The following is a 230,686-nucleotide window of genomic DNA, read 5'->3' as shown; positions in this document are numbered from 1 at the left end:
CCTTCGCCTGAAACACTGTAACGCGCTGGCCGACAGCATGAGCAATGCCTCCCCGACGCAACTGCAGCAGCTCAAGACGCAGTTGGCCGAACAGATGGGTAATCCTGTGGGATTACATACCATGGGTATTCCGGCAGCAATCAGTACGCTCGGGGTGATTATTAGTTTCGCCATTCCGCAGCTGTGGTTGGGTTATGGCGTACTCGCCGCACTCGGCCAGCCAGCTGAACGCGTATTCGTGTGGGTTGTGCTGGTCGCCCTGCTTTTCGCTGGCATCAACGGCGTGACGATGTTCATGATTGGCAAAGGCAGCATGCGCGCCGTACGGATACACCTTGCGCTGGCGGTGATAAGCCTGGTATTAACGGCAGCCTATCTGCTGGCCGCGATGAGCGGTAGCCCTTTTCCAGGCGTCAGTCTGACTGCGGCACTGGTGAGTATCGTCATGTTATTGCTTAGTGGTAGCGCTATCCTCTCCACAGCCTTTTATAAGATGCTGCTATTTACTCTGCATAATCGCGCCTGGCGCAAGCAGATCAGGCAGACACGCGATGCACATATGCCACGCTAAGCCTGCCCCTCGTAACCATCCCGCCCCCATTATCCCAGACGCGATATCCTTGACCTCGCCTCGTCCAGATGGCTGCGCAACGCCGCAAGACATGGCGAGAAACTGGCAGAGAAACGGCGGCAATCACTGGCCAGAGCATAAAAACGCTCAGCCAGCTCCAGCGCTTCATGCCAGATTTCTCCTGCGACCGCGTCGATAAGCGTAACCGGACGCAGCGTATTCACCAGTGCGCCTCCTGATTTCGGTGCGAAGCCCATGGGTAGCATGTCATAGGCTGGCGCAAGATCGTAAGGTCGTCCATGGGAACTGATAAACGACAAATTACCGTGGTGCATGTCGGTATTGCCGATCAGCGTGCCAAACGCCCAAAGCCTTGCCGTACTGGCGACCGCGTCCGGGTGAACACAGCCCTGCTTTGCCAGCTCGTTCACCAGTACCGGCCAGGTTTCTCTTGCCCGGCCGACAAACTCCGCCTCAAGCGCACGTAAAGAAAAGAGCCCTTTACGACCAAGTGGTCCCGTACGATCGAACCGCGGGATCTCAAGGAAGCGCTGTCCGCCAAAATCAAACACTGCTGTTTCGACGCCAAGCACCCTTAACGCCAGATGTTCCGCCAGCAGCAGGTCTCGCCAGCGTTCGCTTACAGGGTTATCGTCCGGCGCCGTGAATTTCACAATGACATGGCCACGCTCTGTGTAAGTGCAGAATTTTGGCTGCTCGCCGCCTGCAGAGGAGCCCGGTACATCGCCGGCGCTCACGGCCAGCGCCAGTGACGGATAAGCGGTTGCCCGGTCCACGGCAACAGGCAACGGCATCTCGACAAAATGATTCCGCGCCTGTTCTCCAATTAACAGGTTCCCCACCGCATCGTGCCCGTGAGCCAGCAAAGCCCGGATAACGTCAGTGTCACTCCAGTTCTCTGGATTCGGCGACAGGCCCAGCTCGGGTGAAAATCGGGATGCATACGCCCGGCCAAGGTATCCCTGAGGTCGCATGTCAAACAACCACCACGGCAATCCATCGCTATGGAGGCATATATTGTCCGTCTGCTCCATCACAAAGCCGTCAGGATAAACCGGAACGAGTTTACCCAGCGGTTTTACCGTACCCTCTTCCGTTATGCGGTAAACGGGAGCCGAACTGAACCCGCGATGCGTATCACGCAGCATATAATGAATAGATGGACCTGAGCCAATACGAACAACCTCATCGCCAAGCGCTTTCATCGATCGCGAAACGGTTGGCTGACTAATGCCCATAATATCAGTAAGTTGTCTTACTGATATGGGGCCTTGCCTCAGCAGTTGTCGTAGCGTTTCGGATCGATTTATCATGGCTTTGAATCACTTTATGAATAGCTTATTGAATAGCTAATTTATCAGGTATTGACCCCTCTGTCATCTTCACGAACCGCCGCCGGTATTTTCTGCCGGCGTAGCCAGATTAGCTTGTACGCCGCTGGAATAATAAACAGCGATAGCAGCGGCGCCGTAATCATCCCGCCAATCATCGGCGCCGCAATCCGGCTCATGACTTCTGATCCTGCACCGCTCCCCCAGAGAATGGGCAGCAGGCCCGCAATGATCACCGCGACGGTCATCGCCTTTGGCCGCACGCGCAGCACGGCGCCATGGTAAAGGGCGTCATCAAGCCCCTGCTCCGTAAATGTCTCACGCTGTGCCAACGCCGGATGCGCTTCAACGGCATGACGCAAATACATCAGCATGACCACCCCAAACTCTGCCGCCACCCCGGCCAGGGCGATAAACCCGGTGCCGGTTGCGACAGACATATGGAAGCCCTGCCAGTACAGGAACCATATCCCGCCGACCAGGGCGAACGGCAGACTCATCAGGATCAGCAACGCCTCATCCACGCGACGGAACGCCAGATAGAGCAGAATGAAGATGATCATCACCGTCATCGGCACCATCAGCTTCAGCTTCTTATTGGCATGCTCAAGCAGTTCAAACTGTCCGGAGAAGGAGACGCTGGTCCCCGGCCTCAGTTTTACGTTCTGACCGATGGCGGTCTTAATGTCGTTCACCACGGACACCATATCCCTGCCGCGGGCATCGATATAGATCCAGCTCGCAGGGCGGGCATTTTCCGTTTTCAGCATCGTTGGGCCTGAAACGACGTTAATCTCTGCAACATCACCCAGCGTAATCTGCTGTTTCATTGGCGTCAGGATCGGCATCTGCCTCAACGCGCCCGGGCTGTTCCGGTAGTCCTGAGGATAGCGAATATTAATTGGATACCGGGCAACGCCTTCCACCGTTTCCCCTACCGTCGCACCGCCAATGGCCGATGAAACAAATAGCTGCACATCGCCCACCGTCATCCCGTAGCGGGAGGCTTTTTCCCGGTTAATATCGATATCAATATAGCGCCCGCCTTCCAGACGCTCTGCCAGGGCAGACACCACCCCCGGCACCGTTCTGGCGACGGCTTCAATGCTCTGCGCTGTGGCGTCGATATCCGACAGCACGGTTCCTGACACCTTGATACCAATCGGGCTTTTGATCCCGGTCGAGAGCATATCAATGCGGTTGCGAATAGGCGGAACCCAGAGGTTAGCCAGACCGGGCAAACGAACGGTCCGGTCGAGCTCCTCAACAATTTTGTCAATCGTCATGCCGGGCCGCCACTGATCTTCAGGTTTTAGCTGGATAGTGGTTTCCACCATTTCGAGCGGCGCGGAGTCCGTTGCCGTTTCTGCTTTTCCGGTCTTGCCAAAAACGGACGCCACCTCAGGCACGGTTTTGATCAGTTTGTCCGTGGTCTGCAGGAGCGCCGCCGCTTCTGCCGGAGAGACGCCGGGCAACGTCGACGGCATATACAGCAGATCACCTTCGTTGATCTTCGGCAGAAACTCACCGCCCACCTGGCTCAGCGGCCAGATAACCGTGAAGATGGACAAGGCCGCAACCAGCAGGGTTGTTTTTGGCCACTGGAGTACCTTAAGCAGCAGCGGATGATAGGCGTTAATCAGCAGCCGGTTCAGCGGGTTACTGTTCTCTGCGGGGATTTTACCCCGGATCCAGAACCCCATCAGAATCGGAATGACGATAATAGCCAGCGCGGCCGCCCCCGCCATGGCGTAGGTTTTTGTGAAGGCCAGTGGACCAAACAATCGCCCTTCCTGCCCCTCAAGGGTAAAAATGGGAATGAACGACAGGGTGATAATCAGCAGGCTGATAAACAGCGCGGGCCCCACTTCCACGGAGGCGTTGGTGATCACTTTCCAGCGCGTGGCGTTGTCAATATCTTCACCGGGATGCTGATGATCCCACTCTTCCAGCCGTTTATGCGCGTTTTCAATCATCACGATGGCGGCGTCCACCATCGCCCCCACGGCAATGGCAATACCGCCCAGGGACATAATATTGGCATTCAGCCCCTGGAAGCGCATGACGATAAAGGCGATACACAGGCCAAGCGGCAGAGAGATAATCGCCACCAGCGCGGAACGGACGTGCCAGAGGAACAGCGCGCAGACGATGGCCACCACAATAAACTCTTCGAGAAGCTTGCCGCTCAGGTTATCAATGGCCCGGTCGATGAGCTGGCTGCGATCGTAAGTCGTCACAATCTCAACGCCTTCCGGCAGGCTGGCCTTCAGCGTCTCCAGTTTGTCTTTTACCGCCGAAATGACCTCACGCGCGTTTTTGCCAGAACGCAGGATCACCACCCCACCCGCCACTTCTCCCTGCCCGTTAAGCTCGGCAATGCCGCGGCGCATTTCCGGCCCTGTTTGTACGCGGGCAACGTCGCGCAGGTAAACCGGTACGCCGTTTTCGCGGGTTTTCAGGACGATGTTATTGAAGTCCTCCATCGTCTGCAGATAGCCGCTGGCGCGGACCATATACTCCGCTTCCGCCATTTCAACTGACGACCCACCAGCCTCCTGGTTGGACGACTCAAGGGCCTGCTTAACTTCCGGCAGGCTGATGCCGTACTGGGCAAGTTTAAGCGGGTTGACCTGGATCTGATACTGCTTCACCACGCCGCCCACCGATGCCACCTCGGCAACGTTCGGGATGGTTTTCAGCTCAAATTTCAGGAACCAGTCCTGCAGTGAGCGCAACTCGGCGAGATCGTGCTTTCCACTGCGATCCACCAGCGCATATTCAAAGATCCAGCCCACGCCCGTGGCATCCGGGCCGATTTCAGAGCTCACGCCAGCGGGCAGTTTGCCCTGAACCTGGTTCAGGTACTCCAGCACGCGAGAACGGGCCCAGTACAGATCGGTCCCGTCTTCAAAGATGACATACACATACGAATCACCAAACTGAGAAAAGCCGCGTACGGTCTTTGCGCCGGGAACCGACAGCATGGTGGTGGTGAGCGGATAGGTCACCTGGTTTTCCACAATCTGCGGGGCCTGGCCGGGGTAGCTCGTTTTGATAATCACCTGAACATCAGACAGATCGGGCAAGGCATCGACAGGCGTGTTGATGATAGTCCATGTTCCCCAGACGCTGAGAAACAGTGTGCCCATCATGACCAGGAAACGGTTGGCGACAGACCGCCGGATAATCCATTCAATCATCATCGTCTCCTTAATGGCCTGAATGCGCGTCGGCAGCGGATTCAGCGTGACGCATGCGCTCCAGCGCGCCGGTAATATTGGCCTCCGAGTCAATCAGGAACAGACCGCTGACCACCACTGACTCCCCTTCTTTAAGGCCAGAACCGATAGCGGACTGTTGCTGAGATTCATGCAGAACGTGGATCGGTTTCGGCACAAAGCGCCCCTCTGCATCAACGGTAATGACGCGCTGTTCTTTGCCGGTATCAATAACGGCCTGAGACGGGATCAGCAGCATCTCCTGACTTTGGGTATTCAGCGTCAGGTACGCATTCATACCCGGCTTCAGCAGTTCATCTTTGTTTGAGACCTGCAGGCGCACCTGCAGCGTACGGGTGGTTTGGTCCACGCTCGGCAGAAGATTCCATTTTTCAACCGGGAAGGCGGTATCCGGCCAGGCCGGTACCGAAACGGCAAACTGCGAGGTGTCTTTCAGCAGGTAAGCAATGGATTCAGGAACCGCCGCGCTGATCCAGACCGGATCCATCCCCTGAATTTGCGCCACCACCTTATCTTTCGAAATATTCATGCCGGTGCGCAGGTCAAAGGCGGTAATAACCCCGTCGATCGGCGCCCTGATGGTAAATCGGGTCTGGATAGTGCGGGTCGCACGCAGTCGCTGAATATCCTCATCCGGCATACCGGCCAGCCTGAGCCGTTCCAGTACCCCGTTTATCTGCGTGGGCGTACCGCCGGTGCCAGAGAGTAGCAGAAACTCGCTCTGAGCCTCGACCCAGTCCGGGATGGTAAGATCAATCAGCGGCGTGCCTTTTTTCACCTTGTCGCCGAGGGTCAGCGGATACACTTTCTCAACGAACCCTTCCGCGCGCGCCTGCACAATGACAAACTGATAGTCGTTATAGCTGACGTTCGCCGGGATCGTCTGGACATAATTCAGCGTTCCGCGCATGACCTTTTGCGTTTTTAATCCCAGGTTCTGGACCTGGGTCGGATCAATACGGATCCCGGCACTGCTTTTATCATTCTCATCGGCATACTTCGGCACCAGATCCATATCCATAAACGGTGATTTACCGGGCTTATCGAATTTAACGTCGGGCTTCATCGGGTCATACCAGAAAAGCACCTTTCTTTCAGATGTGCTATTTTCTGGCGTAGCCGATGAGTGCATTGTCTGCCATGCCGTCACGGCTATCAGCCCTCCCGCAATAAGGCTGGTGATAATCGTGGCGGCATATTTTATGTTTAAAGAAGCCATGCCGTTTCTCGCTATTTAATGCTCTTGAGTACAGAGAGATTGCCCTGCTGAACAAACGAGAAATTCACGTGGCTGCCGACTGTTAAGGCAGTAATACTCGCGTCGGCCTGCATAAAAGTAAAACGCATGGTCATCGCGGGCCAGCCAATTTCCGGGATGGCTTCATGAGAAATCGTCACTTTTTTGTTCGTCAGATCAATGTCCTTCACGATACCGGTCCCGGTGATGACCTGCTCTGTGGCCCCTTCGCTGGCAGCGCTCATCTCCGCGTGCTGATGAACCTCAGCCTGAAGGCCGGCAGAAAACAGAATGATTGCACCAAATACAACGGCGTTAAGTGAATTGCGCATGTTTAATTTCCTTTTTAATTAAATGAGGTTATTCGACCCAACCGCCGCCCAGCGCGGTGAAGAGATTAATTTCATTAACCTGTCGGGCATAAATAAGGTCGAGAATGGTTTGCTGCGTGGAAAACAGCGAGCGTTCCGCGTCTAATACTTCGATATAGCTCACCGCGCCGCTGGTATATAACCCTCTGGCACGCTGCAGGGTGATGTTTAGCGAATCAAGATACCGCTGCTGCGCAGCAAGCTGCTGGTTGAGGCTGTCCCGCAGCGCAAGCGCGTCGGCGACCTGTTTAAAGGCGGCCTGAATCTTTTGCTCGTAATTCACAACCGACTGCTGCTGGCGAATTTCGGCGAGCTTCAGGTTGGCTTTATTTCTGCCGGCATTAAAAATGGGAATCTCTATTTTGGGAATAACGTTCCACATGCCACTCCCGGCGGAAAAGAGACTGGATAATTCCGTGCTGCCTGTTGAAAGCCCGCTGGTCAGGGATATGGACGGGAAAAAGGCGGCGCGCGCCGCGCCGATATTCGCATCGGCCGCTTTAAGCTGATACTCCGCCTCCATAATATCCGGACGCTGCAGCAGGATTGCCGAAGAAAGATGGGGTGGCAGCTTTACCGGCGCAATGTCGCGGGCGTTCATCCCGCCGTCGCCCGGCGGCGTGCGATACGTGCCGAGGAGCAGCTCAAGGGCATTGTTGGCCTGCGCCAGCTCCCCCTCTCTTTTGGCAATATCTGCCTGAGTACTTTCAATCTGTCCCCGGGCCTGCTCCAGCGCCAGCACGTTGGTGCTGCCCGTAACCAGCTGTTGCTCAACGAAAGCATACGATTGCCGGTAATTGTTCAGCGTTTCCCGCGCAACGCGCAGCTGTTTATACGCCAGCTGCTGGTTGAAATAGCTCTGCGACACGTTCGAGACAAGCAGAATATGCACCGCGCGGCGGGCTTCTTCGCTGGCGAAATAGTTTTGTCGGTCGGCATCACTCAGGTTCTTCAGCTTGCCGAAAAAGTCGAGTTCGTAGCTAAGCGCCAGACCGGCGTCGTACTGCTGTGTGGCGGGTTTGTCACTTTTAAGCCCACCGCTGTAGGTGATTCCCGAGGAGGCGTTTAGCTGAGGATAACGATCCGCATCGGTCACGCTGAACTGCGCCCGGGCCTCTTCAACCTTCAGGGCGGCCATTTTTACATCGCGGTTATTTTTCAGGGCTTCTTCAATCAATCCTGATATCTGCGGGTCGACGAAGAAGTTGCGCCAGCCGGTGTCCTGATACCCGGCCGCCACGGTCGTCAGGCTGTTACGTGAGAGCGAAAACTGCTGGGGTACCGGTGACGCCGGGCGCTGGTATTCAGGGGCCAGCGAAACGCAGCCTGCCAGGATAAATACCACACTGATGCTGAGTCGTTTTAACAGGAACATAATGGTTCATGAAGTCCAGAGTATTTTTAGGGTTACTCTACTGAACGCATCCTGTTTGACCGGTGACAGGATAATGACAATGCTGTCATTTTTGGCATAAGTCATTGTGAACGATCCCTGGCTCACTAGAATGTCTTCAGCAGCCAGTCTGGGGAGCAAGATGAAAATACTGATCGTTGAAGACGAAATGAAAACCGGGGAATACCTCAGCAAAGGGCTGACGGAAGCGGGGTTTGTCGTGGACCACACGGATAATGGCCTGACCGGGTACCATCTCGCCATGACGGCGGAATATGACCTGCTGATTCTGGATATCATGCTGCCCGATGTAAACGGCTGGGATATCGTCCGCATGCTCCGTGCTGCTGGCAAAGGGATGCCTATACTGCTGCTGACGGCGCTCGGCACAATTGAACACCGGGTTAAGGGGCTAGAGCTGGGCGCTGATGATTACCTGATTAAGCCTTTCGCCTTTGCGGAGCTGCTCGCCCGGGTCAGAACGCTGCTAAGGCGCGGGAATACGGTGATTGCAGAAAGCCAGCTTCAGGCGGCAGACCTGACGGTTGACCTCGTGTCGAGAAAAGTGAGCCGGGCCGGGAGTCGCATTCAGCTCACCAGCAAAGAGTTCAGCCTGCTGGAGTTTTTCCTGCGTCATCAGGGCGAGGTGCTTCCCCGCTCCCTGATTGCCTCCCAGGTGTGGGACATGAACTTTGACAGCGACACAAACGCAATAGATGTCGCGGTTAAGCGGCTGCGCGCAAAAATCGATAGCGATTTTGAACCCAAACTGATCCAGACGGTGCGCGGCGTGGGCTATATGCTGGAGGTGCCGGATGCCCGTTAAGCTTCCCAGGCGCCCTTTTTCTCTCGCCCTGCGGCTGACCTTTTTTATCAGCCTCTCCACGCTACTGGCCTTCTTCGCCTTTACCTGGTTTATGCTGCATTCCGTCGAAAAGCATTTCGCCGAGCAGGACGTCAGCGACCTGCAACAAATCAGCAGCGCGATGCACCGCATACTGCAGTCCCCGGCCGATCCCGATCAAAAGAAAATCAGCAAGCTCAAAGAGTCGCTTGCCGGCTACCGCAACGTTGCCGTCCTGCTTCTGGATCCGCAGGGCAATACCCTGTTCAGCTCGGCACAAGGCGCAGCATTACGCCCGGCGATGAACACGGCGAACTTTAGCCAACACCGTCAGGCACAGGATGTGTTTCTCTGGACGGTCGATGACCCGGACATGGCCATGCATGCCGGGTCCGACATGAAGATGGAAACCTACCGGATTATCGCCTCTTCAGGAACGGTGACGCTGCAGGGCAAAACGCAGAACTACGTTATGCTGATCGGGCTCTCTATTAATTTTCATCTTCACTATCTTGAGGCGCTGAAAAAGAACCTGTTCGCGATTGCCGCGGTGATTAGCGTGCTTATTGTGCTCATCATTCGCATCGCGGTTCGCCAGGGACATTTACCCCTGCGTAACGTCAGTAACGCCATTAAAAATATCACCTCGGAAAATCTGGACGCGCGTCTGGAGCCGTCTCGCGTGCCCGTTGAGCTGGAACAGCTGGTGATTTCGTTCAACCAGATGATGGGGAAAATTGAAGATGTCTTTACCCGGCAAGCCAATTTTTCCGCCGATATCGCGCATGAAATCAGAACCCCCATCACCAACCTGGTGACGCAAACGGAAATTGCGCTGAGTCAGCACCGGACGCAAAAGGAGCTGGAAGATGTTCTCTACTCCAGCCTGGAAGAGTACAACCGGATGACCCGGATGGTCAGCGATATGCTTTTTCTCGCGCAGGCAGACAACAACCAGCTGATCCCTGACCGGGTGCTGTTTGACCTCGGCGCGGAGGTGCGAAAAGTTTTCGAGTTCTTCGAGGCCTGGGCGGAAGAACGCCACATCACGCTCACCTATCACGGCGTGCCCTGCCTGATAGAAGGCGACCCGCAGATGTTCAGAAGAGCCATCAATAACCTGTTATCCAACGCCCTGCGCTATACCCCAACAGGGAAAACGGTGACAGTCTCCATCAGCAAACGGGGTAACGACGTTGAGCTGATCACAGAAAACCCCGGCACGCCGATCCCGCAGGTGCATCTGTCGAAGCTTTTTGACCGCTTTTACCGCGTCGATCCGTCCAGGCAGCGTAAGGGGGAAGGCAGCGGGATTGGGCTTGCGATCGTGAAATCCATCGTCACCGCGCATCACGGAAAAGTCCGCGTCGAATCGGACGCGGTGTCGACGCGCTTCATCCTCACCGTACCGGGGAAAGGGCTCTGAGCGTCAGCAAACCGTGCGGCACACCTCAAGGACCTTTTCCCTGAGCCAGCGATGCCCCGGATCCCGCTCCATACGCGGATGCCACATCTGTGAAACCGTAATGGTGCGGGTCTTAAACGGCAGCTCAAAGACGTGTACGCGCTCAGACATCGGCTGATTGAGCAGGTACAGCGCCGGTACCATGGCAATCAAATCGGATGCCAGCGCCACGGATAACGCTGTCGGAAAACCGGGCACTACGCTTGCGACCTTGCGTTTCATCCCCCGCTCTGCCAGCGCCTCATCGACAAAACCGCGTAACGAACCGTCGGGCGAAGCCAGCACATGGCCCCAGGCAACGTAGTCACTCAGGCTGACCTCCGGCTGTAATGACAGCGGATGCCCCTTGCGCACCGCGCCAACGAACCGGTCCTGAAAGAGTCTTTGCAGACGTATTTCAGGCCCCATATTGCCCTGAACGCCAATCTCCAGATCGACAAGCCCCTCCCGCAAATAGCGCGACGTTTTTTCAGGTTTCGGCGAGAAACGAATACAGACCCCGGGCGCAACGCTCGCCACCGCGGCAATCAGCAGCGGTCCAAACGCCACCACAAAACCATCGTTCGCGCGGATGGTGAACAACCGCTCAAGGCTTTCCACCTTCAGCGTTTCAGTGGAGGGCTGGAGCACCGCCCTTGCCTCATACACGGCGCTTCTGGCGCGGTCCCGGGTGGCTTCTGCCCAGGGCGTCAGGACCATATGACGCCCGGCCCGCACCAGAATAGGATCGCCGGTCACCTCCCGCAGCCGGCTAAGGGTACGGCTCATGGCGGAGGTGCTCAGGTTTAAACGTCGCGCCGCACCCGCCACGCTGGCTTCTGCCAGCAAAATATCGAGCGCAACCAGAAGGTTAAAATCAGGATCGGACACGGTGAATCCTCAGATATGGCGTTACATGCAATGATAAAGTGCAATTGCTGCGTCTTCCGCCCTGTATAGCGCATGAATATAGTTTCGTCATCAATATTCTTCTCTGGAGTGACGACGATGACGCTATTTTCAAACCAGCCCGGCGATGAAGGTTTACCCGGACATGAACGCGCCCGGGTCCTGGCCGCCGTCATGACCACCACGCTGATGGGCGTGTTTGACGGGACCATGATCAACATTGCGCTCCCCTCGATGGCTGAGGCCATGGCGGTTCCTGCGAATATCGCGGTGTGGTTCGCCAACGGTTATCTGCTCTCCGCAGCGATGACGTTAGCCATCTTCGCGGCACTGGCGGCACGCGTGGGCTATCGACCGGTCTTTCTGGCCGGGCTCGCCACCTTTACGCTCACCTCACTCGGCTGCGCGCTGGCAACCACGCCGGAGATGTTAACCGGGATGCGTAGTCTGCAGGGCGTCGGCGGCGCGGCCACCCTCAGTATCGCCCCGGCGATCCTGCGTTCCGTTTTCCCGGGTCGACTGCTTGGCCGTATTCTGGGGTTACACGCCCTGCTCATCGCCTCCAGTACGGCAATTGCCCCGGTTCTCGGCGGAACAATACTGGACGCCCTGAGCTGGCAGTGGCTGTTCGCCATCAACATTATTCCGGGCAGTATCGCTCTGCTGCTGGCATGGCGGGCCCTGCCGCGGGCTCCGGCGACTGACCGATCGCCCTTTGATGCACCGGGCGCCGTGCTTTCCGCCGTGCTGTTAGGTTCCGCGATCATGATGGCCGACAGCCTTCAGCACGTGACGCAACACCTTAACCGGGCCGCCGTGTGCTGGGGCGTACTTGCTCTGGTGAGTGCCCTCGCCTTTATCTGGCATGTCCGTCGCGCGCGCAGTCCCATCCTGCCGCCCGTGATGTTCAAAAACGCACGCTTCACCCTCGCCGCGCTGACCTCGCTGGCGTCGTTTGTGAGCCAGGGGATCACGTTTGTCGCGCTGCCGTTCCTGTTTCAGGGCGTCTATGGCTACAGCCCGGTGGTTTCCGCACTGCTGTTCACCCCGTGGCCGATTGGCATTGTGCTGATCGCGCCGCATGCGGGGCGCTGGGCAGATACGATTTCCGCGCCGCTGATCTCGACCCTCGGGCTGATGATTTTTGTCGGTGGATTGGTCCTGCTGGCGACGTTGCCAGACAGCCCTTCCGCATGGAATATCTGCCTGCGCAGTCTGGTTTGCGGGATGGGGTTTGGCTGCTTCCAGAGCCCCAATAACCGGGAGATGCTCTCTAACGTGGCGCGGGAATATGCCAGCTATGCCTCAGGGGTGTTGTCTATCGTCAGGACGTTCGGCCAGTGTCTGGGCGCCGCCGCAGTGGGCGTGCTGCTGGCCGCGACGGCGGGATGGGACCATCAACATGCCATCCAGGTTGCACTGTGGATAGCCGTCATCGCCTCGACGGGATCGGTATTGTTTAGCCTGAGCAGGCTGCGCCCTGCAGTGAGGGCATCCGCCTGATTCGCCCGGCGGCGCTACGCTTGCACGGACCTACGGGTTTTGTAGGTCGGGTAAGCGCAGCGCCACCCGGCAAGAAAGACGGCGCAATTGTTGATGACAGGGGTTGTCATCAATCTCAATCTATTGGACGCTCGTTCCACGCATCGCTGAATTGAATATTACCGTCCAGAATTTTCCATGTGATTTTTGCATATCGCAAAGATACATTTTCCATGTGCCCAGTACCGGGACAATCTCTTGTATCATGCATTATTGGAGTTATTGAAATGACTTTCACGCCTTCCATAAGGATGTTGAAGTATTCAACTTCCTGACCAGCATCATTGATGTGATAGAATTTTAATTCAGCACTTTGAAGCGTCTGACCAGTTGCTACGGCTTTGTATAGATAGGGTGAAGACGAATCAATAGCTTTTGTTAAACTGAATGCTGAGTGTTGCCTTGTTCCTGTAAGTTTACCTGTTGCCCCATCTGTCGGAATGCTCAGATTATGGATCAAGTCTCTAAGCTCTATACTTCCTTCACGTTTTGCTACATCAGAACCGCCTCGAATCATTGCTCCGCCATTGTCTTTCAAAAAGAGGTGAACTGGTACAGCCATTTCTAAATCTCCTTATGCTAATTAGTCCCTTGTTCCATTTGCTATGAGGTTAATCACTGGCATGATCGCTATACCATCCGCATAGAACAGATCAGAATTAGTGAATGAATAAACCTTGCCCGTAATTTTTACATTGACCGTGTTCCCATAAGCAGAAGCTGTAACAGTGCTTGTATTGGCCTCAAGGAATGGTGAACGATCTTCAAGGTCTTTCATAATGTTCCCGCTGTTGTCTTTATCTAAATAGAAGCGGTAAACATCAGACACCGTTGCGCCTCCATCGTCATACTTTGTAATGTACAGTGTGACGGTATCAGATAGTTTCTGTTTGCTTACAAAGCTATCGTGAGGAGGAGCATAAAAATAGTATTGGTATGCCAGAAACCCACAAACAACGAACAAAAGAATCGTTGTGAGTAAGCAGTGAAGCCGTTTAATAACCGTGTTTCTTTGCATAATCGATACCTTGCCTTATCCAAAACTGATCGCGAGGATCATCCCCATAAGGCGGTTTTTGATACCAGTGACCCCATTTCTTTTTAGAGGTTTTAGCTCTTTCCTGCGCCCATCCAGCACCCATCAACAACGTTTCTGATGGGATCCCGGCGGCATAACCAGCCGAACCATAATTGAAGTTCCCAAAGTTTGCTAGCTCAGGGTGTCCTTGTTTGTAATCCCACGGCCCCTTATTTCTTACTTTTTGATAAAACCAAAGATAAGTCGTTGGGATAGCCATGTTTCTACTCATACCTTGCGCTCTTGCAATCCTCATGTTTGCCAAAACAAGCGCGATTCCTTCTTTTGGTAACAAAGGTATAACAGCCATATTAACCCTTCATTATTCATGGTTATAAAATCGCTATCATACGCTTTTGCAATAGTAAAAAAGATATCTGTTTCCAGATAAATGACGGGAAAACACCTATCTAAGATATTGATCGCATTAAATATCAAAGAAACTTAGCCTGAGCAGGCTGCGCCCTGCAGTGAGGGCATCCGCCTGATTCGCCCGGCGGCGCTATGCTTGCACGGACCTACGGGTTTTGTAGGCCAGGTAAGCGCAGCGCCACCCGGCAAGAAAGACGGCGCAATGGTTTACTCCAGCGCCAGCAGCGCAAAGCTCGCCAGCCAGTGTCCCCCGCTGTAGTGGCTGCCCACCACATGTCCGACGCTCGCCGTCAGGTGTTTCGCCACCGCATCGCGCAGCGCCAGTTGCGCCGGGTGGCTGGCAGGTAGCGCTTTCGCAATGTGCTTCATGCACCACGCGCGGCTGAGGTTTAACCCGTCAAGATGGGCAATTTTCGGGTCGGTACGATCGCTCACTTCCGCCGGGTTCATCAGTGCCGCAACGGAGCCGACATCCGGCAGAAACGCGTCAAACCACGCCGGGAAGTCCTTTGACACCTTGCTCATCAGCAGCGCTTCCGTCAACGCGCCGGAAATATACTCATCACCGCCGGGTTCGTAGTGGGCCGGATAGCGCGTGTCGGCAAGATAAAACCGCTCGGCCGAGGACAGAATAGCCTGCTCAAGCGCGCTGTCTTCTACGGCTCGGGCATAATCGAGCGCCAGCGCGAGCGCAAATGCCGTGTTGTAGTGCGTCCCGACGCGGATCGGATAGGTGAGCTTAGCAAGATAATCCACCAGCCGGTTGCGAATGTCCTGGGTGAGCGGCGCCAGCGTCTGATACCAGCCTGCGGCCTGTGGCAACGACGACTGTTTCAGCTCCTGGGCCAGCGCCAGCAGCCAGCCGTAGCCATACGGCCGCTCAAACGAGGCGCGGAACGGCGCGGTGAAATAGGCCAGCTCCTTCGCCACGTTCTCTTCGGTCAGGTGCTCGTCGAAAAGCGCGACGATCGCTTCCCGGCACGACAAGTCGGGATAGAGACGCACGCAGCGCAGCAGCAGCCAGTAGCCGTGCACCGCAGAGTGCCAGTCGAAACAGCCGTAGAAAATTGGGTGCAGTTCACGCGGCGGCAGCACGTCGCCATCATCATTCAGCAGGTGCATGATGTGGTTCGGGTATTCCTGGCGCAAATAGGTCAAAGGCATGCGGGCAAACGCGTCAGCCTGATGTTGCGTTAATTCCATGACAGCTCCTTAGCGAAACACGAGGAAATACATTAAGAACACGTTCACCACCAGCAGGGTTAACGCGGTCGGGATCTGGATCTTGATCACCTGATATTTGTCCTTCAGCTCCAGCAGCGCGGCGGGAACGATATTGAAGTTCGCGGCCATCGGCGTCATCAGCGTGCCGCAATAGCCCGCGTACATGCCAATCGCCAGCAGCGGCGCCGGGTTGCCGTGATGCACGTTGATCAGGAACGGCAAGGCGATACCGGCACTTAATACCGGGAAGGCCGCAAACGCGTTACCCATGATCATGGTAAACAGCGCCATCCCCACGCAGTAAATGACCACCAGCATAAAGCGGTTATCCGGGTTCACAAACAGGCTCACCACCTTTTGCACCGAGTCCCCCGTGTTCGCCACCACAAAGACCCCGCCAAGCATGGCCAGCATCTGCGGCAGGATCACCGCCCAGCCGATGGTATCGACAAGGCGACGAGACTGGCGAACCGCATGCAGCGGCGTGCCTTTGGTCAGCCACCAGCCGGTAAGGATCGCCGCAACGCAGGCCACACAGAGCGCCGCCAGGGTGAGCTGTTTCTGATCGAGCAGGAACACGCCGCCAACCGACACCCCTTTCAGGAACAGGGTACCGATCACCGTCACCACCGGGATCATCAGGGCGGGCAGGAACAGCCAGTTCTTCAGTCTGTTCGAAGAGGCGACGCGCTCCTCCTCGGTGGACATTTTATAGTGCCCTTTCCCCACCAGGCCAAAGCCCGCCAGCAGCGCGATAACAATGACGCCGCCGCCGATGATCCGGTACGCCAGGGATTTACCCAGCTCCTGCACCATCAGGTCGCCAAACAGGAAGATCCCGCCAAACAAGAACCAGAACAGCGCGGTGGTAAAACGCTTCGGATTGGCGCGATCGCGAAGGGTCATCACGACCAGCAGCATCACGACAAAGCCAATCAGGTAATACACGCGGTTAATGGAGATAAGCGTCATCATTGCGCGGCCTCCTGCGTACCGTGTTCGGCGCGCCAGGCCATGACGTCGCGACGGATGCTGGCATCAAGGCGCAGCAGGCGCGTCATATGAATAATCAATGCCGCAATGGCGGTTGGAATGGCCCACAGGCCGATATGCAGCGGTTCGATGCCCTCAATGCCGTTTTCCTTCAGGAACGCGTCAATCAGCAGCACCGCGCCAAAGGCAATAAAGATATCTTCCCCGAAGAAGACCGCAATGTTGTCACACGCGGCGGCATGAGCTTTGATTTTGTCGCGGATGTGCTGCGGCAGTTCGCCGTATTCGTTCAGCGCCGCCCCTTCGGCCATCGGCGCCAGCAGCGGACGGACCGTCTGAGCATGACCGCCCAGCGACATCAGCCCCAGCGCGGCGGTGCCTTCACGCGCCACAAAGTAAAGCATCAGAATGCGCGCCGAGGTGGCGCTGGCGATCTTCGCCACCCAGGCCTGGGCGCGCTCCTTAAGCCCGTAATATTCCAGCAGACCAATTACCGGGAGGATCAGAATGAAGGTGGCCAGCGAGCGGCTGTTCACGAACTTCTCGCCGAAGGTCTCCAGCAGCATGCCGAAATCCATACCGACCAGCAGACCCGTCGCCAGCCCCGCGACCACAACTACCAGCAGCGGGTTGAAGCGCAGTGCAAAACCAATAACCACGATCGGTATCCCGATCAGCGGCAACAGCGTAGTACCGTCCATAACGTTTACCCTATCGAAAGTGAGCGTTGCGCGCCGACGGCTATTTTTTTAATTTGCGGCGAGCGATGTTGTGTTTTTCGTCAGGTTTGGCAAACCTGCGCTAAAAAGCTATATCTGAACCTCAAAAACATGTAAACAATTTATCAATAAAATGTTCTTATTTTATCGATGAGTTTACATTTCTGGTTAAGGAACGTTATGACTTCAGAAAAGAGTGCTAGCCCCCATCACGACGATATCAACGACGGCCGGATCGTCTCCTCCCGCCATCTGGTGTCCGAGCGCTGCGCGGAGCTGTCAGAGCTGGAATACGCGCTGATCATGACCAGCAACGCCTTCAACAAATGGATGCTGCGCTGCATGACCGCAGCGGGCGAGCCCGACATGGGCGCCTTTGACGTCTCGCTGCTGCATCACGTGAACCACCGCGATCGCAAGAAAAAGCTGGCCGATATCTGTTTCGTTCTCAACGTGGAAGATACCCACGTGGTGACCTACGCCCTGAAAAAGCTGGTCAAAGCGGGCTACGTGACGAGTGAAAAAGCGGGCAAAGAGCTCTTTTTCTCCACCACCGAGGAGGGGAAAGCGTTGTGCATGAGGTACCGGGACGTTCGGGAAGCGTGTTTAATTGCGATCCACGCGGAGAGCGGAATTGCCGGGAAATCGATTGGGGAAACCGCGCAGCTGTTACGCACGATCTCCTCCCTGTATGACACCGCCGCCCGCGCGGCGGCATCACTCTGAGGCTAAGGACGTCTGAACAGGGTAATGCTGCGTCCGGCCAGTGCGTACTCGACGGTTTCGGTGATCGCTGTCCCGGCGGCGTCATCCGCCGTGGAGAGTTCCAGCACCCATCCCCCTTCGCCAAACTGTGGGATCTGGAACGGCACGGTGCCTTCAAACGGATTGAACAGCATCAGCACGTCGTGCCAGATGCCCTCCTCCTGCTGAAGATCCGGCCTGCTGATGGAGACCCCGAGCGTCGAGCCTTCATCCCACTGCTCGGCCTGCTGCGGACCGCCGCCGGCATTGAACCAGCGGATCTCCAGCCCGTCGCGCCAGCTTTCACGGCGCAGCAGCGGCTGCTGCGCGCGCAGGGCGATCAACCTTTGGGTAAACTCGCGCAGCGCGGTGTCGTTGTCAGAGAGTCCCTTCCAGTTGATCCATGAGATCTCACTGTCCTGACAGTACCCGTTATTATTGCCCTTTTGCGACCGGCCAAACTCGTCCCCGGCCAGCAGCATCGGCGTACCGTGAGACAGCAGCAGCGTGGCCAGGAAATTACGCTTCTGCCGCTCCCGGGTGGCAATGATCTCCGGGTTCCCGGTTGGCCCTTCCTCGCCATAGTTATACGACCGGTTATCGTTGTGGCCGTCGTTGTTGTCCTCGCCGTTGTCGGCATTATGCTTCTCGTTGTACGACACCAGATCGTTCAGCGTAAAGCCGTCATGGGCGGTGATGAAATTGACGCTGGCCCACGGGCGACGCCCGCGCAGATCGTACAGGTCGCCGGAGCCGAGCAGACGCGCGGCAAAGTCGGTAGAGACGTTATCTCCCTTCCAGTACTCGCGCACGGTGTCGCGGTATTTGTCGTTCCACTCCCCCCAGCCCGGCGGGAAACCGCCGACCTGATACCCCCCAGGACCGATATCCCAGGGCTCACCAATCAGCTTCAGTCGGGATAACACCGGATCCTGGGTCATGGCGTCAAAGAAGCCACCGCGCGGATCAAACCCTTCGGGCTCGCGACCCAGAATTGTCCCGAGGTCAAAACGAAAACCGTCGATATGCATCGATTCCGCCCAGTAGCGCAGGGAATCCATCACCATCTGCAGCACGCGCGGGTGCGAGGTATTCACCGTATTCCCGGTACCGGTGTCGTTGATGTAATACCGGTGCTGGTCCGGCAGCGTGCGGTAATAGCTGTAGTTATCAATCCCTTTAAACGAGAGCGTGGGGCCAAGTTCATTGCCTTCCGCCGTGTGGTTATACACCACGTCCAGAATCACCTCGATGCCCGCGTCATGGTACGCGCGCACCATATCGCGAAAACCCTGGATCCCCGCGGGTCCGTAATAACGTGACGCCGGGGCAAAAAAGCCCAGCGTGTTATAGCCCCAGAAGTTCTTCAGGCCACGGTCGAGCAGGTGTTGATCGTCCGGGAACCAGTGAACCGGCAGCAGCTCTACCGCGGTGATGCCCAGGCTCTTGATATAGTCAACCGAGGCTTTATGCCCCATCCCCTCAAACGTGCCGCGCAGTTCGGGCGGTATGGCCGGGTTGAGCTGGGTAAAGCCTTTCACATGGCTCTCATAAACGACGGTATGCGGCCAGGGGACGTTTGGTCGGTTAGTGTCCTGCCAGTCAAAGGCATTGGGGTCGATGACCCGGCATTTCGGTGTAAACGGCGCGCTGTCGCGGGTGTCAAAGCTCAAATCTAACTCGTCGTGCCCCAGCTCATAGCCGAAATGGGCGTCGTTCCAGTCGATATCGCCCACCAGTTCACGGGCATAAGGGTCAATAAGCAGCTTATGCGGGTTAAAGCGATGACCGTTTTCCGGATCGTAAGGGCCGTAGACGCGATAGCCGTACAGCGCGCCGGGCTTCAGATCCGGTACGTAACCGTGCCAGATCTCGTGGGTATACTCCGGGAGTTCCAGCCGGGCGATTTCTGTTTTCCCGGACGGGTCAAACAGACAGAGTTCCACCCGCTCGGCGTGAGCGGAGAACAGCGCGAAGTTGACCCCCTTCCCGTCATAATTCGCCCCCAACTGCTGGCCATGACCGGCCCGAATTTCAAACGTTGTATCCTTAGCCATTTTCGTTCTCCACGATTATTCGCAGGTAAGCAGAACCAGTACACATCCCTTTTCTGACGTTAAATCCAGCGTCTCTTGCAGAATGCGGCTTTCACCGCTGAACAGATCCCGATAGCGCTTCCCGGCCAGTTCTGCAGGGATTGCTACCGTGGTATTCACCCACAGCCTGTCGTGACCGGTGACGTCAAACACCAGACGCGGCACGGCAACGATCAGCGCCTCATCGTCCTTAACGCGGGCATAAACAATCAGATTCTCCTCACGCTCACCGGTCACCTTAAGCGGCAGCCAGTCACCGTAATGGAAAAGTGAGGCGTAATGCGGTCGAAGCCGTAACAGCGTGGCGGTAACGAACTGTTTTACCCTTCCGTCCCGCCAGCAGGCCGGGTCGTTAAACACGCGGGCATCCGCCGCGCTGAGGTGTCTTTCCAGGGCCGGGAAGTCCGGCTCCCGGCGGTTATCGGGGTCGACAAGGCTAAAGTTAAGCGCCTCGCTGCCCTGATAGATATCCGGCACACCGGGTGCCGTCAGCTTGATCACCGTCTGGCTGAGGCTGTTCATCAGCCCGGCGCGGATAAAGGGCTGCATCGCCTCGCTGAAATCCTCCAGAAACGGGCTGTTGTCCGGGGAAAGCAGGTGCCGCGCGTAGCTCAGCACCACGCTCTCATAGCTCTCGTTGCTGTCGATCCAGTCGGTGCGCTGTTTCGCCTCGCGCAGCGCTTTCTCCAGGAATCCGAGGAAACGCGCTTCCAGTGATTTAAGCCCGTCCACGTCGTCGGGAGACAGCGTGGCGGGCCAGACACCCGCCAGCGCCTGGTAGATCATCCAGGTGTCAGCGGCGTTCGGCGCGGTACCGTCATTAAGGAAACGCACCTGGGTCTGGTTCATCTGTCGCCAGCGGGCCAGGTTTTCCCCCCACTGTTCCGGGGCTTCCGTCAGGGTGTAAAGACGCGCCCGGGCATCTTCCCCGCGCTTGGTGTCGTGCGTGGAGGTGCCAAGCAGCGCGTCGGGCTGACGGGCAAGACGAATGCGCATCTCCTGGTGAAAACGGGATAGCGAGAACGCGCGCGGCGTCGGGTCGGCGCCTACTTCATTGAGCGCCAGCTCCAGGTTATGGCGAAAGAACAGCGTGTCTTCAACGGACTTCGCCATCAGCGGCCCGGTAAGCTGCTGGAAGCGGGTTCTGAACAGCGCGGCGCTCTCGCGGCAATCTTCCGGCAGGTCGCCGGTAAGAATGCGCACAATCAGGCTGAGCGCCGCTTCAGAGGTCTCCACGCTGGCGACCACGCGGTTGAGCAGCGCCACGTCCGGCGGGGTTAACCCCTCCCGGGTGCCATAGGTGCGGTAGACCGGAAAAGCGATAAGCAGTTCACGCAGCGCGTGGCGGATCTCATCGCGCGTCAGCGCAACGTCATTATGCCGGGCCAGGTCAGCCGCAATCGTGAGCAGCGTGGTGAATTCACCCTCAAAATTGCGATCGGTCATCAGGCCCTTAGCGTCCCGCAGTTCAGCGTGGCGATCGACCGTGCCCCCCAGCGTCTCGTCGTGGATTTTTTCCAGGCGCGGCAGGTTAGCGTCGTCGACCAGCACCTCCGCCAGCGAGGCGATAAACTCATAGCCGGTAGTGCCGGAGACCGGCCAGTCTGTGGGGAGCTGTTCTCCCTTCGCGAGAATTTTTTCGACCGTAATGTAGCAGTCGGGTCCGGTTGCCTGCCGCAGGCGCTGCAGATAGCCCAGCGGATCGGCAAGGCCGTCGATATGGTCAATGCGCAGGCCATCCACCACGCCCGCATGGACCAGTTCAAGAATAAGACAGTGCGTGTCGTCGAAGACCGCCTCATCTTCAACCCGGACGCCTACCAGCCCGGTGATCTCAAAGAAGCGTCGCCATGAGAGCTGTTTTGGCGCTTCGCGCCAGGACATCAGCCGCCAGCTTTGCGCGTTGTGCAGCTCGGCAATGCTCTTCTCCTCGCTGTACGTACCCGGGTTGAGCGGATACTCGGCGTCGTAGTAGACCAGCGCGGCCTTTTTCGTGACAGGGTCACGTTTTAGCGTGATGGCTCCCTTCTCCAGCTCCACCTCAAAGGTATCGCCGAGAAACGGCAACGTGAGCGGTCGCGACCAGTCGATATCAAAATAGCCCGCGTAGCGGCTTTGCTGGCCATGTTCAATCACATCCCGCCACCAGGCGTTTTCCTGCGAGGTGGACATATGGTTTGGGACAATATCCAGAATCAGCCCCATACCGGCCTGCCTTAGCGCCGCGGCCATGCGGTCAAACCCTTCTCGTCCGCCGATGGCGGGGTCAATTTCATTCGGGTTGGTCACGTCATAGCCGTGGGTAGAGTCTTTTGTTGCGGTAAACACCGGCGAGGCGTAGAGATGGCTGATACCGAGATCTTTCAGGTACGGCACCAGCGCGACGACGCGGTCAAAGGTCATTCCGTTACGGAACTGAATACGGTATGTGGCGGAAGGGATCATAACGATGCTTCTCCATCAGCAAAGCGAACAACAATACTGTTCGGGGGTAAAACGTCGTCTACGTCCGGCCAGGCAAAGCGCGTCTCCCCCGCGAGCGCGGGCAGCCCGACGGGTCGGGTTCCGATATTCAACGCCAGTGAGAGTGTCCCTGACGGGAAGCGCCAGCTCACCGCCACCATGCCGGGGGCCGTCGCGACCACCTTGCCTTCAACGGCGCCCCTCTGTTGCAGCAGCGGAACAATATAGCGATGACGCAGCGTGAGCAGGTGGCGCGTAAACCGCAGCCAGGTTTTGCCCTCGTCGGTGGCGATTTTATGCCAGTCGAGTTTTGAGCGGAGAAAGGTGTTCAGGTCATTCGGATCGGGTACGTCGTCATCGTGCCCCGCGTGGCCGGTAAACTCTTTCGCGCGCCCTTCCCGCACCGCCTTTGCCAGTTCGCCGTGAAAATCGGTGAAGAACAGGAACGGGTGCGTTTCACCGTACTCCTCGCCCATAAACAGCAGCGGGATATGGGGGGAAAGCAGCAGCGCGGCCAGCAGTACCCGCGTCTTATCGGCACCCGCCAGGGAGATAAGCCGCTCGCCCTGGGCGCGATTCCCGGTCTGATCGTGGTTTTGAATAAAATCGACAAAGAACTGCGGCGGCTGCGAGTGGCACTCCACCCCGCGGGATTCACCGGTTTGCAGGGACACTTCGCCCTGGTAGACAAACCCTTCCGCCAGCGCCCGGGCGAACTTTTTCTCCGGCTCAAAGGCAAAATCCTGGTAGTAGGCGTGCGTCTCACCGGTGGCAAACACGTGAGCAGCGTTGTGAAAATCATCGTTCCACTCGGCGGTGAACAGCGGCGTGTGGCCCTGTTCATCGCGCGGATGCAGGAAAATCACGTTGCGGCTGTCTTCCGTAGTCAGGTGAACGTGCCGGTGCGGGATCGCCTGACGGATCTTCCCGGCTATCTCCACCAGAACATGCGTATCCGAGGCGTCTTTAATCTGGTCGATGGCATCAAACCGCAGGCCATCCAGACGATATTCCGTCAACCAGTAGAGCGGCGCGTCGGTAATATATTGCCTGACCGGCTCCAGCTCATAGGCGATGCCGTTACCCCAGGGCGTCGTGCGCTGCGCATCAAAAAACGCCGGCGACAGCAGGGGCAGATAATTCCCTTCCGGACCGAAGTGGTTGAGCACGATATCCAGCACCACGGAAAGTCCCAGCCCATGCGCGGCATCAATAAACGCGTGGAAATCCTCCGGCGTGCCGTAGGCGGCGTGCGGAGCATACAGCAGTACGCCGTCGTACCCCCATCCGCGGGAACCGCCAGACTGGGAGACGGGCATCACTTCAAGCTGGGTGATCCCGAGCTCTGCCAGATAAGGCAGCTTGTCGATGGCCGCCCGGAAGGTGCCCTCCGGAGTGAAGGTGCCGATGTGCAGCTCGTAGATGACCGTCTCTTCCCAGGGCCGTCCGGCCCATTCCCGGTTGACGGGCTGCCAGCGGCGGGGATCGATAACCACGGAAGGTCCGTTTACATCCCCCTTTTGCGCCCGTGACGCGGGATCGGGCACCGTCATGCCGTCCTGCAGGACAAACTGATATTCTGTCCCGTGCGTGACGCCGGGTACGTCTGCCTGGAACCAGCCACTCCCCGTTGCCGTCATCGGCACGTCGGCGTTGTCCAGACGAAGCGTAAGTTTATTCTGTCCTTCTGCCCAGACGCGAAAACGTACAACGTCATCGGAAATAAACTCAGCACCCCACTGCTTTTGAAATGTCCTGAATTCCATTCATTGTCCTCGAATGACCCACATTTTACGCGGAATGAAGTACAAGCTTAGTTCAGGATTAAAAGTGCGTGAGCTCAGCGGATTTATCCGCTTCGTCTATTCTTTATGAAATAACTCACTACAGAGAATACTATGCAGATTCGAAAAGGATTAAATACCGACCTCGTTCGTCTTGAATGTTGTGACTTTTCTTTCACCATAAGCCACATTGCCCGAGAGCCGTTTATCCACTGTGATTTGCATATCGAAGCCGTTGCCGAGCCCTGGATAAAAACCTACGAGCTCGACATACAAACCCTTGAAAACCATTGCGTAAATCCGGACGCCATATTTCTTGTCGCCGAAACTGATGACGGTGAAATAGCCGGATTTATTACCGCCTCAATGAGCTGGAATAAATTTATTTCGGTGGATTATATTGCCGTCGATCGCGCCAGACGCAGAACCGGCGCGGCTCAAAAATTAATGGCCGCCGCCCACGTCTGGGCCCGCAGCGTCAATGCTGCCGGGTTACGACTGGAAACCCAGAATGTAAACGTGTCTGCCTGTCTTTTCTACCGCCATTATGGTTTTACCCTCGGCGGATACGATCGTTATCTCTACAACGCCCTACCGGAAAAAGACGAGGTCGCCCTGTTCTGGTATTACATGCTGGTATAGCGACGCGGCATTCATCAATTTGTCATTAAATTTCACTACCCTTTCCGGATTTTAAACAAGGCGTTGAGGAAAGAAGCGTGAATTTTATGGCGAAGGCAGTACTGCTGGCATTACCTGTTCTGAGTGCGACGGCAACGGCCGCTGAGAGCAACCTGTGTGAACCCAAAGCGTACGAAATGGCGCTGCGCTATCAGCAGAAATCGGCTGAGATTATGGCCCTGCAGCTACAGACATATCGGTTTGCCACCGAGCGTTTCAATGAAAAATTAAAAAATCTGCAAACGCCCGAAAATTACGCCGTGGTGATGGATCTGGACGAAACGGTACTGGACAACACGCCTCTGCTGGTGCGCGACACAGAGCAGTGCCACGACTTTACAAAATGGGACACCTGGAGCGACTGGGAGAAACAGGGGAAACCCGGTTTGATCCCGGGGGCGAAAGCGTTTCTTGACCACGTGAATCAAAGTAAGGTCCGTATCTACTATGTCTCGGATCGTATGCAGGAAAACAAAGCCGATACGCTCAATACCTTAAAAGCCCTCGGACTTCCGCAGGTCTCCGACGAAAGCGTGCTGCTGGATACCGTCAGCAAGGAAGAGCGTCGCCAGAGCATTCTCAAAAAGCAGCAGATCGTGATGCTGTTCGGCGACAGCCTGCCGGATTTCGCGGTGCAGTTTAAAAACAAAAAACCAAGCGAGCAGCAGCGCGAGCTGGTTGAAGCCAGTAAGGCGCACTTCGGCAATGACTGGATTGTGCTGCCTAATGCCGCTTATGGCTCATGGTCCAAAGCCACGCCGGACAGCTGGAACGCACCGCTGAAAAAATAATGTCTTACGAGCCGGGAAAGCTATCGCGCGCCTTCCCGGCCCTTCGGTTTCCTATCCATCCCGTTTATAGGTCCTATCATTTCTGGGCAGCTTCTTATAATTTTACGGAGCAGTAAGATGAGCACTTTCAAAGGAGACTCGTATGCTTACCGTGAAAAAACTTGCTCTTTCCACGCTGATTTCCAGTTCACTACTTTTTTACCCTGCGCTCCAGGCCTCTGCAGAAACGCCGCAGCACGTCGTTAAACAACCGGCGGGCGGTTACAGCGTGCAGGTCGGCGACGTGCTTGTTACCTCGTTTACGGACGGAACCGTCGCGCAGGATCTGCACACGCTGCTGCGCCGGACAACGCCGCAAAACATTGATGCCCTGCTCGCGAAAAATTTCCAGACCAACCCTGCTGAGGTGTCCATCAACGCTTTCCTGATTGCGATACCCGGACATAAAATTCTGGTGGATACCGGGTCAGGCCAGCTCTTTGGCCCCGATGCCGGCGGACGTCTGGTTGAGAGCCTCGCCACGCAGGGAATAAAACCCGAGGACATTACTGAAGTCCTGCTGACCCACGCGCACTCCGATCATGCGGGCGGCCTGGTGAAAGACGGCAAGGTGGTGTTCAGCAACGCGCGCGTTTTCGTTGGTAAACCGGACATCGACTTTTTCTTTAACGACGACAATCAGAAGAGAACTGGCTACGGCAAGAACTACTTCGATGTCGCGCAGAAGACCTTAAAACCCTATCTTGACGCGGGTAAAGTGGTGCCGTTTAGCGGCACATCGGAGATTCTTCCGGGGCTTACCGGCACGGTTCATCCCGGACACACGCCGGGTTCAGCCTTCTACACCCTGGAAAGTAAAGGCGAGAAGATCACCTTCGTGGGCGACATCATTCACGCCGCGGCGGTCCAGTTCCCGCAGCCTGCGGTGACCATCACCTACGATGAAGATGAGAACAAAGCGGCAAGTGTACGCGAGCAGGCGTTCGCTGACTTTGTGAAAAACAAGGACCTCATTGCCGCGCCTCATCTGCCGTTCCCGGGCATCGGCTATGTGACGAAAGGCGAGAAAGGCGGCTATGCCTGGGTCCCTGTGACCTATACCAACCGGGACGCCAGCAGCGCGAAATAAGATGACGCGGATATCTGACATGGACATAGACCTGCTCCTGACGCTGGATGCCCTGCTTCAGGACAGGAACATCACCCATGCGGCCGCGCGGCTGGGCATCAGCCAGCCCGCGCTGTCCGCCCGTCTTGCGCGTCTGCGCACGCTCTTTGGCGAACCGCTGTTTATCCCCTCCCCGCATGGACGCGGGGTATTGCCCACGCCGCGCGCAGAAGCGCTTAAGCCCCAGGTGGCAAGCGTACTGCGCGGTATCAGCGCGATGTTTTCCCCCACCACGTTCGAGGCGCAAACCAGCCGCCGGACCTTTGTGATCGCGCTGCATGAAAACCCGGCGCTGATGCTCGGTACCGCGCTGCTTAACCAGGTGGGTACCGATGCCCCCGGTATTCGCCTGCGCTTCGCCCTGCCCGAGATGGCCGAACTGCCGCAGCAGCTGGAGAACGGCGATGTGGACATCTACATCGGCGTAAGCGCAGGCGCCCATGATGGATGGGTGAGGCGCAAACTTCTCGACGACGCGTTTGCCACCGCCCAGCGTAAAGGGCATCCGCGCGGGACAGGTCCGCTGGATCTGGAAAGCTACTGCGCGCTTTCTCATCTGGTGGTGTCGTCGGCGGGGGATCCGTTCACCGGCTTTGTCGATCAAACCCTCGCCGGGCTGGGCCATCAGCGGCACGTCGCCATGTCCACGCAGAGCTACGCCGTGGCGCCTGCGCTGGTTGCCGGTACCGACCTGGTATGCACCCTGCCGGAACGAATGCTGAGACAGTTTGCCAGCACGCTGGATCTCTTTGCGCCGCCGCTGCCGCTCCAGCCGATTACCATCAACATGTACTGGCACCCGAAGAACAGCCAGGACCCGGCGAACGCCTGGCTGCGCGAGCAGCTGCTGCGGGCGGCTGGACATCAGGTGTGATCGAGCGTAACCAGAAACTTTTTAAGCACCTCTGAGCGAATAATCCGGTGGCAAACCAGGGTGAGCTCGCTCTCCCGTAGTCGGTCGAGGATGTCCACGTAGACGACGTTCTCAACGCTCACCGCCTTTGCCGACGCGGGAAGCAGCGCCAGCCCAAACCCCGCCGAAACCAGGCTTATCACCGTGGGCACGTCGGTCGCATTTTGCACCACGTCCGGCTGAAAGCCCGCTCCGCTGCAGGCGTCATAGAAGTACTGCTCCAGCCCCATTCCCTCCGGGTCGCGCAGGGAGATCCATTTTTCGTCTTTCACCGACGAGAGCGTCAGCGCGGCGGACCCGGCCAGCGGATGCTGACGATAAAGCGCCAGCACCGTTTTCTCCGAGGTGAACGACCGGCTTTGCAGATCGTCCGGCAGCGACGGCAGCGGCGCGCGGATGATGGCCACATCCAGCTGGTTGCTCTGCACGGCGGCGTAGAGCGTCTGCACATTTCCCGTTATCAGCGACATGGTAATGGCGGGCCAGCGGCGGTGCATCTGGCGCAGCGCAGCGGGTAGCCTGCCGTCAAACATCGCGCTCGACACGCACCCGAGGTTTAACACACCTTGCTCGCCCCGTGCCGTTTGTCTGGCGTCCAGCACCGCCTGTTCGGTCAGCGAGATGGCAAGCCGGGCTTTCACAAGAAATGCTTCGCCCGCGGGCGTCAGGGTCAAGCGGCGGTTCGCCCTGCTGAAAAGCGTGACGCCTAAACGTTCCTCCAGGGCCTTTATCTGCTGGCTAAGCGCCGGTTGCGCCATGTTCAGACGCTCGGCGGCCCGGTGCATATGGAGCTCTTCGGCCACGACGATGAAGTGGCGCATCTGACGAAACTGCACGAGACGACTTCCTTTATTGATATAAATTTACTTATCAATTTAACAGTAATGATGCAATTGATGGTATTGGTCATTGCCATAAAAATGGAGGTATTCAACCGAGGGAGGAAAATATGGAAAACCAGATTAACGATCTCCGCAGCGCCATCGCCTTACTACAACGCCACGAAGGGCAGTACATTGAAACCGATCATCCGGTCGACCCCAACGCGGAACTGGCGGGCGTCTACCGCCATATCGGCGCAGGCGGCACGGTCAAACGTCCGACCCGCACGGGCCCGGCCATGATGTTCAACAGCGTAAAGGGCTATCCGCACTCCCGCATCCTGGTGGGCATGCACGCCAGTCGCGAGCGTGCGGCGCTGCTGTTGGGCTGTGAGCCTTCGGAACTGGCAAAGCACGTCGGCCAGGCGGTGAAAAAGCCGGTTGCGCCGGTTGTCGTTCCGGCCTCGCAGGCCCCCTGCCAGGAGCAGGTCTTTTATGCTGACGATCCTGACTTCGATCTGCGCAAGCTGCTTCCGGCTCCAACCAACACGCCGATTGATGCGGGTCCGTTTTTCTGTCTGGGGCTGGTGCTGGCAAGCGATCCGGAAGATAGCTCGCTGACGGATGTCACCATCCACCGCCTCTGCATTCAGGAGCGTGACGAGCTTTCCATGTTTCTTGCCGCCGGGCGCCATATCGAAGTCTTCCGCAAAAAGGCGGAAGAGGCCGGAAAACCGCTGCCGGTGACGATCAACATGGGTCTCGACCCCGCCATCTACATCGGCGCGTGCTTTGAGGCCCCTACCACGCCGTTTGGCTACAATGAGCTGGGTGTCGCTGGGGCGCTGCGCCAGCAGCCGGTTGAGCTGGTGCAGGGCGTGGCGGTCAAAGAGAAAGCCATCGCGCGGGCGGAAATAATCATCGAAGGTGAACTGCTTCCAGGCGTGCGCGTGAGAGAGGATCAGCACACCAACACCGGCCACGCGATGCCGGAGTTCCCGGGCTACTGCGGCGAGGCGAATCCCTCCCTGCCTGTGATCAAAGTGAAAGCCGTGACCATGCGAAACCACGCCATCCTGCAGACGCTGGTGGGACCGGGGGAAGAACATACCACGCTGGCCGGGTTGCCAACCGAGGCCAGCATCCGTAATGCGGTTGAAGAGGCAATTCCCGGATTCCTGCAAAACATCTATGCCCATACCGCGGGCGGCGGCAAGTTCCTCGGGATATTGCAGGTGAAAAAACGCCAGCCCTCAGACGAAGGACGTCAGGGCCAGGCGGCGCTTATCGCCTTAGCCACCTATTCGGAGCTGAAGAACATTATTCTGGTCGACGAAGACGTGGATATTTTCGACAGCGACGACATCCTGTGGGCGATGACCACCCGCATGCAGGGCGATGTCAGCATCACCAATATTCCTGGGATCCGCGGCCACCAGCTGGATCCGTCCCAGTCGCCGGATTACAGCACCTCAATTCGCGGCAACGGCATTTCCTGCAAGACGATCTTCGACTGCACGGTGCCGTGGGCGCTGAAGGATCGCTTCGAACGGGCGCCGTTTATGGAGGTTGACCCACGCCCGTGGGCGCCAGAGCTGTTTGCTGACAACACGAAATAGAAACAGCACGCGTATGGCCCGCAGGTCATACGCTGATTTTCTTTTCAAGCGTGGCAATATTTTCACCCGCCTCTCGCTCCACCGAGAAACGATCGACGCTCAGCAAAATGAGCATCAGCCCCCTGCCGCTCTCCAGCAGCGGCGAGATTTCACAAAAACGGTCTCGCCTGGCGGCCTCAAGCCGCGCCAGCGGAAACGCGTCACCCGCGTCGGTAAAAACAATGCAGACGTCGCTGTCGCGGATATCGAAGCGTACGCTGAATGTGCGCGAGGCATCCTCATGCAGCGCGTGCCGGATGATATTCGTCGCCACCTCACAAACGGCGAGATCGAGCGCGAAACGCCACTCATCATCTACGGGAAGCTCGCTCAGCCGCGCTTCCAGCCAGCAGGCCAGCGGCGTCAGGGAACCGAGCACCGCCGGAAATTCTGCCTGCACCGGCGTCTGCATCTACTGCCCCAGCTGCGCAAGCGCGCTGCTTTTGTCCGGATAGATGCGGAATATGCGGTCCATGCGGGTCAGGGTGAACATATTCATGATCCCAGGGTTCAGAGAGCACAGCGCCATGTCGCCTTTCCCGTTCATCAGCTTAAACAACGACACCAGCATTCCCAGCCCGCTGCTGTCGATAAAATCCACTTTGCTGAAGTCGACAATCAAAGCCTTGCGATCGTCGCCAATTTCTTCCGTCACGGACGCTTTAAACGTCGCGGCAACGGAGGCATCCAGCCGCCGGACTGCGGGCGTGAGAATGTTGGCATGCGGTAGTCGTTCAGTGTGAATAATCATTCTTTTCTCCCTGACGCTCGATCACGAGCAGTGAAACGTCATCGGTTAAGGCGGTCGGTTCATCACGATTTGCGTTGCGCCAGCCGGTCAGGTGGTCACCGAACCGCGCCAGGAGCTGGTCAACCGGAAGTCGGGCATGGTCATGAAGCCAGCGTTCGAGACGCTGCGGGCCAAACTGCTCACCGCTGACGTTCTCACACTCCGTAATACCGTCACTGAATAAGCATAAGCGATCCCCCGGATTGAGGGTAAACGCGACATCCTCCCAGCTCAGGTCTGGGATCAGGCCGACCGGCGGGCCGCCATCGCCCACGGACGTGACGGCGCTGTCTGCGTTCACAATGACGGGAGTAGGATGCCCGGCCTGACACAACACCCCTCGTCCGCTCTCGGGGTCGATCACCCCGTAGATAATGGTGAAATAGCTGGTAATGTCGCTCTCTTCACTGCAAAAGCGGCTGTTCAGGATCCTGATCACCTCCGCAGGGGACTGAATACCGCCCTGATCGGTAAACAAAAAACGGTCTACCACCCGGCCATGTAAGAACTGACGCGCCACCGCGAGGGACATCATCGCGGCCCCCACGCCGTGACCGGACACATCCACGCAATAGAACCCAATGTGAGAATCGAGTGGAAAAATATTGAACACATCGCCTGAGACCCACGCAGACGGTAAGAAAAGCCAGTCGGAAAAGTAGTTCCCAAAGCGTAAGCGGTGCGAAGGCAGCACGGAGTGCTGAACGCGCGCCGCGAGTTCAAGATCCTGTTCAATCTGATGCAACGCTTCACTCAGGCGCTTGTTGTGCGCCGCGAGGGTCGCTTCCAGCGTTAAAATACGGCCCCCGGCGTGCAGACGCGCCCGCAGTTCATCCTGCTCGACCGGCTTGCTTAAAAAATCATCGGCTCCGGCATCAAAGCCCTGCGTTAAATCCCCGGCATTTTCGCGTGCCGTGAGCAGAATGACATAGACGTAGTGGCCAAACTGACGGTTGCGGATGGTCTGACAGAGCGTGAGTCCGTCCATTTCCGGCATGTCCCAGTCGCTTATCACCATGCTGATCGGCTGGCTGGACAGTATTTCCAGCGCGGCGACGCCATTTTCCGCCTCGCTCACGATATACCCCCACTGGGTGAGCATTCGGGAGAGTAACCGACGATAAATCAGCGAATCTTCAACGATTAACACGTGCAGCGCCGACATACATCCCTCCTAAAGCGGTAAGAACCAGATGAGGCTCACGGTCCCTTCCCTGAATTTTGCATTCCCGTTGCCGTGCCCCGGATAGCGCGTTCCCGCATAGTTCGCGTACTGGATGGAGAACGAACCCGGCGTATAGCCGGCATAACCGAAGCTGTAGCTGTAATCGCCGTTCCAGGGCTGCTGCTGGCTGCTGTCCGGGAACCAGAATGCCGTCGCGCGAACGAAGAAATGTTGTTTGAAGGTGTAGCCGCAGCCGCCGAGCATGACGTTTTTATTTTTGCGGATGTCATCGCTGCTGAGGTCGTAGTAGCGCGGCACCCAGCTGTACCCGACCTGGCAAATGATGGAATCCCCTTTATTAATCAGGAGCGTGTTTTCGACCGGTTTCGGTAGCGAAAACTTGTAGGCCAGTGTGAAGGCGCCCTGTTCGAAATAGGTGTGTCGTCGGCTGCCCGATGTCCAGAAATGGTTATCGCCGTAGTTGCTGTAAACCAGACTGACGGTGTTGGCGTGCCAGTCATCGTAGCCGAAGCTGTAGCGAAAATCGGCGGTGTAGCGGCTGGTGTCTCTGACCGGCAGTCGGGACGTAATGTTGGCAAACCAGAAGCTGTAGGGGGAATACTGAAGGCTGAGATTCAGCGTCTGGTTAATCTTTTTCTTTTCCGTGGCGGTGTCTGAACTGTTAGGAATGCTCATCCACTGCTCTTTCAGTCCCGAGCTAAAGCTCAGCGCACCTGAGAATTTCTTGTCGTTACCCGAGAACAGGCGCCCCCAGCGGCTGGTAAAGACGCCAGCCTGAACAGGTTCACCGTTCTTATCGCGCAGGGATTCATTTTCATTGTTTTTCGCCGCCTCTGCGGCGGGGATCGCGGCGAGCAGCACGCCCGCCAGAAGCCATTTTTCGCGCATAACCGCCATCCTTAGTTAGGTATCCAGCGTGCGCCGACGTCGTATTTTGCCATCAGCCACAAAATACCCAGTGCCGCCGCATGCACTAACGTGTTCTCTATCCAGGCATGACGCCATAAGTCGAAGGTGATGAACTGGCTCACCAGCAGCACCACGTACACATGCAAAATAAAGGTATAAAGCGAGTGCTGACCGAGCGGGATCAGGAACCATCCCAGCAGGCGATTGAGCGGCGTCCAGTAATACGTCAGCACCAGGTAGACGGTGACCATCAGGGCGATATCGTTTAACACTCTCACCGGGCCCAGCCCGTTCTTCGCCGCCCAGGTGTGATAAAACGAATTGAAGCTGTCAGGCGGGATGACGTGCATCAGCAGCGCAGGCGGCATAAACGGGTTGGTATGGTTCTGGGCGACAAATCCCAGCACCAGCGACACCATGACCAGCGCCACTACCACCCCTTTCCCCGGAGGCGTCCGGGCGAATGAGAGCAGTTCGGCTTTATACCAGCCGCTGGCCATGCCCAGCACAAAGATGAACTGCCAGGCGAGCAGCGGGAAGGCAAATTCGAATTCCGACGGCGTCAGCCGAAGCGGCCATCGCTGCCACAGGCTGTACACCAGCAACGACAGCCCCAGCAGCCACCACACTTTGCCTTTCTGCAGCATCCCCAAAAATAGCGGGCTGAGTAGCAGCAAAAAGATATACAGCCCCAGAATTTGCGTCTGATGAGGGCCAATCTGCAAATAGAGGATAATGTTGAACCAGGTCTCTTTTATTTGAGGCGTAACCGGATAAAGCGACCAACTTTCACCCGAAAAACGGTCGGTAAAATGGGTGACCTCGAAAACATTAATATGTGGGATATAGGCCAGAAGAGTAAACGACACTATGATAATGATATTTACACGATATATTTTCCATGCCCTGAGATAAAGCCCCCAGGAAACCGTGAGCAAAACCACTTTTTGCAGACGCGCGCGGTTCAGCATGCCAAGCATAAACCCCGAGAGAATAACAAAACCTTCTGCACCGGTTGTTAACCCAAAACGCTCCCAGGAGAATATATTAAATACCGACATCACCTCCGTATGCGCCACGACCATCATGACGAGGGCAATGCCGCGCATAAAGTCGATTCTCAGGTCCCTGGCACCTGCAACAGCATATCGCCATGCTGTTGATTTAGCGTCATCTTCTTGCGCTACCGACGGCGCAACATGGCTCATAGGGTGTCCTTTGCCTGAAAACGAAAATTAAGGTCTAAATAAATTAGATAGCCTAAAGGAATGGTAACCGCAATTTATCGACGGACGATAAAACATCATTAAGCAGAATTTAAACCGAATTCATCACCGCTAAATAATAATAAAAACGTGGCTGGACACTTTTATTCGGCGTTCTACACTTATCTTAAATCTTGTTTAATCGCTATTTTCTTTCGCTTTTGGGAAGCTGTCTGCGCAGCAGAATGGGTCTGCATTTTCACGGAATCAGGAACGCCGGAACTATGGATTTTTATTTTTCCCGTTTTGAACATCGTCGTCCTCCGGAACCGTTAACAACACCGCGCTGGGTAATGATCACCTGGCAGGTGTTAGCGGTCGCGGCACTTATTCTGGGTGCCAATTATATTTACTGGCGCTGGACCGCCTCCCTGAATACTGACGCATTATGGTATGCCATTCCGCTGGTCCTCGCCGAAACCCTGGCGTGGATTGGCACCGTGCTGTTTACCATCAATTTGTGGAAAGAACAGGATCCTCCTCAGAGTCCGCCGCCCGGCGAAATTAACGAATGCCTGTCGCCAGAAGAGGCCGTAGAGCCCCGTCCCGTCAAGGTGGATCTGTTCATTGCCACCTACTCGGAAGACACCGAGCTGGTCAGGCTGTCCATTCGCGATGCCCTGAAGATGACGTACCCGTTCCCGATTGACTACCGCATCCACGTGCTTGATGACGGCCGCCGCCCGGAGATGAAAGCCGTCTGTGAAGAAGAAGGCGTTAACTATATCACTCGCCAGACCAACATCGGCTTTAAGGCCGGCAACCTGCGCAACGGCCTTGAGCAAACCGACGGCGATTTTATTGTTATCTGCGACGCCGACACCCGGGTATTTCCCACCCTGCTCAGCCATACGCTGGGCTATTTTCGCGATCCGGACGTGGCCTGGGTACAGACGCCGCAGTGGTTCTTCGATCTTCCGGAAGGAGAAAACCTGTCGCGCTGGGGCCAGCGAAAAGCCGGAAAAGTGGGCTACGGTCTGGGCTGGCTGATTCAAAAGTGTGTTGGCCCGATCACGATTGGCCGCGACCCGTTTTTTAACGATCCGCGCATGTTCTATGACGTGATCCTGCGGCGGCGCAACTGGGCGAACGCGGCTTTCTGCTGCGGCGCAGCGTCCATTCACCGTCGCGAGGCGGTCATGCAGGCCGCACTGAGAAGCTATGTCTGGTCCGTCGAAGAGGAGATCCATCGTCATACGCGCGACATTCGCGATGAGGAGACCCGGGACGCGCTGCAGAATGCAATGCGTCCGCACGTGGCGTTTGACACCGAGCTTACCCCCTACAAATTCCACGTCTCGGAAGATATTTACACCTCGGTGCTGCTGCACGGCGACGCCGCACGACGCTGGCGCTCGGTTATGCATCCGAGGGTTGAGTCGAAGATGCTCTCTCCGCAGGATATGCTCACCTGGATGATCCAGCGCTTTAAGTACGCCGCCGGCTCGCTGGATATTTTGTTCCATGACAACATCTTCAGCCGTCGCCGCTTCAGGCTTTCACTCCCCCAGACGCTGATGTATGCCACCACCTTCTGGTCTTACGTGGCCTGCGTGTGGAACACGGTGTTTTTGATTTCACCCATTATCTATCTATTCACCGGCATTCCGCCGGTGTCCGCCTGGTCGACGCCGTTCTATCTCCACTTTCTCCCGTTTTTTATCTTCTCTGAACTGGCGTTTATGTTCGGCACCTGGGGGATCTCGGCCTGGGATGGCAGGGCCTCATACCTCTCCTTCTTTTCCATGAACCTGCGCGCGCTCAATACGGTGCTGCGGGGCGAACAGATCAAATTTCACGTCACGCCAAAAGAGCGGCAGACGGGCCGTTTTCTCTACCTGGTGAAGCCGCAGATTGCCATCGTGGTGCTGACCCTCGCAGGGCTTATCTGGGGCGGTATTCAGGTGGCGCGTGGACAGGTGGACGACCCCTCCGGCTACGTCATCAATATTTTCTGGGGAGGAGTGAACATCGCCGCCATGCTGCCGCTGATTTTCGCGGCCATGTGGACGCCCGCTGAAGAGGACGAGGTCACCCAATGAGGATACGTGACGCCCTGCTGCCCGCGCGCAGCTACCTCACCATTTTGCTCGGCTTCCTGATCGGCTTTGCCATTGTGGTCTGGGTGGAGAAACAGATGCCCACGCGCGTGGAAAGCAGCGGCAGCATCGCGCTCAGTAAAGACTTCCCGCCGCTGCCCACAAAACGGGCGCTGACCTATGACGAAGCCATCTGGGCGCGGGTCGCCTGGCAATACTACGTGAACAATACCCAGCCAAACGGCCTGGCGAATGCCAGCGACGGTGAACCCTGGCTGAGCCTCTGGAGCGTGGGAAGCTACCTGTTTGCGACCGCTGCCGCAGAGCAGCTCAATATCATTTCCGCCGATGAGTTTGATGAGAGGGTCAGCACCGCCGTGTTCACGCTGGGGCAACTGCCGCTCAATGACAAAGGTCTCCCCGCCGCCTATTACCATGCGGACACACTCAAGATCCTTGGCAAACCTGACGCCTCCGCAATTGGTCTGAGCCGGCTGCTGTCGGCATTACAGACCCTGCTCTGGCGCTATCCCCAGCACGCGGCGGCCATCCGCGATTTGTTGAGCGTGTGGCGCACCGCGGCGCTGATTGAAAATAACACCCAAAGTCAGGCGGCGGTGCCGCTCCACCACTGGACGCTGGCCGACGATGAACAGCGGGACACTTTTGGCTACCGTCTCTATGCCAGCCATACGCTGCGTCTGATAGACAGCGCGGCAGGCCTCGCGGTGACCAATCCCCCTGAAGGGCAAAAGATGATCGATCTGGATGGCGTAATGGTGCCCGATGAAGGGCTTCGCACGCCCTGGGGCAAGCAAACCTCGCTGATCAGCCTCCCCTATCTGTTAACCGGGCTTGAGCTGGGCTTTGATGCGCAGAGCGCTGAAATTGCGTGGCGGATTATGCAGATCCAGCAGCGGCGTCATGGCCTGCGCACGCCAAAACCCCCCGTCAGCACGGATTATGCCGAACCCGCGCCGGATTACGTTAACGATCTGCCGGACAGGCAGCCGGTACAGGCCCGCAACTTGCGCGACGAGGTGCCGGAGAAAGTGGCGATTACCTCCACCCGCACCGCGTTTGCCTGGTATGCCCTTTTCCGCAACAGCTGGAGCGAAGCGCTGCGCCAGCAGGTTCTGGCGCTTCAGGTGCCGGGTAAAGGCTGGCAGCGCGGGTTAAATCTCAACAACAGCGTCAATGACGTCGTGGACGCTGATACCAACGCCATTGTGCTGGAAAGTCTGTCTTACATCGCGCATGGCCAGATGCTCTGTCTGGCCTGCCTCTACACATACCCCTCAGCAGGAGCAACGCCATGAAGCCACGATTCCCGATCCTTTTACACCTGCTCACGGGAATAACGATCTGCTGGCTGGCGCTATCGACCGTGCGTGCGGATACCGAGCTCCCTGCATCAGGTTACTCCCCGCGCAGCGGCGAGCTGACCGCCCGAGAGATGACCATCGCGAAAAACGCCTGGCAGTATTTCGTCACCAACTATCAGCCCACGACGGGTCTGGTGAATGCGGTCAACAAATATCCCTCCACCACCATGTGGGACAGCGCCTCCTATCTGGCCGCCCTTACGGCGGCGCGCGAGCTGGGGATCATTGATAAAGCGGAATTTGACCGCCGGATGCTGAAGTTTCTCGCCACGTTAAACACCCTGGTACTGTTTCGCAACGAGCTGCCCAACAAGGCCTATAACACCATCAGCGGCCAGAAGGTGGACTACACCAACAAGCCCGGCGAAATTGGCTTCTCGGCACTGGATATCGGGCGAATGCTGGTCTGGCTGAAAATCATCAAGGAGCGTTACCCGGAATACGGCAACAGCATTGATAACGTGGTGCTCGGCTGGGATTTCAGTCACGCGATCGACCCCTGCGGCACGCTGTACGGGGCCTATCTGGAGAACGGCCAGCCGAAGTACGTTCAGGAAGGTCGACTGGGCTATGAAGAGTACGGCGCGGCCGGTTTCCAGCTGTGGGGGTTCAATACCTGCAAAGCCAGCAGTCCGCAGCCTTACGAGCTGGCCGAGATCTACTGCGTGCTGGTCCCGTACGATACGCGCGACCCGCGCAACACGTCGCAGCATAACTACGTGGTGACGGAATCCTACCTGCTCTACGGGCTGGAGTTCGGCTTTGATAAACCGACCGACCGGGATAACGCCCCGCGTGACTACTCCCTGACGTGGATGAAAAACTTTGCCGACCGCGTTTATCAGGCTCAGGAGAACCGCTATACCATTACCGGCGTCCTGACCGCGCGCTCCGAGCACCAGCTCGATAAGGCCCCTTACTTCGTCTATGACACCGTCTTCAGCGACGGGTACAACTGGAACACCATTACCGATAAAGGCCAGTTCGTCCCTAACGCTGCCGCGATTTCGCTGAAGGCGGCGCTGGGCATGTGGGTGCTGTGGAACTCCCCCTATACCGACCGCCTGCTGAACACCATTGAGAATGCCAACGAAGAGGGAAAAGGCTACTACGAAGGGCTGTATGAAAACGGCGACGGGCCGATCAAAGAGTTCACCGCGAACAATAACGGCATCATGCTGGAGGCCCTGTTGTTCAAAAAAGAGGGAAAACTGCTGGCCTTCAACACCGACAACCCGAAGAGCAAGGATTTTGCGCCGTCGCTGTGGGATCGAAAGCTGCTCGATCAGTTTGAAGAGAACAACGCGCTGCGCAGCCGCCCGTTCCTTGCCAGCACCCCGGCCGTAAAAAGCTGGTGCGACCGGACCGGCGTCACGCAGCGTACCAAACCCGCCTGCCAGGCCTGTCAGTGCGCGTCATGCAGCGTGGACGAGCCCGTTAAACTGCCTCCGGTGACTGCGCAATGCTTAAAACCATAGCCAGAGGGCTTGCGGGATTACTCCTTGCAGGCGCGATCGTCTTTGCGCTGTTTGCCCATCAGGGCGCAGGCTGGCGCTGGCTCATCAGTGGCGGCTGGCACTCCAGCGCGCGTATTGCCGCCCTGACGCCGGAAGAACAGAAATGGGCGGCGATCGCCTGGCGCTATTTCGTCAATAATACCCAGCCGCAAACCGGGCTGGTCAACGGCAGCGACAAACAGCCCCGCGTCACGCTCTGGCAAATGGGCGATACGCTTATCGCCCTGCTGGCGGCCAAAGAGCTGGGGCTGATTGAGGAGGCCGAGTATGACGCTCGCCTGACGCGGCTGATGGGCACCCTCAACCGCATGATGCTGACCGAGGCCCGGACGCCCGGTCGACTCTATTCCAGCCAGACGGCGACGCCGATCGACTTTAGCGGCAAGCCCGTTAAAAATGGCTGGTCCGCGCGAGACATGGCGCGTCTGATGCTCGCCCTGCGCCTCACCGCAGAGCGGGAACCGCAGTACAGCGAATACCTCGATAAAATCATCCTGCGCTGGAATTTCTGTCCGGTCATCGACGGCGAAGGCGAACTGTGGTCATCTTCCCTGCAAAACGGCCAGCCGGTGGTGCGCGAGGAGCTGCGCCTGGGCGAGAGCGAATATGCCGCAACGGCGTTTCAGCTGTGGGGGTTTTCCCCGGAGAAAGCGTTTACGCCCCCGGCGCACCACGTCATCATCGCCCAGCGGCGTCTGGCCGTCGATGCCCGGGATCCGCGCACCACGTGGCAGCCCTCCCTGATCACCACCCTTCCCTATATGCTGCCGGGCCTGGAGTTTGGCTGGGAGCCCGAAGGCGTTGCGGCCGATCGGCAAAAGCACCTGCGCAAGCAGGCCGAAAACGTCTGGCTGAGCCAGAAGAGCCGCTGGGAGACCGATAAGATCCTGACGGCCAGGGCAGATTTCTCGCTCCCGCAGGCGCCCTGGCATATCCAGGATACGGTCTGGGGAAATGGCTATGCCTGGAACTCTGTCGGTGACGATGGCCGGGACTACACCCGTTTCGCACAGGTGTCGACCAAAGCGGTCTTTGCCCTGTGGGCCCTGTGGGACACCCCGTACACCGACGTGCTGATGTCGGTGACAAAGCATCTTAACGATCCGCAAAAAGGCTGGTACGAAGGCCGCCAGGAAGCCACGGGCGATACTAACGCTGCGCTCACCCTTTCCACCAATGCCACGGTGCTGGAAGCCCTGTTCTTTAAACACAACGCGGGCCCCCTGTTTGACGCCCGCCGGGCTAAAAAAGAGAGCTACTTTACGCGCCGTGTGGCAGATGACTATACGCCCGTCGGGCACTGTATACCGGGCGAAAATGCCGTAAGGAGGACGCCGTGAAATTTTACCGCGATCTGTTTGAATCCAGTCTTAACCGCGTCTTTCCGGATAATGATAAAACGGCGTTTTTTCAGACGTTCTATGACGCCTTCGTCCATATGTCACCCGAGACGGAGCAGCATTTTTATCGCCTGCCGGATAGCGAGGGTCAGCAGACTCTGTTTAAGAGTTTCTTCGCCATGCTTGCGGTAGACGGCGCGTTAATCGTGCCTGATTTTCTCGAGCGCCTGGCGCGGGAGCAAAGTGACGACGGTCTTCACCTCCCGCCGCGTTTTTTCGCCCTGTGGCGCGAAGCGATGTTGAACGCGGTGAGCCTGCGCGATCCGCAGTGCGACGATGAGATCCTGACGGCCTGGGCCATGGCGATCGCGCCCGGGCTGGAATACCTGCGCCGACAGGCAGAACTGCACTACCGCGCGTAGGAGGATCACGATGAGCGCATTCACGTACGATCTTAACGCGCTGCCGGCCGCCGTCATGATTTATGACCGCGAGGAACGCCTGCAGGCCTGGAATCACAACGTGGCCCTTTTTTATCCGGTCATTACCCCGTGGCTGAAGGTGGGTACAACGCTGGAGTCGCTGGCGGAACGCTTTATCGACGCCGTTTACAACGTAGATCCCGGCCTTCGCCTGACGCTGCGCGAGTCGATCGTGCGCAACTGTCGGCAGGATAAACACTGCGAAGTGCGGCAGGCAGGCCAGCGGCGGATCTTCGTCCAGCACCAGCGCCTTGCGGACGGTGGCATTGTCAGCCTGCACAGCGATGTCACGGAGCTGGATGAAGCACAGCGGGCACGTCATCAACTGCATGACGATTTTCTGCTGACGGCGGAATCCATACATATCGGGATCTGGGACTGGCAGGTTTCTGGAGACACGCTCCAGGTCAACGATACCCTGCTTGCCATGCTGGGCCAGTCGCGCACCCAGTGGCGATATCCGGTGCGTTTTTTGCTCAATCAGGTCCACGAGAACGATCGCGCTGCGCTGCGCAAGGCGCTGCACGCGTCGAAGCAGGATCATCGTCCGGTCTTTGAATGTGAAATTCGCGTGCATCACCCTACCGAAGGTCTGCGCTGGATGCTGCTCTCCGGCCAGGTGGTCACGCTCTCCATTGAGGGAAACGCCGAGCGCGTGATTGGCACGCTGCAGGATATTACGCGCCGTAAGGAGGCTGAAATTCAGGCGTTCGCCTCAGCCATTGAGGCACAAAAAGCCAATGAGGCAAAAAGCGCATTCCTGGCGAATATGAGCCATGAAATTCGCACCCCCATGAACGGCATTATTGGCATGACCCAACTGTGCCTGGATACAGCGCTCAGCGCCGATCAGCGCGATTACCTGACGCTGGTGATGAGTTCTGCCCAGTCTTTGCTGCATATCATCAACGACATTCTCGACTTTTCCCGGATTGAAGCCAGTAAAGTGGAGCTGGAGGCGGAGCCCGTCCCGGTCCGCCCCTTCATTCAGTCGCTTATTCGCCCCCACATGCCGGGGGCGAGCGAAAAAGGCATTGAGCTGCTGGTCGATATTGCGCCCGACGTTCCCGACGTGCTGCTTGTCGACGGCGCGCGGCTGCGCCAGATCCTGACCAATCTGCTGGGTAACGCGCTGAAGTTTACCCATCAGGGTGAAGTTATCCTGATTGTTGAGCCCGCGGATAACACGGATCGATGGCGTTTCCGGGTGTGCGACAGCGGCATTGGCATTCCGGCAGATAAGCAGAAAGCCATTTTTGAAGCCTTCAGCCAGGCGGATAACTCTACCACCCGCCGCTATGGCGGTACGGGGCTCGGGCTAACCATCTCTGCGCGACTGGTCGCGGCGATGGGCGGCGAATTAACGGTCTCCAGCGAGCCGGGGAAAGGCAGCGAATTTTCCTTCGTGCTACCGCTTGCGGCCCAGGCACCTGGCCCGGAGGAACGCCCTCATAGCCATCGCTTTAACGGGGAGCCCGTGCTGGTGGTTGATGATAACGCGACCAACCTGCGGCTATTGGCCGCCATGCTCAGCCAGATGGGGTTGAAACCCACCTGCGTTAATAACGCCAGCGAGGCCATCAACCGGGTTAAAACGGGAACGGCATGGCCCCTGATCCTGCTGGACGCGCAGATGCCGGATATGGACGGCGTGTCGCTGGCTCTCGAACTTTCGGTGCTGCCGCAGGTTGCTGAGAGCCATATCATCATGCTGAGCTCCATGAGCCGACATTTTGATATCAATATGCTGAAGCGGATCGGTATCCAGAACTACCTGCATAAACCTATCGCCCAGAATGAATTGCATCAGGCGATTGCCGCGGCGTTTGAACGTGCGCCAAAGACGGTGAGTGAAAGCGCGCCCGCAGCCACCGTCGCGCCGGACAACGCCGGGCTCAGGGTCCTCCTTGCGGAAGATAATCTGGTCAACCAGAAGGTCGCCGCGCGCCTGCTTGAGCGGCTCGGGCACACCTGTCAGATCGTCGATAATGGCGTCGCACTGCTGGAACGCTGGCGCGCGGGCGTGTGGGACGTTTTGCTGATCGATCTTCAGATGCCAGAGATGGACGGTGAGACCGCCATTCGCCTGCTGCGTGAAGAAGAACGCGCCCGGCCCGGCCCGGCTCAGCCCACCGTCGCCATGACCGCACACGCCATGCAGGGGGATAAAGAGCGCTGTCTTCAGATGGGTTTCGACGGCTACATTGCCAAACCCATCAGCCAGGAGCGTCTCGCTGAGGAGATTGCTCGCGTGCTCCCCCGCCACGATGACCCTTCCGCCTTCCCGGATGAAGCACGTCTGCTGAAGCAGTGTGCTGACGACCCTGCTCTGGTCCAGGAGCTGCTGGCCCTGTTTGGCGAAGGGCTGGAGGAGGCCATGAAGGCCATCACCCTGGCTATCGACAGCGACGATCGTGAAGCGCTGCGCCGCGGCGCCCACAAGCTGCGAGGAGAAGCCGTCACGCTGGATTTCGGGCGACTCGCCCGTCAGCTGCAGGCGCTGGAGAGCGAGGCGCACACGCTGGAGGGGCAACAGCTTGCGGCGCTAAACCAGCAGCTTCATAAGGAATCGCTGCGCCTGATGGCGTGGCTCAACGCGCGCGGGGTAAACGCATGATCGCTCGCAACTGCGCGCTGCTCATTGCCCTGTTGACCACCCATACGGTGGCGAACTCTGCGCCGGTCAGCTGGTCTCTGGCCGGAGAATGGCAGGTTCAGGACGCCAATGATAGCGCGCGTCCTGCCGCATCAGGCTGGCGCCCGCTTCAGGTCCCCGCCAACTGGTACAGCGCCGGGTACGATCACCAGGGCGCGCTGTGGTACAAGCACGCGTTTTCCCTGCCCGTGCAGCCGCCCGACGTAATGAGCACTCTGGTGTTTGACGGCGTCGACTACCTGGCCGAGGTCACCCTGAACGGCCAGCCGCTCGGCCAGCATGAGGGCTATTTTCAGCGCTTTTCGCTGGATGCCAGTCAAGCGTTACAACGTCACAACCGACTGGTGGTCAGGGTGGACAGCCCTTACGAAGATCCCAATAAGATCTGGCCGCTGCATAAAACGGTCATGAAGGGGATCCTTAACCAGCATGACACGCGTCCCGGCGGGGCCTGGTCGCCGCAAGGACAGGACGCCAACTCGGGCGGCATCTGGGCGCCGGTGAGGCTGCATCTTAGCCGAGGCGCTACCCTGGATGAGACCATCCTGCGGCCAGACTGGTCACAGGGGCTGATGCACCCCGCGCTGAAAGCAGACATTCGCTATCGCGCGCTCGGTCAGGGCCCGGCGACCGTGCGTCTCACCGCCACGCCCGCCAACTTCAGCGGCAGGCCCTATCAGGCTGACTTTCCGGTTACCCTCGAAAGCGGCGCCCATTCCGTGCAGCTGACGCTGCCCATGCCGAAGGCAAAACTGTGGTGGCCCGTCGGTACCGGAAAACCCCACCTGTATACCATTCGCGTGGCATTGCGGGATGAAAACGGCCTGATGGATACGGCGGTCACCCGCACCGGGCTGCGCAAGATCGTCGAGCAGCCCGACAATAAGGGCTGGCTCATTAACGACAAACGCCTTTTCATTAAGGGCAGTAATTACATCGGATCCCCCTGGCTCAGCACCATGACGCGAGAAAAATACCGTCGCGATCTTCGTCTGGTGGAAGCCATGAACGCCAACGCCATACGCGTGCACGGACACGTTGCCGGACGTGCGTTGTATGACGTGGCCGATGAGATGGGCATGATGATCTGGCAGGATGTTCCGCTGCAGTGGGGCTACAACAACAGTGCGGCTTTCACGGAAAATGCGGTTCGCCAGACGCGGGAGATGATCGAACAGTTCGGTAATTCCCCCGCCATCATCGTCTGGGGCGGGCATAACGAACCGCCGTGGAACTCGCCGTGGATGGAAAAACGCTTCCCGGACTGGAATAAAGATCTGAATCGCGAGCTCACGCAAAAGGTGGCGGATACGCTTGCCGAAGATACCTCGCGCATCGTGCACCGCTTCTCCGCCGTTGAGGAGCATTACTGGGCGGGCTGGTACTTTGGTACCGTACGCGACCTGCTTGCTCCGGCCAAAACGGGGATCATCACCGAGTTCGGCGCGCAGGCGCTTCCCCGCGTGTCGACGCTAAAAACCATCATCCCGGCGGCGTCACTCTGGCCCAAAACGACCGCCGCTGACGATCCCGGCTGGACCGTCTGGAAATACCATAATTTTCAGCCCTTCCAGACCTTTAAGTTTGCCGGTATTTCGCGTGGGGACAACATCCAGGCGATGATCCGCAATACTCAGGCGTACCAGTCGCAGCTGGTGGCCACGGCGGCAGAGAGCTACCGTCGACAGCGCTACCAGCCGGTGACGGCCCTGTTCCACTTCATGTTTGTAGAAACCTGGCCGTCCATCAACTGGGGCGTAGTGGACTACCTGCGTAAGCCTAAAGCTGGGTTCTACGCCTTAAAACGCGCCTACCAGCCTGTTTTGCCGTCTATTGAACCCGTCACGGCGCAGTGGCAATCCGGCGCGGCGGCGACCGTGCGTCTGTGGGCCATCAACGACACCTGGAAACCGTGCCGCGAATGTCGTCTGAGCTGGCGCATCACCCAGCGCGACAAGCTGCTGGCAAAAGGCACGACGACGATGACGATCGCAGCAGACTCAGGAACGATGGTAAAAGCGGTCACGGCCACGCCCGTGGGCCAGGACGACGTGTCGATTCGGTTTAAGATTGAAAACAGCGCGGGAAAAATTGTCGGCGAAAATCAGCGCACGGAGTCCGTCATAAAGTGAGCGAGGGGAAAAGGAAAATTGCCGCTTCCCCTCCTTTCTTGTACCCTTTCAGCGTTTACCCCATTCCCCTAAAATCGAGACATCCGGACGCCTATGACTGCACATATTTCCAAAGATCCTTTGCATGGCGTAACGCTGGAGATGATGGTCAACGCCCTGGTGGCGAAATATGGCTGGCACGAACTGGGCGACCGAATCAAAATTAACTGTTTCAGAAAAGACCCCAGCGTTAAATCGAGCCTGAAATTTCTGCGCCGTACACCGTGGGCGCGCGCGGAGGTTGAAGCCCTGTATCTGGACTCTCTCAACGATGAGGGACACGCAGAACAGGAAGCGCCCGCCTTTAATCCCTGGGCCAACAGTCGGATTATCAAGAGCTAATACGCAAATGACGCGACACGTAAAACGGACTGGTGCGCTGGCTGCCTGCGCACTTTTACTTGTAAGTTGCTCCTCAAAACCGCCAAAGTCACTGGTTACCCCCCTTCCCACCGTCAGCAAACCGACGCAACAGGCAAATGTGCCGATGCGCGGTATCTGGCTGGCGACCGTCTCGCGTCTCGACTGGCCCCCGTTGGCCTCGGTGAACGGCCGCAGCGCGGACCAACGCATCGCGATGCAAAAGCAGGCGCTGATCGCAAAGCTCGACAACCTTAAGCACCTCGGCATTAACACGGTGTTTTTCCAGGTGAAGCCCGACAGCACGGCCCTCTGGTCATCAAAGATTTTGCCGTGGTCAGATACGCTAACGGGCAACATCGGTGAGTATCCGGGATACGATCCGCTGCAGTTTCTGCTCGATGAAGCGCACAAGCGCGGCATGAAGGTCCATGCCTGGTTCAACCCTTACCGCGTGTCGACCAATACTAAACCGTCCACCATCGCCGCCCTGAACCGGACGGCCTATCAGACCCCGTCCAGCGTCTATGTCCAGCACCCGGAGTGGGTGCGCATCTCGGGCGACCGCTTTGTGCTCGACCCGGGCATTCCCGACGTGCGGGACTGGATCACCAAAGTGGTCACCGAAGTGGTGGCGAACTACCCGGTAGACGGCGTGCAGTTCGATGATTACTTTTATGCCGAATCGCCGGGATCCGCGCTCAATGATTCCCAGACCTGGCGGCAGTACGGCCAGGGATTTGCCTCCAAAGCCGACTGGCGAAGACACAACACGCAGCAGCTGATTGTCCAGGTCTCCCGGGCGATTAAACAGACAAAGCCCGACGTGGAGTTCGGCGTCAGCCCGGCGGGCGTGTGGCGTAACCGTTCGTTTGACCCGGCAGGCTCCGACACCCGCGGCGCCGCGGCCTATGATGAATCCTACGCCGATACGCGTCAGTGGGTTCAGCAGGGCCTGCTGGACTACATCGCCCCGCAAATTTACTGGCCCTTCTCGCGGGATGCCGCGCGCTACGATGTGCTGACCAGATGGTGGGCCGACGTGGTGAAGCCGACCCACACTCGCCTGTACATTGGCATTGCGTTCTACAAGGTGGGTGAGCCGTCAAAAAATGAGCCAGACTGGACGGTTCAGGGCGGCGTGCCGGAGCTGAAAAAACAGCTCGATCTCAACGATTCGCTGCCTAACGTTAACGGCACCATCCTGTTCCGGGAAGATTACCTCAACCGCCCGCAGACGCAGCAGGCGGTGAATTACCTGAAGGGACGCTGGGGTGGCTGAATGACAACCAGGCAGAAACGCCCTGTTTCTGCCTGGTTATTTACGGCTTCGGCCCGAACATCGCCTCAAGCTGCTGCGCATCCGGCATACCGACCACCTGCTGCAGCTCATTTTCCGCATTCAGATAATAAATGGCTGGCGTGGCGTTAGCGCCCAGGCTGTCCATCAGCGCCTGGTGCTTCTGCAGTATCGCTACCGTTTCGCGGGAAGCCTCACCCTCTGGCTTCGGCAACTTTTTCCCACCGGAAAGCTCGTATTCGCGCCAGGCCACCACCGGATCTTTCGCATTGAGGATCGCGGCGGCGTTACGTCCGCTGTTGGGGTTGAGGAACGCCACCAGCAGCGTGTTTAGCTGAACCTTGCCCGCCTTCACCCACGGCTGCGCCTCGGACCAGAACTGCTTGCAGTACGGACAGAACGGATCGGCAAAGACAAAGACCTTACGCGGGGCGCTATCCGCCCCTTCCTTCAGGGGATGTGCCGCGTTGAGGTTTTTCCACATCTCGCGCCCCATCGGGGCGTAGATCTCTTTCTGGAAGTAGCCTTCGCTAAGGTTCTTCCCCTTGTCGTCATAAAGATAACCTGAGATCACGTGCTTGCCATCCGGCGTTAAAAACAGCGTGACGCCCATGTCCTGATACTGCCCCAGCCAGGCTGGCGCCCCGCCGGGTGCATCCAGCTTCTTGATGATTTTAATGTTCTGCTGCTCGCTGAAGTGCTTCACCACATCCGGTATGGCTTCAGCCGCCTGTACCAGCCCTGACGTCGCCAGCGCCGAAAGTAACAGTAATTTTTTCATTTCCCTCTCCGGTTTGTCGGGGGCATTCCGCCCCCTTCAGGTTAGCGGTTTTTCAGTGCGTCACTGACCATTTCATCGAACTGTTCGAACGGCACCCAGCCGGGAAGCAGTCCCTCGCCGATAAGGGTGGCGGGCGTGCCCTGGATCCCCATTTTTTCCGCGACGATCAGGCTGCGCTTGATCGTCAGCAGGCTCTCGTCATCCGGCGTCGTCACGTTCACGCCCGCCCGCTTCTGCGCCTCCTGAATGCTGGCCTCATCGTGGTACCCCTTCTTCGCCATCAGGGTATGGTTGAGTTTCATAAACTGCTCAGGATGCGCACGCCAGACGGTTAACGCGTCTCGCGCGGCGGTGAGCGAACTTTCCGAACGGAAAGGTAAAAACTTAAAGACTACCGCCACGTCCGGGTGTTTTTCGACAATCTTCTCCAGGTACGGATCGAATTTTTTACAGTACGGACAGTTGTAGTCGGTAAACACCACGAGGGTGAGCTTTGGGTTTTTCGCGCCGATGCGCGGGGAATTCGGGTCGTTAAACAGAAAATCAGCGATCATCTGCTGCGCGCGCTGCTCCTGGTCCGGCGTCAGCGGCTGGGCCGCGAACACCTGAACCGGGGCCAGCAGGAACAGAAGCGTAATAAGGAGTGTTTTCATCGTACAGTTAGCCTTTTGCGTTGTTCAGGGTGGTGACCAGGGTGCGCTTGTCCAGCAGCGGCGAGAGGATTTCGCCATCAGGCAGGCCGGGGCCATACACCGCGTTAAACGGGATGGCGTAGCGGTTTCGCTTCGCCAGAAACGCCGCGATGAGCGCGGACGGCTGGCTCCAGTCTCCGCGCAGGGCCACCACGTCCGGCTGGCGCAGTGCGGCAACGATCTCCGGCTGATTGAGCACCCGATGCTCGTTCACCTTACAGGTAACGCACCAGTCGGCAGAGATATCCACGAACACCCGTTTCCCCTGCGCCAGAGCCTGCCCGATGGCCTCCTCGCTGAGCGGCTGCCACGGTATGGCCTGCGCGGTATTTAGCGCCGACGCGTCAGGCGGCGCGTTAAGCAGCCCGCGCACCTGATACCCGCCGAACCCCGACAGCGCGATAACCACGAGCCAGAACAGCGGCGAGGCCGTTTGCCGCTTCATTGCGAACAGCGCCAGCGTGACGGCGACCAGCATCAGCAACACCACCTGAGTGACCCTGTCGCCCAGATGCAGGCTCAGCAGCGTCGCCAGCCAGAAGCTGGAGGCCAACATCATCAGGCCGAGAACGACTTTCAGCGTGTTCATCCAGCGACCGGGTTTCGGCAGCAGCAAGGCCGTTTTCGGCACCAGGGCGACAAACAGCCACGGCAGGCTCATGCCCACGCCGAGCATCAGGAAGATGAGCCACAGGGCGTGCAGCGGCGCGCCAAGGGCAAAGGCAACCGCGGTACCCAGAAACGGCGCGGAGCACGGGGTCGCCAGCAGCGTGGCGAACATCCCTTCACAGAAGCTGCCGCTAATCCCCGTCCCTCCTGCCGTTGCCAGCCGCCCGGCGGCGACAGAAGGAAGCAGCATCTCAAAGACCCCAAACAGGTTCAGCGCAAACAGGAAGGTGACGGCGACCATCAGGCCGATAAACCACGGGTTCTGGAATTGAATGCCCCATCCCAGCGACGCGCCAGCCAGCTTCAGCGCGGTGACCATTGCGGCCAGCAGCATAAAGGAGGTCACGATCCCGGCGCTGGTGGCCAGAAAGCGCAGCCGGATGGTGCGGCCGTCCGAGCCCGCGTGCAGGATGCTGTTGAGCTTCATGCCCATCACCGGCAGTACACAGGGCATCAGGTTCAGGATCAGCCCGCCCAATAGCGCAAACAGCACCATTTTGCCGATCCCGTCCGCCACTGAAGTCTCTTCGGGCGTTGTCCCAACGGTCATGGTGGTTTGCTGCGCGCGATCGCCATTGGTCAGCACAAACGACAGCGCTTTACCCTTCAGCGAGGCGGGCTTATCGCCCCATTCATCGGTGACGGGGACCGTTACCCGAAGCGTATTGCCGTCGTGTTTAATGACCGGCTCGCCGGGCAAAATGTCACCCTCCAACGGGTCAAAGAAGATCCCCGGATTATCCCATTTCCCGTCCGTCGTCCCCGTCACCACCAGGTTGCCGTCAGAAAGCCAGGCCGACAAATCGGCAGAAACGCCGGAGGTGCCCGGCACGGCGCGCATCGCTTGCGCGAAGGCGCTGCGGAAGCCCTCATCCACCGGTTGGGTAAAATCGAGGTGCAGCGGGTAGTCCGTCAGCAGGCAGACGTTGCTGCACGTAGAGAGCGTGAGCGTCCCGTCGAGCGTGTCGTCCCTCAACCCGTCGAGCGTAATCGGAATAGTGACCTTATCGTGATAGCCCTGCGTGGTCATGCCGGAGATATCGAAGCGCGACGGGACCGGCCAGGACCAGCTGTCCGTTACGCCGTCCGGCCAGCTGATTTTCGGCGCCACACCGCCCTCGCCCGGCGATCGCCAGTAGGTTTTCCAGCCGGGTTTTAGCTCAACGGTGAGCAGGCCCTTAATGTGCGTTTGTTCCCTCTCCGCCTGAAAGCGGATACGGGCGTGATCGTTTTGGGGGGAAACCAGCCAGCCGGTGTCCGCCGCATGGGCAATGCCGATGCAGGACAGCCACAGGAAGACGAATCCCCTGAAGAGGTTAACCATGTTTTACTCCGTGAACAGTGAAAAATTATCGTGCGGTGACGATGATTTCACTCACGGAAAACGCAGTTTTTCAGGTGTATTCGGGGAGGCGGTGCCTGAACGGGCTGTTCAACGGGCGCAAACGCCCGCCCTTGCGTAAACAGCTGCAGCAGCGCGAAGAAGATAATAATGGCCGGTAGCGCACCGTCAAAGAACAGCGGCTGCGCGCAAAGCAGCGAGTGCGCGCCCAGCTGACAGGGCGACGGGCCGGGCTGTTCCGTATCGCTGGTTTGCGCCGGGGCATCAGCTATCAGAGAAATCTGCGGATCCAGCCCCTGTAAAAAATGGTTGAGCATCACCGCACGCTGTACGAGGCAAAGCGCCATCGCCAGACAGGTGATAATCAAAAGCCATTTTCCGAGGAGCTGACGGTTGCGCATAACATTCCAGAGTAACAAGACGCCCCGATCATAAACGATAGTGATGAATCTACAAGTGCCGGAAGTGTAAGGTTTTGTCTGTCGCCGCTATTCGCCCGTTAGCGCGTCATAGACGTCCCGCAGCCGCGTGCGTAGAAACAGTACTGCCTTATGTTTGCGGGATAACAGCGCCTGTTCGCTGGCACCGGTCTCCTCTGCCAGCATTTTAATGCTGTAGCCGTAAAGCTCGGTCTTTTCAAACACCTCCCGCTGCGGCGGCGACAGTTCAGACAGTGCCTGTCCCAGCTCTTCCCACAGCAGCGTTTTGAGGTACTCCTCCTCCGGCGTGTGCGATACGCCGAACAGGGTTTCGGCCAGCTCGTCCTCCGGGAAACCCTCGTCGTCTTCCCCCGTAAAATAGCCGGAGAGCGAGACCTCGCGCTTTTTCCGTGCCCGGTCGGTCATCTCGTTACGCGCCGCGCGGAACAGCCAGGCGGCGACGTTTTCGACCGGCTGTTCCACTTTCATCAGCTGATACGTCACTTCCTGCAGAATGTCGTCGGCATCATCACGGACGGACGTCCGTCCGCGAATGAAGGCTCTCAGCCGGGCGCGGCAGGCATTGAGCGCCGACATCAGCATGGATCCGCCCGCCTCCCCGGCTTTCATTTCGCTCACTCTGCTTCCGGCGCTTTCGGCGTGGCGTCATCGAGCTTATCGTCACGATGCCCGTGCCAGCCGCAGTGCCCGCGGCCGTGACGACCAAACCCTTCGCGGCGCTGCTGAATAAACGCCTCGCGCTGCTCGGGCGTCATGTTCATCCAGCGCTCGTGCATGCGGCGGTGCGCGCCGAACATCCCCGGGCGGAAGCCCAGCCCGCCAAACAGAATGCGGCTCAGCACCAGAATGCCCAGCGCCTGCCAGAATCCGATGGCCTTCACGCCAAGGATCGCCGGAAGCAAGGCATTCCACAGGGACATCACCAGCAGGCCGAGTACGATGAAAATCACCGCGCCGATGACTAATCCCTTGCCCATACGGTGGCGACCAAATCCGCGCCCGTGACCTCTGCCGTGCATTTCAAAATCTCTCATGGTGTTTACCTCGTTTACCGTAACTGATTATGGCTTGTGGTGAGGTAGACGGATGAGCGAGGGAAATATTGCTGGGGTGAATGAAAGAATTTTTGTGCTGTCGGATTTGGACTCATAGCTGTTAGAGTTGGCGGGCGCTATGAGTCACCTTGAGGCCATCACTTTTTGCGTAATGAAGTCGCTAGTCTTCGCTTGACAGAAAAGGAGAAAGGCGCAAGTAAATGGCATAAAAAGTCCGGCAGTCTGAGTGCCGGTCTTGTAGCGTAATTCAAGCATCAGTTTTGCCATGAAATGATGTCGTCCAGACCAGAGAGCAGGTCGGGAAAGTAACTTTCATCAATCTCGAAGGAATCGTCAAGGGTAACACTGTCAGCATGGTTTTCAGGCTTAAGTACCATACTAACTCCAACAGCACCGGCAAAATGTGCCTGATGAAACTTAAGCATAACCTGCTCGAATGCCGAGGTTAAACGAATATCCTTAGACTTTGTACCTGTCGTTAAGGCCTGATGGAAAGCATGTGCATCATTCCTGAATTGCTCTAACTGACCGACAAAAAACTCTGCAGCAAACTCTGTTTTTAAGACAGGGATTGAGAATTCAACCCATACCATAATACGGCTATATGCAGGCTCTTCGGGCTCAGTCAGCCTTTCATAAGGCGTTAATTTAAGGTGTCTGTCACCGCTTGTGATATCTATCATGCTCCCCCCTTACGGCATGTACTGAAAATGCATAATAGTCCAGTCAGCTTCCCTGACCAACACCTCTAGACGGTAAGACTTGTAAATATAAGTGCCTTTATTTTGCTTATCTTCCACAAGCTTATACATACGAGCCTCGTAACGGAAAAGCCCTGGCTTTTTGAGAGGGTCCGGCGTTCTTATGCCATAACGAATGGCCTTTTCCTGAATCTGTAAAGGCACATAACGACCTGGCGTCAGCATGTGTTTTGCCGATGACTCACTCATCCTGAGCGCGCGAGCTGTTAAACCCATTTTAAGACGGCCACGCAAGAGACTGATGGTAGCCTCACTAAGTCTCACCGTTACGGCGGTTTTGACACCACTCTCCAGTAACGCCTTGCCAGCCCGAAAAAGTCGAAATGCACCAAAAGCAATTAAAGCGAGGTCTGTTGGGTCAATCAGGGGGGCTTCTAATGGCGCTTCTTCCAGCCTGACAAACATGCCGTCTGCATCATAAATCTGCCATAAACCGGGAGCCTGAGCGACGGAATAACCAATACACATCCCGCTTTCGTCATCAACGATGGGTTTTGAGTTCAGTGGAGGATTGCGGGGGCGAAATTCGAAATATTCACCAGCAGGCAATATTGAATGGAAGGTATAAAAACGTCCTGGCTCGTCTGTAATTAATCCAATGCTCATTGTCATGATTTCCTTTTGGGCTAACCTTGTGGTCATCATAATTGACATTTTTACTTCGTTCTACTTTTCTCGTCTCTGATTTAATCGACTCAGAAGCTAACGCCTTGCCGGGATCGTTGTTCAACACCACCGGCACTGAAAGCGAGTTTCAGTACCGGCGGCGTTTGCTATTGTCGACGTGGGGGGTGGAATTATCGGACCTATCAACGGCGTGAATACCTCAATTTTCGTAATGCGACATCGCTATATTTGCGGTGATTGACTCTTATGATAATTAGCCATGTGAATTAAATAATCTTTCATAAACCCACTCCATTTGAGTTGAATTTAGTTAAGTTTCTTTTGCAATTTACGGTATTAAATTATAACGCAAGTGCATACTAATTATTGAAAAAACCGCTATCTGCGGGTTTTGTGGAGAGTCACATCCATTGAATCTGTTGCTGTCCTAACATAGACAGGTGCGGTGCCGCTGGCACTACTATCCCCGGCGATACGATAAAACGCTCGACTGTCTCTCTCGTCGTGAGCTCCGGCACGTTATCAGACTCACCGGCCATATACTCACCTTCACGCGATTCCTGCTCTTTTTTGGCTTTGGCATTTGCCGGGACTTTGGTCGCTTTCGGGTGCTGGAGCGCGCAGAGGTGCTTCTCTTTTGGCTTACGCTTGAGCTTCACCTTTTGCTTTTGCGGCTTCGGGTCGCCGACGTTGAATTGATCGGCGACCCGATTGTCATCGGCAACAACGGCGCAAAGCTGATTTTTCTCGGGACCATTTCCAACACCGCGCAGAGCCACAACGGCGACCTGTACGTCGAGATTCAACCTCACCATTCAGCACGCCTCCACGACGCGTACAGACGCGCGAAATAAATCATGTCACCACGTCTGGCGTGCAGTGCCATTCCCGTCTCGCCTGCCCGCTTGACAGTTCCGTTTTTATGCAAGTACACAAACGCGTCGGAGGTGGGTCAACTCTAGCGGGGCACGCAAAAAAATGCACCCTAATTGTGTAAACGATATGACAATGTAAAATATCAAATAAAAAATACAAAGAGTATTTTTAAACGAACACACTCTTTGTACGTTGTAACAGTTATTAAAAAGCCAACTATAAAACTTCAATTACATAAGCGACTAACTCCCCGCCATCCGTTTCGCTCGGATAAAAACGCAACCTCTTACCAACATGCATTGTTTTTCCTTTATCCTCCTCAATTATCTGCTTACATTGAAAGTAATACTCATTAATCTTTCTATCTGGGGAATCATCAACAGTTATGAAGCCGTGTTTCTTTTCAATGTCATACCATGAAACCTTACCTTCAATTTTCCCTGGAAAAGATGCCTGCTCGATCATATTATTACTAATTATCGCTTTCCTTGACGACCATCGACCGAGATCTCCTGAGCGTTCTTTGTATACTCTTTCATCATCATTCATTCGATGGGTTGGTATATCTTTTAATACGCAAAAAGAGAAATCAAAAGAATAAACAGTTGCTTTGCGGCCTGAACCTGGTTCATCAACATTGATTATATTATATTCTCTAGATCGACTTGTATATTTATAAAGAGGAACATTTGGGAATGAAAACTTGTAGGCCGACCGACTACGGCATACTTTTACAAGGCTTTCTAAAAATTCCTTTTCCTGATTCGACAAAGTGCCTTCATTATTAACAGCATGCCTCCGCAATGCTTCTATTACATTATTTTTTTCAACGCGCTTCGCATATGAGCCTTCTGAATATGCCGTATCCATACTCATATCAAAAATATGTATAAGTCGTCTCATATTCCCGTGAGACGCATATAAAATCATTTCAAGAGCATCACCGTAAATTGATTTATCATTAATTTCAAAAACATCCTCAGCCCTGAACGGCATTGAGTCATCACTTTTGGGATTAATGTAATTATTTATTATATCAATAGCTTTGGCTCGAAGTCTTTTATATCCAGCTTCATCCATAACACTATTTTCAAGCATGACCACATCGCCATATCTTGTTTCAGTTAGCATATCAGAGTATGAATTAGGGTAGACAGCTACTTTTGTACGTATAAATGAGGCCGTTCTAAACTGATTCATTAAAACCTCAAATAAACTACCTCTTCCTTCACCACCTTTGAAGAAACCCTTATCAAGAGCGCCAGCCTCATCAAGCAATAACAGTATTTTACCCTCTGCATCATTTAATAAATACTTATAACATTCTTCAATGTCTTTGATACCTGGGCTTGGTTTTTTCTTAAATTCTTGATAATGATTAGTTTTCCAATCAGTTGATGCCTCTATAAAATTGAACTTCAGAGATGCCTTGTTTTGCTTATCCAGTGAAACTTTGTTTAAATATTCATCACTGCTCAGCTCTGATATTTTTAACATCATCTCTGAATTTTTATGTCGCGCAATTAAACTTCGAGGGATCATTTTTAGATTCCCATGAATACTCACTAAATTTTTTGTCCCCTCCAAATGATGATGTATTGAAACCAACTCTTCCACTATTTTAACCACAATCTGCTTATATATTTCATCTGGATCTGATATGTGCTGGAAGTCATTTAGCTTTATCATGATTGGAAGGATTATTTCATCATCACCCTCCATCAGGGCAGGTAACAAAGCTGACAAATAAAATGCCTGATTGGCCCTCAGATACATTGTTTTCCCTGATCCCATTCGTCCTTTAATAATCGAATTCTCATAATCAAATGGAGTGGACAAACCAATCAGCGGATTAACAAAAAGATTTAGGAGGGTATTGATATCATATTCATCTGCATTTCGTGTTTTGAAAGGCCTAGCTGTAAATATTCTTTCCACTTTCAACGCTCCATTCCATGAAATACCAAGGGCAATTTGCTTGATGTTAATCGTATACGCTTAGTCGCATATTAGGCAATAATTAAATAATTTCCTACACTAGATAACATGATGTACATCACAGCCCTAAGCCGAGTTACGTACATGATTTACTTACAATGCGTAACTACTTCACTCCTCATCATTAACATATGTAAAACTTTAGCTATAAAAAATTATAGTAGTTCCACGACCCAACACCTAAGTCCCCCAGCATTTCGCCACGATATTGTTTTGTTGAATAGCCCAGCCATTCATCAGCTACTGTATAACGGAATTTTTTTCTCGCCATATGTCACCGTCGCACCTCTCGCCAGTACATCCAGTTCCCACCATTCCGGCGTAATGCCGTGCTGTGCGAGGTCAAACCGGATGCGTGATATCTGGTCCCGCTGCGATTTGGTCAAACGACCCGAAGGGGCGAGGTCGTCCTATTTTAATGGTGATCTGTTTCTTTGCTGTCTATTTTGAGGTTTAGCCCCCGCCTTTAGCGCGTCCCTGAGCACCTTCACGACGTCCGGGTCGTTCCAATCAACGACTCCAGCATCAATGCGGTTTAACACCACTTCGGATTGCTCAAACGGTGATGTAGGCATCATATCAGTGGAGTCTCCGTTGGTTGGTAATACACAGTTATTGACAGGACTCCGAGTAGCGGCAGAGCCGCTTTTTATGGCTTTTGGCTGCTAGTAATAAAACATGAAACTTTGTCTGACACGGCTTTCCCGTTAAGCCAGACATTAAAAAGGCCCCCTCAAGAGCCTCTTATATTCAATCAAGCCTGCACCGGCAAACTAAAACTCGAAATACTCCGTGAAAGCTGCTGCGCCTGCTCTTCCAGCGAGGCCGCTGCCGCGGCGGACTGCTGCACCAGCGCGGCGTTCTGCTGGGTCACGCCGTCCATCTCGGTCACCGCCTGCCCGACCTGGCTAATCCCACGGCTCTGCTCTTCAGAGGCGACGGAGATCTGCTCCATCAGCGTATTCACTTTGTTCACCGACGAAATAATCGCGTCAATCACCGCACCTGAACGGCTGACCAGCTCCGCACCGTTTTTCACGCTGGAAACCGACTGGGCAATCAGGCTCTCAATGTCCTTGGCGGCCACCGCACTTTTCTGTGCAAGGGTGCGCACTTCACTGGCCACGACCGCAAAGCCGCGGCCCTGGGTGCCGGCGCGCGCCGCTTCAACCGCCGCGTTCAGCGCCAGGATGTTGGTCTGGAAGGCGATGCTGTTAATCACGCTGGTGATGTCTTCGATGCGCTTCGAGTTCGCGGCGATGGTATTCATCGTGTCGATGACTTCGCGGGTCACCGCTTCACCGGTGTGGGCATTTTTCACCGCGTCCTGTACCAGTTTTCCGGCCTGGAACACATTATCGGTGTTGTTCGCCACCGTCGCGCTCAGCTCTTCCATGCTGGCCGCCGTCTGGGTTAATGCGGAAGCCTGCTGCTCGGTGCGTGACGCCAGGTCAATATTCCCGGAGGCAATCTCCTGGGCTGCGTGCGTCACGGTATGGCTCGCATCGCGTACCTGAGCGATGGTTGACAGCAGTGCCTGACGCATCTGCTCCATCGAGCTCATCAGATGATCGATTTCGTTATGGGCGCTCCCCTTCACCGGCACCGGAATGTCCAGCTTACCTGCCGCAATCTGGCTGCAGTGCTCGCGCGCGAGGTTGACCGGCGCGAAGACAAAGCGCTTCATCAGCAGGCTAACGGCGATGATCACCACCACAAACAGGCTGGCGATTGCGGCAATGATCGCCAGGCCAGAGACGAAGTTACTGCTCGCATCTTCATTCAGGCTTTTGGCATATTTCTGGTGCACGGAAAGGACCTGGTCGAGAACGATCTCGTACTGGCGATCGAGGCGGGACACTTCCGGGATCAGTGCGTCAAATTTGGCGACATCGTGTGCCGCAGCGGCATCAATCAGCGGCGCCAGCCCCTGGTTGCGGTAGTTCTGCCAGGCATCCTGATAGGCTCTCACCAGCGGTGCTTCATCGCTCAGGCGCGGCGACGCCATAAAGGCCGAAAACGCATGGTCCGCTTTGGTCAGCGCCTCTTTCACGGAGGTCAGCTTTGCTGCCCCGTCCGCTGCGTTGCCCGCTTCCACCATCTTCACATACTCCATCACCCGAACGCGCAACGTACGGCTGTGGTTAATGGGGTCAATAATGGACAGCACCACCTGGATCTCTTTATTGACGTTATCCAGGGAATAATTACTTTTAATGATGAGGCCAACGCTGGTGACAGTGCTGACAACAAAGAAGAAAAGCAGCGAGAACAGGACAATCAGGGACGACTTTTTCAACGACATAAACCAATACCTCAAGGAGAATTATTCCTTATGGTTATCGGCGCTTCCAAAACTTAAATTAATTAAAGTTATTGATGTATCGGTCCGGGCTAATCTGCTGACTTATAGCGCCGCTGCAGGGTGGCAGCCAGCTTGCGTTGCAACGGTTCCGGGGTCTCGCCTTCAATCAATTTGCTAATCAAATCAAAGCAGTGCCACGCCAGCTGCCGGTTATCCTGGCGAATGGTATCCACGGGGATCGTCAGTGAATCATAGAGATAGTGATCGTCAAAACTGGCTAACCTGATATCGCTTTGCAACAGATTATGTTGACCCATATAGCGCAACACCCCTTCCAGAAGCCCGCAGGCGGCAGCGAACAACGCTTTCGGCGGACGTCCCAGCCGGGCGCAGAGTTCGGCAAACATCTCGTAACCGGAGCTCGGGTGATAGTTGCCGTGAATGATCCACTCCGGACGCAGTTCCACACCGGCATCACGCAGACCTTGTTTGAACCCTTCCAGGCGGTCGCGCGTCGGGGATAAGCGGGGCTGGCCGCCAAGGAAGTAGAACTCATCCGGATGCTGACGCGCAATATCCGCCACCAGTTCCGTCGTCGGGGTAATAGAGTCGGTGATCACCAGCGGCAGCGCGCTGTCGTTGATGTGGCGGTCAAACAGGACCACCGGCAGCTGCTCGCTCAGCTTATGGTAGTCCGCGTCGTTAAGCATGCTGGAGGCCACGATCAGCCCGTCCACCTGCCGCGCCACCATGTTGTTCACCACCACCGTCTCCTGCCCCGGGTTTTCATCGCTGCAGGAGATCAGCAGTTGAACGCCCGCCTCGCGGCACAGCGTTTCCAGCTCGTGAGAAAAGACGGCAAAACCGTAGTTGGTGATCTCCGGAACCACCAGACCAATGGTGTGGCTGCGGTTATCCCGCAGCGAACGGGCGTGAATGCTGGGCTGATAGTGGTGCTCTTTTGCAATCGCCAGCACGCGCTCGCGCGTCTCTTCCGCCACGCGAAGCTCTTTGCTGCGACCGTTCAGGACCAGGCTGGCGGTGGCTTTGGACACCCCCGCCAGCTCCGCGATGTCTTTGATGGTGACGCGTTTTGTTTTTCTCACAACGACTTAGATCCGGCTGCCAAAACCCTCATTCTATCATGCAGGTGCGCAACGACCAGTAGCGTAATGTGATGTCGGACGCACCTTCGAATCGCACCCGGGCCGGATGGACAGGAAAATAGCGGTTGCTCATCACCCCTTCGCCGTGGTTGATGAAAATTTCAACGCTGGAGCGGTCGCACAGGACGCGTAAATGACGGACGTCGCCCTGCCAGTAGCGGGTCAGCGTTTCACCGGTTTCCAGGCTCGCGCGTTCCAGACGCAGGCCCTGCCCATCGACGCTGAGGCGCAGCGCGCCGGCAAAATCGACAATCACCTGCGAAGCGCCCAGCTCAAACTCCAGACGCGTCGCGTCGAGTGCGGGCGCGGCGCTGGCGCGCCCCTGCCAGTTGTGTTCATCTTCGCGCAACGCCGCCAGCTCACGCACCGGGATCTGCCAGAGCCTGCCGTCGCGATACTGTAATTCACGCGGACAGGTCATCTGGTGCATCCAGCCGTGCGCCCGCGTGGGCTGCAGCATCTCTTCCCCGTCCGGTACGCCCATCCAGCCGATCAGAATACGGCGACCGTCTTCCGCCAGCGTGGTTTGCGGGGCGTAGAACTCAAAGCCCGCATCCAGCTCGTGCAGCTCGCCGTGATCAAACCGGGCGTTGGAAGAGTCAAACGCTCCACTCATCCAGGTGGCCGGATAGGTGTTGAGGTAGCGATGCGGCTCGCGCGCCAGCCCCTGCGGGCAGCAGATCAGGACGTGCGTCCCGTCGAGGGCAAACAGGTCCGGGCACTCCCACATATACCCTGCATCCGACAGGCCGTTGACGCCGTGACCGGCGATCTCCCCGCAGGATTGCCAGGCGTGCAAATCAGCTGACTTAAACAGCAGCACCTTGCCGCGCTTTTGCACATCCTGTGCGCCAAGCACCATGTACCACAGCCCGTCGTGCTGCCACACCTTCGGGTCGCGCACGTGGCCGGTGTAGCCTTCCGGCAGCGCCAGCACCGGTCCCAGCTTCCTGAAGGTTCCATCCGGCTGTTCCACGGCCAGGCACTGCCAGGCCGTGCGGCTGCCGTCATCAAACTTGACATTGCCGGTGTAACACAGGGTCAATACGCCCGCGTTATTCACGGCGCTACCGGAGTAGCAGCCGTTGCGGTCATACTCTTCATCCGGCATGAGCGCCAGCGGCTCGTGCCGCCAGTGCACCAGGTCCGCAGAGCTCCAGTGCCCCCAGCACTTAAAGCGGTGCTCGCAGTCCATCGGGTTCCACTGATAAAACAGGTGGTAGCGGCCAGCAAACCAGATAAACCCGTTCGGGTCGTTCATTAGCCCTGTCACCGGCGCGGGGTGCCATTGCGGATAATGGCTGTCCGCGAGCGCCCGCGGCTGACCTTGCATAACGGCCTGCAGGATCGCAGGCCAGCGGGAAGGTAACGTCATTATTCAGAGTCCGTTTTATATTTCAGCAGCAGTGAGACGGTAAACGCCACGCCGAAGGCAATCACCATGCCGATAATATAGTTCAGCAGCGAGCTGGCCTGCACAATGGCCATGCCCGGAATGGCGGTCAACCCGACGGCGGTCATGTAGACATGCACCGACACCACCCAGGCACCGCCCACCGCGCCGCCAATCAACGCGGCGATAAACGGCTTAACGAAGCGCAGGTTGATACCAAAAATAGCCGCTTCGGTGATGCCGAGCATCGCAGAAAACGCCGACGGCAACGTAATGGCTTTAATTTTGGCATCTTTGGTTTTGAACCATACCGCCAGACAGGCACCGCCCTGCGCCACGTTCGCCATGGCCCAGATAGGCAGCAGGAAATTAACGCCAATCGATGGATTGCCCAGCAGCCCGGCTTCGATGGCGTGGAAGCTGTGGTGAATACCGGTGATCACAATCACCGAGTAAAGTCCGCCAAACAGCAGTCCCGCCAGCCAGCCCGCGTGGGCAATAAGGGTGCTGAGAATAAAGGAGATGCCGTCCCCCAGGGCGCGCCCTGCCGGACCGATAATCAGCAACGCGATAAAGCCGGAGATCACCACGGTGAGGAACGGCGTCAGGATCAGGTCTAAGGCGTCCGGAATCACGCGGCGCAGATTTTTCTCCACGATGCTCATAAACCAGACGGCCAGCAGCACCGGGAATACCGTGCCCTGATAGCCAATCATCGCGATCTCAAGGCCAAAGAAATTCATGGTGTGGAAACCCGACGCCACGCCCCAGGCGTTGGTCAGCGCCGGGTGGGTCAGAATGCCGCCAAGCGTTGCGCCAAGATACGGGTTACCGCCAAACTCACGCGCGGCAGTGAAGCCGATCAGAATAGGCAGAATGATAAACGCCGCGGAGCTGCACATGTCCAGCATGATGTAGAGGGCGTTATCCGCATTGACCCAGCCGTAGGTTTTCACCATCCCGAGCAGGCCCATCAACAGACCGGACGCCACAATCGCGGGAATGATCGGCACAAAGATGTTGGAGAGCAGACGGGCAATGCGCTGGAACGGGTTGAGCTTGCGCGCCGCCAGATCCGCGGCTTCAGATTTACTGGATTCGCTGATCCCCGCCGCCCGGATAAACGCGGCGTACACCTTGTTAACCACGCCCGTACCAAAAATCACCTGCATCTGCCCGGCGTTACGAAAACAGCCTTTTACGCCGTCGACCTTGCCAATAGCCTGCTGATCGGCAAGCGCGTCATCGACCAGCACCAGACGAAGACGCGTTGCGCAGTGTGCCGCGCTGGCGATGTTTTCTTTACCACCGAGCAGCGGAATAAGCGCGCGGGCGATATTATCAAAATCCATAGATACCTCTGCCTGACTTCATTTTTTATGATGTTTAAACCGCTCCCGCCAGGCGGGAGCGGGATGGGTTAAAACCAGGTTTCCATCTGGACCCCAAAGTTCCATTCCCCGCCGGCGTTGAAGCCGCTGCTGCCAAAAGCATCATCGCTGGCGTAATTGTCCAGTTTGCTGCTCCAGTCCATCCAGGTGGCAAACAGGCGCAGCTCAGGACGGCTAAAGAAGTCGCCGATCTTGCTCGCTTTTAACGTCGGTGCAAAGGTCAGCTTGTAGAAACTGCCGTTGACGGCGTTACGGTCCTTATAGCCTTGCGGATCTAAATCCATGTACTGATAGCTGCCCTCAAACGCCAGCGCGAAATTCTGCGTCACCTCTTTAATCAGACGGGTGTTGAGCGTTACCCACTCATAGCTATCGCCTTTGACGTAGCGATCTTTACTGCTTTGCGCCAGCACGGCAGGCGCAATGCTCCAGCCGCCACCGATCGGCGTGACACCGTAACTTGCAAAGCGCCAGGTATCCGCTTCAGACAGCAGGGCCCCGTCAGAGCCGATGCTTTTCACCTCCGCACCCAGCCCGTGACCATACAGCAGCGCCGTTTTGGCCGTCCCTTCACGCAGGCCATAGAAGCTCTCATTATGTAATCCCACCAGGGCATGCACGCCGGTATTGGCGGCGTCCGTCTTTATAAGATCGCCGTTGGTGTCTTTGCGGTCATCGTTATCTTTCGCCCGCAAGCCGCTCACCATCAGCTGGAACGGGCCGGCGAAGTGGTTCATGCTGAGGATATAGTTCTGAACGTTGTTGTCGGTCTGCTCCACGCTGCCGAAGTTGCGGCCATAGATGGAGAAGTTGCTACGCAGCGAATCGTTCCATTTCACGTCGTAGACGCCGCCACCGGTACCGGCCAGGAACACCACGTCGGAATCCAGCCAGTGGATGTCAAAGTTGTCGCGGTCAAAGCGTTTACCCGCCCAGAAGGTACTGCCTTTCAGCGCGCCGGTAAAATCAGGCAGGTTGCCCAGCTCCGCGAAGGCCTGACGAATATTGAGATCGCTGGTATCGGCAGACCAGTCGTTATAGGTTCGCTGACCGTCGGCCAGCATCGCTTTGAAGCGCGTGGTCGCCCCGTTATCCAGGGTTTGTTTATGCTCCAGGTTCAGTTCAACGTAGGTATCGGCTTCGTTACCCAGACGCCCTACTGCACCGCCGGTTTCGCCGGCTGGCGTCAGGTAAGGACCGCTTTTGCTGCTGGAGGCGGCATCGTTCATCAGCAGGCCTGAACGGGCATAGCCGTGAAACTCAAATCCGCCGCTTTGATCCGCCTTCTTCTCCAGCGCGGTGGTGCGCTGCGCCACCTCCTGGGTTGTCGTTTGCGCCTGCTGCTGAGCGGCCACCAGCTGCTGTGTTTTTTGTTCTGCCGCCGTGGCGCGTTTCTCCGCCACCTGGGCACGCGTTTCCGCGTCCTGGAGGCGCTGCTCCATTGCGGCAAGGCGCGCTTCGATACTGGATATATCAGTCTGGGCAAAAACAGAGGTACTGCCGGCCAGCATGCCTATCATCACGGCAAGTCTGCGTTTTTTATACATTTTGTCGCATCCCTAAAAGAAGTCATTAAACGTGCTAAATTGCTAAACCGGTTTAGGTTGCTGATACTAAACCTGTGAATTTTGGATCGGCAATCTTTTTTGCTAAACCGATTTAGTAAGTGTGATCGAGGCGACAATTCAGGCCGCCGACTGGCGGCCAGTGAAGGGAGGAATTATAGCTCGTGCTGCCAGGGCAATGCGGTCATTGCCCCTTTGGCGGTAGTGGCTAACGCGCCGCAGCGCTGGGCCAGGGCGATAACCGGCGTCAGGTCCTGCCCGGCGGCCAGGCCGTAGAGCAGGCCCGCCACGAAGGCGTCGCCCGCGCCGGTGGTATCGACGCACTGAACGGGCGTAGCCGGATAGTGTTTTACGCTACCTTCATGCCAGGCCGTCACGCCCGCTTTACCCTGGGTGATCAGCACCAACCGCGCCGGGCAGCGCTGCATTAGCGCCTCCAGACCGGCGTTTACCTGCGCACAGCCGGTGAAAAAGGCCAGCTCTTCGACCGAGAGTTTTACCACGTCGGCGCGTTGCAGGGCTTGCTCCAGGCAGCCATGCAGGGCGTTCTCATCCGGCCAGAGATCCGGGCGAATATTGGGGTCGAAACTGACGTAACCGCCCGCCTCGCGGATGGCGGCCATTGCCTGAAACGTCGCAGTACGGCTCGGCTCTGCGCTGAGCGCGATGGAACAAACGTGCAGCCACTCCCCGGCGCTGAACGTGGGCAGATCGGCGGGTTCCAGAAACAGATCGGCGCTCGGGCGCACCATGAAGGTAAACGAACGCTCGCCGTGGTCGTCCAGATCGACCACCACCGTCGAGGTGCGGTGTGCCGGGTCAAGGCGCATCTGTCGCACATCGACCCGCTCCTTCGCCAGCGTCTGATACATAAAACGCCCGAAAGGATCGTCGCCAACCCGGCCGATAAAGGCGCTCGGGCCGCCCAGTCGGGCAATCCCGACCGCAACGTTTGCCGGTGCCCCGCCGGGACATTGCAGTAGCCGGCCTTCTCCATCCGGCAGCAGATCCACCACTGCATCGCCAAGTACCCAGATTTTTTTCATGTGACCCTCTAAGCTAAACATTATTAAACCGTTTTAGCTATTTAAGCACAGGCCAGGCAAAGGGGAAATAACGGGAAGGAAATTTGGCTTAACGCATCAGATGCGGCCAGTGAATATCGCCGACGCCATTCAGCTGCGGACGGGCAAACAGAAAGCCCTGGAATCGGCGGATCCCGGCAGATTCTAGCCAGCACCACTCCTCTATCTTCTCGATCCCTTCGGCCACCAGGGTAATTTCAAGGTCGGAGCAACAGCTGATGATGGAGCGAACAATCGCCTGCTTCACGCCGCTGAGGTGGATATCGCTGACAATTTCCCGGTCGATTTTAATTTTATCCGGCTGAAAACGGGTCAGCAGAGAAAGACCGGCATAGCCGGAACCAAAATCATCGATCGCCAGGCCAACCCCCTCACCGCGAAGCTGCTTAATGGCGCTGTTGAACTGGTTGAACCCGGAGATCATCTCGTTCTCAGTGACTTCAATAACCACCTGCTCCGGCTGCAACCCGTGTTGTTTGATCTGATTGACCAGAAATTCAACGGCACCAGGCACATTCACCAGCGACATGGGCAGCAGGTTGACCGCAATTTTATGGCTGCCAATCCCCAGTTTTTCCGCCAGCGCAAAGGCATAGGCCTTTGTTTGCAGATCAACTTCGTAGATTTTGTCCGGGTCGAGGGTGCTGAAGAAATGCTCCGGGCTGCCGCCGTCATTGCCGCGTATCAGGGCTTCAAGGGAGCTGATCGTCCCTTCCGAGGGCTCGACAATGGGCTGAAGTGCAAACTGACAGGGCTGACCGGCAATCAGCCCCAGACTCTCGCCAAACGGTAGCACTTCGGGTGACAGCGTCCATTTTTCAGGGAGATAGCGTGCCCCAGACTCTGACGGACGCTTGCCGGTGATAAACGTCTGGATAAATTTGAACACCCGATCGTCAGAGGTCAGATAGCTGTCCAGCTTGCTGTAATGCAGAACCGACTGTAACACCTCTTTCGGCGACTGGGTTTGCAGATCAAACAACAGCATGCCGACATTTTCAAAACGTCTGCGCGGGCCATAGTCCCGCATCAGTTCAACCACCCCGCTGTGACGCGGGTCCTGACGAATGGTATGGAACAGCCTGACCACACTCTCTTCGGAACCTTCGAGAATTTGCAGGACATCGCTCCCTTTAGACAGGAGTACACCGGTAATATTCAGCTTTGCGTTGCGGCCCCTGGCGCGCTCGACCAGCTCCCGCAGTTCGGTGGACGGGTGAGATAAATTTAACTGGCTTCGGTAGATTAGCGTCGTCAGCACAAAAGGGGTTCCGATGAGAAAGGTGCCTTGAAGCTACTGTTTAACATACTTAATCAATGCGACCTAACATATTCACGCCACAAGAGGTGTGTTTGGATATCGAAAATGATAGTTCGTTAAAGTTACCTGGCTTTGTCTGGTCTAAGGCAACGTAACTTACCGAAAACCTCGAGCCGGTTACTTTGCCAGGTATATACTCACCAGTGCCGGCAGGTTGAAGGGATAGAAAAAATTAAACTGTCGGCGATCGTGGCAACCGGCGAGTAATATGACACCCAACATGGTCGCTACCAGCGGTAATCGTTTCATCCCTGCCTCCTCAGAAAAGTCCGTCCAGCGCGTCCGCATTCGCCCGCTCGCTGTCTTCCCACTGTTGCTGGTCATCCATCCGCCACACCGTCCGCACCCACCCTTTTACTGGCGACACGAAGGTGCACTCATTCTTCGGTGCCTAGTTGTTAACTGTCGTGCAGCCGTCCGGGCCAGCGGCCCGCCGGACAGAGCCTCCCTACCAGTTACCATACGGATAGTTTTTTCCCTTGATGAATTCGAGTGTCTTTCCGTAATAAACATACCCGTCAGGATGTTTCGTGACTCCTTTGCATATCAGCATTTCATTTCCTGTCAGCGTGAACTGCCGGGCGGGATGCTGGAGCACAACAGGATCGCCGTTATCCTCCAGCCAGACCCGCACCGTTCCACCCGGTGCCAGTCCGATAATCATATTATCCCGGTAATACGTCTTTCCCGGCTTATAGGCATCAGGATAGGCTGTGAGCATCTGCTGCCATGTCTCCCGACTGAACCAGATCTCCGTTTCGTACGCCTTTTTATCGATAACCGAGTCCCAGCACACCGTCATCCTTACAGGCAGCGCCTTGCTGATATTAAAATTGGCTGAAAAACCACCCACGCGCTGGCTCCATGTCCCCACGCTACTCTGGCTCGGTTCTGTGGGATCCAGTCGCCGGAAAATACTTTCCCGGATATCCCCGTCCTCCAGATACACCATGGTCACCAGTGCCGGCAGGTTGACGGGATAGAAAAAATTAAACTGCCAGTGATCGTAAGGCAGTTTCTGCCCCCACTGCTCCACGCCGTCCCCTAACAAAGACTTCACACCCTCCCGGCGATCGTGGCAACCGGCGAGTAATACGAAACCCAACATGACCGCTACCAGCGGTAATCGTCTCATCCCTGCCTCCTCAGAAAAGTCCGTCCAGCGCGTCGCCCTCGGCTCGCCGGAAAGCAACCTCCCTACCAGTTACCATACGGATAGCGCTTCCCCTCGATAAAAGTGCGGATGAATGGATCGTAACCATTAGCCTCGATATAACTGAAATCAATCCGGTTAGGAACGTTTTTGCATATCAGCATATCATCCCCTGTCAGGGTGAACTGCCTGGCGGGATGCTGGAGCACAACAGGATTACGGTTATCCTTCAGCCATACTCTGACTTTTCCTTCCGGGGCCAGACCTATTATCATTTTGTTTCGGTAATACGTATTACCGGGACGATAGGTATCAGGATAGGCTGTGAGCATCTGCTGCCAGGTCTCCCGGCTGAACCAGATCTCCGTCTCATACGCCTTTTTGTCGATAACCGAGTCCCAGCACACCGTCATCCTGACCGGCAGCGCCTTGCCAATATTAAAATTGGCTGGAAAACCGCCTACACGCTGGCTCCATGTTCCCACGCTGCCCTGGCTGGGTTCGGTCGGATCAAGTCGCCGGAAAATACTTTCCCGGATATCCCCGTCCTCCAGATACACCATGGTCACCAGTGCCGGCAGGTTGGCTGGATAGAAAAAATTAAAGTGCCAGTGATCGTAGGGCAGCTTCTGTCCATACTGTTCCACGCCGTCCCCTAACAGCGTTTTCACACCTGCCCGACGGTCATGGCAGCCTGAAAGCACTATGACGCCCAGTACAGCTACCATAAGAGGTAATCGCTTCATCCCTGCCTCCTCAGAAAAATCCGTCCAGCGCGTCCGCATTCGCCCGCGCCCTGTCTTCCCACTGCTGCTGGTCGTCCATCCGCCATACCGTCCGCACCCACCCTTTGGCAGGAGCCATCGGCCACACGAAGGAGCGTTCATCCGTCGGCGCATAGTGGTTTCGCAGAAAAACCTCTCCCGAAGACGGACTCACCCACAGGCTCAGGTCAGAGTCGATGTTCCAGTTCGCTGAACAGTGCAGATAACGCCCAATGGTCCGCATATCCTCTGCAGTAAAGCCCTCAGGCTCTACGCCCAGCCGGACTGCGCGCCCCTGTGCTATCGCTTTCTCACACAAGGGAAGTAGTTCTGACGGCAGTGCCAGCTCCTTGTTACTGCTGAGTATTGGTGCAAAGATAACCCCGGCGTTCTGTGCCGCATCGAGCATCACGCGCATACTCACCTTTTCCCAGTCGTTCGGCACCGCCTGGCGAGTCATAAATACCGCCGCGCCGGATTTCTTCTCAAAAATAAACGCCCGTGCCTTATCCCGGTTAACCAGTGGCCACGAAATCATTTTCGTCTCCACCTCACCATGCGGCATCAGGTACTTCAGCGCTGGCAGCGAATATAGCGTCTGACGCATCTTCTCCGCCTTACGGTATACTGCCGTCTGCATTTCATCCGAGCTTTCCGGTATCACTTCAAAGTCCGGCATCGTCAGCAGGGATATTTCATCCTCTCCCGCGTTGTAGCCTCCGCCGATATCCGAGTGCGCACCCGGCAGCGCCAGCTCCGGCCACATCCCCGCTATGCTGTTCAGGCTGAAGTTATATCTGCACTCGTGCATTGCGCTTATCTGAAACACCTTCTGCGCCACCGAGGGACGCAGTTCGAGGTTGACGCCGGGGTTGCTGCGCCCGTTGATGCCATAGAAGTTCAGCAGACTCCCGATGGCCGCCACCGTGTCAAACAGTCCCAGAAAGCGTACCTCTCCCGCCGCTTTTCCATGGTGCCCTGTCAGGTCTAACCCTTTGTCTATCGCCGCCGCTATCTCCGTGTCCTGGTTCATCACCCGGTTGGCAAAGTGCCGCGCTGCCGCTGCCCCGCGGCTGAAACCGAACACGTCAAACTGCACCTTCGCTATTGCTACCTCTGTGCTGTTAACATCAATGAATTCCCTGAGCGCCGTGATAATTTTATCCAGCGCCTCATCGGTCTTTGTCACCACCCCCTCAAACTGCCGGATAAGACTGCCGCCCAGCGCTTTACCCATCGTCGAGTCGCTTTCCCCGTCCGCCGTGCCGATACCACATACGTAGGCTTTGACCTGCGCCTCTACTTCGCCGTTTTTAAGTTCATTATGCTGCTGGTAAAGATCGAAAAGCCGCGAAATATTAGTGGGGCCCCCCTGCCAGCTTGCGTTCCCCAACCCTGCTCTGGCATGCTTTTCATACTTCTCGCACGCCCTGGCACGATCCTCGCCGACCAGACCGGCGCAGTGGGCATACGCCAGCCGCAGATCGTCTGAATTCGCCCGGTTATTCCCCGTGCCGTCAAAGAAGACACCTACGGTCAGCGTGATCCCCCTGACTGGCACCCGTCGGCACTGGACGACTTTTTCTGTGCAGTGAATACTGGTTCGGTGGGTATTGTCTCCAATAATTTCATACCGGTAATAGCGGGTATCTTCCGGCGCAGCCTTCTCGTTTGTGCCCATGAAAAGTCCTTTTAATTTCGCGGGTTAATAATTATCGCATCTTACCTTAACTAAAATCAGTGTTCTATCTTCGATATCTTCCATCCAGAAGAACTACTGAGAACAGGATATAAGTAGTGATAACCTTTATAAGGATGCCGTTCGCGTCCTCTTGTAGGCTCATAGCTTCGCGAGAGTAATTGAGTCCATGTCTTCGCAATTCGGTTCTTATGAACAGTATGGAGTAACGTTTCAAGACAATAAATTTCAGTTGACCGTCAGTTGCGGTTGGCGATGAATCTTTGCGCTGCATGGTTAAACTGAATCTTTTGAGAAATATTAAAAAGACAAAGTGGGTTCAAGGACTAAAGCCATCATTTCATATTTGCTGATATTTAAATAAAACTTCTTATAAGTCTTTAGATAATCATATAATGAAAAAGTCACCCCCTGGATAATTGAATGGCCAGCAAATAAAATAAACCATAAAATCAATAAATTATAAAAACTGATTTTCTGCCTATTTAAATCACATCTAAGATTAAGTGTTGTAGTAGCGTTTTTCCTTAGGAAATACCCCCTCGATGTATGATTAATGTTAGATAATACCGAACTGATAAAAATTAAATTTTTTACGAGTTCAAACTGTACTCTGCAAGGGAACGTTACTTCTCCCCGTCCCCAATCCGGCTGTCGATCCTCTCCAGCATATAGTCATAAAACGGGTTCGAGGTGACCCGCATCAGCGCCTCTTTGCCGACGCTCAGCACGGACGTCTCTCCCCACAGCGCAATTGTCCCCAGACTGATGCCATAGCGGTTTTTCACGCCAGGCTCGCGGCCATAGAGATCGTCATCCGGCGGGAACGGCACGGCAACGTGCGACAACGAATAGACATGCTGTGGCCAGGACTGCGCAAGCGGCAAGACCGTCTCCTGCGTGCTGCCGGCCGGGGTGGTTTTCGCTACCGCCGGGAAACTGTGCTCGTCCGCATTGGTGATAACCGTGACACTGTAACGCCTCTGTGCAACCGGCAGTAGCGCCGAGGTTGCCGTCCACGACGACGGTTTGAACAGCGGGCGGAAGCTGGCAGCCTGATTGATGTCAAATACCACCAGCTCGCTGCCGTTTGCCGGAAGCTGGTCAAACAGACCGGTGACCACCGCGCGGGTGCTGACCGTGGAATCCATCACCGACTGGAACGCCAGCACCGGCGGCAAATTCTCCAGCCTGTTTTCCCGCGCCGCGCGGCCAATCTGCTCCTGCAGGGCTTTCGTCAGCAGCCACGACTGGCGGGCGGCGTTAACCGGGAAAGAATTGTATTTATACGGGTTATATTCCGGGGCGATATTCAGCCACGCCGCTTTGGCAAATGCTGGCAGCAGCGCCGGTAGCCCGGCGAAACCGGCGAACCGCGCAAAGGCCGTCACGCCGATCATCGGCGAAAGCAGTATCACCTGCTGCGGTTTTCGCAGCGCAGGCGCGTCCAGCGCATCGAGGGCATATTTCATCGCCAGCGCTCCGCCGTTGGAGTAACCCACCAGATGCAACGGCACATGCTCTCCCGCCAGACGCGTGGCTTCCCGCACGGCAAGGCGCGTCGCCGCCAGCCACATCTCCCAGTCCACGTCAGTAAGCGCGCCAGGCGCGGTGCCGTGCCCGGGCAGGCGTGGAACCACGGCCACAAAACCGTGCTGCTGATAGTTCAGGGCCAGGTGCCTGACGCTGTAAGGCGAGTCCGTCAACCCGTGCAGCAGCACTACCGCGCCGCGGGGCTTTCCGGGTGGCATCAGCACAAATGAGCGGTTGGCATCGGGTGAAAACTGACCAGGCCACACCAGGCTCTGGCGATAATAACGGTTTAGCGGCGTTTGCTCCTCGTGCCCTGTTTTCACCGTTACCGCGTTATCCAGCTCGGCGAAAATCGCCTTTTCCCGGGTGAGATACCCGGCAAAATCGGCGTTATCCAGCTCGCGCACGGACATTTCATCTGCCCGCCAGGTGTGCCAAAGGTGCAGTTCCGGTCCCTGTTGCGAAAGATACACCCGCACCGCCAGCAGGACGACCACGACGATCCCCGCAACCATCGCCATTTTCTTTGCAAGCGCGATAACGCGCACGCTGACACGCCAGGGCAGATTCGCCATGCCGGGATCCCTTTTATTTTCACAGTGCTTCTATCTTATCAAAAATGTGAACAAGCTGACGTATTCACCAAATTCATACCTGCCGCGTCAGACAGTGCACCAAAAGTGAACTACGCTGCACAAATGTTGATCATTCGTTAAACAAATATTGCATGAATTTTACCACACAGCGGGTTTTACTCGCCCTGTGAACATGGCACGCGTCATGCATTGTTAACGTGGTAACAGAAATCTGGCTTTTGACAGCCAGTTAACAGCGAGGCGGTATGACGACGAAACCAGAGATGTTGAATCGTATCGAAGCGATCTTCAGCCAGCTAACGCCCAGCGAAAAGCGGGTTGCTAGCTGGCTGCTGGCGCACGCCGCGCAGATCCCGTTTGAAACGGCGGAGAGCGTCGGTCTGGCGAGCGGAACCAGCGGGATCACCGTCGGACGCTTCCTGCGCAAGCTGGGGTATCGCAATCTTGAAGATGCCAAAAAGAGCCTGCGCGACCCGTATCAGCCCTGGGGCATGAACGAGCGGCTGGACTCCTGGCAGCAGCAGCGCCCTCTGCCCAACCGACTTCAGCACGCCCTGTCGCTGGAAGTGGACGCCATCACCCAGGTGTACCAGCTGGCGCAAACGGACGTCTTCCGCCAGGTGGTGCATAGCCTTGCTCACGCCGACGCGGTATTTGTGCTGGGGATCCAGTCCACGCGCGGGATCGCCAACGCCTTCTTTAGCCACCTCGAGTACCTTCGTCCGCGGGTGAGCTATTCTGAAGGCGCATCCGGGAGCTGGGTTGAATCCCTGAACTCGGGGTTTGCGCATCCCTACGTCGTGCTGACCGATACCCGCACCTACTCCACAATGGCGCGCCAGTACTGCCGCGTCGCGAGCGAGAAAGGCATTCCGCTGGCCTTAATTACCGACATCTGGTGCCCCTGGGCGCGGGATTACCCGCTTGATTTGCTGCAGGTGAAAACCGATACCGGTCATTTCTGGGATTCCCTTGCCCCGGTGAGCTGCCTGTTCAACCTGCTGCTGTCGGGCGTGGTGGAAGCACTCGGTGATGCGCTTCCGGCGCGCCTGGCGGTCAACCGGGAATTACAACAAGAGTTTGGACAATTCGAACGCTAAAGGAGCGGAGCTATGCCCGAAGAGAGTCAACTGATTGATGTGGCGAAGACCTTTCCCACGCTGCATATCGATCTGAAATACGCCACCGCCGACAACATCACCGGCCGCCCGATTTATCAGGAGGCGCTGTGCCTGCTGCATACCGACGCCGCCACCGCGCTGGCAAAAGCCATCAGCATTGCCGCGCTGGCCGGGCTGAAGCTGGTGGTCTACGACGCCTATCGACCGCAGCAGGCGCAGGCCCGGCTGTGGGATGCCTGCCCGAACCCGGAATATGTCGTCGACGTGGCGATTGGCTCCAATCACAGCCGCGGTACGGCCATCGACGTCACGCTGATGGACGAACATAACGTCGTGCTGGATATGGGGGCCGGTTTTGACGAAATGCACGACCGCTCGCATCCGTATCACCCCTCTGTGCCGCCGCACGCCCAGCGCAACCGTCTGCTGTTGAACGCCATCATGTTCGGCGGCGGTTTTGTCGGGATTGCCAGCGAATGGTGGCACTTCGAACTGCCGAACGCCGCCAGCTACCCGCTGCTTGAAGACCGTTTTGCCTGTTTTCCCCAGACGCACACCTCTCTTTAAACCTGGAGCACTGCCATGAAAACATCGCTTCTCTCGACCATCATTGCCGCTACGCTGGCCCTGAGCGCCCCGCTGGCACTGGCTGCCGTCCCGAAAGATATGCTGGCGATCGGTAAAGCCGCCGACCCGCAAACGCTCGATCCTGCCATCACCATTGATAACAACGACTGGACCGTTACCTATCCGTCCTACCAGCGTCTGGTCAAGTACAAACCCGGTTCGACCGAGGTGGAAGGCGATCTGTCGACGGGCTGGAAAGCCTCCGACGACCAGAAGGAGTGGACGTTTACCCTGGCGGATAACGCCAAATTCTCCGACGGCACGCCGGTCACCGCCGAGGCGGTCAAACTCTCCTTTGAGCGCCTGCTGAAACTCAGCCAGGGGCCGTCTGAAGCCTTCCCGAAAGACCTGAAAGTGGAGGCCATTGATGACCACACGGTGAAATTCACCCTCAGCCAGCCGTTCGCCCCCTTCCTCTACACCCTGGCGAATGACGGAGCCTCCATCATTAACCCGGCGGTGCTGAAGGCCAATGCCGCGGACGACGCGCGCGGGTTTCTGGCGCAAAACACTGCCGGCTCCGGGCCGTTCATGCTGAAAAGCTGGCAGAAAGGCCAGCAGTTGATCCTGGTACCGAATCCCCACTGGCCGGGCGAAAAGCCGCACTTTAAGCGCGTGTCGGTGAAAATTATCGGTGAAAGCGCCTCCCGCCGGCTGCAGCTTTCCCGCGGCGACCTGGACATTGCTGATTCTCTGCCGGTCGATCAGCTCGCGGCTCTCAAGCAGGAAGGGAAAGTGGCCGTCGCGGAATACCCCTCCTTACGCGTGACCTATCTCTACCTCAACAACAGCAAAGCCCCGCTCAACCAGGTGGATTTACGCCGGGCCGTCTCCTGGGCGACGGACTATCAGGGCATGGTCAAAGGCATTCTGAGCGGCAATGGCAAGCAGATGCGTGGCCCGATCCCGGAAGGCATGTGGGGCTATGACGCCACGGCCATGCAGTACAGTTTTGACGAGGCCAAAGCCAAAGCGGCCCTGGAGAAGGTGAAAGATAAGCCCGCCAGCCTGACCTTCCTCTACTCGGACAACGATCCGAACTGGGAGCCTATCGCGCTTTCCACGCAGGCCAGCCTTGGCAAGATCGGCATTAACGTCAAGCTGGAGAAACTGGCCAACGCCACCATGCGTGACCGCGTCGGCAAAGGCGATTACGACATCGCCATCGGTAACTGGAGCCCGGACTTTGCCGACCCGTACATGTTCATGAACTACTGGTTTGAATCGGACAAAAAAGGGCTGCCGGGCAACCGTTCGTTCTATGAGAACAAAGAGGTCGATTCGCTGCTGCAGGCCGCGCTGAAAACCACGGACCAGGCGGAGCGCACCAAAGATTACCAGCAGGCGCAAAAGGTGGTGATTGACGAGGCGGCCTACGTTTATCTGTTCCAGAAGAACTACCAACTGGCGATGAACAAAGAGGTCAAAGGCTTCACCTTTAATCCGATGCTCGAGCAGGTATTCAACATCGCTACCATGAGTAAGTAACCGTTTCGCCGGGGGAAAGTGTATGACGTTCTGGAGCATTGTGCGCCAGCGCTGCTGGGGGTTACTCCTGGTGGTGGCCGGTGTCTGTATTATCACGTTTATTATTTCGCACCTGATCCCCGGCGATCCGGCTCGTCTGCTGGCCGGTGACCGCGCCAGCGACGAAATCGTGCAGAACATTCGCCAGCAGCTGGGGCTGGATCAGCCGCTGTATGTTCAGTTTGGCCGCTACGTGAATGCTCTGGCCCATGGGGATTTAGGCACTTCCATTCGTACCGGACGTCCGGTCGCCGAGGATCTGAAGGCCTTTTTCCCCGCCACGCTGGAGCTGGCCTTCTGTTCTCTGCTGCTGGCGCTGGTCATTGGCGTGCCGCTGGGGATTTTGTCAGCGGTGTACCGTAACCGCTGGCTGGATCATCTGGTGCGGCTGATGGCGATGACCGGCATTTCCACCCCGGCCTTCTGGCTCGGTCTGGGCGTCATTGTGCTGTTCTACGGACATCTGCAGCTTTTGCCCGGCGGCGGCAGGCTGGATGACTGGCTCGACCCGCCGACACACGTCACCGGTTTTTATCTGCTGGATGCGCTGCTGGAAGGCAACGGCGAGGTCTTTTTCAATGCGCTTCAGCACCTGATTTTACCCTCGCTGACGCTGGCGTTTGTGCATCTCGGCATCGTGGCGCGTCAGGTTCGCTCGGCGATGCTGGAGCAGCTTAGCGAGGACTACATCCGCACCGCCCGCGCCAGCGGCCTGCCCGGCTGGTATATCGTCCTGCGCTACGCCCTGCCCAATGCGATGATTCCGTCCATTACCGTGTTGGGGCTGGCGCTGGGGGATCTCCTCTACGGCGCTGTACTCACCGAAACCGTTTTTGCCTGGCCGGGGATGGGAGCCTGGGTGGTAACGTCCATTCAGGCGCTTGATTTCCCTGCCGTGATGGGCTTTGCGGTCGTCGTTTCACTGGCCTACGTGCTGGTTAATCTGGTGGTCGATCTGCTTTACCTGTGGATTGACCCGCGAATCGGGCGCGGAGGTGCCGAATGATGTTGACTCAGGAAACGTCCGTCCCTGTTAAGCGCGCCAGGCAACGTATCAACTGGGCAAAACTGTTCTGGATGCTGCGTCAAAGCCCGCTCACGATCGTTGGCGGCGTCATTATGCTGGTGATGCTTTTCATTATGGTGGCCGCGCCGTGGATCGTACCGCATGACCCGAACGCGCTGGATCTGACTGCTCGCCTGCAGGCGCCGTCTGCGCAGCACTGGTTTGGCACCGATGAGGTGGGACGGGATCTGTTCAGCCGCGTACTGGCGGGCAGCCAGCAGTCGATTACTGCCGGGCTGGCAGTGGTGGTGATTGCAGGAGGTATCGGCTCGCTGGTGGGCTGTTTGTCCGGCGTACTGGGCGGGCGCGGCGACGCCATTATTATGCGGGTGATGGACATTATGCTCTCCATTCCTTCCCTGGTGCTGACCATGGCGCTGGCGGCAGCGCTCGGGCCGAGCCTGTTTAACGCCATGCTGGCAATCGCCATTGTCCGCATTCCGTTTTACGTGCGCCTGGCGCGCGGGCAAACCCTGGTGGTGCGCCAGTTTACCTACGTTCAGGCCGCCCGCACGTTTGGGGCATCCCGCTGGCATTTGATCAACTGGCATATCCTGCGCAACGCCCTGCCGCCGCTGATTGTGCAGGCTTCGCTGGACATTGGCAGCGCCATTCTGATGGCCGCCACGCTGGGCTTTATTGGCCTCGGCGCGCAGCAGCCCACCGCCGAATGGGGCGCGATGGTGGCCGTTGGCCGCAATTACGTTCTGGACCAGTGGTGGTACTGCGCGTTTCCCGGTGCGGCGATTTTGATAACCGCCGTGGGCTTTAACCTGTTTGGCGATGGCATCCGCGATCTGCTGGATCCGAAATCGGGGGGAAAACAGTGATGACCGAACCGGTACTTAGCATTGAAGACCTGCACCTGAGCTTTCCGATTTTTCGCGGGGAGGTCCACGCGCTGAACCACGTCTCGCTGGAGATTAACAGGGGGGAAATTGTCGGCGTGGTGGGCGAATCGGGATCCGGTAAATCGGTTACCGCCATGCTCGCCATGCGGCTGCTGCCGGAGGGCAGCTATCGTATTCATCATGGTCAGGTGAAATTACTCGGCGAAAATGTCCTGACGGCCTCCGAGAAACAGCTTCGCCAGTGGCGCGGTGCGCGGGTGGCGATGATTTTTCAGGAGCCGATGACCGCCCTCAACCCGACGCGTCGGATAGGCAAACAGATGGTGGAGGTGATCCGCCAGCATCAGCCCCTTTCGCGGCGCGAGGCGCAGCAGAAGGCGATGAGCCTGCTGGAAGAGATGCAGATCCCGGACGCGAAGGCGGTGATGGCGCGCTATCCCTTTGAACTCTCAGGCGGTATGCGCCAGCGGGTGATGATCGCCCTTGCCTTCTCCTGCGAGCCGGAGCTGATTATCGCCGACGAACCCACCACCGCGCTGGATGTCACCGTCCAGCTGCAGGTGCTGCGCTTGCTGAAGCATAAAGCTCGAGCCAGCGGCACCTCGGTGCTGTTTATCAGCCATGATATGGCTGTGGTGTCGCAGCTCTGCGACAGAGTGTATGTAATGTATGCCGGCAGCGTGATCGAGAGCGGAGCCACACAAACGCTGATCCACCAGCCCGTACATCCCTACTCCATTGGCCTGCTGCAGTGCGCCCCGGAAAACGGCCAGCCGCGCGACCTGCTCCCCGCCATCCCCGGTACGGTGCCTAACCTCAGCCAGCTTCCGCAGGGGTGCGCGTTCCGCGAACGCTGCTTTGCCGCCGGGGCTAAATGCAGCGAAACGCCGCGCTTACACCCTTCTGGCGCAGAGGGCCAACAGGCTGCCTGCTGGTATCCACAACGGGAGAAAACCCATGTCTGATGTACTGCTGGAACTGGATGGCGTGCACGTGAACTTTGCGGCGCGCAAAAACTGGCTGGGGCGCGTCACGGAACAGGTGCATGCGCTCAACGGGCTCGACCTGCAGATCCGTCGCGGGGAAACGCTCGGTATTGTCGGGGAATCCGGCTGCGGGAAAAGCACGCTTGCCCAGTTACTGATGGGCATGCTTAAGCCCAGCACCGGCGCATGTCAGCGGACGTCCCACGCGGGCGGTATGCAGATGGTATTTCAGGATCCGCTCTCCTCGCTCGACCCGCGCCTGCCGGTCTGGCGCATCATCACCGAACCGGTGTGGGTGCAAAAACGCAGCAGCGAGCGGGAGCGACGTCAGCTGGCTGAACACCTGGCGCTGCAGGTGGGTATTCGCCCGGAATATCTCGACCGCCTTCCGCACGCTTTCTCCGGCGGGCAGCGCCAGCGCATCGCCATCGCCCGGGCGCTCTCGTCCGATCCGGACATCATCGTGCTCGATGAACCCACCAGCGCGCTGGATATCTCCGTACAGGCGCAGATCCTCAACCTGCTGGTGACGCTACAGCAGCAGCGTAATCTGACCTACGTGTTAATCTCGCATAACGTCTCGGTGGTCAGGCACATGAGCGATCGCGTGGCGGTGATGTACCTCGGGCAGATTGTCGAGCTGGGCAGCGCCGCGCAGGTTCTGGGCGCGCCGCGCCATCCCTATACCCGTCTGTTGCTTGATTCGGTCCCCCGCACCGGTGAACCGCTGGACGAAAATCTGGCCTTGCGCAAAACGGAGCTTCCCGGCAACCGTCATCTGCCTGAAGGCTGTTTTTTCCGCGACCGTTGCCCGATGGCAACGCAGGGATGTGAACGTCCCCAGCCGTTACAGCCCTCTCACGAGGGCCGTAACGTCCGCTGCTGGCGTAATCGGGATTAGATTTGCGCCATCCCGCCGTCCACAAACAGCTCGGTGGCGTTAATAAAGCTGGCCGCGTCGGAGGCCAGAAACGCCACCGCTTTCCCCACTTCACCCGGCGCACCTAAACGTCCCAGAGGTACCTGAGCGGCCAGTGCGTCATACAGCCCCTGACGCTGTTCTTCCGGCACCAGGTCGCCAAGACCCGGGGTTTTGATCGGGCCCGGGCTCACCACGTTGACGCGGATCCCCCGGCCCTGCAGATCCAGCGCCCAGGAGCGGGCAAAGTTGCGCACGGCCGCTTTGCTGGCGCTGTATACGCTAAAATTTGCCGTCCCCTTAATGGAGACCGTCGAGCCGGTCAGAATAATCGACGATCCGGCGGAGAGCAGCGGCAGCGCCTTCTGCACCGTAAACAGTACCCCACGAACGTTGGTGCCAAATATCCGGTCAAACTGCTCTTCGGTGATCGCGCCCAGCGGCAGCATATCGCCGCCACCGGCATTGGCGAACAGGATATCAAGACGGCCTTCTTCTTTGGCTATCCGGGCATAGACCTCATCAAGATCGGCAAGCTTAGAGACGTCCGCGCGAATGCCCACTGCGTTAGACGCAATCTCTGCTACCGCGGCGTCCAGCTCGGCCTGACGACGTCCGGTGATGTACACCCTGGCGCCCTGTGCCGCCAGCTCCTTCGCCGTGGCAAGTCCAATACCGGTGCTGCCGCCAGTGACCAGTGCGATTTTTCCTGAGAGTGTTGTGTTCATGTCATTTACCTTTTGTTGGGTTTACGTTGCGCGCTTTCGCTCGCGTTGCACAGACTTTAGCCCTTGCGGTATTAGTGAAAAATGGGCAAAAATGAAAATGACTATGCACCTACAGAAATAATCAGGGGATATCATGGACCAGCTTATGGCGATGCGCGCCTTCACGCGGGTGGTGGAAACCGGCAGTTTTACCCGCGCGGCGGACTCGCTGAATATGCCGATAGCCACTCTGAGCAAGCTTGTAAAAGCGCTTGAGGCGCATCTGCAGATACGCCTTTTGCACCGCACCACCCGCCGGGTCGCCGCGACGCCGGAAGGAGCGGATTACTATGAAAAAGCGCTGAGGGTCTTGATAGATATCGAAGATATCGATACCTCTTTTCGCGTTTCCCGCGCCACGCCAAAAGGGCACTTGCGGGTAGACGTGGGCGGATCCACCGCCCGTGACGTGCTCATCCCCCTGCTGCCGGATTTCATGCAGCGTTATCCGGATATTCGCATCGACCTTGGCGTGGCCGATCGTCCGGTAGACCTGATCAGCGGAAACGTGGATTGTGTGATCCGCGGCGGCCCGTTGAACGACTCGACCCTCATTGCCCGTCATCTCGGGAGCGCCGAAATGGTTACCTGCGCGACGCCAGGTTATCTGAAAGATCATGGGGTTCCGGCCTATCCGCAGGAGCTGTGCAATGGTCACAAGCTCATTAGCTACCTTTCGCCCATTACCGGGCGGGCATTTCCGTTTCGCTTTAGTGAGAACGGCGAGACGCTGGAAATCAATATTCCACATTATCTTGGCGTCAATGAAAGCAATGCCCATCTGGCGGCTGCCGTCGCGGGGTTGGGGATTGTGCAGACCTTTGCGTATTCGGCAAATGCGTATTTACAGACGGGGACACTGAAGGCAATACTCGGCAACTGGCGCCCTGCCGCTTATCCGTTTCATGTGGTTTACCCGCAGAACCGACATTTGACCCATCGTCTAAAGGTGTTTATTGCGTGGCTGGCGGACGTGTTTCCCGCCGCGCTGAAGGGATAGCCGGGCGCTAACCCGGCTCAGGCTTAGTTAAGCGTATAGTCCAGCGTGATCTCGGCTTTCAGTACCTGCGACACCGGGCAGCCCGCCTTGGCTTTCTGAATAATGCCGTCAAACTTCTGTGGGTCGATACCTGGCACAGTAACCTTACTGGTTAGCGCAATTTTGCTGATTGCAAAGCCGCTCTCGGTTTTATCCAGCGAGACATCCGCCGTGGTATCAATGGAATCCGCGGTGTAGCCCGCTTCACCAATCATCAGCGACAGTGCCATTGAGAAGCAGGCAGCATGTGCTGCACCAATCAGCTCTTCCGGGTTGGTCCCTTTAGCGCCTTCGAAACGGGTATTAAAGCCGTAAGGTTGTTGATTCAGGACGCCACTTTCAGTAGAAACCGTCCCTTTCCCCTGCTTGATATCACCGGACCAGTGTGCCGAACCTTTCTTATGAATCGTCATTCTTGCTCTCCTTTTGGCTTACAAAGGGTTAAGTATAGACTACGTACCTGACCCACCCCGGAACACAGATAATTCCGGGACATTCACCTGCTGTACCGACAAAAAGGATAAACCTGTGGCGCTAAAAATCAGGATGGCCGTTGCGGCAACCACGCTGGCTCTTTCGTTGTCTTTGCTGGCGAAAACGCCGGAGAACTTTATCTACACCAGTTCCGACGAACTCGACGCGGCATTCCCGCTTGTTGCGCGAAGCGACATCGGCGGCGTGCAGATCGTCTATAACTGGCGCGCGCTTGAGCCGGAGAAGGACCGGTATGACTTCTCGCGGATTGAACGGGATCTGGCGCGCCTTCAGGCCGCGCGAAAAAAGCTCTTCATCCAGATCCAGGATCGTTTTTTTGAGCCGGACGCCCGCTACGTCCCGGATTATCTGCTGCACGATAAGCAATACGGTGGCGGGCTCGCACCGCAGTTCGATAACCCCGGCGAAGGCAAGCCCGTCGGTTCAGGATGGGTAGCGCGCCAGTGGGATCCTGCCGTGCGCCAGCGCTACCAGGCACTGCTGGCGGCCCTTGCAAAACGCTTTGATGGCGAGGTGTATGGGGTAAACCTGCCCGAAACCGCCATCGATCTTGACGAGAAACATCCGCCCGCCGGGTTTAGCTGCGACAGCTACTTTGCAGGCGAAATGGAAAACCTGGCCTTTGCGCGTAAGGCGTTTCAGAAATCCCATGTGGTGCAATATGTCAATTTCTGGCCGTGCGAATGGGATAATGACCATAACTATATGGGGCGGCTTTTTGCTTATGCCAGCGCCAACAACATCGGCCTGGGCGGGCCGGACATCGTGCCCAACCGCAAGGCGCACATGAAGAATGCCTATCCCTTCTTCAATAAAAATAAACAGAAGCTGCCGCTCATCGCGATGGCGGTTCAGGAGCCTACCCTGACCTATAAAAATCCAAAGACCGGTAAGCCCTTTACCAAAGCGGAATTTGACCAGTTCGCAGAAAACTATCTCGGGGCCGATATTATTTTCTGGAGCACGGCTTCGCCCTGGCTACAGAAAAAATCATCGCCCCCTCATGCCAGGTAGCGGGCCAGCTCATCAAGGAACACCCGCAGCGCGGCAGGCTGATACTCCCGGGACTGATAAATGCCATGGATGGCCAGCGGTTTTGGCGCAAGCGCCGCCAGCACCGGCACCAGCAATCCCTGCTCAAGGGCGGCACGCGCTTCGCGCTCCGGCAGCATGGCAATACCGCAGTGCTTCATCGCCGCCTCCATCAACAGCGAAGAGATGCTGGCGCTCAGGTTGCCGCTGACGGCGACGCTCAGGCTTTCCCCTTCCGGGGTCAGAAAGTGCCAGGACTGACCGGCAAAGAAGCTGTAGTGCAGGCAGTTATGCTGCGCTAATGCTTCGGGGCTGTCGGGTGTCCCGTGCTGTGCCAGATAATCCGGCGAGGCGCAGAGTACCGAACGACACTCCCCCAGGCGGCGGGCAATCATCCCGGGCTCGGGGTTGTCGGTAATACGCACGGCAACATCAATACGCTCACCCACCAGGCTCACCGGGTGATTATTCACGTCCAGTTCGATACGCAGCTGCGGGTAGCGCGAGAGCAGACCGGGCAGCACCGGCGCAATCAGGTGCATGGCGGTAAAGTGCGCGCAGGCCACCCGCAGGGTGCCTGACGGCAGATCTTTTTCCGACTGGCCCTCAATTTCCTGCGAGATCTGCGAGAGCGTCCGCGTTTTTTGCAGCACCTTTTCGCCTGCCGCGGTCAGCGTCAGCTTGCGCGTGGAGCGGTTTACCAGCCGGGTTCCCGCCCACTTTTCCATTTGTTCCAGATAACGGCTTACCATCGGCCGGGAGATACCCAGCGCGCGGGCCGCCGCGCTCAAACTTCCCAGCTCGCATATCCGGTTATAAACCTGGGCGGCAATAACGCGATCCATATCCACTCCATCTGCTCGATTTATGAAACTAAGCATGTCTTGTTTCAGGAATTCTGGCAAATACGAATATCCGTACAATAGACACATTCCTGAACAACAGAGACAACAGCATGAAACTCACTCACATTGCCCTGCTTTCCACCCTTTTCACGCCAGCCGCGTTTGCCGCACCGCTGAACGTTGATACCTATAACCCGCAGGAAAAAGGCATTTTCGCGGTCTCTTCCACGCTGGTTTCCGGTCCGAAGGAAGCGGTGCTGTTTGACGCGCAGTTCAGCGTGAAAGATGGCGAAGCGCTGGTGGAGAAGATTCGCCGCAGCGGCAAAACCCTGAATAAGATTGTGATCACCTCCGGCGATCCGGATTTCTACTTTGGCCTGCAGCCGTTGGTTAAAGCCTTCCCGAATGCCAAAGTGGTGGCCACACAGCACGTGGTTGACCATATTAAGGCCACCAAAGACGCGAAGCTGGCTTTCTGGGGTCCGCAGATGAAAGACGGTGCGCCAACGGAACTGGTTGTTCCGCAGGTACTCGCCTCTACCACGTTTATGGTTGACGGAGAAAAGATCGACATCGAGCAGCCTGACAGCTACGCGGCCTATGTGTGGATCCCGTCAGCGAAAACCATCCTCGGCGGCACCGGGGTAGCGTGGGGTATTCACGTCTGGACGGCAGACACGCAGACCGCGGAAAGCCGTAAGCAGTGGCAGGACACCCTGCAGACGATGGCTGCGCATAAGCCAGAACGCGTGATCCCAGGTCACTATCTGGGTAATCCACCCGCGGGCAGTGGCGCGATTGATTTTACGCGTGACTATCTGCAGCGCTTTGAAAAGGCTTTAGCTGCACATAAAGATTCCGCTGGCGTTATCCGTACCCTGAAAAAACAGTATCCGAATCTTGCGGAAGAGAGCTCACTGGAATTAAGCGCTAAGGTCAATACCGGCGAAATGAAGTGGTAATTTAAACGCTGCTCCTGCTCTATTTTCATGATGGCAGGAGCATCTCCCTAATATTCCCTCCGTGACGCGACAATATATTCCCACCCGTTAAAACCACATAAAAGCATGCACTTATGGCATTTTTATTTCTAAGATGAATCTGAACCACAACCGGGAAAATATTTGCCATTCTGTTTATGAATTAATTTTTTGCGAGCCGTACCATTAAACAGACAACGACACGGAGGCAGCATGTTTACTTATTACCCGGCTAATACCGCAGCAGCACAACCTGAACTCGTTAACGCGATTGCGCAGGGTCTTCACGCCGAGCACGGTGCTGTGACTGAAGATGACATTTTAATGGAACTGACCAAATGGGTGGAATCCACAGACAATGACATCCTCAGTGACATCTACCAGCAGACCATTAACTACGTCGTCAGCGGGCAAAACGCACCCTTGTAAAAACCTGCTAAGCTGAATCTGCAACCTAAGGGGTTACATTTCGTTTGCGTAAGCAAACTGGTCCTTAAAACTATCAACAGGATTGAGGAGTTAACATGAAATCGAACCGTCAGGCACGCCATATTCTGGGACTGAACTACAAGCTTTCTAATCAGCGCAAAGTGGTGATTGAAGGCGACCATGAGACGCAAGTCACTCACGCCACCGGCAGAAAACGCCACGCCGGCAAGTAAGTTCCAGAGTGAGATCCAGAACACCATCGGTAATCCCGATGGTGTTTTTGTTTATGTGTTGCGGTAATTCATATTTAGCTCCTTTATAATACCGCCGGACCGCATCCCATCGCACAGGCCAGAAAGATGACAAACAGCAGTGTCAGGGACGGATCTTCATAAAAAGAGTGAGTGACATGGACAACAAACTGAAAAAACATCGTTCCTTATACATCCCATACGCCGGACCAGTTTTACTCGAATTCCCCCTGCTCAACAAAGGCAGCGCCTTCAGCATGGAAGAGCGCAGCAGCTTTAACCTGCTGGGTTTACTGCCGGAAGTGGTGGAAACCATTGAAGAGCAGGCAGAGCGCGCGTGGATCCAGTATCAGGGTTTCAAAACTGAAATCGACAAACACATCTACCTGCGTAACATTCAGGACACCAATGAAACCCTCTTCTACCGCCTGGTGCAGAACCATCTGGAAGAGATGATGCCGGTGATCTACACCCCGACGGTAGGCGCGGCCTGTGAGCGTTTCTCTGAGATCTACCGCCGCTCCCGCGGGGTATTCATCTCTTATCAGAACCGTCACAACATGGACGACATTTTGCAGAACGTGCCGAACCACAATATCAAAGTGATCGTGGTGACTGACGGCGAACGTATTCTCGGCCTCGGCGACCAGGGCATTGGCGGGATGGGGATCCCAATCGGTAAACTCTCCCTCTATACCGCCTGTGGCGGCATCAGCCCGGCGTATACCCTGCCAGTGGTGCTGGATGTCGGTACCAACAACCAGCAGCTGCTTAACGATCCGCTCTATATGGGCTGGCGTCATCCGCGTATTACCGACGACGAGTATTATCAGTTTGTCGATGATTTCATCCAGGCCGTCAAGCACCGCTGGCCGGACGTGCTGCTGCAGTTCGAAGACTTCGCGCAGAAAAACGCGATGCCGCTGCTGAACCGCTATCGCGATGAGATCTGCTCCTTTAACGACGACATTCAGGGCACCGCCGCGGTGACCGTGGGGACGCTTATCGCCGCCAGCCGCGCGGCAGGCAGCCAGCTGAGCTACCAGAAAATCGTCTTCCTGGGCGCGGGCTCTGCGGGCTGCGGTATCGCCGAGCAGATTATCGCCCAGACCCAGCGTGAAGGCCTGAGTGAAGAGCTGGCCCGCTCCCGCGTCTTTATGGTTGATCGCTTCGGCCTGCTGACCGACGGTATGCCGAACCTGCTGCCGTTCCAGACCAAACTCGTGCAGAAGCGCGAGAACCTGAAAAACTGGGATACCGACAACGAAGTGCTCTCCCTGCTGGACGTGGTGCGCAACGTGAAGCCGGATATTCTGATTGGCGTTTCCGGTCAAACCGGTCTCTTCACCGAAGAGATTATTCGCGAAATGCACAAGCACTGCGAACGCCCTATCGTGATGCCGCTCTCCAACCCGACCTCCCGCGTGGAAGCAACGCCGCAGGACATCATTGCCTGGACCGAAGGTAACGCGCTGGTTGCTACCGGCAGCCCGTTCGATCCGGTCGTGTGGAAAGATAAAACTTATCCCATTGCCCAGTGTAACAACTCGTATATCTTCCCGGGCATTGGTCTGGGCGTTATCGCCTCCGGGGCGTCGCGCATTACCGATGAAATGCTGATGTCCGCGAGCGAAACCCTGGCGGGCCACTCGCCGCTGGTCAACGACGGCGAAGGTCTGGTGCTGCCAGAGCTGAAAGACATTCATAAGGTGTCGCGCGCTATTGCCTTTGCGGTCGGTAAAATGGCGCAGCAGCAGGGTGTGGCGGTGAAGACCTCTGCCGACGCGCTGCAGCAGGCTATTGACGACAACTTCTGGAAGCCTGAATACCGCAGCTATCGCCGTACCTCGATTTAACTCTGCGCCTCAACCATTCCCTCTCCCTTCGGGAGAGGGAATGGTTCCGAACCCTCAATATGAATCACACATTCACGCCCCACTAGCCAAACCCCTTTACCCGCGCTACACTCCTTTCATCCATTAACCCACTGAATATATAAGGAGGCCAATTATGCTGTACTGTGAAATTTTCAATGTTTCACATACATTTGGTGATCGCACCTGCTCAAGCGTTATCGGTATCGTGCTGCGATAACTTCTGCTTGAGCGAAGACACCAACCCCTGAAATCCCTTCTCTCGGGCTTACTGAGTTATCGTCAGCGATGTTTGACGAGGCATAAACATGCCTGTAACTCTTGGGTAAGCAATAATGAGCACTTTACTCATTGCACAATCTTTACGCGTTGATACGGCGTTTGGCACGCTCTTCGACTCTCTCTCCTTTACGCTGAAAAAAGGCGACCGCATTGGTCTGCTGGGCGATAACGGCTGTGGCAAAAGTACGCTGCTGAAGGTGCTGGACGGCACTGACTCTCCTGCTGCCGGGACGGTAGCGCTGGCCGGGCACTGCCTGATGGCGCGCGTGGAACAACATCTGCCGGAGGCGATTCATCCGCTGACCATGCTGGATGCCGTCCTGGCCCGCTTGCCCTCTGCGGAACGCGACAGCCTGCGCTGGAAAGCTGAAACGCTGCTGGCGGGCATGGGCTTTACGCCGCAGGATATGGCGCTGCACGCCGCCACGCTCAGCGGCGGTCAGCACACCCGCCTGCTGCTGGCGCGGGCGCTGATCCACGAGCCGGACCTGCTCCTGCTTGATGAACCCAGCAACCACCTGGACCTGCCAACCATGCTCTGGCTGGAGCATTTTTTACAGCACTGGTCAGGCAGTTTCGTGCTGGTCTCGCATGACAGACAGCTGCTGGATGCCGTCACCAACGGCAGCTGGATCCTGCGCGATAAAACGCTGCACTACTTTGCCCTTCCCTGCACGGCGGCACGCAAGGCGCTGGAAGCCAGGGATGAAAGCGACGCGCAGCGCCACAAAGCGGAGCAAAAGGAGATCGACCGCGTGACCGCCAGCGCGAAGCGGCTGGCGACCTGGGGCAAGGTGTACGACAACGAAGACCTGGCCCGCAAAGCTAAACAGATGGAAAAACAGGTCGAACGCCTGAAAGAGAGCCAGACCTCGCTCACGGCGGGTAGCCCGTGGACGTTAAGCCTGCGCGGTGACGCGCTGCGGGCAGACCGTCTGCTGGAGATGGAAAACCTCAGCGTCCCGCCTGCGCCAGGGCTACCGCCGCTGTTTAACATCGAAACGGCACGGCTGAAAAGCGGCGATCGCGTGGCGATTGTCGGGCGTAACGGCTGCGGTAAATCGTCGTTAATGAAGCTTATCTGGCGACATTTTACCGATGAACCGGCGGACTGCGGGCTGAAAATCCATCCGCGCGTCTCGCCGGGCTATTACGATCAGACGCTGAACCAGCTCCCGGATGACGCCACGCTGCTTGATGCGCTGGAGCCTTTCGCGCCCGACCCGCAAAACCGGAAGATGGCGCTTATCAGCGCCGGGTTCCCGTGGTCCCGTCACGGGCAGAAAGTCAGCACGCTCAGCGGCGGCGAGCGTTCACGCCTGCTGTTTGTGGGCCTGACGCTCGCCCGCTATAGCCTGCTGATGCTCGATGAGCCAACCAACCATCTGGACATGGAAGGCAAAGAGGCGCTGGCAGAAACGCTGCAGCAGTTTGAAGGTGGCGTGCTGCTGGTCAGCCACGATCGTCAGTTAATTAGCCAAAGCTGCAACCGCTTCTGGCTGATAGAGGACGGTACGCTGAGCGAATGGCACGACGCGGAAGCGGTGTTTGCGCGGCTGCGTGAAAGCGCGGGGCTGGTAATGGCCACTGCGCCCGCTGCCGCCGCGACGGTTCAACCCTCACCGTATGACGATCTGCTTGAACGGCTGGTCGCGCTGGAAACGCTGCTGGCAGACGATCTGGCGCGCAAACCGAAACATCAAAAACCGCAGCTTCAGGCGCAATGGCGTAAAGAGATAGAGGAGATAGAAGCACAGCTGTAAGTCTGCGCCCGGCGAGCGCCTCGCCGGGCCAGCATTTTCCCCCTTAATTATTAGAGGAACGCCGTATTCTTAATCTGAAATCGGATTAAATGATGACATTATGTTGCCGCAGCCTTGCATTACCAGGCTAATGTATTAATCCTTAAGGGGTATTACACCTGCTATGCAGATTCTTATCATGAACAAGGAGATACACATGAAGGCTGCTGTTGTCACTCAGGATCATCAGGTCAATGTCACCGAAAAAACCTTACGCCCGCTGAAGCACGGGGAAGCCTTGCTGAAGATGGAGTGCTGTGGCGTATGCCATACCGATCTTCACGTGAAGAACGGCGATTTCGGCGATAAAACCGGCGTGATCCTGGGCCATGAAGGGATTGGGATCGTCAAAGAGATCGGCCCTGGCGTGAAATCGCTGAAAGTCGGCGATCGCGCGAGCGTGGCATGGTTTTTTGAAGGCTGTGGCCACTGCGAATACTGTAATACCGGCAACGAAACCCTGTGCCGCGATGTGAAAAACGCCGGTTACTCCGTGGATGGCGGCATGGCGGAAGAGTGCATCGTCACTGCGGATTACGCGGTAAAAGTGCCGGATGGTCTGGATTCGGCGGCGGCCAGCAGCATTACCTGCGCTGGCGTCACCACCTACAAAGCCGTGAAGGTATCGGGTATTAAACCGGGCCAGTGGATTGCCATTTACGGTCTGGGCGGGCTGGGTAACCTCGCGCTGCAGTACGCCAAAAACGTCTTTAATGCCAAAGTCATCGCCCTTGACGTTAACGACGAACAGTTGAAGCTGGCGGCCAGCATGGGCGCGGATTTAACCATCAACTCCCGCAGCGAAGATGCCGCGAAAATTGTGCAGGAAAAAACCGGCGGCGCGCATGCAGCCGTGGTGACAGCCGTGGCAAAAGCGGCGTTTAACTCGGCAGTGGATGCCGTGCGCGCCGGTGGCCGCGTGGTGGCGGTGGGTCTGCCACCGGAAGCCATGAGCCTCGATATTCCACGTCTGGTGCTGGACGGCATTCAGGTGGTCGGTTCCCTGGTCGGCACCCGTCAGGATCTGCAGGAAGCGTTCCAGTTCGCCGCGGAAGGCAAAGTGGTGCCTAAGGTCACGATGCGTCCGATCGAGGACATCAACGCCATCTTCAAAGAGATGGAACAGGGCCAGATCCGTGGCCGTATGGTGATCGACTTACGTTCATAATCGTCCACCTTTCATCACCGCTCCTCTCCGGGGCGGTTTTTTTATAGCCATTTTCCGGCAATCCTTATCTTAATTCCTTTGTTCCCTTGTTTTCCCCCGCGCCCGATGATGAATCCGACGCTAACAAGAAGATAACAAAGGAATTCACCATGCAAACCCCATTTCGTCTGCCGCTGCTGACGGCGTTAATTCTGACGACCACCGCAGCCTGGGCCGCTGATGCGCCCGTCAAAGGCGGCACGCTGATTTATCTGGAGCAACAGGCCCACACCAACCTCTATCCGCCTGCCGGTGGCTTTTACCCCAACGGCGGCATTCTGAACCAGATCACCGACAAACTGACCTGGCAGAACCCGAAAACGTTACAGGTTGAGCCCTGGGTGGCCGAAAGCTGGACCACCAACGCCGATAAAACCGAATACACCTTTAAACTTCGCCCTGGTATCACCTTCTCCGACGGCACGCCGCTGGACGCAAACGCCGTAGCGAAAAACTTTGATACCTACGGCTTAGGTAACAAAGCGCAGCGTCTGCCGGTGTCCGAAGTGATCAATAACTACGATCGCAGCGAGGTGGTCGACCCGCTGACCGTCAAGTTCTACTTCAAAAAACCGTCGCCGGGGTTCCTGCAGGGCACTGCCACCATTGGCTCGGGTCTGGTCTCGCTCAGCACTCTGAAACGCAACTTTGAAGAGCTGGGGGATGCGCGCCACATCATTGGCTCCGGCCCGTTTGTGGTGAAAGACGAAAAGCTGGGGCGCGAAGTGACGCTTGAAGCCCGCAAAGATTACCAGTGGGGGCCAAAAAATCTGCCGCAGCAGGGTCCGGCCAATCTGGACGGCATCAAGTTTATCGTCACCCAGGAAGACAGTGTGCGCATCGGCGCTCTGCTGGCCGGTCAGGCGGATTTTATTCGTCAGGTACAGGCGTATGACGAAAAGCAGGCCACCGATCAGGGCTATAAAATCTATGCCGCCCCGACGCGTGGGGTGAACGACAGCATCAGCTTCCGCCCGGACAACCCGCTGGTTTCCGACGTTCGCGTTCGCCAGGCGCTGCTGCACGCCACCAATGCGAAACAGGTGGTCGAAACCCTCTTCTCGGCTAACTATCCGCAGGCGAAGTCCGTGATTGCCGGTTCTGCCGCAGGCTTTGTCGATCTCAGCGACAAACTGACCTTTGACCCGGCAAAAGCCAACCAGCTGCTCGATGAGGCAGGCTGGAAAGCAGGCAGCGACGGCATTCGCGCGAAAGACGGCCAGCGGCTGGCGCTGACGGTCTATGAATCATTGCCGCAGCCGCAAAACAAAGAGGTGCTGCAGCTGGTTGCCCAGCAGTGGCGGCAGGTGGGCGTGGCCCTGAACGTCAAGGCCGGTGACGCAGGCAGCCGCACGCTGGATAACCTTGACCCGCTGAAAACACCGTTAACCGTCTCCGAAGTCGGCCGCGCCGATCCGGATGTGGTGAAAAGTATGTTCTACCCCGCTAACCGTGACGCGCTGCTGCAAAAAGGCGGCTCCAGCGACAAGGTTAAAAACTTCCGCGACGACAAGCTGAATGCGCTGCTGGTAAACATCTCTGCGGAAGTCGATCCGCAAAAACGCCTGCAGCTGACGGGCGACGCCCAGCGCTATCTGCTGGATAACGCCTACGTCATCCCGATCTTCGAGGAGCCGCAGGTCTTTGCCGGCGCCCCGTGGCTGAAAGGCGTGAATTTCGAAGCGGTAGGCCGCCCGTCGTTCTACGGCGCGTGGATTGAGAAACACTGAGGAGCTGACGATGCGCCACGCACTTCTTCAACGTTTCGGGCATGGGCTGCTGGTGCTGTGGGCCGCCTTTACCCTCTCGTTCGTGTTGCTCCAGGTTCTGCCGGGCGACGCGGTGCTGATTAAATTTCAGAACCCGGACCTGGGCTTAAGCCCGGCGCAAATCGAGGAGATGCGCGTGGCCTATGGCGCGGACAGTCCGCTGTGGCAGCAGTATGGCCATACGCTGCTGGCGATGCTGCGAGGAGATTTCGGCTACTCGTTACAGGCAGGCGTGCCGGTCAGTGAGCTGATTGCCAGCAATCTGCCGGATACCCTGAGCCTCGCCCTGCCCGCCTTTTTACTCGCGGTTGTGCTGGCCTTCGCACTGGCCTTTGCGTCGCGGCTACCGGGCCTGCGCTGGTTGAGCAATACCTTCCAGTCTCTGCCGGTCCTGTTTATCTCCTTACCGACGTTCTGGCTGGGGATTGCCCTGATCCAGCTTTTTTCTTTTCAACTGCGGCTGATCCCGGTGATTAACCCGACGCCGTTGCAGGGGCTGATCCTGCCCATCGTCACCGTCGCCATCCCCATCTCCGCCCCGCTGGCACAAATCCTGATGCGCAGCCTGGACCAGGTGGCGACCCAGCCGTTTGTCGCCGTTGCCCGGGCCAAAGGGCTGAGTGAAACCGCCGTCCTGTGGCGTCATGTGACCGGCAACGCCCTGCTGCCGGTGCTGAATATTGCCGGGCTGCTGCTGGGCGAGCTGATTGCCGGTGCGCTGATCACCGAAACCGTTTTTGGCCGCAGCGGGCTGGGGCAACTGACCCAGCAGGCGGTCAATAACCAGGACATCGCCGTGCTTCAGGCGGTGGTGATGATTTCCGCGCTCGGTTTTGTCCTGATCAATCTGCTGGTGGATCTGCTGATGCCGCTGCTGGATCCCCGGCTGCAACCCCTTTCCGGAGGTGCTTCATGAGTCTGGTCGATTACGCTGCCGCCGCGCGTAAACGCGTCCCCAGCTGGCAGGGCGTCGCGTGGCAGCCCGGACTGTGGCTGGCATGGGCGGTCATTGTGATTGCGATTTTCGCCGCCGCGGCGCCGGGCCTGTTAACCCACTACAGCCCGATTGAGGGCATAGCGGGCGCACAGCGTCTGGCCCCGCAAGCCGGCCACTGGCTCGGCACCGATCAGCTTGGCCGCGATGTTTACACCCGTATTGTATATGGTGCGTCCCACTCCCTGAGCGCAGCGCTGGCCGCCGTCACGATGGGTCTGCTGGTGGGCACCGGTTTAGGGGTGGTTGCCGGGGCGTTCGCCGGACGCGTTGAGTCTTTCCTGATGCGTTTTGTCGACGTGCTGCTCTCCATCCCGTCCCTGCTGCTCTCGCTGACGGTGATCATTCTGCTCGGGTTTGGCACCGTTAATGCCGCAATTGCCGTGGGCGTGGCTTCCATTGCCAGCTTCGCCCGCCTCGCGCGCGGTGAAGTGGTGCGCATCCGCCATACGGATTATGTCGAGGCGGCGTTTGGCAGCGGCGGGACGTTCCTGGCGGTGCTGTGGCGACATATCCTGCCTAACGCCTTAACCGCCGTCCTCGCCTTTGCCACGCTGCAGTTTGGTCAGGCCATCCTGGCACTCTCCACGCTGAGCTTTCTCGGCTACGGCACCCCGCCGCCCGTGCCGGAATGGGGCTTATTGATTGCCGAAGGCCGTAACTATCTCTCTACCGCCTGGTGGTTAACCACCTTCCCCGGTGTGGTTGTCATCGCCGTCGTGCTGGCGACCAACCGAATCAGCCAGCAGTTCAGCGGAGGCCCGAAATGAGCGTACTCTCGGTAGAAAACCTGACCCTTAGCTACCGTACCGCGCGCCAGTGGCGGGAGGTGGTGCATAACGTTAGCTTCACGCTCCGTCGGGGGGAAATGCTGGCGCTTGTCGGTGAATCCGGCTCCGGCAAAACGACCACGGCGCAGGCGATCATCGGTCTGCTGGCTGACAACGCCCGGCGTGATGCGGGAAAAATCGTGCTCAACGGTGAGGAGATAAGCCAGTGGTCCGCTAAGCGTCTTGATACCCTCCGCGGGGCGCGCATCAGCCTGGTACCGCAGGATCCGGGAAATTCGCTCAATCCGGTAAAAACCATCGGCGCGCAGGTTGGCGAAATTATTCAGCTGCACCAAAAGGTAACGGCACTCCAGCGCGACGAGCAGGTGCTCGCCCTGCTGACTAAGGTTGGCCTGAGCCATCCCGAACAGCGCATGAAGCAATATCCCCATCAGCTGTCCGGCGGGATGAAACAGCGGGTGCTGATTGCCATCGCGATAGCGCTGCGCCCGGACGTCATCATTGCCGACGAGCCCACCAGCGCGCTGGACGTGACCGTGCAAAAACGCATTCTTGACCTGCTGGATCTCCTGCGCCGGGAATCGGGGACCGCCGTCCTGTTTGTTACCCACGATCTGGCGCTGGCCGCTGAGCGCGCGGACCGGCTGCTGGTTTTCCGCGATGGCGAGGTTCAGGAACAAGGAAACACCGCCGATATCGTCCGTACGCCGCAGCACGCCTACACCCGCCAGCTGCTGAGCGATCTCCAGGGCCAGCGCCTGACCATCGCCCCGGTGGCCGGTCTGCCGCTCGCCTCACCGGCCATTCGCGCCCGCGCCATCAGCAAACGTTTCTCGCTGGGCAAAGGCCATCAGCTGCAGGCGCTGGATCAGGTGACGTTCGACGTCAGGCGTGGCAGCACGCATGCCCTGGTGGGTGAGTCGGGCTCCGGTAAAACCACCCTTGCCCGTATTTTGCTGGGCTTCGAACAGGCCGACAGCGGGCAGGTCATTATTGACGATATTGATGCCACCACGCTCAGCCGCGAGGCCCGTCGCCAGCTGCGTCGGAAGATCCAGTTTGTCTACCAGAACCCGTTTGCCTCGCTCGACCCGCGTCAGACCCTGTTTGAGATTATCGAAGAGCCGCTGAAGAACTTTTCCCGCCTGCGCAAAGCGGAGCGCAAAATCCGGGTGGAGACCGTGGCGCAGCGAGTGGCCTTGCCCGTAGACCTCCTGACCCGCACCGCCCGTGAGCTGTCAGGCGGGCAGCGCCAGCGCGTGGCCATCGCCCGGGCGCTGATCCTGGAGCCGACCATTCTGGTGCTGGACGAAGCCACCTCCGCGCTGGATGTCACCGTTCAGGCGCAGATCCTGGCGTTGCTGCAACAACTGCAGCAGCAGCTGGGGTTGACCTATCTCTTCATTACGCACGATCTCTCCACCGTGCGCCGGATCGCTCACAGCGTCACGGTGCTGCGCAGCGGTCAGGTGGTTGAGCACGGTGACGTCGGAACCTTGTTCGCGTCGCCGCAGAACGCCTATACCCGCGAACTGATTGACGCCATTCCCCATTTTTCACCCGCTACGGAGGAGTTCGCATGACGCGAAAACGCCTTGGGTTTTTCACCCGCCTGCTTGACGATGCCACACCGAAGGTGCGTTATCGTCTGGCCACAGAACAGATCCGCCACGCTGAACGCCACGGCTTTGACAGCGCGTGGATTGCGCAGCACCACTTTCACGAAAGTGAAGGCGGTTTGCCGTCGCCATTGCTGTTCCTGGCCCACGTTGCGGCGCATACCGAAACCATCCGTCTGGGCACAGCCATTATTACCCTGCCGATGGAAAACCCGCTGCGCGTGGCGGAAGATGCCGCGGTGCTTGATTTACTCGCCGATGGACGTCTTGAAGTCGGGCTGGGGTCAGGCGGCACGCCCACCTCATTCCTGCCATTCGGCCAGACGTTTGAGGCGCGCGCAGCCGCGTTTGCCGAGAACCTGCACGTGCTCCAGAGCGCCTGGCGTGGGGATTCGCTCGGCCATCCGGATAACCACTTATACCCACCGGCACCGCAGCTGGCTGACCGCATCTGGATTGCCACCTTCTCCGTGGAGGGGGCCGTGCGGGCAGCCCAGGCCGGACACGGCTTAATGCTCTCACGCACGCAGCCGCGCCCGGCAGACCAGCCTGATCTCACGCTCGACGCGATCCAGAACCCGATTGTGGATGCCTACCTTGAGGCGCTACCGGCAGGCATCGCGCCGCGCATTCTTGCCTCACGCACCGCGTTCGTCGCCGACAGCGATGACTATGCGCTGAAAGTTGCGACGCCGGGTCTCACGAAACAGGCACAGCAGCATCGCGCTGCCGGACACGCAGTTAAAGGTGACACCGTCACGGATTATCGTCGTCAGTTTGACGCCCATATCGGTTCACCCGACACGGTATTGCGCTCACTGCACGCCGATTCCATTCTCAGGCGCGCCACGGATATCTCGTTCCAGGTCCATTCGGTCGAGCCCACGCACCGCGACACCCTTCGCTCCATTGAGCTGATTGCCGAACATATTGCCCCCCATATTCTTTGAGGAGAGACCTATGTCATTAAGTCAGGATATTCTTGCCGAGCTGGCGGAAATTAAACCCGGTTCCCCTCTGGCAGAGGCGCGCGCCACGCGGGACGCCGCCACGCGCCATGCGCAGGGCAGCTATGAAATCCTCTTTAGCCAGCAGGATGAAGATTTTGCACTCGACGAGCGTTTCGCCGTGGCGGCGAAAGTGGCCAGGTGGCACAACGCGGAGGCGATGGCCGCGCACTACGCAGGGTTTGGCCTGGCTGACCCGACTTCAGACCGCCTGACCCCGGCGCTGAACTTCGCGCGCCTGCTGACCTTCTCCCCCGTTGAAGCCACGCCGGCGGCGCTAAAGGCGCTGACCCACGCAGGATGGAGTAAGGAAGGCATTGTCACCCTGGCGCAGCTTATCGCGTTTGTCAGCTTCCAGAGTCGACTGATCGCCGGACTGCGTCTGCTTAACGACAGGCCCGTTGCCACAAGCGATGCACCGGTGGCCGCGGGTATCTGGCATACAACGTCAACCACGGTCACCGGGAAGGCGGCACCCGTCGCCTTCACCCAGCAGGAGCTGGGCTGGGAGCCATGGTTAGCCGCCAAACCGCTGGCGGAGTTCCGTGACGATGAGGTGGCGATCCTGACGAAATTTGGCCACACGGACTCCGACTATTTCCGCCTGCTGGGGCGCAACCTGCCGGTACTTGAACAGCGCACACTGACGGATAAAGGGATTTTTTATACGCCGGGAGGATTGCCGCGTGCCGAGCGTGAGCTGGCTGCAACGGTCGCCAGTAAAATCAACGGCTGCATCTACTGCGCATCTGTCCATGCGCGTAAAGCCAGCCAGCTGTCTAAGGATGACGGCGCGGTGGAAGCACTGCTGGCGGTACGTCCCGGGCAATCCCTCAGTGAGGGACAGTCTGCACGCTGGCAGGCGGAAATTAACTTCGCGGCGGCGCTGTCGGTTACACCGCCTGCCGCCACGCCGCTGCACCTTGCCGCCCTGGAAAATGAGGGGCTGGATACCTTAGCGCAGCTTGACCTGGTGCAGTCCGCGGCGTTCTTCGCCTGGGCCAACCGCCTGATGCTGACCCTCGGCGAGCCCTGGCTTGCCTGACCCGTTTCAGGCTAGCGCGCGAGCGTTAGCCTGAGCCTCTCTGGCCCGCAGATAACCGTAGATCAGCAGCGCACTCATGGCCGAAAACGAGAGGAACGCCGCAGGCAGCGTGACGTAGCGCCAGCTAAAGCCGAGGGTAATCATCATTCCGCCGAAGTATGCGCCAATCGCGCTGCCGAGATTAAACGCCATCTGCCCGCCCGCGGCCCCCAGCATCTCCCCGCCCTTCGCATTTTGCAGCAGCAGGATTTGCAGCGGCGCAGAGAGCGCGAACAGCCCGGCGCAGCAGATAAAGCCCATCACCAGCGAGGCCGTTTTCAGTTCGCCAAAGGCGAAAAGCAGCAGCAGCGAGGCGACAATCACCATGTCGGTGGTGGCCGCAATGCGCAGCGGACTAAAACGCCCCGAGAGCTTACCGCTCAGCAGATTGCCCAACACCATACCCAGGCCCATCAGCATCATGATGAGGGTCATCGCCCCTTCTTCGATGCCCGACACGTTGACCATAAACGGTTTAACGAAGCTGAACCAGGCAAACACGCCAGCGTTGCCAAACATCGTGGCGGCAAAAATCAGCCAGGGTTCGGGCTTCTTCAGAAACTGGAACTGCTCGGTCAATTTAATTTCTGATTTGTCATGGATATCCGGCACCCAGAGCAGCACCGAGAGGATCACCAGCGCATTGAACGCGGCAATCACGAAAAAGGTATAGCGCCAGCTGAACTGATGCCCAAGCCAGGTGCCCAGCGGAACGCCCATCAGGTTGGCCACCGTCATACCAGCAATCATCCCGGCCACCGCAACCGTCACCTTCCCCGGTGGCGCAATTTTCGAGAGGATAATTGCCCCGACGCCGAAAATCGCGCCGTGAGGGAATCCTGAAATTAAGCGTCCCGTCGCCAGCCAGAAATAGGTCGTTGAAAAGGTAAACAAGGTGTTTCCGACGGCGGACATCGCCACCAGAAACAGCAGCGTGGTTTTTAACGAGAATTTGCCGGAAAACAGCGCCACAATCGGCGCGCCGATGACGACGCCGAAGGCATAAAACGAAATCATATTTCCCGCGGAGGGAATGGAGATACCCGTGTCCTGCGCCAGTTCGGTCAGGACACCCATAATGCCAAATTCAGCCATGCCCAGGCCAAAGGTGCTCAGCGCTAATGAGAAAATTGTCTTTTTCATACCACAACCACGTGTGAAAAATTCGCAGCGGGCATTATTGAACAATCTTGTATGGTGAGCCAGTTCAAATCAGCTGGCTGACACGTTAATCCATTTATTCAGGTGGATTACACTTCATAGTGCGGCCTCGCTTTTTCTCGCGCCGGACAACCTGAGGATGACAATCATGGGAAGCAAAAAGAAAACCAGTGTCGCTGTTGATGTCGAAGTGAATACACCGCTTAAAAATAAAGAGTATGAAAAAGAGCTCCGCCGCCTGCACGTTGAACTGGTTAAGCTCCAGCAATGGGTCGTCGCCAAGGGATTAAAAGTGTGTATCGTTTTTGAAGGTCGCGACGGCGCCGGTAAAGGCGGCACCATTAAAGCCATCACCGAGCGCGTCAGTCCTCGCGTATTTCGTGTAGTTGCCCTCCCAGCCCCGACGGAAAAAGAAAAAAGCCAGCTCTACTTCCAGCGCTATGTGCCCCACCTGCCTTCGGCAGGCGAGATCGTGATTTTCGATCGCAGCTGGTACAACCGTGCGGGCGTGGAGCGGGTAATGGGATTCTGCACGGAGGAACAGGTTGAGAAATTTTTGGACGGCGCGCCGGTCATGGAAAAAGCAATGGTCGATGCCGGCATTATCCTGCTGAAATACTGGCTGGAGGTGACGCCGAAGGAGCAGGAGCGCCGCCTGCGCGACCGGATTAACGATGGTCGTAAGATCTGGAAGCTTTCGCCGATGGACATTAAGTCCTTTAACCTGTGGGACGAGTACACTCTCGCACGCGACGCCATGTTTGAAGCCACCGATACCGCCTGGGCGCCATGGTTTGTGGCACGTTCAGAAGATAAAAAACGCGTGCGCCTGAATATTATTTCGCACCTGCTTTCGCAGATCCCGTATAAAGAACTGCACGTTGAAAAGGTCGATTTACCGAAACGTAAAATTGGTAAAGTGAAGCCAACGAAATATCCGTTCCGGTATGTGGAAGAGCGGTTTTGATATAACTGGAAGACGTCTCGCAGAATATAGATTACCAGGGGAAACGGTATTGTTTTTTGTTGGCTGCGGTTGATAATGGCCGCACCAACAAAGGAGGTAAAAATGAAACATACCGCAGAAACAAAACAGGGTCAGAACATCTCATCGCGTAAGCCCTGTTGTCATGCTGAACAAAGCGCTACCAGACGACATCAGCTATCAGAAGAAGATGGTACATTTATACGGGCAATGAATGAGTTTGTTGAGAAACATGGAACGATTACTGATGATGATTTTTTCAGGGTGCTTTAATGCTGAAACAATTCAACGTTTATCGCAATACGTCTGCCGCAACCCGGGACAGGCTTCCTTACTATATGCTTATTCAGGATGATTGCTATGATGACCTTGCCACACGTGTAATCGTACCTCTTGCCAGAAATAACAGACTACCGTTATGGCAGAGCCAATTGGCTCCTGGCGTTAATATCGATTTTGAAACGCTACTGATTTATTCGCCAATGATAACGAATATTAATAATCAAAAAATTAATCCTGAAAATTTTGTGTGCAATTTACGTCACGCACGTCATGACGTTATAGCGGCAATCGATCGTTTACTCACTAACACATGACGTAAGGCCTGCAGGGTAGCGCAGCGCCGCCGGGCACAGCCGACGGCGCAGGTCTTACTTCAACCCTTCCGTACTTTCCTGTTTCGCTTCCAGCCGCTCCACATCACGATACCAGCGTGGGTGATGTTTCTGCGCCCAGCGACGACTCACCTTCCCTTCAATCATCCCTTTAATCGATCCTTTTACCCAGAACGCCATATACATATGGATCAGAATGGCATGAATCAGAATGATGGCTGACGTCGCGTGGATCAGCAGCGCGTAGCGCACCACCTGAATCGGGAAATACGGCGCGAAATAGGGCCGCCAGATCATTACCCCGGTCACCAGCAGCACAAAAATCATGCTCATGATGGTCCAGAACATCATTTTCTGCCCGGCATTGTATTTCCCCACTCTCGCGACGTGATGCTCGTTGCCCTTCAGGACTTCAACAATCCCTTTCACCCACGGAATGTCCTGCTTGTCCGGGATATTGTGATGAACAAAGCGCACGAACATAAACATCAGCACCACGAAAATCAGCACCCCGAAGAACGGGTGCAGAATCCGCCCCATCTGCGGGGTACCGAAGGTTTCGGTTAGCCACTGCAGCGTCGGGAAGAAGAACGAAATCCCCGACACCGCCACAAGGAAGAAGCAGATCACAACCGTCCAGTGACAGGCGCGGTCGATAAACTTCGTGCGCACAATCATTTTCGACTTACTCATGATGCTCCTCCTCGTCATCCACCTCTTTGTTTGGCCCGATACCGATATAGTGATAAATCAGCCCCGCAAAGGTGGCGATAAAGCCCGCCGCAGAGAGCGGTTTAAGCGCCCCTTTCCACAGGTTAATGGACGTATCGATAGCCGGATCCTTCGGCAGATTGTGGTAAAGCGCCGGCTGGTCGTTATGGTGCAGTACATACATCACGTGCGTACCGCCCACGCCCTGCGGGTTATAGATGCCCGCATTTTCATAGCCGCGTGCTTTCAGCTTATCCACCCGCGCCTGCGCCACATCCAGCATCTCTTTTTTGGTGCCAAAGTGAATGGCACCGGTAGGACACGTCTTCACGCAGGCAGGCTCCTGTCCGACGCTGACCCGATCCACGCACAGGGTACATTTGTATACCCGGTTATCCTCTTTATTGAGTCGCGGCACATTGAACGGACAGCCCGCAATGCAATAGCCGCAGCCGATGCAGTTGTCCTGCTGGAAGTCGACGATCCCGTTGGCGTACTGAATAATCGCCCCGGCGGACGGGCACGCCTTCAGGCAGCCCGGATCCTCACAGTGCATACAGCCGTCTTTACGGATCAGCCACTCCAGCCTGCCGTTCTGCTCGGTTTCGCTAAAGCGCATCACCGTCCAGGACTTAGCGCTCAGATCCGCCGGGTTGTCATAAACCCCAACGCAGTGTCCCACCTCGTCGCGGATATCGTTCCACTCCGAACAGGCCACCTGGCAGGCCTTACAGCCCACGCAGGAGGAGACATCGATCAGCTTGGCGACCTCTGCCTTGTAATCCCGCGCGCGAGGCGCAGGGGTTATCGGGTTAGTCGCGGAGCGTTTAATCACGTCTTGTGTTTCCATCGCCATTTACTCGCTCCTTATGCTTTCTCGATGTTGACCAGAAACGCCTTGTACTCCGGCGTTTGCGAGTTGGCATCGCCGACGTTCGGCGTCAGGGTATTGGCGATGTAGCCTTTCTGCGCCACCCCTTCAAAACCCCAGTGCAGCGGGATACCGACGGTTTCCACCTCTTGACCGTTCACGTTCAGCGTCTGCAGACGACGCGTCACCACCGCCACCGCGCGAATAAAGCCTCGCTTGCTGCTCACCTTCACCCGGTCGCCATTGGCGATCCCTTTCGCTTTCGCCAGCGTTTCGCTTATCTCCACAAACTGTTCCGGCTGTGCGATAGCGTTGAGCCGCGCATGCTTGGTCCAGGTGTGGAAATGCTCGGTCAGGCGATAGGTTGTCCCCACGTACGGGAATTTGTCCTTTTTGCCTAAGCGCAGCACATCGTCTTCGTAGATACGCGCCACCGGGTTTGAGATGACGTTCGGGTGCAGCGGGTTTGTGCCGAGCGGCGTTTCCATCGGCTCGTAGTGCTCCGGGAATGGACCTTCCGCCAGTTTGTCGAGGGCAAACAGGCGCCCCAACCCTTCCGGCTGCATGATAAATGGCCCGGTGTTGCTGCCCGGCGCGGCGGTGTTGTAGTCCGGGATATCATTCCCCGTCCACTTCGCCCCGTTCCACTCGATCAGCATGCGCTTCGGATCCCACGGCTTGCCGTTGATATCTGCGGACGCACGGTTGTACAGCACGCGACGGTTCAGCGGCCACGCCCAGGCCCAACCCAGCGTGTTCCCCAGCCCGGACGGGTCAGCGTTATCGCGGTTGGCCATCTGGTTACCTTGCTCCGTCCAGCTGCCGGCGTAGATCCAGCAGGAGGACGCCGTCGTCCCGTCGTCACGCAGCAGCGCGAAGCTGTTCAACAGCTGGCCTTTTTTCGCCACCAGGGTGCCGTTGGCGTCATAAAGATCCGCCAGCGCCACGCCGTTGTTCTCTTTCGCGACCTCTTCAGACTCCGGGCGATCCGGCTGTTTATAGCTCCAGCTCATCTTCAACAGCGGTTCAGCGCCTTTGCCGCCTTCGGTGCGGTACATTTCGCGCAGGCGATGGTAAATCCCGGCCAGGATCTCGCCGTCGTTACGTGCTTCCCCCGGCGCATCCTGACCTTTCCAGTGCCACTGCAGCCAGCGGCCGGAGTTGGCGATTGAGCCGTCCTCTTCCGCAAAACAGGTGGACGGCAGGCGGAACACTTCGGTCTGAATCGACGCCGGATCGACATCGTTCGCTTCCCCGTGGTTCTGCCAGAAGGTGGAGGTTTCTGTGACCAGCGGATCGATAACCACCATGTACTTCAGCTTGCTCAGGCTACGTACCACTTTGTTTTTGTCCGGGAACGAGGCCACCGGGTTAAAGCCCTGGCAGATGTACCCCGTGACGTCGCCTTTATCCATCATGTTGAAATACTTGATGACGTCGTAAGCCTGGTCCCACTTCGGTAACCACTCAAAACCCCAGTCGTTCTCTTTCTGCGCCGCATCGCCGTAGAAGGATTTCATCAGGCTGACGTAGAACTTCGGATAGTTGCTCCAGTAGTTCACCTGGTCCGGCAGCGTCGCTTTTGGCGTGTTCGCCGCCAGGTACGTTTGCAGATCCGCCTGCTTTTCAGAGGGCAGCGTCAGGTAGCCCGGCAGGCTGGTGGAGAGCAGGCCAAGGTCGGTCAGGCCCTGAATATTGGAGTGACCGCGCAGGGCATTCACGCCGCCGCCCGCCATGCCCATATTGCCGAGCAACAGCTGGATCATCGCCATGGTGCGGATGTTCTGCGCGCCAACGGTATGCTGCGTCCAGCCCAGCGCATACAGGAACGTCGTGGTTCTGTCTGCGGCACTGGTGGAGGCCAGCACGTCACACACTTTCAGGAAATCTGCTTTCGGCGTGCCGCAGATGTTCTCCACCACGTCCGGCGTGTAGCGTGACACGTGCTGTTTCAGCAGGTTCCATACGCAGCGCGGATGCGTCAGCGTTTCATCGCGCATCGCGTAGCCGTTTTCATCAAACTGATAGTTCCAGGAGGACTTATCGTACTGGCGTTTTTCGGCGTCATAGCCGCTAAACAGGCCGTCCTCAAAGGCAAAATCATCCCGCACCAGCAGGTTCGCGTTGGTGTAGTGCTTAACGTATTCCGCGTTAATTTTGTTGTTTTCTATCAGGTACCGCAGAACGCCAGAGAGGAACGTAATGTCCGTCCCGGAGCGAATCGGCGCATAGATATCCGCCACCGATGCCGTACGCGTAAAGCGCGGATCGACGACGATAAGCGTCGCATCGTTATTGTTTTTCGCTTCCATCGCCCAGCGGAAGCCCACCGGATGAGCCTCAGCGGCGTTTCCGCCCATCACCACCACGACGTTTGCGTTTTTGATATCAACCCAGTGGTTGGTCATCGCACCGCGACCAAATGTTGGAGCAAGACTTGCTACCGTTGGTCCGTGTCAGACGCGCGCCTGGTTGTCTACCGCCAGCATGCCGAGAGAGCGTACAAATTTTTGCGTCAGCATGCCGGTTTCATTACTTGCCGCAGAGGCACACAGCATGCCGGTCGAAAGCCAGCGGTTGACCGTCACGCCCTGCGCGTTCTTTTCAGTAAAGTTGGCGTCGCGGTCGGCTTTCATTAATCTGGCAATACGAGAGAAGGCCTCATCCCAGGAGATACGCTGCCATCTGTCTGAACCTGGCGCGCGGTATTCCGGGTAGCGCAGGCGGTTGTCGCTGTGAACGTAGTCCAGCAGCCCCGCCCCTTTCGGACACAGCGCCCCGCGGCTTACCGGATGGTCCGGGTCCCCTTCAATGTGGTAAATCGCTTCTCTGGCGTTCTTCGCGCCATCGCCCAGGCTATACATTAAAAGCCCACAACCTACGGAGCAGTATGTGCAGGTGTTACGGATCTCTTTTGCGCGCAGCAGCTTATAGTTGCGTGCCTGAGCCAGTGCCATTTTGGGAGCAAACCCCAGCATAGCGGCTGTTGTTCCGGCCATACCGCCCGCGCAGATTTTGAAAAATTGTCTGCGGCTGACGTCCATTGTTGTCCTCGTTATCTGATAAGACTTCGTGGCGCAAACTAACAGCAAAGCCCCTGATTTTTTTGAGTCAAATCAAGGTCGCCTGCCTTCACCCCCTTAATAGTCACTGCCGTTACGGTTAAATACCTCTTTTTGATTAACGGCTTAAGAGAATAATTCGCGACAGCGTCAGGATGAATGCGCTACATTTTCCCTTTGTTTTTTAGCAATGGCGAAGTCATGGACAGAAAGAGAGCAACGCTTATTGGGCTGGCGGCAATACTGTTATGGAGCACCATGGTCGGCCTTATTCGCAGCGTGAGCGAAGGGCTGGGGCCGGTAGGCGGTGCGGCGATGATATACACCCTCAGCGGATTACTGTGTCTGGTGACGGTAGGATTTCCTGATGTCAGACGGTTTTCGTCGCGGTACCTTATTGCGGGCAGCGTTCTGTTTGTCAGCTACGAAATATGTCTGGCGCTGTCGCTGGGTTATGCCGCCACGCGATCGCAGGCCATTGAGGTCGGCATGGTCAATTACCTCTGGCCAAGCCTGACCATTGTTTTCGCTATTTTGTTCAACGGACAAAAATCCACCCTGTGGGTGATCCCGGGGTTAGCCATCTCATTGCTGGGAGTCTGCTGGGTATTAGGCGGTGAACAGGGATTACACCTTGATGAAATAACCCGCAATATCATCTCCAGCCCGCTGAGCTATGCGCTGGCATTTGCCGGAGCATTTATCTGGGCGGCCTACTGCACCGTTACGCGTAAATTTGCGCAGGGGCAAAACGGTATCACGCTGTTTGTGTTGCTGACCGCACTGAGTCTGTGGATGAAATATGCTCTGAGTGAACAGCCCGATATGGTATTCACCCTTCCGGTGGTGGTGAAACTTGTGATGTGCGGGGTTGCCCTTGGTCTGGGTTATGCCGCCTGGAATATTGGCATTCTTCACGGGAACGTCACGATACTGGCGGCCATTTCCTATTTTACCCCGGTCCTTTCAGCCGCGCTTGCCGCCGCCGTGCTGAGTTCGCCCCTCTCATTCTCCTTTTGGCAAGGCGCGCTAATGGTCTGCGCCGGGTCATTACTCTGCTGGTACGCGACAAAACAATAATGTCGATTTTGCTGTCGGGTTATATTCAGCCCGACAACAAATTATTAACATAAATTTAATATCATCACGCCAGAATACTCTTCAGGACAGCCGAAGAGGTATTTATATTCTGTTTATATTATCGCCCTTTCGTAAATACACGTTGTCTGTTATTGACACAAATTGACACCGCTGCGTGATTAGTTCCATGCAAATACTCACCTTTTTAATAGCACGAAGTGCAATAGTATGTTTCTGTGTATTTCTGCTCACACCTCGAAAATGCCGTTGATTTAGGGCCAAAAAACAGGGTTAACAGGGTATTAAGGTAAGTTTTTGCAAGACAAAGAACGAATATACCGATAATTACCGCATATTATAAAACCACAACGAAACTATATTGCCCGCAATAAAATCCCCGGAAAATTGCGCAAATACCCACCAATTCATTCACTATCACGCTCATTAATCCGATCTCGATCACACTAACTGAAATTATTGCTAATAATTTGAAACTTATTATTGAAAGGCGACTACAAGATTTTTAAAAATAACATGCCATTGACGATCAGCCTCGTTTAGAAATCGTTCAAAGTGGCTCAGGAAATACTGAAGAAAATTATAAGGAATATTTAAGATGAAACTTAAATTAGTTGCAGTGGCAGTGACTTCCATGTTGGCAGCAGGCGTTGTAAACGCGGCTGAAGTTTATAACAAAGACGGTAACAAGCTGGATCTGTACGGTAAAGTGACAGGTCTGCACTATTTCTCTGACGATAGCGATAACGACGGCGACAAAACTTACGTTCGTCTGGGCTTCAAAGGCGAAACTCAGATCAACGATCAGCTGACCGGTTACGGCCAGTGGGAATATGAGTTCAAAGGCAACCGTTCTGAATCTCAGGGCTCTGACGGCAACAAAACCCGTCTGGCCTTCGCAGGTCTGAAATTCAACGAATTCGGTTCTTTCGACTACGGTCGTAACTACGGTGTTGCTTACGACATCGGCGCATGGACTGACGTTCTGCCAGAGTTCGGTGGCGATACCTGGACTCAGACTGATGGCTTTATGACTGGCCGTACGACTGGCGTTGCAACCTACCGTAACACCGACTTCTTCGGTCTGGTTGACGGTCTGAACGTTGCCGCTCAGTACCAGGGTAAAAACGACCGTAATGACATCACCGAAGCGAACGGTGACGGCTGGGGTCTGTCTTCTACCTATGAAATGGACGGCTTCGGTGTTGGCGCAACCTACGCGAAATCTGACCGTACTGACCGTCAGGTTGCTGCCGGTCGCGTTGCAAACACCGTTAACGCTGGCGGTGAAAACGCAGAAGTATGGGCTGCTGGCCTGAAATACGATGCGAACAACATCTACCTGGCAACCACCTACTCTGAAACCCGCAACATGACCAACTTCGGTGATGGTTATATCGCGAACAAAGCACAGAACTTTGAAGTTGTTGCTCAGTACCAGTTCGACTTCGGCCTGCGTCCATCCATCGCTTACCTGAAATCCAAAGGTAAAGACCTGGGTTCATACGGCGACCAGGATCTGGTTGAATACGTTGACGTTGGCGCGAGCTACTACTTCAACAAAAACATGTCTACCTATGTTGATTACAAAATCAACCTGGTTGACGACAACAGCTTCACCAAAGCAACTGGCGTAGCGACCGATAACATCGTCGCTGTAGGTCTGACCTACCAGTTCTAAGATATGCCACGCCAGAAAGCCAGCCCATGTGGCTGGCTTTTTTTATACGGATTTCTGGCGTCAAAAAGGAGTACGCCATGCACATTTTCAAAGGACGCTGCTTGTGCGGAATGAGTCAATTCAGCGTGAGCCTCAACAATTTCGACGTGGTCGCCTGCCACTGTACGCAATGCCAGAAGTGGTCCGGGGGGATCGCCATGTATGTGGAGGCGTCGGGCCAGCCGCTTGTCGAGCAGGACTCCATCGCCCCTTCTCATTTCAGTTCATCGGATCGTGGAGAGCGCGGGTTTTGCCCCGGCTGCGGCTGCCCACTGTGGTTCAAACTGACTTCAGCTTCGCGCTATTTCATTCCCTGGACACTGCTTGAGATGAGCGAAGATGAGCGACGTCGGCTGGTGCTGGCAGCAGAAATCTATACCGAAACCCAACCGGCGTTTTTTGGTCTGACCGGGCAATACGCGCGCTACACCGGCGCAGAAATTGAAGCGCTGGATAAACACTGCCTGCTTACGCTGTAACAGGATGAACACCGGCTTCCCGACGAAGCCAGTTTTGCAGCAGCTTACCGTCCTCGGTCATCTCTGAATCTGAACGCACGCAGAGGTAATAGTCGCGCCCGTCATCAATGGGTAAGTCAAGGATCTTCACCAGTTCACCGCTCTCAAGATACGGTGCAATCAGGGGTTCACGCATTAACGCGCAACCCAGCCCGGCCTGCACGCCCGCCAGCGTCAACAGCCCGTCCTCGAACAGAGGGCCGCTGCGCCGGAGAGGACGTTTTACCCCCTGCAACTGAAACCACTGCGGCCAGCTGGTTCGCTCCTCATCGTGCAGTAGTGGCATTTGCAGCAGCTGTTCAGGGGTGTCGATATGGCCGTGGATGCGCAAAAATGTGCGGCTGCACACCGGTACCATCTGTCCGGAAATCAGCTTTTCACTCTGATAACCCGCCCACTGACCGTTGCCAAAACGAATCGACATATCCGACGCATCGCTCAGATAGTTGCGATGGTTGGCATACACCACGTTAATTTCGGTTTGCGGATTGGCGCGCATAAAAGCGGGCAACCGCGGAATAAACCACCCCATACCAAAAAGCGGGATCAGGCTGATAGTGACCTGTCGCGTTTGCGCCTGCTCTGCCAGGTGCTCCGTCGCCTGACGCAACACGTTAAAGGCCGCCCGGATTGAACGGTAATATTCACGTCCGTGCTGACTTAACACCAGCCTGCGCCCCTGACGCTCCGTCAGCGGCATTTGCAGATACCCTTCGAGCACCCTGAGCTGATGGCTCACGGCTGACGGTGAGATCGCCAGCTCCTGCGCGGCCAGCGTGACGCTGCCCAGCCGGGCGATGGCTTCAAACGCGCGCACAGCCCGAAGCGGCGGGTCGTTCGCCAGACGACTTTCTGCATACGCCGGGAGAACGTCAAATTGTTCTGTTTTATTCATATGTTGATTTCTTTACGCTTTTCTGCCGAAAGCAGTGATTGACTATATTTATATAAATCATAGAGATAACGCAATACCGGTTTATCATAAGAAATAATATATGTGTATTTTACAATTTAATTCATTTATCGGAAGGTAGCCGCAGAAAGAGCACTTTGCGGGTACAGACGTTGGACACACTCATACAACAATTGATCAACGGTGTGATGCTGGGAAGCATTTACGCGCTGATCGCGCTGGGCTATACCATGGTGTATGGCATTTTGCGCATTATTAACTTTGCTCACGGCGATATTCTTATGGTCGGTGCGCTCACCACGCTCTCCGCCATTAACGCCCTGAATGCCACCTTCCCTCATATGCCGCTGCTGCTGCAGCTTGGCCTGGCTCTGGCGATTGCCATGGTCGTCTGCTCCCTTCTGGCCATGGCCGTGGAACGTTTTGCCTATCGCCGACTGCGCAATGCCCCGCGCCTGGCGCCGCTGATCTCCGGTATCGGCGTCTCGGTCCTGCTACAAACCGTGGCAATGATTATCTGGACGCGCAACCCATTAATGTTCCCGCAGATCCTGCCCATGGACCCCATTGCCGTTACCTCGGGAAGCGAACTGCATCCGCCTGCGATTGTGACCGTCACCGGCATTGTCACCGTGGCGCTGGCGCTTGCAGTGATGACCGGGCTGTGGCTGCTGGTGGAATACACTCGCCTGGGTCGTGGCATGCGCGCCGTGGCGGAAAACCCGCGCGTGGCCACGCTGATGGGGGTTAACCCAAATGCCATTATCACCCTGACGTTCGCCATTGGTGGCGCGTTTGCCGCGCTGGCCGGCGTGATGATGGCCAGCAACTACGGTAACGCCAGCTTCTCGATGGGCTTTTTACCCGGAATCAAAGCTTTTACCGCCGCCGTACTGGGGGGCATTGGTAACATTCGTGGCGCCATGATTGGCGGGATCCTGCTCGGCATTATCGAAGCGCTGGGCGCGGGCTATCTGGGTGAGCTGACCCACGGCGTGTTTGGCAGCAATTATCAGGATGTCTTTGCGTTTATCGTGCTGATCCTGGTGCTGGTCTTCCGTCCGGCAGGCCTGCTGGGCGAGCGCGTGGCAAACAGAGCGTAAGGGGCACTATGACAACTCTTCAACTCCAGGCTCCGGCGACCTCGCGCAAGTTCTGTTCCGGCATGACGTTATTCTGCCTCGCGCTGCTGATTGCGCCCGTGGTGGCCACGCAGCTCGGCGGCAACTACTGGGTGCGCGTTATCGACTTCGCCTTGCTCTACATCATGCTGGCGCTGGGGCTCAACATTGTGGTCGGCTACACCGGCCTGCTGGACATGGGCTTTATCGCCTTTTACGCGGTCGGGGCCTACCTCGCGGCGCTGATGGCGTCGCCACACTTGCTGGCGGTGTTCCCGATCCTCGGAGTCTGGTTCCCGGACGGGCTGCATACCTCTTACCTGCTCATTATTCCGCTCGCCGCGCTGGTTGCGGCAGTCTGCGGCATTTTGCTGGGTGCCCCCACGCTGAAGCTGCGTGGCGACTATCTGGCGATAGTGACCCTCGGCTTTGGGGAGATTATCCGCATCCTGATGCGTAACCTCGACCGTCCGGTAAACATCACCAACGGTGCAAAGGGCATTACCGGAGTGGACACGCTGAACCTGTTCGGCCTGAAGTTCAGCGGCGTATACCACTGGTTCGGCGTCAAGGTGCCCGCGCTTTGGCTGTGGTACTACCTGCTGATGCTGGTGATTGTGGCGATCATTTTCGTCTGCCTGCGTCTGCAGCATTCCCGTATCGGCCGCGCCTGGCACGCCATCCGTGAAGATGAGGATGTGGCCCGCGCGATGGGGATCAACGTGCGTAACTATAAGCTGCTGGCCTTTGCGATGGGCGCCTCTTTTGGCGGCGTGGCGGGCGCACTGTTCGGCGCGTTTCAGGGCTTTGTCTCCCCGGAATCCTTCACGTTGCAGGAATCCATCGCCGTGCTGGCGATGGTGGTGCTGGGCGGGATGGGACACATTCCGGGCGTGATCCTCGGCGCGATACTGCTCACCGCCCTGCCGGAACTGCTGCGCAGCCAGGCGGCACCGGTGCAGCAGGCGCTGTTCGGTACGGTGCTGATAGACCCGGAAGTATTGCGTCAGCTGTTCTACGGCCTGGCACTGGTGCTGGTGATGCTGGTGCGTCCTGCCGGCATCTGGCCGGTACGCCACAAGGAGGTGAAGGCATGAGTCTGTTAACCGTACGCAACATGTCAAAACGCTTCGGCGGGTTGACGGCCGTGGATGATGTTTCAATCACCGTGGACAAGGGCGAGATCTACGGTCTGATCGGCCCCAACGGGGCCGGGAAAACCACCTGCTTTAACCTGATCACCGGGCTGTATCCGGCGGACAGCGGTGAGTTTTCGATTGCCGGTAAGCCCTATTTCCCGAAGCACATTGAGAAAGTCACTGCCGCCGGGATTGCGCGCACCTTCCAGAACGTGCGCCTCTTTAACGATATGTCGGTGCTGGAAAACGTGATGGTGGGCCGCCACGTGCGCACCCGTAACGGTCTGTGGGCCGCGCTGAGCCGCCACAAGCGCGCCCGCGCGGAAGAGCGGCAGACCCGCGAGCAGGCGTGGCACTGGCTGGACTATACCGGCATTGCGCAGTTCGCCCACTATCGCGCCTGCGATCTGGCCTATGGTCACCAGCGCCGTCTTGAAATCGCCCGCGCGCTGGCAACGGATCCGCTTCTGCTGGCGCTGGATGAGCCCGCCGCCGGGATGAACGCGGCGGAAAAAGTGGCCCTCGGCGAGCTGCTCATCCGCATCCGCGATGACGGCAAAACCCTTTTGATGATTGAGCATGACGTCAAGCTGGTGATGAATATCTGCGATCGTCTGACGGTGCTGGATTACGGCAAAACGCTTGGCTGCGGCACGCCGGAAAGCGTGCGCCGCGACCCTCTTGTGATCGCCGCCTGGCTTGGAGGTAGCGCCCATGTCTGAACTCCTGAAAGTCGAAGGTCTGGACGTGCATTACGGCGGCATTCAGGCCGTACGCGGCGTCTCCTTTACCCTGCACGAGGGTGAACAGGCTACGCTCATCGGCGCTAACGGCGCGGGGAAAAGCTCCACCGTGCGCGCCATTACCGGGCTGGAACGCTTTGGCGGCAGCATTGAATTCAACGGTAAAGCGGTACGCAAACTGCGCCCTGACACCTTGCTGCGCGACGGGCTGGTGATGGTCCCGGAGGGCCGCGGGATCTTCTCCCGCATGACGGTTCTGGAAAACCTGCAGATGGGGGCCTGGCTCAGACGTGACACTGTCACGGTAAAACAGGAGATGGCGGCGATTTTCGAGCGTTTCCCCCGTCTTGGCGAACGGCAGCACCAGCTCGCCGGGCTACTGTCCGGCGGTGAACAACAGCTGCTGGCCCTGAACCGCGCCCTGCTCAGCCAGCCGCGCCTGCTGATCCTCGACGAACCGTCGATGGGCCTTGCCCCGAAGATGGTGGAGAACATTTTTGCGGTTATTGCCAGCCTGCGCGAGCGCGGGGTTGCCCTGCTGCTGATCGAACAAAACGCTCGCCTGGCGCTGGAAGTGACCGACAGCGCATGGGTGATGGACAGCGGCAGCATCGTTCATCATGGCGAATCGAAAGCGCTGCTTGATGACGACCAGATTGCACAGATTTATCTGGGCGAAATGCCCGTTTAACAACACCAGCCAACACCAGGGAAATACAATGAAAACAGTAAAAATCAGTGCGCTAAGCGCCGCTATTCTGCTCGGTGGGTTCGCCTCAACGGCCACCAGAGCCGCCGACAGTGAAACCGTGGTTATCGGTCTGGCGGGCCCGCTCACCGGCCCGTCTGCCCGTATCGGTAAAGATCTGGAGAATGGCGCGCAGCTGGCGATCGATGACATCAACAAACAGCACCCGACCATCGGCGGCAAAGCGGTGACTTTCACACTGCAGTCCGAAGACGATCAGTCCGATCCGCGCACCGCGGTTGCCGTGGCGCAGCGTCTGGTGGACAGCGGCGTGGCGGGCGTGGTCGGCCACTGGAACACCGGTACCAGCATTCCGGCGGCCCGCGTCTATCATGATGCCGGCATCGCACAGGTGGCACCGGTCGCGACCGGTCATGCCTATACTCAACAGGGTTTTGATACCAGCTTCCGCGTGATGGGGCACGACGACGACGGTGGCCAGCTTGCCGGACAGTACGCGGTGAACACCCTGAAAGCCAAACGCATTGCGGTGATCGACGACCGTACAGCCTTTGGTCAGGGTCTGGCAGACCAGTTTATTAAATCGCTTGAAGCACAGGGCGTGAAGATTGTCGATCGTCAGTACGTGGATGACAAAACGGTCGATTTCAGCGCCGTACTGACCGCCATTCGCAGTAAAAATGCCGATCTGATCTTCTTCGGCGGCGTCGACAGCCAGGCCGCACCGCTGGCGCGCCGCATCAAACAGCTGGGCATGAACGCCACGCTGATGGGCGCAGGCGGATTCGTCAGCCAGACGTTCCTGCAGCTGGCACAAAAAGAGGGAGAAGGCGTGGTCGCCCTGGAGCCGGGTCTGCCCGTTGACCAGATGCCGGGCGGTAAAGCGTTCGAGCAGGCGTATCAGTCCCGCTACCACACCCATATCGAACTGCACGCTCCGTTCGCCTATGACGCCACCCGCGTGCTGGTGGCGGCGATGGAAAAAGCAGACTCCGTTGATCCTTCCGCGTATCTGCCTGCCCTGCGTGCCATAAGCTACGCTGGCGTCACCGGCCAGATTGCGTTTGATAACGAAGGCAACCTGAAATCACCGTCGTTCACGGTCTACAAGGTTGTCGACGGCAAATGGCAGCCGCAGACCGTGCTGGGCGGCGCAAAAGCGAAGTAACGCAGCGAGGCAATGTGATGAGTGATAATAACGAGCTGGGCATTCTCGCCCGCCGCAAAATTGAAGCCGAAATTATTAAGCCAATTTATGAAATCCTGGTGCGCGAGATAGGGAAAACCCGCGCCCAGGCGGTGATTGGCGAGGCCATTGAGCAGGCCGCGATTGACGCGGGCAAAGCGTTTGCCAGCAAAGAGCCCAACGGCGCGGACGTGAAGAGCTTTATCGCTCTGCAGTATCTGTGGGAAAAAGATAACGCCCTCGACGTGAAGGTGATCGACGCCGACGACCAGCAGTACAACTACAACGTGACCCGCTGCCGCTACGCGGAGATGTATCACGAAATGGGGCTGGGCGAAATTGGTCACCTGCTCTCCTGCGCGCGCGATGAAAAATTCATCGTCGGCTATGCCCCGGACGTGAAACTGACCCGCACCACCACCATCATGCAGGGCGGCGCATGCTGTGATTTCCGCTACCGCAGCACTAAGGACAAGCCATGATCCGCGTCAACGCCGAACGGCTCTGGTCAACGCTTGCGATGATGGCGCAGATCGGCGGGACGCCCGCCGGTGGCGTGACCCGTCTGGCACTCAGCGCGGAAGATCGTATTGCGCGTAACCTGCTGCGCGACTGGGCGCTGGACGCCGGATTTACCTGCGACGTCGACCGCATGGGCAACATGTTTATCCGCCGTGCGGGGAAAAACCGCGAGCTTGCGCCGGTCATGACCGGATCGCACGTGGATACCCAGCCGCTCGGCGGCAACTACGACGGGGTTTACGGCGTGCTGGCCGGGCTGGAACTGCTGCGTACCCTCAATGATCATCGCATTGAGACGGAACGTGACATTGTGCTGGTGAACTGGACCAACGAAGAAGGTGCCCGCTTTGCGCCAGCCATGCTCGCCTCAGGCGTCTGGGCCGGCCAGCTTACCGAGGCATTTGCTTACGCCCGAATGGACAGCAAACGCGTGACCGTTCGCGAGGCGCTTGAAGAGATAGGCTATCGTGGAGACATACCGGCCCGCGCGTTTCCGGTTCACGCCTGCTATGAGTTGCATATCGAACAGGGCCCGATTCTGGAAGATGAAGGTCTGGATATCGGGCTCGTCCGCGCCGCCATGGGCCAGCGCTGGTTTACCCTGACGCTGGACGGATTCGCCGCCCACGCCGGAACGACGCCAATGCACAGCCGTCGCGACGCGCTGACCGCCTTTGCGGAGCTGGCGCTGAAGGTGGAAGAGATTGGCTATCGGCATGCGCCAGACGGACGCGCGACGATCGGTATGGCGCAGGTTACGCCGAACTCGCGCAACGTCGTGCCCTCTCGTGTGGTATGCAGCGTGGAGTTTCGCCATCCTTCGCAGGCGGCACTGGAAGCCATGGAAGCTGCGCTGCATAAAGTGGCTGAAAGCCTCATCCTGCGCGGCGTGACGGCTGTCGTTGAGCGCATTTTTGACTATGCGCCGATTGCGTTTGATACCACATGTCTGGCGCGTACGGAGAAGGCGGTGGCCGAACTGGGCTATTCGTCGAAACCGATGGTCTCTGGCGCGGGGCACGACACCTGCTATGTCAGCAAAGTCGCGCCTGCCAGCATGATCTTCATCCCCTGCGTGAAGGGCATCAGCCATAACGAAGCAGAGAGGATCCTGCCGGAATGGTCAGAGAAAGGGGCAAACGTGCTGCTGCACAGCGTGCTGGCCGCCGCCCAGGAAAAATAAGCCGGGTGCTTGCCCGGCTTTACGACACCGCGCCCGCACGCCCGGTAGGCGCAGCGCCACCGGGTGTGTTTCAGGACTTCGGCACCTTCGCCAGGCTAAACCAGATCCCCACGGCCAGCAACAGCAGCATGCCTCCCGCGCTGCCCAGCGCCACGCTGTGCGAGGTGATAAACGCGCTTTTTGCCGCCTCAATCACCGATTCTGCCAGAGGCGTCGTCAGCTCCTGCGCCACCTTCATCGCTTCACCAATAGACGACGCGGCTTTATCGACCAGAGAAGCGTGCAGCCCCTCCGGCAGCTCAATCGACGCCGAGAAGCTGCGGGTCAACAGCAGGCCAAAAATGGCGATCCCCAGCCCGGCCCCCAGCTCATAGGACATGGTTTCAATCGCTCCTGCGGCAGCGGCCTTCTCTTTCGGCGCGGCAGCCATAATGGCGGAAGTCGAGGCCAGCAGCGCGCTGGCGGCACTGAAGCCGAGTAGCACCATCAGCCCCCACGCCTGCCACTGCTGCGTGCTGAAGTCGAGCAACGACAGGCCGATAAAGCTGACGGCGCTGAGCCCCATACCGCCAGCCGCGACGATGCGCAGCCCTAAACGCCCGACCAGGAAACCTGCTATCGGCCCGCTGAACCCGCTGGCGACCATCACCGGCAGCATGAACATCCCCGCTTCAAACGGCGTGAAGCCGTGAACAAACTGCAGCTCCTGAGCCATCAACAGCTCAAACCCGACCAGGGCAATCATGGCGGTCATCGCCATCACCACGCCGCTCAGAATGATGCGGTGGCAGAACAGGCGCATGTCGATCATTGGCACGCGGGCGCGAAGCTGAATACGCACGAAGACAAACAGCAGCACCGAGCCAGCAACCAGCGCACTGACAACCAGCCACGGCGAGAGCACACCTTTAAGCGCGGTTTTAGCGCTGTAGACCAGCAGCAAAATCGCCACAATCAGCATGATTGCATGGCTAATATTGAGGGGTTGCTCCGGACGCCCCTGCTGACGGGGTACAAAACGCGCCGCCAGCGAAACCACCACCAGCACGATCGGGACATTGATCAGGAATACCGATCCCCAGTAAAAATTCTCAAGCAGCATACCGCCGATCAGCGGACCGAACGCCGCGCCACCGGACCCCACCGCCGCCCAGACGCCAAGCGCAATGTTACGATCACGCGCATCGACAAACAGCGTACGGATCCCGGCAAGCGTAGCCGGAATGATCATCGCCGCGCCGATTGCCAGCGAGGCGCGGGCCGCTATCAGCCATCCTGCCGACGGGGCAAACGCGGCCGCCAGGGACGACAGGCCAAACAGCGTACTGCCCATCATCAGCAGTCGTTTAAAACCAATCCGATCGCCCAGGGCACCCATCGGCAGCACCATTCCCGCCATCACCAGCGAGTAAATATCAATGATCCACAGCAATTCATTGCCGCTGGCGCCCAGCGTCATGCTCAATGTCGGCGCCGCCACGTGCAGCACCGTCGCGTCGATCGCCACCGGAATATACACCAGCACGATAATCACTAACGCTAACCACTGACCAAACATAAATTTCCTTTTCATTGCAAATATGGACACATGTCCAGAATGCGATCCTACGGAAAGTTGAACGCGTGTCCAGCTTTTTGTTACACTCGTTTCGTTCCCATTGAGAGTGAGTCAACATGCGATATCTGAGCAAGGATGAACGGCGGGAAGCCATCTTACAGGCCGCCATGCGCGTGGCGCTGGCTGAAGGACTGACGGCCATGACGGTACGCCGCATTGCGGCTGAAGCCGGGGTCGCGACCGGACAGGTTCACCATCATTTTACCTCCGGTGGGGAGCTAAAATCGCTGGCCTTCGTGCGGCTGATCCGTGCGCTACTGGATGCCGACGTGGTGGGTGAAAACGCCAGCTGGCGGGAGCGGCTGCACGCTATGCTCGGCAGCGATGATGGCGGGTTTGAGCCCTATATTCGCCTGTGGCGGGAGGCGCAGCTCCTGGCCAGCCGCGACGCTGACATTAAAAGCGCCTATGTGATGACCATGGAGATGTGGCATCAGGAGACCGTGGCGATTATCCGCGCGGGGGCGGAGGCCAACGCGTTTACGCTTACCGATCGAGCGGAAAATATTGCCTGGCGGTTGATCGGGCTGGTGTGTGGTCTTGACGGGATGTATGTCCTGAATATGCCTGAGATGGATGACGCGGCGTTTAATCAGCATCTCGACAAGCTGATCTCCCTCGAATTGGGTTAATACTCCTGAAGGACGGGCTGGGCAACCTGGGCGCGTGATGCCGCTGATCGCCGATGATTTTGTCGGGTGGCGGCTACGCCTTACCCGACCTACGTTCCGGTTCCTCCAGGCCCGGTAAGGCGTAGCCGCCACCGGGCTGAAATCAACTTAGTGAACCTCCGGTTAGCAGAGAGAGAATAAATAACAGCAACAACACCGCGACGATCAGCCCGAACGCAAGCAGCACAGCATGAAAGGTAAGCGTTAGCCCTGAGAATAGCAGTGCCCCAGAGATACCCCAACGGCTCTCCTTACACATTCCTCCGATGAACGAAAGTCCCAGTGCCACAACAGCGAGAATAGTCCCGGCGTTAAGAAGAATGCTGTCAATATCAACCTTCGTTTTTTCGGTTCGGGCAGCAGGACGCTCTCCCTTTAGCCCCGCAATTACCCCTTGTTTTACAGCCGACACTTTCTCAGCAACAATAACCTCAATCGCTGGCGGCTTTGGAGAAAACGGTCCAAATGAAAACTGCACGATTGAGAGAATGAGTGCAATTCCCCCCAGAAACATTCCCAATGAACTGAATTTATTTCGTAATACGATTTCCATATCAACATGCCTTCGAGTAATGCCGCCGCGTGGACTGTAGGCCCGGTAAGGCGTAGCCGCCACCGGGCGATTAATACTGCAGCATACCGTGCTGCATCAGGAAACCCCACCACGGTATGCCGAGGAACATATGGACTAAAAACGTGCCCAGCGCCACGATTGTGCCGATTGTCCACCATGACTTAATGTCGTTATAGCCGGAGGCGAAGATAATTGGACCTGCCGCGCCACCATAGTGGGTGATACAGCCACCATACGAGTTGGAAAACAGAATGGCAAGCGCCAGCAGTACGGGCGCCGTGCCGGTGACCAGACCCACGGTGGCGAAGACCGGCACCATGGCCGCCACGTAGGCCCCGCCGGAGGCAAAGAAATAGCGAACCAGTACGCTGAGAAACACGATAATCACGATGGTCATATTACCGGCGCTGAGGAAATCCAGATGCGCTGACAGGAAATCAGCCAGCCAGCGGAAAAAGCCCTCTTTGCTCAGGGTGGCGCTCAGACCAATGATGCCGCCGTACCACATCAGGGTATTCCAGCCACCTTTATTTTTCTGAACATCACTCCAGCCGATAATATTAAACAGCAGTGCGGCCCCCATCGCGATAATGGCGACAGCGGATTCATTCAGTCCAAGATGGCGAGAAAAGATCCAACCCAGTAACGCGGCGATAAAAATCACCACCAGCCCTTTCTCTTTGAGACTCATCGCCCCCAGGCTTTTCAGCCCATCAGTCGCAATCGCGACATTATCAATCTTTTTAATTTCCGGCGAGGCGACGCGGTAACAAATATAGGGAATAATACACAGCATCAATAATCCCAACGGGGCACCCGCCAGCATCCAGCCGATCCAGCTAATATGAATATGGAAAATCTCGGAAATAAGCTGTAGCGCTAATGCGTTCCCGGCAAAACCGGTTAAAAACATATAGCTGGTCGTTTTAGTCACCATATAGACATTGACCATTAAATAACGTCCGGCCTTGCACGGTGACTCTTGTGGCGTTGACCCCAGTACGGTCGCGATACTGTTAATAATAGGGAAAACCACCCCACCTGCCCGCGCGGTATTTGAGGGCGTGGCGGGTGCCAGCACCAAATCCAGCAAGGCGGTTACATAGCCCAGTCTCAGCGTCGTGCTGCCAAATTTCAGGATAAACCAGTAGGCAAGGCGTTTTCCCAGACCGGTGGTGACAAACGCCGCGCTAAGGGTAAAGGCGCTGAACACAAGCCAGGTGGTGCCTGAGGCGTATCCGCTAAGAACGTCCATGGATTTCACGGGAGAATCGGGGAATTTGGTCACGGTAAAACAGGTTAATGCGACCGCGACCAGCATGATGACAGGTTCAGGATAGGGTTTAATCACCAGCCCTACGATTGCGGAAAGATAAATGCCTGCCAGGATCCACGCCTCTTTGGTTAATCCATCAGGCGGAGGAATAAATATTGATAATAATATAATAATGGCAAGTAAGATTGTTTTTAAAACATTGGATTTAAGCATATCTCACCCATGAGAAAAGGGTCCCTGAAGAGCAGAGACCACTCCTGCGAGAGGTCTCTGCCGGCTAAATAATATTTATCGAACAAATAATAAAGAATTACACGGTAACAATCTGGATATTATCACCTTTTGTGGTTTGATATTCAGCCAGGGTGTCAAAACTGAGATAACGATAGATATTTTCATGGACGTCACGAAGTTTATCGGTATAGCGAAAATACTCGTCAACGGTGGGCATTTTACCCAGGATTGCCGCAACGGTACTTAATTCAGCCGATGCCAGGAAGACTTTGGCATTTGTTCCCAGGCGATGCGGGAAATTTCGGGTGGACGTTGATACCACGTGACTTCCTTCGCGCACCCTCGCCTGGTTCCCCATACAGAGTGAACAGCCCGCGGGCTCAATGCGCGCGCCCGATTGAATAAACTGATTAAAATAGCCTTCACGAGAGAGTTGTTGGGCATCCATTTTTGTCGGCGGAGCGAGCCACAAACGCGCCTGACTTTCGCTGGCCTCGGCCATGATTGTCCCGGCAGCCCGGAAATGGCCGATATTGGTCATGCAGGAGCCAATAAAGACCTCTTCTATCGGCGTGCTGGCCACCTCAGAAAGCAGACGGGCATCATCCGGATCGTCCGGCGCGCAGACTACCGGTTCGGTGATCTCATTGAGGTCAATCTCAATGACGGCCGCGTATTCCGCATCTGGATCGGCGCAGAGCAGCGACGGGTTAGCCAGCCAGGCCTCAATCTCCGCGATACGCCGTTCAAGCGTGGTGGCGTTTTCGTACCCCTGCTGAACCATCCAGCGCAGCAGAGCCGCATTGGAGCGCAGGTATTGCACCACCTTCTCTTCCGCCAGGCGCATCACGCAGGCGGCAGCGGACCGTTCAGCCGACGCGTCGGCCAGTTCAAACGCCTGCTCTGCACTTAATGCTTCCAGCCCCTCGATTTCGAGGATTCGGCCCGAGAAAACATTGCGCTTATTCTTTTTCTCGACCGTCAGCAGCCCCTGTTTTCTGGCATACAGCGGAATAGCGTGAACAAGATCGCGCAGGGTGATGCCTTTTTGCATCTCACCTTTAAAGCGAACCAGCACCGATTCCGGCATATCCAGCGGCATAATGCCCGTTGCCGCGGCGAACGCCACCAGTCCGGAGCCGCCCGGGAAGGAGATCCCCAGCGGGAAACGGGTATGGGAATCAGCACCGGTGCCTACCGTATCCGGCAGCAGCATGCGGTTTAACCAGGAGTGGATAATGCCGTCACCCGGTTTGAGCGCCACCCCCTTACGGTGGGTGATAAACTGCGGCAGCGTTTCATGCAGCCGAACATCCACCGGCTTTGGGTACGCAGAGGTGTGGCAAAAAGACTGCATCACCAGATCGGCTGAAAACGTCAGGCACGCCAGATCGGTCAGCTCATCACGCGTCATCCCGCCGGTGGTATCCTGTGAACCGACTGTCGAAATTTTTGGCTCGCAATACTGTCCGGGACGGATCCCCGCGACGCCGCAGGCTTTACCCACCATCTTCTGGGCCAGCGTAAAACCGGCGGTGGAAGGCGCAGGTGCCGCAGGCTGGCGGAAGACCTCAGAAGGCGCAAGCTTCAGCGATTCCCGCGCTTTCGCCGTCAGGCTGCGTCCGATAATCAACGGGATCCGCCCGCCGGCACGCACTTCATCCAGCAGCACCTCGGTTTTAAGCGTAAAGGTCGTCACCAGACGCTGACTTTCGGTCTCACGAATTTCGCCTTTCCAGGGATAAAGATCGATCAGCATCCCGGTCGTCAGCGTGGAGACATCCATCTCTACCGGCAAGGCACCGGAATCTTCGAGCGTATTAAAGAAAATGGGGGCGATCTTGCCGCCAAACACAAACCCGCCGTTGCGTTTATTCGGCACGAAAGGAATATCGTTCCCGATGTGCCATAAGATGGAGTTGGTGGCGGATTTACGTGACGATCCGGTTCCCACAACGTCGCCAACATAGACCAGCGGCCAGCCAGCCGCTTTTAATTCTGCCAGCTGGCGCAACGGCCCGCGCACGCCGGGTTCATCAGGCTCAACCCCTTCCCGGGCGTTACTGAGCATGGAGAGCGCATGCAGCGGAATATCCGGCCGTGACCATGCCTCCGGTGCCGGAGACAAATCGTCAGTATTGGTCTCACCGGGCACCTTAAATACCTTCAGGGTGATTTTTTCAGCCATCGCCGGGCGGCGGGTAAACCATTCGGCATTGGCCCACGCGTGAAGCACCGCTTTCGCATGGATGTTACCGGCCATCGCTTTGGCTTCAACCTGGCTGAATTTTTCGAAAATGAGGATGGTCGTAGAGAGCTGCTGTGCGGCCAACGGCGCCAGGTCCGGATGGTCAAGCAGCGCAATCAGCGGCTGGACATTATAGCCGCCCTGCATGGTACCCAGCAGCGTGGTGGCCGCTTCGGGGGAGAGACCGTTAACACGGTAGTCCTGCAACGCCACCTTAAATAAAAACTCTGCTTTTAACTTTGCCGCAGGATCGACACCCGGTGGGACGCAGTGGGTTAATAAATCGATTAATTGCGGGTGATGTGTCGGGGCATCGTGAAGTAAACGCTGGATCAGCGCCGCTGTCTGTTCCGCTGTTAACGGTTTCGCCGGAATACCCGCCTCCTGGCGGACGTTCCGGTGCTGAGTGTAATCATCTAACATAGGTTCTCCTGTTAAAGCTAAAGTTGTTCACAAAATTCTGTTAGTCGTTCAAGTCCGTAAGGCCATTCACCGTGGCCAGATTCGGCATTAATATGTCCGGCCTCGCCGATATCGATTAACTGCCCCTTCCAACAGGCAGCCCAGAACTGCGCGCGGGAGAAGCGCATCAAGGGATCGTTTCTGCTGGCAAACATCAGGCAGGGAACCGGTAATGGCGCAGGCTGAATGGCCTCTTCAAGGCCGAAAAACGCGGGCTCTGCCGGTGCGACCATCACCACCCCGGCGACGTTTACCGGTCGTGTTTGCAGCAGCCGACACGATGCCAGCGCGCCAAAGCTATGCCCGACGAGGATGGCGGGCAGCGGGCACTGCGCCAGCTCCCGGGTAATGGCGGAGATCCAGTTTTCAATATCGGGCTCGAACCAGTTTTTCTGCTGAATTCGCTTCCAGAAAGGAAAACGTCGCCCCCAGCAGCTTTGCCAGTGATGTTCATCGCTGTCTCTCAGACCCGGCACCAGAACCACGGTATAGACGCTACTGAGCTGCTGGAGGCGTTGTTCAATCATGACGTTTTCCTTTTCGATTATTCGGAGGGAAACTGTGACAATAACCATCCGACGGCGATAAGATCTGCGCTCCCACCCGGGCTTAAATTCCGGCGAATAAACTGAGCGTCCATGCGGGTTAAGGCGTGAACTAATCTCTCCGGCGTCAGATGTTTCACCGCTAAAAGTCGTCTGGAATAGCGTCTGGCATAATTCAGCCCTTCGGGTCCCCCCCGTGAAACAAGATTGGTATCCGGATTCGCCGCCATCAGCCCGAGCAACATCCTCAGTAACGCGTCGTCCTCAGAGGCTCCCTGGCGCAGTGCCATTTCAAAGTGAGGCAGCCCGGCGTGGCGGACGGTGGCAAAACCGCTTTCAGCTTCCCCTCGGGCACCGGTTAAACCGTATGCCTGGAACTGCTGCTCGCCCTTCGTTTTCGCAACGCCGCGATTTTTCAGCTCCCGGTCAACGATGCCAGCGCAAATCGTCCTGCTCTCATCGCACAGGCTGCGCTGCGTGAGGCTTTCCTGCCTTTGCGTCAGACGCCCCGCCGCGGCACAGAGCAGCCCCAGGGAGAAGATGCCGCCTTTATGGGTATTCACCCCGCCGGTGGCGTTGAACATCGCCTGCTCGCAGGCCAGACCGACCGGCCTTATTGCCCGCAGCGTTTGCGGCCCGGTAAGGCGGGCCGTCTCCCTGCCGACGTTAAAGAACGCGGTGAACGACGGGGCAATGGCCGCGATACTGGCCATAAACAGCGCGTAATTCATATCGCGATGCGCTCCGCTGTTTTCGCGATCCACCAGGCCCGGTTTCGGGGTTAAGCGGATTTCCCGGTACAGAGCCTCGACCGCCAGCGCCGCGACGCTCTGCTGGGGGGCTGGCGTATTACAGCTGGCAAGCGAAGTAGTCATCGGTAAACGCCTCAATTACGCGCATAAGCTCGGGCAGGGAATGGCGTCGCATACGCGAGCAGACATGAGCAGGTTCATGACAGATAAAACATCTGCGCATCGGCTGCTGGATGGCGCTTCTTTTCAGCAGTCCCGTTTTCGGACACAACACGTCGATATCCCACAGGCGTCCCAGAGGATGGTTATCTTCGAGATGCGCGGTGACGTGCTTGATCATCCATGCCGGGGCCGCCACCGACCAGAGCGCTTCCGGCCCGGTGACCGGCTGCAGGGTCTGCTGGCGGCAGACCGTCCACTGATGCGTGCGGAATAGCTCACCGAGCGCCTCATTCGCAACGGCCATCACCCGTCGGGCCAGACCGGTATCCTTCACCGCTCCCGGCCAGACCAGCGTGACGGATACCACGGTATGATCCGACTGAAACAGCCACGCCTGCTGTCGGCGTGCGCGCTGCTCTTTTGACGTCAGCACCTGTTCCAGCGAAACAGAGGTATTCGATGCGTTATCCGTCATGGGGATCACTCCTTCACCTGGTGAACCACATCAATTACGCTGCCGTCGCGGTAGCGCACCACGCCAACGATCCGGTCGGTAAACGCCACCGGCTTAGGCTCACCCGAGATAAGCAACGCCTTCTGATACAGCGCCTCGATGTCGACGACGGTCAGCCCGGCGTGAGTCAGGCGTTCACGGACCTCCGGGCGCGCCGGGTTAACGGCAATACCGTGATCGGTAACCAGAACGTCGATACTCTCCCCCGGTGTTACCAGGGTGGTAACCTGCCGGACAACGGTTGGAATTCGGCTGCGGATCAGCGGAGCAACCACAATGGTGAGATTGGCCGCCGCCGCGACGTCGCAATGCCCGCCTGACGCGCCGCGCATCACCCCGTCGGAACCGGTAAGGACATTGACGTTGAACCGAGTGTCCACCTCCAGCGCGCTGAGGATGACCACATCGACCCTGTCGCAGCAGGCGGCTTTGGCCGCCGGGTTGGCGTAGACGTTAGTGGAGATTTCAACATGATTGGGATTGACTGCCATGGAGGCCGCCGCCGCACCGTCAAAGCTTTGCGTATCGAGGATCTTTTCAATTAAGCCCTTTTGATGCAGATCGACAATGCTGCCGGTGATCCCGCCGAGCGCGAACCGGGCGACAATATTGTGTTTGCGCATCCGGGCTTCCATAAACCGCGTACAGGCGGTGGATGCCGCACCTGAACCGGTCTGAATGGAAAAGCCGTTGCGGAAATAACCAGAGTGTTCGATAACGTCGGCAGCAGAACGGGCAATCATCAGTTCGCGTGGATTACTGGTCACCCTGGCGGCGCCGACGCTGATTTTGGCCGGATCGCCGACGCTATCAATCTGCACCACATAGTCAACCCGATCCTGAACGATACTGGCCGGCAGATTAGGGAAAGACTTCAGGGTTTCGGTAAGCAGGACCACCTTTTTGGCATACTGCGCATCGACCATGGCGTAACCCAGCGAGCCGCACTGCGAGGTACCGCCGTTGCCGCTGGCATTGCCATATTCATCGCAGCAGGAGACCGCCAGAAAAGCGATATCAATGGTAATTTCGCCCTTCTGAATCAGATTCACCCGTCCGCCGTGGGAGTGGATCTGTACCGGTTCGTCCATCAGTCCGTGTGAAATCGCATCCGCGAGTTCACCACGCATCCCGGAGGTGTAGATTTTGCCAATCACACCATTGCGAATGTGCCCGATAAGCGGCGTATTGCATGACATTAACGAACTGGACGCGAGCGTGAGCCCTTTAAGACCGCGCTGAGCCAGCTTATCCATCACATAGTTGATCACCTTGTCGCCTTCGCGGAAAGCGTGATGGAAGGAGACGGTCATGCCGTCATGCAGATCGCAACGGTCCAGCACCTCGTCCACGCTGGCAAAAAGTTTGCGCTGATACTTTTGCTGTGTATCAGAAAGATACGGCGTCGTCGCGTTAGCGCCGCTGAAGGCGACGTATTCACGACGCGTACCGGGAATATGGTGCAGGGTTTCAGTGAGATTTTTCATTATTCATCCTGTCGCTTGCGAAAAAAGGTGATTACTGACGAATGCCAGAGGCATTTTTGCGTTCGATAACAACCCGGGCATGGTTAATAATCGGCGCGTCGATCATTTTGCCGTTCAGCGAGACCACTCCGAGTCCGTTGCGTTCGCCCTCTTCTGCAGCGGCAAGCACGCGCTGTGCGTAATCCACTTCTTCCTGGGTGGGAGCGTAGGCGTTATGAAGAATTTCAATTTGTCGCGGGTTAATCAGCGATTTTCCGTTGAAGCCCATCCGGCGGATAAGATCCACTTCTTTCAGGAAACCGGCCTCGTCATTCACGTCGGCGTACACCACATCGAACGCGTCGATACCGGCTCCGCGCGCGGCATGTAATACCGCGCACCGCGCATAAAACAGCTCTGTCCCGTCGCCCCGCTCGGTTTGCATATCCATCACATAATCAAAAGCGGCCAGCGCAATACCCATTAAACGGTCGGACGATTTCGCAATGGCGACCGCGTTAATAACCCCCACGGCTGATTCAATCGCGGCCATTAATTTCGTGGAGCCAACAGGACGGCCGCAGGTTTCTTCAATGCGGACGATTTCACGTTCGAGCTGATAGATATCTTCCGGAGAGTCGGTTTTCGGCAGACGAATAACATCCACCCCCGCCCTGACGGCAGCGTCAAGATCCTTCAAACCGAAAGGGGTATTTAGCGGGTTAATTCGAACAACGGTTTCAATATCGTTGTACATCGGGTGTTGCAGAGCATGAAATACCAGAAGGCGCGCGCTGTCTTTTTCTTTCAGCGCCACGGCATCTTCCAGGTCAAACATAATAGAGTCAGGTTTATAGATAAATGCCGTCGACAACATGGCAGCACTTGAACCGGGAATAAATAACATACTGCGGCGTAACTTTTTCATTATAACGTTTCCCATGCAATGTCTTCCCGGGCTGTCCCTCTGAGCAGTGCAGCCTGCACGCGGGCGCGGATCACGCAGTCCAGCGCGCCTTTATCATCAATAATGATCTGCCCCTGTTCGATGTTGAACGCAGAGAGCGTTTCATTCACCACTCCTGCAATTCGGTCGCCGAATTGCTTATAGACTTCGCTGTGGATGACCACGTCCAGCCCGCTCTCATCGGGGCTGACCTTAACCATGAGGTCGCTGGACTCCAGCGTTCCCGCCATCGCGGCTTGTACAATTTTCATATCCATTTTCCTGTGGTAATGCGCTTAAACCGCTGCCGTCAGCGGCTCGGATAAGCAACGCTGATGCTGCACCCCGTTATTCAGAAACGCGCGCGTGGTGGCTGGCACCATGCGGCTGGCGGCAGCGATGTTGTTTTCTTTTAATAATCGACGAACAGCTGAAGCCGAGACCGGCACATTAAAGCCATCCGTTTTTCTTTCTATTTCATGGACGCAAATACGGGGCGCCGCGCTGGTTTCGTCTTCCAGCCAGCGATGCATTGCCCGGTTATATTCAGCGGTTAACGGACAGAACGGTTCGGTACCCACGAAACGATGATGAATATTCAACGCCGGGGCGATGTAATTTCTGAACAGCAGGAGGTCAATGGCCGCGTAGACTTTATCAATGACCTGCTTGTCTTTCAGGAAATAGCCCGGGAAGGTGCCGCGAGAAATAATATACGCAGACCCCGGATGCACCGTGACGTTAGTAATATGCCGGGAACCGTCCCTGACCATCGCGAACCGTTCATTAAATGAAAACGCAGAGACATCTTCCTGAACCACGAAAACATGCAAGTGGTCGCACCGGCTTGCTGCATGCTCGATCAGATATTGATGGCCCAGGGTGAACGGATTCGCGTTCATCACAATCGCGCCAATAGTATTTCCCGGCACGAGATGTTGACGGCGAAGTTCGCTGCAATAACGATGAATCCCCACCGGCGTATTTTCCATTAATGCCGCACGCTTCCCGACCGTCACCAACGGATAAAAGCCGCATCCGCGAAATGACTTCACGTTATCCGGACAGGTAAAGAGAAAGAGTTGATGTTCACCGTTCTGTGCCGCCTGCAGTTCGGCCTCGTGGATTAACGTCAGGATTAACGACGTGCCCCGCCACCCCGCATCCACTGCGATGCACTTCAACGTGTTACCCGCAATGCCGGTGCAGGCGACAAGATGGCGCTGATAGCGGGCAACAATAAATTGCGCAATATCGTCATCAATACCTAAACCGTTGCGGGCCAGGAAAGCGGCAACCTCCTCTCTGGCCTGAGCGTTACCGGCGTTAATAACCTCAAACTCGGGTGTTCTGGCGCTGAACATCTTCTCTCTCCTGGGCGTTTAGACAGCGAGCTTTTCCGGCTGCGGTTGAGCTTCCACAATGGTGTTCATCAGGCGACCAAGGTTTTCGATCTCAACTTCAACGCGATCGCCATGGTGCATAAACAGCGGCGGATTACGCTTTTTGCCGACGCCGCCTGGCGAACCGGTAATAATGACGTCGCCAGCGCTGAGAGAGGTGAACGTACTGATGTAGGCGATAAGATCCGCCACTTTGTGGATCATGCTGGCGGTGGAGTCATTCTGAACCAGCATGCCGTTCAGCCAGGTATGAATGGTCAATGCATGTGGATCGGGGATCTCATCCGCCGTGGTCATGTAGGGGCCGAAGGCGCCGGTTTGCGTCCAGTTTTTACCGGCAGTGAACCAGGCGTGCTGCCAGTCGCGAACGGAACCATCCATATAGCAGCTGTATCCCGCGACATGACTGAGTGCGTCATTCACGTCAATCCGGCTGCCAGGTTTACCGATAATAACGGCCAGCTCGCCTTCATAATCGAACTCGCTGGAGAGAACCGGTTTTATCACCGGCTGCGCATGCCCGGTTTGTGAATCAGGAAAGCGAATAAACAGCGTGGGCGCATTATTGGTCTCGGCAAACTCTTTTCTTTTTTCAGCGTAATTCATGCCAACGCAGAATATCTTTCCTGGCGCTTCAATAACGGGTAAAAAGGTAATCTCTTCAGGCATTATATCCACAGGGCAATCGAGATATTGCCTGGCAACGTCAACCGCATCCCACTGAAGTAGATCTTTCAACGTCGCGTAGTGATGGCCGATTTTATTACCCAAATCGATAATGCCGGATGGTGTATAAATCCCGTAGCTTTTACGGCCCTGATGAATATAACTTGCTAATTTCATGATGATACCCGATTGATGTACATATTCGTTCTGTGTTCACGCCCTGAGGCGTGAACACCTTGCCTGATGTTTTATTCTGCTGACTGCGCGGGTACCAGCACCAGTTTATTGCCGGATGCCAGATACGTTGCCACCACAACGCCAACCCCGAGTAAGGCCAGAATAAATCCTGTCATTCCCAGCCAGCCCATTGAATGGAAAACAAAACCGTTGATAAAACCAATAACCGAACCGCCCATGTAGTAGAAGAATAAATAGAGCGCGACGGCCTGGCCTCTTGCATGGGTTGCATTTTTACTGACCCAGCTTAAGCCAATAGAGTGGCAGCCGAAGAAACAGCCGGTAAAAATGACCGCGCCCACAATAAAGGTGACAACATTCGACGTCAGCGTCAGCAGCATGCCAAAGGCCATGATCAGGAACAGCACGCGCAAGACTTTCATCGCGCCATATTTCGCGGATAAGCGACCGGCCTGCGGAGCCGTAAAGAAGCTCAGGGCAAAGCTAAAGGAGAGCAGACCTGCATTAGCCGGTGAAATATGGAACGGTTCACCCTTCAGGAAGAAAGCCAGATAGTTATAAAGAGAGGTAAATGCGCCGAAGATAATAAAGCTGATGACAAACGCCAGCGCCAGATTTTTGTTTTTGAAATGCGCTGCCGCCCCTTTCACCATTCGCATCACGTTCAGGTTCTGCGTAGGGGTAAAGTTTTTGGATTCAGGCAGCAGGAATTTCACCAGAATGGCAACCGCAATCAGGCTGACGGCAAAGCCGTAAAAGATGACATTAATGGAAACGTGATCGATAAGCTGGCTGGCAACAATACGGCCGGACATACCGCCCATCGAGTTACCGAAGACAAAATACCCCGTGACGATCCCTGCCGCTACCGGTGCGACTTCCTCACTAATGTAGGCGGTTGCCGCTGCCGCGATACCGCTCAGCGCCAGACCAATCACCGCACGCAGCGCCACCAGCATCGCCCAGGACTCCACCAGCGGGCAGAGCAGCGTCAGGATCCCGCCCAGCAGAAGGGAGATAATAATTAACCGCTTCCTGCCATAGTGATCGGATAACGTTCCGGTAAATAACAGGCCAATTGCCAGCAGTGCCGTTTCTGCTGACAGGATAATACTCACCTGACTGACAGGCACATTATATTCCACAGCCAACGTCGGCAGCAGAGGTTGAATAAAAAACAGAGAAGCAAGTTCAGCAAGCCCGGATAATGCCAGCGCCAGAATTACGCGAATATGCGCGCTGGCTTTTACCGGCTCAGATGCTTTCTGGGTATTGTTAGCATGCGTTAACGCCATAATAACCTCAGTATTATAGTTAAGGTACAGAAATTCGTTGTGTAAGACAGATATTTTTTGGACTTTATTTAATCAACTTCAGAGAGCATTTTCTCAGGTACGCAAACCACGCCTTCAAATAATTTACGTGTAGTACGAATAACCGCCGCACGGGTATTTTCGATATTGTTATCTTCCCTCAATAGTGACACCGATATTTTTCCACTTGGATGCTCGATATCAATAATATTGGTGAAGCGTTCCTTTGGTCGGTCGGCGATGATTTTCGCGGCGACGGATCCTTCAATGAGCGTCGCGGTCGAAATACCAATTGATCCGGTAATCGCCAGTGATTTATGACAGGTGTGTGGCATGAAATAGCGCACCTGAAGCGTTCCGCCGTTACGCGCCTTGCTGAGCAGAACCGGTTTAGGGATCACTTTGTTGGACACGTCCCCTAAGCCCATCGCGGCGCCAGCCTGACGACGCAGATGTTCAAGTCTTTCTTTAAAAGCCTTATCAGCGTCCAGCTCTGCGGGTGACTCTCCTCCTGTTTTGCCCAGGGCTGAGGCGTCAATCAATACCATGGGCATCGCCATATCGATACAGGTGACTTCTATCCCGTCGAATTCGTTTGTCACGCTGTCCGTTGGCAGTAATTTTCCTGTTTTAGAACCCGCAGAATTCAGGAACGTTAAGCCAATGGGCGCAGCGGTACCCGGCACACCGTCAATCTGGGTATCGCCTTCATACACCACCCGGAAATCTGGCGTTTGCACTTCCGCATCAACCAGAGTCCCGGTATTAAGATTACGGATCCGCACCGTCGTTACCGGGCTTTGCGCCTTCACCAGCCCTTTTTCTATCGCAAAGGGCCCCACGGCACAGAGCATATTGCCGCAGTTGGGTGTGGTATCGACGCGACGTTCGTTGACCATCACCTGCGCAAAGAGATAATCCACATCAGCGTCCGGGCTGTCAGAAGGACTGACGATGGCCACCTTACTGGTTTGCGGACTTCCTCCGCCAATACCGTCAATTTCAAGTTCATGGCCCGCGCCCATCAGGCTGAGTAAAACCGCATCACGCGCTTCGGTTTCCGCTGGCAGGTCGCTGGCCAGAATAACGGGACCTTTTGATGTCCCGCCACGCATTAATACACATGGGATCTTAAGCATGTCTTTTTCTCATTTCACTTTTATCAGGAGCGCAATAAGGTTTTCACACTCCAGTTGATAACTCTAATGTCAAAAAAAGCGGGATTAATACGTTTTGCACATTAATAACCCTTGCGTTATCGTGGTTTAAGAAAAGCGAAAATGGGATGCAGACATGCAACATGAATTACAGGGAATACAAGCGTTTGTAAAAATTGCAGAAATCGGATGTTTTACAAAAGCGTCGCAATTTCTTCATATTTCACAACCGGCGTTAACACGAAGAATTCAAAAACTGGAAGAAAGTCTGGGTACCACGCTGTTTGAGCGTTCAACGCGCAGCGTCAAGCTCACAACGGTGGGAAGAGAATTTTTACCTAAGGCAAAGAATTTAATCGATTTTTATGAAAGCTCAGTCCTGAGTATTAAAGAGATGGCGACGCATCAGGCAGGGGTTATTACGGTTTCCTGTATCCCTACAGCCGCCTTCTATTTCCTGCCTTCCGTGATACGAGATTATAACAATGACTACCCAAACATCCGGATCCGCATCCTTGAGCACAGTGCCAGCGATTGTCTCGAAGCGGTTTTAAATGGCGACGCAGATTTCGGTATAAATATGATAAACATCACACATCCGAATATCGATTTTGCCCCGCTGGTGAACGAACCTTTTGTTCTGGCATGTCGCCGCGACAATGAACTGGCGAAAAAACCGCTGGTGACCTGGGACGATCTGGCAGGCATGAAGCTGATTGGGGTCAGGCGTTCCAGCGGGAACCGTTCGCTTATCGATCAGGCGTTCGAGAAAATGGCCTGGAAACCGAACTGGTTTTATGAAGTACGTCATCTGTCAACGTCACTGGGGATGGTGGAAGCGGGTCTCGGCGTCTCTGTCGTTCCCAGCCTGGCGATGCCGACCGATGAACATCATATTCTGGTCAGCCGTCCGCTGATTGAACCCGTCATACGCCGCACCCTGGGGCTGGTACAGCGCCGGGAAACAACCCTAAGCCCGGCGGCGGAGAAGTTCCGGGAGATGGTTTTACATCTGTGGTCCGGTGAAAACCGCAGCCCCTGGATTGGCAAATTTACGCAGTTGTAACCGTCTCATATTGGCCCAAAAGTACCGGTATTGGTGCTCCAGGTGACTCCTGTCGTTGATGACTGTGCGAAATAATGGCTCCCGAACAGAACACAGAGGGAATTCACGTGAAGATATCCATTTTTCGTACGGCATTGCTGATTGGCATGATAAGTACGTTTTCCACTTACGCTACCGAACAGGAGACACCCCGGATGAATAGCAAAACAATTCGCGCGATGACGGGCGCAACGGCAACGCAATCTTTATCTGCTTCTGACACTGCGTTAATCGTCGTGGATATTCAAAACGAATATTACGCATCAAACGATTTTCGCGGTCAGATGGTTATCCCGGATGGCGAGAAAGTCCTTAAGAATAGCCAAAAACTGGTCAGCTATGCCCATCATATCGGGCTGCCGGTATACTTCGTGCGTCATCTGGGGCCGAAGGATAGCCCCCTGTTCGCCGAAGGATCTGTCTATGCGCAATTCCATAAAGATCTGCAACCTTCCGACCAAGACACTATTATCACCAAAACGACTCCCAGTTCTTTTGTTGGCACCGATCTGGATGCGCAATTAAAGAAAAAAGGGATTAAAACCGTGATTGTGATTGGTCTGATGACGCATATGTGCATTTCGTCTACAGCACGTGACGCCGTACCGCTGGGTTACAGCGTGATTATTCCAGAAGATGCAACAGCAACACGCGATCTGGATGATGGTCAGGGTGGCGTGGTGGATCACAAAACACTGCAACGTGCGGCATTAGCCGGTGTTGCCGATGTATTCGCTGAGATAATGACCACTGAAGACGTTATAGCACTGCCAGTCACAAAATAAGACCGGACTTAAACCCTGTCGCCAGCCAGACTTCTATACTGGCTGGCACATGGAGACTGATATGACGTTGAAAATTGGTATTGTGGTATTTAATGGCATCATCCCTTTTCACCTGTCGGTGCCGTATGCCGTGTTTGAGAAAGCGCTGACGCCGAAAGGTGAGCCACTTTGTCAGCTGGTTGTTTGCGCCACGACGCCTGGTGTGCTTAAAACCAATGCGGGTTTTTCTATCGTCGTTGAGCGCGGGCTGGATGCGTTGGCCGGAATGGATATGGTCATCGTCCCAAGCTGGGATGTCCCTGAGCATGTTCCTGAACCAGAACTTTTGCAGGCCTTGCAAAATGCCCATGCCGCAGGAGCACGTATTGTCGGTTTATGTATGGGCGCGTTTGTTGTCGCGGCCGCCGGGCTATTGAAAAACCGGCCTGCGACAACGCACTGGCGATGGGCAGCTGACTTTCAGCGCCTTTACCCCTGTGCGCAAATGAATAATGACGTACTTTATATCGATGATGGTGACGTTGTCACTTCTGCAGGAACAGCGGCCAGTATCGACTGCTGTCTGCATCTTGTGCGTCAGGCATGGGGAGCAGAAGTGGCAAACAGCGTAGCGCGTTTGCTGGTTGTACCGCCCCATCGTCAGGGTGGACAGCGACAGTATGTCGAATTACCGGTTCAGAATACGCGTCGCGGGGATAATTTCACCAACGCGCTGGCCTGGGCAACGGAGAACCTTGCGCTCGCCCTCACGCTGGACTGCGTGGCGGAAAAGGCCTGTATGAGCCGCCGCAGTTTTACCCGGCGTATTCAGCAAACAACCGGGGAGAGTTTTTCGCGCTGGCTGCTGAACCAACGCATTAGCGTCGCGCAACGCTATCTCGAGAAAACTGACCAGCCGGTGGATGACATTGCCGAGCGCGTCGGGTTTCCCTCGACAACCTCCTTGCGTCGTCACTTTAACAATCGGCTGAATACGTCGCCTTCCCGCTATCGACGCGAATTTCGCGGCCGATAGCGGTCCAGGTTATTTCCCGTGCGTATCAAAACCCGCCATCACGGCCGTCAGCTCTGCCAGTGAAAAACCGTGTTTCGCATCATCAACGCCCAGCCCAAAGCGCGTCTGCATCAGTTGATACAGCGCCGAGGCATCGGGGAGATGGATCTGCTCCTCCACATGGCCGTTCTGCCAGTGGGTAAAGTTGAAGTTGGTCAGCGTCAGCTTGCCGCCATCCGGCAGATGGCGGCACATCAGCAGATGGTGACGGAAATGCGACTGCGGCCAGTGCGCCGACCAGAAATTCCCCATCACATAATCACTGAAATACTGCATTGTCAGGTCAAAATGGTACATCGACTGCCAGTGGTCGTGATGGCGGAACTGCAGCACCCAGTCGTTGCCTTCGCTCAGCAGACGATACAGCCCGTGCGGCGTCTCCTGTTCTTCGTTAGCGAGCAGACGAATCGGCGCCGTCAGCGTCTGGCCGCCAAACCCAACGTCGGCAATCCAGCGCTCTCCGTTAAGCTCAACCAACAGCAGGCGGTGCGTACGCGGCGGCATTTGCGACGGATTAGCTAATACCACGCGCCCGAGCACGCTACGCACCGTGAACCCGACTTCACGCAGGACGCGCTCGAACAGGCCGTTTTGCTCAAAGCAGTATCCCCCACGTCGCCCTGTCACCAGTTTGTCGACCAGGCACCCATCGTCAAGCTGGATTTCGCGCGGCAGGACGACATCGATATTCTCAAAAGGGATCGCACAGTTGTGATGCAAATGCAGCGCGCGCAGGGTGTCGATATCAACAGAGGCCGGCTGCTTCCAGCCGATGCGAGCGTAATAGGCAGTCAGAAAGGGGGACATATATCAGTTTCCTTTGATAGTGATGCTGTGTTTATAAACTAATTCTACGCGTCCACTTTGATTTCCGTGCTTTTTCTGCATACTCATCTTTGTAGATGAGGAGATCCTATGAATCACTTTCGCCCTGTTGAATTACGGCATGCCAGCCGTCTGCTGAACCACGGCCCCACCGTACTTATCACCAGCCGGGATGAAACCCTGGACAGACGCAACGTGATGGCCGCCGCATGGTCCATGCCTGTGGAATTTGAACCGCCGCGCATCGCTATTGTGGTGGATAAAAGCACCTGGTCGCGCGAACTGATTGAACGCAGCGGGAAGTTTGGCATCGTCATTCCCGGCGTGGCTGCAGCCAACTGGACCTGGGCGGTGGGTAGCGTCAGTGGACGTGATGAAGACAAGTTCAACTGTTACGGGATCCCGGTGGTAAACGGTCCCGCCCTCGGCCTGCCCGTCATAGAAGAAAAATGTCTGGCGTGGATGGAGTGTCGGTTATTACCCGTCACATCCGCAGCAGAAAAATACGATACGTTGTTTGGCGAAGTGGTTTCAGCGGCAGCTGATGAGCGTGCGTTTGTCGAAGGACGCTGGCAGTTTGACGGTGATAAGCTGAATACACTGCATCATCTTGGGGCCGGAACGTTTGTGGCAAGTGGGAAGATGGTGAAGGCGCTGGATTGATTGCCTAAATCATATCTTACTGAATTATAGTAAAATTCTATGGCATTTTATGTTTACAATAATGATGCGAAACGGAGGATATTTTCGGAGTTGTTTCTTAGAACTCTTTTATTAAGGAAATATCTCATGTCATGGAATAAAGATGGTGCAATCTCGTATGCCAAATCACACACCCAACCGAAAAGCACGGGGTATTGTGCTCGCTACGTCACCGAAGCAATCAGAACCGGTGGAAAATTAAAAATCCCGAATACACGTTTGGCAAAAGATATGGGGCGGACGTTAGTCAACGCTGGGTTCCGCCTGGTATATGATCAACCGCATGCTGGAGACGTAGCAGTGATCCAAAATATTGTTGGTCACGATAGCGGCCACGTTTGCATATACGATGGTCAACAATGGATCAGTGATTTTGTACAACGCACCATGTACCCAGGACAGGCTTACCGAACTATACAACCTCATTACGAACTGTTCAGGCACGACTAATGAAAATACTCTTCTTTTTTCTCTTTGCCCTGTCTCCGTTCGCGGTTGCTGGAAGTGTCTATGCCCCAGGGCAGGCAGCGCTCAAATTCAACCAATGGTATATCGCGCAGCTGAATCAGGACAAACCGCCAGTTCTCAATCCAGACATCATGCATGAATACGTTGCCTCAGGGACAATTGCTGCAATTAAGGAAATGTACTCAGGGGACAGTAACGAGAAAGACATGCCCGATGCGGATATGTTCATTAAAGCGCAAGATTGGGATGAGGACTGGAATCAGATAACCGTCCTGCATTCTGATTTTGATGCCGTTTGCACAAACGTTTATATCGCGTTTGGTAAGAAACAAGATCACGTTGTAGCAGATTGTCTCGTTCAGGAAAAAGGGAAATGGAAAGTTCGATCGGCCACGCTGATCAAGTAATTAACTGACAGCCCCCCTGCTACAGCAGCAAAACACATGGTAGCCCAACGACTACCATGTGTAATTAACTAACTACTTCGCACGCCGCGCAATAATCTCATCCGCCACATTTCGCGGTGCTTCCGCAAAATGATGGAACTCCATCGTATACGTCGCGCGTCCCTGGGACATCGAGCGTAATGTCGTGGCGTAACCAAACATCTCCGCCAGCGGTACATCCGCGCGAATGATCTGGCTTCCGTACTGCTCTTCCATGCCCTGAACCATGCCACGACGGGAAGAGAGATCGCCCATAATATTGCCAGCGTACTCTTCGGGTGTTTCCACCTCCACGTGCATGATCGGCTCAAGGATCACCGGATCCGCCCTGCGCGCCCCCTCTTTAAAGCCGAGGATAGCCGCCATGCGGAAGGCCATCTCCGAGGAGTCGACATCGTGATACGAACCAAACGTCAGCGTCGCTTTGACATCGACAACCGGATATCCGGCCAGCACACCGCTGTTCATGGCTTCACGCAGCCCTTTCTCAACGGACGGAATATACTCGCGCGGCACCACGCCACCCTTGGTGGCATCTTCAAACGTAAAGCCACTGCCGGGCTCGGTCGGCTCCAGACTCAGCACCACATGACCGTACTGCCCTTTCCCACCGGACTGACGGACAAATTTGCCTTCGATATCCTTCACCGCTTTACGCAAGGTCTCCCGGTAGGTGACCTGCGGACGGCCAATGTTCGCCTCGACGCCAAACTCACGCTTCATGCGGTCGACGATAATCTCCAGGTGCAACTCTCCCATCCCGGAAATAATGGTCTGACCGGACTCTTCGTCAGTATGCAGGCGGAAAGAGGGATCTTCCGCTGCCAGACGCTGCAGGGCGATCCCCATTTTCTCCTGGTCACCTTTCGTTTTCGGCTCGATAGCCAGCGAGATAACCGGATCGGGGAACTCCATGCGTTCCAGGGTGATCACCGCATTCGGGTCCGTTAAGGTGTCACCCGTGGTGACATCTTTCAGCCCAACGCAGGCCGCGATATCCCCGGCGCGCAGTTCGTCCACCTCATGGCGATCGTTGGCATGCATCAGCACGATACGCCCGATCCGCTCTTTCTTCCCTTTCACCGGGTTATACACCGCGTCGCCTTTGCGCAGCACGCCAGAGTACACGCGGATGAAGGTCAATTGGCCGACGTACGGGTCACTCATCAGCTTAAACGCCAGTGCGGAGAATGGCTCATCATCGCTGGGATGACGCTCAGCGTGTTGCCCTTTTTCATCCACACCGTCGATAGCGGGCACGTCCAGCGGCGAGGGCATCAGCTCAATCACCGCATCGAGCATGCGCTGCACGCCCTTGTTTTTAAACGCGCTGCCGCACAGCATCGGCTGGATTTCACCCGAGATGGTGCGAATACGCAGCCCTCTGATGATTTCCGCTTCGTCCAGATCGCCCGTTTCCAGGTATTTATCCATCAGTTCGTCGCTGGCTTCCGCCGCCGCCGAGACCATTTTTTCCCGCCACTCCCGGGCGGTATTCACTAAATCATCCGGCACGGGCGCGTAGGTGAATACCATGCCCTGCGTGGCATCGTCCCACAGAATGGTGCGCATCTTGATGAGATCCACCACGCCGGTGAAGTGCTCCTCTGCGCCTACCGGGATCACAATCGGTACCGGATTCGCCTTCAGGCGCTCCTGCATCATCCGCACGACGCGGAAGAAATCGGCACCCGGACGGTCCATTTTGTTGACGAAGGCCAGACGCGGTACGTGGTATTTATTCGCCTGACGCCAGACGGTTTCGGACTGGGGCTGAACGCCGCCGACGGAGTCATACACCATCACGGCGCCGTCGAGGACGCGCATGGAACGTTCCACCTCAATGGTGAAATCCACGTGCCCCGGGGTGTCGATAATGTTGATCCGGTGCGGTTCAAAGCCTCTGTCCATACCCGGCCAGAAGCAGCTGACGGCCGCGGAGGTAATAGTGATCCCGCGCTCTTGCTCCTGCGCCATCCAGTCGGTTGTTGCCGCGCCATCGTGTACTTCGCCCAGCTTGTGGCTCATCCCGGTATAAAACAGGATGCGCTCGGTGGTGGTCGTTTTACCGGCATCGATATGCGCGGAGATACCGATGTTACGATAACGTTCGAGAGGAATGGGTCGGGGCATGATATTTCCTTAGTCTGTATGACGTCTCTGTGACGACCGGGATGGTCGCTTACTCATTCGTTTGCTATAATAGTCCTATTGTACGAGTATTATCGAACTATTTTTTAAAGGTTGACCTATTGTTGATATAGCTCAATCTGACACCCTGCGCAGGAAAACGATGATCCCTAACCATCCCGAAACTGAACAAATATTGCTGGAAAATGTGCTGTTTGCCCTTGGCAACCCGCTCCGGCTGTCGATTATTCGCCGCCTGTCCGATGGCAGCGAACTCAGCTGTAATGCGCTGCGTCCGGATGAAGTGGTGAAATCCACTATGACCCATCACTGGCGCGTGTTGCGCGACAGCGGGGTGATTTGGCAACGTCCACAGGGACGAGAAAATATGATCTCCCTGCGCAGAGAAGATCTGGATGCCCGCTTTCCGGGGCTAATGGAGATTTTGCTGCGTACGCCGTAACCCCGGTCGTGCCGGGAGGCGATTACGCCTCCCGACTTTGCATCAGGACGGCTGTGTTGTCGCGAATGTCTTCGCAATCATTTCAGCGGTTGGCTGTAATCCTCCGAGGCTCCACTGCTCAGGGTCGTGCTCATCAATACGGATCCAGACCGAGCGACGGAACTCAGGATCCCCTCTCCCCTCGATTTCCACCATCAAGTCCGTCATCCGGCGCAGCAGCTCGCTCTTCTGCTCGTCGTTCATGATCCCTTTAATCGTTTGTACATTCACAAAAGGCATTGTATTCTCCCTAATAACCAAGGTCTAAAAATCATACTCAGGTTAGAAAGGAAAACCGCCGGTGTCAAAAGAAAAATCGTTACCTTACCTCTCGCCCGAACTGTGCGGTCTGGCTGAAGGGGCAAAAATCGTGGGCGATCAATGGATTTTGCTGATCCTGAGGGAGGCGTTTTACGGCGTGACGCGCTTCGAAACCATGCGTAGCCATACCGGGATCACGAAACAAACCTTAGCGATGCGTTTGAAACTGATGACGGAGCTGGGGCTGCTCTCCCGAATACCTTACCGGGAAGAAGGGGCACGGGAACGCTATGAGTACCAGCTTACCGAAAAAAGCCGCACTCTTGCCCCGGTACTTCTGGCGCTGATGGAATGGGGACACAGACAGGTGTTACACACCGCACCGCATTTAACGCTGGTGGATAAAGAGACAGGCGAGCCGTTGCATATTGGCTATGTGAATACGCAGGGTCATGAGGTGAAACCCCACCAGGTGCAGATTGTGCCGACACCAAAGGGGTAAGCCCGGCAACGTCACCCGGCTTACCCGCAGCACGTTACATTAACCACCCCATCAGCAGCGTGGCGATGATCACCGTCGACGCGCCGCCGATGCGGGTCGCAATCTGTGCAAACGGCATGAGGGACATCCGGTTAGAGGCGGACAAAATGGCCACGTCCCCTGTCCCGCCCAGACCGCTATGGCAGCAGGTGACGATGGCCGCTTCCACAGGATACATATTCAGACGCGACGCAATAAAGTAGCCGCTCAGCGCCATCGCAATCACCACCGAACCGCACACCACCACGTACCCCACCGAGAAGACTGAGACCACGCTCTCAAGCGGCACGTATAACATCCCGAGGCCAATCATCAGCGGCCAGACCAGCGCAGCGGAGACAAATTTATAGCAGCTGTGCGCCCCCTGCTCCATGGAGGCCGGGATCACGTTGAAGTATTTGCACAGCACGGCAATCAAAATCATCAGCACCGGGCCGGGAATGTGGACCAGTTTTTCAAACAATCCGCCGACGATGAAAAACGCGCACACCATCAGTAATCCGCCCCCCATCAGATGAAAATCCGTCTGTTGAGCACTTTGCGCCCCGGCAAACAGGCTGGTGTCTTCTTTACTGCGCGTGAGCATGCCGTTTCCTGAAAGCGCCGGACGTTTGGTCCCGAGACGCGCCAGAGAGCCTGCACACACAATGGCGAAAATATTCCCCACGACCGCAGCGGGTGCCAGTTGCGCAACAAAAACATCCGGCGTTTGTCCCAGTATGGCCGAATAGGCCAGGGAGAGGGGCAAAATTCCCTCGCCAATCCCGCCGCCAATGATAGGCACAATGATAAAGAAGAAGGTGTGGTAAGGCGTATAACCAAACAGTGAGCCCACAATGAGCCCGGTCAGCACGGCCATGAATGTCCCCGCCACCAGCGGAACAAACATGCGCATCATCCCCTGAATGAGCAGTACCCGGTTCATCCCCAGAATACTGCCGACCACCAGGCAGGCGATGACGAAATAGAGCAGATTCGCCTCCTTCATCAGCAGATGCACCGTATCAAGGGTCTGTTTCCCGAAGACGCCAAAATAGACCAGCACAGAGGGGACCATCAGGCAGAGGATCGCCGGACCGCCGATGTCTTTCAGCAAGGGGATCTGACGCCCTACTTTGGCAAACGCGAAACCGAGCGTCATGATGACCGCGAGACCACCGATCATATTTTTCGGCAGCAGCCCTGCCCAGGCGGACGTCGCCACAATGGCGGCGATCCCTACAAACAGCATCAGCGGAACCGCGCCCACCTCGGTATTGTTGAGGCCAAAGGCGAAACGCGAGGACGACAGTTCAGAAGTCGGTACAGGATTATCTTTCATATAATCACCTGAAAATTGTGTTCGGATAAACAGAGAAAGGAATAAACTGGAATCTATTCCTGATAGCAATAAATGTTCTTTAATATAAAAATAATGACTTACCTGGCCTTTTCTTAAAACAGGCTCAGCGCGAAATTAACATGGAGAAACGCAGGGAAATGTGAACAACACAGCTCTTTTATTTTAAATAACTTAATTCATTATTATGTAACTAAAGTTAATGACAGCTATCCAGGTAATCTTTTTGAAATTAATAAAACCAGAGAGATTGTGACCCTTATCACTCCTGCCCTGCAGGCGAACCGTTAGATTAGCGCTGCAACAAAACAGATAAAATACCGACATGAAAACCTCAAACTTCATGCCTGCCCGCTTGTTTTCTCAATCTGTTTTATTAATAAATTCAGGAGCTAACCATGTCCCGCAAAGAAGTTCTGTACACGCCCTATAATGGAGCCGTACTGCTGGAAAATCCGTTATTAAATAAAGGTCTCGCCTTTATTAAAGAAGAGCGCGATCATTTTAATCTGCATGGTTTATTACCACACAACGTGGAAACCATTGAGGAACAAACCGAACGTGCGTGGATGCAGTTCTGCCATTTTAAAAGCGATATTTCCCGCCATGTTTATCTGCGCAATATTCAGGACACCAATGAAACCCTCTTTTACAACCTTCTGCGTTCGCATCTGAAAGAGACGTTACCGATAATCTATACCCCGACCGTAGGGGAAGCCTGCGAGCATTTCTCTACCATTTATCGTCGTGCGCGCGGTTTATTTATTTCATGGCCAAACCGCCACCGTATCGATGAGATGCTGCAAAGTTTCTCGCGCAACGACATTCGGGTGATTGTCGTGACGGACGGGGAGCGTATTTTAGGGCTCGGCGATCAGGGGATTGGCGGCATGGGTATTCCGATAGGTAAGCTGTCGCTGTATACCGCCTGCGGAGGGATCCATCCGGCCTCCACCCTCCCGATTATGCTGGATGTCGGCACCAACAATCAGCAGCACCTGGAAGACCCGATGTACATGGGCTGGCGCCATCCGCGCATCACCGACGATCAGTACGCGGAATTTATGGATATGTTTATCAGTACCGTCAAGGCGCGCTGGCCGGATGTGCTGCTGCAATTTGAAGACTTTGCCCAGAAAAACGCCACCAGACTGCTGCAGCGCTACCGCGACCAGCTGTGCTGCTTCAATGATGATATCCAGGGCACTGCAGCCGTCACCGCCGGTACGCTGATTGCGGCGGCGCATGCCGCGGGCACGCGCATACGCGATCAGCGGGTGGTGTTCCTCGGCAGCGGTTCCGCAGGGTGCGGGATCGCCGAAAAAATTGTCGCGCTGATGGTGGATGACGGTCTGACCGAATCCGAAGCCCGCAGCCGGATCTTTATGGTCGATCGCTTCGGCCTGCTGACCGACGACATGACCAACCTGCTCGATTTCCAGAAAAACCTGCTTACCGCCCGCGAAGCCGTTTGTCACTGGCCGGTAGAGGCGAAAAATATCTCGCTGCTGGACGTGGTGAAGAACGCGCATCCGACGGTGATGATTGGCGTTTCCGGCCAGCCTGGGCTGTTCAGCGAAGAGATTGTCAAAGAGATGCATCGCCACTGTCCGCGCCCCATTATCATGCCGCTCTCTAACCCGACGTCACGGGCAGAGGCACAGCCGCAGGATCTTATCGCATGGACCCAGGGTGCCGCGCTGGTCGCCACCGGCAGCCCGTTCGCACCGGTATTCTGGGAGAATGCGCACTACGAGATCGCCCAGTGTAATAACGCCTATATCTTCCCGGGCCTGGGACTGGGTGTGCTGGCCTGTGATGCTCGCCGGGTGACGGAAGAGATGTTGATGGCGGCAAGCCGCAGCCTGGCCGCGCAGTCTCCGCTGGTGACGACAGAAAAAGGAGGATTGCTGCCACCGGTAGATCAGATTGAAACGGTCTCACGTCAGATTGCCGTTGCCGTCGCCCGCGCCGCAATTGCACAGGGCGTTGCCCCGGCAATAGATGATGAGGAGCTGATGGCGCGTATCGAGAAGACCTGGTGGCAGGCGGACTATGCGCCTTACCGCCGCTCCGCGCTGTAGCGCCGGTCACGCCCTCACCGCAGGGTGAGGGCGTCGCTGAGGTTTCAGTGCTGTACGCCTGAGCTGTCAGAAAAATCGCCGGCGGAGAGAATATCATGCCGTGTCGCCGTCTGTTTCTGGCGGGCATAGCGGTCCGGTACCCCTTCAGGACGAGTTTTGAAGCGACGGTGCAGCCACATATACTGCTCTGGCGCCATCCGTACCGCGTGCTCAATCGCCCTGTTCATCTGCGTCGCCACGGCTTCTTTATCGCCGCCCTGCAGCGCCTCGCTGATATCCTCAAGAATAATCAGTTCGTAACCTGAGCCGTCCGCCTTGCGCCGCGGCACGAAGGGGACGACGGCAGGCCGCGCGCTTTTGACCAGCATATAGCTGCCCGCCGTCGTGGCGGCATCCGGCACCGCAAAAAACGGCACAAAGACGCTATTGGTTTTGCCATAGTCATGGTCCGGGGCGTACCACAAGATTTCATTCTGCTTCAGCGAGCGGATCATGCCTTTTAAATCATGGCGATCGAGCATGGTTTTATTGGAACGCAGACGCCCGCGGGTCTGCAGCCAGTCCAGCAGCGCATTATTGTTGGGACGGTAGACCCCAATGCCCGGGTTAAGCATGCCAAAGATCCGCGCGCCCAGCTCAAGGGTAAGAAAGTGCATACCAACGAGTACCACCCCATTCCCTTTCTCACGCGCCTTTTCCATATGTTCATACCCGGTCACGGTAAAGCATTTCCGCACCCGCCACGCAGGCCAGAACCAGGCCATGCCGGTTTCAATAACGCCCATACCTACCGATTCGAAATTACGCTGCAGCAAGGTTTCGCGCTCGTCCACGCTCATCTCAGGAAAGCAGAGTTCAAGGTTACGGCGGGCAATCGCGACGCGGCGAGGGAGTAAACGCATCGCCAGTCGGCCAAGGCCATGACCGATCCGGAACAACAGCGGATAAGGCAGCAGCATGATGAGCCACAGTGCGGCAATGCCTGTCCAGCTTAGCCAGTACCGGGGATGAAGAAAGGCGAGTGAAAACCGGGGTAATTTTGTCATCAGAAAATTATCCTTTAATGTGTCTGTCCTTAACTGATTCTGTTGAAGATCTTTCCTAAGGATTTATGAAATGTCAGTCAGAAACGTGAAGTGTAGCGGATAAGACAAAACGCATTTTTACGATTTTTGCGAAAAGCGAAAAGCCGGGAAGGACGAAGCCGCTCCCCGGCAGACGATCTTACATTGAATAGCCGGGCTTTTTGATCAGCTCGTCCAGCCTTGGTCCTATTTCGGTATCCCAGACCTGCGCTTTCCAGTCCTCGGGATTCACCTGGTTCAACGCCACCGACACTGAACTGTCCTTACTGTTGAAATGGCGAATAATCACCTCGGCAATATCCGCCGCCAGGGCGTTTTTTTGTTCGTCGTTCAAATCACGGGGAAAACATTTGATATCTACGTGTGGCATGTGCAGGCTTCCGGTTGTGAATGAGGGTTCCACGTTATCAGATAATATTGTTTGCCTTTAACACCTTGTGCAGTTCCGGCAGCTGACATACGGTGTCCGCAATGGCCGTCAGCTTCGGTGTATTTTCCGCAAACCAGGCGTGACGAGGTCCCCAGGTACGCGCCACGGTAATATACACATCCAGCAGCGTCAGCCGTTCACCCAGCGCAAACGGGGCCGCCCTGAGCTGGTTTTCGAACCACAAATAGAGAGATTTCCGGTACTCAATGCAGTTTTTCTGCAGCTGTTCCGGTGCGTCCGGCACCCAGCGTTCGGGATAATCTGCATACGTAAAGGTGGGATAGACGTTCGCCACAAACCAGATGAGCAGACGCTGAAACTGCTGACGTTCAGCCTGACCCACGGGCGGAGCCAGATCGGGACAACGGTCGAGCACCATCAGGGCTATTGCCGCCGTTTCGGTCATGATCGCGCCATTTTCCAGCTCCAGCGTTGGCACCTGACACAGCGGGTTCAGTTTTTGCAGTAACTCACGCTGCGGACCAGGCTGGTCAAACCCGTCCACGTTGATAAAGTGATAGGGAATATCTGCCAGGGTCAGCATCACTTCACTGATTGCCGAGCCCCAGCCGGGTACGCCATAAAGTTTAATCATGTTGCCCCCTCAGGAGTGAAAATCCTAAGTGTAGAGCACCATTAGTAGGTTATCCCAGGCGGGTTGACCTCCGATTGTTCCACCGCTTCGCCCTGCTCCCCCCAGCGCGCCAGCACTTTCTGGTACTCTCCGCGCTCAATCGCACCGTTGAGCGCGGCCTGCAGGGCATAAACCAGTTGATTGCCTTTTTTGGTCGTGGTGGCGACATAAGCTTTCTTCGGCCCCAAACCGACCACGCGGGTTTTGCCGGTCAGCGCCGCTTTATACGCCGAGACCGACTGCGGCCCGAAGAACACATCCGCCCTGCCGGACTGGATGTAAAGATTACCTGAGGCATCGTCGTGGAGATAAACCGGCAACGCAGGCTCGCGTCCGGCCTTTTTGTTCTCCTCGTTCCAGCCCAGCAAAATACGTTCCTGATTGGTGCCCGAGCCGACAATCACTTTTCTACCCGCCAGGTCTTCCGCACGTTTAATCGACTGGATATCACTGGTCGACTTCACCGAAAACGCCAGCGAGTCGACGCGGTAAGTGGCGAAATCAAACTTCTCTTTACGCTGTTCGGTCACCGCAATGTTCACCAGCGCCACGTCGTAGCGCCCGGAGGCGATCCCCAGCGGCCAATCTTCCCACGCCGTCGGCACCAGCTTCAGCTTCAGCCCCAGACTGCCCGCCAGCAGGCGGGCGATATCCGGGTCGCTGCCAATCCGCGTGCGGTTATCACTGGCCAGCAGCGCCAGCGGCGGGGAGTTCAGCATCGAGATGGCAACCGTCAGCGTTCCCGGCTCAACAAATTTGTAACTGGCGGGGATCTTCGCCACAGCCTGCCGATCCACCGTCACCGGCAGCGGCTGCTCGTTGGCTTTTAAATCAATGCTGGCGTGGCTGGCGGCTGAAAAGATCAGCCCCGCCAGAAGTCCATATTTCATTGTCGCTCCTTACAGCACTTTAGAGAGGAACTGGCGCGTTCGCGGGTGCGACGGACTGTTTAACACCTCGTCGCTGCTGCCCTGCTCGACAATTTTTCCGTCGACCATAAACACCACCTGATCCGCCACCTCCCGGGCAAAGCCGATCTCGTGGGTGACCACCACCAGCGTGGTGCCGGACCGGGCCAGCTTCTTGATCACATCCAGCACTTCACCCACCAGCTCCGGATCGAGGGCCGAGGTGGGTTCATCAAACAGCATCACCCGAGGCCGCAGCGCCAGCGCGCGGGCAATGGCAATGCGCTGCTGCTGGCCGCCGGAAAGATGGCGGGACCAGGCGTCCGCTTTATCCCGCAGCCCCACCACGTCCAGCAGGCTGTACGCCCTTTCCACCGCCTCTTTCTTGCTGAGCTTTTTATGCGCGACCGGCGCTTCTATCAGGTTTTCCAGCACCGTGAGGTGCGGAAAGAGATTGAAGTTCTGAAACACATAGCCCACGTTCACCCGCTGCTTAAGGATCTCCTTCTCTTTCAGTTCAAAGAGTTTGTCGCCCTGACGGCGATAGCCAATGTAGTCGCCGTCAATCTGGATAAAACCTTCGTCGACGCGCTCCAGATGGTTAATGGTGCGCAGCAGCGTCGATTTGCCCGACCCGGATGGCCCGAGGATCACCGTCACGGACCCTGGCGGGATCTCAAGCGTGACGTTGTCGAGGGCTTTATGGCGACCGAAATATTTACTGACGCCGGTAATCGAAATATGTCCTTCAGGAGAGGCTGGCATGGACGGGCTCCTGTGCTGGCGTGGCGGTGACAGAACGGCTACGCCGGGTGGCGCGGTTCTGGTTAACGGCAGAACGGCGTTCGCTACGGGCAAGAGCGCGTTCGACACCGTACTGGATAGCGGACAAGACGGTGGTAATCACCAGGTACCAGGCGGCCCCGACCATCAACAGCGGGATCACCTCCTGGGTGCGGTTGTAGATCATCTGAATGGTATAAAACAGCTCCGGCATCGCCAGGACGTACACCATCGCCGTGCCCTTGGCGAGGCTGATGATCTCATTGAATCCCGACGGCAGAATGGTGCGCAGCGCCTGGGGTAAAATGATGCGCACCGTACGACGCCAGGCAGGCAGGCCGAGTGCGGCCGCTGCCTCATACTGCCCGTGGTCAACGCCGAGGAAGCCGCCGCGAATAATTTCGGCGGTATAGGCGCTCTGTACCAGCGTCAGCCCCACCACCGCGGTGGAGAACTGCCCCAGCACATTGATGGTTTCAAAGCTGCCCCAGGTGATGCCGGTGAACGGCACGCCAAGCGAGAGCGTGTCGTAGAGATAGGAAAAGTTGTACAGGATGATCAGCACCACGATCAGCGGTAGCGACCGGAAGAGCCAGATGTAGGCCCACGCCAGGCTGCTCAACAGCCAGGACGAAGAGAGTCGCGCCAGGGCTAGAATGCCGCCAAACACGACACTCAGCGCGGTGCCGATCAGCGTCAGCAGCAGGGTTTGACCGACACCCTCGAGGATCACCGGGTCGAAGAACCAGCGGGCGAATACGCCCCACTCCCAGCGCGGGTTAAAGGCCACGGACTGAATCACGACCGCCAGGACAAACAGCGCCACCGCGGCGCCGACGGTCCGCAGCGGATAACGCGCCGGGACCACCTTTATGGTTTCAACGTTGCTCATCGTCGTTCCTCATGCGGTTTTACTGAACGCTTCGCGTACCAGCGTTTTGGTGAAACGCAACCGACCATCAAACGGCGGCTGGCTATACTCTTCCGGATCCCGGTTCAGATCGAACTGCGGCTGATAGCCCTGGCTGAGATAGAGCCGGACCGCTTCCGGCTGGCGAAAACCGGTGGTCAGGTAGATCTGGCTATACCCCGCCAGCACCGCCCTGCGCTCCAGCTCCTGCACCACTCGCCCGGCAAGTCCCTGCTGACGCAGGGATTTATTGGTCCAGATACGCTTAATCTCTGCGGTCCGTTCGTCATAGGGCTTGTAAGCGCCGGTGGCGATAATTTCCCCGTCACGTTCCAGGACGATAAACAGTCCCTGCGGCGCTAAATACCATTCCGTCAGCTCCACTTCCGCATCTTTAGAGAAGTAGTCCCCGTAACGGGCGGCATATTCCCCGAACAGCCCCTCGATGATGGGCTGGAGTTCGGCATCTTCCGGCGAGACATCACGAAATTGTTCGCGCATACCGCCTCCTTAATCACCCAGGCCAGCCGGGTTCACTTCTGACTGAGGAATGCGCTCAACCCCTTCCCCCCAGCGGTTCAGCACTTTGTCGTAATCGCCGTTTTTGATCACGCCGTTCAGCGCGATTTGTACCGGCTCGACCAGCCCGCTGCCTTTTTTCAGCGTCACCGCAATATGCGCCGCCTTCGGCCAGCCGCCGTCGACGCTACCCACCAGTTTGGTTTTGCCGTTCAGCGCCGCTTTCCATGCGCCAATCACGTTCGGACCAAAGTAGGCATCCGCACGCCCGGACTGCAGCGCCAGGGTTTGAGCCGCATCATCTTTGGTGTAGATCGGGGTAAAGGGTTTCAGCCCCTTCTTCAGGTTTTCCGCGTTCCATGCCAGCAGGATGGACTCCTGGTTGGTGCCGGAGCCCACGATAATCCGCAGCCCGGCGATGTCTTCCGCCTTCTGCAGCGAGGTAATAGGACTGGTGGACTTCACGTAGAAACCGAGGGAGTCTTTCCGGTAGGTGGCAAAATCAAATTTCTGTTTGCGTTCTTTGGTGACGGTGATATTGCTGATGGCCGCATCGTATTTGCCGGAGGCGACCCCCAGCGGCCAGTCTTCCCACGAGGTGGGCACCACGTTCAGCTCCAGCCCGAGGCTGTCCGCCACCAGACGAGCAACGTCGACCTCGCTGCCTAACAGCGTTTTGTTGTCATCGGAAAACACCGTCAGCGGCGGCTGGTTGAGCCCCGCCACCGCCACGGTAAATTTTCCCGGTACGGCAAAGCGATAGTCTTTCGGCAACCGGGCGATGGCATCGCCGTTTTTGGCGGTGTTGATCGGCGTTTTATTGGCCTCGATGCTCACGCCGGTGCCGTTAATGTTCACATTCTCTGCCCAGACGGCAGGGGTAAAGGCCAGCGCGAGCGCCAGAATAAGCGATGTTTTCTGCATAGCGGTGTTCTCTTTTATTGTTGTGTGAAGTGATTTTTCGGTTGGTCCAGACCCAGGCTTTCGCGCAGCGTGGTGCCCGGATAGTCGGTGCGGAACAGGCCGCGCGCCTGCAGAACCGGCACGACCTGGTCCACAAAGCGCGGGAAGGTGTCCGGCGTGCCGCCCTGAATGATGAAGCCGTCGGCGGCATAGCCTTCAAACCAGGCCTGCAGTCCGTCGGCCACCTCTTCCGGCGTACCGGAAAAGCGAGGACGCGGCGAAGCGGCTTCCAGCGCCACCTGACGCAGGGTTAAGTTGCGCTCGCGGGCGTTACGCTTGATCTCATCGGTGGTGCTGCGGAAGCTGTTTTTGCCTAAGTCGCCGATATCCGGGAACGGTTCGTCGAGCGGATACTGGCTGAAATCATGATGTTCGAAATAACGCCCGAGGTAATTAAGGGCATCATTAATCGACACCAGCGCCGCCGTGGTTTGATACTGGTTTTCCACGTCCTCTGCATCTTTTCCCACAATCACGCTGACGCCCTGGAATATATGCAAATCCGACGGGCGGCGGCCGTGAGTTTCCAGTTGCTGTTTCACGTCGCGGTAAAAGGCTTTTGCCTCGTCGAGGGTTTCATGGTGGGTGAAAATGGCGTCGGCATGTTTCGCCGCCAGCTTTTTCCCGTCGTCCGACGCGCCGGCCTGAAAGACAATCGGACGTCCCTGCGGGGTACGGCCAATATTCAGCGGTCCGGCGACCTGGAAGAAATCACCGCGGTGATCCAGGGTGTGCAGTTTTGCCGGGTCAAAGAACTGACCGCTCTCTTTGTTGCGCACAAAGGCATCTCCTTCCCAGGAGTCCCACAGCCCTTTCACCACGTCGAGATACTCGTCGGCAATCCGGTAGCGCAGCGCATGTTCAGGGTGTTTTTCGCGGGAGAAGTTCTTCGCCGAACCTTCCAGCGGCGAGGTCACCACGTTCCAGCCCGCGCGGCCATTGCTCAGATGGTCGAGGCTGGCGAACTGGCGGGCCGTGGTAAAGGGCTCGCTGTAGGAGGTGGATAAGGTTCCCACCAGCCCCAGGCGCGAGGTGATGCTTGCCAGCGCAGATAACACCGTTAACGGTTCAAAGCGGTTTAAAAAATGCGGGATCGATTTTTCGTTAATATAAAGACCGTCGGCAACGAATAAGAAATCGAGTTTGCCCTCTTCCGCCTTTAATGCCGTCGCTTTGACGAAATCAAAATTGATACTGGCATCGGCGATGGCCTCAGGGTGGCGCCAGGCGGACATATTCCCGGATGCACCATGCAAAATGGTCCCGAGCCGCAGTTGACGATGTGCAGACATATTCACCTCTTCAGAATTAAACGTGTTGCAGGGCTTTTTCCGCAAGCTGTGCAAAATAGCGGGCAGCGGGCTCGATTAATGCTTCGTCCGGGTTAAACGCCGGGTGATGTAAACCATACGCACTGTTGCTGCCAATGCTGACAAACGCGCCGGGTATGGACTGCAGATAGACCGCGAAATCTTCCCCGCCCATGTGTAACTCGGCGTGCCGGGTTTCATAGCCCGCCTCCCGGGCAACTGAGGTGGCAAATGCCGCCCAGCGTTCGTCATTGACCAGTGCGGTGGGTCCGGCATACCAGGTAATATCAATCTGCGCGCTGAAGGCGCTGGCAAACCCGGCGGCAATCTCGCCCACGCGGGCTTTCACGTTCTGCTGTACTTCCGTGCGATGGGTACGCAGCGTGCCTTCCAGCTCGACGCTTTCCGGCAGCACGTTCCAGGTGTTGCCGCCCGCAATGCGCGTCACGCTCAGCACCACGGAATCCAGCGTGTTGACGTTGCGGCTGGCGACGCTTTGCAGCGCCGTCACCAGCTGGCTCGCCAGCACGATGGCATCGTTACCTTCATGCGGACGTGCGGCATGCGCGCCTTTGCCGGTAATGCGAATCACAAAGCGGTCGACGTTGGCATAGAACGGCCCGCCGCGGGTGGCGAATTCCCCGACCGGCAGGCCGGGCTCGTTATGCATACCGAAAATCGCGCTGACATCCCGCAGGGCACCGGCCCGCACCATGCTCTTCGCGCCGCCAAAGTTCTCTTCGGCAGGCTGAAACAGGATCCGCACCCGGCCGTTAAGCGAAGCTTCCCGCTCTTTCAGTTTTAACGCCGCGCCGAGGATGACGCTGGTGTGGATGTCGTGTCCGCAGGCGTGCATCACCCCTGCCTGCTGCGAGCTAAACGGTACGCCGCTACGCTCTTCAATCGGCAGGGCATCGATATCTGCGCGCAGCGCAATCAGCTTGTTGCCGGAACCAATTTCCGCCACCAGCCCGGTCGGCAGATCGTAAGGCAGCGGCGTAATGCCCGCCGTTGTCAGCCACTGGCGCAGGCGTGCGGTGGTCTCGACTTCCTGACCGGACAGTTCCGGGTTCTGGTGCAGCTCGCGACGCCAGGCAATCAGTTGTTCGCCAAAGCTCATACGGTAACCTCCCTGTTAAGACGGGCCTCGGCCAGCAAACGCAGCGACGCCACGCGCGTGGCGCCGTCTGCTACCGGGGTATCAATAATAAATTCGTCAATGCCCCACGTTTCATGCAGGGCGTTAAGGTGTTCGAGCACGGATCTCGCCGTGCCGGCCAGCAGCGACTGCGCCCGACGCGCAATGCGCACTGGCTCACTCCCTGCCTGACGCGCGAACGCGTAAGCCTGCTCTTCGCTGGCGACGGTGACGCGCTGGCCGTTTGCCAGCTCCACGCCCCACACTTCCACCTTCTGCGCCAGCGCGTCTGCTTCGGCCTGCGTCGGTGCGACAATCGCCTGCACCGCCACAATCACATCGCGGACGCTGTTTTCACGCCAGGTGGCGATCACCTCGCGCAGCAGATCCGGATCGCCATTCAGGTGTGCGGCAAAAACAAAGTGCCAGTCGAGGCTGGCGGCCAGCAGCGCGCTTTCGCGACTCGCGCCGAGCAGAAAACCCTGCGCAGGCGACGGCGGCAGCGGCGTGGCCAGAACGCCTTCCTCCGTTGACTGATGCTCAGGACGGATCCAGCGGTCGAGCTGGGCCAGCTGTTCGGCAAAACTGCCCTTTTCCTGCTGATTCAGCCCCTGCTGCAGCGCGCGGGTCGAGAGCGGCAGACCGCCCGGCGCTTTTCCGACGCCGAGATCCACGCGGCCTGGTGCCAGCGCGGCCAGAACGTTGAAGTTCTCGGCGACTTTATACGGGCTGTAGTGTTGAAGCATCACGCCGCCGGAACCGACGCGAATGCGCGAGGTTTGCCCGAGGATCCATGCAATCAGCAGTTCCGGTGAGGGGCTGGCAAGTTGGGGGGTGTTGTGGTGTTCGGCAATCCAGAAGCGGTGATAGCCCAGATTTTCTGCCTGCTGCGCCAGCGCCAGGGTACGCGCCAGTGCATCGGCAGCCGTTTCGTGTTCAGCGATGGGGCTTTTATCCAGAATGCTGATTCGCCATGACATGTTGCGTTCTCGTTTGACTTAACATGTCGACATTATTAAAGGCGTATTTCACCACTGAGAAACAATTAATTTACATTTAGTTTGCCGGAAAACAGATATATAAAACCACGCTAAGAATATGTCTTCAGAGAGGCAATCAGCGCATCCACCTGACTGCGGCGGGTAATTCGGACAAAGCGAATGTGCGCGTAGCGCGGGTTTTGCAGATCGGCTTCATAACGCCTGCGGTTGTTGCGCCAGGTTTTTATCGTCCAGATGATAATGGATTCTCTGCTCAGGAACGCGCGGCGAAAACTCTCCTTATTCCCCGTGCCTGGCCAAAGTTCCCGTTTATGCCAGGCCCGTTTGATGGCCCTGGTGACGGCCTGATACAGGGTGCGGGTAAACCCATAATCGACCCACACCACAACATCGACATGGCGCCATTTGACCGGGCGCGTGCGGTTATAGTTACCGTCAAGCACCCAGTCTGGAGACGCCTGCAGCGCCTGCTCCAGCGTTTCCTGAAACACGTCGTCCGGGGTTCCCTGTCAGTCAGGGCGCCAGTAGAGTCGGTCCATCTCGATACAGGGAATGTCCAGCTCGGCCGCAATCTGCTTCGCCAGCGTGCTTTTTCCACTTCCGCTGGTTCCGATGACGTTAATTTTCACTCAAGCCTCAGCCCGTTAACAAAAACTGACCAAATAATAACGTTTTCATCCTTTTAACGAAACGCTATTTCAGCAGGGCAATTTTCCCTGGGAGGCGAAGTGCACGACGCGCCTTAAGCAGGCGATTGCCGTGTCTGGCGGTTAGCCGTTCGGGTACTGCTCGTCGGTGACTTTTTCCATCCACGCTACCGGGCTGCCGTTTTCCGATTCGGCGATGGCGATATGCGTCATCGCCGTTTGCGCGCTTGCCCCGTGCCAGTGCTTCACGCCGGGTGGGATCCAGGCGATATCGCCCTGATTCAGCACTTCCGCCGCTTTGCCCCACTCCTGTAACCAGCCGCGCCCCTGCGTCACAATCAGCGTTTGTCCCAGGGGGTGCGTATGCCACGCCGTGCGCGCGCCCGGCTCAAAGGTCACGGTTGCCCCGCCGACGCGGGCAGGTTCGGTCGCCTGAAAGGGCGCGTCAATGCGGACGGTGCCGGTGAACCAGTCTTCTGGCCCCTTTGCTGAAGGTAATGAACCGCTGCGGATAATTTTCATGTTGTACTCCTCGTTAACTGTTGCGTTAACAGTAGCGCAAAGCAATCCGAACTATTAGCGTGCATAATCAGATAGGAAATATGATTGAAATTCATAAATAGAGGCAACCGCAATGCTAAAAGACAATTTCAACGACCTGCTCTCTTTTATGGTGGTTGCCCGCGAGCGCAGCTTTACACGCGCAGCGGCGCAGCTGGGCGTATCGCAATCGGCGCTGAGCCATGCCATGCGCAAGCTTGAAGCGCGGTTAGACGTACGCCTTTTAACCCGTACAACCCGCAGTGTGGTGCCCACCCAGGCGGGTGAGCAGCTTTTTATGCGCTTAAGCCCGCATTTGCGGGAGATCGAGCAGGAACTCACGGCGCTTCGTAGCGCCCGTGACAAACCCGCTGGCTCGGTCAGCATTGTCGCCGGCGAGCACGCGATGGACGCCGTGCTCTGGCCGATACTGAAAACGTTTATGGCGCAATATCCTGAGATTAACGTCGAGGTGACGATCGATAACGGCCTGACGGATATCGTGGACGGCCGCTTCGACGCGGGAGTACGCCTGGGTGAACAGGTGGCAAAAGATATGATTGCGGTGCGGATCGCTCCGGACATGCGCATGGCCGTCGTCGGTTCCGCTGATTATCTTGCACGCTTTGGGGTGCCGCAGGTGCCGGAGCAGCTCGCTGACCACCGCTGCATCAATATGCGCCTGCCCACGCGAGGGGGATTGTATCAATGGGAGTTTGGACGCGACGGGCGTGAGATTCGCGTGCGGGTTGAAGGACAGCTAACGCTGAATAATCTGTCGCAGCGCATCGATGCGGCGGAGAATGGTCTCGGATTAGCCTACGTGCCCGAGTCCTCGGTTCTGGACGCTCTTCATCACGGACGGCTGGTCAGGGTCCTTGATTCGTGGTGCCCCATTTTTGAAGGATATCACCTCTATTATCCGAGCCGTCGACAGCACACTACCGCGTTCAGGTTGCTGCTCAATGCCCTGCAGCAACAAAAATTTATACCATCTGGTAATAATTAAGGGAATCTGATGATTAAATAATCAACCTCGCAATTGTTTTGACTAAAAACTCACCACGATTCAGCGTGTTGTGATCCCCGTCTGCTCTGACCACACGATTTCCTTCGACGTGCATCACTTTCGGCACGGTTATATTTTGCGTCGCTTATGAATTGCAGGTAGGATGCCTCGCCATGTTTCGCCTTATCCATACGCAGAATGACTGGGAAGGCGACATGTGTTTGCGCAGAAGCAATCGTTTGTATTGCATTCTGCCAGGCAGGACTATCACGATAATGGTTCAGACAGGCAAACAGGTAACTCAATGAAAACAAGCAATAAAAGCGCAGCCGATCATCATGCTGCTAAACGTCGCTGGTTGAACTCCCACGAAGAGGGCTACCACAAAGCGATGGGCAACCGTCAGGTTCAAATGATCGCCATCGGCGGCGCTATCGGAACGGGTCTGTTTTTAGGTGCGGGTGCACGTCTGCAGATGGCTGGCCCGGCTCTCGCCCTGGTCTATCTGGTGTGCGGGATCTTCTCTTTCTTCATTCTTCGCGCGCTGGGCGAACTGGTACTGCATCGCCCTTCCAGCGGCAGCTTCGTCTCCTACGCCCGTGAATTCCTCGGTGAAAAAGCGGCCTACGTGGCGGGCTGGATGTACTTCGTCAACTGGGCGATGACCGGTATCGTCGATATCACCGCGGTTGCGCTGTATATGCACTACTGGGGCGCGTTCGGCGATGTGCCGCAGTGGGTCTTTGCGCTTGGCGCGCTGGCTATTGTCGGCACCATGAACATGATCGGCGTGAAGTGGTTCGCGGAGATGGAGTTCTGGTTTGCGCTGGTCAAAGTGCTGGCCATCGTGGTGTTCCTGGTCGTGGGTACCGTCTTCCTTGGCAGCGGTAAACCGCTGGATGGCAATGCCACCGGCTTCCACCTGATAACCGATAACGGCGGTTTCTTCCCGCACGGTCTGCTGCCTGCGCTGGTGCTGGTTCAGGGCGTGGTGTTCGCCTTTGCCTCCATCGAGCTGGTGGGTACCGCAGCAGGTGAATGTAAAGATCCGCAGACGATGGTGCCAAAAGCTATCAACAGCGTGATCTGGCGTATCGGTCTGTTTTACGTCGGTTCCGTGGTCCTGCTGGTTCTGCTGCTGCCATGGAACGCCTATCAGGCGGGTCAGAGTCCGTTCGTGACCTTCTTCTCTAAGCTGGGCGTGCCTTACGTTGGCAGTATCATGAACATCGTGGTGCTGACGGCGGCGCTCTCGAGCCTGAACTCCGGTCTGTACTCTACCGGCCGTATCCTGCGCTCCATGTCGATGGGCGGTTCTGCGCCGAAGTTCATGTCGAAGATGAGCAAGCAGCACGTGCCGTACGCCGGTATTCTGGCCACGCTGGTGGTCTACGTCTTCGGCGTGTTCCTGAACTACCTGGTCCCGTCTCAGGTCTTCGAAATCGTGCTGAACGTGGCCGCACTCGGGATCATCGCCTCCTGGGGCTTTATCGTGGTCTGCCAGATGCGTCTGCGTAAAGCGATCAAAGAAGGGAAAGCCGCTGACGTGAGCTTTAAGCTGCCTGGTGCACCGGTGACCTCCTGGCTCACCCTGCTCTTCCTGTTCAGCGTGCTGGTGCTGATGGCGTTCGACTACCCGAACGGCACCTACACCATCGCGACCATTCCGCTGCTGGCCGTGCTGCTGATTGCCGGCTGGTTTGGCGTGCGTAAACGCGTTCACGAGATCCACAGCACCGCGCCGGTTCATCCTGATGATGAAAAACACGACGCGCCGCTGGTTGAAGAGACCTCGCGTTAATACGCAGTCAACAAAAAGGGAAGGCATTTAGCCTTCCCTTTTTTTATTACAACGCGATACGAATCACATCGTCAGGCTGGGTGGCTTCCTGCTGACGGGTGGATTTCTGTTTCACCGTCACGTACAGGGCTTTGCCATCCGCTGAGAGCGCCAGGCTGTTCGGGTAGACCGGCGTGTCGATGGTTTTGATGACCTTATACGATGTGGCGTCAATCACGCTCACCTTACCGGCTTCACGGTGCGTCACATAAACTTCATTGCGGGCCGGGTTAAACAGGACGGCCAACGATTCCGGCGCGGCGATTTTGCCGATCACGCTGCCCTCTTTCAGGCTCACCACCAGCACTTCCGGCTGTTTTGAATCGGTCAGGAACGCGCGCTGACCGGCAGTGTCGAGGCTCAGATTCAGGTAGAAGTGCTCTTTGCCGTCATCCTGCACCTTTTTACGGCTGATAATTTTATTGCTGGCCGTATCAATCGTCACCAGCTCGCCGTCCGCATTGGTGGTATAAAGACGTTTCGCCTGCGCGTCCAGCGCCAGGCCGGTGCTGTAGGTCCCGGTATTGGCAATGGTCGCTTTCAGCTTCAGCGTGGCGCCATCCACCACCCAGACGACGCTCTCTTTCCCCACACCCGTGATGTACACGGTGTTCGTGCTGTCATCGGCCACCAGCTGGCGCGGCTGCAGTGGCTTAACGGTGTCACTACGCTGACGCCCATCCAGCACCAGCCGCCCTTTTACATCGCCCGTTTTCGCATCAATGGCCGTTACCGCGCCGTTGATAGTGTTGCCCAACCACAGCGTCTGGGTCGCCTTATCAAGAGTGGCACCAAAAGGTTTGAGATCGCTGTGAATCGCCTGCGTCACGTCCAGCGTAACCGGATCGAGGCGATAGACAACGCCGCCCTTGTCGGTTTTACGGCTTTGCGACGTCGCGACCCACAGGGCATTTTCCTGCTGGCTCACCGCCATTTCATACGCCCCTTTGCCCACGGCTTTACGCAGCACCTCTTCGGCGGCATGAACCTGGAACGTTCCGGCAAGCAGTAACGTGGCTGAAAGCAGTGACAGGCTCAGGCGCGGTGAGCACAGATGACGTAAAGACATAACAATTCCTTTTCTGAAATGAGGGGTTCTACTGACATCGCTTCCGGCAGGCAACGTCATGGCATTGCCTTTTGATAATGAGAATAGTAATCATTAATGAATCAAATGTGGAGATTTTCTTTCCCGCTTCGCCTTCCATTAACGCAATGTGCGGTTATAGTTTTCAAAACTTTTACAAAACCTTTAACATATATGGACATGTTCCATTTGGTTCGTTTATACACCACAACCGGTTTTATTCATGAAAATCATTTCTGCCCATAAGGCTTCTCTTCCGCTGCTGCTGGTTCCTGTTATTTTTGCGCCCCTTACCGCCATGAGCGCGGAAGAACAGACCATGATCGTCAGCGCCACGCCGCAAACCGTATCGGAACTCGATACTCCAGCCGCGGTCAGCGTCATCAATGGCGACGACATGCGCCATGCCGCTCCCCGTATCAACCTGTCTGAATCTCTCGGCAGCGTCCCGGGCCTGCAAATTCAGAACCGGCAGAACTATGCGCAGGATCTCCAGCTTTCGATGCGTGGGTTTGGTGCCCGCTCAACCTTCGGCGTGCGCGGCATCCGTATGTACGTAGACGGTATTCCGGCCACCATGCCGGACGGACAGGGTCAGACCTCGAACATCGATCTCTCAAGCGTGGAGAGTGTTGAAGTGCTGCGCGGACCCTTCTCTGCCCTGTACGGCAACGCCTCTGGCGGCGTGATTAACATCAATACCCAGACCGGGCAGCAGCCGCCGACCATTGAAGCCAGCAGCTATTACGGCAGTTACGGAACCTGGCGCTACGGCATGAAAGCCACTGGCGCGATGGGTGATGGCACCCACGCGGGCGATGTGGATTACACCGTGTCCACCACCCGTTTCACCACCAAAGGTTATCGCGACCACAGCGGCGCGCGTAAGAATCTTGCCAACGCCAAACTGGGTGTACGCATTGATGACGTCAGCAAGCTGACGCTGGTCTTTAACAGCGTGGACATGAAGGCCAACGATCCGGGCGGACTGAACTATCAGGAGTGGCGGGACAACCCGCGCCAGTCCCCGCGCGGCGATCAGTTTAATACTCGTAAAGCCATCAAACAGACCCAGGCCGGTCTGCGTTACGACCGTCAGCTCAGCACCCAGGACGACCTCAGCGTGATGATGTACGCCGGTGAGCGTGAAATGACGCAGTACCAGTCGATTCAGGCGAAGTATCAAAAACCGTCTACTCACTCCGGTGGGGTGATCGATATGCAGCGCCACTATCAGGGGATTGATACCCGCTGGACGCACCGTGGCGAGCTGCTGGTGCCGGTGACCTTCACCACCGGTCTTAACTACGAAAACATGAGCGAAGATCGTCGCGGATACGAGAACTTCGTCATGGATAACGGCGTACCGGATTACGGCGTCAAAGGTGATAAGCGCCGCAATGAACGCAATCTGATGTGGAACGTCGATCCGTATCTGCAGACGAGCTGGCAGCTGACGCAGAAACTGTCAGTGGATGCCGGGGTACGCTACAGCTCGGTCTGGTTTGATTCCAATGACCACTACGTGACGCCGGGCAATGGCGATGACAGCGGCGACGCGAGCTACCACAAATGGCTCCCTGCCGGTTCCGTGAAGTATGCCGTGACGGACGCGTGGAACCTGTACGCCGCCGCCGGGCGTGGCTTTGAAACGCCAACCATCAACGAGCTTTCCTACCGTTCAGATAACCAGGGTGGGCTGAATATTGGTCTGAAACCGTCCACCAACAACACCTATGAAGTGGGCAGCAAAACCCGCATCGGCAATGGCCTGCTGACCGCCGCCCTGTTCCGCACCGATACGGATGACGAGATCGTGGTGGATGCCAGCTCTGGCGGCCGTACCAGCTATAAAAATGCCGGCAAAACCCGTCGTCAGGGTGTCGAAGTGTCCCTCGATCAGCAGTTCGCTGAAAACTGGAAGCTGAAGATGGCGTGGACCTATCTGGACGCCACTTATCGCACCAACGTATGCGGCGATACGAACTGTAACGGTAACCGGATGCCGGGCATCGCCCGTAATATGGGTTACGCCTCGTTTGGCTGGCAGCCGGAGGAAGGCTGGTACGCGGGTTCAGATATGCGTTACATGAGCGATATCATGGCCGACGATGAGAACACAGCGAAAGCGCCATCGTATACGGTGGTCGGACTGAATACCGGGTATAAATTTAACTATGGCAACTGGGGCATGGACGTCTTTGGTCGCGTCGATAATCTCTTCGATAAAGAGTACGTCGGCTCAGTCATTGTCAACGAGTCCAACGGCCGTTATTACGAGCCTGCACCTGGACGTAACTACGGTGTAGGACTCTCGGTCTCTTATCGCTTCGAGTAAGTAATAAGAAAAGTTTATTTAATCCCTAAAATAACGCTCCTGATGGCAATAAACCATCAGGAGTTATTCATCAGATAAATAATCAGGTGCGGTATATAGTCGCTCTGTTAAATAATCTCTCAGTTAAAATATTGTCGCTGTAAAAGAGTATTGGCTTCATCAATCAACTTATCAATTGCCTTCTGACTGGCTTCAACATCTCTTCGCTCAAGGGCGGTAAGGAGTTCGTCATACTGATATGTCGAGGCTTTGATGTCGTTGAGTTCCTGATGCAGATAGTTCATGCATGGCCCGATACGCACCCATAACTGTTCAATCAGCGCGTTAAGCGTTGGCATTTCCGCATACTGATACAGCGTAAACCGCAAGACGCGATTTGCATGCAGTGCCTGCTGAACGTGCCCGTTGCGCATGGCCTCATGGAAGGCGTCTGACATTTTGCGCAACGTCTCAAGCTTAGTGTCAGACATATTCTGACAGGCGGCGGCAACGGCCATCGGCTCAAGCTGTTTTCTGATGGCGTTAATCTCGTTATAACGCTCCAGCGTCACCTCTGGCACCAGAAATGCCTGCGCGGGGGTGGCATGTAACGCGCCAGAAGAGACCAGCCGCAAAAGCGCCTCGCGAACCGGAGTAATACTGGTACCTAATTTATCGGCGATTTCTTTCGTTATCAGTCGTGCCCCAGGTTTGAGTGAGCCTGTAATTAACGCCCCTTTCAAACTGAGTTCAACTTGCATAGTAAGGCTGACCCTTTGGGCTTTTTCTAAGTGATCCAAATCAAGCATGTTCAATTCCTGTAGCTAAAACTTAATGCTATTTTTAAACGCCAGTTTTAATAAAACGACGCTGGTCCGATATATCCTGTATCGTCATGCCTGGTGGTGGGAGTACGTAAAAACTGCAAAAAAAAGCAAACGTCATTTTTTATCGATTTCGGGCTCATCCGGGATGATGGCGCGAAATGCCATGTCCAGTAATTAAAGACAATATATCGTATCTTCACAAATAAATATGGCGGGAAACCCCGCCATAGTACTCTTTATTTATTGTCGTCCGCGACGCGAATCACGACTTTGCCGAAGTTCCGCCCTTCAAGAAGGCCAATCAGCGCCTCCGGTGCGTTCTCCAGCCCGTCCGTGACCTGTTCACGATAGTGAATTTTACCTTCCTGTACCCAGCGCCCCATCTCCTGCTGGAATTCATGAATGCGGTGCCCGTAGTCCTGGCCGATGATAAAGCCCTGCATACGAATGCGTTTCTTGAGCAGGGTCGCCATCAGAAGCGGCAAGCGATCCGGCCCCTCTGGCAGGCCCGTCGCATTATAACCGCTGACCAGACCACACACCGGCACGCGTGCGGCGGTATTCAGCAGCGGCAGCACCGCATCAAAGACTTTGCCGCCGACGTTCTCATAATAGACATCAATGCCGTTCGGGCAGGCGTGTTTCAGTTGCTCAGCGAAATCCGCCGCGTGGTGATCCAGACACTGGTCAAACCCGAGGACCTCAACAGCATGGCGGCATTTTTCAGCACCACCAGCGACGCCGACCACCCGGCAACCTTTGATTTTGCCAATCTGCCCCACGGTCGCCCCCACCGGGCCTGTTGCCGCTGCAACCACCAGCGTCTCACCCGCTTTGGGTTGCCCGATATCCAGCAGTCCCATATAGGCAGTAAAGCCCGGCATACCCAGAACACCCAGCGCCCAGGAAGGATGAGAGGGATTTTCACCGAGCTTCACCAGACCGCTGCCGTCTGAAAGTTCATACTCCTGCCAGCCGCTGTAGCCCAGCACCCACTCACCCGGTTTGAAATCGGGATGTCGGGAGTGTTCAACACGGCTGACCGTTCCCCCCACCATCACCGCACCAATCTCAACCGGCGGTGAATAGGATGGCGCATCGCTCATACGCCCGCGCATGTATGGGTCCAGCGACAGCCAGACGGTGCGAAGCAAAAGCTGCCCCGCCTCAGGTTCCGGAACGGGTTGCGTTTCCAGACGAAAATTATCCGCGACTGGCGCACCATGAGGGCGCGAAGCCAGGACCCAGCGGCGATTTTGCGAAACAGGTTGATTCATCGGGATCTCCTTCTGGTACAAATGTCATTACAGCCTGGCGCAGGAACGGCGTTCTCGCCTTAGCATTACGAGCCAGACTGGTTCAGCCGTACAACCAGATAGATACAGGGTTCATTCGTTTCATTGATGAACCGGCAGTCATTGGGCGGCCCCAGTTCAAGACAGTCTCCGGCGCGCATCTCATGGCGCGTATCGCCCTCCTGAAACACCAGCTCGCCGGACTGCAGCCAGATAAGCTGACGTGCCAGCGCGTAAGAAGATGCCGGCATCGGAACATCGCTGCCCGCAGGCAGTTCGACCTGAACAAGATCGATGGGCAGATCGGTGCGGGGAGAAACATGGCGGCGGAGGTAGTGCGTTTGCGGGTCGCGCCAGACGGGCTGGTTTGCCAGGCGCAGCAGTTTTCCTTCCTGCATCTCGGCCCGGGCAATCAGCGTGGACATGCTGATGCCAAACGCGCCAGACAGGCGGGCAAGCAAAGTGGCTGTCGGGCTGCTGTCCCCACGCTCTATCTTATGGATCATGGCGCGGGAGACGCCTGCCCGGTCAGCAAGCTCGCTCAGGGACCAGCCGCGAGACTCGCGTTCCAGGCGAATTCTTGCGCTAATCCGTTGATTCATTGTGTCTGTTATGGTGTTCATGACGTCATACTATAGTGTATGAACGGCATTTCAATGGGGTTTTGATAACAAAAAAATATGGCTTATGCCGTAGCGATCGGGCGATACAGTTGTGTAATATCGTAGCCATAACGTAACACTATAGTGAACAACACACAGAGGTTTAATCATGATCGTTCGTCATGCCTGCAAAGAAGACTGCGCTGCGATAGGAGAGATCTACAACCACGCGGTGGTGCACACCGCCGCGATCTGGAACGATAAAACCGTCGATACCGAGAACCGCATCGCCTGGTTTGAGGCGCGCACGCTCGCGGGTTACCCGGTGCTGGTCAGTGAGGAAGACGGCGCGATCACCGGTTACGCCTCCTTTGGCGACTGGCGCGCTTTTGACGGTTTTCGTCACACGGTTGAGCACTCGGTTTACGTCCACCCGGATCATCAGGGCAAAGGCATTGGCCGCACGCTGATGAAAGCGTTGATTGACGAGGCCCGCGCCATCGGTAAACACGTGATGGTTGCCGGGATTGAAGCGCAGAATCAGGCTTCGATCCATCTTCATGAAACGCTCGGTTTTGTCACGACGGGGCAAATGCCACAGGTGGGGACCAAGTTTGGCCGCTGGCTGGATTTAACCTTTATGCAGCTGCAGCTGGATGAGCGCAGCGATCCGGATGCTATCCCATGAATCAGTCGCTAACGCTGGCATTTCTGGTGGCGGCGGGAATAGGCCTGGTGGTGCAAAACACCCTGATGGTACGTATCACCCAGTCCTCCTCCACCATACTTATCGCGATGTTGCTGAATTCCCTGGTCGGCATTGTGCTGTTTGTCAGCATTCTGCTGCTGAAACAGGGCGTCGCCGGATTTAGCGAGCTGGCCGCAACGGTACGCTGGTGGACGCTCATTCCCGGGCTGCTGGGCTCCTTTTTTGTGTTTGCCAGCATCAGCGGGTATCAGAATGTTGGCGCGGCGACGACGATTGCCGTGCTGGTGGCAAGCCAGCTTATCGGCGGGCTGGTAATGGACGTGCTGAGAAGCAACGGCATTCCGCTACGCGCCCTGATCGGCCCGGTGTGCGGCGCGGTGCTGCTGGTCGTCGGCGCCTGGCTGGTGGCGCGACGTCAGTTTTAATCGCTAGAGGATCGTGCCACCTTTGGTCAGCTGTTCGTGGCGCGCCTCCATCTCTTCTCTGTGCTCCTTGCCGTGGTGCGAAATGGCGGTACGCAGGCGTTGTTGCTGGGTGTAACGGTCTTCACGGCTCAGCTCAGCGTCATCACTCAGTTCAATCAGCAGTTCATTCATATGGGTGATGACGCCTTCGTTAATCGCGCCATCGACACGGGCGATCACGTCGTTTAAATGTGACATTGTCACTCCTTGTTATGTGCCCGGTGGCGCTACGCTTACCGGGCCTACGGGTGCCAAATGTTGGCCGGGTAAGGCGTAGCCGCCACCCGGCGATGATATGCTTAATTCAGCTTCGCTTTTGAGAAATCGCTGCCCATCAGGCTCACGCTGTACCCGGTTACGTTGCTGCGGGTCGCATAGAACGTTTTGCCGTTCGCCAGCGCGATCCACGGCGCCTGCTGGTAGAAGATTTCCTGCGCCTGGCCGTAGAGTTTCGCACGCTCCGTCGGGTTGCTGGTCAGCTTCGCTTTTTGTACCAGGGCATCATACCCCTTGTCACACCAGCGCGCGGCGTTTGAGCCGGTTTTAATGCTGTTGCAGCCCAGCAGCACATCGGCAAAGTTGTCCGGATCGCCGTTATCGGACATCCAGCCAAACAGCGCAGAGTCATGTTCGCCTTTACGCATGCCGGAGAGATATTCGCCCCACTCGTAAGAGACAATTTTGGCCTTCACGCGGACTTTTGCCCAGTCGCTCTGGATCATCTCCGCGATACGACGGGAGTTAGGGTTATACGGACGCTGAACCGGCATTGACCATAGCGTGACCTCCGCGCCCTTCTCCAGCCCGGCCTGCTTCAGCAGCGCTTTCGCTTTTTCAGGATCGTAGCTGTAGTCCTTCAACGCTTTGTTAAAGCCCAGCATGTTTGGCGGGATCGGCGATTTTGCTACCGTGCCCGACCCCATAAACACCGCATTAACGATGGCCTTCTTGTCGGTCGCGTAGTTCAGCGCCTGACGCACAAGCACGTTATCAAACGGCTTTTTCTCGGTGTTAAACGCCAGATAGCCGACGTTCAGCGCATCGACCGAGTGCAGCGTCAGGTCTTTGTTGTTCTTGATAACATCAAACTGCACCGGGGACGGCGCAGGAATGATCTGGCACTCGTTGGTCTGCAGCTTCGCCAGACGGGTTTCCACGTTTGGCGTGATGGAGAAGATGAGATGCTTCGTCGGCACCTCACCTTCCCAGTAGTTCGGGTTCGCGACGTAGCGGATCAGCGAATCCACTTTGTACTGCTGCAGAACGTAAGGCCCGGTACCAATCGGCCAGGTGTCCACGTTCTCCGGGGTGCCTTTTTTCAGCATCGCGTCGGCGTATTCAGCGGAGAGAATGGAGGCGAAATCCATCCCCCAGTCGGCCAGGAATGCGGCGTTGGGTTCACTGAGGGTGAACTGAACGTGGTAATCATCGACCTTTTTCACGTCCTGGATCAGTTTATCGAGACCCACATCGTTAAAGTATTCGTAATTGCCCTGCGACACATTGTGATACGGGTGTTTAGGGTCTTTCTGACGCATGACCGAGAAAATAACGTCATCGGCGTTAAAGTCACGCGTCGGTTTGAAGTATTTATTGCTGTTGAACTTCACCCCTTTGCGCAGGGTAAAGGTATAGGTCTTGCCATCAGGTGAAATCGTCCAGGACTCGGCAAGCGACGGCACCGGGGTATTTTTCACCGGGTCGAAATTGATCAGGCGGTTATAGAGCACCTGAGAGCTGGCCACAAAAGACGGCCCAGAGCTGGCAATTTGCGGGTTGAAGGACTCGGGGGACGCTTCAGAACAGTAAATAAGGGTGTCGTTGTTTGCCGCCCATGCGGCACCGGCTGGTAAAAGTGCGCTCAGCGCAAGGGCGAGCAGTGTTTTCCCTGTAGACATGGTTATAACCCTGACAATTTTATTATATAGAACAGTAATAACAGCACAGCCGTTATGACCTGGCAAATAACGAAACACTATCAGGTTATTCTAAAGTCGCGTTTTTCGCTGGTTTTGCAGCCAGCGTCAGAAAAAGCGATTTGTCTTAAGTGCCATTATTCGTCAAGCACAACCGTCACTTTCTATGCCGCAAGAAATCGGCGCTTTTAGCGTCTCTTCCTCCGTTTGTTTGCTTCCTCGTTTCGTTAAAGTAACGGTGTGAAGAAGTATATGGGATCAAATCGTGGCAAAAACTCTTTTACGCAGCGGTAATCTGGATGATTTTCAGGCCGTTGGCGGCGGCGGACAAGCCGTTTTCGAATCAGCGTTACAAATCCGGGAAGCGCTCCGGTTGCGCAAACAGCAGGCCATCGTCGACTGTCTGGCTATTCCTCAGGTCAACGACAGCGGTGACCGCGTGGACTGGTATTCTCCTGTTGAAGGGAGCGTAACCAGCTGGAAAGCGGTCGGTGAAGATGACCGTTATCGCGCCCTGCGCTATCTGGAAAACACGCTCGCCAGCGTCGAGTCGTTAAGCAAGAAATACCTCCAGTCGCCCAAAACTGCGCAACAGCTTTTTGGCTCTCTGTTGTCAAAGGCGTTTCAGTTCCCGGGTGAAAATTTCCTTTTCCTGGTGGATGGAAAACCGGTGATCAGCTTCTGGGGATTTGTAAACCTCAACGAAAATGCGCGCGACGATGTCCTAGACTGCCTGCGTGTATCCCTGATCCCTGAACCTGACCCCGTTGTGATTGACGATCCTGAACCCGAGCCGGAACCCGAACCGGTGGTGACCTTTGAGCACGCTGACGAGCCGCTGGTCGCCCCTTCTACAGTGGTGCGCATTACGCCGGAAGAGCTGTACGAACCTGAGCCAGCCCCGGTTGTTGCGCAACCCGTAGAGGAACCGGCCCCGGCGGTTGTCGCGAAAAAACGTCGTATCCCCCTGTGGACGCTGCCGGTTGCTGCCGTGATCGTTGCCGCCATCGCCGCGCCGCTGCTGTGGCCAAAACAGGCGCCTTCCGCCGAGCCCGCACCGACACCCGCCCCTCAGCCCGTGGAGATTGCGCCAAAGCCGATTAAAGCGGTTGAGCCGCTGGCGATGACGTTACCGCTGCATCAGGCAGAGGTGGTGGCCAGCAAAGAGAAAGAGCCTGCGCCTGCGCCACAGCCCGCTCCGGTGGTGATTGCCGCCATCCCGAAAGATGCCATGGTAATGGAAGCGCATCAGGTAAAAGCGGGATCCACGCGTTTCCTGAACGGCACCTGGCGCGCCATCCTCGACGTAAAAGATCCGGTGACCGGCAAGCCGCCGTCAATGCGCTATCAAATCCAGAACAATAAAGGCTTCGCCCGTATTGTTCATGGCGACAACATTGTCTGCCGCGCGGAAGTCTTCTCCGGGCTGCACAGCAATGGCGAACTGATGATCAAGAGTCGCGGTACTGCCCGCTGCACCGACGGTTCCCGCTACCCGATGCCGGAAGTTGCCTGTAAAGCAGGCACCAGCGATATCGCAGAATGTCGCGCGCGTTATGATGCCAACACCGTCGTTCCACTGACGTTCAAGAAAGCAGGTGCCTGATCCTATGCTGGTAAATCTTTGCGACTATAAACAAAGCGTCACGCTTATTGCTAACAGCGGCGTGCAGTTCCTGGATTTCGGCCTGACGCCGCAGGACACCGCCAGTCACGGGCGCTTCGTACGTAAAACCGCGAATGGCCCGCTTTTACGACTCGATTTCGACATGGTTAACGGGCGCTATACCCTGCCGGGCATTAACGGTGGGCAGCCTGAAGTGGTCAAACCGGAAACCACCATCCCGCTGCATCAGTCGCTGGCGGTTCTGGACGGCGTCTGGCTCCCCGTGCCTTTCCTGCGCTTCAACCCGCCGCGGACCTTTGTAGAAGGGCCGGATAACTGGGCCCGCGTACAGGTGCGCAAGCTTGACACCCCCGACACGGCAGGCAATACCCACCGTGTGACCCTGGCGCTTGACAGCCAGATTGCCGGACATGCCACGTCCGCCCTCTCCCCGGTTGAGAACGATATCCTGAACGGGACCCGCTTTGCCCTGGCATGGCGCGATGCGGAAGTTGAAAATTTCCTCGATCAAACCTGGATTGACGGCTGGCTGCGCGAGGCGTTTACCCAGTATGCCGATGGCGTAGAAAACCGTTCCGAGCGCGACCTGCAGCAGGCGATGCGCAGTTTTGAGTATCAGGCGCACTGGCTTAACCTGTTGACTATGCTCGGTGAACAGCTCACCGTGCCGGAAGTCAAATTTGTTACCCATACGCTCAGCACCCCGGCCATTCCGGTCGACCTGATCCTCGACGTGGGGAATACCCACACCTGCGGCGTGATTATTGAAGACCACGGCGATGCGAACGATGGTCTACGCCAGACCGCCGAACTGCAGGTACGCTCATTAAGCGAGCCGCAGTTCCTCAATGAGCCGCTGTTTACCAGCCGTCTTGAGTTTTCGGAGGCGCGTTTTGGTAAGCAGCACTTCTCGGTTGAAAGCGGTCGCGAAGATGCCTTTGTCTGGCCGTCGATTGTCCGCGTCGGTGATGAGGCCCGCAAGCTGGCGATGCAGCGTCTCGGAACCGAAGGTAACAGCGGCATCTCCAGCCCGCGTCGCTACCTGTGGGATGAAACACCGGTGGTACAGGACTGGCGCTTTAGCCAGATGAACAGCAAAACCCAGCGTGAACCGCTTGCCACCGCGTTCCCGCTGATGAACCTGATGAACGATGACGGCGAGCCGCTCTTCACGCTGCCGCAGGATGAGCGACTGCCGGTCTTCTCGCCGCAGTACAGCCGCAGCACGCTGATGACGCACATGCTGTGCGAACTGCTGGCGCAGGCACTGGGGCAGATCAACAGCGTCGCCACGCGCCTGCGTCTGGGCTTCCCGGCGTCGCCGCGCCAGCTGCGTACCCTGATCCTGACGCTGCCCTCGGCCATGCCTAAGCAGGAGCGCGAAATTTTCCGGCGCCGCATGTTCGAAGCCATCGCCATTGTCTGGAAAGCGATGGGATGGCACCCGCAGGATGAGGATTTTGTCACCCGCAAACAGCAGGAAAAAAGCGTGGTGCCAGTGCCAGAAATCCAGATGGAGTGGGACGAAGCCAGCTGCGGTCAACTGGTCTGGCTGTATAACGAAGCAATATCTCGCTTTGGCGGTCAGACGGAAGCCTTCTTCGCCTCCCTTGCTCGTCCGGACCGTGAGCCTGAACCCGGTGCGCAGCCGGGCCGGGCGTTGCGCGTCGCCTCCATCGACATTGGCGGGGGCACCACGGATATGGCGATCACCCATTACCAGCTGGATGACGGCTCCGGCAATAACGTCAAAATCACTCCGCAGCTCCTGTTCCGCGAAGGGTTTAAGGTGGCGGGCGACGATACGTTACTGGACGTGATTCAGCGCTACGTACTGCCCGCCCTGCAAACGCAGCTGCAGAAATCGGGCATCGCTGATGCTTCTTTGTTGATGGCGTCACTGTTCGGCGACTCCGGACGCATTGATACCCAGGCCGTACTTCGCCAGCAAACGGCCCTTCAGCTCTTTATGCCGATTGGTCATGCCATTCTTGCCGCGTGGGAATCCAGCGACGTTGACGATCCGCTGGCCGGACTGCATGCCACCTTCGGCGATCTTCTGCCGCAGAAACCGACCCGCAACGTGATGAATTATCTGCAGCAGGCCATCGATCATGCCCTGCCGGCCGGTTCCGACGCTTTTGATCTGTTCGCCGTCCCGCTGCACGTCAATTTCCGCGAAATGCAGGACGCGATGCTGGGCGGACAGTTTACGCTGGCCTCGCCGTTGCACGCGGTGTGTGAGGCCATTTCACATTACAGCTGCGATATTCTGCTCATCACCGGTCGCCCAGGCTGCCTGCCCGGCGTTCAGGCGCTGATTCGCCATCTGCAGCCGGTGCCGGTTAACCGCATCGTCTGGCTGGATAAATACCAGGTGCACGAATGGTATCCGTTCAGCCAGCAGGGGCGGATTGGCAACCCGAAATCGACGGCTGCCGTGGGAGCCATGCTCTGCAGCCTGGCCCTTGATCTGCGCCTGCCGCGCTTCAACTTTAAAGCTGCGGACATTGGGGCGTATTCCACCGTGCGTTATCTCGGCGTTCTGGATAACACCGTGAATACCCTGCGCGAGGAAAACGTCTGGTACCAGGACATCGACCTCGATAAGCCCGGTGCGAAGCTCGACGCGCGCCTGCACTTCCCGCTACGCGGTAACGTCACCCTCGGCTTCCGTCAGCTGGCGAACGCGCGCTGGCCCGCCACGCCGCTCTACACGCTCAGCATTAACTCACCTGAACTGGCGAAAGCGATTGCCGGCGACGGCGTGCTGAACGTTCGGCTCAAACTCTGCGGCGGCAGCAAGCAGGAGGGCCCGGAGGCCTTTGAACTGAGCGATGCCTGGCTGCAGGACGGCACGCCGGTGGCACCTGACGCATTAACCTTCAAACTGAATACACTGGCCGATCGCCGACACAGCGGCAGCCATTACTGGATCGACAGCGGGAGCGTATACCTGAAATGACAGCGACGACCACCACCACTCAGGCCTTAATCGGGTGGATTAATGAGACGCGCCTGAACGCCCCTGTACTGGATAACGATGCCGACGCCCTGCTTGCCCGCATCAACGCGGTGCAGGCGCGTGAGCAGGCCATTGAACGCGCCATGACCCGCCAGAGCAGCATCGGGCTTTACGGTCATTCCCAGAGCGCGAAAGCACACCTGCTGTTGTCCCTGTGCGGCAGCGGGAATGGCCGCCTGAACGTGACGCCGGGCCAGCGCAGCTTTGACTATTTTTCGCATATCAACCCGGGACATGCCCTGACCAACATGGCCGTTCGCTTCACCCGCGAAACCCCTGACGTGGTGGACGAGGCATTCCCGCTGCGTCTGAGTCTGGTTACCGAAGCCGAGCTGGTACAGCTGTTCATTACCCGCACGACGCTGCATCCGCAGATACGCGCGGTGGATAAGGCGGTTATTGAGACACGCCTGGAGAAATGGCGCGGCCTGCGCCAGCCGCAGGGCGTGCCCGGCATCACGGCGCAGGAAGTGGGGGCGATTGCCCGCTTCTGGCAGAGCACGGTGCCTGCCGCTAAACAGCAAATTGATGACGCCCTGTGGCATGAGTTTGCCCAGCTGGTGCCGTCGCTGGATCTCAGCACGCGCGCCAGCGTCTGGTCGTTGCTGTGGGGCGAGCAACAGGAGCTGACCCAGCAGTGGTTAAACCTGGCCCATGTGCTGCATCAGACCAGCCATGCCAGCGCCCTCGCTGCCCCGCTGAGCCTGCTGGTGGATAGCTTTGGGCTGCCGGGTGAAGGGTTCCTGACGCACGACGGTACGCCAGCCCTGCAGGACGCCCAGGATACGCTGCTTCATCCGCTGAATGACGGTGAAATGCTTAACGCGATCAGCATCCCCGTCGATGTACTTGCCTTCCTGACCCGCGAGCTGGTGTTGCCGGTTGAGAACGCGGCCCTGGATCACGTCGATATCATTGATATCCCGCTTGTTGAAGATACCGGTGCTGACCCGCTGCGTCAGGCGAAATCCCAGTGGCTGCTGGAGCATTACCGTCAACAGCTCGAGCCGGATGTGCTGGTCATTTGCAACGCCACAGCGCAGCACGAGCAGACGGCCAAAAAAGCAAAAGTGTTAATGAACTGGGTCAAGGAGACGCAGCCCGCGGAAGACTCTGCTCTGCCGGGCCTGGTCTGGGCAATTACCCCCCATGACGCCCGCTTCACTACCCGGCAGAATCTTGATGAAGCCGTTCAACACCTGCTCGGCAAGCCGGGTTTGCGCTGGGGTACGCTGCAGGCGCTGGACAGTCACAGCATGCAGCGCGTCATCGAGTGGCTGTCTCAGGCCACGCTGCCTGCGCTGCGACACAAGCGTCTCAGCACCCTGAAAAATGGGTTGCGCCAGGCGCTTTCATCGCTGATGCAAAGTTATCTGGTACCGCTGGTTGAAGAGCCGGGCACCCGACGTGCTCAGGCGGAAAATATGGTACGCACGCTGCAAAGCAGCGCCGCCCGCCACGGTGAGCTGCTGGATGGTCTGCTGCCGCCGCTCAAAGCCTTTGAAACGCTGCTGGCCGTTCAGCAACCGCGTGAGGAACAGGTTAACGGGCTGTTCACGGACACCATTGACCTGTTTGCCGACAGCGCCCATGAAAATACCGCGCAGTTCCAGACAAAAGACAAAGCGCGTCTTGCGCACCGGGTCTGGATAAACCATCTGCGTCAGTGGAGCCGCAATGAAGCCACCGCCGCCCGTCTGGGGCTGGAACCCGCCGTGTTGCAGCAAATCGCAGATGTGCTGGTGGTCACCAGCTACCGGCTGGATCTGCCTCAGCAGCTACAGCGTATTGTCGAAGCGGATAAGAGTAGCGCGGCGCAACTGCATGCCGTGATGGGCAATTTCATTGGCTGGCTGGGTTATGACCAGACGCCCGTGGCGACACGTCCGGCCAGCCGCATCCGCAAGGGTCAGGCTATCTTCGTCACGCCGGTCGTCAGCAGCACCGGTCCCCGCCTGACTCGCCTGGGGGAACAGCCTGTGCATGCGGCCACTGCGTACGTTTACGACTGGCTGGTTGCGCTCTATAGCCGTGCAATAGAGAACATTGATTACCAGCACCCGCATGATGTTCAGCCGGGGGCGCGCAAGGCTCTGCAGGCGTTATTACGCTGAGGGCGGATTAACACTGTAGCCGCCTTTCTTGCCGGGTGGCGCTGCGCTTACCCGGCCTGGATTCTTCACCGCTGCAGACCCGTCACCGCCGGTCGGTCACTCCGTCATACACCCGGCTAGCGTCTGCGCCAGCGCGGAGGGGTTTTCCCAGGACATTGAGTGGCCCGCCGCAGGGATGATTTTTACCGCAACGCCCTTCTGCTTCAGATTATCCACATCGTCATCCGGCAGCGACCGCTCGCCGAAAATCAGCGTTACCGGGCACGGGAGTGACAGGAACTGCGCCTCCCATTCCGGCTCAACGCCCGCCACCAGACTCGCGGCACCGCGCCAGACGGCGTAAGGGGCATTGCTCTGCAGGCACCCTGCCCACGCCGTGGTTTCGGCGCGCAGCATAGCGTCATAGCCCTGTTCCAGAAACTGTTGCTCGGTTTGTGCTGCGATAGACCGGCTGAACATGCCCCCACCCGCATGAAAATTGGGTTCCGACACCATTAGCCCTTTTACGCGCGCGGGCAGCATCCCCGCCGTTTCGATAGCAATACTGCCGCCCATGCTGTGACCGTACAGCCAGAAGGTGTCCAGTTTGAGATGGTTAATCAGCTCCACGACGACACGAGCCTGATCGGTGGTTCGGTAGCGGTAGTGCGCAGGTTTATCGCTGTAGCCGCTACCCGGCAGATCGATGAGAATGGCCCGGCGCGCCCCGAACTGAGGGTCATGCACGACACGGGGATATTCATAGGAAGCGGCACAGCCCAACCCGTGAATGAACACCACGGGATCGCCAGTGCCGGGCAAATCATGCCAGCGCACGGTGCAACCGGCCTGTTGCGAGTAAAAACTGTTCATAAGCACTCCTTTTACGATGCACTGTGTATTTATACAGTTACCGTATCTTGAATGCCATATTCATCTTTTAAAAATGGAAGCGTGCTTCAGAAAAGCGAGACCAGCAGCGCAACGGGAAAGCTCATTGGCCAGGTTGACCCCACCAGAAAAGCACTGAGCAGTCGGATACGTTTGCGGTCTTTAGAGAGGAACCAGGTGATTAATGCGCAGATGGAAGCCATGATTGCGTAAAAAACCAACATCTTTTGATACAACGTCATTCTGTATACCAGAGCCGAAAAAATAACCGCACGCAATATGCGTCATATGTTGACACAGATCAAGTTTTTTCGTTACAGAATAACCACTTAAAAATTACGGCTAATAACAATTGAGTATCTTGCTTAACACTCACCACGGACAAAGTGAACGCCCGACCGCGCAAGCGGCCAGGCGCGTAGACTTAGTGCTTAATCATGACGTGCCGGACGACCGTATAATCCTCCAGTCCGTAGACCGACATATCCTTGCCGTAGCCGGATAATTTCATGCCGCCATGGGGCATTTCGCTCACCAGCATAAAATGGGTATTCACCCAGGTGCAGCCATACTGCAGGCGCGCGCTCAGGCGATGCGCGCGGCCCACGTCTTTGGTCCAGACCGATGAGGCCAGGCCATACTGAGAATCGTTCGCCCAGGCCAGCACCTGCGCCTCGTCATCAAACTCGGTGACGCTCACCACCGGGCCAAACACCTCGCGCTGGACGATGGCGTCGTCCTGTTTTGCCCCCGCCAGCAGGGTTGGCTGGAAGTAGTAGCCCGCCCCCTCTTTTTTGCTCCCGCCCGTAACCACGCGGATATGGCCGAGCGCTTTCGCCTCATCGACAGCCTGACAGACGCGTGAAAGATGGGCGGCAGAACTGAGGGGCCCCAACTCGGTATCCCCATCCTCCGGGGCGCCCATTTTGAGGCTGGCTACCGCGGCGCCCAGTTTTTCCACGAGCGCAGCATAGATCCCTTTCTGGGCATAAATACGGCAGGCGGCCGTACAGTCCTGCCCGGCATTGTAGAAACCAAACGTCCGTACCCCTTCGACTACCGCATCCAGGTCGGCGTCATCAAACACGATAACCGGCGCTTTGCCGCCCAGTTCCATGTGGGTGCGCTTAATGGAGGAAGCCGTATGGCCGATGATATGTTCCCCGGTCGCAATCGAACCGGTCAGCGAGACCATGCGGACTTTTTCATGCCCGGTCAGCGGATCGCCGACCGTCTTACCGCGGCCAAACAGCACGTTCAGGACTCCCGCCGGGAAGATGTCCTTTGCCAGCTCCGCCAGCTTCAGCGCCGTCAGCGGCGTAATTTCAGAGGGTTTGATTACCACGCAGTTACCGGCGGCGAGCGCGGGTGCGAGCTTCCAGGCCGCCATCATCAGCGGGTAGTTCCACGGCGCGATAGAGGCCACCACGCCTACCGGATCGCGGCGGATCATCGACGTGTGGCCATCAAGATACTCTCCGGCGGCGAGGCCATTCAGGCAGCGGGCCGCCCCGGCAAAGAAACGGAAAACATCGACCACTGCCGGGATCTCATCCCCCAGAACGCAGTGCAGCGGCTTGCCACAGTTGAGAGATTCAAGCCGGGCAAATTCTTCACCATTCGCCTCGATGGCGTCAGCCAGTTTCAGCAGGCACTCCGCACGCGTTTTGGGCGTGGTCTGCCCCCAGTCGATGAACGCCCGATCAGCGGCCTCTACCGCCGCATTGACCTGGGCCGGTGACGCTTCAGCAATGTCCAGCAGTACCTCTCCGGTGGCCGGATTATAAACCGGCTGCACCTCTCCTTCTCCGGCAACCAGTTCACCCTTAATCAGCAGATGTGTTTGCATAGCATTGTCCTGTTGAAATGAATGTTATTTCCCGCTACCGGCAATATTCTCGCCGTCGCGGGTTAGCCACCAGGCTCCCAGAATGGGGACGGTTGTAACCAGCATCACCAGCAGTGCAACCACGTTGGTGACCGGCACGTCGCGGGGACGCCCGAGCTGGTTAAGCAACCACAGCGGTAACGTGCGCTCGTGTCCCGCTGTAAAGGTTGTGACGATTATCTCGTCAAACGACAGGGCAAACGCCAGCATTCCCCCGGCCAGCAGCGCTGAACCCAGGTTGGGCAGCACAACATAGCGGAAGGTTTGCCAGCCGTCGGCCCCAAGATCCATCGACGCCTCCACAAGGCTCCAGGAGGTGCGTCGGAACCGGGCAATCACGTTGTTAAACACCACCACCACGCAAAAGGTGGCGTGCCCCACCACGATAGTGAAAAAGCCCGGCTCGAGGTTGATGGTTTTGAACGCGGTCAGCAGCGCCAGTCCGGTGATGATCCCCGGTAACGCAATCGGCAATAGCAGCAACAGGGAGATCGCATTCTTGCCAAAAAACGCGCTTCGCCACAGGGCCGCTGCAGCAAGCGTGCCAAGGACAAGGGCAATCGCGGTGGATAACGCCGCAATCTGAAGTGACAACGTCACGGACTCAATAATGTCTCCGCGCCCCGCTGCCACGCTAAACCACTTCAGCGTCAGCCCCTGCGGCGGAAAGCTGAAGGCGGCGTCTTCGGTGTTAAAGGCGTAGGTTGCAATGATCAACAGCGGGAAGTGCAGGAAGATAACGCCTCCCCAGGCTGCCACTTTCAGGAACAGTGGTGCGCGTTCAGAGTGCATCGAATGCTCCCAGGCGTTTCACTAACGCCAGATAAAGCGAAATCAGCACGATGGGCACCAGCGTGAACGCGGCGGCCATCGGCATATTGCCAATGGCGCCCTGCTGGGAATAGACCATATTGCCGATGAAATAGCCCGGCGGCCCCACCAGTTGGGGAACAATGAAATCCCCCAGCGTCAGGGAAAAGGTAAATATCGAACCCGCCGCAATACCCGGAATGGCCAGCGGCAGAACGACGTAGCGAAAGGTCTGGCGGGGTCGCGCCCCGAGATCGGCCGAGGCCTGCAATAAAGACGCAGGCAGGCGTTCCAGCGCCGCCTGGACCGGCAGGATCATAAACGGCAGCCAGATATAGACGAAGACCAGAAACCGTCCCAGCCCGGAGGTGGAAAGCGTGTTGCCGCCAATAGCCGGAAGCGTCAGGAGTGAGGTCAGGATCGGCTCCAGACCCAGATGGCTGAGAAACCACTGCGCCACACCATCTTTCGCCAGCAGCAATGTCCAGGCATAGGCTTTGACGATGTAGCTTGCCCACATCGGCAGCATCACCGCAATGTAGAAAAACGCCTTCCACTTGCCGTGAGTGTATCGCGCCATGTACCACGCCATCGGAAATGCCAGAATAGCGCTGGCAATGGTCACCGCAATCGCCATGGTTAACGTACGCAGGATAATGTCGTAGTTTGCCGGGTTGAAGAGCGCCAGGATGTTCGCCAGAGTCAGATCCGGCGTGACGGTCATGGTGAAGTCATCAAAGGTGTAAAACCCTTGCCACAGCAGGGTCAGCAATGACCCTAAATAGACAATGCCAAACCACATCAGCGGCGCAAGCAGCAGCAGGAACAGCCCAAGCGACGGCTTACGCCAGAACAGTGCGGTTAAACGGCTCAGGCGGCTACGAGAGGGACCAGGATGCGCAACGCTCATCTCCATTTCACCTCTCCTCGTGAAGGCGGATCATCGCCTCGCGTGACCACGACGCCATCACGACCTGCCCCGGCGCAACGCCGTTCAGCGACGAGACGTCACTGACGTTGGCCTGGCTCACCAGCAGTTTTGCGCCATTATCCAGTTTCAGTTCCAGACGCGTGGCGGCCCCCTGGTACTGAACGGCCTGCACGCATCCCTGAACCTGAACGTCACCGCTCTGGTTAAGGCGAATATGTTCCGGACGCAGTGAATAAGCGCCTTCCATGCCGCATATTTTTTGCGCAAGGACCGTATCGAAGACGTTGGACGTGCCAACAAAACCAGCAACAAACGGCGTACGTGGACGCATGTAGAGATCGCGTGGGGTATCCACCTGCTCGATGCGTCCATTATTGAATACCGCCACCCGGTCTGACATGGACAGCGCTTCGCCCTGATCGTGGGTGACGAAAATAAAGGTGATGCCGAGTTCCTGCTGAAGTTTCTTCAGCTCGAACTGCATCTGTTCACGCAGTTTGAGATCGAGCGCACCTAACGGCTCGTCCAGCAGCAACACGCGCGGTTCATTGACCAGCGCCCGGGCGATGGCGACACGCTGACGCTGGCCACCGGAAAGTTGTGAAGGTTTGCGGGCAACGGCAAAGCTCAGATCCACTTTTTCCAGCGCTTCACGAGCCTGCGCATGGCGTTTTTTCTTATCGACGCCTTTTACCATCAACCCGTAAGCGACATTATCGAGGATCGACATATGCGGGAACAGCGCATAGTCCTGGAACACGGTGTTCACGTCCCGCTCCCAGGGCGGCAGCTCGCTCGCCTCTTTGCCGAAGATAGAAATCGTGCCGCCTGACAGCTGCTCAAAACCGGCGATCAGCCGCAGGCAGGTGGTTTTGCCGGAGCCCGAAGGCCCCAGCATGGAGAAAAACTCTCCGTCACGGATTGCAATGGTCACCCCATCCACCGCCCGCACGTCGCCGTACAGGCGGGAAACATTGTTAAACTCTACCGCGTACGTCATGTTCTGCTCCCGGGCGATTAACGGCCACCCATGATGGCGATGTAATCCTGCGTCCAGCGGCTGTAAGGCACATATTTGCCGCCTTCTGCGACCGGCGTTTTCCAGAACATGATTTTGTCGAACTCGTTATACCCGTTTGTTTCACAGCCCTTTTCGCCCAGCAGCGTGCTGGCCTTACACCCTTGCGGGACGACAGGAAGCGAGCCAAACCAGGCGGCCAGATCGCCCTGCACTTTCGGCGTGAGCGACCAGTTCATCCATTTATAGGCGCACATCGGGTGTTTTGCCTGTGCGTGCAGCATGGTGGTGTCTGCCCAGCCGGTCACCCCCTCTTTCGGGAAGACGGTGGCGATGGGCTGGTTCTCGGCCTTCAGGGCGTTCGCCTGATACGGCCACGCGCTGGAGGCCACGACGCCTTCATTTTTAAAATCACTCATCTGGACGGTGGTATCGTGCCAGTAGCGGTGGATCAGCGCATGCTGGTCGCGAAGCACCTTAAGCACGGCGGCATATTGTTCCTCCGTGAGCTGGTACGGGTCTTTGATGCCCAACTGCGGCTGCGTGGCTTTGACAAACAGCGCCGCATCGGCGATGTAAATCGGACCGTCGTAGGCCTGAACGCGTCCCTGATTGGTTTTACCGTCCGGCAGATCCTGTCTGGTAAAGACCACGCTCCAGCTGTCCGGTGGCGTCGGGAAGGTTTTGGTGTTGTACATCAGCAGGTTGGGACCCCACTGATAGGGCGTGCCGTAGACTTTCCCGCCGACGTTAAACCATTCCCCTTTTACTATCCGTGCGTCGAGGGTTTTCCAGTTGGGAATAAGATCGGGGTTAATCGGCTGAACGCGTTTGCCCATGATCAGGCGGAGCGATGCATCGCCCGACGCGGTGACCAGATCGTATCCCCCTTTCGCCATCAGGCTGACCATTTCATCCGAGGTTGCCGCGGTTTTGACGTTTACCGCACAGCCGGTCTCTTTTTCAAACTGGGTGACCCAGTCATAATTTTTATCCGTCTGCCCCCGTTCGATGTATCCCGGCCAGGCAATAATATCCAGCCGGCCTTCCCCGTCGCCAATGGCTTTTGGCGGTTCTGCGGCTTGCGCGGTCATGATCGTCATGCCGAGCGCACACAGGCTGCTGCGGGCAAATTTTTTGCTCATAAGAGTTACTCCTGTCGCAATGAAATTTAGCGGCAGCCGTGCCGTAAAAATATCTCCCTTAATAAACGTAGACCGCGCAAATGCGCCGCACCGTGCGGCTTAAGGAAATTTCATCAAGGTGTGACCGGGGGCGCATTCCCCGTTAACTGGATTATAGACAAGGGGTTAGCCGTGAGAGGCAGTATGCACATTTCGTATGACGCAGCGCGGCGAAATAGTCGCCGCGCCGGTAAAAAGATAAGGAATGATTATTGAGTAAAAGGCGGGAATATTTATTTCAGCATACTGCTAATTAATTTCCCTAACTGTATCACCGCCTGCTCTTCCCGTTCCCCCCAGGCCCAGGAGGTATTAAAACGGAAGAACGGAGTCCACGCGTCAGAGGTGGAAAACATCTTTCCCGGAGCAATGCTGATGTGATGACTCAACGCCTGTTCGCTCAACAGCCCGGCATCCAGCTGGGCCGGAAGTTCGAGCCATAAAAAATAGCCGCTGTCGTTATGGTGAATTTTGACCCCGGCAGGCATATGACGCAACAGCGACTGCCAGGCCTGCTGTTTTCGCTCGGCCAGCGTGCGCCGCAGGCGGCGCAGATGGGCGTCGTAACGTTTGGTCGCCAGGTAATCCACCAGCGCCAGCTGCATCGGAGAGCTGGTGGACAGCGTGCTCATCAGTTGGAGCTGCTGAATGCGCCGCGCGTGCTTTCCTGCCGCCACCCAGCCAATGCGAAAGCCGGCCACCAGACATTTCGAAAATGACGAGCAGTGTAGCGTCATGTCCTGGCGATCCCAGGCTTTCGCCGGAAGCGGCTTTTCACGCCCAAAGTAGAGCTCGCTGTAAACGTCATCTTCAATCAGCGGCACGTTATGCCGGGTCAGCAGCGCGACAAGCTGTGCTTTTTTCTCCGCGCTCAGGGTGAAGCCGAGCGGATTCTGGCTGTTGGTCATGATCCAGCAGGCTTTGACCGGGTAATCATTCAGTGCCTGCTCAAGCGCATTGAGATCGATCCCCTCGCGGACGTCCGTCGCAATCGCCAGGGCTTTCAGTTTAAGGCGTTCCAGCGCCTGCAGCGCACCGTAGAAACAGGGGTTTTCGACAATCACCCAGTCGCCGGGCTCGGTGACCGCCTGCAGGCTGAGATTCAGCGCTTCAAGCGCGCCTGCGGTGATCACGATCTCTTCCGGGGAGATATTCATCCCCTGCTGCGCGTAGCGGCGGGCAATGGCGTGGCGGAGATCGACGTTACCCGGCGGCAGATTCTCAATCACGCTCATCGCCGTCGCCGTTTTGCTGACGTTCGCCAGCGAGCGGTTAAGCTGCTGAAGCGGGAAAAGACGGGGGTCGGGAAACGCGGAAGCAAAAGGCACAACGGAGGGGTCGCGGCTGGCCTGTAAGACCTCGAAGATGTAGGTGTTGATATCCACCGCTTCGTCACGCATGACCTGGGCGGGTGGCGCAGGCTGTTGCGCGGTCGGGCGCGAGGCAACGTAATAGCCCGACTGCGGTCTGGCGACAATGCGCCCCTGACTTTCCAGCATCTGATACGCGTGGCCAACGGTCATAAAACTCATGCCGCTGCTCGCCACCTGCTCTCGCAGGGAAGGCAGCTTATCGCCCGGCAGCCAAACGCCAAGTTCGATCTGCGAGATAATTTGTTGCGCCAGACGCTGGTATTTTTTCATCAGATTCTCCTTATGACCGACAGTGTATATCAGCAGGAGAAAAAGAGAAGATTTAGCTAACTGTTATAGTTTGCTTAATGAATTACTTACGGTAACCGGTAACGTGGTTCTGCGCCTGACGCGCCGCGGCCAGATGGTCCAGCGTAATCATTGGCGATTTGCAAAAGATGCATTTCGCGCCGTAAGGGTTTTTCTCAGACACATCAAAGGCTGAGGTACGGTACTGCGAGCCATGACAGCAAGGGCAGCGAAAATGGATATAAGAAGTCATAGGATTCTCCTGTAAACGTAAAAACGTAAAATTACTCATGAGCCGATCAGGCGACAGTGGTTTGAAACAAAACTAATCGGAATGTAGATAAAGACCCAAGAGAGGCTGCGGAGAGGCACAACGTGATGAGAACTGCTTTATAAAACTACGTCAGATATTTATTTGGACTCAAAACCAGAAGATCATTACGCACGATGCTGACGACAAAGCAAGCGGTTTTATGCGGAAAATTCATAAAAATACTGATTAAAAAAGCGTTGCTCGTATTACTGTCGGATATTGATTAAACATATAACTATAGCACAAGCATAACCCTATGAAATATAAATATTTTACATGGCATCTTTTGCCTAAAAGTCTTGCCCGCTCTCAAGTACTAAGTTACGCAAAAATACCAATGACTTACTTGAGAGGAGTAATAGTCGCGAATACGAGAATTTTGGCAATTTTCATTATGGTGCGGTGGGTACTGCGGCTGGTATGGTTCCCGCCTTTTGGGGATGATCCGACTGATCAACAATGGATAAAATGCGGAATAGACTATGCAACAAGAACGGGGTTTTAAAAAACGCTATATTCTCATACCTGTATTATTTGCACTTGCCTACGCCGGATGGGTTTTCTGTTTTATGAATTTCCCTGTCGAACACGAGTTACGTTCAAAAGTGAAAGTCAATAACTGGGCTGTATTGTATGTCACTCAAGCTAATGCCGGAGCCATGACATCATACACCTATCACTACTATTTACTGGATGCAAAAACAAAAGAGGCAGAATTTTTATCGCATATTAACCAGGCCACGCCATTCATGGTGACTAACGATCCTGAAGTGAAAATCGATGTTAAAGACGACGGTGTATATCTGCATGTTCGTGGGGACGTATACTTTTTCCATAATACGTCTAAACTCGCCAATATTCTTCTGGATGCCTCCCCCTACTGATGGCGATAGTGGTTCATTGATATTCCATGCATGAGGAAATGTACACAATAGACTGGAAACTGTTATAGCAAAATAGGCCGGGTCTGTCTCTGCAACCCAGAGCAGACGCGGCTTAGAATGGCATCGACATAATTACATCGCGGAGTTTTGCATGTTTGGTTTAGATGCTTTTCACCTTGCACGGATACAGTTTGCCTTTACCGTATCCTTTCACATTATTTTCCCGGCAATCACCATCGGTCTCGCCAGCTATCTTGCCGTGCTCGAAGGCCTGTGGTTAAAAACAAAAAATCCGGTCTGGCGCTCGCTGTACCATTTCTGGTCGAAGATCTTTGCGGTTAACTTTGGCATGGGCGTGGTCTCCGGGCTGGTGATGGCCTACCAGTTTGGTACCAACTGGAGCGGGTTTTCACAGTTTGCGGGCAGCATTACCGGTCCGCTGCTGACCTATGAAGTGCTCACTGCTTTCTTCCTCGAAGCCGGGTTCCTCGGGGTGATGCTGTTCGGCTGGAACAAAGTCGGGCCGGGGCTGCACTTTTTCTCCACCTGTATGGTGGCGCTGGGGACCATCATCTCCACCTTCTGGATCCTCTCCTCAAACAGCTGGATGCAGACCCCGCAGGGCTATGAGATCGTCAACGGTCAGGTGGTACCGGTGGACTGGTTCGCCGTGGTATTTAACCCCTCCTTCCCTTATCGCCTGCTGCATATGTCGATAGCCGCGTTTCTGAGTAGCGCCCTGTTTGTTGGCGCATCCGCGGCATGGCACCTGCTGCGCGGGAATAATACCCCCGCTATTCGCGCGATGTTTTCGATGGCGCTGTGGATGACGCTGATTGTCGCCCCCATCCAGGCCCTGGTTGGCGATATGCACGGGCTGAACACCTTAAAGCACCAGCCGGCGAAAATTGCCGCCATTGAAGGCCACTGGGAAAACCCACCCGGTGAGCCTACCCCGCTGCTGCTGTTCGGCTGGCCGGATATGGAACAGGAGCGCACCCGCTTGGGGCTGGAGATCCCCGCACTCGGCAGCCTTATCCTGACGCACAGCCTGGATAAACAGGTTCCGGCACTCAAAGAGTTTCCCAGGGAAGACAGGCCTAACTCCACCATTGTCTTCTGGTCATTCCGCATCATGGCGGGCCTGGGCATGCTGATGCTGCTGCTTGGCGTGACGGCACTCTGGCTGCGCTACAAAAAGCGCGTTTATTCTTCCCGTCCTTTCCTGTGGTTTGCCCTGCTGATGGGGCCATCCGGGTTGATGGCTATTCTGGCGGGATGGGTAACCACCGAAGTGGGCCGCCAGCCGTGGGTGGTCTACGGCCTTCAGCGCACGAAGGACGCGGTCTCCGCCCATGGCGATCTGCATATGAGCGTGAGTTTGCTGGCTTTCTTCATCGTTTACACCTCGGTGTTTGGCGTGGGTTACAGCTATATGGTGCGTCTCATCCGCAAAGGCCCGCAGCCGCATGAATCTTTCGCCACCGACTCCGATGGACGTCCGGCGCGCCCGCTTTCTGCCGTCACAACTGAACATAAGGAGCAGCCATAATGGGTATCGATCTTTCCCTTATCTGGTTTGTCATCATCGTCTTCGCCACGCTGATGTATATCGTCATGGACGGCTTTGATCTGGGGATTGGTATTTTATTCCCGGCCACGCAAAACGCCGACGATCGCGATGTGATGGTCAACAGCGTCGCGCCGGTCTGGGACGGGAATGAAACCTGGCTGGTCCTTGGCGGGGCCGCCCTGTTCGGCGCGTTTCCGCTAGCCTACGCCGTGATTATTGATGCCCTCACCATTCCGCTGACATTAATGCTGATCGGTCTTATTTTTCGTGGCGTAGCGTTTGAGTTTCGTTTTAAAGCCACGCCAGCGCACCGTCCGTTCTGGGACAAGGCGTTTATAGGCGGTTCCATTCTGGCGACGTTTACCCAGGGTATAACGGTCGGCGCGGTCATTAACGGCTTTACCGTCACCGGCCGGGCCTATACCGGCGGGCCATTTGACTGGTTTACCGCGTTTAATCTGTTCTGCGGTGCGGGGCTGGTCGTCGCGTATGCGCTGTTAGGCGCGACCTGGCTGGTGATGAAAAGCGAAAATCCCCTGCAACAGCGGATGCGTGAGGTGTCGAAAATGCTGTTACTCGTGCTGCTGGCGTTTATTGCGGCGATCAGCCTCTGGACGCCACTGGCGCAGCCGGCCATCGCCGCGCGCTGGTTTACGCTGCCGAATCTGTTTTATCTGCTGCCCGTCCCGGCGCTGGTAGTGATGTTGAGCCTGTATCAATGGCGCAGTCTGAGTAATCCCGACAGCCATAATCGTCCGTTCGTCCTGACGCTGGGGCTGATATTCCTCGGCTTTAGCGGGCTGGGGATCAGCATCTGGCCACACATCATTCCGCCGTCAATCACCCTGTGGCAGGCCGCCGCGCCGACGCAGAGCCAGGGCTTTATGCTGGTGGGCGCGCTGTTGATCATTCCCGTTATCCTGGTCTACACCTTCTGGAGTTACTACGTATTTCGCGGCAAAGTTCAGCATGGGGAGGGTTATCACTGATGCAACAACCGGTCTGGAAAAGATTACTGTGGCTGGCCATTATCTGGGGCGGCAGCGTACTCGCGCTGGCTGCTGTCAGTATGCTCTTTCGCATGTTGATGACAGCAGCAGGGTTTAAATCACACTAACGTTATTCCGGGCAGCCGTCGCGTTGCCCGACATCTCCCCCGCACTTTCAGATAAACCCCATTAACCCACGCTGGCGTATCGTTACACTGGAAACAGATTCACGGTATTTATAGTTTGAGAAGAAAAATGAAAAAGCTCATGGCGTTAAGTGTTATCAGTCTTGTCCTCACCGGCTGCGTTAATCCGGGTAAAGCTTCCGTTCAGCCGGAACAGCTCACCAGCCACCGCTTTGTGCTGGAAAATGTGAACGGTAAGGCCGTGAAGAACACGACGACGCCACCTGAGATCAGTTTTAACGCACTGTCAGATATCAGCCTGGTTAATAACATCAGCGTTTCAGGCGCAATGTGTAACCGCTTCAGCGGACAGGGGAAATTGTCCGAAGGCGAGCTGAAGGTGAAAACGCTGGCCATGACGCGCAAGCTCTGTACTGAACCACAGCTTAACGAACTGGATCAGGCCATCGGCGACATGCTGCGCAAAGGGGCGCAGGTCGACCTGACTGAAGACCAGTTAACGCTGGCGACAGCCGATAAAACGCTGATGTTTAAGCGTGCAGACTAATCAGTAATTACCGCAGGTTCCAACGGCAAGCGACTGTTCACTACAGCGTTTGCCATTTGGCAAGGCGCACATCCCAATAGCCGAACCATCGAGCTGGCGGGCCACCGACAGCGAACCGCCAATCATCGCGCAGTTAGCCTGACCGGAGCTGGACATCGCGGCTTTCATTCCCGGTGCCACGTGAGCGGCCGTTGCCTGCTGGACAGGTTCACTGCTGCATGCCGACATCAATAATGCGGCACACCCTACCAAAAACGCTGAGCGCATGCTCTCTCCCCCATGAATAATGCGAAACCTATGCATAATAGGCATCCCATCCCGTGTCGTCGAGATCGGAAGTGCGTATTTATGCGCTTCTGAAACAAATTCTCGCAATTTTTCTGCCAAAAGTTTGATCTACTCATTGATGTAAAGAATAACGAGGACACAAAAGCGAAAATCGAAAAATCCCCTGTTTGCTAGAATACACAGATAATATTCAGGGTTTGTTGCCGTAATACAGACCCCTATTTTTTGCGCAATGTAAGGGTGTTGTCCTATGCAAACTATTGACGGTAATGGTGCAGTTGCCTCAGTCGCGTTTCGCACCAGTGAAGTTATCGCCATCTACCCGATTACGCCAAGCTCCACCATGGCTGAGCAGGCAGATGCCTGGGCTGGTAACGGGTTAAAAAACGTCTGGGGCGATGTCCCAAGAGTGGTTGAAATGCAGTCCGAAGCCGGTGCGATTGCGACGGTACATGGCGCACTGCAGACCGGCGCACTTTCCACGTCCTTTACCTCTTCTCAGGGATTGTTGTTAATGATCCCGACGCTGTACAAACTTGCGGGTCAACTGACCCCCTTCGTTCTGCATGTTGCTGCACGTACCGTTGCCACCCACGCGCTCTCTATTTTTGGCGATCACTCTGACGTGATGGCCGTGCGCCAGACCGGTTGCGCCATGCTGTGCGCCAGCAGCGTTCAGGAAGCTCAGGACTTTGCCCTCATTTCGCATATCGCCACACTCAAAAGCCGGGTTCCGTTTATTCATTTCTTTGATGGGTTCCGCACCTCGCATGAGATCAATAAAATCGTCCCGCTGGCTGACGATACTATCCTGAATCTGCTGCCGCAGGCGGAGATCGACGCCCATCGCGCCCGTGCCCTTACCCCGGAACACCCTGTTATTCGCGGGACATCGGCAAACCCGGATACTTATTTCCAGTCTCGTGAGGCCACTAACCCGTGGTACAACGCGGTGTACGACCATGTTGAACAGGCGATGAATGACTTTGCCGCTGCCACCGGCCGGGAATATAAGCCGTTTGAGTACTACGGCCATCCGCAGGCAGAGCGCGTTATTGTGCTGATGGGTTCAGCGATTGGTACCTGCGAGGAAGTCGTGGATGAACTGCTGACGCGCGGTGAAAAAGTTGGCGTGCTGAAAGTGCGTCTCTATCGCCCGTTCTCGGCGAAACATCTGCTCTCTGCGCTGCCGGAAAGTGCACGTGCCATTGCGGTGCTCGATCGCACCAAAGAGCCGGGCGCGCAGGCGGAACCGCTCTATCTGGATGTGATGACGGCCCTGGCAGAAGCCTTTAATCAGGGCGAGCGAGAAACGCTACCACGCGTGATCGGGGGTCGCTATGGTTTGTCCTCCAAAGAGTTCGGACCAGACTGCGTGCTGGCGGTGTTCAACGAACTCAGCGAAGCGAAGCCAAGGCCGCGCTTTACCGTCGGCATCTATGACGATGTGACGAATCTGTCCCTGACCTTACCGGAAAACACCCTGCCCTCGACGGCCAAACTTGAGGCGCTGTTCTACGGTCTCGGCAGCGACGGGAGCGTCTCCGCGACCAAAAACAACATCAAAATCATCGGTAATTCGACGCCATGGTATGCGCAGGGGTACTTTGTCTATGACTCCAAAAAAGCCGGTGGTCTGACCGTTTCCCACCTGCGCGTAAGTGAACAGCCTATCCGTTCTGCCTATCTTATTTCTCAGGCTGACTTTGTTGGCTGCCACCAGCTGCAGTTTATCGATAAATACCAGATGGCAGAGCGCCTGAAACCCGGCGGTATTTTTCTCCTGAATACCCCATACAGCGCAGAGGAGGTCTGGGCGCGCCTGCCGCAGGAGGTTCAGGCGGTGCTTAATCAGAAAAAAGCCCGCTTCTACGTGGTTAACGCGGCGAAAATTGCCCGCGAATGTGGCCTGGCCGCGCGTATCAATACCGTGATGCAAATGGCCTTCTTCCATCTGACCAACATTCTGCCGGGTGACAGCGCGTTAATGGAACTGCAGGGGGCGATTGCCAAAAGCTACAGCAGTAAAGGTCAGGAACTGGTAGAACGCAACTGGCAGGCGCTGGCGCTGGCCCGCGAGTCGCTGTTTGAGGTCCCGCTACAGCCGGTCAATGCCGCAAGCCCGAACCGTCCTCCGGTAGTGTCCGATGCGGCGCCTGATTTTGTTAAGACCGTAACGGCGGCGATGCTGGCCGGGCTGGGCGATGCCCTGCCCGTCTCGGCGCTACCGCCGGATGGCACCTGGCCGATGGGCACCACCCGCTGGGAAAAACGCAACATCGCCGAAGCGATCCCTGTCTGGAAAGAAGAGCTGTGTACGCAATGCAACCACTGTGTGGCGGCCTGCCCGCACTCTGCCATTCGCGCCAAAGTGGTTTCACCCGAAGAGATGGAGTCCGCCCCGGCCAGCCTCCACTCGCTGGACGTGAAATCCCGCGATATGCGCGGACAGAAATACGTACTGCAGGTCGCACCGGAAGATTGCACCGGCTGTAACCTGTGCGTTGAGGTCTGCCCGGCGAAGGATCGGCAGAACCCGGACATCAAAGCCATCAATATGATGTCGCGTCTGGAACACGTCGAAGAAGAGAAAGTGAATTATGACTTCTTCCTGAGTCTGCCGGAAATCGATCGCAGCAAACTGGAACGTATTGATATCCGGACTTCACAGCTGATCACCCCGCTGTTCGAATACTCCGGTGCCTGCTCCGGCTGTGGGGAAACGCCGTATATCAAGCTGCTTACCCAACTGTACGGTGATCGGATGCTGATTGCCAACGCGACCGGCTGTTCATCTATCTATGGCGGTAACTTGCCCTCCACGCCGTACACCACCGACGCCAACGGTCGCGGACCGGCCTGGGCGAACTCACTGTTTGAGGATAACGCCGAGTTTGGTCTGGGCTTTCGCTTAACCGTCGATCAGCACCGTGCCCGCGTGATGCGCCTGCTGGACCAGTTTGCCGATAACATCCCCGTTGAGCTGAACGCGGCGCTGCACGCTGAAGCCACACCGGAGGTTCGTCGCGAGCAGGTCGCAGCACTGCGCAATGCCCTGAAGGGCGTAGAAGGAGCACAGCAGTTGCTGACTGACGCCGACGCCCTGGTTGAAAAATCGATCTGGCTGATTGGCGGCGACGGCTGGGCCTACGACATCGGCTTCGGCGGATTGGATCACGTGCTGAGCCTGACCGAAAACGTCAACATCCTGGTGCTGGATACGCAGTGTTATTCCAATACCGGCGGCCAGGCATCGAAAGCCACGCCGTTAGGCGCGGTCACGAAATTTGGTGAACACGGTAAACGCAAAGCACGTAAAGATCTTGGTGTGAGCATGATGATGTATGGCCACGTTTACGTCGCGCAAATCTCGCTGGGCGCACAGCTTAACCAGACAGTAAAAGCGATTCAGGAAGCGGAAGCATACCCCGGCCCGTCGCTGATCATTGCCTACAGCCCTTGCGAAGAGCATGGATATGACCTGGCGCTTAGTCACGATCAGATGCGACAGCTGACGGCGACCGGTTTCTGGCCGCTCTACCGGTTCGACCCACGCCGTGCGGACGAAGGGAAATTACCACTGGCGCTGGATTCGCGTCCGCCGTCAGATGCCCTGGCCGAGACGTTAATGCAGGAACAACGCTTCCGTCGCCTTAACGCTCAGCAGCCGGAGGTGGCTGAACAGCTCTGGAAAGATGCCGCTGCCGACCTGCAAAAACGGTATGATTTCCTCGCGCAAATGGCGGGTAAAGCCGAAAAATCGACCAGCGACTAGTTTCTCTGCCCGGCTTGTCCGGGCATTTTTTTGCCATAAAAAAGCCCGGTATTTTCACACCGGGCGCATCCAGATAATTAATGAATATCTATTTAGTTTCCTGAATAACATTCATGGGAATTATGGATAAATAATCTTAAAGGCATATAACGCCGCTAAGATTAACGTAATTTAGTTCAGTTTAATAATTTTAATTTAATATACTTAACCTTAAAACATTCATCAAACCAATGATCATTACTGCTGATTTATTCGGTTTAGATTTTACTTAATTAGTAACAATTATAATTTATTACTCTTACTCAGGAGTGATTTAGCATGAGACAACTTTCTGATTCGGGAAGTTCAACAGGTTATTAAATAAAAACAACCGCAAAGGAATATCATAATGCAAAGAAAAGTACTGGCCCTGATGATTCCGGCTCTGTTAATGGCTGGCGCAACGCATGCAGCAGAGATTTATAATAAAGACGGCAATAAATTAGATCTGTACGGAAAAGTAGATGGTCTGCACTACTTCTCCGACGATAAAGGCGCTGACGGGGATCAAACCTACATGCGTCTGGGCTTCAAAGGTGAAACCCAGATCAACGACATGATGACCGGTTATGCACAGTGGGAATACAACATTCAGGCCAACAACACAGAAGGTTCAGATAATCAGTCCTGGACGCGTCTGGCCTTTGCCGGCGTAAAAGTGGGTGATTATGGCTCCTTCGATTACGGTCGTAACTACGGTGTTCTGTACGACGTGGAAGGCTGGACCGATATGCTGCCGGAGTTTGGTGGCGATTCCTACACCAAAGCCGACAACTTCATGACTGGCCGTGCCAACGGCGTGGCAACTTACCGTAATACCGACTTCTATGGTCTGGTACAGGGCCTGAACTTTGCGCTGCAGTATCAGGGCAAAAATGAAGACGCCAGCAACAATCAGGAAGGAACCAACAACGGTCGCGACACGCGTCACGAGAACGGCGACGGTTTCGGTATCTCCACCACCTATGACTTTGGCATGGGCATCACCGCGGGCGCAGCCTACACCTCTTCTGACCGTACCAACGAGCAGGTGATGAACACGACCGCCGGTGGCGACAAAGCGGATGCATGGACTGCGGGTCTGAAATATGACGCCAATAACATCTATCTGGCGGCAATGTACTCTGAAACCCGCAATATGACCCCGTATGGTGATAACACCGACGCCGTGGCGAATAAAACCCAGAACTTCGAAGTGACCGCGCAGTACCAGTTCGATTTCGGCCTGCGTCCGACCCTTTCCTACCTGCAGTCTAAAGGTAAAGACCTGGGCAACGGCCAGGGTGACCAGGATCTGGTTAAATACGCTGACATCGGCGCGACTTACTACTTCAACAAAAACATGTCCACCTACGTTGATTACAAAATCAACCTGCTGGATGAAGATGACAGCTTCTACAAAAACAACGGCATCGGTACGGATGATGTCGTCGCGTTAGGTCTGGTCTACCAGTTCTGATTGCCAGAGCCCGCATCACGGTGCGGGCTCGCCAGTTTTTGACGTGCGTCGCAAAAAAGGCATTCCAGAATGCCGTGGTTGACTGTAGGTTGAGATAAATGTAATTAAACTAAGCTGAAAGCCTTTACCCACTAAGGATAATAGCGTTGTTTAATCGAGTATCCCTTACCGTCCTTGCCCTTTTAGCGCTGCTATGGATGGCATTAATTTTTGATTTTGCTGATATTGTCGGGCATCTTGGCGCGCTGTTAAATCACCTGGATGGCAGCTAGCCGTATTGCCTGGCAAATAAAAAGCCACCAGCAGTGCCGGTGGCGGATAAACGCAGCTGTTGCGTTATTTTTTCACAGGTTGTGGCTTTTTATCCCCTGATTCCGGGGCCTCACGCGGATCGTCTTTTTCAACACAGAGCATAATTTCTCCTGTTTCAGTTAACCACTCTCCACTATAGCCCGGCTCTTTAAAGAGTGGCCAGGCGGCAATTACACCTGACCCGTCCCTTTCTCACGAAAAGAGAGATAGCCAAACACCCCGCTTTCCCCATCCATGGGATGGTTAACACCGTCCATCACCGTGACCTCCGGGAAATCAAAGGGAGAAACGTTTTCTAAACAGGCGACATTCACGCCGTATTCATTGGGATTGGAGCGCCGCTGATGAAACGTGTAAATCCCGCACACCGAGCAGAAGAAGTGTCGCGCCGTTCCCGTATTAAAGCGGTACTCGGTGAGCTTACCCTGACCTTTCGTCACCGTAATCCCCGACAGCGGCGCGGAGACAACGACCGCGCCCCGCATTCGACAGAAGGAACAGCTGCAGCGCCGCGCGGTGTTCAGGCCATCAGAGAGCTCAACGGTGAATGCCACCGCACCGCAATGACACTTTGCATGACGTTTTTCAGCCATTGGCTATACCCCTTTTCTTACCAGTTCGGCAGCTTTAAGGAAAACCTCATCTTCAACACCATCGCCTTTTTGCCTGCCAAGCCTGACGAGTTCATCAACAATGCTATCGCGATGGATCGGTGTTTGTGCTGAAACCAGCCCAATAACCGCGGCCCCAATCGCCAGCCCCACTAGCCCTGTTTGTTCATCGTTATTCATCATGCGCATGCTCCTGGTACAATCCACAAGCTTAGCAGGATTTTTAAAAACGCGGCGTCAGCCCGTATTTTGGCGTTTTAATATTGGCGGCCCAAATTTTGATATCGTTTTGCAGGAGGATAGTGAAATCAGATTTCAGATGCGTCACCATCTCATTGACGCTCTGTGCATCGATCACAGAAAAATGCTCAATTTTGTTTCGCCCGACCTGAACACAAAAATATTTTGCCGGCAGCACTTTACCGTTAACGTTGAGCAGTGGTTTATTCTCGCTGCATTGCCCTTCAGTGATATAGGACACCAGCAAATTGGCAGAACGCCGCTCGGGTTGAGATATGCTGACCATGACGGGGAAACCCTCAGAGGTTTGCGTCATGTCATAAAGCACCGCATTCTTCAGATACCAGGTATTATATTCCCGCTCCTGAAAAGCAGACCAGCAAGGTGCAGAAAAGGCCACCAGTACTGCCAGTGTAATAGAGGCTATTTTCATGGGATGTTGTCGTCCGTGTTGTTGCACATATTATTCAGATTGTGCAAAAAACAGCAACCCCTCAAAAATAACCCTACCACTATTGGCAGTGAAGGAGAGTTAATAAGCGACCTGCACTACGCTCAAACAGGAGAAAAAGGGAAGAAATGGTAAGCAGCCGCCATCACCGCGATGCTGATAACGACGCTGATAAAAAAACAGGTTTTAAAAGGCTGTTTTTGGGTTTTATGGCGAAAGAGTTGTTGGCCTACAATGGCGCCAGGCCAGCCGCCCGTCACGCCGAAGATCAGCAACGTGGCTTCCGGGATCCTGCGCATCCCTTTACGCGCCGCTATTTTATCCGCGCCATACATGGCCATCGTCAGCACATTGATCAGCAGAAACCAGATAACCAATGGATTCGGGGTCAACAGACTGCCGATGGCAGCGAAAATCAGGAGTAGATAGTAAAAGCGATTGAGCGTCATTGTTTTGGCCACGGGCGGTTAAACGTTTTGGAGGTCGCATTATAGCTAAAATAGAAGGAGTTTAATTCTGTAAAACAGCGTGGATAAACCTCATTCCACCATTACCTTCACTTTCGGCTTCGACAACAGGACTTTTACCAGTTCCTTAAACGGCGTGGGTTTGTAGAAGTAAAAACCCTGTAAAAACTTAATGTGATTTCGGGTGAGATAATCAAGTTGCTCTTGTGTTTCAACCCCTTCCGCCACAATACTGATTGACAGTTTTTTTGCCAGTTCCAGTACCGAATCCAGTATCACGGTTGAGTCCTCACTGGCATTCACCCTCGCCACAAAGCTTTGGTCGATTTTGATGTAATCAATGTGCAGATCCTGCAGGTAGGACAAACCTGAATATCCCGTTCCAAAATCATCCAGGGCAATGGCAAACCCTATCTCATGCAGCGCATTCAGGGTCTTCACGAGATGTTCATCAACATGAAGCGGTTCACGCTCGGTCACCTCAACGACAAGGTTAAGATCCTGTCGAACAAAGCAGCGTTTGTAATGCAGACACTCATCAACAAAAGTGGAGGAGACGATGTGAGGCGCACTGAAGTTAATACCGACATGAAACCCTTCGGGCAGCAACGTTGAGATTGAATTCATATGCGCAGCAACCTGGCGCATTAAGCTCTGGGTTAAGGGAATGATTAAACCAGATTTCTCCGCAAGAGGAATAAATGAAGCGGGAGAGATAAACCCTGACTGCGGATGCTTCCATCTGGCCAGCACTTCTACCCCGCGCAACGATCCCTCTTTACCGCTCACCACGGGCTGGTAATAGGGAATGATTTCATCTCTGTCTATGGCGGTGCGCAGCGACTCTGCCGGGGAAACGTCCTTAGAACGATATCGCTGAAGAAGATACGCAGAAAAAGCGGAGATAAGCAGCAGGAATAACAGCACCCCGCCCGCCCGATTGAATAATCTCGTCAGGCTAAAAAATGGCGGAGAGTTAAATTCAATTGAGAAAGGATAATCAGATGCTTTAACCGCTAAAATCTCGTTATTTGAAGGTGCAGCTGTCGCCACATCGCCCGACAAACCTAAAAGACGATTGCCGACGCGTAGTGAATATTTCACGCCATTTAATGGCATATCCAGGGCATCCCGAACATGGCTGTCGCTGATGCTCACCATCACGCGGCTTCCGGCATGATGCGTTTGATAGAGGAAAACAGGCAGGCCGTTGACGGTACTGCCGGAAGGAACCAGTAGCAACGTTGTTTCAGGTAGCATAGAGCTGTTGACCAGCAGTACGCGGTTTCCCGGCAACGAGGAGCACCAGACCGCATCATTTTTCAAAATAACGATCGTTCTGAGATGAGGCTGTAGCGCTGCCTCAGTCCCTAGCCGATACTGCCCTTCCACATCACACTCATGCTCAGCAAGCTGCATCGCCATCTGGCTGGCATGATGCGCCTCTTTAAGAATGACAGTCATATTCCTGACGACATAATTGGCCCCGGCAAGGCTGTCAGCTCGTGCAGAATACCAGACCTGTAAATTGATAATCAAAACGCCCAGGATAAAAATTGTCGTGGCTGCAGCTAAGGGGATAGATGCATGGCGCATTTAAGGTTCTCGACCAGAGTGGAATTGTTATCGTCTTAAGCATGGTTGATAAACAAAGAAATACCATATAAGGGATCGGTAATTTTCTCTCAAATCAGGTTGCATCTGTGCACACTTTTAAACAACAAGGCTACCGCCATGTTTTTCTTCAATTCAAGCGCATGGCATTGCGGGCGCTGTCAGGTGTTTGCCCGGTCCAGAGCTGAAATGCGCGATAAAAGGAGTTGGGATCTTCGAAGCCGAGGAGGAACGCGATCTCTGCGCCGGACATCGTGGTATTTGCCAGGTAGTGGCGGGCGAGGCTCTCACGCACCCTATTGACCAGGGTTCGAAAGTTTTCCCCCTCCTCCTCGAGGCGACGTTGAAGCGTACGCTTGCTCAAGCCCAGTCGCTCTGCAGCTTTCTCGATGGTAGCCGCATTACCAGGCAACAGTTCCAGTAAGACAGCACGCACGCGATCCGCTGTAGACGCCGTCGCATCGAGTTCACTGAGCCGACGGCGAAGATCAGGTTCGAACGCGCGAAACATGCTTTCGTTGACCGTCAGAAATGGACGCAAAGCATCCACAGCGGCGAAAGCGATACCTGGACACTCCCCGTTTTGCACGGGCACACCGAAGAAATTCTCGTAACGTCGGGGATAATGAGCGGACGGAAGCGGCGGAAGAATGACGCGATGCGCCTTAATGGGCTCACGGGTAGCGAGTCTGGCCAGTCGGACGAAAAACGCAATCTCGGCCACTTGCAGCGAATGGGGCACATCGGTTTGCATCAACAACCAGCGAGGCGTTACTACCAGCTCGCCTGCGTCGCCCGTGTTTACTTCCAGGCTCATGGGAGCCACAAGTTGCTTGTATTTGGCGAGGCGCTGCATGGCCTGTACCAGATTAGCGCTGCACAGGGCAGCGAACAGTGGCGGGTTGAAAGAATCAGCCGAGAGGGTCTCGACGATGCGTAAGGGAAACATGACATTACTTGCCTCAGCTTCCAAAGCGCGCCAGAAACGAAAATAGTCTTCGGTAGACAGTCCTTGTCTCGCACGGGAGAGTAAATCGTCCGGAAGACCGGCCCGACGCAATACATGACCAGGCTCAACACCCAGGTCCTTCAGTATGGCCAGCCAGCCGATATCCATTGGAAACGTTTTGTTTTGCACCCTCAGAACTCCGTCATTATTGCTCATTCAACCGACGCTCAGAGTATAGAGCAGTCATGCGCTAATACTCCTTCAAACTGCGCCACAATGACAGCGCATTGCGCCATGCTGCAGCATTCCGGGGTTCTGGCCCCTGTACTGGCATCCCTCGCATTAAACGTGGCGCGGATTGCCAGAGCGTTGTCGCGGCTTGCGTCCTATAGTGAGCTGTAAACATCACACCAGGTCGGACACGCTCCATCTGTCCTGAACTGTCCAATCTGAACAATGGAGAAATTCCAATGAATGCTACCAACGCTATCGACCAACTGGCCCCCCAAAAATGGACCGAAACATCTCCCGCAGAACGTTTGCGCCTTCTGGAGGAAATCCGTGCAAACATGAAGAAGTACGGTGATGACCTTGCCCTCGCTGACAGCAAGATGAAGAATGGCATCCTCGGTGCGCCTCTTTTTTCACACTCCCTGTCTAAGGTTGCGACCGTCGTTCCTATGGCGAGTACAGTCTCGGCCGCCATTCTCCTTTACGAATCCATTCTCGACGGCAAGATGCCTCAGCCGCTGAGCGTGGAAAAAGTTAGCGAGGATCTCTACGACATTTATGTCTTTCCGCAGGAGCGGAAGGACAAGTTGATGTACGCGGATCAGAAGAGTCGCATCCGTGTGAAAGGTGAACTGAAACAAATCAATCCGATGGAAAAGCCTGCCGGTATTATTGCCGTGCTGGGGGCCGGCAACTACAGTTCGGCGCTCGAGGTGCTGAAAGCGATCTTCTTCGAGAACTGTGCGGTCGTGCACAAGCCGCATCACCTGAACGAAGAAACCGACAGGATCTGGGCGAAGATCATGCAGCCACTGATTGATCAGCACGTTCTGAGCTTCTGCGATGCCGATCAGGGACAAGACCTGACCGTCGACCCCCGCCTCTCCAGGATCTACTTTACCGGTGGAACCGGAACGGCCGAAGCCATCATGTCAGCCACTGAGACGCCTCTGATCTCCGAATGTGGCGGCAACAACCCGTGCATCATCGTGCCGGGCGACCGGCCCTGGACAAAGAAGGAAATTGAGCACCAGGCAGTGCAGATCGCCACCATGGCAAAGTTCAATGGTGGTGCGAACTGTGGTCGTCCTCAGACCCTGGTGACAAGTAAGTACTGGCCTCAGCGCAAGGAATTCCTTGATGCACTGCGGGTCGCACTCGCGGAGACGACCCCGGCGATGGGTATGTACTACCCAGGAGCTGACAAGGTGGTGGCGGGTTTTCGACAGGCCTATCCCGAGGCGGAAGTACTGCGCCCAGAAGGCGGCAAGTATCCGCATTCCGATGTCATATTGATCACCGGAGTTGAGCCCGGCGGCTACGCCACTTCACATGAAGCGTTCAGCCTGGTAATCGCTGAGGTGCCACTTGACCTGCCAGCCAATGCCACGGGCTTCCTCCCTGGTGCCGTCAAGTTCGCCAACACGCAGCTACTGGGCACGCTCGCCAGTGCGATCCTGATCGATGAGGACACCAGAAAAGCCCATCAGAAAGTACTCGAACAGGCTGTGTCTGACCTGGAATATGGTGCGGTCGCCATCAATGCCATGCCATCTTTCATTTTTCTTAACCCTTATCTTACCTGGGGCGGAAATGAGGCCGGCAAAAAGTTCGTTTCTGGTCGCGGCAACTTCGGCAATTTGCTCAATTACGAAAACGTCGAGAAAGCGATCATGGAAGCCAGGTTTATGTCACCAGGGCACATGCTGTACACGAACAAGCGCGCTTTCGACAACATGGCCGCGAACATGGCGTCTTTCGCAGTCGAGCCAACCTGGATGAACCTGACCTGCCTGATGGGGGATGCCATCCGCGATAGCTTCCGCAAAAAAGATTTCTGAGCCGGAAACTATTGCAGAGCGCATTGTTCCAGTAACTGAACAATGCGTCCTAATAACATTACTTTCTAAGTGGATTTAACAAACTATAATAAATTCACCCTTCGCGGCAACACACTTCCACCAACACACTGTAACTAAAGGGAAAAGGTGACATTATGAGTAAGCCATATGTTCGTTTAGATAAAAACGACGCTGCCGTTCTGATGGTAGACCATCAAACCGGACTCCTGTCCTTAGTACGCGACATTGACCCGGACAAGTTCAAAAATAACGTTCTTGCACTGGGTGATCTGGCAAAGTATTTTGGTCTTCCAACTATTCTGACGACCAGTTTTGAAAACGGTCCTAATGGCCCATTAGTTCCTGAACTTAAAGAACAATTCCCTGATGCTCCCTATATTGCCAGACCTGGCAATATTAACGCATGGGATAACGAAGATTTCGTTAAAGCTGTTAAAGCAACGGGCAAGAAACAATTAATCATCGCGGGTGTAGTCACTGAAGTATGCGTTGCCTTCCCTGCTCTTTCTGCCATTGAAGAAGGATTCGATGTGTTTGTTGTTACCGATGCGTCGGGTACTTTCAATGCAATAACTCGGGATGCCGCCTGGGATCGAATGTCTAACGCTGGCGTGCAGTTAATGTCATGGTTTGGCGTTGCATGTGAATTGCACCGTGACTGGCGCAATGATATTGAAGGTCTGGGTAACCTGTTCTCTAATCATATCCCCGATTATCGCAACCTTATGACGAGCTTTAATTTACTGAACGCTAAGTAAATTGATCCTTCGCAGTCCTCCGGTTAGACCGGAAGGGCTGCGATTTTATTCAGTTTTCTCTTTCCATTTCAGCTGTGGGATTATGAAAGGTTGGATTAACACCCCGGCGAACATCACCAATGCCGGTCATCTTCGGGCTGTGATTGTTAGCGACCTTTATCAGTTATCGGCACCAGATTTAACGCAGCTGTAAAACATGCTGGTATTCGTCGCCGGAATCCGTACCATACGCGGCAGACAAATATTGCCCCTGCTGGCTCCGAAGGTAGTACTCAATGCAACAGAATCAAGAAATTAACAAAAAAGAGCAATACAACCTGAATAAACTGCAAAAGCGACTGCGCCGTAACGTGGGCGAAGCCATTGCAGACTTCAACATGATTGAAGAAGGCGACCGCATCATGGTTTGCCTGTCAGGCGGTAAAGACAGCTACACCATGCTGGAGATCCTGCGTAATCTTCAGCAAAGTGCCCCGGTGAATTTCTCTCTGGTGGCGGTCAACCTTGACCAGAAACAGCCGGGCTTCCCGGAGCATATTCTGCCGGAATATCTCGAGAACCTGGGCGTTGAGTACAAAATCGTCGAAGAAAATACCTACGGTATTGTGAAAGAGAAAATCCCGGAAGGAAAAACCACCTGCTCGCTTTGCTCTCGTCTGCGCCGTGGCATTCTGTATCGTACCGCGACGGAACTGGGTGCGACCAAAATTGCGCTGGGCCACCACCGCGACGATATCCTGCAAACGCTGTTCCTCAATATGTTCTACGGCGGCAAGATGAAAGGTATGCCCCCTAAACTGATGAGCGATGACGGCAAACACATTGTGATCCGCCCGCTTGCCTACTGCCGCGAAAAAGACATTGAACGTTTTTCTCAGGCTAAAGGGTTCCCGATTATTCCATGTAATCTCTGCGGCTCTCAGCCGAACCTGCAGCGTCAGGTCATTGGCGACATGCTGCGCGACTGGGACAAGCGTTATCCGGGGCGGCTCGAAACCATGTTCAGCGCGATGCAGAACGTCGTGCCTTCGCATCTCGCGGATGTTGAACTGTTCGACTTCAAAGGCATCAACCACGAATCTGACGTGGTGAACGGCGGTGACCTGGCGTTTGACCGGGAAGATATCCCGATGCAGCCAGCTGGCTGGCAGCCAGAAGACGATGACAACGCGTTTGAAGAGCTGCGTCTGAACGTGCTTGAAGTGAAGTAAGCGATTAGCGTCTCAGAAATACCTTCTGAGACGCTTCATTCTTTATTTCAGCAAACGTACGCGACAGGTTTTACCTTTAATTTTCCCGTTTTGCAGCTGCTTCCAGGCTTTATGGGCAACGCCCTGGCGAACCGCCACATAGACATGCGCCGGGTGAATCGCAATCTTACCGATATCTGCCCCGTCCAGCCCCACCTCTCCGGTCAATGCACCTAATACATCCCCCGGGCGCATTTTGGCTTTTTTACCACCATCGATACACAGCGTCGTCATTTCGGCTTCCAGCGGCACCAGGCTGACGCCAGCAGGGGCATTCATCCAGTTAAGTTTCATCTGCAGCATCTCTGCGAGAATGTTGGCGCGTTGCGCCTCTTCCGGCGCGCAGAAGCTGATGGCCAGACCGCTGTTCCCGGCGCGTGCAGTACGACCGATACGGTGGACATGGACTTCCGGATCCCACGCCAGTTCATAGTTCACGACCACCTCAAGGGATTTGATATCCAGACCGCGCGCAGCGACATCGGTCGCGACCAGCACGCGGGCGCTGCCGTTGGCGAAACGGACCAGCGTCTGATCGCGATCGCGCTGTTCCAGATCGCCATGCAGCGACAATGCGCTCTGCCCGGCAGCATTCAGGGCATCACAGACCGACTGGCAATCTTTTTTGGTGTTACAGAACACCACGCAGGAGGCTGGCTGATGCTGGCTCAGCAATTTCTGCAGAAGCGGGATTTTCCCCTGCTGCGAGGTTTCAAAGAACTGCTGCTCTATGGCGGGCAGCGCATCTACGCTGTCGATCTCAATGGTCAGGGGATTTTTCTGCACGCGCCCGCTGATGGCGGCGATGGCTTCCGGCCAGGTTGCAGAGAACAACAGCGTCTGACGATCGGTCGGTGCGAAACGGATCACCTCGTCAATCGCGTCGCTGAAGCCCATATCCAGCATCCGATCTGCCTCATCCATCACCAGCGTGTGTAACGCATCCAGCGAAACGGTGCCTTTTTGCAGGTGATCCAGCAGGCGGCCTGGCGTCGCGACGATAATGTGCGGCGCATGCTGAAGTGAATCACGCTGCGCGCCGAACGGCTGTCCGCCACAGAGGGTTAAAATTTTGGTGTTTGGCAGGAATCGCGCCAGGCGACGCAGTTCGCCAGCGACCTGATCGGCCAGTTCACGGGTCGGGCACAGCACCAGCGACTGGGTCTGAAAAAGCGCCGCATCGATATGCTGCAACAGGCCAAGACCAAATGCCGCGGTTTTCCCACTGCCCGTTTTCGCCTGTACGCGCACGTCGCGGCCCTCAAGGATGGCGGGCAACGCGGCCGCCTGAACAGGCGTCATCGTGAGGTATCCCAACTCGTTAAGGTTATCGAGTTGGGCGGCGGGCAGAATATTCAGGGTAGAAAAAGCGGTCACAATTGTCTCTCGTGGTGATCTTTGCGGTCAGATGGCGCGTATCCTCGCAGATCTCGCGGTCCGATGCGACAATTTAATCGGTTCTTCATCGGGCGGCGGGTCGGGCATCGGCTGAGGACGCGGGATGGGATCGGGCATTGGCACCGGATCGGTCGGGGTGGGATCGGACTGTCGTGATTGTTGCAATAGCAGAGCGTTGAGGATGCTCATCATTCCCTCCAGAATTGACTGTCATCCCTTTTAGGGTAGACGCTGAGATTCAGGAGGCAAAAAAAAGCCGACTATGAAGTCGGCGTCGTACGAATCAATTGTGCTATGCAGTAATTCAAAAAAGGAAGTAAGACAATATGGAGCGCAACGCCCATCGCTTGACGTTGCATTCACCTGCGGGAGTAATAGTGCACCTTACGGGGTAAACGTTTATTGACTTCGCTCAATTAAAAGAGCGTTTTGACCCCGTCGAAAGGAGAAAAAAGCGTAAATTTACAGCCATTTACTACGATGCAACCACCATGCAACACCACCAATCAAAACAACTAACATGACGCAAAACGCGGTAAAGCCATAGCGATACGCACCACCCGGAATGCCGCCCAGGTTGACGCCAAACAGCCCGGTAAGAAACGTGCTGGGTAAAAATACCATTGCCATCAGGGACATTGTATAGGTTCTTCTCGCCAGCGACTCCTGCATCACCTGCGCAATTTCGTCCGCCATCACCGCCGTTCTGGCAATACAGGAATCAATTTCATCCAGTCCGCGGCCCAGTCTGTCGGCGATATCCTGCATTCTGCGACGGTGATCGTCATTCATCCAGGCAAGCCTTTCACTGGCCAGACGCGCATACACGTCCCGCTGGGGCGTCATATAGCGGCGCATCACGATCAGCTGCTTACGCAGCAGGGCCAGAAAACCACGCGGCGGGATCTGCTGATCGAGCAGGTTATCTTCCAGGTCGATGATTTTGTCGTGGAGTTCCTCGATAAACTCACTTGCGTGATCGGTCAGCGCATCACACACGTCCACCAGCCAGCTGCCGCAGTCGACAGGCCCGGTGCCCTCTTTCAGATCGTTCACGATGTCATCCAGCGCCAGCACTTTACGCTGGCGGGTGGAGACAATCAGCCCGTCGTCCATATAGACACGCATCGCAACCAGCTGATCCGGACGTTCATCCGTGCTGCCGTTAATGCATCGCAGGGTGATTAGCGTACCGTCACCCATGCGGCTCACGCGGGGCCGCAGGCTTTCCCCGGCCAGCGCATCGCGCACATTGTTAGGCAAAAGCGGCGTTGAGGCCAGCCAGTCAGCACTGTCCGGGTGGGTGTAGTTCAAATGTAACCAGCAGGGATGCGCATTATCGATCACATCGTTGTCTTCCAGCGGTCGGGCACCGCCACGACCATCCAGCACCCACGCAAATACTGCGTCAGGAACGTTAAGTTCAGATCCTTTAATGCTTTCCACAGCGCCTCCACCATTTAACTCTTTCGGTGTCAGTCTAGCTTTCATGAAGGGTTAAGCAACAAAAATGCGTTGTGCAATGTATTGATATCGTGGCGGAGTGTCGGCCGGGTAAGCACGCGCCACCCGGCAAGAAAGGCAGGTGTTGTCAGAGAGAGTGCTCTGGCCGCTGAAGGAAGGCGGGTGAGCCGGACGATAAGGAGGAAGGTGTGCCCTGGTCAAGCCGGAAATTACGCGTGCGGGCCTGCAGTTCAATCACCTGGTTACGCAGCACATCAGAGGAGCCGTTAAGTTCCTCCGCCATTGCCACGTTACTTTGCGTGACCCGCTCCAGCTCTGACAACGCCAGCGTAATCTGAGATATCCCTTTCTCCTGCTCTGAGGTCGAGGCGGAAATTTCGTCCATTAGCCGGCTGACATTCCCTGACCCCGCCACGATCTCCTGCATATTCTTCTCCGCCTCCGATACAACGGTGGCACCCTGGCTGACGTTACTGCTGGTGACTTCAATCAGCGCTTTGATATTCTTCGCGGCCTCTGCACTGCGGTGCGCCAGGTTTCTGACCTCTTCTGCAACGACAGAAAATCCCTTTCCATGATCTCCCGCCCTCGCCGCCTCAACGGCCGCGTTGAGTGCCAGAATATTCGTCTGGAAGGCAATGCCGTCGATCAGCGAGATAATCTCTGTCATCTGCTGAGCGCATTCGGTGATGGACTCCATGTTGGTGGCGACCTGCCCCATCAGCTCCCCGCCCTTGCGCGCCTGTCGCGTCGCCATGTTGGCCTGCTCGCTCGCCAGGCGGGTGTTATCGGCATTGTTTTTGGTACTTGCCGCCATTTGCTCCATGCTGGCTGCGGTTTGCACCAGAGACGCCGACTGCTGCTCGGTTTTCACCGAAAGCTGCGCGCTACGCGACGAGAGTTGATCCGATAAGGTCATGGCGGTTTGCGATGACGCCCTGATCTCGCGCACCAGCGTAGCGATGTTGCCCGAAAGGCTATTAATGCCGGGAATGAGTCGACCCGCGCAGTTGTTGCCAAACTCGGGAATAGACACCCCCAGATTGCCCGCTGTCACCTCTTCAATACTTTTCTTCACCGTATTGATCGGTGTCACAAGATACTTCGTCATATAGATCCAGAGCAAAAATAGCGCAACGAAGTTGATTACGTTAAGGGAAATAAAGAGAGAGGGATTGCTGGAAAATAGAACAACGACACCTGCAGTTATCAAAAAAAGAGATAAAAGGAACCCGATAATAAAGGTCCTGACGCTCATATTTTTTAGCATGATGATACCCACAATTTATATTTTGGTCGGCATCTCGTTTTATAGCATTACCTCAACCGTTTTTCATGGCAATCGTCACTTGTTTTTCTTTTCGCCGTTAGCAACCTGAGATTTTGCTTAAGTTAGATAAAAAACGTGTATTAGTGAAAATGTTCTGCGCGACATGCTGCAATACTGGTCTCCGGCCACGTTAAGCGATACCATCGCCTGCCATGAGACGAGACAATCGCTCTCATATTTAAGGTGCTTTGCTACTATTATTCATTTATGTTTAGCAATGCTTAACAGGTTAATGAAAGAAATATATTTTATATTCTTAACGCGCTTCAGGGTATTAATATGACTGGTCATTTTTCACGATAAATAACTAACCTTGTTTGAATGCGCATGTTCGTTGCCAGATAAAGATGGACCCGGCAGGCGAAATTGGTGACCCTCTCAGGTGTGGGATTGCATAATGCTCAATATATCGTGGGACCCTGTGTTAATCGCTATTTCTTATCTGGTCGCTTTCATCGCCTCTTTTGTGGCGCTGGACAGCGCCGGGAAAATCCCCCTTTCCAGCCGAAAGGCGGCCATGTTCTGGCGCATGGCCGGAGGGTGCTCGCTGGGCATCGGGATTTGGTCGATGCACTTCATTGGCATGCTGTCGATGCAAATGCCAATGATGATGAGTTACGACCTCTGGTTAACCCTTGCCTCTCTCGGCGTCGCGGTGGCGGCATCGACCACGGCCATTAATATTGCCGTTACCGGCAAAAAACTCTCTCCTGTTCCGCTGATCCTTGCCACGACGATCCTGAGCGCGGGCGTGGTATCCATGCACTACATCGGTATGGCGGCCCTGATGCTCAATGACAGTATCCTCTGGGACTGGCGCCTTGTGGCATTGTCCGTCGTAATTGCCGTCGTCGCCTCCGGGGCGGCACTGTGGCTGGCATTCCGCCTGCGTGATAAACACAAAGGGGTCTTTATCGATCGCCTTCTCGCGGCCCTGGTCATGGGTGCCGCAATCAGTGCGATGCACTATACCGGCATGAGTGCCGCCCATTTTCAGGAAATGGCGCACACTGTGCCCGGCGGGATCGGCGAACTGGGGTTGTCCATCTGGGTTTCGGTTACCACGCTTTGCCTGCTCGGGGTGATGTTAATCATTTCGCTTATCGATTCTCACTGGCGTACCAACCGGCTGACGGATAATCTGCGGCAGCTCAATCGCCAGCTTGAGCTACAGGCGCGCTTCGATGCGCTCACCGGGCTGGCTAACCGTCAACAGATGGATATCCGCATGCAGGATTGTCTGCGCAGTGCGTTGCTGAGTAACAGGCAATTTGCCGTGATTTTCCTCAACGTCGATCACTTCAAGCGGGTTAATGATACCTGGGGCCACAACGTCGGGGATGAGTTACTGATCACTGTTGCGCAGCGCATTACGGCCCGGCTCACCCGGGAGATGACCCTGGCAAGGCTGGTTGGGGATGCCTTTATCCTGCTGGTACCGGAATGTGACGACGACAAACTCAACGCCCTGCTCAACGCCTTGCTTGGGGATATGCGACGTCCGCTTTCGCTCTGTGGACATACGCTGAGCACGACAATCAGCGCGGGCGTCAGCCGCTACCCTCAGGATGGCGAAACGCTGCATGAGCTGAAGCTCAAGGCCGATGCTGCCTTACACCATGTTAAAGAAGAGGGCCGCAATGACTGGGCCATTTACAGAACCGAGATGTCAACCGCAGTCCCGGCAAAACCCGGTTTTCTGCAGGAGCTGTCTCAGGCGCTGGAGCGTGACCAGTTTGAACTGTGGTACCAGCCCACCTGGCATGCGGAAGATAAAACGATACATGGTTTTGAAGCCCTTCTTCGCTGGCGACATCCTGAGCAGGGTGTGTTACTGCCTAATCTGTTTATCCCCACGCTGGAACAAACCGGCTTAATCATTCCGGTGGGTAACTGGGCCATTGAAGCGGCGTGTCGGCAGCTTCATTTCTGGACGGAACAAGGTTTCAGCCAGTGGACGCTGTCGCTCAACTTATCCCCCGTCCAGTTCGAACAGCAGGACATTTTCTCTGTCGTGTCGTCGATGCTGGAAAAATACAACCTGTCGCCGTCCAGGTTAATTCTTGAGGTGACAGAAAGCACCGCGCTAAAAAATCTCGACCGCAGCATCGAGTTACTGGAAGCGTTTAATCGTGCGGGGATCACCGTCTCGATCGATGATTTTGGTACCGGCTATTCCAACCTGCTGATGTTGAGCGTACTCCCGGCAAAAGAACTGAAAATTGACAGAAGCTTTGTCACTTCGATGCTGGAAAATGAAAAAAGCTACAAGCTGGTCGAAACCATTATGAGTATTGCCCGCACCATGGAGATGAATGTGGTGGCAGAAGGGATAGAAACGGAAGCACAGCAGGCGGAGCTCACCCGTCTTGGCTGCGACTATCTGCAGGGATACCTTTTCTCTCGCCCGTTACCTGCCGAACAGGTCCCGTGGCTGCTGTTGCAGAAAAACTCAGACAAACAAATTATCCCCATTAATAAAACGCAAACCGACAGCGCCTATATTTCACAAAAAAATCATGCCTGACGGGGTTAAGTAGAGTATGTTTCAAATGAGTACACGCGAGTTAATTCGGTCATGATGGTCAGGCACAGTGTGCCGATGAGCAGGAAACGCCTATGTCACAACCTTGTTTTGATACGCTGAATGTTATTAAAACCCCCGTGTGGCTCATTTCACCCGTGTCGGAACAGATTATTTTTGCCAATGTGGCCGCTCTGCAGGTCATGAGTAATAAAACTCTCGATGCGCTGCGTAAAGGCACCTATTCCGCAACGGCGCAAACCCTCCTGTCGATGTATGTCCCTGAACTCAAAACAGAGCAGGAGATCGTCGAAATCTGGACAATAAGCCGGGATGGGCAGGATACACCATTAAGTTGCCGTCTCTCGCTGGCCCGTTACGCCCCCTGGGGAGATGTGATTGTTTTCGAGGGGTTCGCCCCGCAACTCCTCACAGGATTGAAGGCCAGTCGCTCGGCAACCTACCGGCGGAAAAAACAGGGGTTTTACGCCCGTTTTTTCCAGACCAACAGCGCACCGATGCTGTTAATCGATCCTGCGCGTGACGGCCAGATCGTCGATGCTAACCTGGCCGCGCTGAATTTTTATGGTTATTCGCATGATGATATGTGCAGTAAGCATACCTGGGAGATAAATACCCTGGGGCGAGATGTGATACCCATTATGACGGCGATCGCCGCGCTGCCCGGTGGCCATAAACCGCTTAACTTTGTTCACCGTCTTGCCGACGGTACTACCCGTCATGTTCAGACGTATGCCGGCCCCATTGAGATCTACGGTGACAAGCTGATGTTGTGCATCATCCACGATATCACCGAGCAAAAAAGGCTGGAGCAGGAGCTGGAACATGCTGCGTTACGTGACTCCATGACGGGATTACTCAACCGGCGCCAGTTCTACGCGATTACCGATCAAAGCGACCTGAATCATCTTCCCGCGCAGCAGCAGTTTAGCCTGCTGCTGGTGGATACCGATCATTTCAAGAACATCAACGATCTGTTCGGTCATCTGAAGGGCGATGAGGTGCTTATCGCTCTCTCCCGAACGCTGGAATCCTGCAGCCGAAAAGAGGATTTGGTCTTTCGTTGGGGTGGAGAAGAGTTCGTCCTTCTGCTGCCGCGTACCCCTCTCGACACTGCGCTGCAGATTGCCGAGTCGATCCGTGCGGCCGTTGCCCGTATAACGCTTCCGGGGTTGCCCCGCTTTACCGTCAGCATTGGCGTGGCGCGACATAATCAGGGGGAGAGTATTGATGAGCTGTTTAAGCGTGTCGACGATGCGCTGTATCGCGCTAAAAATGACGGACGTAATAAAGTCCTTGCGGCATGAAACTGGAGTATCCGACAAAGCCCCGCTACAATGCCTGCCTCGGATAAAATAATTTCAGGTGGGTAGAATCTGCAATGGGAAAAACAGAAATAATACTCACCATAATTATTTTACTCCTTATTATATTTGGCTTCTGGTTTATCTTTAGCGGTGAAATCTGGTATTTCGTCGCGTTTCTGGAAAATACCCTTTACCCGACCTTCGATGCCCCATAACGCACGTTTAATCTCTTGTTTCACCTACCGAATTTGTCAGGTACCTGCATGCCGTACTGCCGCGTAAGATACGCGTCGTTATCCTCCAACAACGTTGATAACGAATCACTTATTCACTTGCTTATGTTGCCCGTTCTCTGACGGGCTTTTTTATTTCCGGCAATTCAGCCACGCCAGGCTATATCTTAATCATCTTTGTTGATAAAGGTGAGGAATGATGAGCAAGAAAATCCTGATGCTGGTGGGTGATTACGCCGAAGATTACGAAACCATGGTGCCTTTTCAGGCGTTACAGATGGTGGGCCACCAGGTCGATGCAGTCTGCCCCGACAAACCGAAGGGCGACTACATTATAACGGCGATCCATGACTTTGACGGCGCGCAGACCTACAGCGAAAAACCCGGCCACCGTTTTACCCTTAACGCCGACTTTTCCAGCGTTAAAGAGCAGGATTATGACGCCCTGCTGATCCCCGGCGGCAGAGCGCCCGAATATCTGCGCTTAAATGAGGACGTGTTAAAGCTGGTTCAGGCATTTGACGCCGCACGTAAACCGATTGCCGCGGTATGTCACGGCCCGCAACTGCTCGCTGCCGCTGGCATACTGAAGGGACGGACCTGCAGCGCCTACCCGGCCTGTGCGCCTGAGGTCCGTCTCAGCGGCGGACATTACGCCAGTATCGGCATCGATCAGGCCCATGTTGACGGCAACCTGGTGACCGCCCCCGCCTGGCCTGCGCATCCGCAGTGGCTGGCGAAGTTTACTGCGCTGTTAGAAGGATAAAGCTCAAAGAATCCAGATGACGTGAGGCTTCCTCAATACTGACTCCGGGGGTGTTACCCTCCCCCGGTGCGCTAACCAACTGACGCAGTTGCTCTTCAGCCGGTACTGCACTGGCAAACGAACGGGTTATCTGCCAGACCATCGTCTTCAGTTCACTTCCCGTCAGGTATTTTCCCTTCTGATGATCCAGCGCATCCAGCTTTGCCGACAGCGCCTGAAGTTGCGTCATTCCCTCATTCCAGCCCTGGAGCTTGCTGGCGGGCAGCGTCCGGGCCATCTGATACTGCTCCCAGCGTTTTACCAGCTCACGGGTTGCCGGGTCGTCCGGCCACAGGGTTTTTGCCTGCGTCACCAGTCCCTGGGCATAGCGAAGCCGCCATCCCGGCGACTGGTTCATGACCCCGTTGACCTGATTCGTTATTCGCTCAAGCCAGATGGCAGATTCTGTCCGGCTGTTATCCGTCTTCCTGAAGGCATCGATTTGCGGGGCAGTCATGGGGTCAGGCAGCGGGGCAACGGAGGCGGCCAGGGTATTTGTGGCGTCATCCGGCTGATGCAGGACCTGCCACCCAAAAGCCGTTGCTGCGCCCAGCACCAGCGAGGTTGCCATGCCGGCCACAAAGACGAGCCACCGTTTTGCTTTAACTGTTGGCATCTCTGCCACCCGCACTCTGACCTCGGGCTCCTTATGGATGACATAGACCAGCTGGCTGGCAGGTCGCACCGCTTCCTCAGGCAAAGCAGTACCCCGGGAGGTCTTCTCATGCAGAGCACCGTTTTCCAGGCGACTTAAGGCACTGCATATTTGCTGCAGCAGGGATGCCGGGTTACAGGCGTATCTGAGTTCCTGACGCTTCAGAATGTCGTCCAGCGCCTGCAGTTGCTTTTCAGCCAGCTCAAGGGCTGTGAAATCAGCAGGCTGCAGTGACCAGGTGCGGAAAAGTTTCTGCAGGCGCTGAAAAAGTCCACTGAGAATTTCAGCCCGGGCCTGCACCGGCTGCGGCCAGAACTGAGCCCACTGGTAACTCAGCATCGCTGTCAGGATGGCCAGCCCCTCGTTAAGCCCCCCTGACCTGCGCCAGCTGGCTGCGTGCAAGGGTATACCAGGCACCGGTCTGCAGCTCAACACCGTTGATTTCAAACAGGGAAAGCGCCAGTTTTTCCACCTGCATCCAGTCGACGTCCGGACGTGCCGGGTGTGTCAGTTTGCTCATCTCATCGCGCAGCGCCGTAAATTGAGGCAGTGAACGCGGATCGCCGCCGGTTCTGACCGGACGGGGTTGTTCGTCATGCATGTTTCATTTTCCGGGGAAAAGCGAGCCAGAGTCAGGCTCAGGGTTTACTCAGGAAGCAAAGGGGCAATCATCGTAAAGAATGCCTCTTCATCAAACCGGGCAGGATCGCCGCCCTGCACGCCGGCCGGACACCAGGTCCAGTCATTCTGTCTGCCGCTGCGCATAAACAAACGGTACAGGGGCCGGATAGCGTCCGGCGCATGCAGACAAGCCTCAATACAGCCGGTCACGCCCGGCCCGTACAGGAAAATGGGGGTAAACCGGATGCTTCGCTTTCCGTAGTGCAGGGTGATACCCGGCACCGAAAACGCGCTCCCGCCGATGAGAAATTCAACCAGCGCAGTGGCTGTGGCTTCCGCGCGGATTTCTGTTCCAGCAAGCCACGTGTCCATTGACGCCTGGAGCTGGCTGATTCGCAGGCGAAACGCCGCAATATCCGCTTCCGCCTTCGTGTCAAAAGCTTCACAGCGGGGATGCTGGTCCTGCAGTTTTCTTAAAAATCGTGCTTTTGCCGACATGGTTTTACTGTCCGTCAGAAGATTAGAGGCGGGTCCGGGCATCAAGATACTGCTGCTGTTTGAGGTGACGGATCAGCACACGGCCTTCGGGCATAAACGCCGTGCCATAACGCACCAGACCAATCCCCCTGAGTTCAGCATCAATCGCATAACGCAGCTCACCCGGAATAGTCTGCTCAAGCAGAACCACATCAATTTTCTTAAGCCGCGGTTCGTACTTAAGCAATACCGCCGATAGCGTGCCCATTAGTTCATGCGCGGTACCCGGCATGCCCTGAAGAATTCTGGTCATATCCGGCAGACCGTAGTCCGGCAGGTGCGCCAGCGTGCCGGCGCGGCAGTTCAGGATATGTTGCATGTTGTCCAGTACCGAAAGGATAACCTGATTCTCTTCGCTGACCTGATGCAGATCGAGGCCGCCGGTAAAGTTGCCGTAAAGCGTTTCATACAGCGATGGACGGAAGGACTCACTCATCTTTCAGTGCCTTCAGCGTCAGCCGGTTGTCACCCGCTTCAATCACCCGGGCCTTGTCCGGATCAAGCTCATCGCGGCCCAGTACCACACGCCAGGTGTTGTTCTCCTGGTCCGGCGACATAAACATTCCGGCTACCGCCACATACTGTGCCTTTTCGTCCATCGGCATATCGACCATGACCGCCCCGCCCGGCTGCAGGCGAATATCTTTCTCCGCCACCAGGTCTGCCCTGAGGGCCTGACTGTCGGCTTTAAAGAGTGACGGGTAGTCCGTACTGTCAAACGTCTTACGGTCCTTAAGCTGGTAAATACGCACCACCGTGGACAGTGCCACCCCACCGGCGTTGTGGTTCACCGCCTCACGGGCGCGAATGTCGAGATGCAGGCTGTTCACCTGTTTATAAAATATGGTCCTAGTCACAGCGACAGTGCCGTCCGTGACTTTCTGAGTCAGGCCACAGCCTGCCAGTATCAGTGAAATACCCGCGGCCAGTACGGCCAGGGGAAATTTACCAGCGGTAATCGCCATCTTCATCGGTCTCCCTGCGGTGAATAGGTTCCTGTACCCGCTCATAGCGGCCAAGATTGATGGTTATTGTTTTGGGATGCGTGGCGGTGTTTGCCGCATTCAGCGGCCGCATCACGGCGGTGCGGCCCAGCTGCACCGCGCCGGCTCCGGGCTGAGTGTTTATCGTCGCGTCAGGTAACAGGTTACGGTCGACACACAACTGCAGGCGGACATCGAGGCGCGAACCAAGATACACGTGCAGCAGCGCCAGCAAATCCGTGTGGAGCTCGCCGCCGGGTAACCAGCCCGTCACTTCCGCCGGGTCCGTGGTGGTCAGGCGCATCAGCACCTGGCTATTCACGTCGGTGGCGTAGCTGCCCATCACCGGGCGGTTTGCCAGGGTAACCGGCTGGCGAACATGCATCGCCAGCGGGTTCTTCAGCGGTACACGGCGTTTGTCATGGTGCCATATTTTTACCTGAGTGTTGGGCGCCAGCAGACGCACAACAGAGGCCATGCCTTCCGCCGTGCGCCCTGGTAGCAGCATCACCGGCAGCAGCGCCAGAAAGCGTGAAGCCGGCGCGGCGATGCTGTCCGTACAGCCGTCAATCCCGAGTCCGGCCAGCCCCAGCAGGTACTGCGAGGTTTTGTCCCTGCCGCCTTCTTCAAAGGTTGCCGGATACGAGTACTTACGCCAGATACGGTAGTACTGGGTAATCAGGCGGTGATTGAAGATATCGAGGAAACCGGCAGTGGCCTCATACCCTTCCCGTCTCCGGGTGATGTCATCGGTATAGTGCGTCGGCAGGGGGGATTCCACGCCGTAGAGCCCCATAAAGGTGATGCGCACCGTCGGCGGCAGATGGGGATGCTCGGGTAACTCCACCCCTTTGATTTCAGAAGCCGGGAACCCCATCCCGGGATGGGGCCGGAAGCGCACCGGCTCACGCTTAACCTGCCAGGTGCTGCCGGTAACCGGTTGACCCGGCTGGCTCTGCTCCAGCAGCTGGCAAAAGCGATAAAAGTTCATATACGGCAGGTACTGCCGTAGCTGCGCTGTCAGCCGGGCAGCCGCGGACTGTGGTTCTCTTTCCACCGGATACATTTTCCTTCTGGCTGAACGATGAGGGTGAGCTGGTTGAACTGGTTCATGTCGGCATAGAGCGCGAAGAAACGGTTGAGCATTTCGCCAAACAGGTGAATGTCCCCTTCCCCCGTAAAACCGTTGCTGTCGAGCGTGACTTCGATATCCAGCCCACGCAGCAGGTAACCCTGCTCGAACCGCTGCAGGCGGTGATGCGTCACCTGCTGTATCGCCTCCAGACGGCGGGTGTTCAGTTCATCCTCCTGCCAGTTGTACAGCGCAAGCGTCCCGCGCAGCACTTCAGCAGTACTCATCATGTTCAGGAACCCGGAACCCAGGTGACTCAGCACCCGCCAGTGAAAACGGTCTTCCGCAGGCGGGTAGACGGGCAGCGTCGGCCTGCAGAGGTTGCGTACCGAAAGCGGTGTACTGACCACCTGTTCACAGCGGTCAAGCAGTGTGCTCTGCAGCGCCCGGCGCGGTAACTGACCGTTGGTACCGGTGATTTGCAGCGACACGGCTTCGCGCTCAAACAAGCGGTCATCCTCCCACTGGTGCCCGCCGAGAATAAGCCAGGTGTCATACAGCCCGGTCACGCTGCGCTTCACGCGTGTGTGGTAGTAGCGCGGCGGCGCATGGCGGCGCATCATTCCGCCCTTGTGGCGGAAACTGCTGAACGGGACGTACTCCGCGTCATGAGTCCGGTTTGAGCCGGTGACTGAATCGACAGAATAAATCTCGGTATGTCCGTCCTGCAGACGTTTCGGGCGCAACAGGTACTCGCTTTCAAGCCCGGTGATGGTGAGCGGATCCGCTTCCAGGGTGAACAGGTTAATCACCGGCACGCAGTGCAGGCGAACGGCCTCTCCGGTAACCGGCAGGTCAGACGGCCATGGCGTACTGAACACCACTTCAATGTCGAAATACTCGGCCCCTGCTGGCGGCGTGATGCCGTCAAGGCCATTGAGGTGGACAAACATAAACTTGTCCCGGAAGGTGAAGTATTCCAGCAGCAGCTGGTAGCCGCTGAAGGCGGTATCCCCTTTCGGCCAGAGTCCGTCTTCCTCCGCAAAGCCGCCCGGTGAGAAATATCCGTCAAGATGAATACGGTCAGTCTGCCCGGGCAGGCGCAGGTACAGCGCCGCCTGCCGTTTGGTCAACATCAGGTGCAGCTGGCTGCTGACCGGGGCATCCGCCCCGAGATACAGGCTCAGACGGCTGAGGTCAGCACCGGACCAGTCCGCCTGACGGCTGCAGGCAAAGCGCATCCGCAGCAGCGAGCGACCGTCGGGCTCCGTCGTCATGGTAACACCCGATATGCTCAGGGGATTGAGCATCACATCCTGAGTGGTGCGATAACGGCAGACGGTATTTTTCGGCCCCACCGGCCGGGAGTACACCTCAAGGCCTGCGGGCACCACTTCCGCCGTTTTCATGGCATGCAGCGCCGGGGTCAGTGCCACCACCGAGAGTGACGGAATGGTGCGCAGGTAGTGTGGCCAGAGCATGCTGACCAGCCCCTCGGTAAGCTCCGGCAGGTCGTCGTCTATCTTTTCACGCAGCCGCCCCACCGAGAAGGCAAATCCTTCGAACAGACGTTCAACATACGGGTCGGGGGTCCCGGCCTTATCCAGGTCCAACATCGCGGCCCGGTCCGGATGGGTCTGTGCAAATTCTCTGGCGGCTTCACGCAGGTAGCGCATTTCTGCGTCGTAATAACGCAGGGTCAAATCTTCCATTTATTCTTTTTCCTGTGGATCTAACCGCAAAGAACGGCGGCGCGGGCAGGGTCAACGGTAATAAGCCCGGCCAGTAACTTATCCATCACCGGCGTCAGGCGGGCCCTGTCTGCCTCACTGCGACCCGCTTTCAGTCGCAGGAGTTTCAGGTGCCGGGCCTGGACTTCAAACAGCAGCTCAGGCTCCCAGTCGCTGAGGGTGATGTCACCGGCTCGCTCACCGAGCTCAGCAAACAGGTGTACCGCCAGCTCATTTTTGCCGTACTGCTCAGCAATACGCCCCATCAGCAGGCGCAGCAGCCACTTCTGGCGTTCGGTGGTTATGCCCGGGCGGGTCTGTAGCCATCCCAGCGCCGCATTCGGGCCCTCGCTGTCCGCCAGCGCCACGGCTTCCGGCTCCAGCGCCAGAATGTCATCGTTTCCACTAGACACGTGCGCGGAAGGCATGTCATTACCCCACCCGTCCGCCGTGTCCAGCACGCTCTGCCGGATCCAGTTCAGCGTCACCTCATCCGCAAACGGCGTGCCGTCGCTGAAGGCCAGCGTTTCGAGCCCGGAAAGGCGGGTCAGCAGCCCTTTCAGGTCAGCGGCGATGATGTCGGCCAATGTCTCCTGCCCGGATTTCGTCAGCGCCTGATGGATATACCACTGCAAATCCAGCCACAGGTGATTAGCACCACGGGAAAAGGCGCTGTCGGCCGTTTCCAGCATCTCAGCCCAGTTCTGCTGCAGGTAGAGGCGTTTGAGCAGCGCGCGCTGGTCCGCCCGTGGCGGTTCGATGCGAGTACGGCCCTGTGCATCCGGGGCCGGAATGGCCCACAGGGTGTCATGCCGCAGGCTTTTCATCAGATGGTGCGCTGACAGCCAGCCGTCAGGCTGTTCGCGCAGGTATTCACTGAGCGTACGGGCCTGCGCCAACAGATCCTGGCCGGATGCGATCCGCCCGATAACCGGGGCATCGCTATGGCTCGCCATGGAAGGTATGTCACTGATGCCAGCATTCTGCGGGACCACCGCATCCACCCCGCCAGCCTTCTGCAGACGACTTTCCAGCGCACCATACAGCGCATTAAGATCAGGCGGCTCGTTTTCGGTAAGCTGCGCTATCAGCAGCAGCGCCCCGGTGGTACGTACCGCTTCTTCCCGGACCACTTCCGGGTACAGGGAAAGGGAGTCGGTCATACGCGAACCGGCCAGCCACTCCAGTGCTGCCGTACGGCTGCGCTCCCGCCGGGGATGCAATTGCGCGCCAAAGCGGTCTATCAGACCGGCCAGCAGTTCGAGTCCTTCGGCCAGCCCCTTTTCGCCTTCCCGGTGAAGTTTCGCCCAGCAGTACCAGGTTGCCACACGGATATCTTTCGCAACGGTGGTTAAAATCTTTTCTGCATGCTGGCAGATAAGCGCAGTGTCTGCGCCAGAGAGCTTATTGATTTCCTCGCGAATTTGCTGGAAGTCATCATCATAGCCCGGGTCTTCACCAGCGGACGATGAACCGGACAGCGGCTGCAGCCAGCGCTCCCACTGCGCCACGCGTTCCCGGGTGGCGGCAAGCAGTGGGACCTGTTCGGCCTGGCAGGCGCTGAGTAAGGCGTTCAGCATGTTCATCAGTAAACCTCCTCTTCATCACTGATAACCGGGTCTGACACGGCCATGTCGGTTGTGCTGAAGATGGTCTCCGGCAGGCGGAAGTTGCGCAGCTTCAGCAGTACCAGCGGCCCCTCCCCCGCTTCGGTACGCAGGGTGTAATTGAGCACGCGACCATCCTGGGCTTTCCAGCTCAGGCTGTAACTGCTGTCGGCCCCCGGGTAAGCGCTGACCACAGCCTTATCGAGCAGGCGTACCCAGCCCCAGGTACCAGGGATATCAGCATACTGACGGGTCCCGGCCTGGGTGCTTATCCAGCTTAAGACCGCGCCGGGCGCCTCCGTATCCGCAGGCCAGCTAAAACGCTTCCACGTCGGCATCTGGTTCACGTAGGTGAGTTTCTGGCTATCGATAATCAGGTCTGTCTGCATCACGCCATCGGCAGTGCCCGGACGCAGCTCGAAGTTCATCCCGGCGTTGCCTTCGGTGAAGGCCACATCCGAGATATGGCTCAGGGTGTTGACGGCATTAATGAATGCCGGGTTAAACACCAGCCCCTGGGAGTTGATACTGTCCGGCACCCAGTGGTTACCCTCTTTATGCAGCACACCCCTGAGGCGCGTCTGCAGGAACTGGGCAATCCGCCCGGAATCCGCATTGAGGTATTTCGCCAGCAACGGCAGAGAAACATCACTGGTAGCGTTGTTGAACGGATAACGACCGCCAAAGGCACTGTTCCACTCAGCCACCACCGCCTGTTGCCACTGGGCATTAAGACTCTCCGCCGCCGGGGTCAGCACCTGCTGCCAGGCCTGCTCCATCGGAGTCACAAATACCGAGCGGCCAAAACCGCTCCACTCCTGCCCCAGGCCGGCGGCAATCAGGCTGCCGTAGTCGCGGGTTTCGGTCAGGTCGACAGCTTTGCCCTGGAAAACCGTCTGAGCAATGGTCTGGGTCATTGCCTGCGGATCGGCGGCATTGGTCACCTGCTGCAGGCGCAGACGCACCTGGGTCACCCGGGTGAGGTATGACTGCAGGCTCTGCACCTGTTCGCCGGTGCGGCTTTTATCCATCAGCGCCAGTACCGGGCCAAAGGTCGCATCCAGCGGACCATGGACGCCAGCGCTCTGGTCAATCGCGTCCTTATCGTCACCACCCAGCAGGTTTTTGGCTGATTTCACCAGTGAATCGGAAATCGCCTCGCCGGTCTGTCCGGTACGTCCCTGCACGTTCAGGGTGTTCATCAGCGCCACCAGAGGCGACTGACGCACGTCGGCCATCAGGGTCAGTTGGTCAATGGAGTCCGACAGTGTGGCTGCCGGGTTCCAGCGCAGGCTGTTGAGAAATTCCAGCCATGCACCCCCAAAATCGGCAAAATAACGCGCCGTCAGGCGATTTTTAAGTGCTTCCGGAGAGATTTCATCCTGCTGACTGACCGGACGTTTGCTGTCAGTCAACACCCAGTCGAGCTCGTCGCGACGCGCCTTCACCACTTTTTCAATAGCAGGCTGCACCGCCTGCTCCCAGGCCTGGCGGGTAAACATACCGGGTACGATTTCCGTGGTGCTGAACAGGCGGGCGGCATCGGTATCGCCGGTCATGTCTTCGAGACGCATATCCACATAGAGATGCGCCACCTGAGAGAGCATTTTCTGGTACAGCGTCGATTCACTGTTACGCACGCCCATCAGGCGAACCAGCAGCGACCGCGCCTGACTGATCATGTTCTCATCGGCACGGAGCTTCCACTCCGGATGCGTGACAACCTGCGCGCCAAAGAACGACAGCAGCGACGGAGCCATGCCCTGCCAGATACTGTTTTTCACGCCGTCACGCGTCGGCCAGGACTGAAGCAGTGCTGTACTGAACCAGGCCGCATCCATATGCTCAGGACGCGCCAGCATCAGGTAAAGTTTCAGCTGGTCATAGGCCGTTTTTGCCCTCTGCTCGCGCAGTGGACTATCCGGCGGCAGCGCATTAAAGGCATTAAGCCGGGTCTGCAGGTGAACCGCGGCGGCATCACGCAGCAGCGGCAAGGCGCTGTCCTGGTAGCGTGGCCAGAGTGCCGCCAGCAGCGCCTTGTTCTGGCTCAGCCCGGCCTGCTCATACCACGGCACGCCGTGCTCTGAACGGTACTGCAGGCGAGCAAGGGTTTTCTGGAGTTCAGCCAGGGCGTGCAGACGCTGCTCCGGCGGCTGATTTTGCCGTAAAGCCAGCGCGGCCTGGGCATTCGCGGCCTTAATCTGGCTGCGGTTGGTCACATACGCGATACCCATCCACATCGCCCAACCCGCCATCGTCAGCACAGCAACAGACACCATCACCCTGCGCCACGGAATGCCAGGCTTAACGGGACGCAACGCGGCAGGCAGCATCCGGACAGTTTCAGGCAGGACATCCCAGCGCCTGTCCATGCCCCAGTGATGTTGCACGTCACGCTCAGCGCCGGCAGAAGGCTGACTGAACACCACGCCGGCCAGCGGCAGCGGGCGGTACGGATTGAGCATCACCGACAATGGCGCGGTTACGCTCTCCGGTTCGTGAATGAGCTGGTCGGCAAGCGTCAGTAAGAAGTTGTGTTTCACCTCATTACAGGTCTGCTGCAGGCCTTGTGAGGTCAGAGCCGGCGTCAGCGCTGCGAGTTGTTCAGCCAGCCCTTCAGGACTGCACCCTGCAGGCAGCAGGCAGCCTGTCGCCTGCACGATGCGGCCTTCCGGCTTACCGGCGCGCGGATGCAGGGACCAGACATATAGGGGGAGTTTCCAGCCCAGCGCATCCATGCGGTTGCTGATGGCATGAGACAGGAAATCCATGGTGCTTTCAGAAGGCACCGGTAGTGGTCGTTCCAGACCCGGCGCTGAAAGCTGGTCAAAGGCCGAGGTGACCCATACCAGGCCATCCACCGGACGGAGGCGCAGTTTGCGCAGCGCGGTCAGCCAGGCGCTGTCGACTGGGGTATTGAGGTCACCGCCCCACAGCAGCAATGTCCCGCGATCTTCCTGCCAGAGCTGGGTGGTGAGGCTGGGGGTGAGTATTTCAACGTCTGTGGTGGTGCCGGTTATCAGCAGGATGCGCGTTTTGCGTCCCCAGCGACGGCCATAGAGGTTACGCATGGCTGCACGGATGGTGTCGACGGTGACGTTGCGTGGTGCGGTCTGTTTAACACGACCTTCATCGGCAGGCAGGACATTTTTACGCTTTGCCTGAAAGCGATGCCAGCCCTGCTTGATGGCAAGGCCAATTGTTTTACCATGACGAAGCATCATTAACAAAAACAAAACACCGGCAAATGCCAGACTCTTCAGAAACGTAGTGCGCAGCCCAACCTGATCGCCAAAGTTCCAGATTAACCCGGCAATTCCCCCTGCAATGAGGGAAGAGAATCCCAATCTACCCCAGCCTCCCCGCCATGACGAATTACCTGTTGTCATTATTTCGGTTCCCTGTTTGCACTGTATTAATAAATTTCTGGTCGCCATCGGTAGAAAGCATCAGACAATCTGCTTTCTGGATATTCACAATATCACTGACCACAGCGCTCATTATCCAAGGGGAAAAGGGGCCGCTGAGTCCAGCATATTGCTCCAGCCAGTGGAGCTGTTCAGGCTTCCAGGACCCCGCATGCTTAGCCGCCACTTCAAGCAGGTCCGGAAATAAATCGCCCCAACCAGCCTGATCGCCGATGATATTTTCTGTGGCACAGGCCTGAGTCTGTGTTGAGAAAAACGTATCCAGTGATTTATCTATACCCCTCATATCTAACGACATTGGCCGTAGCAGGCAGGCATCATGTGTAAGTTGATATTTAGTGGCAACATCATCTGATGTCAGCAGAAGCGCGACCAGAACATCGCTATATTGTCCTTCCCCCTGAATCTGATGTACCAGAATAAGATCTACATCCAGCGTTGGCGATTTGATCCGTTCTTCCAGCCAGATAAAGGTCTTTGCGGTCTGTATATTCAAAACAGGGACAGGGCGCAAAGGAACTGAGTCCTGCCAGACCTTTGCAAATTCGTCCTGAAGTGTCAGGACATCAGTCTGCGAATCTGTCAACAACGTGACGCTAAGGGGTAAATCCGATGGAACCTTAGCCAGGGCATCACCAGCACATTCAAGTAGTTGCGAGAAGCAGCTTTCGGCAGCTGGGTAATGTAAATGCCGCGTCAATGTTGTGTGCTGCATCTGCTCAGCAGATGCCTGCAAAAAACGATATGGCGTCAAAGCATCCGGAAAAATGACACTGCTATGCAGCACAGCAATGTTGCGCCCGGCCCATTCAGTCCATTGTTGCTGGGCATAATTAGCTTCATTAGCCTCGAATTCGTACTTTTCAAACGCACTGTTATAGAGCCAACCCCGCAGGCAAAGGAAGAAAAACCAGATAACTATTGGACTTGCGGTTACGGCCCAACGATTGAATTCCTGTAAAGGTCCCGAAAGCTTGTTAGCATGCAGGACGAACAGCATCACACTCCCTACAACCGCAGTAAGCCCCAATATAAGCCACAGAACAAAAGAAGGTTCTTCAGGCTTCCCGGATACCGTTGATTTCTCACGCTCCCAGCTCATTAATTATCCTATTACACAATCCGGTGCGCTGGATATCAGCTGACAACCACATTCACAGCGGCAACCATCCACAGCAATCGCTTTACCGTCTGAGGACCATTCAGGCGAACCTTCAATAATTGAGTTGATGCCATGACCAATTATTGGGCAGCTAACTTTATCCCCAATCAGTGCAACCTTTTTACCATTAACTATCATGGTGGATGAAGCAGATATAACCTGACCACCATGGGTAGTTTTATCACCGAGTAATACGAAGCCTTTGGACATAACAATTTTCCTTTTGCTATAAATAAATAATCGATTGACTGGCTGTACGTTTTCAATAATCGTCCAGAAAACCAGATTCGGATCTTTCTCTGGCGATATTTTCACAAATTACTGAGATTCAATAATTCTTATTTCCTGCACAACGGCATCAACGCCACTTCTTGCCGAACCACAGTTCTTTTCATCCGGGGAATTATTTAAATCCTTGCAAATCATAAAATCACCCAACACTTTTACGGCACTGCCTTTCTTCGGACTAGATAATTTCGGTTCTACAAAAGGATATGAAGCATCACCATGCGATACCGTAACAGCACGATTCATTTCACCTTTAACATCGAAGGAGGTGATGTTAAAATCACCAGAGAGATTTATTTTTATTAAATCGCCTTTATCAGTAGTTACTGAATAAAAGTACTCATCACCGGCAGGATATTGTACAACTTCCAACCCTGCATCGTATTTGTTAAAAAGTAGTTTGTAGTTCTAACTGCCATTGTCAATATTATTCTCCGATACAGCATTCGTAGTAAAAACATACCAAGCAGGCTTTGATCGCCCCTCAATTAACATTGCTATTTTACGTTCATCTTCAAAACATAAACTTGTTTTACTTTATATTTAACACCACTTAAATACGGCAACAAAATTTTATTCACAATTCCACTTCGTGCATTAATTGATAATATCGCAGAGACCCCATACCCATCCCTATCTTCGATAGATGCACTGGTATATAAAGTATCTCCCTTATCAGAAAGGGAAGCAAAATCGCCAAGTGATTTAAGTGAATATTTAATGCTTTGGGGAAGTGAACACCTTTTAACTCATTTTTATCCACGACCTTTGATAAAAGAGAGAAATGCTTTTCAAAAAGGGCAATGGTTATATTGTTTTTATCGTTAATAAAACTCGCCGAGGTTTTTCTGATGCATCGAGTTTTGCACCGGAAAAATTAACCTTGGACACGGAATTATTCATACTGTAAGAGAAAATATTTACCCCGTCGGTAAAGACACAATGACCATCATTTGAAGAAACAATAACATTGTTTATGGGAGCAACACTGGAGTACACATCTCTCGATGGAAATAGCATCTTCTTAACACCAGACTTAACATTTGCACCCCATAAATAACTACTTGCCCCACCCACCCCGCCACAGATAATCCCGGTAGTAGCATTGAAGTCCATGCCGCCTGACAAATTGTATCCAATTAGCATTCGTTCTTTAACATCTGAACCGTTCCACAAGTACAGATTGAAGTTCTTAATGTCTTCAACTAGATAATGCTGACTACTCGCAAGAGCACTTAATGAAGATAGCAACGAACAAAAAACAAGAATAATTTTAGAAATAGTTAAGCGCATAGATAAATCCTTACTAATTTTAAGCTAATTGTTAACTACGCAGCGAAACACACCAACGTTATAATTATATACATCTTCTTCTGGTTTCGGATTAGGTGGTGAAGATTGTCTGAAAATCGTTAACGCATATTGGTCATCCCCACCTACAGCTCCGCGCTGAACTTTCCTCTCACCTTTAGTTGGTCCCTGTGGATCTTTAACCGGAGAATGCGAATAATAATCTGATGCATACCAGTCATTCGTCCATTCTTTTCCACTTAAACCCATATCATAAAGGCCTAACGGATTGGGGGGGTATTTACCAATTGGGTATATAGGAAGATAGAACCCGCCTGTATATTGCTGCAATTCATCATATGTTGGATGATTCCTACCCCGTTCTATTTTTCCATTATCAGTTGCAAAGGGTAAGTACTTCCCTTCTGAGCGCGCGGCATACTCCCATTGAGCTTCTGTCGGTAAATCGAATTTTTTTCCTGACAGCTCCCCTAGCCATAGGCAATAATCCTTTGCTCGCTGCCAAGTAACACTTGCAGAATAATTGTCACTCAGAAGCAACGGAGAGCCTTTAGCAAGAATATCAACAGGGGGGGGAGGGGTACCTGTCACATCCAGATATGTTTTATAGTCAGCATTTGTGACCTTATATTTCGAGATCATAAAACTGCTAAGAACAACCTTATGAAGTACTTTATCATCTTGTTGAATACTAATAGGTAATTTTTCCCCGATCAGCGGACCAAAGTCTCCCATTAGAAAATCACCACCTTTAACACTCACCATACTTGCAATTGATTTATCAACAAGTTTATTAGCTAATTCTACATTCTTTGATGAGCTATCACAGGCAACCATTGTAAAAATAAGTAAGAACAATATTTTTTTTGCATTTCTATTTTTCATTACAGCCTGCCTTATGCCATTTGTGTATTAGAGTTGTGATTGTCATTTATCAAGGCGATATATTGTTTCATTTCGTCGTGAGGAATTGGTTTAAAGGGCTCATCAGGATCAACTGTGTCAGGAAGTCTTTCATAAAGTGTATGTAAGTTTCGTTCATATTGGGTGGAGAAATCCCCCATAAATTCAAACTCAGTCGTCCCTAAGAAGTGAAACAATGCCTTTTCATTAACTTCTGCACTACCCTTTCCTTCTGCCGGTATAGCTGTCATATGTTGCATCACATTATTATAATCCGCTTTACTCTGCACCCATTTGAAGCAATACATTATTGCTGTTTTCCTTAACTGCATCACCCCCCATTTTCTTGTATCTTTTTTTTGATTTCTGTGGTCTATCATATCCAATGCATTTACATCCATTAACTGCGATATTATAGATCCTTTTGTTTCTGGTGGTGTATATTTCAACTGGTCTGGATTAGCAATAATGCTATTCATTAGAGCCACGCGTTTATCTTCGTTATCAAGAGCCTGGGTGAATTGTCTTAAAATCCCACGAATGTCACTATTCAGATGATTAAACATATCAGCACCAACTTGAATCTTCTCCGCAGCTAATATTATTGGTATAGCGCACAGTGACTGAAATGAGCCTGGTTGCATCATGTCCTCAAGCTTCTGGTAGTCAACATTTCTGAGCATATACATAAAACTTTTCATAAATGCCGCAAATGAATTACCGTCAACTTCAAAGCCTAAAGACCCTTTGGCACCAACACCCCAGCAAAGTGCTGCCTTACAATAAATTCTGAAGCGGCTGTTAATATATGTCACGTAGAAAACGGCAGATCCACCAGCCCCGGCCTGAGCAGTTACTCCAAGAGACAGTTTGGCAATTGCTGTGAATTTTTTCTCTTTGGCAACAATTTGCTTATTACTATCGTGAGCAATTTGCTTGTCGTCATCAGGATGCGGATCAAACCATTCAATAGCCCCGCTGACATTGCCGCCTGCCTGAACGCCCGCAAAAGCGCCTATTTCTCCCCCAGCCTGAACATCTGGCTGGGGAAGGGTCAGATTAATCTGCCTCTGGCCAGGAGGTGGCGGAGGCGTCAGTCGCGCCGGGCTTCCCTTAATTCCGTAGCCCTTACCCATTTCGCCACTAAAATCAGCTTCCACACCCAGCTCAATCCCCAGGCTTGCTCCGGCATTGCCGGACAAAACCGCATTGATCGTGTAACGAATAGCCCCCATATTACAGACATTCCCCACAGCATCCGCAGAGGCTCTGGCAGGAAACAACAACGCTATACCAAGTCGATCGGGAATAAATAGTTCAGCGGACGCCTTTGCCTCTCCCAGGGCAAAACTTGCATGGCCTTCCATCTTCGCGGAAGCTTTCTTTTCTAGAGGGTTAAATTCTGCAGACAGCCCGGCTCCCTGGCTGTAGCGCATCAGTTGAGCCTGTGCACTGATGTCGACGTACTGATGATAAGTTGATTCATCATCAGGCTTGTCATTTTCTTTGGGCCAGGTGAGCCCTTTATTCATTTTTTTCGCCCAGTCAGTCAGAACAACGTTACTGTCTTCTAACAGTTCATCTTCAAACTTAAGACTGACCGAGGCTTCTTTTAATTGTTTCTTAAGCTCTTCGGTATCTATTTTCCCTGACCTGACTGTTTTTTTGGTTTCATTACCGTCCGCATCAATACCTGTGACTTCTTTATTTTCATATTTAATGAAGCTGGCTTCACCACTTTTCTTATCCACTTCACTGAGTTTGTACTTCCGCCAGTGGCTGCGAATTTTATCGGAGCGGACATAGGTACTTTTAAATCCGGCAGTCTTCTGAAGGGGAATCAACTCCATAAGGCCGATAGCCGACTCTTTAGAATTTTCATCTAGCAGTTCACCCTCAGGAACATTTGCGGTCAACGCTTTCAGCTCAGCCTTTAATTTTTCATTTGCCTCATTGAGTTGTTGATAGGCACCCTGAAGTTTACTGTCATAAGCACGTTGTGGTTTTTTACCTGCCTGAGTCAGCATCTCATAATTGAGTTCATCCAGAGCAGTCTGCGCTTTTTTCTGCTCTTCCAGCAGCGCGGTCATTTTCAGCTGTTCCTGTATGAGTAAGCGGTTATCTCTGGCGTCTACGCAGAGTAATGTTGCGCTACCAGGGTGAAAATAAACCTGGGGCCCGTGCTCTCCGTTGACGACAGTGTTTTTACTCACGTTATCCAGACTACTTTGCTGTGTACCTTTAGTCATTTTCTAAGTCCCTGAATTAGCCACCGAGCAGTTCAATACTGATTTTGCTTTTTGCCGCACCGAATATTTCAGCCGTTTTACCTTCACTGTCAGTGCGCCCTTCATAAACAGCACCATCGGCAGTGGTGATCCGGTATCGCGTGTTTGCCAGTTTGTCCCCAGACTCTTTATCTTGTGCAACAAAACGCTCACTATACCCTTGTGGAAGTTCAGGTTTAGGGGCGTCATAGTCCGCGCTTCCCATTTTCTGGACATTGGCACACTTCAGTAAAATATTGCCCGGTGCACCGAGTTCCATATTCCCACCAGCGAGTTTCATAAATGCACCGTCACAGTTAACGACCAGTTCTGTTGCACCCATGATTACCACTTTGCCTTCTAAACTGGTCACCGTGACGTCTTTCTTCGCAATAGCCTCCATCGCATCATCCTGTGCCTGGATTTCCACCTTTCCCTTAGCCGCAAACAGCTTCATCCCGGCCTTTCGGGCCAGCATGCTCACAGCTTCACCCGCCGCCACCGTAAAACGCTTCAGCGCGCTGATATCAGTATTCTGTTGGGACATAATTCCTACGCTGGCAGTACCGGAAGCTACCCGCACCGCCTGCGGGCTGGTGATGCTCACACCATCCGGGGCATTCAACATGATCCCTGGTTTAACCAGTTCTTTGAGAGCTGCGTTGAGTGTATGCTGACTTGCAGTATCTGCTGGTAGAGCTTCAGCCCCTTCAGCAGCAGATGACAAACTTTTTGCTATCGTCAGAGCATTTTCAAGCTGGGCAATAGCCTCTTTCATAGAGAGCATCTTGTCCCCAGCCAGTGCTTGTTTATCGGCTGTGATAAACACCCCGGCCCCTCCCCGAATGGAAACATGTCGGTCAGTACGAAGTTCAGCGCCTTCGCCGCGAAGTTTCCTGGAAGCGTCAACATTGTGCCCTAAATTAAGCTGCGTCTTGCCCCCGTACTCCGTGCTGAGCTTGATATGCTCCTCACCACGCTTGTCCTCCATCCGCAGCTTGTTCAGGCCGGCTGTGCGGATAACATTGCGCGTGCTGTTGGCTTCAGTGACGTGGTCAACGTGGCGGGAGTCGTGCAGAGCGTGGGCGATATACGGTCGGTCCGGGTCCCCTTCGTGGAACGCAATGGCAACTTCAGTGCCCTGTATCAGCGGGAAGTGGAAGCCGTATTTATCACCGCCATAGGGTTTGGCGAAGCGCACCGGCATACTTTCCATGCCCTGACGCTTGTCGTCGCGGTCGGCATCAAATTTCACCCGGTACATGCCCGATGCATCCTGCCAGGCGTAGATGTCGTTGTCCCTGGCGCTGGTGACGCGGGCCATCAGCGTCCCACTCACCACCGGGCGTTTTTTCGCCTCCGGGCGCCAGCAGCGGTTCTCGTAATACGGCATGGCCACCCAGTCCACCTTCAGCGCGTTCCTGCGGCTGGCGGTGTAGCCTGCGCTGATAATCACGACTCCGTTTTCCGTTTCCCGGGGCAGCGTCGGGGGTATGGCTGTTTCGCTGATGGTCAGCACCTGCGCCGGGCCGAGGGTGTGGTCGGTGCTGCTGCCGGTTATGGTGGTCTGGTTCGACAGAAAACGCTCATGCTCCAGACGCGCCCAGAAATTGCCGGTTTCCACCGCCGGGTTTATCTTGTCGCCACGCTCAAGGTGGCGCGGACGGTAATGGTACACATCGCCGTAGGTGTTTCCCTCGCCGTCACCGCGGGTCATGTCCGCCGACACCGAGGTCAGGATGTTCTGCGCTTCACGGTGGTTATAGTCGCTGGCCGTCACCGAGCGCGCCACCACGTTATGCCGGACATTCACCCCCCACACCGAATCAGCGCCGTTGTCATTCGCCCCTGACGGGCTGTTCAGCGGCAGTTTTTTACCGAACGTCCAGGCACTCTGCTTGTCCGCAAAATGCACCACTTCTGTCAGGGTGTCGGGCTGCAGGGTAAAGAAGTAAAAAATCCCCACCTCGGCCAGCAGGCGTTCAATAAAACCAAGGTCGTTTTCCTGGTACTGGTTAATCTGCTCGCGTTTCGGATAGTCGGCCCTGAGGGTGAACTCATACTCCCAGCCCCTGAGACCATGCTCCTGAAGGACTTCTGCCACCACTTCCGGGACCGATTTGTTGACGAAAAAGCGGTGGGTGCGGAACTGGTTACCCAGCAGCGCCAGAAACGGTTCAATAATAATCTGATAGGTAGCCTGGTCACGTGAGCCACTGATGCGCTTAAAATGCGTGACCACGCCATGGACAACCTTCTGTCCTGTCAGCGCCATCAGTGGCCCCGTCCCCATGGTTAGCGTGGCCGGTTTATTCAACAACTGCGTGGCATCAATGTTCAAATCGCTACTCGTGAAGCGAACGTTGTAGTAATACAACTCACTCAAAAATTCTTTACCGCTGAACTCTTCCACATCCAGTGATGAGGTACATGAAGGAATATCCAGGCGATAGCGATTCAACCCCGCATCCGTAACGGCGGATAATGTTTTATTCAGCGTATCTGTCAGACTCATGATGATTGGCTCCTGAAACACCCTGTTATCCATAACTCTTTATATGCCTACAGGCAAAGCACAGTTTTAATCAGGGGGAGTACTCAGTGAGTACGGAAATAATGATTACAAATCAAGCCCTGATAAAATTTACGAGAGCTTTAATCTGTAATACAGTTATTTTAACATTGCTCATCAAATATTTCGCATCGATACCGATGGGAATTAACCAGTTTAAAAAAATATTAACGTGTTTTATAAAATTACAAGTGAGTGGCATTCACCCTTACTATTCGGAAACCTGAATCGAACCATAAGGCCTTGCAATTTCACGATCCGTTAAGGGAAAATTATAAACTTTCCCATGTCCCACCCCGACACCGACAACAAATTTCCGTGGCGCATCATCATATTTTTTTGATATTAATAAATATTCAACAACAAACTGTCCCTCATCAGGGAAGTGATAAAAAGAAGGAGGGATACATAATTTTCCATCAGCGATGGTCAGGCCAGGGGAAAAATTAAAATCTTTTTCCTTCGAGGGTGTCCCACGTGGGTTTATTCCTATATCAGCGGGCTGATAGTCCTGGGCATCGGCAATGCTAAAACAGACGTTTTCCCCCTGTTTGCTAAC

General features: G+C 55.9%; 207 protein-coding genes and 6 pseudogenes (2 of these 213 only partly in view). 87 read left to right on the top strand and 126 right to left on the bottom strand.

Annotated features, from left to right (window positions below; translation table 11 throughout):
* On the top strand, positions 1–571 hold the 3' portion of the coding sequence (locus GM298_RS01635; protein WP_262784117.1) for a hypothetical protein. Its footprint begins 17 nt before the window's first position; 571 of the gene's 588 nt are visible here — the last part of the coding sequence; its start codon lies off the left edge, out of view; the stop codon is at positions 569–571.
* A 29-nt stretch (positions 572–600) separates the two neighbouring features.
* On the opposite strand, the gene yjjJ is transcribed toward GM298_RS01635, so the two are convergent.
* Genes yjjJ through GM298_RS01610 form a run of 5 tightly spaced genes read right to left on the bottom strand, consistent with a single transcriptional unit; the run spans position 601 to position 8,148 of the window.
* Positions 601–1,905, bottom strand: a complete 1,305-nt coding sequence (gene yjjJ / locus GM298_RS01630; protein ID WP_262784116.1) for a type II toxin-antitoxin system HipA family toxin YjjJ — start codon at positions 1,903–1,905, stop codon at positions 601–603.
* 44 nt (positions 1,906–1,949) lie between these two features.
* Positions 1,950–5,126 carry a Cu(+)/Ag(+) efflux RND transporter permease subunit SilA gene (gene silA / locus GM298_RS01625; protein WP_262784164.1) on the bottom strand — a complete coding sequence of 1,059 codons (3,177 nt, stop codon included), beginning with the start codon at positions 5,124–5,126 and terminating at the stop codon, positions 1,950–1,952.
* Between the two features lie 10 nt (positions 5,127–5,136).
* Entirely contained in the window at positions 5,137–6,384 is a 1,248-nt protein-coding gene (locus GM298_RS01620) for an efflux RND transporter periplasmic adaptor subunit (RefSeq protein ID WP_262784115.1), read from the bottom strand.
* 11 nt (positions 6,385–6,395) lie between these two features.
* Positions 6,396–6,734, bottom strand: a complete 339-nt coding sequence (gene cusF, locus GM298_RS01615; protein ID WP_262746793.1) for a cation efflux system protein CusF — start codon at positions 6,732–6,734, stop codon at positions 6,396–6,398.
* Positions 6,735–6,762: 28 nt separating this feature from the next.
* A complete protein-coding gene (locus GM298_RS01610) occupies positions 6,763–8,148 on the bottom strand; it encodes an efflux transporter outer membrane subunit (RefSeq protein ID WP_266153431.1) in 1,386 nt (461 codons plus the stop codon).
* Between the two features lie 160 nt (positions 8,149–8,308).
* Here GM298_RS01610 and GM298_RS01605 point away from each other — a divergent pair, with 160 nt between their 5' ends.
* Positions 8,309–8,992, top strand: a complete 684-nt coding sequence (locus tag GM298_RS01605) for a copper/silver response regulator transcription factor (protein ID WP_025756461.1) — start codon at positions 8,309–8,311, stop codon at positions 8,990–8,992.
* The gene (locus tag GM298_RS01600) at positions 8,982–10,436 is read left to right on the top strand and encodes a Cu(+)/Ag(+) sensor histidine kinase (RefSeq protein WP_266153430.1); all 1,455 of its coding nucleotides are present in this window, start codon (positions 8,982–8,984) and stop codon (positions 10,434–10,436) included. The genes GM298_RS01605 and GM298_RS01600 overlap by 11 nt, the downstream gene beginning before the upstream one ends.
* A 3-nt stretch (positions 10,437–10,439) precedes the next feature.
* Here the strand turns inward: GM298_RS01600 and GM298_RS01595 are convergent, their stop codons facing one another.
* Positions 10,440–11,345 carry a LysR family transcriptional regulator gene (locus GM298_RS01595; RefSeq protein WP_095440658.1) on the bottom strand — a complete coding sequence of 302 codons (906 nt, stop codon included), beginning with the start codon at positions 11,343–11,345 and terminating at the stop codon, positions 10,440–10,442.
* Between the two features lie 117 nt (positions 11,346–11,462).
* On the opposite strand from GM298_RS01595, the gene GM298_RS01590 reads away from it, so the two are divergent.
* Positions 11,463–12,866 (top strand): MFS transporter, encoded by a 1,404-nt coding sequence (locus tag GM298_RS01590; RefSeq protein ID WP_266153429.1) that lies wholly within the window; start codon positions 11,463–11,465, stop codon positions 12,864–12,866.
* 115 nt (positions 12,867–12,981) lie between these two features.
* On the opposite strand, the gene GM298_RS01585 is transcribed toward GM298_RS01590, so the two are convergent.
* From GM298_RS01585 to GM298_RS01560, 6 genes are all read right to left on the bottom strand, one after another.
* Entirely contained in the window at positions 12,982–13,467 is a 486-nt protein-coding gene (locus tag GM298_RS01585) for an Hcp family type VI secretion system effector (protein ID WP_266153428.1), read from the bottom strand.
* Positions 13,468–13,488: 21 nt separating this feature from the next.
* Entirely contained in the window at positions 13,489–13,923 is a 435-nt protein-coding gene (locus tag GM298_RS01580; protein ID WP_094917317.1) for a hypothetical protein, read from the bottom strand.
* Complete coding sequence (locus GM298_RS01575) at positions 13,901–14,293, bottom strand: polymorphic toxin type 44 domain-containing protein (protein WP_266153427.1); 393 nt, start codon at positions 14,291–14,293, stop codon at positions 13,901–13,903. The genes GM298_RS01580 and GM298_RS01575 overlap by 23 nt, the downstream gene beginning before the upstream one ends.
* A gap of 269 nt (positions 14,294–14,562) precedes the next feature.
* On the bottom strand, positions 14,563–15,558 hold the full coding sequence (locus GM298_RS01570) for a DUF2891 domain-containing protein (protein ID WP_259564596.1): 996 nt from the start codon (positions 15,556–15,558) through the stop codon (positions 14,563–14,565).
* Positions 15,559–15,567: 9 nt separating this feature from the next.
* A complete protein-coding gene (locus GM298_RS01565) occupies positions 15,568–16,554 on the bottom strand; it encodes a DUF979 domain-containing protein (protein ID WP_047958615.1) in 987 nt (328 codons plus the stop codon).
* Positions 16,551–17,273 (bottom strand): DUF969 domain-containing protein, encoded by a 723-nt coding sequence (locus tag GM298_RS01560; RefSeq protein WP_266153422.1) that lies wholly within the window; start codon positions 17,271–17,273, stop codon positions 16,551–16,553. The genes GM298_RS01565 and GM298_RS01560 overlap by 4 nt, the downstream gene beginning before the upstream one ends.
* 198 nt (positions 17,274–17,471) lie before the next feature.
* Here GM298_RS01560 and GM298_RS01555 point away from each other — a divergent pair, with 198 nt between their 5' ends.
* Positions 17,472–18,017 (top strand): winged helix DNA-binding protein, encoded by a 546-nt coding sequence (locus tag GM298_RS01555; protein WP_266153421.1) that lies wholly within the window; start codon positions 17,472–17,474, stop codon positions 18,015–18,017.
* 2 nt (positions 18,018–18,019) lie between these two features.
* Here the strand turns inward: GM298_RS01555 and glgX are convergent, their stop codons facing one another.
* The 3 genes from glgX to treZ are packed head-to-tail and all read right to left on the bottom strand — an operon-like array spanning position 18,020 to position 24,360.
* Positions 18,020–20,092, bottom strand: coding sequence for a glycogen debranching protein GlgX (gene glgX / locus GM298_RS01550; protein ID WP_128339399.1), 2,073 nt, complete (start codon positions 20,090–20,092; stop codon positions 18,020–18,022).
* A gap of 15 nt (positions 20,093–20,107) precedes the next feature.
* Positions 20,108–22,576, bottom strand: coding sequence for a malto-oligosyltrehalose synthase (gene treY, locus GM298_RS01545; RefSeq protein ID WP_266153419.1), 2,469 nt, complete (start codon positions 22,574–22,576; stop codon positions 20,108–20,110).
* Entirely contained in the window at positions 22,573–24,360 is a 1,788-nt protein-coding gene (gene treZ / locus GM298_RS01540; RefSeq protein WP_266153418.1) for a malto-oligosyltrehalose trehalohydrolase, read from the bottom strand. Before treZ ends, treY begins: the two co-directional genes overlap by 4 nt.
* 132 nt (positions 24,361–24,492) lie before the next feature.
* Here treZ and GM298_RS01535 point away from each other — a divergent pair, with 132 nt between their 5' ends.
* The 4 genes from GM298_RS01535 (at position 24,493) to GM298_RS01520 (ending at position 27,892) form a co-directional block, all read left to right on the top strand.
* Positions 24,493–25,020: a GNAT family N-acetyltransferase gene (locus GM298_RS01535; RefSeq protein ID WP_025756472.1), complete on the top strand. Its 528-nt coding sequence runs from the start codon at positions 24,493–24,495 to the stop codon at positions 25,018–25,020.
* A gap of 77 nt (positions 25,021–25,097) precedes the next feature.
* On the top strand, positions 25,098–25,850 hold the full coding sequence (locus tag GM298_RS01530; RefSeq protein ID WP_266153415.1) for a 5'-nucleotidase, lipoprotein e(P4) family: 753 nt from the start codon (positions 25,098–25,100) through the stop codon (positions 25,848–25,850).
* A 142-nt stretch (positions 25,851–25,992) separates the two neighbouring features.
* The gene (locus GM298_RS01525; RefSeq protein WP_025756474.1) at positions 25,993–26,979 is read left to right on the top strand and encodes an MBL fold metallo-hydrolase; all 987 of its coding nucleotides are present in this window, start codon (positions 25,993–25,995) and stop codon (positions 26,977–26,979) included.
* 1 nt (position 26,980) lies between these two features.
* Positions 26,981–27,892 carry a LysR family transcriptional regulator gene (locus GM298_RS01520; protein WP_266153413.1) on the top strand — a complete coding sequence of 304 codons (912 nt, stop codon included), beginning with the start codon at positions 26,981–26,983 and terminating at the stop codon, positions 27,890–27,892.
* Here the strand turns inward: GM298_RS01520 and GM298_RS01515 are convergent.
* Entirely contained in the window at positions 27,883–28,767 is an 885-nt protein-coding gene (locus GM298_RS01515; RefSeq protein ID WP_095448965.1) for a LysR substrate-binding domain-containing protein, read from the bottom strand. The two genes, GM298_RS01520 and GM298_RS01515, sit on opposite strands and share 10 nt — an antisense overlap.
* Before the next feature lie 113 nt (positions 28,768–28,880).
* Between GM298_RS01515 and GM298_RS01510 the strand changes: the two genes are divergently transcribed.
* On the top strand, positions 28,881–30,371 hold the full coding sequence (locus tag GM298_RS01510) for a UbiD family decarboxylase (RefSeq protein WP_266153411.1): 1,491 nt from the start codon (positions 28,881–28,883) through the stop codon (positions 30,369–30,371).
* Between the two features lie 25 nt (positions 30,372–30,396).
* Here GM298_RS01510 and GM298_RS01505 read toward each other — a convergent pair whose 3' ends face one another.
* From GM298_RS01505 to opgC, 5 genes are read right to left on the bottom strand one after another with little or no spacing between them, the layout of a single operon-like run.
* Positions 30,397–30,822: an ATP-binding protein gene (locus GM298_RS01505; protein WP_266153410.1), complete on the bottom strand. Its 426-nt coding sequence runs from the start codon at positions 30,820–30,822 to the stop codon at positions 30,397–30,399.
* Positions 30,823–31,161, bottom strand: coding sequence for an STAS domain-containing protein (locus GM298_RS01500; RefSeq protein WP_025756479.1), 339 nt, complete (start codon positions 31,159–31,161; stop codon positions 30,823–30,825).
* Entirely contained in the window at positions 31,145–32,365 is a 1,221-nt protein-coding gene (locus GM298_RS01495) for a PP2C family protein-serine/threonine phosphatase (protein ID WP_047958627.1), read from the bottom strand. Before GM298_RS01495 ends, GM298_RS01500 begins: the two co-directional genes overlap by 17 nt.
* 9 nt (positions 32,366–32,374) lie before the next feature.
* Positions 32,375–33,274 carry a hypothetical protein gene (locus tag GM298_RS01490; protein ID WP_025756481.1) on the bottom strand — a complete coding sequence of 300 codons (900 nt, stop codon included), beginning with the start codon at positions 33,272–33,274 and terminating at the stop codon, positions 32,375–32,377.
* Positions 33,275–33,285: 11 nt separating this feature from the next.
* Complete coding sequence (gene opgC, locus GM298_RS01485; protein ID WP_045285745.1) at positions 33,286–34,503, bottom strand: OpgC domain-containing protein; 1,218 nt, start codon at positions 34,501–34,503, stop codon at positions 33,286–33,288.
* Positions 34,504–34,784: 281 nt separating this feature from the next.
* Here opgC and GM298_RS01480 point away from each other — a divergent pair, with 281 nt between their 5' ends.
* From GM298_RS01480 to GM298_RS01440, 9 genes are all read left to right on the top strand, one after another.
* A complete protein-coding gene (locus tag GM298_RS01480; protein WP_266153408.1) occupies positions 34,785–36,602 on the top strand; it encodes a glycosyltransferase in 1,818 nt (605 codons plus the stop codon).
* Positions 36,599–37,918, top strand: a complete 1,320-nt coding sequence (locus GM298_RS01475; protein ID WP_262784101.1) for a DUF3131 domain-containing protein — start codon at positions 36,599–36,601, stop codon at positions 37,916–37,918. Before GM298_RS01480 ends, GM298_RS01475 begins: the two co-directional genes overlap by 4 nt.
* On the top strand, positions 37,915–39,462 hold the full coding sequence (locus GM298_RS01470; protein WP_045285748.1) for a DUF3131 domain-containing protein: 1,548 nt from the start codon (positions 37,915–37,917) through the stop codon (positions 39,460–39,462). Before GM298_RS01475 ends, GM298_RS01470 begins: the two co-directional genes overlap by 4 nt.
* Positions 39,447–40,841 carry a DUF3131 domain-containing protein gene (locus GM298_RS01465; RefSeq protein ID WP_266153407.1) on the top strand — a complete coding sequence of 465 codons (1,395 nt, stop codon included), beginning with the start codon at positions 39,447–39,449 and terminating at the stop codon, positions 40,839–40,841. The genes GM298_RS01470 and GM298_RS01465 overlap by 16 nt, the downstream gene beginning before the upstream one ends.
* A complete protein-coding gene (locus GM298_RS01460; RefSeq protein WP_266153406.1) occupies positions 40,838–41,263 on the top strand; it encodes a globin in 426 nt (141 codons plus the stop codon). Before GM298_RS01465 ends, GM298_RS01460 begins: the two co-directional genes overlap by 4 nt.
* Positions 41,264–41,273: 10 nt before the next feature.
* Complete coding sequence (locus GM298_RS01455; RefSeq protein ID WP_266153405.1) at positions 41,274–43,940, top strand: hybrid sensor histidine kinase/response regulator; 2,667 nt, start codon at positions 41,274–41,276, stop codon at positions 43,938–43,940.
* Complete coding sequence (locus GM298_RS01450) at positions 43,937–46,111, top strand: glycoside hydrolase family 2 protein (protein ID WP_266153404.1); 2,175 nt, start codon at positions 43,937–43,939, stop codon at positions 46,109–46,111. Before GM298_RS01455 ends, GM298_RS01450 begins: the two co-directional genes overlap by 4 nt.
* 93 nt (positions 46,112–46,204) lie before the next feature.
* A complete protein-coding gene (locus GM298_RS01445) occupies positions 46,205–46,492 on the top strand; it encodes a VF530 family DNA-binding protein (protein WP_025756489.1) in 288 nt (95 codons plus the stop codon).
* Positions 46,493–46,499: 7 nt separating this feature from the next.
* Positions 46,500–47,792: a glycoside hydrolase family 10 protein gene (locus GM298_RS01440; RefSeq protein WP_266153402.1), complete on the top strand. Its 1,293-nt coding sequence runs from the start codon at positions 46,500–46,502 to the stop codon at positions 47,790–47,792.
* Between the two features lie 40 nt (positions 47,793–47,832).
* Here the strand turns inward: GM298_RS01440 and dsbG are convergent, their stop codons facing one another.
* The 9 genes and pseudogenes from dsbG to GM298_RS01395 form a co-directional block, all read right to left on the bottom strand.
* Positions 47,833–48,591 (bottom strand): thiol:disulfide interchange protein DsbG, encoded by a 759-nt coding sequence (gene dsbG / locus GM298_RS01435; RefSeq protein WP_266153400.1) that lies wholly within the window; start codon positions 48,589–48,591, stop codon positions 47,833–47,835.
* Positions 48,592–48,632: 41 nt separating this feature from the next.
* Entirely contained in the window at positions 48,633–49,244 is a 612-nt protein-coding gene (locus GM298_RS01430; protein ID WP_266153398.1) for a DsbA family protein, read from the bottom strand.
* A gap of 7 nt (positions 49,245–49,251) precedes the next feature.
* Positions 49,252–51,276, bottom strand: coding sequence for a protein-disulfide reductase DsbD family protein (locus GM298_RS01425; RefSeq protein ID WP_266153396.1), 2,025 nt, complete (start codon positions 51,274–51,276; stop codon positions 49,252–49,254).
* Positions 51,277–51,323: 47 nt separating this feature from the next.
* Entirely contained in the window at positions 51,324–51,695 is a 372-nt protein-coding gene (locus tag GM298_RS01420; RefSeq protein ID WP_045285756.1) for a hypothetical protein, read from the bottom strand.
* 87 nt (positions 51,696–51,782) lie between these two features.
* A complete protein-coding gene (locus tag GM298_RS01415) occupies positions 51,783–52,343 on the bottom strand; it encodes an RNA polymerase sigma factor (protein WP_252087216.1) in 561 nt (186 codons plus the stop codon).
* Positions 52,344–52,348: 5 nt separating this feature from the next.
* Positions 52,349–52,768 carry a hypothetical protein gene (locus GM298_RS01410; protein ID WP_266153394.1) on the bottom strand — a complete coding sequence of 140 codons (420 nt, stop codon included), beginning with the start codon at positions 52,766–52,768 and terminating at the stop codon, positions 52,349–52,351.
* Between the two features lie 275 nt (positions 52,769–53,043).
* Positions 53,044–53,472, bottom strand: coding sequence for a hypothetical protein (locus tag GM298_RS01405; protein ID WP_266153393.1), 429 nt, complete (start codon positions 53,470–53,472; stop codon positions 53,044–53,046).
* 9 nt (positions 53,473–53,481) lie between these two features.
* On the bottom strand, positions 53,482–54,156 hold the full coding sequence (locus tag GM298_RS01400) for a hypothetical protein (protein ID WP_266153392.1): 675 nt from the start codon (positions 54,154–54,156) through the stop codon (positions 53,482–53,484).
* A 521-nt stretch (positions 54,157–54,677) separates the two neighbouring features.
* A pseudogene (locus tag GM298_RS01395) lies at positions 54,678–54,860 on the bottom strand (phage late control D family protein); the annotation flags it as partial.
* Between GM298_RS01395 and GM298_RS23300 the strand changes: the two are divergent.
* Positions 54,855–54,977, top strand: a pseudogene (locus GM298_RS23300) (hypothetical protein); the annotation flags it as partial. The pseudogenes GM298_RS01395 and GM298_RS23300 sit on opposite strands and share 6 nt — an antisense overlap.
* 292 nt (positions 54,978–55,269) lie before the next feature.
* On the opposite strand, the gene GM298_RS01390 reads toward GM298_RS23300, so the two are convergent.
* The 14 genes and pseudogenes from GM298_RS01390 to GM298_RS01325 all read right to left on the bottom strand — a co-directional run bounded on the left by GM298_RS01390 (position 55,270) and on the right by GM298_RS01325 (position 73,001).
* Entirely contained in the window at positions 55,270–56,991 is a 1,722-nt protein-coding gene (locus GM298_RS01390; RefSeq protein ID WP_266153390.1) for a hypothetical protein, read from the bottom strand.
* 205 nt (positions 56,992–57,196) lie between these two features.
* Positions 57,197–57,716, bottom strand: a pseudogene (locus GM298_RS01385) (hypothetical protein); the annotation flags it as partial.
* 89 nt (positions 57,717–57,805) lie between these two features.
* Positions 57,806–59,356 (bottom strand): methyl-accepting chemotaxis protein, encoded by a 1,551-nt coding sequence (locus tag GM298_RS01380; RefSeq protein WP_266153389.1) that lies wholly within the window; start codon positions 59,354–59,356, stop codon positions 57,806–57,808.
* 89 nt (positions 59,357–59,445) lie between these two features.
* Positions 59,446–60,462: a LacI family DNA-binding transcriptional regulator gene (locus GM298_RS01375; RefSeq protein WP_222697661.1), complete on the bottom strand. Its 1,017-nt coding sequence runs from the start codon at positions 60,460–60,462 to the stop codon at positions 59,446–59,448.
* A 28-nt stretch (positions 60,463–60,490) separates the two neighbouring features.
* Positions 60,491–61,897: a sucrose-6-phosphate hydrolase gene (locus tag GM298_RS01370; protein WP_266153387.1), complete on the bottom strand. Its 1,407-nt coding sequence runs from the start codon at positions 61,895–61,897 to the stop codon at positions 60,491–60,493.
* Positions 61,897–63,267 carry a sucrose-specific PTS transporter subunit IIBC gene (locus tag GM298_RS01365; RefSeq protein ID WP_045285762.1) on the bottom strand — a complete coding sequence of 457 codons (1,371 nt, stop codon included), beginning with the start codon at positions 63,265–63,267 and terminating at the stop codon, positions 61,897–61,899. The genes GM298_RS01370 and GM298_RS01365 overlap by 1 nt, the downstream gene beginning before the upstream one ends.
* 68 nt (positions 63,268–63,335) lie before the next feature.
* Positions 63,336–64,853 carry a carbohydrate porin gene (locus tag GM298_RS01360; RefSeq protein ID WP_266153386.1) on the bottom strand — a complete coding sequence of 506 codons (1,518 nt, stop codon included), beginning with the start codon at positions 64,851–64,853 and terminating at the stop codon, positions 63,336–63,338.
* A gap of 173 nt (positions 64,854–65,026) precedes the next feature.
* Complete coding sequence (locus GM298_RS01355; protein ID WP_266153385.1) at positions 65,027–65,917, bottom strand: aminoimidazole riboside kinase; 891 nt, start codon at positions 65,915–65,917, stop codon at positions 65,027–65,029.
* An 88-nt stretch (positions 65,918–66,005) separates the two neighbouring features.
* Complete coding sequence (locus GM298_RS01350) at positions 66,006–67,217, bottom strand: diguanylate phosphodiesterase (protein ID WP_266153383.1); 1,212 nt, start codon at positions 67,215–67,217, stop codon at positions 66,006–66,008.
* Between the two features lie 177 nt (positions 67,218–67,394).
* Positions 67,395–67,526, bottom strand: a complete 132-nt coding sequence (locus GM298_RS01345; protein WP_266153382.1) for a hypothetical protein — start codon at positions 67,524–67,526, stop codon at positions 67,395–67,397.
* 199 nt (positions 67,527–67,725) lie between these two features.
* Positions 67,726–68,412 carry a DUF2931 family protein gene (locus GM298_RS01340; RefSeq protein WP_266153381.1) on the bottom strand — a complete coding sequence of 229 codons (687 nt, stop codon included), beginning with the start codon at positions 68,410–68,412 and terminating at the stop codon, positions 67,726–67,728.
* A 62-nt stretch (positions 68,413–68,474) separates the two neighbouring features.
* Entirely contained in the window at positions 68,475–69,176 is a 702-nt protein-coding gene (locus GM298_RS01335; RefSeq protein ID WP_266153380.1) for a DUF2931 family protein, read from the bottom strand.
* Between the two features lie 10 nt (positions 69,177–69,186).
* Positions 69,187–70,875, bottom strand: a complete 1,689-nt coding sequence (locus GM298_RS01330; protein WP_266153379.1) for a T6SS phospholipase effector Tle1-like catalytic domain-containing protein — start codon at positions 70,873–70,875, stop codon at positions 69,187–69,189.
* A 644-nt stretch (positions 70,876–71,519) separates the two neighbouring features.
* Positions 71,520–73,001 (bottom strand): alpha/beta hydrolase, encoded by a 1,482-nt coding sequence (locus GM298_RS01325; RefSeq protein ID WP_266153378.1) that lies wholly within the window; start codon positions 72,999–73,001, stop codon positions 71,520–71,522.
* A 266-nt stretch (positions 73,002–73,267) separates the two neighbouring features.
* Between GM298_RS01325 and GM298_RS01320 the strand changes: the two genes are divergently transcribed.
* Genes GM298_RS01320 through GM298_RS01290 form a run of 7 tightly spaced genes read left to right on the top strand, consistent with a single transcriptional unit; the run spans position 73,268 to position 80,101 of the window.
* The gene (locus tag GM298_RS01320) at positions 73,268–74,122 is read left to right on the top strand and encodes a MurR/RpiR family transcriptional regulator (RefSeq protein WP_126800758.1); all 855 of its coding nucleotides are present in this window, start codon (positions 73,268–73,270) and stop codon (positions 74,120–74,122) included.
* A 12-nt stretch (positions 74,123–74,134) separates the two neighbouring features.
* Positions 74,135–74,710, top strand: coding sequence for a D-alanyl-D-alanine dipeptidase (gene ddpX, locus GM298_RS01315; RefSeq protein ID WP_045285768.1), 576 nt, complete (start codon positions 74,135–74,137; stop codon positions 74,708–74,710).
* A gap of 15 nt (positions 74,711–74,725) precedes the next feature.
* Positions 74,726–76,258, top strand: a complete 1,533-nt coding sequence (locus GM298_RS01310; RefSeq protein WP_059386670.1) for an ABC transporter substrate-binding protein — start codon at positions 74,726–74,728, stop codon at positions 76,256–76,258.
* A gap of 22 nt (positions 76,259–76,280) precedes the next feature.
* A complete protein-coding gene (locus GM298_RS01305; RefSeq protein WP_059386669.1) occupies positions 76,281–77,303 on the top strand; it encodes an ABC transporter permease in 1,023 nt (340 codons plus the stop codon).
* On the top strand, positions 77,300–78,193 hold the full coding sequence (gene ddpC, locus GM298_RS01300; protein ID WP_266153373.1) for a D,D-dipeptide ABC transporter permease: 894 nt from the start codon (positions 77,300–77,302) through the stop codon (positions 78,191–78,193). Before GM298_RS01305 ends, ddpC begins: the two co-directional genes overlap by 4 nt.
* Positions 78,193–79,179 carry an ABC transporter ATP-binding protein gene (locus GM298_RS01295; protein ID WP_025756510.1) on the top strand — a complete coding sequence of 329 codons (987 nt, stop codon included), beginning with the start codon at positions 78,193–78,195 and terminating at the stop codon, positions 79,177–79,179. The genes ddpC and GM298_RS01295 overlap by 1 nt, the downstream gene beginning before the upstream one ends.
* Positions 79,172–80,101, top strand: coding sequence for an ABC transporter ATP-binding protein (locus GM298_RS01290; RefSeq protein WP_262784086.1), 930 nt, complete (start codon positions 79,172–79,174; stop codon positions 80,099–80,101). The genes GM298_RS01295 and GM298_RS01290 overlap by 8 nt, the downstream gene beginning before the upstream one ends.
* Here the strand turns inward: GM298_RS01290 and GM298_RS01285 are convergent.
* Positions 80,098–80,847, bottom strand: coding sequence for an SDR family NAD(P)-dependent oxidoreductase (locus GM298_RS01285; RefSeq protein ID WP_045285774.1), 750 nt, complete (start codon positions 80,845–80,847; stop codon positions 80,098–80,100). The two genes, GM298_RS01290 and GM298_RS01285, sit on opposite strands and share 4 nt — an antisense overlap.
* 133 nt (positions 80,848–80,980) lie before the next feature.
* On the opposite strand from GM298_RS01285, the gene GM298_RS01280 reads away from it, so the two are divergent.
* Positions 80,981–81,886, top strand: a complete 906-nt coding sequence (locus GM298_RS01280; protein WP_045285775.1) for a LysR family transcriptional regulator — start codon at positions 80,981–80,983, stop codon at positions 81,884–81,886.
* 23 nt (positions 81,887–81,909) lie between these two features.
* Here the strand turns inward: GM298_RS01280 and GM298_RS01275 are convergent, their stop codons facing one another.
* A complete protein-coding gene (locus tag GM298_RS01275) occupies positions 81,910–82,338 on the bottom strand; it encodes an OsmC family protein (protein ID WP_095448987.1) in 429 nt (142 codons plus the stop codon).
* A 133-nt stretch (positions 82,339–82,471) separates the two neighbouring features.
* Here GM298_RS01275 and GM298_RS01270 point away from each other — a divergent pair, with 133 nt between their 5' ends.
* Positions 82,472–83,434, top strand: coding sequence for a hypothetical protein (locus GM298_RS01270; RefSeq protein ID WP_416347185.1), 963 nt, complete (start codon positions 82,472–82,474; stop codon positions 83,432–83,434).
* Here the strand turns inward: GM298_RS01270 and GM298_RS01265 are convergent.
* Complete coding sequence (locus tag GM298_RS01265; RefSeq protein ID WP_045285777.1) at positions 83,422–84,297, bottom strand: LysR family transcriptional regulator; 876 nt, start codon at positions 84,295–84,297, stop codon at positions 83,422–83,424. The genes GM298_RS01270 and GM298_RS01265 overlap by 13 nt on opposite strands.
* A 110-nt stretch (positions 84,298–84,407) precedes the next feature.
* Here GM298_RS01265 and GM298_RS01260 point away from each other — a divergent pair, with 110 nt between their 5' ends.
* From GM298_RS01260 to GM298_RS01205, 12 genes are all read left to right on the top strand, one after another.
* Entirely contained in the window at positions 84,408–85,259 is an 852-nt protein-coding gene (locus tag GM298_RS01260; RefSeq protein WP_266153370.1) for a Vmh family MBL fold metallo-hydrolase, read from the top strand.
* 231 nt (positions 85,260–85,490) lie between these two features.
* Complete coding sequence (gene bdm / locus GM298_RS01255) at positions 85,491–85,706, top strand: biofilm-dependent modulation protein (protein WP_013096534.1); 216 nt, start codon at positions 85,491–85,493, stop codon at positions 85,704–85,706.
* 95 nt (positions 85,707–85,801) lie between these two features.
* Positions 85,802–85,939 (top strand): stationary-phase-induced ribosome-associated protein, encoded by a 138-nt coding sequence (gene sra, locus GM298_RS01250; RefSeq protein ID WP_008501714.1) that lies wholly within the window; start codon positions 85,802–85,804, stop codon positions 85,937–85,939.
* Between the two features lie 176 nt (positions 85,940–86,115).
* Positions 86,116–87,813, top strand: coding sequence for an NAD-dependent malic enzyme (locus GM298_RS01245; protein ID WP_008501715.1), 1,698 nt, complete (start codon positions 86,116–86,118; stop codon positions 87,811–87,813).
* Positions 87,814–88,166: 353 nt separating this feature from the next.
* Positions 88,167–89,876 (top strand): ABC-F family ATP-binding cassette domain-containing protein, encoded by a 1,710-nt coding sequence (locus GM298_RS01240; RefSeq protein ID WP_266153368.1) that lies wholly within the window; start codon positions 88,167–88,169, stop codon positions 89,874–89,876.
* A gap of 196 nt (positions 89,877–90,072) precedes the next feature.
* A complete protein-coding gene (adhP, locus tag GM298_RS01235; RefSeq protein ID WP_266153367.1) occupies positions 90,073–91,083 on the top strand; it encodes an alcohol dehydrogenase AdhP in 1,011 nt (336 codons plus the stop codon).
* Between the two features lie 149 nt (positions 91,084–91,232).
* Positions 91,233–92,852, top strand: coding sequence for a TIGR04028 family ABC transporter substrate-binding protein (locus GM298_RS01230; RefSeq protein WP_025758861.1), 1,620 nt, complete (start codon positions 91,233–91,235; stop codon positions 92,850–92,852).
* Between the two features lie 10 nt (positions 92,853–92,862).
* The gene (locus GM298_RS01225) at positions 92,863–93,807 is read left to right on the top strand and encodes an ABC transporter permease (protein ID WP_088244206.1); all 945 of its coding nucleotides are present in this window, start codon (positions 92,863–92,865) and stop codon (positions 93,805–93,807) included.
* Entirely contained in the window at positions 93,804–94,655 is an 852-nt protein-coding gene (locus GM298_RS01220; RefSeq protein ID WP_126800065.1) for an ABC transporter permease, read from the top strand. Before GM298_RS01225 ends, GM298_RS01220 begins: the two co-directional genes overlap by 4 nt.
* On the top strand, positions 94,652–96,259 hold the full coding sequence (locus tag GM298_RS01215; protein WP_266153366.1) for a dipeptide ABC transporter ATP-binding protein: 1,608 nt from the start codon (positions 94,652–94,654) through the stop codon (positions 96,257–96,259). The genes GM298_RS01220 and GM298_RS01215 overlap by 4 nt, the downstream gene beginning before the upstream one ends.
* Positions 96,256–97,245 carry a putative FMN-dependent luciferase-like monooxygenase gene (locus GM298_RS01210; RefSeq protein WP_266153365.1) on the top strand — a complete coding sequence of 330 codons (990 nt, stop codon included), beginning with the start codon at positions 96,256–96,258 and terminating at the stop codon, positions 97,243–97,245. The genes GM298_RS01215 and GM298_RS01210 overlap by 4 nt, the downstream gene beginning before the upstream one ends.
* 10 nt (positions 97,246–97,255) lie before the next feature.
* Positions 97,256–98,347 carry an alkylhydroperoxidase domain protein gene (locus GM298_RS01205; protein ID WP_266153364.1) on the top strand — a complete coding sequence of 364 codons (1,092 nt, stop codon included), beginning with the start codon at positions 97,256–97,258 and terminating at the stop codon, positions 98,345–98,347.
* Positions 98,348–98,353: 6 nt separating this feature from the next.
* Here the strand turns inward: GM298_RS01205 and araJ are convergent, their stop codons facing one another.
* On the bottom strand, positions 98,354–99,529 hold the full coding sequence (araJ, locus tag GM298_RS01200) for an MFS transporter AraJ (protein ID WP_266153363.1): 1,176 nt from the start codon (positions 99,527–99,529) through the stop codon (positions 98,354–98,356).
* 166 nt (positions 99,530–99,695) lie between these two features.
* Between araJ and ppk2 the strand changes: the two genes are divergently transcribed.
* The 3 genes from ppk2 to GM298_RS01185 all read left to right on the top strand — a co-directional run bounded on the left by ppk2 (position 99,696) and on the right by GM298_RS01185 (position 101,128).
* Complete coding sequence (gene ppk2 / locus GM298_RS01195) at positions 99,696–100,514, top strand: polyphosphate kinase 2 (protein ID WP_025758869.1); 819 nt, start codon at positions 99,696–99,698, stop codon at positions 100,512–100,514.
* A gap of 102 nt (positions 100,515–100,616) precedes the next feature.
* Complete coding sequence (locus GM298_RS01190; RefSeq protein ID WP_266153361.1) at positions 100,617–100,805, top strand: hypothetical protein; 189 nt, start codon at positions 100,617–100,619, stop codon at positions 100,803–100,805.
* Positions 100,805–101,128: a CcdB family protein gene (locus GM298_RS01185; protein ID WP_045286740.1), complete on the top strand. Its 324-nt coding sequence runs from the start codon at positions 100,805–100,807 to the stop codon at positions 101,126–101,128. The genes GM298_RS01190 and GM298_RS01185 overlap by 1 nt, the downstream gene beginning before the upstream one ends.
* Before the next feature lie 54 nt (positions 101,129–101,182).
* Here GM298_RS01185 and fdnI read toward each other — a convergent pair whose 3' ends face one another.
* The 3 genes from fdnI to fdnG are packed head-to-tail and all read right to left on the bottom strand — an operon-like array spanning position 101,183 to position 105,772.
* Entirely contained in the window at positions 101,183–101,839 is a 657-nt protein-coding gene (fdnI, locus tag GM298_RS01180) for a formate dehydrogenase-N subunit gamma (RefSeq protein ID WP_032672572.1), read from the bottom strand.
* Entirely contained in the window at positions 101,832–102,713 is an 882-nt protein-coding gene (gene fdxH, locus GM298_RS01175; protein WP_025758872.1) for a formate dehydrogenase subunit beta, read from the bottom strand. Before fdxH ends, fdnI begins: the two co-directional genes overlap by 8 nt.
* An 11-nt stretch (positions 102,714–102,724) precedes the next feature.
* Positions 102,725–105,772 carry a formate dehydrogenase-N subunit alpha gene (gene fdnG / locus GM298_RS01170; protein WP_266153358.1) on the bottom strand — a complete coding sequence of 1,016 codons (3,048 nt, stop codon included), beginning with the start codon at positions 105,770–105,772 and terminating at the stop codon, positions 102,725–102,727.
* Positions 105,773–105,991: 219 nt separating this feature from the next.
* On the opposite strand from fdnG, the gene yddG reads away from it, so the two are divergent.
* From yddG to GM298_RS01155, 3 genes are all read left to right on the top strand, one after another.
* A complete protein-coding gene (gene yddG / locus GM298_RS01165) occupies positions 105,992–106,870 on the top strand; it encodes an aromatic amino acid DMT transporter YddG (protein WP_025758876.1) in 879 nt (292 codons plus the stop codon).
* A 616-nt stretch (positions 106,871–107,486) separates the two neighbouring features.
* Complete coding sequence (gene ompC / locus GM298_RS01160) at positions 107,487–108,569, top strand: porin OmpC (protein WP_025758877.1); 1,083 nt, start codon at positions 107,487–107,489, stop codon at positions 108,567–108,569.
* A 77-nt stretch (positions 108,570–108,646) separates the two neighbouring features.
* A complete protein-coding gene (locus tag GM298_RS01155) occupies positions 108,647–109,087 on the top strand; it encodes a GFA family protein (RefSeq protein ID WP_025758878.1) in 441 nt (146 codons plus the stop codon).
* Here the strand turns inward: GM298_RS01155 and GM298_RS01150 are convergent.
* Entirely contained in the window at positions 109,077–110,021 is a 945-nt protein-coding gene (locus GM298_RS01150; RefSeq protein WP_266153356.1) for a LysR substrate-binding domain-containing protein, read from the bottom strand. The two genes, GM298_RS01155 and GM298_RS01150, sit on opposite strands and share 11 nt — an antisense overlap.
* Positions 110,022–110,191: 170 nt before the next feature.
* On the opposite strand from GM298_RS01150, the gene GM298_RS01145 reads away from it, so the two are divergent.
* The 7 genes from GM298_RS01145 to GM298_RS01115 are packed head-to-tail and all read left to right on the top strand — an operon-like array spanning position 110,192 to position 116,642.
* Positions 110,192–111,142, top strand: coding sequence for a branched-chain amino acid ABC transporter permease (locus GM298_RS01145; protein WP_266153355.1), 951 nt, complete (start codon positions 110,192–110,194; stop codon positions 111,140–111,142).
* Positions 111,143–111,150: 8 nt separating this feature from the next.
* A complete protein-coding gene (locus tag GM298_RS01140) occupies positions 111,151–112,257 on the top strand; it encodes a branched-chain amino acid ABC transporter permease (RefSeq protein WP_266153346.1) in 1,107 nt (368 codons plus the stop codon).
* On the top strand, positions 112,254–113,021 hold the full coding sequence (locus tag GM298_RS01135) for an ABC transporter ATP-binding protein (protein ID WP_266153344.1): 768 nt from the start codon (positions 112,254–112,256) through the stop codon (positions 113,019–113,021). The genes GM298_RS01140 and GM298_RS01135 overlap by 4 nt, the downstream gene beginning before the upstream one ends.
* A complete protein-coding gene (locus tag GM298_RS01130; protein ID WP_025758883.1) occupies positions 113,014–113,733 on the top strand; it encodes an ABC transporter ATP-binding protein in 720 nt (239 codons plus the stop codon). Before GM298_RS01135 ends, GM298_RS01130 begins: the two co-directional genes overlap by 8 nt.
* Positions 113,734–113,761: 28 nt before the next feature.
* A complete protein-coding gene (locus GM298_RS01125; RefSeq protein ID WP_095449005.1) occupies positions 113,762–114,919 on the top strand; it encodes a branched-chain amino acid ABC transporter substrate-binding protein in 1,158 nt (385 codons plus the stop codon).
* 17 nt (positions 114,920–114,936) lie between these two features.
* Positions 114,937–115,419, top strand: coding sequence for an L-2-amino-thiazoline-4-carboxylic acid hydrolase (locus GM298_RS01120; protein WP_095449006.1), 483 nt, complete (start codon positions 114,937–114,939; stop codon positions 115,417–115,419).
* On the top strand, positions 115,416–116,642 hold the full coding sequence (locus GM298_RS01115; RefSeq protein WP_266153341.1) for a Zn-dependent hydrolase: 1,227 nt from the start codon (positions 115,416–115,418) through the stop codon (positions 116,640–116,642). Before GM298_RS01120 ends, GM298_RS01115 begins: the two co-directional genes overlap by 4 nt.
* A 70-nt stretch (positions 116,643–116,712) precedes the next feature.
* Here the strand turns inward: GM298_RS01115 and GM298_RS01110 are convergent, their stop codons facing one another.
* Positions 116,713–118,200, bottom strand: a complete 1,488-nt coding sequence (locus tag GM298_RS01110; RefSeq protein WP_266153340.1) for an MFS transporter — start codon at positions 118,198–118,200, stop codon at positions 116,713–116,715.
* Positions 118,201–118,316: 116 nt separating this feature from the next.
* On the opposite strand from GM298_RS01110, the gene GM298_RS01105 reads away from it, so the two are divergent.
* Positions 118,317–118,892, top strand: coding sequence for a TetR family transcriptional regulator (locus tag GM298_RS01105; RefSeq protein WP_059386944.1), 576 nt, complete (start codon positions 118,317–118,319; stop codon positions 118,890–118,892).
* 142 nt (positions 118,893–119,034) lie between these two features.
* Here GM298_RS01105 and GM298_RS01100 read toward each other — a convergent pair whose 3' ends face one another.
* From GM298_RS01100 to GM298_RS01040, 13 genes are all read right to left on the bottom strand, one after another.
* Positions 119,035–119,484 carry a hypothetical protein gene (locus tag GM298_RS01100; protein ID WP_266153339.1) on the bottom strand — a complete coding sequence of 150 codons (450 nt, stop codon included), beginning with the start codon at positions 119,482–119,484 and terminating at the stop codon, positions 119,035–119,037.
* 70 nt (positions 119,485–119,554) lie between these two features.
* Positions 119,555–120,994, bottom strand: coding sequence for an anion permease (locus tag GM298_RS01095; protein WP_266153338.1), 1,440 nt, complete (start codon positions 120,992–120,994; stop codon positions 119,555–119,557).
* Between the two features lie 97 nt (positions 120,995–121,091).
* Positions 121,092–123,686 (bottom strand): bifunctional aconitate hydratase 2/2-methylisocitrate dehydratase, encoded by a 2,595-nt coding sequence (gene acnB / locus GM298_RS01090; protein ID WP_266153337.1) that lies wholly within the window; start codon positions 123,684–123,686, stop codon positions 121,092–121,094.
* Positions 123,687–123,703: 17 nt separating this feature from the next.
* Entirely contained in the window at positions 123,704–124,252 is a 549-nt protein-coding gene (locus GM298_RS01085) for an RBBP9/YdeN family alpha/beta hydrolase (RefSeq protein WP_155031233.1), read from the bottom strand.
* Positions 124,253–124,269: 17 nt separating this feature from the next.
* The gene (citG, locus tag GM298_RS01080) at positions 124,270–125,145 is read right to left on the bottom strand and encodes a triphosphoribosyl-dephospho-CoA synthase CitG (RefSeq protein ID WP_266153335.1); all 876 of its coding nucleotides are present in this window, start codon (positions 125,143–125,145) and stop codon (positions 124,270–124,272) included.
* On the bottom strand, positions 125,120–125,659 hold the full coding sequence (gene citX, locus GM298_RS01075) for a citrate lyase holo-[acyl-carrier protein] synthase (RefSeq protein ID WP_266153334.1): 540 nt from the start codon (positions 125,657–125,659) through the stop codon (positions 125,120–125,122). Before citX ends, citG begins: the two co-directional genes overlap by 26 nt.
* Before the next feature lie 5 nt (positions 125,660–125,664).
* The gene (gene citF, locus GM298_RS01070; protein WP_266153333.1) at positions 125,665–127,185 is read right to left on the bottom strand and encodes a citrate lyase subunit alpha; all 1,521 of its coding nucleotides are present in this window, start codon (positions 127,183–127,185) and stop codon (positions 125,665–125,667) included.
* Positions 127,186–127,216: 31 nt separating this feature from the next.
* Positions 127,217–128,092 carry a citrate (pro-3S)-lyase subunit beta gene (gene citE, locus GM298_RS01065; protein WP_266153332.1) on the bottom strand — a complete coding sequence of 292 codons (876 nt, stop codon included), beginning with the start codon at positions 128,090–128,092 and terminating at the stop codon, positions 127,217–127,219.
* Positions 128,092–128,382, bottom strand: coding sequence for a citrate lyase acyl carrier protein (gene citD / locus GM298_RS01060; RefSeq protein ID WP_266153331.1), 291 nt, complete (start codon positions 128,380–128,382; stop codon positions 128,092–128,094). Before citD ends, citE begins: the two co-directional genes overlap by 1 nt.
* A 24-nt stretch (positions 128,383–128,406) precedes the next feature.
* Entirely contained in the window at positions 128,407–129,474 is a 1,068-nt protein-coding gene (citC, locus tag GM298_RS01055; protein ID WP_266153330.1) for a [citrate (pro-3S)-lyase] ligase, read from the bottom strand.
* Between the two features lie 18 nt (positions 129,475–129,492).
* A complete protein-coding gene (locus GM298_RS01050; RefSeq protein ID WP_266153329.1) occupies positions 129,493–130,356 on the bottom strand; it encodes a fumarylacetoacetate hydrolase family protein in 864 nt (287 codons plus the stop codon).
* 71 nt (positions 130,357–130,427) lie between these two features.
* Positions 130,428–131,672 carry an MFS transporter gene (locus GM298_RS01045; RefSeq protein ID WP_323138401.1) on the bottom strand — a complete coding sequence of 415 codons (1,245 nt, stop codon included), beginning with the start codon at positions 131,670–131,672 and terminating at the stop codon, positions 130,428–130,430.
* Positions 131,673–131,740: 68 nt separating this feature from the next.
* Positions 131,741–132,829, bottom strand: coding sequence for a 4-oxalomesaconate tautomerase (locus GM298_RS01040; protein ID WP_032672573.1), 1,089 nt, complete (start codon positions 132,827–132,829; stop codon positions 131,741–131,743).
* A 154-nt stretch (positions 132,830–132,983) separates the two neighbouring features.
* Here GM298_RS01040 and GM298_RS01035 point away from each other — a divergent pair, with 154 nt between their 5' ends.
* The 3 genes from GM298_RS01035 to GM298_RS01025 all read left to right on the top strand — a co-directional run bounded on the left by GM298_RS01035 (position 132,984) and on the right by GM298_RS01025 (position 135,752).
* A complete protein-coding gene (locus tag GM298_RS01035; RefSeq protein ID WP_047958689.1) occupies positions 132,984–133,913 on the top strand; it encodes a LysR family transcriptional regulator in 930 nt (309 codons plus the stop codon).
* A gap of 146 nt (positions 133,914–134,059) precedes the next feature.
* Positions 134,060–134,737: a cysteine hydrolase family protein gene (locus GM298_RS01030; protein WP_266153491.1), complete on the top strand. Its 678-nt coding sequence runs from the start codon at positions 134,060–134,062 to the stop codon at positions 134,735–134,737.
* Between the two features lie 61 nt (positions 134,738–134,798).
* A complete protein-coding gene (locus tag GM298_RS01025) occupies positions 134,799–135,752 on the top strand; it encodes a GlxA family transcriptional regulator (protein WP_262784370.1) in 954 nt (317 codons plus the stop codon).
* Positions 135,753–135,761: 9 nt separating this feature from the next.
* On the opposite strand, the gene nhoA is transcribed toward GM298_RS01025, so the two are convergent.
* Positions 135,762–136,598: an N-hydroxyarylamine O-acetyltransferase gene (gene nhoA, locus GM298_RS01020; RefSeq protein WP_262784371.1), complete on the bottom strand. Its 837-nt coding sequence runs from the start codon at positions 136,596–136,598 to the stop codon at positions 135,762–135,764.
* 108 nt (positions 136,599–136,706) lie between these two features.
* On the opposite strand from nhoA, the gene GM298_RS01015 reads away from it, so the two are divergent.
* From GM298_RS01015 to GM298_RS01005, 3 genes are all read left to right on the top strand, one after another.
* Complete coding sequence (locus GM298_RS01015; protein ID WP_262784372.1) at positions 136,707–137,279, top strand: flavin reductase family protein; 573 nt, start codon at positions 136,707–136,709, stop codon at positions 137,277–137,279.
* Between the two features lie 126 nt (positions 137,280–137,405).
* Positions 137,406–137,768 (top strand): CHAP domain-containing protein, encoded by a 363-nt coding sequence (locus GM298_RS01010; RefSeq protein ID WP_266153328.1) that lies wholly within the window; start codon positions 137,406–137,408, stop codon positions 137,766–137,768.
* Positions 137,768–138,193 carry a DUF3828 domain-containing protein gene (locus tag GM298_RS01005; protein WP_266153327.1) on the top strand — a complete coding sequence of 142 codons (426 nt, stop codon included), beginning with the start codon at positions 137,768–137,770 and terminating at the stop codon, positions 138,191–138,193. Before GM298_RS01010 ends, GM298_RS01005 begins: the two co-directional genes overlap by 1 nt.
* 72 nt (positions 138,194–138,265) lie before the next feature.
* On the opposite strand, the gene fusA is transcribed toward GM298_RS01005, so the two are convergent.
* On the bottom strand, positions 138,266–140,365 hold the full coding sequence (fusA, locus tag GM298_RS01000; protein WP_047958695.1) for an elongation factor G: 2,100 nt from the start codon (positions 140,363–140,365) through the stop codon (positions 138,266–138,268).
* A 160-nt stretch (positions 140,366–140,525) separates the two neighbouring features.
* Here fusA and GM298_RS00995 point away from each other — a divergent pair, with 160 nt between their 5' ends.
* On the top strand, positions 140,526–140,825 hold the full coding sequence (locus GM298_RS00995; protein WP_025760192.1) for an ArsR/SmtB family transcription factor: 300 nt from the start codon (positions 140,526–140,528) through the stop codon (positions 140,823–140,825).
* A 42-nt stretch (positions 140,826–140,867) separates the two neighbouring features.
* Here the strand turns inward: GM298_RS00995 and GM298_RS00990 are convergent, their stop codons facing one another.
* Positions 140,868–141,104 carry a tautomerase family protein gene (locus GM298_RS00990; RefSeq protein WP_025760193.1) on the bottom strand — a complete coding sequence of 79 codons (237 nt, stop codon included), beginning with the start codon at positions 141,102–141,104 and terminating at the stop codon, positions 140,868–140,870.
* A 61-nt stretch (positions 141,105–141,165) separates the two neighbouring features.
* Here GM298_RS00990 and GM298_RS00985 point away from each other — a divergent pair, with 61 nt between their 5' ends.
* Positions 141,166–141,627: a winged helix-turn-helix transcriptional regulator gene (locus tag GM298_RS00985; RefSeq protein WP_266153326.1), complete on the top strand. Its 462-nt coding sequence runs from the start codon at positions 141,166–141,168 to the stop codon at positions 141,625–141,627.
* 34 nt (positions 141,628–141,661) lie between these two features.
* Here the strand turns inward: GM298_RS00985 and GM298_RS00980 are convergent, their stop codons facing one another.
* The gene (locus GM298_RS00980; RefSeq protein ID WP_266153325.1) at positions 141,662–142,987 is read right to left on the bottom strand and encodes a 2-hydroxycarboxylate transporter family protein; all 1,326 of its coding nucleotides are present in this window, start codon (positions 142,985–142,987) and stop codon (positions 141,662–141,664) included.
* A 416-nt stretch (positions 142,988–143,403) separates the two neighbouring features.
* Between GM298_RS00980 and GM298_RS00975 the strand changes: the two genes are divergently transcribed.
* Complete coding sequence (locus GM298_RS00975) at positions 143,404–145,089, top strand: NAD-dependent malic enzyme (protein ID WP_266153324.1); 1,686 nt, start codon at positions 143,404–143,406, stop codon at positions 145,087–145,089.
* Between the two features lie 44 nt (positions 145,090–145,133).
* Here GM298_RS00975 and GM298_RS00970 read toward each other — a convergent pair whose 3' ends face one another.
* The 12 genes and pseudogenes from GM298_RS00970 to GM298_RS00915 all read right to left on the bottom strand — a co-directional run bounded on the left by GM298_RS00970 (position 145,134) and on the right by GM298_RS00915 (position 155,939).
* A complete protein-coding gene (locus tag GM298_RS00970) occupies positions 145,134–146,135 on the bottom strand; it encodes a Kdo(2)-lipid IV(A) acyltransferase (RefSeq protein ID WP_126800094.1) in 1,002 nt (333 codons plus the stop codon).
* Positions 146,136–146,313: 178 nt separating this feature from the next.
* Positions 146,314–146,544 carry a tautomerase PptA gene (gene pptA / locus GM298_RS00965; RefSeq protein WP_095449028.1) on the bottom strand — a complete coding sequence of 77 codons (231 nt, stop codon included), beginning with the start codon at positions 146,542–146,544 and terminating at the stop codon, positions 146,314–146,316.
* Between the two features lie 37 nt (positions 146,545–146,581).
* Positions 146,582–147,199, bottom strand: a complete 618-nt coding sequence (locus tag GM298_RS00960; protein WP_025760199.1) for a glutathione S-transferase family protein — start codon at positions 147,197–147,199, stop codon at positions 146,582–146,584.
* A 41-nt stretch (positions 147,200–147,240) separates the two neighbouring features.
* Positions 147,241–148,128, bottom strand: a complete 888-nt coding sequence (locus GM298_RS00955) for an ABC transporter substrate-binding protein (RefSeq protein ID WP_266153321.1) — start codon at positions 148,126–148,128, stop codon at positions 147,241–147,243.
* Between the two features lie 9 nt (positions 148,129–148,137).
* A complete protein-coding gene (locus GM298_RS00950) occupies positions 148,138–148,911 on the bottom strand; it encodes an amino acid ABC transporter ATP-binding protein (RefSeq protein ID WP_266153319.1) in 774 nt (257 codons plus the stop codon).
* Positions 148,895–149,821 (bottom strand): amino acid ABC transporter permease, encoded by a 927-nt coding sequence (locus GM298_RS00945; protein WP_047958699.1) that lies wholly within the window; start codon positions 149,819–149,821, stop codon positions 148,895–148,897. Before GM298_RS00945 ends, GM298_RS00950 begins: the two co-directional genes overlap by 17 nt.
* Before the next feature lie 9 nt (positions 149,822–149,830).
* Positions 149,831–150,340, bottom strand: a complete 510-nt coding sequence (locus tag GM298_RS00940; RefSeq protein ID WP_045285035.1) for a GNAT family N-acetyltransferase — start codon at positions 150,338–150,340, stop codon at positions 149,831–149,833.
* A gap of 9 nt (positions 150,341–150,349) precedes the next feature.
* A pseudogene (locus GM298_RS00935) lies at positions 150,350–152,613 on the bottom strand (NtaA/DmoA family FMN-dependent monooxygenase).
* Between the two features lie 16 nt (positions 152,614–152,629).
* Positions 152,630–153,751 (bottom strand): amidohydrolase, encoded by a 1,122-nt coding sequence (locus GM298_RS00930; RefSeq protein WP_025759146.1) that lies wholly within the window; start codon positions 153,749–153,751, stop codon positions 152,630–152,632.
* On the bottom strand, positions 153,748–154,749 hold the full coding sequence (locus GM298_RS00925) for an LLM class flavin-dependent oxidoreductase (protein WP_266153318.1): 1,002 nt from the start codon (positions 154,747–154,749) through the stop codon (positions 153,748–153,750). The genes GM298_RS00930 and GM298_RS00925 overlap by 4 nt, the downstream gene beginning before the upstream one ends.
* Positions 154,750–154,859: 110 nt before the next feature.
* A pseudogene (locus GM298_RS00920) lies at positions 154,860–155,399 on the bottom strand (AAA family ATPase).
* Between the two features lie 141 nt (positions 155,400–155,540).
* Positions 155,541–155,939, bottom strand: coding sequence for a cupin domain-containing protein (locus GM298_RS00915; protein ID WP_025759145.1), 399 nt, complete (start codon positions 155,937–155,939; stop codon positions 155,541–155,543).
* 112 nt (positions 155,940–156,051) lie between these two features.
* Here GM298_RS00915 and GM298_RS00910 point away from each other — a divergent pair, with 112 nt between their 5' ends.
* Together GM298_RS00910 and ansP are read left to right on the top strand one after the other, a co-directional pair.
* The gene (locus GM298_RS00910) at positions 156,052–156,966 is read left to right on the top strand and encodes a LysR family transcriptional regulator (RefSeq protein ID WP_095449034.1); all 915 of its coding nucleotides are present in this window, start codon (positions 156,052–156,054) and stop codon (positions 156,964–156,966) included.
* Positions 156,967–157,270: 304 nt separating this feature from the next.
* Positions 157,271–158,767: an L-asparagine permease gene (gene ansP, locus GM298_RS00905; protein ID WP_008501774.1), complete on the top strand. Its 1,497-nt coding sequence runs from the start codon at positions 157,271–157,273 to the stop codon at positions 158,765–158,767.
* Positions 158,768–158,813: 46 nt separating this feature from the next.
* On the opposite strand, the gene GM298_RS00900 is transcribed toward ansP, so the two are convergent.
* Entirely contained in the window at positions 158,814–159,875 is a 1,062-nt protein-coding gene (locus GM298_RS00900; RefSeq protein WP_045285040.1) for a YncE family protein, read from the bottom strand.
* A 241-nt stretch (positions 159,876–160,116) separates the two neighbouring features.
* Between GM298_RS00900 and pqqU the strand changes: the two genes are divergently transcribed.
* On the top strand, positions 160,117–162,231 hold the full coding sequence (gene pqqU, locus GM298_RS00895) for a TonB-dependent receptor PqqU (protein ID WP_266153313.1): 2,115 nt from the start codon (positions 160,117–160,119) through the stop codon (positions 162,229–162,231).
* A 119-nt stretch (positions 162,232–162,350) separates the two neighbouring features.
* Here the strand turns inward: pqqU and GM298_RS00890 are convergent, their stop codons facing one another.
* The 3 genes from GM298_RS00890 to GM298_RS00880 form a co-directional block, all read right to left on the bottom strand.
* On the bottom strand, positions 162,351–163,019 hold the full coding sequence (locus GM298_RS00890) for a GntR family transcriptional regulator (protein WP_266153312.1): 669 nt from the start codon (positions 163,017–163,019) through the stop codon (positions 162,351–162,353).
* Positions 163,020–163,273: 254 nt separating this feature from the next.
* The gene (locus GM298_RS00885) at positions 163,274–164,314 is read right to left on the bottom strand and encodes an NADP-dependent oxidoreductase (RefSeq protein WP_266153310.1); all 1,041 of its coding nucleotides are present in this window, start codon (positions 164,312–164,314) and stop codon (positions 163,274–163,276) included.
* A 65-nt stretch (positions 164,315–164,379) separates the two neighbouring features.
* Complete coding sequence (locus GM298_RS00880) at positions 164,380–164,955, bottom strand: helix-turn-helix domain-containing protein (protein WP_025759136.1); 576 nt, start codon at positions 164,953–164,955, stop codon at positions 164,380–164,382.
* Positions 164,956–165,103: 148 nt separating this feature from the next.
* Between GM298_RS00880 and GM298_RS00875 the strand changes: the two genes are divergently transcribed.
* Both GM298_RS00875 and GM298_RS00870 read left to right on the top strand, forming a co-directional pair.
* Positions 165,104–165,622: a GNAT family N-acetyltransferase gene (locus GM298_RS00875; protein ID WP_047958707.1), complete on the top strand. Its 519-nt coding sequence runs from the start codon at positions 165,104–165,106 to the stop codon at positions 165,620–165,622.
* A complete protein-coding gene (locus tag GM298_RS00870; RefSeq protein WP_025759133.1) occupies positions 165,619–166,068 on the top strand; it encodes a DMT family transporter in 450 nt (149 codons plus the stop codon). Before GM298_RS00875 ends, GM298_RS00870 begins: the two co-directional genes overlap by 4 nt.
* 3 nt (positions 166,069–166,071) lie before the next feature.
* Here GM298_RS00870 and GM298_RS00865 read toward each other — a convergent pair whose 3' ends face one another.
* Positions 166,072–166,305, bottom strand: a complete 234-nt coding sequence (locus tag GM298_RS00865) for a YdcY family protein (RefSeq protein ID WP_025759130.1) — start codon at positions 166,303–166,305, stop codon at positions 166,072–166,074.
* A 101-nt stretch (positions 166,306–166,406) separates the two neighbouring features.
* Entirely contained in the window at positions 166,407–168,005 is a 1,599-nt protein-coding gene (locus GM298_RS00860) for an ABC transporter substrate-binding protein (RefSeq protein WP_266153309.1), read from the bottom strand.
* A 283-nt stretch (positions 168,006–168,288) separates the two neighbouring features.
* On the opposite strand from GM298_RS00860, the gene GM298_RS00855 reads away from it, so the two are divergent.
* The 3 genes from GM298_RS00855 to GM298_RS00845 are packed head-to-tail and all read left to right on the top strand — an operon-like array spanning position 168,289 to position 174,789.
* Positions 168,289–169,629, top strand: a complete 1,341-nt coding sequence (locus GM298_RS00855) for an SrfA family protein (RefSeq protein WP_266153308.1) — start codon at positions 168,289–168,291, stop codon at positions 169,627–169,629.
* Positions 169,630–169,633: 4 nt separating this feature from the next.
* Positions 169,634–172,615: a virulence factor SrfB gene (locus GM298_RS00850; protein WP_095451228.1), complete on the top strand. Its 2,982-nt coding sequence runs from the start codon at positions 169,634–169,636 to the stop codon at positions 172,613–172,615.
* On the top strand, positions 172,612–174,789 hold the full coding sequence (locus tag GM298_RS00845) for a virulence factor SrfC family protein (RefSeq protein WP_266153306.1): 2,178 nt from the start codon (positions 172,612–172,614) through the stop codon (positions 174,787–174,789). Before GM298_RS00850 ends, GM298_RS00845 begins: the two co-directional genes overlap by 4 nt.
* A gap of 96 nt (positions 174,790–174,885) precedes the next feature.
* Here the strand turns inward: GM298_RS00845 and GM298_RS00840 are convergent, their stop codons facing one another.
* The 9 genes from GM298_RS00840 to GM298_RS00800 all read right to left on the bottom strand — a co-directional run bounded on the left by GM298_RS00840 (position 174,886) and on the right by GM298_RS00800 (position 183,404).
* Positions 174,886–175,641, bottom strand: a complete 756-nt coding sequence (locus GM298_RS00840) for an alpha/beta fold hydrolase (protein ID WP_266153305.1) — start codon at positions 175,639–175,641, stop codon at positions 174,886–174,888.
* Positions 175,642–175,727: 86 nt separating this feature from the next.
* Entirely contained in the window at positions 175,728–175,901 is a 174-nt protein-coding gene (locus GM298_RS00835; RefSeq protein ID WP_013096478.1) for a GhoT/OrtT family toxin, read from the bottom strand.
* 182 nt (positions 175,902–176,083) lie between these two features.
* A complete protein-coding gene (patD, locus tag GM298_RS00830; protein ID WP_095440575.1) occupies positions 176,084–177,508 on the bottom strand; it encodes an aminobutyraldehyde dehydrogenase in 1,425 nt (474 codons plus the stop codon).
* Between the two features lie 24 nt (positions 177,509–177,532).
* A complete protein-coding gene (locus tag GM298_RS00825) occupies positions 177,533–178,339 on the bottom strand; it encodes an ABC transporter permease (protein ID WP_252086893.1) in 807 nt (268 codons plus the stop codon).
* Positions 178,329–179,267, bottom strand: a complete 939-nt coding sequence (locus tag GM298_RS00820) for an ABC transporter permease (protein ID WP_416347184.1) — start codon at positions 179,265–179,267, stop codon at positions 178,329–178,331. Before GM298_RS00820 ends, GM298_RS00825 begins: the two co-directional genes overlap by 11 nt.
* Positions 179,268–179,274: 7 nt before the next feature.
* Positions 179,275–180,288, bottom strand: coding sequence for an ABC transporter ATP-binding protein (locus GM298_RS00815; RefSeq protein WP_266153300.1), 1,014 nt, complete (start codon positions 180,286–180,288; stop codon positions 179,275–179,277).
* Between the two features lie 17 nt (positions 180,289–180,305).
* Entirely contained in the window at positions 180,306–181,451 is a 1,146-nt protein-coding gene (ydcS, locus tag GM298_RS00810) for a putative ABC transporter substrate-binding protein YdcS (protein WP_045285054.1), read from the bottom strand.
* A 272-nt stretch (positions 181,452–181,723) separates the two neighbouring features.
* On the bottom strand, positions 181,724–183,133 hold the full coding sequence (locus tag GM298_RS00805; RefSeq protein WP_025759115.1) for a PLP-dependent aminotransferase family protein: 1,410 nt from the start codon (positions 183,131–183,133) through the stop codon (positions 181,724–181,726).
* Positions 183,134–183,215: 82 nt separating this feature from the next.
* Positions 183,216–183,404 (bottom strand): hypothetical protein, encoded by a 189-nt coding sequence (locus GM298_RS00800; RefSeq protein WP_032672600.1) that lies wholly within the window; start codon positions 183,402–183,404, stop codon positions 183,216–183,218.
* A 542-nt stretch (positions 183,405–183,946) separates the two neighbouring features.
* Here GM298_RS00800 and GM298_RS00795 point away from each other — a divergent pair.
* The 5 genes from GM298_RS00795 to hslJ all read left to right on the top strand — a co-directional run bounded on the left by GM298_RS00795 (position 183,947) and on the right by hslJ (position 187,603).
* Positions 183,947–184,348 carry a hypothetical protein gene (locus GM298_RS00795; protein ID WP_266153299.1) on the top strand — a complete coding sequence of 134 codons (402 nt, stop codon included), beginning with the start codon at positions 183,947–183,949 and terminating at the stop codon, positions 184,346–184,348.
* Positions 184,349–184,499: 151 nt separating this feature from the next.
* Positions 184,500–185,900, top strand: a complete 1,401-nt coding sequence (locus tag GM298_RS00790; protein ID WP_266153298.1) for a cytochrome ubiquinol oxidase subunit I — start codon at positions 184,500–184,502, stop codon at positions 185,898–185,900.
* Positions 185,900–186,910, top strand: coding sequence for a cytochrome d ubiquinol oxidase subunit II (gene cydB, locus GM298_RS00785; protein ID WP_266153297.1), 1,011 nt, complete (start codon positions 185,900–185,902; stop codon positions 186,908–186,910). The genes GM298_RS00790 and cydB overlap by 1 nt, the downstream gene beginning before the upstream one ends.
* The gene (locus GM298_RS00780) at positions 186,910–187,038 is read left to right on the top strand and encodes a DUF2474 domain-containing protein (protein WP_008501283.1); all 129 of its coding nucleotides are present in this window, start codon (positions 186,910–186,912) and stop codon (positions 187,036–187,038) included. The genes cydB and GM298_RS00780 overlap by 1 nt, the downstream gene beginning before the upstream one ends.
* 127 nt (positions 187,039–187,165) lie before the next feature.
* Positions 187,166–187,603 carry a heat shock protein HslJ gene (hslJ, locus tag GM298_RS00775; protein ID WP_045285059.1) on the top strand — a complete coding sequence of 146 codons (438 nt, stop codon included), beginning with the start codon at positions 187,166–187,168 and terminating at the stop codon, positions 187,601–187,603.
* Here hslJ and GM298_RS00770 read toward each other — a convergent pair whose 3' ends face one another.
* A complete protein-coding gene (locus tag GM298_RS00770; protein ID WP_266153295.1) occupies positions 187,604–187,870 on the bottom strand; it encodes a DUF333 domain-containing protein in 267 nt (88 codons plus the stop codon). It lies immediately after the preceding gene.
* A gap of 271 nt (positions 187,871–188,141) precedes the next feature.
* Between GM298_RS00770 and nifJ the strand changes: the two genes are divergently transcribed.
* Together nifJ and ompC (GM298_RS00760) are read left to right on the top strand one after the other, a co-directional pair.
* Positions 188,142–191,666, top strand: coding sequence for a pyruvate:ferredoxin (flavodoxin) oxidoreductase (nifJ, locus tag GM298_RS00765; RefSeq protein WP_266153294.1), 3,525 nt, complete (start codon positions 188,142–188,144; stop codon positions 191,664–191,666).
* A gap of 388 nt (positions 191,667–192,054) precedes the next feature.
* Positions 192,055–193,164, top strand: coding sequence for a porin OmpC (gene ompC, locus GM298_RS00760; RefSeq protein WP_025759106.1), 1,110 nt, complete (start codon positions 192,055–192,057; stop codon positions 193,162–193,164).
* A 336-nt stretch (positions 193,165–193,500) separates the two neighbouring features.
* On the opposite strand, the gene GM298_RS00755 is transcribed toward ompC (GM298_RS00760), so the two are convergent.
* The 7 genes from GM298_RS00755 to GM298_RS00725 all read right to left on the bottom strand — a co-directional run bounded on the left by GM298_RS00755 (position 193,501) and on the right by GM298_RS00725 (position 197,997).
* On the bottom strand, positions 193,501–193,578 hold the full coding sequence (locus GM298_RS00755; protein WP_223239581.1) for a hypothetical protein: 78 nt from the start codon (positions 193,576–193,578) through the stop codon (positions 193,501–193,503).
* A gap of 68 nt (positions 193,579–193,646) precedes the next feature.
* A complete protein-coding gene (locus GM298_RS00750; protein WP_266153293.1) occupies positions 193,647–194,069 on the bottom strand; it encodes a GFA family protein in 423 nt (140 codons plus the stop codon).
* Between the two features lie 3 nt (positions 194,070–194,072).
* Positions 194,073–194,270, bottom strand: coding sequence for a hypothetical protein (locus GM298_RS00745; protein WP_025759104.1), 198 nt, complete (start codon positions 194,268–194,270; stop codon positions 194,073–194,075).
* A 40-nt stretch (positions 194,271–194,310) separates the two neighbouring features.
* On the bottom strand, positions 194,311–194,760 hold the full coding sequence (locus GM298_RS00740) for a hypothetical protein (protein WP_025759102.1): 450 nt from the start codon (positions 194,758–194,760) through the stop codon (positions 194,311–194,313).
* A gap of 122 nt (positions 194,761–194,882) precedes the next feature.
* Positions 194,883–195,227, bottom strand: coding sequence for a DUF1294 domain-containing protein (locus GM298_RS00735; protein ID WP_266153292.1), 345 nt, complete (start codon positions 195,225–195,227; stop codon positions 194,883–194,885).
* Positions 195,228–195,317: 90 nt separating this feature from the next.
* Entirely contained in the window at positions 195,318–196,841 is a 1,524-nt protein-coding gene (locus GM298_RS00730; protein WP_266153290.1) for a cyclic diguanylate phosphodiesterase, read from the bottom strand.
* Positions 196,842–196,989: 148 nt separating this feature from the next.
* Positions 196,990–197,997, bottom strand: coding sequence for an AraC family transcriptional regulator (locus GM298_RS00725; RefSeq protein ID WP_025759491.1), 1,008 nt, complete (start codon positions 197,995–197,997; stop codon positions 196,990–196,992).
* A gap of 281 nt (positions 197,998–198,278) precedes the next feature.
* Here GM298_RS00725 and GM298_RS00720 point away from each other — a divergent pair, with 281 nt between their 5' ends.
* The 4 genes and pseudogenes from GM298_RS00720 to ttcA all read left to right on the top strand — a co-directional run bounded on the left by GM298_RS00720 (position 198,279) and on the right by ttcA (position 201,870).
* A complete protein-coding gene (locus tag GM298_RS00720; RefSeq protein WP_266153289.1) occupies positions 198,279–199,880 on the top strand; it encodes an aldehyde dehydrogenase family protein in 1,602 nt (533 codons plus the stop codon).
* Between the two features lie 155 nt (positions 199,881–200,035).
* The gene (gene ycaC, locus GM298_RS00715) at positions 200,036–200,659 is read left to right on the top strand and encodes an isochorismate family cysteine hydrolase YcaC (RefSeq protein WP_025759492.1); all 624 of its coding nucleotides are present in this window, start codon (positions 200,036–200,038) and stop codon (positions 200,657–200,659) included.
* 156 nt (positions 200,660–200,815) lie between these two features.
* A pseudogene (locus GM298_RS00710) lies at positions 200,816–200,899 on the top strand (hypothetical protein); the annotation flags it as partial.
* A gap of 35 nt (positions 200,900–200,934) precedes the next feature.
* The gene (ttcA, locus tag GM298_RS00705; RefSeq protein WP_025759493.1) at positions 200,935–201,870 is read left to right on the top strand and encodes a tRNA 2-thiocytidine(32) synthetase TtcA; all 936 of its coding nucleotides are present in this window, start codon (positions 200,935–200,937) and stop codon (positions 201,868–201,870) included.
* A 42-nt stretch (positions 201,871–201,912) separates the two neighbouring features.
* On the opposite strand, the gene dbpA is transcribed toward ttcA, so the two are convergent.
* The 4 genes from dbpA to GM298_RS00690 all read right to left on the bottom strand — a co-directional run bounded on the left by dbpA (position 201,913) and on the right by GM298_RS00690 (position 206,041).
* Positions 201,913–203,286, bottom strand: a complete 1,374-nt coding sequence (gene dbpA / locus GM298_RS00700; protein WP_266153287.1) for an ATP-dependent RNA helicase DbpA — start codon at positions 203,284–203,286, stop codon at positions 201,913–201,915.
* 27 nt (positions 203,287–203,313) lie between these two features.
* Complete coding sequence (locus GM298_RS23250) at positions 203,314–203,478, bottom strand: hypothetical protein (RefSeq protein ID WP_305955528.1); 165 nt, start codon at positions 203,476–203,478, stop codon at positions 203,314–203,316.
* Between the two features lie 291 nt (positions 203,479–203,769).
* Positions 203,770–204,753 carry a zinc transporter ZntB gene (gene zntB, locus GM298_RS00695; RefSeq protein WP_025759495.1) on the bottom strand — a complete coding sequence of 328 codons (984 nt, stop codon included), beginning with the start codon at positions 204,751–204,753 and terminating at the stop codon, positions 203,770–203,772.
* Between the two features lie 145 nt (positions 204,754–204,898).
* Entirely contained in the window at positions 204,899–206,041 is a 1,143-nt protein-coding gene (locus GM298_RS00690) for a methyl-accepting chemotaxis protein (RefSeq protein WP_128340093.1), read from the bottom strand.
* A gap of 457 nt (positions 206,042–206,498) precedes the next feature.
* Here GM298_RS00690 and GM298_RS00685 point away from each other — a divergent pair, with 457 nt between their 5' ends.
* The 4 genes from GM298_RS00685 to GM298_RS00670 all read left to right on the top strand — a co-directional run bounded on the left by GM298_RS00685 (position 206,499) and on the right by GM298_RS00670 (position 210,952).
* Positions 206,499–208,628, top strand: a complete 2,130-nt coding sequence (locus tag GM298_RS00685) for a putative bifunctional diguanylate cyclase/phosphodiesterase (RefSeq protein ID WP_266153286.1) — start codon at positions 206,499–206,501, stop codon at positions 208,626–208,628.
* 92 nt (positions 208,629–208,720) lie between these two features.
* Positions 208,721–209,953, top strand: a complete 1,233-nt coding sequence (locus GM298_RS00680; protein WP_262746627.1) for a sensor domain-containing diguanylate cyclase — start codon at positions 208,721–208,723, stop codon at positions 209,951–209,953.
* 74 nt (positions 209,954–210,027) lie between these two features.
* Positions 210,028–210,168, top strand: a complete 141-nt coding sequence (locus GM298_RS00675) for an Ecr family regulatory small membrane protein (protein WP_032672643.1) — start codon at positions 210,028–210,030, stop codon at positions 210,166–210,168.
* 217 nt (positions 210,169–210,385) lie between these two features.
* Positions 210,386–210,952, top strand: coding sequence for a DJ-1/PfpI family protein (locus GM298_RS00670; RefSeq protein WP_025759500.1), 567 nt, complete (start codon positions 210,386–210,388; stop codon positions 210,950–210,952).
* On the opposite strand, the gene GM298_RS00665 is transcribed toward GM298_RS00670, so the two are convergent.
* The 17 genes from GM298_RS00665 to GM298_RS00585 all read right to left on the bottom strand — a co-directional run.
* Positions 210,930–212,048, bottom strand: a complete 1,119-nt coding sequence (locus tag GM298_RS00665; RefSeq protein ID WP_266153285.1) for a VasL domain-containing protein — start codon at positions 212,046–212,048, stop codon at positions 210,930–210,932. The genes GM298_RS00670 and GM298_RS00665 overlap by 23 nt on opposite strands.
* On the bottom strand, positions 212,011–212,247 hold the full coding sequence (locus GM298_RS00660) for a type VI secretion system ImpA family N-terminal domain-containing protein (RefSeq protein ID WP_266153284.1): 237 nt from the start codon (positions 212,245–212,247) through the stop codon (positions 212,011–212,013). Before GM298_RS00660 ends, GM298_RS00665 begins: the two co-directional genes overlap by 38 nt.
* 44 nt (positions 212,248–212,291) lie before the next feature.
* Positions 212,292–212,807 (bottom strand): hypothetical protein, encoded by a 516-nt coding sequence (locus GM298_RS00655; RefSeq protein ID WP_262784409.1) that lies wholly within the window; start codon positions 212,805–212,807, stop codon positions 212,292–212,294.
* Positions 212,788–213,240 carry a type VI secretion system baseplate subunit TssE gene (gene tssE / locus GM298_RS00650; protein ID WP_266153282.1) on the bottom strand — a complete coding sequence of 151 codons (453 nt, stop codon included), beginning with the start codon at positions 213,238–213,240 and terminating at the stop codon, positions 212,788–212,790. Before tssE ends, GM298_RS00655 begins: the two co-directional genes overlap by 20 nt.
* Positions 213,233–213,769 (bottom strand): type VI secretion system lipoprotein TssJ, encoded by a 537-nt coding sequence (gene tssJ / locus GM298_RS00645; RefSeq protein ID WP_266153281.1) that lies wholly within the window; start codon positions 213,767–213,769, stop codon positions 213,233–213,235. The genes tssE and tssJ overlap by 8 nt, the downstream gene beginning before the upstream one ends.
* Positions 213,750–214,853 carry a type VI secretion system baseplate subunit TssG gene (gene tssG, locus GM298_RS00640; protein ID WP_266153280.1) on the bottom strand — a complete coding sequence of 368 codons (1,104 nt, stop codon included), beginning with the start codon at positions 214,851–214,853 and terminating at the stop codon, positions 213,750–213,752. The genes tssJ and tssG overlap by 20 nt, the downstream gene beginning before the upstream one ends.
* Positions 214,808–216,571 carry a type VI secretion system baseplate subunit TssF gene (tssF, locus tag GM298_RS00635; RefSeq protein ID WP_266153279.1) on the bottom strand — a complete coding sequence of 588 codons (1,764 nt, stop codon included), beginning with the start codon at positions 216,569–216,571 and terminating at the stop codon, positions 214,808–214,810. The genes tssG and tssF overlap by 46 nt, the downstream gene beginning before the upstream one ends.
* Positions 216,572–216,591: 20 nt before the next feature.
* Positions 216,592–218,175, bottom strand: a complete 1,584-nt coding sequence (gene tssA, locus GM298_RS00630; RefSeq protein WP_266153278.1) for a type VI secretion system protein TssA — start codon at positions 218,173–218,175, stop codon at positions 216,592–216,594.
* Positions 218,175–221,585 carry an ImcF-related family protein gene (locus GM298_RS00625; protein WP_266153277.1) on the bottom strand — a complete coding sequence of 1,137 codons (3,411 nt, stop codon included), beginning with the start codon at positions 221,583–221,585 and terminating at the stop codon, positions 218,175–218,177. The genes tssA and GM298_RS00625 overlap by 1 nt, the downstream gene beginning before the upstream one ends.
* Positions 221,572–222,726: a hypothetical protein gene (locus tag GM298_RS00620; protein WP_266153276.1), complete on the bottom strand. Its 1,155-nt coding sequence runs from the start codon at positions 222,724–222,726 to the stop codon at positions 221,572–221,574. The genes GM298_RS00625 and GM298_RS00620 overlap by 14 nt, the downstream gene beginning before the upstream one ends.
* Positions 222,727–222,729: 3 nt before the next feature.
* Positions 222,730–222,996, bottom strand: coding sequence for a PAAR domain-containing protein (locus tag GM298_RS00615; protein WP_095440520.1), 267 nt, complete (start codon positions 222,994–222,996; stop codon positions 222,730–222,732).
* 108 nt (positions 222,997–223,104) lie between these two features.
* Positions 223,105–223,446, bottom strand: coding sequence for a hypothetical protein (locus GM298_RS00610; protein WP_266153275.1), 342 nt, complete (start codon positions 223,444–223,446; stop codon positions 223,105–223,107).
* A 435-nt stretch (positions 223,447–223,881) separates the two neighbouring features.
* Positions 223,882–224,367: a hypothetical protein gene (locus GM298_RS00605; protein WP_266153274.1), complete on the bottom strand. Its 486-nt coding sequence runs from the start codon at positions 224,365–224,367 to the stop codon at positions 223,882–223,884.
* Positions 224,368–224,391: 24 nt separating this feature from the next.
* On the bottom strand, positions 224,392–225,222 hold the full coding sequence (locus GM298_RS00600) for a formylglycine-generating enzyme family protein (protein ID WP_416347183.1): 831 nt from the start codon (positions 225,220–225,222) through the stop codon (positions 224,392–224,394).
* 59 nt (positions 225,223–225,281) lie between these two features.
* Positions 225,282–227,537, bottom strand: a complete 2,256-nt coding sequence (locus tag GM298_RS00595; RefSeq protein WP_266153271.1) for a hypothetical protein — start codon at positions 227,535–227,537, stop codon at positions 225,282–225,284.
* Positions 227,538–227,553: 16 nt separating this feature from the next.
* Positions 227,554–230,070 (bottom strand): type VI secretion system Vgr family protein, encoded by a 2,517-nt coding sequence (locus tag GM298_RS00590; RefSeq protein WP_266153270.1) that lies wholly within the window; start codon positions 230,068–230,070, stop codon positions 227,554–227,556.
* 268 nt (positions 230,071–230,338) lie between these two features.
* Positions 230,339–230,686, bottom strand: the 3' portion of a protein-coding gene (locus tag GM298_RS00585; protein ID WP_231584234.1) for a putative T6SS immunity periplasmic lipoprotein. 120 nt of this gene lie beyond the right edge of the window; 348 of the gene's 468 nt are visible here — the last part of the coding sequence; its start codon lies off the right edge, out of view — the gene reads right to left on this strand; it ends in the stop codon at positions 230,339–230,341.

It is taken from the genome of Enterobacter sp. HSTU-ASh6 (genome assembly GCF_026319105.1).
GTDB lineage: Bacteria > Pseudomonadota > Gammaproteobacteria > Enterobacterales > Enterobacteriaceae > Enterobacter > Enterobacter sichuanensis.
Note: the sequence above shows the minus strand (reverse complement) of the source record. Positions and strands in the feature narration are given on the sequence as shown.

Excerpts from the sequence above, each read along its gene's own strand:
- GM298_RS00825 (WP_252086893.1), bottom strand. The coding sequence starts at position 178,339 with ATGCACTCTGAACGCGCACCACTGTTCCTGAAAGTGGCAGCCTGGGGA.
- GM298_RS01430 (WP_266153398.1), bottom strand. The coding sequence starts at position 49,244 with ATGAAAACACTCCTTATTACGCTTCTGTTCCTGCTGGCCCCGGTTCAG.
- ompC (WP_025758877.1), top strand. The coding sequence starts at position 107,487 with ATGAAACTTAAATTAGTTGCAGTGGCAGTGACTTCCATGTTGGCAGCA.
- GM298_RS01425 (WP_266153396.1), bottom strand. The coding sequence starts at position 51,276 with ATGGTTAACCTCTTCAGGGGATTCGTCTTCCTGTGGCTGTCCTGCATC.
- GM298_RS01370 (WP_266153387.1), bottom strand. The coding sequence starts at position 61,897 with ATGACGTTACCTTCCCGCTGGCCTGCGATCCTGCAGGCCGTTATGCAA.
- GM298_RS00690 (WP_128340093.1), bottom strand. The coding sequence starts at position 206,041 with ATGCTAAAAAATATGAGCGTCAGGACCTTTATTATCGGGTTCCTTTTA.
- GM298_RS01265 (WP_045285777.1), bottom strand. The coding sequence starts at position 84,297 with ATGGATCGCGTTATTGCCGCCCAGGTTTATAACCGGATATGCGAGCTG.
- ydcS (WP_045285054.1), bottom strand. The coding sequence starts at position 181,451 with ATGAGCAAAAAATTTGCCCGCAGCAGCCTGTGTGCGCTCGGCATGACG.
- GM298_RS01475 (WP_262784101.1), top strand. The coding sequence starts at position 36,599 with ATGAGGATACGTGACGCCCTGCTGCCCGCGCGCAGCTACCTCACCATT.
- GM298_RS01505 (WP_266153410.1), bottom strand. The coding sequence starts at position 30,822 with ATGCAGACGCCGGTGCAGGCAGAATTTCCGGCGGTGCTCGGTTCCCTG.
- GM298_RS01575 (WP_266153427.1), bottom strand. The coding sequence starts at position 14,293 with ATGGCTGTTATACCTTTGTTACCAAAAGAAGGAATCGCGCTTGTTTTG.
- GM298_RS00910 (WP_095449034.1), top strand. The coding sequence starts at position 156,052 with ATGCTAAAAGACAATTTCAACGACCTGCTCTCTTTTATGGTGGTTGCC.
- GM298_RS01270 (WP_416347185.1), top strand. The coding sequence starts at position 82,472 with ATGGCCGTTGCGGCAACCACGCTGGCTCTTTCGTTGTCTTTGCTGGCG.
- GM298_RS01450 (WP_266153404.1), top strand. The coding sequence starts at position 43,937 with ATGATCGCTCGCAACTGCGCGCTGCTCATTGCCCTGTTGACCACCCAT.
- GM298_RS01210 (WP_266153365.1), top strand. The coding sequence starts at position 96,256 with ATGACGCGAAAACGCCTTGGGTTTTTCACCCGCCTGCTTGACGATGCC.
- acnB (WP_266153337.1), bottom strand. The coding sequence starts at position 123,686 with ATGTTAGATGATTACACTCAGCACCGGAACGTCCGCCAGGAGGCGGGT.
- GM298_RS00840 (WP_266153305.1), bottom strand. The coding sequence starts at position 175,641 with ATGAACAGTTTTTACTCGCAACAGGCCGGTTGCACCGTGCGCTGGCAT.
- GM298_RS00680 (WP_262746627.1), top strand. The coding sequence starts at position 208,721 with ATGTCACAACCTTGTTTTGATACGCTGAATGTTATTAAAACCCCCGTG.
- GM298_RS01495 (WP_047958627.1), bottom strand. The coding sequence starts at position 32,365 with ATGTCGGCGCTGCACGTGTTAATCGTTGAAGATTCGCTGATTTATCGT.
- GM298_RS00755 (WP_223239581.1), bottom strand. The coding sequence starts at position 193,578 with ATGCTCTGTGTTGAAAAAGACGATCCGCGTGAGGCCCCGGAATCAGGG.
- GM298_RS00975 (WP_266153324.1), top strand. The coding sequence starts at position 143,404 with ATGTCCCGCAAAGAAGTTCTGTACACGCCCTATAATGGAGCCGTACTG.
- GM298_RS01325 (WP_266153378.1), bottom strand. The coding sequence starts at position 73,001 with ATGGCGAATCTGCCCTGGCGTGTCAGCGTGCGCGTTATCGCGCTTGCA.
- GM298_RS00980 (WP_266153325.1), bottom strand. The coding sequence starts at position 142,987 with ATGAAAGATAATCCTGTACCGACTTCTGAACTGTCGTCCTCGCGTTTC.
- GM298_RS01510 (WP_266153411.1), top strand. The coding sequence starts at position 28,881 with ATGGAAAACCAGATTAACGATCTCCGCAGCGCCATCGCCTTACTACAA.
- GM298_RS00860 (WP_266153309.1), bottom strand. The coding sequence starts at position 168,005 with ATGTCTACAGGGAAAACACTGCTCGCCCTTGCGCTGAGCGCACTTTTA.
- GM298_RS00750 (WP_266153293.1), bottom strand. The coding sequence starts at position 194,069 with ATGGCTGAAAAACGTCATGCAAAGTGTCATTGCGGTGCGGTGGCATTC.
- GM298_RS01555 (WP_266153421.1), top strand. The coding sequence starts at position 17,472 with ATGACTTCAGAAAAGAGTGCTAGCCCCCATCACGACGATATCAACGAC.
- GM298_RS00625 (WP_266153277.1), bottom strand. The coding sequence starts at position 221,585 with ATGACAACAGGTAATTCGTCATGGCGGGGAGGCTGGGGTAGATTGGGA.
- sra (WP_008501714.1), top strand. The coding sequence starts at position 85,802 with ATGAAATCGAACCGTCAGGCACGCCATATTCTGGGACTGAACTACAAG.
- GM298_RS00970 (WP_126800094.1), bottom strand. The coding sequence starts at position 146,135 with ATGACAAAATTACCCCGGTTTTCACTCGCCTTTCTTCATCCCCGGTAC.
- GM298_RS01610 (WP_266153431.1), bottom strand. The coding sequence starts at position 8,148 with ATGTTCCTGTTAAAACGACTCAGCATCAGTGTGGTATTTATCCTGGCA.
- GM298_RS01490 (WP_025756481.1), bottom strand. The coding sequence starts at position 33,274 with ATGCGCGAAAAATGGCTTCTGGCGGGCGTGCTGCTCGCCGCGATCCCC.
- GM298_RS01045 (WP_323138401.1), bottom strand. The coding sequence starts at position 131,672 with ATGGCGTTAACGCATGCTAACAATACCCAGAAAGCATCTGAGCCGGTA.
- GM298_RS01290 (WP_262784086.1), top strand. The coding sequence starts at position 79,172 with ATGTCTGATGTACTGCTGGAACTGGATGGCGTGCACGTGAACTTTGCG.
- GM298_RS00595 (WP_266153271.1), bottom strand. The coding sequence starts at position 227,537 with ATGACTAAAGGTACACAGCAAAGTAGTCTGGATAACGTGAGTAAAAAC.
- GM298_RS01110 (WP_266153340.1), bottom strand. The coding sequence starts at position 118,200 with ATGTTTGGTCAGTGGTTAGCGTTAGTGATTATCGTGCTGGTGTATATT.
- GM298_RS00730 (WP_266153290.1), bottom strand. The coding sequence starts at position 196,841 with ATGCGCCATGCATCTATCCCCTTAGCTGCAGCCACGACAATTTTTATC.
- GM298_RS01010 (WP_266153328.1), top strand. The coding sequence starts at position 137,406 with ATGTCATGGAATAAAGATGGTGCAATCTCGTATGCCAAATCACACACC.
- GM298_RS01280 (WP_045285775.1), top strand. The coding sequence starts at position 80,981 with ATGGACCAGCTTATGGCGATGCGCGCCTTCACGCGGGTGGTGGAAACC.
- cydB (WP_266153297.1), top strand. The coding sequence starts at position 185,900 with ATGGGTATCGATCTTTCCCTTATCTGGTTTGTCATCATCGTCTTCGCC.
- GM298_RS01115 (WP_266153341.1), top strand. The coding sequence starts at position 115,416 with ATGATCCGCGTCAACGCCGAACGGCTCTGGTCAACGCTTGCGATGATG.
- GM298_RS00925 (WP_266153318.1), bottom strand. The coding sequence starts at position 154,749 with ATGTCATGGCGAATCAGCATTCTGGATAAAAGCCCCATCGCTGAACAC.
- GM298_RS00850 (WP_095451228.1), top strand. The coding sequence starts at position 169,634 with ATGCTGGTAAATCTTTGCGACTATAAACAAAGCGTCACGCTTATTGCT.
- citG (WP_266153335.1), bottom strand. The coding sequence starts at position 125,145 with ATGACTACTTCGCTTGCCAGCTGTAATACGCCAGCCCCCCAGCAGAGC.
- GM298_RS01030 (WP_266153491.1), top strand. The coding sequence starts at position 134,060 with ATGATAAGTACGTTTTCCACTTACGCTACCGAACAGGAGACACCCCGG.
- GM298_RS01590 (WP_266153429.1), top strand. The coding sequence starts at position 11,463 with ATGACGCTATTTTCAAACCAGCCCGGCGATGAAGGTTTACCCGGACAT.
- GM298_RS00800 (WP_032672600.1), bottom strand. The coding sequence starts at position 183,404 with ATGACTTCTTATATCCATTTTCGCTGCCCTTGCTGTCATGGCTCGCAG.
- GM298_RS00615 (WP_095440520.1), bottom strand. The coding sequence starts at position 222,996 with ATGTCCAAAGGCTTCGTATTACTCGGTGATAAAACTACCCATGGTGGT.
- GM298_RS00930 (WP_025759146.1), bottom strand. The coding sequence starts at position 153,751 with ATGAGCTTTGGCGAACAACTGATTGCCTGGCGTCGCGAGCTGCACCAG.
- ompC (WP_025759106.1), top strand. The coding sequence starts at position 192,055 with ATGCAAAGAAAAGTACTGGCCCTGATGATTCCGGCTCTGTTAATGGCT.
- silA (WP_262784164.1), bottom strand. The coding sequence starts at position 5,126 with ATGATTGAATGGATTATCCGGCGGTCTGTCGCCAACCGTTTCCTGGTC.
- GM298_RS00880 (WP_025759136.1), bottom strand. The coding sequence starts at position 164,955 with ATGAACACCATAACAGACACAATGAATCAACGGATTAGCGCAAGAATT.
- GM298_RS01140 (WP_266153346.1), top strand. The coding sequence starts at position 111,151 with ATGACAACTCTTCAACTCCAGGCTCCGGCGACCTCGCGCAAGTTCTGT.
- GM298_RS01130 (WP_025758883.1), top strand. The coding sequence starts at position 113,014 with ATGTCTGAACTCCTGAAAGTCGAAGGTCTGGACGTGCATTACGGCGGC.
- GM298_RS01005 (WP_266153327.1), top strand. The coding sequence starts at position 137,768 with ATGAAAATACTCTTCTTTTTTCTCTTTGCCCTGTCTCCGTTCGCGGTT.
- GM298_RS01445 (WP_025756489.1), top strand. The coding sequence starts at position 46,205 with ATGACTGCACATATTTCCAAAGATCCTTTGCATGGCGTAACGCTGGAG.
- cusF (WP_262746793.1), bottom strand. The coding sequence starts at position 6,734 with ATGCGCAATTCACTTAACGCCGTTGTATTTGGTGCAATCATTCTGTTT.
- fdnI (WP_032672572.1), bottom strand. The coding sequence starts at position 101,839 with ATGAGTAAGTCGAAAATGATTGTGCGCACGAAGTTTATCGACCGCGCC.
- glgX (WP_128339399.1), bottom strand. The coding sequence starts at position 20,092 with ATGGCTAAGGATACAACGTTTGAAATTCGGGCCGGTCATGGCCAGCAG.
- GM298_RS01310 (WP_059386670.1), top strand. The coding sequence starts at position 74,726 with ATGAAAACATCGCTTCTCTCGACCATCATTGCCGCTACGCTGGCCCTG.
- GM298_RS01455 (WP_266153405.1), top strand. The coding sequence starts at position 41,274 with ATGAGCGCATTCACGTACGATCTTAACGCGCTGCCGGCCGCCGTCATG.
- citE (WP_266153332.1), bottom strand. The coding sequence starts at position 128,092 with ATGAAAAAGTTACGCCGCAGTATGTTATTTATTCCCGGTTCAAGTGCT.
- GM298_RS00735 (WP_266153292.1), bottom strand. The coding sequence starts at position 195,227 with ATGACGCTCAATCGCTTTTACTATCTACTCCTGATTTTCGCTGCCATC.
- GM298_RS01355 (WP_266153385.1), bottom strand. The coding sequence starts at position 65,917 with ATGAAAAAAATCTGGGTACTTGGCGATGCAGTGGTGGATCTGCTGCCG.
- bdm (WP_013096534.1), top strand. The coding sequence starts at position 85,491 with ATGTTTACTTATTACCCGGCTAATACCGCAGCAGCACAACCTGAACTC.
- GM298_RS00675 (WP_032672643.1), top strand. The coding sequence starts at position 210,028 with ATGGGAAAAACAGAAATAATACTCACCATAATTATTTTACTCCTTATT.
- GM298_RS00940 (WP_045285035.1), bottom strand. The coding sequence starts at position 150,340 with ATGCGCGAACAATTTCGTGATGTCTCGCCGGAAGATGCCGAACTCCAG.
- GM298_RS00605 (WP_266153274.1), bottom strand. The coding sequence starts at position 224,367 with ATGCGCTTAACTATTTCTAAAATTATTCTTGTTTTTTGTTCGTTGCTA.
- citX (WP_266153334.1), bottom strand. The coding sequence starts at position 125,659 with ATGACGGATAACGCATCGAATACCTCTGTTTCGCTGGAACAGGTGCTG.
- GM298_RS00845 (WP_266153306.1), top strand. The coding sequence starts at position 172,612 with ATGACAGCGACGACCACCACCACTCAGGCCTTAATCGGGTGGATTAAT.
- GM298_RS01240 (WP_266153368.1), top strand. The coding sequence starts at position 88,167 with ATGAGCACTTTACTCATTGCACAATCTTTACGCGTTGATACGGCGTTT.
- ttcA (WP_025759493.1), top strand. The coding sequence starts at position 200,935 with ATGCAACAGAATCAAGAAATTAACAAAAAAGAGCAATACAACCTGAAT.
- GM298_RS01380 (WP_266153389.1), bottom strand. The coding sequence starts at position 59,356 with ATGTCGTTGAAAAAGTCGTCCCTGATTGTCCTGTTCTCGCTGCTTTTC.
- tssG (WP_266153280.1), bottom strand. The coding sequence starts at position 214,853 with ATGTATCCGGTGGAAAGAGAACCACAGTCCGCGGCTGCCCGGCTGACA.
- GM298_RS01015 (WP_262784372.1), top strand. The coding sequence starts at position 136,707 with ATGAATCACTTTCGCCCTGTTGAATTACGGCATGCCAGCCGTCTGCTG.
- GM298_RS01580 (WP_094917317.1), bottom strand. The coding sequence starts at position 13,923 with ATGCAAAGAAACACGGTTATTAAACGGCTTCACTGCTTACTCACAACG.
- GM298_RS01400 (WP_266153392.1), bottom strand. The coding sequence starts at position 54,156 with ATGAGCATTGGATTAATTACAGACGAGCCAGGACGTTTTTATACCTTC.
- GM298_RS01360 (WP_266153386.1), bottom strand. The coding sequence starts at position 64,853 with ATGTATAAAAAACGCAGACTTGCCGTGATGATAGGCATGCTGGCCGGC.
- GM298_RS01215 (WP_266153366.1), top strand. The coding sequence starts at position 94,652 with ATGAGCGTACTCTCGGTAGAAAACCTGACCCTTAGCTACCGTACCGCG.
- GM298_RS01100 (WP_266153339.1), bottom strand. The coding sequence starts at position 119,484 with ATGGAAATCGTATTACGAAATAAATTCAGTTCATTGGGAATGTTTCTG.
- GM298_RS01095 (WP_266153338.1), bottom strand. The coding sequence starts at position 120,994 with ATGCTTAAATCCAATGTTTTAAAAACAATCTTACTTGCCATTATTATA.
- tssA (WP_266153278.1), bottom strand. The coding sequence starts at position 218,175 with ATGAACATGCTGAACGCCTTACTCAGCGCCTGCCAGGCCGAACAGGTC.
- GM298_RS01520 (WP_266153413.1), top strand. The coding sequence starts at position 26,981 with ATGACGCGGATATCTGACATGGACATAGACCTGCTCCTGACGCTGGAT.
- GM298_RS00660 (WP_266153284.1), bottom strand. The coding sequence starts at position 212,247 with ATGCATGACGAACAACCCCGTCCGGTCAGAACCGGCGGCGATCCGCGT.
- GM298_RS01135 (WP_266153344.1), top strand. The coding sequence starts at position 112,254 with ATGAGTCTGTTAACCGTACGCAACATGTCAAAACGCTTCGGCGGGTTG.
- GM298_RS01560 (WP_266153422.1), bottom strand. The coding sequence starts at position 17,273 with ATGGACGGTACTACGCTGTTGCCGCTGATCGGGATACCGATCGTGGTT.
- GM298_RS01220 (WP_126800065.1), top strand. The coding sequence starts at position 93,804 with ATGAGTCTGGTCGATTACGCTGCCGCCGCGCGTAAACGCGTCCCCAGC.
- GM298_RS00600 (WP_416347183.1), bottom strand. The coding sequence starts at position 225,222 with ATGGTTGCCTGTGATAGCTCATCAAAGAATGTAGAATTAGCTAATAAA.
- GM298_RS01500 (WP_025756479.1), bottom strand. The coding sequence starts at position 31,161 with ATGATTATTCACACTGAACGACTACCGCATGCCAACATTCTCACGCCC.
- tssJ (WP_266153281.1), bottom strand. The coding sequence starts at position 213,769 with ATGGCGATTACCGCTGGTAAATTTCCCCTGGCCGTACTGGCCGCGGGT.
- araJ (WP_266153363.1), bottom strand. The coding sequence starts at position 99,529 with ATGAAAAAGACAATTTTCTCATTAGCGCTGAGCACCTTTGGCCTGGGC.
- GM298_RS01525 (WP_025756474.1), top strand. The coding sequence starts at position 25,993 with ATGCTTACCGTGAAAAAACTTGCTCTTTCCACGCTGATTTCCAGTTCA.
- GM298_RS00770 (WP_266153295.1), bottom strand. The coding sequence starts at position 187,870 with ATGCGCTCAGCGTTTTTGGTAGGGTGTGCCGCATTATTGATGTCGGCA.
- GM298_RS01570 (WP_259564596.1), bottom strand. The coding sequence starts at position 15,558 with ATGGAATTAACGCAACATCAGGCTGACGCGTTTGCCCGCATGCCTTTG.
- GM298_RS01440 (WP_266153402.1), top strand. The coding sequence starts at position 46,500 with ATGACGCGACACGTAAAACGGACTGGTGCGCTGGCTGCCTGCGCACTT.
- GM298_RS01340 (WP_266153381.1), bottom strand. The coding sequence starts at position 68,412 with ATGAGACGATTACCGCTGGTAGCGGTCATGTTGGGTTTCGTATTACTC.
- ddpC (WP_266153373.1), top strand. The coding sequence starts at position 77,300 with ATGATGTTGACTCAGGAAACGTCCGTCCCTGTTAAGCGCGCCAGGCAA.
- GM298_RS01345 (WP_266153382.1), bottom strand. The coding sequence starts at position 67,526 with ATGAAACGATTACCGCTGGTAGCGACCATGTTGGGTGTCATATTACTC.
- GM298_RS00960 (WP_025760199.1), bottom strand. The coding sequence starts at position 147,199 with ATGATTAAACTTTATGGCGTACCCGGCTGGGGCTCGGCAATCAGTGAA.
- GM298_RS01205 (WP_266153364.1), top strand. The coding sequence starts at position 97,256 with ATGTCATTAAGTCAGGATATTCTTGCCGAGCTGGCGGAAATTAAACCC.
- GM298_RS00780 (WP_008501283.1), top strand. The coding sequence starts at position 186,910 with ATGCAACAACCGGTCTGGAAAAGATTACTGTGGCTGGCCATTATCTGG.
- GM298_RS01565 (WP_047958615.1), bottom strand. The coding sequence starts at position 16,554 with ATGATGACGCTTATCTCCATTAACCGCGTGTATTACCTGATTGGCTTT.
- yjjJ (WP_262784116.1), bottom strand. The coding sequence starts at position 1,905 with ATGATAAATCGATCCGAAACGCTACGACAACTGCTGAGGCAAGGCCCC.
- GM298_RS00720 (WP_266153289.1), top strand. The coding sequence starts at position 198,279 with ATGAATGCTACCAACGCTATCGACCAACTGGCCCCCCAAAAATGGACC.
- GM298_RS01040 (WP_032672573.1), bottom strand. The coding sequence starts at position 132,829 with ATGCTTAAGATCCCATGTGTATTAATGCGTGGCGGGACATCAAAAGGT.
- GM298_RS00790 (WP_266153298.1), top strand. The coding sequence starts at position 184,500 with ATGTTTGGTTTAGATGCTTTTCACCTTGCACGGATACAGTTTGCCTTT.
- GM298_RS01120 (WP_095449006.1), top strand. The coding sequence starts at position 114,937 with ATGAGTGATAATAACGAGCTGGGCATTCTCGCCCGCCGCAAAATTGAA.
- GM298_RS00745 (WP_025759104.1), bottom strand. The coding sequence starts at position 194,270 with ATGATGAATAACGATGAACAAACAGGGCTAGTGGGGCTGGCGATTGGG.
- GM298_RS01295 (WP_025756510.1), top strand. The coding sequence starts at position 78,193 with ATGACCGAACCGGTACTTAGCATTGAAGACCTGCACCTGAGCTTTCCG.
- GM298_RS00875 (WP_047958707.1), top strand. The coding sequence starts at position 165,104 with ATGATCGTTCGTCATGCCTGCAAAGAAGACTGCGCTGCGATAGGAGAG.
- GM298_RS01035 (WP_047958689.1), top strand. The coding sequence starts at position 132,984 with ATGCAACATGAATTACAGGGAATACAAGCGTTTGTAAAAATTGCAGAA.
- GM298_RS01185 (WP_045286740.1), top strand. The coding sequence starts at position 100,805 with ATGCTGAAACAATTCAACGTTTATCGCAATACGTCTGCCGCAACCCGG.
- GM298_RS00995 (WP_025760192.1), top strand. The coding sequence starts at position 140,526 with ATGATCCCTAACCATCCCGAAACTGAACAAATATTGCTGGAAAATGTG.
- GM298_RS01420 (WP_045285756.1), bottom strand. The coding sequence starts at position 51,695 with ATGCGCAACCGTCAGCTCCTCGGAAAATGGCTTTTGATTATCACCTGT.
- GM298_RS00740 (WP_025759102.1), bottom strand. The coding sequence starts at position 194,760 with ATGAAAATAGCCTCTATTACACTGGCAGTACTGGTGGCCTTTTCTGCA.
- GM298_RS01150 (WP_266153356.1), bottom strand. The coding sequence starts at position 110,021 with ATGAATAAAACAGAACAATTTGACGTTCTCCCGGCGTATGCAGAAAGT.
- pqqU (WP_266153313.1), top strand. The coding sequence starts at position 160,117 with ATGAAAATCATTTCTGCCCATAAGGCTTCTCTTCCGCTGCTGCTGGTT.
- GM298_RS01600 (WP_266153430.1), top strand. The coding sequence starts at position 8,982 with ATGCCCGTTAAGCTTCCCAGGCGCCCTTTTTCTCTCGCCCTGCGGCTG.
- GM298_RS00820 (WP_416347184.1), bottom strand. The coding sequence starts at position 179,267 with ATGAGCGTTGCGCATCCTGGTCCCTCTCGTAGCCGCCTGAGCCGTTTA.
- GM298_RS01320 (WP_126800758.1), top strand. The coding sequence starts at position 73,268 with ATGACGACGAAACCAGAGATGTTGAATCGTATCGAAGCGATCTTCAGC.
- GM298_RS01465 (WP_266153407.1), top strand. The coding sequence starts at position 39,447 with ATGCTTAAAACCATAGCCAGAGGGCTTGCGGGATTACTCCTTGCAGGC.
- GM298_RS00990 (WP_025760193.1), bottom strand. The coding sequence starts at position 141,104 with ATGCCTTTTGTGAATGTACAAACGATTAAAGGGATCATGAACGACGAG.
- GM298_RS00670 (WP_025759500.1), top strand. The coding sequence starts at position 210,386 with ATGAGCAAGAAAATCCTGATGCTGGTGGGTGATTACGCCGAAGATTAC.
- GM298_RS01245 (WP_008501715.1), top strand. The coding sequence starts at position 86,116 with ATGGACAACAAACTGAAAAAACATCGTTCCTTATACATCCCATACGCC.
- GM298_RS01085 (WP_155031233.1), bottom strand. The coding sequence starts at position 124,252 with ATGATTGAACAACGCCTCCAGCAGCTCAGTAGCGTCTATACCGTGGTT.
- GM298_RS00795 (WP_266153299.1), top strand. The coding sequence starts at position 183,947 with ATGCAACAAGAACGGGGTTTTAAAAAACGCTATATTCTCATACCTGTA.
- GM298_RS01365 (WP_045285762.1), bottom strand. The coding sequence starts at position 63,267 with ATGGATTTTGATAATATCGCCCGCGCGCTTATTCCGCTGCTCGGTGGT.
- GM298_RS00815 (WP_266153300.1), bottom strand. The coding sequence starts at position 180,288 with ATGACGTACGCGGTAGAGTTTAACAATGTTTCCCGCCTGTACGGCGAC.
- ddpX (WP_045285768.1), top strand. The coding sequence starts at position 74,135 with ATGCCCGAAGAGAGTCAACTGATTGATGTGGCGAAGACCTTTCCCACG.
- GM298_RS00900 (WP_045285040.1), bottom strand. The coding sequence starts at position 159,875 with ATGTCTTTACGTCATCTGTGCTCACCGCGCCTGAGCCTGTCACTGCTT.
- GM298_RS01050 (WP_266153329.1), bottom strand. The coding sequence starts at position 130,356 with ATGAAATTAGCAAGTTATATTCATCAGGGCCGTAAAAGCTACGGGATT.
- GM298_RS01230 (WP_025758861.1), top strand. The coding sequence starts at position 91,233 with ATGCAAACCCCATTTCGTCTGCCGCTGCTGACGGCGTTAATTCTGACG.
- hslJ (WP_045285059.1), top strand. The coding sequence starts at position 187,166 with ATGAAAAAGCTCATGGCGTTAAGTGTTATCAGTCTTGTCCTCACCGGC.
- GM298_RS01415 (WP_252087216.1), bottom strand. The coding sequence starts at position 52,343 with ATGAAAGCCGGGGAGGCGGGCGGATCCATGCTGATGTCGGCGCTCAAT.
- treY (WP_266153419.1), bottom strand. The coding sequence starts at position 22,576 with ATGATCCCTTCCGCCACATACCGTATTCAGTTCCGTAACGGAATGACC.
- GM298_RS00805 (WP_025759115.1), bottom strand. The coding sequence starts at position 183,133 with ATGAAAAAATACCAGCGTCTGGCGCAACAAATTATCTCGCAGATCGAA.
- GM298_RS01305 (WP_059386669.1), top strand. The coding sequence starts at position 76,281 with ATGACGTTCTGGAGCATTGTGCGCCAGCGCTGCTGGGGGTTACTCCTG.
- ppk2 (WP_025758869.1), top strand. The coding sequence starts at position 99,696 with ATGGGAAGCAAAAAGAAAACCAGTGTCGCTGTTGATGTCGAAGTGAAT.
- nifJ (WP_266153294.1), top strand. The coding sequence starts at position 188,142 with ATGCAAACTATTGACGGTAATGGTGCAGTTGCCTCAGTCGCGTTTCGC.
- ycaC (WP_025759492.1), top strand. The coding sequence starts at position 200,036 with ATGAGTAAGCCATATGTTCGTTTAGATAAAAACGACGCTGCCGTTCTG.
- GM298_RS01260 (WP_266153370.1), top strand. The coding sequence starts at position 84,408 with ATGAAACTCACTCACATTGCCCTGCTTTCCACCCTTTTCACGCCAGCC.
- GM298_RS01330 (WP_266153379.1), bottom strand. The coding sequence starts at position 70,875 with ATGGGCACAAACGAGAAGGCTGCGCCGGAAGATACCCGCTATTACCGG.
- GM298_RS01535 (WP_025756472.1), top strand. The coding sequence starts at position 24,493 with ATGCAGATTCGAAAAGGATTAAATACCGACCTCGTTCGTCTTGAATGT.
- GM298_RS00915 (WP_025759145.1), bottom strand. The coding sequence starts at position 155,939 with ATGAAAATTATCCGCAGCGGTTCATTACCTTCAGCAAAGGGGCCAGAA.
- GM298_RS01410 (WP_266153394.1), bottom strand. The coding sequence starts at position 52,768 with ATGAGAGATTTTGAAATGCACGGCAGAGGTCACGGGCGCGGATTTGGT.
- treZ (WP_266153418.1), bottom strand. The coding sequence starts at position 24,360 with ATGGAATTCAGGACATTTCAAAAGCAGTGGGGTGCTGAGTTTATTTCC.
- GM298_RS01585 (WP_266153428.1), bottom strand. The coding sequence starts at position 13,467 with ATGGCTGTACCAGTTCACCTCTTTTTGAAAGACAATGGCGGAGCAATG.
- GM298_RS01335 (WP_266153380.1), bottom strand. The coding sequence starts at position 69,176 with ATGAAGCGATTACCTCTTATGGTAGCTGTACTGGGCGTCATAGTGCTT.
- ansP (WP_008501774.1), top strand. The coding sequence starts at position 157,271 with ATGAAAACAAGCAATAAAAGCGCAGCCGATCATCATGCTGCTAAACGT.
- GM298_RS00870 (WP_025759133.1), top strand. The coding sequence starts at position 165,619 with ATGAATCAGTCGCTAACGCTGGCATTTCTGGTGGCGGCGGGAATAGGC.
- GM298_RS01285 (WP_045285774.1), bottom strand. The coding sequence starts at position 80,847 with ATGAACACAACACTCTCAGGAAAAATCGCACTGGTCACTGGCGGCAGC.
- dsbG (WP_266153400.1), bottom strand. The coding sequence starts at position 48,591 with ATGAAAAAATTACTGTTACTTTCGGCGCTGGCGACGTCAGGGCTGGTA.
- adhP (WP_266153367.1), top strand. The coding sequence starts at position 90,073 with ATGAAGGCTGCTGTTGTCACTCAGGATCATCAGGTCAATGTCACCGAA.
- GM298_RS00950 (WP_266153319.1), bottom strand. The coding sequence starts at position 148,911 with ATGCCAGCCTCTCCTGAAGGACATATTTCGATTACCGGCGTCAGTAAA.
- GM298_RS00590 (WP_266153270.1), bottom strand. The coding sequence starts at position 230,070 with ATGAGTCTGACAGATACGCTGAATAAAACATTATCCGCCGTTACGGAT.
- GM298_RS00945 (WP_047958699.1), bottom strand. The coding sequence starts at position 149,821 with ATGAGCAACGTTGAAACCATAAAGGTGGTCCCGGCGCGTTATCCGCTG.
- GM298_RS00890 (WP_266153312.1), bottom strand. The coding sequence starts at position 163,019 with ATGCTTGATTTGGATCACTTAGAAAAAGCCCAAAGGGTCAGCCTTACT.
- patD (WP_095440575.1), bottom strand. The coding sequence starts at position 177,508 with ATGCAAACACATCTGCTGATTAAGGGTGAACTGGTTGCCGGAGAAGGA.
- citD (WP_266153331.1), bottom strand. The coding sequence starts at position 128,382 with ATGAAAATTGTACAAGCCGCGATGGCGGGAACGCTGGAGTCCAGCGAC.
- opgC (WP_045285745.1), bottom strand. The coding sequence starts at position 34,503 with ATGAGCCATGTTGCGCCGTCGGTAGCGCAAGAAGATGACGCTAAATCA.
- GM298_RS01470 (WP_045285748.1), top strand. The coding sequence starts at position 37,915 with ATGAAGCCACGATTCCCGATCCTTTTACACCTGCTCACGGGAATAACG.
- GM298_RS01480 (WP_266153408.1), top strand. The coding sequence starts at position 34,785 with ATGGATTTTTATTTTTCCCGTTTTGAACATCGTCGTCCTCCGGAACCG.
- pptA (WP_095449028.1), bottom strand. The coding sequence starts at position 146,544 with ATGCCACACGTAGATATCAAATGTTTTCCCCGTGATTTGAACGACGAA.
- GM298_RS01105 (WP_059386944.1), top strand. The coding sequence starts at position 118,317 with ATGCGATATCTGAGCAAGGATGAACGGCGGGAAGCCATCTTACAGGCC.
- GM298_RS01025 (WP_262784370.1), top strand. The coding sequence starts at position 134,799 with ATGACGTTGAAAATTGGTATTGTGGTATTTAATGGCATCATCCCTTTT.
- citF (WP_266153333.1), bottom strand. The coding sequence starts at position 127,185 with ATGAAAAATCTCACTGAAACCCTGCACCATATTCCCGGTACGCGTCGT.
- fusA (WP_047958695.1), bottom strand. The coding sequence starts at position 140,365 with ATGCCCCGACCCATTCCTCTCGAACGTTATCGTAACATCGGTATCTCC.
- GM298_RS01190 (WP_266153361.1), top strand. The coding sequence starts at position 100,617 with ATGAAACATACCGCAGAAACAAAACAGGGTCAGAACATCTCATCGCGT.
- tssF (WP_266153279.1), bottom strand. The coding sequence starts at position 216,571 with ATGGAAGATTTGACCCTGCGTTATTACGACGCAGAAATGCGCTACCTG.
- GM298_RS00655 (WP_262784409.1), bottom strand. The coding sequence starts at position 212,807 with ATGCCCGGACCCGCCTCTAATCTTCTGACGGACAGTAAAACCATGTCG.
- nhoA (WP_262784371.1), bottom strand. The coding sequence starts at position 136,598 with ATGTCCCCCTTTCTGACTGCCTATTACGCTCGCATCGGCTGGAAGCAG.
- GM298_RS00685 (WP_266153286.1), top strand. The coding sequence starts at position 206,499 with ATGCTCAATATATCGTGGGACCCTGTGTTAATCGCTATTTCTTATCTG.
- GM298_RS01405 (WP_266153393.1), bottom strand. The coding sequence starts at position 53,472 with ATGATAGATATCACAAGCGGTGACAGACACCTTAAATTAACGCCTTAT.
- GM298_RS00835 (WP_013096478.1), bottom strand. The coding sequence starts at position 175,901 with ATGACGTTGTATCAAAAGATGTTGGTTTTTTACGCAATCATGGCTTCC.
- GM298_RS00955 (WP_266153321.1), bottom strand. The coding sequence starts at position 148,128 with ATGAAATATGGACTTCTGGCGGGGCTGATCTTTTCAGCCGCCAGCCAC.
- GM298_RS00885 (WP_266153310.1), bottom strand. The coding sequence starts at position 164,314 with ATGAATCAACCTGTTTCGCAAAATCGCCGCTGGGTCCTGGCTTCGCGC.
- GM298_RS01125 (WP_095449005.1), top strand. The coding sequence starts at position 113,762 with ATGAAAACAGTAAAAATCAGTGCGCTAAGCGCCGCTATTCTGCTCGGT.
- fdxH (WP_025758872.1), bottom strand. The coding sequence starts at position 102,713 with ATGGCGATGGAAACACAAGACGTGATTAAACGCTCCGCGACTAACCCG.
- GM298_RS01155 (WP_025758878.1), top strand. The coding sequence starts at position 108,647 with ATGCACATTTTCAAAGGACGCTGCTTGTGCGGAATGAGTCAATTCAGC.
- GM298_RS01620 (WP_262784115.1), bottom strand. The coding sequence starts at position 6,384 with ATGGCTTCTTTAAACATAAAATATGCCGCCACGATTATCACCAGCCTT.
- citC (WP_266153330.1), bottom strand. The coding sequence starts at position 129,474 with ATGTTCAGCGCCAGAACACCCGAGTTTGAGGTTATTAACGCCGGTAAC.
- GM298_RS01275 (WP_095448987.1), bottom strand. The coding sequence starts at position 82,338 with ATGACGATTCATAAGAAAGGTTCGGCACACTGGTCCGGTGATATCAAG.
- yddG (WP_025758876.1), top strand. The coding sequence starts at position 105,992 with ATGGACAGAAAGAGAGCAACGCTTATTGGGCTGGCGGCAATACTGTTA.
- tssE (WP_266153282.1), bottom strand. The coding sequence starts at position 213,240 with ATGAGTGAGTCCTTCCGTCCATCGCTGTATGAAACGCTTTACGGCAAC.
- GM298_RS00865 (WP_025759130.1), bottom strand. The coding sequence starts at position 166,305 with ATGTCACATTTAAACGACGTGATCGCCCGTGTCGATGGCGCGATTAAC.
- GM298_RS01605 (WP_025756461.1), top strand. The coding sequence starts at position 8,309 with ATGAAAATACTGATCGTTGAAGACGAAATGAAAACCGGGGAATACCTC.
- GM298_RS01225 (WP_088244206.1), top strand. The coding sequence starts at position 92,863 with ATGCGCCACGCACTTCTTCAACGTTTCGGGCATGGGCTGCTGGTGCTG.
- GM298_RS00620 (WP_266153276.1), bottom strand. The coding sequence starts at position 222,726 with ATGAGCTGGGAGCGTGAGAAATCAACGGTATCCGGGAAGCCTGAAGAA.